At 36.5% G+C, this 230,686-nt stretch carries 215 protein-coding genes, 8 tRNA genes and 40 pseudogenes; 162 read left to right on the top strand and 101 right to left on the bottom strand.

The window, feature by feature from the left end; all coding sequences use genetic code 11:
• Positions 1 to 40 precede the first annotated feature (40 nt).
• Genes OWR28_RS07015 through OWR28_RS06975 form a run of 9 tightly spaced genes read left to right on the top strand, consistent with a single transcriptional unit; the run spans position 41 to position 6,904 of the window.
• On the top strand, positions 41 to 781 hold the full coding sequence (locus OWR28_RS07015; RefSeq protein ID WP_332386035.1) for a sulfite exporter TauE/SafE family protein: 741 nt from the start codon (positions 41 to 43) through the stop codon (positions 779 to 781).
• A gap of 16 nt (positions 782 to 797) precedes the next feature.
• Positions 798 to 1,040, top strand: a complete 243-nt coding sequence (locus OWR28_RS07010; protein WP_332386034.1) for a MoaD/ThiS family protein — start codon at positions 798 to 800, stop codon at positions 1,038 to 1,040.
• 5 nt (positions 1,041 to 1,045) lie between these two features.
• A complete protein-coding gene (locus tag OWR28_RS07005) occupies positions 1,046 to 1,462 on the top strand; it encodes a molybdenum cofactor biosynthesis protein MoaE (RefSeq protein WP_332386033.1) in 417 nt (138 codons plus the stop codon).
• A 46-nt stretch (positions 1,463 to 1,508) separates the two neighbouring features.
• Complete coding sequence (gene fdhD / locus OWR28_RS07000; protein WP_332386032.1) at positions 1,509 to 2,384, top strand: formate dehydrogenase accessory sulfurtransferase FdhD; 876 nt, start codon at positions 1,509 to 1,511, stop codon at positions 2,382 to 2,384.
• Positions 2,381 to 2,731, top strand: a complete 351-nt coding sequence (locus tag OWR28_RS06995) for a DUF7009 family protein (RefSeq protein WP_332386031.1) — start codon at positions 2,381 to 2,383, stop codon at positions 2,729 to 2,731. Before fdhD ends, OWR28_RS06995 begins: the two co-directional genes overlap by 4 nt.
• Before the next feature lie 27 nt (positions 2,732 to 2,758).
• A complete protein-coding gene (locus OWR28_RS06990) occupies positions 2,759 to 5,161 on the top strand; it encodes an FdhF/YdeP family oxidoreductase (protein WP_332386030.1) in 2,403 nt (800 codons plus the stop codon).
• A 34-nt stretch (positions 5,162 to 5,195) separates the two neighbouring features.
• Positions 5,196 to 6,113: a bestrophin family ion channel gene (locus OWR28_RS06985; protein WP_332386029.1), complete on the top strand. Its 918-nt coding sequence runs from the start codon at positions 5,196 to 5,198 to the stop codon at positions 6,111 to 6,113.
• 22 nt (positions 6,114 to 6,135) lie between these two features.
• Complete coding sequence (locus OWR28_RS06980; protein ID WP_332386028.1) at positions 6,136 to 6,681, top strand: DUF488 domain-containing protein; 546 nt, start codon at positions 6,136 to 6,138, stop codon at positions 6,679 to 6,681.
• Between the two features lie 13 nt (positions 6,682 to 6,694).
• Positions 6,695 to 6,904 carry a DUF2945 domain-containing protein gene (locus OWR28_RS06975; protein ID WP_332386027.1) on the top strand — a complete coding sequence of 70 codons (210 nt, stop codon included), beginning with the start codon at positions 6,695 to 6,697 and terminating at the stop codon, positions 6,902 to 6,904.
• A gap of 8 nt (positions 6,905 to 6,912) precedes the next feature.
• Here the strand turns inward: OWR28_RS06975 and OWR28_RS06970 are convergent, their stop codons facing one another.
• From OWR28_RS06970 to OWR28_RS06930, 9 genes are all read right to left on the bottom strand, one after another.
• Entirely contained in the window at positions 6,913 to 7,953 is a 1,041-nt protein-coding gene (locus OWR28_RS06970) for a HesA/MoeB/ThiF family protein (protein ID WP_332386026.1), read from the bottom strand.
• A gap of 159 nt (positions 7,954 to 8,112) precedes the next feature.
• Positions 8,113 to 8,577: an NTP transferase domain-containing protein gene (locus OWR28_RS06965; protein WP_332386025.1), complete on the bottom strand. Its 465-nt coding sequence runs from the start codon at positions 8,575 to 8,577 to the stop codon at positions 8,113 to 8,115.
• Positions 8,558 to 9,034 (bottom strand): cyclic pyranopterin monophosphate synthase MoaC, encoded by a 477-nt coding sequence (moaC, locus tag OWR28_RS06960; RefSeq protein WP_332386024.1) that lies wholly within the window; start codon positions 9,032 to 9,034, stop codon positions 8,558 to 8,560. The genes OWR28_RS06965 and moaC overlap by 20 nt, the downstream gene beginning before the upstream one ends.
• A 7-nt stretch (positions 9,035 to 9,041) precedes the next feature.
• Positions 9,042 to 9,734 carry a molybdopterin molybdotransferase MoeA gene (locus OWR28_RS06955; RefSeq protein WP_332386023.1) on the bottom strand — a complete coding sequence of 231 codons (693 nt, stop codon included), beginning with the start codon at positions 9,732 to 9,734 and terminating at the stop codon, positions 9,042 to 9,044.
• Positions 9,735 to 9,838: 104 nt separating this feature from the next.
• Complete coding sequence (locus tag OWR28_RS06950; RefSeq protein ID WP_332386022.1) at positions 9,839 to 10,240, bottom strand: hypothetical protein; 402 nt, start codon at positions 10,238 to 10,240, stop codon at positions 9,839 to 9,841.
• A 2-nt stretch (positions 10,241 to 10,242) separates the two neighbouring features.
• A complete protein-coding gene (gene moaA / locus OWR28_RS06945; protein WP_332386021.1) occupies positions 10,243 to 11,229 on the bottom strand; it encodes a GTP 3',8-cyclase MoaA in 987 nt (328 codons plus the stop codon).
• 265 nt (positions 11,230 to 11,494) lie between these two features.
• Positions 11,495 to 11,568: transfer RNA gene (locus tag OWR28_RS06940), tRNA-Arg, on the bottom strand.
• 42 nt (positions 11,569 to 11,610) lie between these two features.
• Positions 11,611 to 11,685 (bottom strand) — tRNA-Pro (locus OWR28_RS06935).
• A gap of 14 nt (positions 11,686 to 11,699) precedes the next feature.
• Positions 11,700 to 11,784: transfer RNA gene (locus OWR28_RS06930), tRNA-Ser, on the bottom strand.
• Between the two features lie 135 nt (positions 11,785 to 11,919).
• Between OWR28_RS06930 and OWR28_RS06925 the strand changes: the two are divergent.
• The 5 genes and pseudogenes from OWR28_RS06925 to OWR28_RS06905 all read left to right on the top strand — a co-directional run bounded on the left by OWR28_RS06925 (position 11,920) and on the right by OWR28_RS06905 (position 16,534).
• Positions 11,920 to 12,944 (top strand): annotated as a pseudogene (locus tag OWR28_RS06925) (N-acetylmuramoyl-L-alanine amidase).
• Between the two features lie 72 nt (positions 12,945 to 13,016).
• Positions 13,017 to 14,417, top strand: a complete 1,401-nt coding sequence (gene aspA, locus OWR28_RS06920; protein ID WP_332386020.1) for an aspartate ammonia-lyase — start codon at positions 13,017 to 13,019, stop codon at positions 14,415 to 14,417.
• A 93-nt stretch (positions 14,418 to 14,510) separates the two neighbouring features.
• Positions 14,511 to 15,287 carry a glycosyltransferase family 2 protein gene (locus OWR28_RS06915; RefSeq protein WP_332386019.1) on the top strand — a complete coding sequence of 259 codons (777 nt, stop codon included), beginning with the start codon at positions 14,511 to 14,513 and terminating at the stop codon, positions 15,285 to 15,287.
• A 61-nt stretch (positions 15,288 to 15,348) separates the two neighbouring features.
• Positions 15,349 to 15,483 (top strand): hypothetical protein, encoded by a 135-nt coding sequence (locus tag OWR28_RS06910; protein WP_332386018.1) that lies wholly within the window; start codon positions 15,349 to 15,351, stop codon positions 15,481 to 15,483.
• A gap of 10 nt (positions 15,484 to 15,493) precedes the next feature.
• Complete coding sequence (locus OWR28_RS06905; protein WP_332386017.1) at positions 15,494 to 16,534, top strand: hypothetical protein; 1,041 nt, start codon at positions 15,494 to 15,496, stop codon at positions 16,532 to 16,534.
• A gap of 34 nt (positions 16,535 to 16,568) precedes the next feature.
• On the opposite strand, the gene OWR28_RS06900 is transcribed toward OWR28_RS06905, so the two are convergent.
• The 3 genes and pseudogenes from OWR28_RS06900 to OWR28_RS06890 all read right to left on the bottom strand — a co-directional run.
• On the bottom strand, positions 16,569 to 18,068 hold the full coding sequence (locus OWR28_RS06900) for an oligosaccharide flippase family protein (RefSeq protein ID WP_332386016.1): 1,500 nt from the start codon (positions 18,066 to 18,068) through the stop codon (positions 16,569 to 16,571).
• A 9-nt stretch (positions 18,069 to 18,077) separates the two neighbouring features.
• The gene (locus OWR28_RS06895; RefSeq protein ID WP_332386015.1) at positions 18,078 to 18,872 is read right to left on the bottom strand and encodes an FkbM family methyltransferase; all 795 of its coding nucleotides are present in this window, start codon (positions 18,870 to 18,872) and stop codon (positions 18,078 to 18,080) included.
• A gap of 265 nt (positions 18,873 to 19,137) precedes the next feature.
• A pseudogene (locus OWR28_RS06890) lies at positions 19,138 to 19,710 on the bottom strand (DUF2461 domain-containing protein); the annotation flags it as partial.
• Positions 19,711 to 20,216: 506 nt separating this feature from the next.
• Here OWR28_RS06890 and OWR28_RS06885 point away from each other — a divergent pair.
• From OWR28_RS06885 to OWR28_RS06855, 7 genes and pseudogenes are all read left to right on the top strand, one after another.
• Positions 20,217 to 21,910: pseudogene (locus OWR28_RS06885) on the top strand (DEAD/DEAH box helicase).
• A 151-nt stretch (positions 21,911 to 22,061) separates the two neighbouring features.
• Positions 22,062 to 22,700 carry a DUF47 domain-containing protein gene (locus OWR28_RS06880; protein WP_002981301.1) on the top strand — a complete coding sequence of 213 codons (639 nt, stop codon included), beginning with the start codon at positions 22,062 to 22,064 and terminating at the stop codon, positions 22,698 to 22,700.
• 13 nt (positions 22,701 to 22,713) lie between these two features.
• The gene (locus OWR28_RS06875) at positions 22,714 to 23,856 is read left to right on the top strand and encodes an inorganic phosphate transporter (protein ID WP_332386014.1); all 1,143 of its coding nucleotides are present in this window, start codon (positions 22,714 to 22,716) and stop codon (positions 23,854 to 23,856) included.
• Positions 23,857 to 23,957: 101 nt separating this feature from the next.
• Complete coding sequence (locus OWR28_RS06870; protein WP_332386013.1) at positions 23,958 to 24,929, top strand: polyprenyl synthetase family protein; 972 nt, start codon at positions 23,958 to 23,960, stop codon at positions 24,927 to 24,929.
• Positions 24,930 to 25,004: 75 nt separating this feature from the next.
• Positions 25,005 to 25,954 (top strand): annotated as a pseudogene (locus OWR28_RS06865) (GSCFA domain-containing protein).
• Positions 25,955 to 26,485 (top strand): DUF4269 domain-containing protein, encoded by a 531-nt coding sequence (locus OWR28_RS06860; RefSeq protein ID WP_332386012.1) that lies wholly within the window; start codon positions 25,955 to 25,957, stop codon positions 26,483 to 26,485.
• A gap of 1 nt (position 26,486) precedes the next feature.
• Positions 26,487 to 27,247: pseudogene (locus OWR28_RS06855) on the top strand (TatD family hydrolase).
• A 42-nt stretch (positions 27,248 to 27,289) separates the two neighbouring features.
• On the opposite strand, the gene OWR28_RS06850 reads toward OWR28_RS06855, so the two are convergent.
• The 6 genes and pseudogenes from OWR28_RS06850 to OWR28_RS06825 form a co-directional block, all read right to left on the bottom strand.
• The gene (locus OWR28_RS06850) at positions 27,290 to 28,594 is read right to left on the bottom strand and encodes a DEAD/DEAH box helicase (RefSeq protein WP_332386011.1); all 1,305 of its coding nucleotides are present in this window, start codon (positions 28,592 to 28,594) and stop codon (positions 27,290 to 27,292) included.
• A gap of 188 nt (positions 28,595 to 28,782) precedes the next feature.
• Positions 28,783 to 29,412, bottom strand: coding sequence for a porin family protein (locus OWR28_RS06845; RefSeq protein ID WP_332386010.1), 630 nt, complete (start codon positions 29,410 to 29,412; stop codon positions 28,783 to 28,785).
• 93 nt (positions 29,413 to 29,505) lie between these two features.
• Positions 29,506 to 29,997 carry a DUF6438 domain-containing protein gene (locus OWR28_RS06840; protein WP_332386009.1) on the bottom strand — a complete coding sequence of 164 codons (492 nt, stop codon included), beginning with the start codon at positions 29,995 to 29,997 and terminating at the stop codon, positions 29,506 to 29,508.
• Between the two features lie 335 nt (positions 29,998 to 30,332).
• Positions 30,333 to 31,313: pseudogene (gene obgE / locus OWR28_RS06835) on the bottom strand (GTPase ObgE).
• Positions 31,314 to 31,368: 55 nt separating this feature from the next.
• Positions 31,369 to 31,946 (bottom strand): annotated as a pseudogene (locus OWR28_RS06830) (adenylate kinase).
• Positions 31,947 to 32,063: 117 nt separating this feature from the next.
• A pseudogene (locus OWR28_RS06825) lies at positions 32,064 to 32,617 on the bottom strand (phosphoribosyltransferase).
• A 195-nt stretch (positions 32,618 to 32,812) separates the two neighbouring features.
• Here OWR28_RS06825 and OWR28_RS06820 point away from each other — a divergent pair.
• Positions 32,813 to 34,402: an ABC-F family ATP-binding cassette domain-containing protein gene (locus OWR28_RS06820; protein WP_332386008.1), complete on the top strand. Its 1,590-nt coding sequence runs from the start codon at positions 32,813 to 32,815 to the stop codon at positions 34,400 to 34,402.
• Between the two features lie 146 nt (positions 34,403 to 34,548).
• Here OWR28_RS06820 and OWR28_RS06815 read toward each other — a convergent pair whose 3' ends face one another.
• The 3 genes from OWR28_RS06815 to OWR28_RS06805 are packed head-to-tail and all read right to left on the bottom strand — an operon-like array spanning position 34,549 to position 36,624.
• The gene (locus OWR28_RS06815) at positions 34,549 to 35,100 is read right to left on the bottom strand and encodes an AAA family ATPase (protein WP_332386007.1); all 552 of its coding nucleotides are present in this window, start codon (positions 35,098 to 35,100) and stop codon (positions 34,549 to 34,551) included.
• Entirely contained in the window at positions 35,097 to 36,032 is a 936-nt protein-coding gene (locus tag OWR28_RS06810) for an alpha/beta fold hydrolase (RefSeq protein WP_332386006.1), read from the bottom strand. Before OWR28_RS06810 ends, OWR28_RS06815 begins: the two co-directional genes overlap by 4 nt.
• A gap of 7 nt (positions 36,033 to 36,039) precedes the next feature.
• Positions 36,040 to 36,624: an HI_0983 family protein gene (locus OWR28_RS06805; protein WP_332386005.1), complete on the bottom strand. Its 585-nt coding sequence runs from the start codon at positions 36,622 to 36,624 to the stop codon at positions 36,040 to 36,042.
• Between the two features lie 177 nt (positions 36,625 to 36,801).
• On the opposite strand from OWR28_RS06805, the pseudogene OWR28_RS06795 reads away from it, so the two are divergent.
• The 42 genes and pseudogenes from OWR28_RS06795 (at position 36,802) to OWR28_RS06590 (ending at position 73,820) form a co-directional block, all read left to right on the top strand.
• Positions 36,802 to 38,087: pseudogene (locus OWR28_RS06795) on the top strand (adenylosuccinate synthase).
• A 289-nt stretch (positions 38,088 to 38,376) separates the two neighbouring features.
• On the top strand, positions 38,377 to 39,225 hold the full coding sequence (locus OWR28_RS06790; RefSeq protein ID WP_332386003.1) for an energy transducer TonB: 849 nt from the start codon (positions 38,377 to 38,379) through the stop codon (positions 39,223 to 39,225).
• A gap of 163 nt (positions 39,226 to 39,388) precedes the next feature.
• Positions 39,389 to 40,162 carry a ParA family protein gene (locus OWR28_RS06785; RefSeq protein ID WP_002981269.1) on the top strand — a complete coding sequence of 258 codons (774 nt, stop codon included), beginning with the start codon at positions 39,389 to 39,391 and terminating at the stop codon, positions 40,160 to 40,162.
• A gap of 67 nt (positions 40,163 to 40,229) precedes the next feature.
• The gene (locus OWR28_RS06780; protein WP_002981266.1) at positions 40,230 to 41,120 is read left to right on the top strand and encodes a ParB/RepB/Spo0J family partition protein; all 891 of its coding nucleotides are present in this window, start codon (positions 40,230 to 40,232) and stop codon (positions 41,118 to 41,120) included.
• Positions 41,120 to 41,758, top strand: a complete 639-nt coding sequence (locus OWR28_RS06775; protein WP_332386002.1) for a DUF5683 domain-containing protein — start codon at positions 41,120 to 41,122, stop codon at positions 41,756 to 41,758. Before OWR28_RS06780 ends, OWR28_RS06775 begins: the two co-directional genes overlap by 1 nt.
• Before the next feature lie 60 nt (positions 41,759 to 41,818).
• On the top strand, positions 41,819 to 42,520 hold the full coding sequence (dapB, locus tag OWR28_RS06770) for a 4-hydroxy-tetrahydrodipicolinate reductase (protein WP_332386001.1): 702 nt from the start codon (positions 41,819 to 41,821) through the stop codon (positions 42,518 to 42,520).
• A 135-nt stretch (positions 42,521 to 42,655) separates the two neighbouring features.
• Positions 42,656 to 44,300: pseudogene (gene lepB / locus OWR28_RS06765) on the top strand (signal peptidase I).
• A gap of 59 nt (positions 44,301 to 44,359) precedes the next feature.
• Positions 44,360 to 44,983 carry a WbqC family protein gene (locus tag OWR28_RS06760; RefSeq protein WP_332386000.1) on the top strand — a complete coding sequence of 208 codons (624 nt, stop codon included), beginning with the start codon at positions 44,360 to 44,362 and terminating at the stop codon, positions 44,981 to 44,983.
• An 87-nt stretch (positions 44,984 to 45,070) separates the two neighbouring features.
• Positions 45,071 to 46,752: pseudogene (locus OWR28_RS06755) on the top strand (S8 family serine peptidase).
• Positions 46,753 to 46,876: 124 nt separating this feature from the next.
• Positions 46,877 to 47,368, top strand: coding sequence for a hypothetical protein (locus OWR28_RS06750; protein ID WP_332385999.1), 492 nt, complete (start codon positions 46,877 to 46,879; stop codon positions 47,366 to 47,368).
• Positions 47,369 to 47,394: 26 nt separating this feature from the next.
• Complete coding sequence (locus tag OWR28_RS06745) at positions 47,395 to 48,084, top strand: YiaD family glycine zipper/OmpA-like lipoprotein (protein ID WP_332385998.1); 690 nt, start codon at positions 47,395 to 47,397, stop codon at positions 48,082 to 48,084.
• A 107-nt stretch (positions 48,085 to 48,191) separates the two neighbouring features.
• A pseudogene (locus OWR28_RS06740) lies at positions 48,192 to 49,077 on the top strand (decaprenyl-phosphate phosphoribosyltransferase).
• Positions 49,074 to 50,392: pseudogene (locus OWR28_RS06735) on the top strand (FAD-binding oxidoreductase). Before OWR28_RS06740 ends, OWR28_RS06735 begins: the two co-directional pseudogenes overlap by 4 nt.
• Complete coding sequence (locus OWR28_RS06730) at positions 50,392 to 51,117, top strand: SDR family NAD(P)-dependent oxidoreductase (RefSeq protein ID WP_332385997.1); 726 nt, start codon at positions 50,392 to 50,394, stop codon at positions 51,115 to 51,117. Before OWR28_RS06735 ends, OWR28_RS06730 begins: the two are co-directional and overlap by 1 nt.
• 2 nt (positions 51,118 to 51,119) lie before the next feature.
• A complete protein-coding gene (locus tag OWR28_RS06725; protein ID WP_002981245.1) occupies positions 51,120 to 51,707 on the top strand; it encodes an HAD family hydrolase in 588 nt (195 codons plus the stop codon).
• Positions 51,708 to 51,731: 24 nt separating this feature from the next.
• A complete protein-coding gene (locus tag OWR28_RS06720) occupies positions 51,732 to 52,202 on the top strand; it encodes a hypothetical protein (protein WP_332385996.1) in 471 nt (156 codons plus the stop codon).
• A gap of 2 nt (positions 52,203 to 52,204) precedes the next feature.
• Entirely contained in the window at positions 52,205 to 53,380 is a 1,176-nt protein-coding gene (locus OWR28_RS06715; protein ID WP_332385995.1) for a cysteine desulfurase family protein, read from the top strand.
• An 83-nt stretch (positions 53,381 to 53,463) separates the two neighbouring features.
• A complete protein-coding gene (gene trxA / locus OWR28_RS06710) occupies positions 53,464 to 53,781 on the top strand; it encodes a thioredoxin (protein WP_027374941.1) in 318 nt (105 codons plus the stop codon).
• Positions 53,782 to 53,904: 123 nt separating this feature from the next.
• Positions 53,905 to 53,978, top strand: a tRNA-Asp gene (locus tag OWR28_RS06705).
• Between the two features lie 31 nt (positions 53,979 to 54,009).
• Positions 54,010 to 54,083 (top strand) — tRNA-Asp (locus tag OWR28_RS06700).
• Between the two features lie 30 nt (positions 54,084 to 54,113).
• A tRNA-Asp gene (locus tag OWR28_RS06695) sits at positions 54,114 to 54,187 on the top strand.
• Between the two features lie 32 nt (positions 54,188 to 54,219).
• Positions 54,220 to 54,293 (top strand) — tRNA-Asp (locus OWR28_RS06690).
• A 1,121-nt stretch (positions 54,294 to 55,414) separates the two neighbouring features.
• Entirely contained in the window at positions 55,415 to 56,125 is a 711-nt protein-coding gene (locus tag OWR28_RS06685; RefSeq protein WP_332385994.1) for a polysaccharide biosynthesis/export family protein, read from the top strand.
• A gap of 3 nt (positions 56,126 to 56,128) precedes the next feature.
• Positions 56,129 to 57,514: a Wzz/FepE/Etk N-terminal domain-containing protein gene (locus OWR28_RS06680; RefSeq protein ID WP_332385993.1), complete on the top strand. Its 1,386-nt coding sequence runs from the start codon at positions 56,129 to 56,131 to the stop codon at positions 57,512 to 57,514.
• A gap of 89 nt (positions 57,515 to 57,603) precedes the next feature.
• A complete protein-coding gene (locus tag OWR28_RS06675) occupies positions 57,604 to 58,467 on the top strand; it encodes a CpsD/CapB family tyrosine-protein kinase (protein ID WP_332385992.1) in 864 nt (287 codons plus the stop codon).
• Between the two features lie 2 nt (positions 58,468 to 58,469).
• Positions 58,470 to 59,437, top strand: a pseudogene (locus tag OWR28_RS06670) (SDR family oxidoreductase).
• Between the two features lie 21 nt (positions 59,438 to 59,458).
• Positions 59,459 to 60,751 (top strand): nucleotide sugar dehydrogenase, encoded by a 1,293-nt coding sequence (locus tag OWR28_RS06665; protein ID WP_332385991.1) that lies wholly within the window; start codon positions 59,459 to 59,461, stop codon positions 60,749 to 60,751.
• A gap of 553 nt (positions 60,752 to 61,304) precedes the next feature.
• Positions 61,305 to 62,252, top strand: a complete 948-nt coding sequence (locus OWR28_RS06660; RefSeq protein ID WP_332385990.1) for a hypothetical protein — start codon at positions 61,305 to 61,307, stop codon at positions 62,250 to 62,252.
• 4 nt (positions 62,253 to 62,256) lie between these two features.
• Positions 62,257 to 63,345: a right-handed parallel beta-helix repeat-containing protein gene (locus tag OWR28_RS06655; protein ID WP_332385989.1), complete on the top strand. Its 1,089-nt coding sequence runs from the start codon at positions 62,257 to 62,259 to the stop codon at positions 63,343 to 63,345.
• On the top strand, positions 63,345 to 63,938 hold the full coding sequence (locus OWR28_RS06650) for an oligosaccharide flippase family protein (RefSeq protein WP_332385988.1): 594 nt from the start codon (positions 63,345 to 63,347) through the stop codon (positions 63,936 to 63,938). Before OWR28_RS06655 ends, OWR28_RS06650 begins: the two co-directional genes overlap by 1 nt.
• Positions 63,899 to 64,591, top strand: a complete 693-nt coding sequence (locus OWR28_RS06645) for an oligosaccharide flippase family protein (protein ID WP_332385987.1) — start codon at positions 63,899 to 63,901, stop codon at positions 64,589 to 64,591. The genes OWR28_RS06650 and OWR28_RS06645 overlap by 40 nt, the downstream gene beginning before the upstream one ends.
• Positions 64,592 to 64,845: 254 nt before the next feature.
• Entirely contained in the window at positions 64,846 to 65,136 is a 291-nt protein-coding gene (locus tag OWR28_RS06640; RefSeq protein ID WP_332385986.1) for an acyltransferase, read from the top strand.
• A gap of 18 nt (positions 65,137 to 65,154) precedes the next feature.
• Positions 65,155 to 65,616 carry a hypothetical protein gene (locus OWR28_RS06635; protein ID WP_332385985.1) on the top strand — a complete coding sequence of 154 codons (462 nt, stop codon included), beginning with the start codon at positions 65,155 to 65,157 and terminating at the stop codon, positions 65,614 to 65,616.
• Between the two features lie 176 nt (positions 65,617 to 65,792).
• Positions 65,793 to 66,179, top strand: coding sequence for a hypothetical protein (locus OWR28_RS06630; RefSeq protein ID WP_332385984.1), 387 nt, complete (start codon positions 65,793 to 65,795; stop codon positions 66,177 to 66,179).
• A gap of 342 nt (positions 66,180 to 66,521) precedes the next feature.
• Complete coding sequence (locus OWR28_RS06625) at positions 66,522 to 67,688, top strand: glycosyltransferase family 4 protein (protein WP_332385983.1); 1,167 nt, start codon at positions 66,522 to 66,524, stop codon at positions 67,686 to 67,688.
• A complete protein-coding gene (locus OWR28_RS06620; RefSeq protein WP_332385982.1) occupies positions 67,685 to 68,596 on the top strand; it encodes a glycosyltransferase family 2 protein in 912 nt (303 codons plus the stop codon). The genes OWR28_RS06625 and OWR28_RS06620 overlap by 4 nt, the downstream gene beginning before the upstream one ends.
• Position 68,597: 1 nt before the next feature.
• Complete coding sequence (locus OWR28_RS06615; RefSeq protein WP_332385981.1) at positions 68,598 to 69,920, top strand: polysaccharide pyruvyl transferase family protein; 1,323 nt, start codon at positions 68,598 to 68,600, stop codon at positions 69,918 to 69,920.
• 5 nt (positions 69,921 to 69,925) lie between these two features.
• Positions 69,926 to 71,073 (top strand): annotated as a pseudogene (locus tag OWR28_RS06610) (glycosyltransferase family 4 protein); the annotation flags it as partial.
• A 22-nt stretch (positions 71,074 to 71,095) separates the two neighbouring features.
• On the top strand, positions 71,096 to 71,686 hold the full coding sequence (locus tag OWR28_RS06605; RefSeq protein ID WP_332385980.1) for a sugar transferase: 591 nt from the start codon (positions 71,096 to 71,098) through the stop codon (positions 71,684 to 71,686).
• An 18-nt stretch (positions 71,687 to 71,704) separates the two neighbouring features.
• Entirely contained in the window at positions 71,705 to 72,307 is a 603-nt protein-coding gene (locus OWR28_RS06600; RefSeq protein WP_332385979.1) for an acetyltransferase, read from the top strand.
• Positions 72,308 to 72,311: 4 nt separating this feature from the next.
• Positions 72,312 to 73,471: pseudogene (locus tag OWR28_RS06595) on the top strand (DegT/DnrJ/EryC1/StrS family aminotransferase).
• Positions 73,472 to 73,746: 275 nt separating this feature from the next.
• Positions 73,747 to 73,820, top strand: a tRNA-Asp gene (locus tag OWR28_RS06590).
• Between the two features lie 63 nt (positions 73,821 to 73,883).
• Here OWR28_RS06590 and OWR28_RS06585 read toward each other — a convergent pair.
• The 5 genes from OWR28_RS06585 to OWR28_RS06565 form a co-directional block, all read right to left on the bottom strand.
• Positions 73,884 to 75,065 (bottom strand): phosphatidylinositol-specific phospholipase C domain-containing protein, encoded by a 1,182-nt coding sequence (locus OWR28_RS06585; RefSeq protein WP_332385978.1) that lies wholly within the window; start codon positions 75,063 to 75,065, stop codon positions 73,884 to 73,886.
• A gap of 18 nt (positions 75,066 to 75,083) precedes the next feature.
• On the bottom strand, positions 75,084 to 77,150 hold the full coding sequence (locus tag OWR28_RS06580) for a TonB-dependent receptor domain-containing protein (RefSeq protein ID WP_332385977.1): 2,067 nt from the start codon (positions 77,148 to 77,150) through the stop codon (positions 75,084 to 75,086).
• The gene (locus OWR28_RS06575) at positions 77,087 to 77,491 is read right to left on the bottom strand and encodes a TonB-dependent receptor plug domain-containing protein (RefSeq protein ID WP_332386341.1); all 405 of its coding nucleotides are present in this window, start codon (positions 77,489 to 77,491) and stop codon (positions 77,087 to 77,089) included. Before OWR28_RS06575 ends, OWR28_RS06580 begins: the two co-directional genes overlap by 64 nt.
• Positions 77,478 to 77,873 (bottom strand): carboxypeptidase-like regulatory domain-containing protein, encoded by a 396-nt coding sequence (locus tag OWR28_RS06570; protein WP_332385976.1) that lies wholly within the window; start codon positions 77,871 to 77,873, stop codon positions 77,478 to 77,480. Before OWR28_RS06570 ends, OWR28_RS06575 begins: the two co-directional genes overlap by 14 nt.
• 188 nt (positions 77,874 to 78,061) lie before the next feature.
• On the bottom strand, positions 78,062 to 79,108 hold the full coding sequence (locus OWR28_RS06565; protein ID WP_332385975.1) for a helix-turn-helix domain-containing protein: 1,047 nt from the start codon (positions 79,106 to 79,108) through the stop codon (positions 78,062 to 78,064).
• Positions 79,109 to 79,543: 435 nt separating this feature from the next.
• On the opposite strand from OWR28_RS06565, the gene OWR28_RS06560 reads away from it, so the two are divergent.
• The gene (locus OWR28_RS06560) at positions 79,544 to 80,572 is read left to right on the top strand and encodes a L,D-transpeptidase (RefSeq protein WP_332385974.1); all 1,029 of its coding nucleotides are present in this window, start codon (positions 79,544 to 79,546) and stop codon (positions 80,570 to 80,572) included.
• Here OWR28_RS06560 and OWR28_RS06555 read toward each other — a convergent pair.
• The 4 genes and pseudogenes from OWR28_RS06555 to OWR28_RS06540 form a co-directional block, all read right to left on the bottom strand.
• Complete coding sequence (locus OWR28_RS06555) at positions 80,565 to 81,092, bottom strand: hypothetical protein (protein ID WP_233332734.1); 528 nt, start codon at positions 81,090 to 81,092, stop codon at positions 80,565 to 80,567. The genes OWR28_RS06560 and OWR28_RS06555 overlap by 8 nt on opposite strands.
• Before the next feature lie 4 nt (positions 81,093 to 81,096).
• Positions 81,097 to 81,627, bottom strand: coding sequence for a PDZ domain-containing protein (locus OWR28_RS06550; protein ID WP_332385973.1), 531 nt, complete (start codon positions 81,625 to 81,627; stop codon positions 81,097 to 81,099).
• Positions 81,628 to 81,809: 182 nt separating this feature from the next.
• Positions 81,810 to 82,415 carry a retropepsin-like aspartic protease gene (locus tag OWR28_RS06545; protein WP_332385972.1) on the bottom strand — a complete coding sequence of 202 codons (606 nt, stop codon included), beginning with the start codon at positions 82,413 to 82,415 and terminating at the stop codon, positions 81,810 to 81,812.
• A gap of 119 nt (positions 82,416 to 82,534) precedes the next feature.
• Positions 82,535 to 83,171, bottom strand: a pseudogene (locus OWR28_RS06540) (alpha/beta hydrolase).
• 245 nt (positions 83,172 to 83,416) lie between these two features.
• Between OWR28_RS06540 and OWR28_RS06535 the strand changes: the two are divergent.
• Positions 83,417 to 83,848, top strand: coding sequence for a hypothetical protein (locus tag OWR28_RS06535; protein WP_332385971.1), 432 nt, complete (start codon positions 83,417 to 83,419; stop codon positions 83,846 to 83,848).
• 46 nt (positions 83,849 to 83,894) lie between these two features.
• Here the strand turns inward: OWR28_RS06535 and OWR28_RS06530 are convergent, their stop codons facing one another.
• The 6 genes from OWR28_RS06530 to OWR28_RS06505 are packed head-to-tail and all read right to left on the bottom strand — an operon-like array spanning position 83,895 to position 86,508.
• Complete coding sequence (locus OWR28_RS06530) at positions 83,895 to 84,026, bottom strand: LuxR C-terminal-related transcriptional regulator (RefSeq protein ID WP_332385970.1); 132 nt, start codon at positions 84,024 to 84,026, stop codon at positions 83,895 to 83,897.
• Positions 84,023 to 84,529, bottom strand: a complete 507-nt coding sequence (locus tag OWR28_RS06525; RefSeq protein ID WP_332385969.1) for a response regulator transcription factor — start codon at positions 84,527 to 84,529, stop codon at positions 84,023 to 84,025. Before OWR28_RS06525 ends, OWR28_RS06530 begins: the two co-directional genes overlap by 4 nt.
• A complete protein-coding gene (locus OWR28_RS06520; protein WP_332385968.1) occupies positions 84,519 to 85,067 on the bottom strand; it encodes an ATP-binding protein in 549 nt (182 codons plus the stop codon). Before OWR28_RS06520 ends, OWR28_RS06525 begins: the two co-directional genes overlap by 11 nt.
• Complete coding sequence (locus tag OWR28_RS06515; RefSeq protein WP_332385967.1) at positions 85,052 to 85,393, bottom strand: hypothetical protein; 342 nt, start codon at positions 85,391 to 85,393, stop codon at positions 85,052 to 85,054. Before OWR28_RS06515 ends, OWR28_RS06520 begins: the two co-directional genes overlap by 16 nt.
• A 45-nt stretch (positions 85,394 to 85,438) precedes the next feature.
• On the bottom strand, positions 85,439 to 86,236 hold the full coding sequence (locus OWR28_RS06510) for a hypothetical protein (RefSeq protein ID WP_332385966.1): 798 nt from the start codon (positions 86,234 to 86,236) through the stop codon (positions 85,439 to 85,441).
• Complete coding sequence (locus OWR28_RS06505) at positions 86,218 to 86,508, bottom strand: hypothetical protein (protein WP_332385965.1); 291 nt, start codon at positions 86,506 to 86,508, stop codon at positions 86,218 to 86,220. The genes OWR28_RS06510 and OWR28_RS06505 overlap by 19 nt, the downstream gene beginning before the upstream one ends.
• Positions 86,509 to 86,688: 180 nt before the next feature.
• Here OWR28_RS06505 and OWR28_RS06500 point away from each other — a divergent pair, with 180 nt between their 5' ends.
• A complete protein-coding gene (locus OWR28_RS06500; RefSeq protein ID WP_332385964.1) occupies positions 86,689 to 87,195 on the top strand; it encodes an outer membrane beta-barrel protein in 507 nt (168 codons plus the stop codon).
• A 193-nt stretch (positions 87,196 to 87,388) separates the two neighbouring features.
• Here OWR28_RS06500 and tyrS read toward each other — a convergent pair whose 3' ends face one another.
• Positions 87,389 to 88,684, bottom strand: coding sequence for a tyrosine--tRNA ligase (gene tyrS, locus OWR28_RS06495; RefSeq protein WP_332385963.1), 1,296 nt, complete (start codon positions 88,682 to 88,684; stop codon positions 87,389 to 87,391).
• Between the two features lie 250 nt (positions 88,685 to 88,934).
• Here tyrS and OWR28_RS06490 point away from each other — a divergent pair.
• Positions 88,935 to 89,493: pseudogene (locus OWR28_RS06490) on the top strand (RNA polymerase sigma factor).
• 93 nt (positions 89,494 to 89,586) lie between these two features.
• Here the strand turns inward: OWR28_RS06490 and OWR28_RS06485 are convergent.
• Together OWR28_RS06485 and OWR28_RS06480 are read right to left on the bottom strand one after the other, a co-directional pair.
• Positions 89,587 to 89,970: a hypothetical protein gene (locus OWR28_RS06485; protein ID WP_332385962.1), complete on the bottom strand. Its 384-nt coding sequence runs from the start codon at positions 89,968 to 89,970 to the stop codon at positions 89,587 to 89,589.
• Between the two features lie 41 nt (positions 89,971 to 90,011).
• Positions 90,012 to 90,218, bottom strand: coding sequence for a hypothetical protein (locus tag OWR28_RS06480; RefSeq protein ID WP_332385961.1), 207 nt, complete (start codon positions 90,216 to 90,218; stop codon positions 90,012 to 90,014).
• 115 nt (positions 90,219 to 90,333) lie between these two features.
• On the opposite strand from OWR28_RS06480, the gene lipA reads away from it, so the two are divergent.
• A complete protein-coding gene (lipA, locus tag OWR28_RS06475; RefSeq protein WP_076596790.1) occupies positions 90,334 to 91,200 on the top strand; it encodes a lipoyl synthase in 867 nt (288 codons plus the stop codon).
• Between the two features lie 252 nt (positions 91,201 to 91,452).
• Here the strand turns inward: lipA and OWR28_RS06470 are convergent, their stop codons facing one another.
• Positions 91,453 to 92,352 carry an AraC family transcriptional regulator gene (locus OWR28_RS06470; RefSeq protein ID WP_332385960.1) on the bottom strand — a complete coding sequence of 300 codons (900 nt, stop codon included), beginning with the start codon at positions 92,350 to 92,352 and terminating at the stop codon, positions 91,453 to 91,455.
• Between the two features lie 173 nt (positions 92,353 to 92,525).
• Here OWR28_RS06470 and OWR28_RS06465 point away from each other — a divergent pair, with 173 nt between their 5' ends.
• Positions 92,526 to 93,311: an MFS transporter gene (locus OWR28_RS06465; protein ID WP_494168438.1), complete on the top strand. Its 786-nt coding sequence runs from the start codon at positions 92,526 to 92,528 to the stop codon at positions 93,309 to 93,311.
• A gap of 39 nt (positions 93,312 to 93,350) precedes the next feature.
• A complete protein-coding gene (locus tag OWR28_RS26875) occupies positions 93,351 to 93,725 on the top strand; it encodes a hypothetical protein (RefSeq protein WP_494168437.1) in 375 nt (124 codons plus the stop codon).
• Between the two features lie 76 nt (positions 93,726 to 93,801).
• Here the strand turns inward: OWR28_RS26875 and OWR28_RS06460 are convergent, their stop codons facing one another.
• Positions 93,802 to 94,182 carry a SpoIIAA family protein gene (locus OWR28_RS06460; RefSeq protein WP_002981039.1) on the bottom strand — a complete coding sequence of 127 codons (381 nt, stop codon included), beginning with the start codon at positions 94,180 to 94,182 and terminating at the stop codon, positions 93,802 to 93,804.
• A 114-nt stretch (positions 94,183 to 94,296) separates the two neighbouring features.
• Here OWR28_RS06460 and OWR28_RS06455 point away from each other — a divergent pair, with 114 nt between their 5' ends.
• Positions 94,297 to 95,265, top strand: coding sequence for an FAD-dependent oxidoreductase (locus OWR28_RS06455; RefSeq protein WP_332385959.1), 969 nt, complete (start codon positions 94,297 to 94,299; stop codon positions 95,263 to 95,265).
• Positions 95,250 to 95,501: an FAD-dependent oxidoreductase gene (locus OWR28_RS06450; RefSeq protein WP_332386340.1), complete on the top strand. Its 252-nt coding sequence runs from the start codon at positions 95,250 to 95,252 to the stop codon at positions 95,499 to 95,501. The genes OWR28_RS06455 and OWR28_RS06450 overlap by 16 nt, the downstream gene beginning before the upstream one ends.
• Before the next feature lie 381 nt (positions 95,502 to 95,882).
• Here OWR28_RS06450 and OWR28_RS06445 read toward each other — a convergent pair whose 3' ends face one another.
• Together OWR28_RS06445 and OWR28_RS06440 are read right to left on the bottom strand one after the other, a co-directional pair.
• Positions 95,883 to 97,076, bottom strand: a complete 1,194-nt coding sequence (locus OWR28_RS06445) for a vWA domain-containing protein (RefSeq protein WP_332385958.1) — start codon at positions 97,074 to 97,076, stop codon at positions 95,883 to 95,885.
• Between the two features lie 443 nt (positions 97,077 to 97,519).
• Complete coding sequence (locus OWR28_RS06440; protein ID WP_332385957.1) at positions 97,520 to 98,194, bottom strand: SIMPL domain-containing protein; 675 nt, start codon at positions 98,192 to 98,194, stop codon at positions 97,520 to 97,522.
• A 159-nt stretch (positions 98,195 to 98,353) separates the two neighbouring features.
• Between OWR28_RS06440 and OWR28_RS06435 the strand changes: the two genes are divergently transcribed.
• The 4 genes from OWR28_RS06435 to OWR28_RS06420 all read left to right on the top strand — a co-directional run bounded on the left by OWR28_RS06435 (position 98,354) and on the right by OWR28_RS06420 (position 101,597).
• A complete protein-coding gene (locus OWR28_RS06435; protein ID WP_332385956.1) occupies positions 98,354 to 98,728 on the top strand; it encodes a tetratricopeptide repeat protein in 375 nt (124 codons plus the stop codon).
• 11 nt (positions 98,729 to 98,739) lie between these two features.
• Positions 98,740 to 100,134 (top strand): histidine kinase, encoded by a 1,395-nt coding sequence (locus OWR28_RS06430; RefSeq protein ID WP_332385955.1) that lies wholly within the window; start codon positions 98,740 to 98,742, stop codon positions 100,132 to 100,134.
• A 137-nt stretch (positions 100,135 to 100,271) separates the two neighbouring features.
• Positions 100,272 to 101,006 carry a LytR/AlgR family response regulator transcription factor gene (locus OWR28_RS06425; RefSeq protein ID WP_332385954.1) on the top strand — a complete coding sequence of 245 codons (735 nt, stop codon included), beginning with the start codon at positions 100,272 to 100,274 and terminating at the stop codon, positions 101,004 to 101,006.
• 72 nt (positions 101,007 to 101,078) lie between these two features.
• Complete coding sequence (locus OWR28_RS06420) at positions 101,079 to 101,597, top strand: lipocalin family protein (protein ID WP_332385953.1); 519 nt, start codon at positions 101,079 to 101,081, stop codon at positions 101,595 to 101,597.
• A 110-nt stretch (positions 101,598 to 101,707) separates the two neighbouring features.
• On the opposite strand, the gene OWR28_RS06415 is transcribed toward OWR28_RS06420, so the two are convergent.
• On the bottom strand, positions 101,708 to 102,181 hold the full coding sequence (locus tag OWR28_RS06415; RefSeq protein ID WP_332385952.1) for a DUF7832 domain-containing protein: 474 nt from the start codon (positions 102,179 to 102,181) through the stop codon (positions 101,708 to 101,710).
• Positions 102,182 to 102,295: 114 nt separating this feature from the next.
• Between OWR28_RS06415 and OWR28_RS06410 the strand changes: the two genes are divergently transcribed.
• From OWR28_RS06410 to OWR28_RS06385, 5 genes and pseudogenes are all read left to right on the top strand, one after another.
• Positions 102,296 to 103,546, top strand: a complete 1,251-nt coding sequence (locus tag OWR28_RS06410; RefSeq protein ID WP_332385951.1) for a CinA family nicotinamide mononucleotide deamidase-related protein — start codon at positions 102,296 to 102,298, stop codon at positions 103,544 to 103,546.
• A gap of 203 nt (positions 103,547 to 103,749) precedes the next feature.
• A pseudogene (locus OWR28_RS06405) lies at positions 103,750 to 105,974 on the top strand (polysaccharide deacetylase family protein).
• Positions 105,910 to 107,028: a glycosyltransferase gene (locus tag OWR28_RS06395; RefSeq protein ID WP_332385948.1), complete on the top strand. Its 1,119-nt coding sequence runs from the start codon at positions 105,910 to 105,912 to the stop codon at positions 107,026 to 107,028. Before OWR28_RS06405 ends, OWR28_RS06395 begins: the two are co-directional and overlap by 65 nt.
• A gap of 182 nt (positions 107,029 to 107,210) precedes the next feature.
• Positions 107,211 to 109,267: pseudogene (locus OWR28_RS06390) on the top strand (M13 family metallopeptidase).
• A gap of 323 nt (positions 109,268 to 109,590) precedes the next feature.
• On the top strand, positions 109,591 to 111,687 hold the full coding sequence (locus tag OWR28_RS06385) for a M13 family metallopeptidase (RefSeq protein ID WP_332385947.1): 2,097 nt from the start codon (positions 109,591 to 109,593) through the stop codon (positions 111,685 to 111,687).
• Positions 111,688 to 111,748: 61 nt separating this feature from the next.
• On the opposite strand, the gene OWR28_RS06380 is transcribed toward OWR28_RS06385, so the two are convergent.
• Positions 111,749 to 112,795: a hypothetical protein gene (locus tag OWR28_RS06380; RefSeq protein ID WP_332385946.1), complete on the bottom strand. Its 1,047-nt coding sequence runs from the start codon at positions 112,793 to 112,795 to the stop codon at positions 111,749 to 111,751.
• 352 nt (positions 112,796 to 113,147) lie between these two features.
• Here OWR28_RS06380 and OWR28_RS06375 point away from each other — a divergent pair, with 352 nt between their 5' ends.
• The 9 genes and pseudogenes from OWR28_RS06375 (at position 113,148) to OWR28_RS06330 (ending at position 121,528) form a co-directional block, all read left to right on the top strand.
• A complete protein-coding gene (locus OWR28_RS06375) occupies positions 113,148 to 113,594 on the top strand; it encodes a hypothetical protein (RefSeq protein WP_332385944.1) in 447 nt (148 codons plus the stop codon).
• Between the two features lie 20 nt (positions 113,595 to 113,614).
• Positions 113,615 to 114,975, top strand: a pseudogene (locus OWR28_RS06370) (DUF5458 family protein).
• 216 nt (positions 114,976 to 115,191) lie between these two features.
• The gene (locus tag OWR28_RS06365) at positions 115,192 to 115,536 is read left to right on the top strand and encodes a hypothetical protein (RefSeq protein ID WP_332385943.1); all 345 of its coding nucleotides are present in this window, start codon (positions 115,192 to 115,194) and stop codon (positions 115,534 to 115,536) included.
• Between the two features lie 45 nt (positions 115,537 to 115,581).
• Positions 115,582 to 116,621: pseudogene (gene mutY / locus OWR28_RS06360) on the top strand (A/G-specific adenine glycosylase).
• A 44-nt stretch (positions 116,622 to 116,665) separates the two neighbouring features.
• A pseudogene (gldD, locus tag OWR28_RS06350) lies at positions 116,666 to 117,222 on the top strand (gliding motility lipoprotein GldD).
• Positions 117,223 to 117,249: 27 nt separating this feature from the next.
• Positions 117,250 to 118,173 carry a PfkB family carbohydrate kinase gene (locus tag OWR28_RS06345; protein ID WP_110009163.1) on the top strand — a complete coding sequence of 308 codons (924 nt, stop codon included), beginning with the start codon at positions 117,250 to 117,252 and terminating at the stop codon, positions 118,171 to 118,173.
• Between the two features lie 86 nt (positions 118,174 to 118,259).
• The gene (locus OWR28_RS06340; RefSeq protein WP_332385940.1) at positions 118,260 to 119,627 is read left to right on the top strand and encodes a peptidylprolyl isomerase; all 1,368 of its coding nucleotides are present in this window, start codon (positions 118,260 to 118,262) and stop codon (positions 119,625 to 119,627) included.
• A gap of 168 nt (positions 119,628 to 119,795) precedes the next feature.
• Positions 119,796 to 120,740 carry a nitronate monooxygenase gene (locus OWR28_RS06335; protein WP_332385939.1) on the top strand — a complete coding sequence of 315 codons (945 nt, stop codon included), beginning with the start codon at positions 119,796 to 119,798 and terminating at the stop codon, positions 120,738 to 120,740.
• 14 nt (positions 120,741 to 120,754) lie between these two features.
• Positions 120,755 to 121,528: an alpha/beta hydrolase gene (locus OWR28_RS06330; RefSeq protein ID WP_332385938.1), complete on the top strand. Its 774-nt coding sequence runs from the start codon at positions 120,755 to 120,757 to the stop codon at positions 121,526 to 121,528.
• Positions 121,529 to 121,555: 27 nt separating this feature from the next.
• On the opposite strand, the gene OWR28_RS06325 is transcribed toward OWR28_RS06330, so the two are convergent.
• Positions 121,556 to 122,221, bottom strand: coding sequence for a hypothetical protein (locus tag OWR28_RS06325; RefSeq protein WP_332385937.1), 666 nt, complete (start codon positions 122,219 to 122,221; stop codon positions 121,556 to 121,558).
• Between the two features lie 28 nt (positions 122,222 to 122,249).
• Entirely contained in the window at positions 122,250 to 122,549 is a 300-nt protein-coding gene (locus tag OWR28_RS06320; protein WP_047377132.1) for a rhodanese-like domain-containing protein, read from the bottom strand.
• 167 nt (positions 122,550 to 122,716) lie between these two features.
• On the opposite strand from OWR28_RS06320, the gene queG reads away from it, so the two are divergent.
• From queG to OWR28_RS06280, 8 genes and pseudogenes are all read left to right on the top strand, one after another.
• Positions 122,717 to 123,655 carry a tRNA epoxyqueuosine(34) reductase QueG gene (gene queG, locus OWR28_RS06315; RefSeq protein ID WP_332385936.1) on the top strand — a complete coding sequence of 313 codons (939 nt, stop codon included), beginning with the start codon at positions 122,717 to 122,719 and terminating at the stop codon, positions 123,653 to 123,655.
• A gap of 358 nt (positions 123,656 to 124,013) precedes the next feature.
• Positions 124,014 to 124,696 (top strand): annotated as a pseudogene (locus OWR28_RS06310) (TIGR02117 family protein).
• A 3-nt stretch (positions 124,697 to 124,699) separates the two neighbouring features.
• Entirely contained in the window at positions 124,700 to 125,347 is a 648-nt protein-coding gene (locus tag OWR28_RS06305; RefSeq protein ID WP_332385935.1) for a murein L,D-transpeptidase catalytic domain-containing protein, read from the top strand.
• A 104-nt stretch (positions 125,348 to 125,451) separates the two neighbouring features.
• Complete coding sequence (locus tag OWR28_RS06300) at positions 125,452 to 125,850, top strand: SRPBCC family protein (protein ID WP_494168436.1); 399 nt, start codon at positions 125,452 to 125,454, stop codon at positions 125,848 to 125,850.
• A gap of 473 nt (positions 125,851 to 126,323) precedes the next feature.
• Positions 126,324 to 126,656, top strand: a complete 333-nt coding sequence (locus OWR28_RS06295; RefSeq protein ID WP_332385934.1) for a hypothetical protein — start codon at positions 126,324 to 126,326, stop codon at positions 126,654 to 126,656.
• A 61-nt stretch (positions 126,657 to 126,717) separates the two neighbouring features.
• On the top strand, positions 126,718 to 127,806 hold the full coding sequence (locus tag OWR28_RS06290; RefSeq protein WP_494168435.1) for an efflux RND transporter periplasmic adaptor subunit: 1,089 nt from the start codon (positions 126,718 to 126,720) through the stop codon (positions 127,804 to 127,806).
• A 21-nt stretch (positions 127,807 to 127,827) separates the two neighbouring features.
• Positions 127,828 to 130,950, top strand: a complete 3,123-nt coding sequence (locus OWR28_RS06285; protein ID WP_332385932.1) for an efflux RND transporter permease subunit — start codon at positions 127,828 to 127,830, stop codon at positions 130,948 to 130,950.
• Positions 130,931 to 132,469, top strand: coding sequence for a TolC family protein (locus OWR28_RS06280; protein ID WP_332385931.1), 1,539 nt, complete (start codon positions 130,931 to 130,933; stop codon positions 132,467 to 132,469). The genes OWR28_RS06285 and OWR28_RS06280 overlap by 20 nt, the downstream gene beginning before the upstream one ends.
• A gap of 146 nt (positions 132,470 to 132,615) precedes the next feature.
• On the opposite strand, the gene OWR28_RS06275 is transcribed toward OWR28_RS06280, so the two are convergent.
• Positions 132,616 to 133,044 carry a cold shock domain-containing protein gene (locus OWR28_RS06275; RefSeq protein ID WP_002981005.1) on the bottom strand — a complete coding sequence of 143 codons (429 nt, stop codon included), beginning with the start codon at positions 133,042 to 133,044 and terminating at the stop codon, positions 132,616 to 132,618.
• A gap of 685 nt (positions 133,045 to 133,729) precedes the next feature.
• Here OWR28_RS06275 and OWR28_RS06270 point away from each other — a divergent pair.
• Positions 133,730 to 134,485: an SDR family oxidoreductase gene (locus OWR28_RS06270; RefSeq protein WP_332385930.1), complete on the top strand. Its 756-nt coding sequence runs from the start codon at positions 133,730 to 133,732 to the stop codon at positions 134,483 to 134,485.
• A gap of 78 nt (positions 134,486 to 134,563) precedes the next feature.
• On the opposite strand, the gene lgt is transcribed toward OWR28_RS06270, so the two are convergent.
• A complete protein-coding gene (gene lgt, locus OWR28_RS06265; RefSeq protein ID WP_332385929.1) occupies positions 134,564 to 135,400 on the bottom strand; it encodes a prolipoprotein diacylglyceryl transferase in 837 nt (278 codons plus the stop codon).
• Positions 135,401 to 135,531: 131 nt separating this feature from the next.
• Here lgt and OWR28_RS06260 point away from each other — a divergent pair, with 131 nt between their 5' ends.
• From OWR28_RS06260 to OWR28_RS06200, 13 genes and pseudogenes are all read left to right on the top strand, one after another.
• Entirely contained in the window at positions 135,532 to 135,744 is a 213-nt protein-coding gene (locus OWR28_RS06260) for a hypothetical protein (protein ID WP_332385928.1), read from the top strand.
• Between the two features lie 123 nt (positions 135,745 to 135,867).
• A complete protein-coding gene (locus tag OWR28_RS06255; protein ID WP_332385927.1) occupies positions 135,868 to 136,029 on the top strand; it encodes a hypothetical protein in 162 nt (53 codons plus the stop codon).
• A gap of 251 nt (positions 136,030 to 136,280) precedes the next feature.
• The gene (locus OWR28_RS06250; protein WP_332385925.1) at positions 136,281 to 137,618 is read left to right on the top strand and encodes a cbb3-type cytochrome c oxidase subunit I; all 1,338 of its coding nucleotides are present in this window, start codon (positions 136,281 to 136,283) and stop codon (positions 137,616 to 137,618) included.
• An 11-nt stretch (positions 137,619 to 137,629) separates the two neighbouring features.
• Positions 137,630 to 138,622, top strand: coding sequence for a cytochrome c (locus OWR28_RS06245; RefSeq protein WP_332385924.1), 993 nt, complete (start codon positions 137,630 to 137,632; stop codon positions 138,620 to 138,622).
• A gap of 2 nt (positions 138,623 to 138,624) precedes the next feature.
• Positions 138,625 to 138,897, top strand: coding sequence for a hypothetical protein (locus OWR28_RS06240; protein WP_332385923.1), 273 nt, complete (start codon positions 138,625 to 138,627; stop codon positions 138,895 to 138,897).
• A gap of 5 nt (positions 138,898 to 138,902) precedes the next feature.
• Positions 138,903 to 139,310, top strand: coding sequence for a cytochrome C (locus OWR28_RS06235; RefSeq protein WP_332385922.1), 408 nt, complete (start codon positions 138,903 to 138,905; stop codon positions 139,308 to 139,310).
• 212 nt (positions 139,311 to 139,522) lie between these two features.
• Entirely contained in the window at positions 139,523 to 139,840 is a 318-nt protein-coding gene (locus OWR28_RS06230) for a low affinity iron permease family protein (protein WP_332385921.1), read from the top strand.
• Positions 139,841 to 139,894: 54 nt separating this feature from the next.
• Complete coding sequence (locus tag OWR28_RS06225) at positions 139,895 to 140,299, top strand: hypothetical protein (RefSeq protein WP_332385920.1); 405 nt, start codon at positions 139,895 to 139,897, stop codon at positions 140,297 to 140,299.
• A gap of 55 nt (positions 140,300 to 140,354) precedes the next feature.
• Positions 140,355 to 141,050 carry a VIT1/CCC1 transporter family protein gene (locus tag OWR28_RS06220; RefSeq protein WP_332385919.1) on the top strand — a complete coding sequence of 232 codons (696 nt, stop codon included), beginning with the start codon at positions 140,355 to 140,357 and terminating at the stop codon, positions 141,048 to 141,050.
• Between the two features lie 364 nt (positions 141,051 to 141,414).
• The gene (locus tag OWR28_RS06215) at positions 141,415 to 142,197 is read left to right on the top strand and encodes a hypothetical protein (protein ID WP_332385918.1); all 783 of its coding nucleotides are present in this window, start codon (positions 141,415 to 141,417) and stop codon (positions 142,195 to 142,197) included.
• Positions 142,198 to 142,284: 87 nt separating this feature from the next.
• On the top strand, positions 142,285 to 143,019 hold the full coding sequence (locus OWR28_RS06210; RefSeq protein WP_332385917.1) for a helix-turn-helix transcriptional regulator: 735 nt from the start codon (positions 142,285 to 142,287) through the stop codon (positions 143,017 to 143,019).
• Between the two features lie 71 nt (positions 143,020 to 143,090).
• Positions 143,091 to 143,624 carry a dihydrofolate reductase family protein gene (locus OWR28_RS06205; RefSeq protein WP_332385916.1) on the top strand — a complete coding sequence of 178 codons (534 nt, stop codon included), beginning with the start codon at positions 143,091 to 143,093 and terminating at the stop codon, positions 143,622 to 143,624.
• 81 nt (positions 143,625 to 143,705) lie between these two features.
• Positions 143,706 to 145,291 (top strand): annotated as a pseudogene (locus OWR28_RS06200) (Na+/H+ antiporter).
• A gap of 140 nt (positions 145,292 to 145,431) precedes the next feature.
• Here OWR28_RS06200 and OWR28_RS06195 read toward each other — a convergent pair.
• Positions 145,432 to 145,749, bottom strand: coding sequence for a nuclear transport factor 2 family protein (locus tag OWR28_RS06195; protein WP_332385915.1), 318 nt, complete (start codon positions 145,747 to 145,749; stop codon positions 145,432 to 145,434).
• Positions 145,750 to 145,770: 21 nt separating this feature from the next.
• Entirely contained in the window at positions 145,771 to 146,562 is a 792-nt protein-coding gene (locus tag OWR28_RS06190; protein WP_332385914.1) for an SDR family oxidoreductase, read from the bottom strand.
• A gap of 128 nt (positions 146,563 to 146,690) precedes the next feature.
• On the opposite strand from OWR28_RS06190, the gene OWR28_RS06185 reads away from it, so the two are divergent.
• From OWR28_RS06185 to OWR28_RS06175, 3 genes are all read left to right on the top strand, one after another.
• Complete coding sequence (locus OWR28_RS06185) at positions 146,691 to 147,071, top strand: winged helix-turn-helix transcriptional regulator (protein ID WP_332385913.1); 381 nt, start codon at positions 146,691 to 146,693, stop codon at positions 147,069 to 147,071.
• A 437-nt stretch (positions 147,072 to 147,508) separates the two neighbouring features.
• Entirely contained in the window at positions 147,509 to 147,694 is a 186-nt protein-coding gene (locus OWR28_RS06180) for a hypothetical protein (protein WP_332385912.1), read from the top strand.
• Complete coding sequence (locus OWR28_RS06175; protein WP_332385911.1) at positions 147,673 to 148,536, top strand: LLM class flavin-dependent oxidoreductase; 864 nt, start codon at positions 147,673 to 147,675, stop codon at positions 148,534 to 148,536. The genes OWR28_RS06180 and OWR28_RS06175 overlap by 22 nt, the downstream gene beginning before the upstream one ends.
• On the opposite strand, the gene OWR28_RS06170 is transcribed toward OWR28_RS06175, so the two are convergent.
• The 6 genes from OWR28_RS06170 to OWR28_RS06145 all read right to left on the bottom strand — a co-directional run bounded on the left by OWR28_RS06170 (position 148,537) and on the right by OWR28_RS06145 (position 153,334).
• The gene (locus OWR28_RS06170; protein WP_332385910.1) at positions 148,537 to 149,118 is read right to left on the bottom strand and encodes a Crp/Fnr family transcriptional regulator; all 582 of its coding nucleotides are present in this window, start codon (positions 149,116 to 149,118) and stop codon (positions 148,537 to 148,539) included.
• A gap of 759 nt (positions 149,119 to 149,877) precedes the next feature.
• Positions 149,878 to 150,093, bottom strand: a complete 216-nt coding sequence (locus OWR28_RS06165; protein WP_332385909.1) for a hypothetical protein — start codon at positions 150,091 to 150,093, stop codon at positions 149,878 to 149,880.
• Positions 150,094 to 150,259: 166 nt separating this feature from the next.
• Positions 150,260 to 151,198 (bottom strand): hypothetical protein, encoded by a 939-nt coding sequence (locus tag OWR28_RS06160; RefSeq protein WP_332385908.1) that lies wholly within the window; start codon positions 151,196 to 151,198, stop codon positions 150,260 to 150,262.
• Positions 151,195 to 151,740: a hypothetical protein gene (locus tag OWR28_RS06155; RefSeq protein WP_332385907.1), complete on the bottom strand. Its 546-nt coding sequence runs from the start codon at positions 151,738 to 151,740 to the stop codon at positions 151,195 to 151,197. Before OWR28_RS06155 ends, OWR28_RS06160 begins: the two co-directional genes overlap by 4 nt.
• Positions 151,741 to 151,889: 149 nt before the next feature.
• Positions 151,890 to 152,603, bottom strand: a complete 714-nt coding sequence (locus tag OWR28_RS06150; protein WP_332385906.1) for a hypothetical protein — start codon at positions 152,601 to 152,603, stop codon at positions 151,890 to 151,892.
• Positions 152,604 to 152,809: 206 nt separating this feature from the next.
• The gene (locus tag OWR28_RS06145) at positions 152,810 to 153,334 is read right to left on the bottom strand and encodes a hypothetical protein (RefSeq protein WP_332385905.1); all 525 of its coding nucleotides are present in this window, start codon (positions 153,332 to 153,334) and stop codon (positions 152,810 to 152,812) included.
• A 179-nt stretch (positions 153,335 to 153,513) separates the two neighbouring features.
• On the opposite strand from OWR28_RS06145, the gene OWR28_RS06140 reads away from it, so the two are divergent.
• Entirely contained in the window at positions 153,514 to 154,866 is a 1,353-nt protein-coding gene (locus OWR28_RS06140; protein WP_332385904.1) for a phosphoribosyltransferase, read from the top strand.
• 38 nt (positions 154,867 to 154,904) lie between these two features.
• Here OWR28_RS06140 and OWR28_RS06135 read toward each other — a convergent pair whose 3' ends face one another.
• Genes OWR28_RS06135 through OWR28_RS06125 form a run of 3 tightly spaced genes read right to left on the bottom strand, consistent with a single transcriptional unit; the run spans position 154,905 to position 157,746 of the window.
• Positions 154,905 to 155,492: a hypothetical protein gene (locus OWR28_RS06135; protein ID WP_332385903.1), complete on the bottom strand. Its 588-nt coding sequence runs from the start codon at positions 155,490 to 155,492 to the stop codon at positions 154,905 to 154,907.
• Positions 155,438 to 157,036 (bottom strand): hypothetical protein, encoded by a 1,599-nt coding sequence (locus OWR28_RS06130; RefSeq protein ID WP_332385902.1) that lies wholly within the window; start codon positions 157,034 to 157,036, stop codon positions 155,438 to 155,440. The genes OWR28_RS06135 and OWR28_RS06130 overlap by 55 nt, the downstream gene beginning before the upstream one ends.
• Positions 156,958 to 157,746, bottom strand: a complete 789-nt coding sequence (locus tag OWR28_RS06125) for an HD domain-containing protein (RefSeq protein WP_494168445.1) — start codon at positions 157,744 to 157,746, stop codon at positions 156,958 to 156,960. Before OWR28_RS06125 ends, OWR28_RS06130 begins: the two co-directional genes overlap by 79 nt.
• 921 nt (positions 157,747 to 158,667) lie before the next feature.
• Here OWR28_RS06125 and OWR28_RS06120 point away from each other — a divergent pair.
• Together OWR28_RS06120 and OWR28_RS06115 are read left to right on the top strand one after the other, a co-directional pair.
• Positions 158,668 to 158,967: a cyclic nucleotide-binding domain-containing protein gene (locus OWR28_RS06120; RefSeq protein WP_332385900.1), complete on the top strand. Its 300-nt coding sequence runs from the start codon at positions 158,668 to 158,670 to the stop codon at positions 158,965 to 158,967.
• Positions 158,922 to 159,263, top strand: a complete 342-nt coding sequence (locus OWR28_RS06115) for a helix-turn-helix domain-containing protein (RefSeq protein ID WP_332385899.1) — start codon at positions 158,922 to 158,924, stop codon at positions 159,261 to 159,263. Before OWR28_RS06120 ends, OWR28_RS06115 begins: the two co-directional genes overlap by 46 nt.
• Positions 159,264 to 159,943: 680 nt before the next feature.
• Here the strand turns inward: OWR28_RS06115 and OWR28_RS06110 are convergent.
• The 3 genes from OWR28_RS06110 to OWR28_RS06100 all read right to left on the bottom strand — a co-directional run bounded on the left by OWR28_RS06110 (position 159,944) and on the right by OWR28_RS06100 (position 161,560).
• On the bottom strand, positions 159,944 to 160,162 hold the full coding sequence (locus OWR28_RS06110; protein WP_332385898.1) for a helix-turn-helix domain-containing protein: 219 nt from the start codon (positions 160,160 to 160,162) through the stop codon (positions 159,944 to 159,946).
• Complete coding sequence (locus OWR28_RS06105; protein WP_332386338.1) at positions 160,162 to 160,323, bottom strand: hypothetical protein; 162 nt, start codon at positions 160,321 to 160,323, stop codon at positions 160,162 to 160,164. The genes OWR28_RS06110 and OWR28_RS06105 overlap by 1 nt, the downstream gene beginning before the upstream one ends.
• A gap of 283 nt (positions 160,324 to 160,606) precedes the next feature.
• A complete protein-coding gene (locus OWR28_RS06100) occupies positions 160,607 to 161,560 on the bottom strand; it encodes a beta-1,6-N-acetylglucosaminyltransferase (RefSeq protein ID WP_332385897.1) in 954 nt (317 codons plus the stop codon).
• Between the two features lie 438 nt (positions 161,561 to 161,998).
• On the opposite strand from OWR28_RS06100, the gene OWR28_RS06095 reads away from it, so the two are divergent.
• From OWR28_RS06095 to OWR28_RS06085, 3 genes are all read left to right on the top strand, one after another.
• On the top strand, positions 161,999 to 163,117 hold the full coding sequence (locus OWR28_RS06095) for a DEAD/DEAH box helicase (RefSeq protein WP_332386337.1): 1,119 nt from the start codon (positions 161,999 to 162,001) through the stop codon (positions 163,115 to 163,117).
• Between the two features lie 51 nt (positions 163,118 to 163,168).
• A complete protein-coding gene (locus OWR28_RS06090) occupies positions 163,169 to 163,363 on the top strand; it encodes a cold-shock protein (protein WP_002980989.1) in 195 nt (64 codons plus the stop codon).
• Positions 163,364 to 163,603: 240 nt separating this feature from the next.
• The gene (locus tag OWR28_RS06085) at positions 163,604 to 164,062 is read left to right on the top strand and encodes a MaoC family dehydratase (protein ID WP_332385896.1); all 459 of its coding nucleotides are present in this window, start codon (positions 163,604 to 163,606) and stop codon (positions 164,060 to 164,062) included.
• Between the two features lie 91 nt (positions 164,063 to 164,153).
• On the opposite strand, the gene OWR28_RS06080 is transcribed toward OWR28_RS06085, so the two are convergent.
• The 6 genes and pseudogenes from OWR28_RS06080 to OWR28_RS06055 form a co-directional block, all read right to left on the bottom strand.
• On the bottom strand, positions 164,154 to 164,417 hold the full coding sequence (locus OWR28_RS06080; RefSeq protein WP_002980987.1) for a hypothetical protein: 264 nt from the start codon (positions 164,415 to 164,417) through the stop codon (positions 164,154 to 164,156).
• Positions 164,418 to 164,459: 42 nt separating this feature from the next.
• Positions 164,460 to 164,735: a hypothetical protein gene (locus OWR28_RS06075; protein ID WP_332385895.1), complete on the bottom strand. Its 276-nt coding sequence runs from the start codon at positions 164,733 to 164,735 to the stop codon at positions 164,460 to 164,462.
• A 747-nt stretch (positions 164,736 to 165,482) separates the two neighbouring features.
• Positions 165,483 to 165,821 (bottom strand): cupin domain-containing protein, encoded by a 339-nt coding sequence (locus OWR28_RS06070; protein WP_332385894.1) that lies wholly within the window; start codon positions 165,819 to 165,821, stop codon positions 165,483 to 165,485.
• A 126-nt stretch (positions 165,822 to 165,947) separates the two neighbouring features.
• Positions 165,948 to 166,166: a hypothetical protein gene (locus tag OWR28_RS06065; protein ID WP_332385893.1), complete on the bottom strand. Its 219-nt coding sequence runs from the start codon at positions 166,164 to 166,166 to the stop codon at positions 165,948 to 165,950.
• Between the two features lie 441 nt (positions 166,167 to 166,607).
• Positions 166,608 to 166,802, bottom strand: a pseudogene (locus OWR28_RS06060) (T9SS type A sorting domain-containing protein); the annotation flags it as partial.
• Positions 166,803 to 167,549: 747 nt separating this feature from the next.
• On the bottom strand, positions 167,550 to 167,909 hold the full coding sequence (locus OWR28_RS06055) for a hypothetical protein (protein WP_332385892.1): 360 nt from the start codon (positions 167,907 to 167,909) through the stop codon (positions 167,550 to 167,552).
• Positions 167,910 to 168,735: 826 nt separating this feature from the next.
• Between OWR28_RS06055 and OWR28_RS06050 the strand changes: the two genes are divergently transcribed.
• Positions 168,736 to 169,482 carry a calcium:cation antiporter family protein gene (locus tag OWR28_RS06050; protein ID WP_332385891.1) on the top strand — a complete coding sequence of 249 codons (747 nt, stop codon included), beginning with the start codon at positions 168,736 to 168,738 and terminating at the stop codon, positions 169,480 to 169,482.
• 38 nt (positions 169,483 to 169,520) lie between these two features.
• The gene (locus OWR28_RS06045; protein ID WP_332385890.1) at positions 169,521 to 169,808 is read left to right on the top strand and encodes a calcium:cation antiporter family protein; all 288 of its coding nucleotides are present in this window, start codon (positions 169,521 to 169,523) and stop codon (positions 169,806 to 169,808) included.
• A gap of 1,285 nt (positions 169,809 to 171,093) precedes the next feature.
• Here the strand turns inward: OWR28_RS06045 and OWR28_RS06040 are convergent.
• From OWR28_RS06040 to OWR28_RS06020, 5 genes are read right to left on the bottom strand one after another with little or no spacing between them, the layout of a single operon-like run.
• The gene (locus OWR28_RS06040; protein ID WP_332385889.1) at positions 171,094 to 172,209 is read right to left on the bottom strand and encodes a hypothetical protein; all 1,116 of its coding nucleotides are present in this window, start codon (positions 172,207 to 172,209) and stop codon (positions 171,094 to 171,096) included.
• 11 nt (positions 172,210 to 172,220) lie between these two features.
• Positions 172,221 to 172,853 (bottom strand): glycosyltransferase, encoded by a 633-nt coding sequence (locus OWR28_RS06035; protein WP_332385888.1) that lies wholly within the window; start codon positions 172,851 to 172,853, stop codon positions 172,221 to 172,223.
• Between the two features lie 47 nt (positions 172,854 to 172,900).
• Positions 172,901 to 173,359: a hypothetical protein gene (locus tag OWR28_RS06030; protein WP_332385887.1), complete on the bottom strand. Its 459-nt coding sequence runs from the start codon at positions 173,357 to 173,359 to the stop codon at positions 172,901 to 172,903.
• 45 nt (positions 173,360 to 173,404) lie between these two features.
• Positions 173,405 to 174,433: a glycoside hydrolase family 130 protein gene (locus OWR28_RS06025; RefSeq protein ID WP_332385886.1), complete on the bottom strand. Its 1,029-nt coding sequence runs from the start codon at positions 174,431 to 174,433 to the stop codon at positions 173,405 to 173,407.
• Positions 174,434 to 174,565: a hypothetical protein gene (locus OWR28_RS06020; RefSeq protein WP_002980980.1), complete on the bottom strand. Its 132-nt coding sequence runs from the start codon at positions 174,563 to 174,565 to the stop codon at positions 174,434 to 174,436.
• Between the two features lie 186 nt (positions 174,566 to 174,751).
• Here OWR28_RS06020 and OWR28_RS06015 point away from each other — a divergent pair.
• The 7 genes and pseudogenes from OWR28_RS06015 to OWR28_RS05985 all read left to right on the top strand — a co-directional run bounded on the left by OWR28_RS06015 (position 174,752) and on the right by OWR28_RS05985 (position 180,042).
• A pseudogene (locus tag OWR28_RS06015) lies at positions 174,752 to 175,290 on the top strand (helix-turn-helix domain-containing protein).
• A 502-nt stretch (positions 175,291 to 175,792) separates the two neighbouring features.
• Complete coding sequence (locus OWR28_RS06010) at positions 175,793 to 176,062, top strand: hypothetical protein (RefSeq protein ID WP_052186224.1); 270 nt, start codon at positions 175,793 to 175,795, stop codon at positions 176,060 to 176,062.
• Between the two features lie 56 nt (positions 176,063 to 176,118).
• Entirely contained in the window at positions 176,119 to 176,613 is a 495-nt protein-coding gene (locus OWR28_RS06005) for a CinA family protein (RefSeq protein WP_332385884.1), read from the top strand.
• Positions 176,614 to 176,858: 245 nt separating this feature from the next.
• Positions 176,859 to 177,735 (top strand): annotated as a pseudogene (locus tag OWR28_RS06000) (helix-turn-helix domain-containing protein).
• Positions 177,736 to 177,825: 90 nt separating this feature from the next.
• A pseudogene (locus OWR28_RS05995) lies at positions 177,826 to 178,878 on the top strand (alpha/beta hydrolase).
• 74 nt (positions 178,879 to 178,952) lie between these two features.
• A pseudogene (locus tag OWR28_RS05990) lies at positions 178,953 to 179,517 on the top strand (sugar O-acetyltransferase).
• A gap of 15 nt (positions 179,518 to 179,532) precedes the next feature.
• Positions 179,533 to 180,042, top strand: coding sequence for a cupin domain-containing protein (locus tag OWR28_RS05985; protein WP_142716680.1), 510 nt, complete (start codon positions 179,533 to 179,535; stop codon positions 180,040 to 180,042).
• An 80-nt stretch (positions 180,043 to 180,122) separates the two neighbouring features.
• On the opposite strand, the pseudogene OWR28_RS05980 reads toward OWR28_RS05985, so the two are convergent.
• Positions 180,123 to 183,171 (bottom strand): annotated as a pseudogene (locus OWR28_RS05980) (DNA polymerase III subunit alpha).
• Between the two features lie 7 nt (positions 183,172 to 183,178).
• Positions 183,179 to 184,321 carry a DNA polymerase IV gene (gene dinB, locus OWR28_RS05975; RefSeq protein WP_332385881.1) on the bottom strand — a complete coding sequence of 381 codons (1,143 nt, stop codon included), beginning with the start codon at positions 184,319 to 184,321 and terminating at the stop codon, positions 183,179 to 183,181.
• A gap of 61 nt (positions 184,322 to 184,382) precedes the next feature.
• On the opposite strand from dinB, the gene OWR28_RS05970 reads away from it, so the two are divergent.
• From OWR28_RS05970 to OWR28_RS05960, 3 genes and pseudogenes are all read left to right on the top strand, one after another.
• Positions 184,383 to 185,159, top strand: coding sequence for a LexA family transcriptional regulator (locus OWR28_RS05970; RefSeq protein ID WP_332385880.1), 777 nt, complete (start codon positions 184,383 to 184,385; stop codon positions 185,157 to 185,159).
• Between the two features lie 122 nt (positions 185,160 to 185,281).
• A complete protein-coding gene (locus tag OWR28_RS05965; RefSeq protein WP_332385879.1) occupies positions 185,282 to 185,554 on the top strand; it encodes a hypothetical protein in 273 nt (90 codons plus the stop codon).
• A pseudogene (locus OWR28_RS05960) lies at positions 185,542 to 185,891 on the top strand (alpha-ketoglutarate-dependent dioxygenase AlkB family protein). Before OWR28_RS05965 ends, OWR28_RS05960 begins: the two are co-directional and overlap by 13 nt.
• Here OWR28_RS05960 and OWR28_RS05950 read toward each other — a convergent pair.
• Complete coding sequence (locus OWR28_RS05950) at positions 185,877 to 186,719, bottom strand: hypothetical protein (RefSeq protein ID WP_332385876.1); 843 nt, start codon at positions 186,717 to 186,719, stop codon at positions 185,877 to 185,879. The pseudogene OWR28_RS05960 and the gene OWR28_RS05950 sit on opposite strands and share 15 nt — an antisense overlap.
• A 15-nt stretch (positions 186,720 to 186,734) precedes the next feature.
• Positions 186,735 to 187,772: a hypothetical protein gene (locus tag OWR28_RS05945; protein WP_002980967.1), complete on the bottom strand. Its 1,038-nt coding sequence runs from the start codon at positions 187,770 to 187,772 to the stop codon at positions 186,735 to 186,737.
• Positions 187,773 to 187,928: 156 nt separating this feature from the next.
• Here OWR28_RS05945 and OWR28_RS05940 point away from each other — a divergent pair, with 156 nt between their 5' ends.
• From OWR28_RS05940 to OWR28_RS05910, 7 genes and pseudogenes are all read left to right on the top strand, one after another.
• The gene (locus tag OWR28_RS05940) at positions 187,929 to 188,210 is read left to right on the top strand and encodes a helix-turn-helix domain-containing protein (RefSeq protein ID WP_332385875.1); all 282 of its coding nucleotides are present in this window, start codon (positions 187,929 to 187,931) and stop codon (positions 188,208 to 188,210) included.
• A 98-nt stretch (positions 188,211 to 188,308) separates the two neighbouring features.
• On the top strand, positions 188,309 to 188,479 hold the full coding sequence (locus OWR28_RS26870; protein ID WP_494168434.1) for a hypothetical protein: 171 nt from the start codon (positions 188,309 to 188,311) through the stop codon (positions 188,477 to 188,479).
• A 229-nt stretch (positions 188,480 to 188,708) separates the two neighbouring features.
• Complete coding sequence (locus OWR28_RS26865; protein WP_494168433.1) at positions 188,709 to 189,194, top strand: DUF4099 domain-containing protein; 486 nt, start codon at positions 188,709 to 188,711, stop codon at positions 189,192 to 189,194.
• 111 nt (positions 189,195 to 189,305) lie between these two features.
• Positions 189,306 to 189,752 carry a DUF3945 domain-containing protein gene (locus OWR28_RS26860; protein ID WP_494168432.1) on the top strand — a complete coding sequence of 149 codons (447 nt, stop codon included), beginning with the start codon at positions 189,306 to 189,308 and terminating at the stop codon, positions 189,750 to 189,752.
• A gap of 20 nt (positions 189,753 to 189,772) precedes the next feature.
• Positions 189,773 to 191,857 (top strand): annotated as a pseudogene (locus OWR28_RS26855) (type IA DNA topoisomerase).
• A gap of 290 nt (positions 191,858 to 192,147) precedes the next feature.
• On the top strand, positions 192,148 to 192,702 hold the full coding sequence (locus OWR28_RS05915) for a hypothetical protein (protein ID WP_332385873.1): 555 nt from the start codon (positions 192,148 to 192,150) through the stop codon (positions 192,700 to 192,702).
• A gap of 356 nt (positions 192,703 to 193,058) precedes the next feature.
• Positions 193,059 to 193,769 carry a CBS domain-containing protein gene (locus OWR28_RS05910; RefSeq protein WP_180563616.1) on the top strand — a complete coding sequence of 237 codons (711 nt, stop codon included), beginning with the start codon at positions 193,059 to 193,061 and terminating at the stop codon, positions 193,767 to 193,769.
• A gap of 210 nt (positions 193,770 to 193,979) precedes the next feature.
• On the opposite strand, the gene OWR28_RS05905 is transcribed toward OWR28_RS05910, so the two are convergent.
• From OWR28_RS05905 to OWR28_RS05845, 14 genes and pseudogenes are all read right to left on the bottom strand, one after another.
• Positions 193,980 to 194,300 (bottom strand): restriction endonuclease, encoded by a 321-nt coding sequence (locus tag OWR28_RS05905; RefSeq protein WP_332385872.1) that lies wholly within the window; start codon positions 194,298 to 194,300, stop codon positions 193,980 to 193,982.
• A complete protein-coding gene (locus OWR28_RS05900) occupies positions 194,294 to 194,821 on the bottom strand; it encodes a restriction endonuclease (RefSeq protein ID WP_332385871.1) in 528 nt (175 codons plus the stop codon). The genes OWR28_RS05905 and OWR28_RS05900 overlap by 7 nt, the downstream gene beginning before the upstream one ends.
• Positions 194,822 to 194,873: 52 nt before the next feature.
• Positions 194,874 to 196,181: a hypothetical protein gene (locus tag OWR28_RS05895; RefSeq protein WP_332385870.1), complete on the bottom strand. Its 1,308-nt coding sequence runs from the start codon at positions 196,179 to 196,181 to the stop codon at positions 194,874 to 194,876.
• 147 nt (positions 196,182 to 196,328) lie between these two features.
• Positions 196,329 to 196,820, bottom strand: coding sequence for an ATP-binding protein (locus OWR28_RS05890; protein ID WP_332385869.1), 492 nt, complete (start codon positions 196,818 to 196,820; stop codon positions 196,329 to 196,331).
• 5 nt (positions 196,821 to 196,825) lie between these two features.
• Positions 196,826 to 197,512, bottom strand: coding sequence for a hypothetical protein (locus tag OWR28_RS05885; protein WP_332385868.1), 687 nt, complete (start codon positions 197,510 to 197,512; stop codon positions 196,826 to 196,828).
• Positions 197,460 to 197,708 carry a helicase HerA domain-containing protein gene (locus tag OWR28_RS05880; protein ID WP_332385867.1) on the bottom strand — a complete coding sequence of 83 codons (249 nt, stop codon included), beginning with the start codon at positions 197,706 to 197,708 and terminating at the stop codon, positions 197,460 to 197,462. The genes OWR28_RS05885 and OWR28_RS05880 overlap by 53 nt, the downstream gene beginning before the upstream one ends.
• Positions 197,709 to 197,890: 182 nt before the next feature.
• A complete protein-coding gene (locus OWR28_RS05875) occupies positions 197,891 to 198,169 on the bottom strand; it encodes a hypothetical protein (RefSeq protein ID WP_332385866.1) in 279 nt (92 codons plus the stop codon).
• Positions 198,135 to 198,560: a hypothetical protein gene (locus OWR28_RS05870; RefSeq protein ID WP_332385865.1), complete on the bottom strand. Its 426-nt coding sequence runs from the start codon at positions 198,558 to 198,560 to the stop codon at positions 198,135 to 198,137. Before OWR28_RS05870 ends, OWR28_RS05875 begins: the two co-directional genes overlap by 35 nt.
• Positions 198,561 to 198,577: 17 nt before the next feature.
• Positions 198,578 to 199,141 (bottom strand): hypothetical protein, encoded by a 564-nt coding sequence (locus tag OWR28_RS05865; RefSeq protein ID WP_332385864.1) that lies wholly within the window; start codon positions 199,139 to 199,141, stop codon positions 198,578 to 198,580.
• Between the two features lie 475 nt (positions 199,142 to 199,616).
• Positions 199,617 to 200,156 carry a hypothetical protein gene (locus tag OWR28_RS05860; protein WP_332385863.1) on the bottom strand — a complete coding sequence of 180 codons (540 nt, stop codon included), beginning with the start codon at positions 200,154 to 200,156 and terminating at the stop codon, positions 199,617 to 199,619.
• Positions 200,157 to 200,212: 56 nt separating this feature from the next.
• A pseudogene (locus OWR28_RS05855) lies at positions 200,213 to 200,968 on the bottom strand (HsdM family class I SAM-dependent methyltransferase); the annotation flags it as partial.
• On the bottom strand, positions 200,929 to 201,321 hold the full coding sequence (locus tag OWR28_RS26850) for an N-6 DNA methylase (protein WP_494168444.1): 393 nt from the start codon (positions 201,319 to 201,321) through the stop codon (positions 200,929 to 200,931). The gene OWR28_RS26850 and the pseudogene OWR28_RS05855, both read right to left, overlap by 40 nt.
• 202 nt (positions 201,322 to 201,523) lie before the next feature.
• Entirely contained in the window at positions 201,524 to 202,072 is a 549-nt protein-coding gene (locus OWR28_RS05850) for a type I restriction enzyme HsdR N-terminal domain-containing protein (protein ID WP_332386334.1), read from the bottom strand.
• Positions 202,073 to 202,346: 274 nt separating this feature from the next.
• Entirely contained in the window at positions 202,347 to 202,715 is a 369-nt protein-coding gene (locus tag OWR28_RS05845; RefSeq protein WP_332385862.1) for an XRE family transcriptional regulator, read from the bottom strand.
• Positions 202,716 to 203,355: 640 nt separating this feature from the next.
• Here OWR28_RS05845 and OWR28_RS05840 point away from each other — a divergent pair.
• The 4 genes from OWR28_RS05840 (at position 203,356) to OWR28_RS05825 (ending at position 210,207) form a co-directional block, all read left to right on the top strand.
• Positions 203,356 to 206,346, top strand: a complete 2,991-nt coding sequence (locus tag OWR28_RS05840; protein WP_332385861.1) for a SusC/RagA family TonB-linked outer membrane protein — start codon at positions 203,356 to 203,358, stop codon at positions 206,344 to 206,346.
• Positions 206,347 to 206,410: 64 nt separating this feature from the next.
• On the top strand, positions 206,411 to 207,730 hold the full coding sequence (locus tag OWR28_RS05835; protein ID WP_332385860.1) for a RagB/SusD family nutrient uptake outer membrane protein: 1,320 nt from the start codon (positions 206,411 to 206,413) through the stop codon (positions 207,728 to 207,730).
• Between the two features lie 34 nt (positions 207,731 to 207,764).
• Positions 207,765 to 208,499, top strand: a complete 735-nt coding sequence (locus OWR28_RS05830; RefSeq protein ID WP_332385859.1) for a hypothetical protein — start codon at positions 207,765 to 207,767, stop codon at positions 208,497 to 208,499.
• Complete coding sequence (locus OWR28_RS05825) at positions 208,480 to 210,207, top strand: prolyl oligopeptidase family serine peptidase (RefSeq protein WP_332385858.1); 1,728 nt, start codon at positions 208,480 to 208,482, stop codon at positions 210,205 to 210,207. Before OWR28_RS05830 ends, OWR28_RS05825 begins: the two co-directional genes overlap by 20 nt.
• A gap of 14 nt (positions 210,208 to 210,221) precedes the next feature.
• On the opposite strand, the gene OWR28_RS05820 is transcribed toward OWR28_RS05825, so the two are convergent.
• From OWR28_RS05820 to OWR28_RS05810, 3 genes are all read right to left on the bottom strand, one after another.
• Positions 210,222 to 210,491 (bottom strand): DUF6520 family protein, encoded by a 270-nt coding sequence (locus OWR28_RS05820; RefSeq protein ID WP_076597476.1) that lies wholly within the window; start codon positions 210,489 to 210,491, stop codon positions 210,222 to 210,224.
• Between the two features lie 12 nt (positions 210,492 to 210,503).
• Positions 210,504 to 212,024: a MauE/DoxX family redox-associated membrane protein gene (locus tag OWR28_RS05815; RefSeq protein ID WP_332385857.1), complete on the bottom strand. Its 1,521-nt coding sequence runs from the start codon at positions 212,022 to 212,024 to the stop codon at positions 210,504 to 210,506.
• Between the two features lie 203 nt (positions 212,025 to 212,227).
• A complete protein-coding gene (locus OWR28_RS05810) occupies positions 212,228 to 212,464 on the bottom strand; it encodes a hypothetical protein (protein ID WP_332385856.1) in 237 nt (78 codons plus the stop codon).
• A 386-nt stretch (positions 212,465 to 212,850) separates the two neighbouring features.
• Here OWR28_RS05810 and OWR28_RS05805 point away from each other — a divergent pair, with 386 nt between their 5' ends.
• Genes OWR28_RS05805 through OWR28_RS05795 form a run of 3 tightly spaced genes read left to right on the top strand, consistent with a single transcriptional unit; the run spans position 212,851 to position 215,335 of the window.
• Positions 212,851 to 214,443, top strand: a complete 1,593-nt coding sequence (locus OWR28_RS05805) for an AraC family transcriptional regulator (RefSeq protein WP_332385855.1) — start codon at positions 212,851 to 212,853, stop codon at positions 214,441 to 214,443.
• 47 nt (positions 214,444 to 214,490) lie between these two features.
• A complete protein-coding gene (locus OWR28_RS05800) occupies positions 214,491 to 214,703 on the top strand; it encodes a hypothetical protein (protein ID WP_332385854.1) in 213 nt (70 codons plus the stop codon).
• Between the two features lie 11 nt (positions 214,704 to 214,714).
• Entirely contained in the window at positions 214,715 to 215,335 is a 621-nt protein-coding gene (locus tag OWR28_RS05795) for an RteC domain-containing protein (protein ID WP_332386333.1), read from the top strand.
• Positions 215,336 to 215,383: 48 nt separating this feature from the next.
• Here OWR28_RS05795 and mobC read toward each other — a convergent pair.
• The 5 genes and pseudogenes from mobC to mobA form a co-directional block, all read right to left on the bottom strand.
• Positions 215,384 to 217,383, bottom strand: a pseudogene (gene mobC / locus OWR28_RS05790) (conjugal transfer protein MobC).
• Positions 217,384 to 217,510: 127 nt separating this feature from the next.
• Positions 217,511 to 217,969, bottom strand: a complete 459-nt coding sequence (locus OWR28_RS05785) for a hypothetical protein (RefSeq protein WP_332385853.1) — start codon at positions 217,967 to 217,969, stop codon at positions 217,511 to 217,513.
• Positions 217,966 to 218,313, bottom strand: coding sequence for a hypothetical protein (locus OWR28_RS05780; protein WP_332385852.1), 348 nt, complete (start codon positions 218,311 to 218,313; stop codon positions 217,966 to 217,968). The genes OWR28_RS05785 and OWR28_RS05780 overlap by 4 nt, the downstream gene beginning before the upstream one ends.
• Positions 218,310 to 218,762 (bottom strand): relaxase/mobilization nuclease domain-containing protein, encoded by a 453-nt coding sequence (locus tag OWR28_RS05775; protein ID WP_332385851.1) that lies wholly within the window; start codon positions 218,760 to 218,762, stop codon positions 218,310 to 218,312. Before OWR28_RS05775 ends, OWR28_RS05780 begins: the two co-directional genes overlap by 4 nt.
• Entirely contained in the window at positions 218,759 to 219,193 is a 435-nt protein-coding gene (mobA, locus tag OWR28_RS05770; protein WP_332385850.1) for a conjugal transfer protein MobA, read from the bottom strand. Before mobA ends, OWR28_RS05775 begins: the two co-directional genes overlap by 4 nt.
• Before the next feature lie 630 nt (positions 219,194 to 219,823).
• Between mobA and OWR28_RS05765 the strand changes: the two are divergent.
• The 3 genes and pseudogenes from OWR28_RS05765 (at position 219,824) to OWR28_RS05755 (ending at position 221,618) form a co-directional block, all read left to right on the top strand.
• A pseudogene (locus OWR28_RS05765) lies at positions 219,824 to 220,589 on the top strand (ParA family protein).
• A 4-nt stretch (positions 220,590 to 220,593) separates the two neighbouring features.
• Positions 220,594 to 220,989, top strand: a complete 396-nt coding sequence (locus OWR28_RS05760; protein WP_332385849.1) for a DUF3408 domain-containing protein — start codon at positions 220,594 to 220,596, stop codon at positions 220,987 to 220,989.
• 11 nt (positions 220,990 to 221,000) lie between these two features.
• Entirely contained in the window at positions 221,001 to 221,618 is a 618-nt protein-coding gene (locus OWR28_RS05755) for a hypothetical protein (protein ID WP_332385848.1), read from the top strand.
• A gap of 31 nt (positions 221,619 to 221,649) precedes the next feature.
• Here OWR28_RS05755 and OWR28_RS05750 read toward each other — a convergent pair whose 3' ends face one another.
• Positions 221,650 to 222,627 carry a PDDEXK nuclease domain-containing protein gene (locus tag OWR28_RS05750; RefSeq protein ID WP_332385847.1) on the bottom strand — a complete coding sequence of 326 codons (978 nt, stop codon included), beginning with the start codon at positions 222,625 to 222,627 and terminating at the stop codon, positions 221,650 to 221,652.
• A gap of 186 nt (positions 222,628 to 222,813) precedes the next feature.
• On the opposite strand from OWR28_RS05750, the gene OWR28_RS05745 reads away from it, so the two are divergent.
• The 11 genes and pseudogenes from OWR28_RS05745 (at position 222,814) to traN (ending at position 230,654) form a co-directional block, all read left to right on the top strand.
• On the top strand, positions 222,814 to 223,119 hold the full coding sequence (locus tag OWR28_RS05745; RefSeq protein ID WP_332385846.1) for a DUF4134 domain-containing protein: 306 nt from the start codon (positions 222,814 to 222,816) through the stop codon (positions 223,117 to 223,119).
• A 9-nt stretch (positions 223,120 to 223,128) separates the two neighbouring features.
• Positions 223,129 to 223,461: a DUF4133 domain-containing protein gene (locus OWR28_RS05740; RefSeq protein ID WP_332385845.1), complete on the top strand. Its 333-nt coding sequence runs from the start codon at positions 223,129 to 223,131 to the stop codon at positions 223,459 to 223,461.
• Positions 223,458 to 225,956 (top strand): annotated as a pseudogene (locus tag OWR28_RS05735) (TraG family conjugative transposon ATPase). Before OWR28_RS05740 ends, OWR28_RS05735 begins: the two are co-directional and overlap by 4 nt.
• A 22-nt stretch (positions 225,957 to 225,978) precedes the next feature.
• Positions 225,979 to 226,611 carry a DUF4141 domain-containing protein gene (locus OWR28_RS05730; protein WP_482390945.1) on the top strand — a complete coding sequence of 211 codons (633 nt, stop codon included), beginning with the start codon at positions 225,979 to 225,981 and terminating at the stop codon, positions 226,609 to 226,611.
• Between the two features lies 1 nt (position 226,612).
• Positions 226,613 to 227,604 (top strand): annotated as a pseudogene (traJ, locus tag OWR28_RS05725) (conjugative transposon protein TraJ).
• Positions 227,605 to 227,616: 12 nt separating this feature from the next.
• Positions 227,617 to 228,235 (top strand): annotated as a pseudogene (traK, locus tag OWR28_RS05720) (conjugative transposon protein TraK).
• A 10-nt stretch (positions 228,236 to 228,245) separates the two neighbouring features.
• Positions 228,246 to 228,515 (top strand): hypothetical protein, encoded by a 270-nt coding sequence (locus OWR28_RS05715; RefSeq protein ID WP_332385844.1) that lies wholly within the window; start codon positions 228,246 to 228,248, stop codon positions 228,513 to 228,515.
• 3 nt (positions 228,516 to 228,518) lie between these two features.
• Positions 228,519 to 229,208 (top strand): hypothetical protein, encoded by a 690-nt coding sequence (locus tag OWR28_RS05710; RefSeq protein WP_332385843.1) that lies wholly within the window; start codon positions 228,519 to 228,521, stop codon positions 229,206 to 229,208.
• Between the two features lie 152 nt (positions 229,209 to 229,360).
• Positions 229,361 to 229,670, top strand: a pseudogene (gene traM, locus OWR28_RS26845) (conjugative transposon protein TraM); the annotation flags it as partial.
• A gap of 85 nt (positions 229,671 to 229,755) precedes the next feature.
• Positions 229,756 to 229,812: a hypothetical protein gene (locus tag OWR28_RS26840; RefSeq protein WP_494168443.1), complete on the top strand. Its 57-nt coding sequence runs from the start codon at positions 229,756 to 229,758 to the stop codon at positions 229,810 to 229,812.
• Between the two features lie 14 nt (positions 229,813 to 229,826).
• Positions 229,827 to 230,654: a conjugative transposon protein TraN gene (traN, locus tag OWR28_RS05700; protein WP_332385842.1), complete on the top strand. Its 828-nt coding sequence runs from the start codon at positions 229,827 to 229,829 to the stop codon at positions 230,652 to 230,654.
• The last annotated feature ends 32 nt before the right edge of the window (positions 230,655 to 230,686 follow it).

Below are 230,686 nucleotides of genomic sequence, written 5' to 3'. Positions count from 1 at the left end.
ATTATTGTAAGAAAATTAATTCTACAAAATATATGGGGCATTGGGAAATCTTTTTCTTTTTTTAATCATCGCTTTCGTTTATTCTTCTGTGGGATTTGGTGGAGGATCCAGTTACCTTGCCGTTCTGGCAATGTACAGTCTTCCTTATCAGGAAATACGGTTAACGGCACTTATCTGTAATGTTATTGTGGTAATAGGTGGAGGAGTTATTTACATCAGGAATAAGCAGATTGACTGGAAGAAAATACTGCCGCTTACCATTGTAAGTGTACCCATGGCGTATCTGGGAGCTGTTTTAAAAATAAGCCAGGAAACTTTTTTCCAGATATTGGGTGTAGCCTTAATCATAGCTGCATTGTTGCTTTGGGTAAAGACAGATATAAAAAATGAAGAAAATTCTTATGAATATACCAAAGCTTCCCTTTTCAAAAACGGATTTTTAGGTGGAGGAATCGGATTTTTATCAGGTTTGGTGGGTATTGGCGGTGGGATTTTTCTTTCACCATTGTTAAACCTCATGAAATGGGATACTCCACGGAAAATTGCAGCGGCGTCAAGTGTTTTCATATTGGTAAATTCAATATCAGGAATCTTCGGCCAGTTATTCAGGCTGTCCGCAGATATGGATTATTTCAGAATTCTGAGCTTGTGTTTTGCTGTATTCATTGGCGGACAGATCGGTTCCAGGATGTCCCTGAAATGGAATCCTTTGGTCATCAAAAGAATGACAGCTGTTCTGGTTCTGGTAGCCGGAATAAACGTTTTAATAAAATACTGGTAATAAGCTAAATATAAAAATGATACTTAAAATATTGGCATTCGGAATAACGAAAGATATTTTCGGAACTTCAGAAAAAGAAATAGAAATACATGAAGAGGCAAGCGTCAAAGCACTTAAGGAACTTCTGGAAAAAGACTTCCCGGAACTGAAAAGATTAAAATCCTATTTTATTGCCGTTGATGATGAATATGCAGAGGATGATCAGATCATAACAGTCTCTAACGAAATAGCAATAATCCCTCCGGTAAGCGGTGGATAAAAGATATGATTGATATAAAAATAACAGAGAATATACTGGACCTCACGGATTGCTTTGCCCTTGCTTCCGATCCTGGATGTGGAGGAATGGCATCATTTGTAGGAACAGTAAGGAATCATACCCAAGGTAAATCTGTTACCCGTTTGGAATATGAATGCTATCAATCCATGGCCGTGAAGGAAATACAGAAAATAGCAGATAAAGCCATTTCCTTATTTTCAGTGAAGAATATTGTTGTACATCACCGTACGGGAGTTTTGTTTCCGGGTGATGCTGCCGTGATCATTGTGGTGAGTGACGGGCACAGAAGTGCGGTTTTTGATGCCTGCAGCTTTATGATTGAAAATATAAAAAAAACCGTTCCTATCTGGAAAAAAGAAATTTTTGAAGATGGGGAAGAATGGGTTTCGGCACACCCATAATTTTAGGAATAAAATTTTGTACCTTTACTAGGCCAGTCATTATGTCATGAAAGCAAAACTGTTGTCAAATAAATCTGTAAAGCAGATAGAAATCATCAAAGTCAGGGAAAGCAGCAGTTTCCCTTATACAGATGATATCTCTGTAGAAGAACCTCTGGAGATCAGGATTTCTTACAGTGCTGAAGGTAAAAAAGAGTCTAAAAATATTTCTGTGACTATGCGGACTCCCGGAAATGATGCAGAACTTGCTGCGGGATTTTTATTCACAGAGGGAATTATTTCCGGCCGTGAACAGATTAAAAGCACATATTCTCCGCAGGCAGAATGTTCCAGGAACAGCGAAAATGTTGTTATTGTAGAACTTACAGAAGGCTTTGTTCCTGAACTTATGAAGGCTGACAGAAATTTTTATACCACATCCAGCTGCGGCGTATGCGGGAAAGGCTCCATAGAATCTATAAGAACAGTAAGTGCTTTCCACAACTATACAAAAGAAAACACAGAAGTTTCCCTGGAGACCCTTTATCAACTGTCGGAAAAACTGCAGTCTTTCCAGAATAATTTCAGTGCTACAGGTGGTATACATGCTTCCGGTATCTTTGATCTGGAAGGAAACCTTCTGGCATTGCGTGAAGATGTGGGAAGACATAATGCTTTGGACAAACTCATAGGGTATGCACTATCTGCCGGTTTGCTTCCTTTGAACAATAAAATTTTGCTCCTGAGCGGAAGAGCCAGCTTCGAGCTTATTCAGAAAGCTGCAATGGCAGGAATATCCATTGTGGCGGCAATAGGCGCACCCTCAAGCCTTGCAGTGGATCTTGCAAAAGAATTTGATATTACTTTACTGGGCTTTCTCCGGGACAACAGGTTTAATATTTACCATTCCGGCAGCCATTTTAACATTGAAAATCTAGTATGAAAATAAGAATTAAAGATAACGCAGTCAGATTTCGTCTTACCCAATCCGAAGTGGCAAAACTGGGGGAAGACGGCATCATTTCAAGCTTTACGGAATTTGTAGACCGTCCGTTTATTTACGCTATTGAAAGAACAGAAGATGCAGAGCTTTCAGCAGCTTTCATTGAGAACAGAATGGTTCTGAAGATGCCTGCAGCAATGATAAATGAGTGGATTACCACAGACAGGGTAGGTTTTGAAGGGCAGACCGGAAAAATTAAACTTTTAATAGAAAAAGACTTTGTATGCATTGATAATACATTGGAAGATCAGAGCGACAATTATCCCAACCCGAACCTGAAATGTTAATTTTTTCATTTTTTAAAGGTAGAAATCATGGAAAACAAAAATGTATTCAATAAAAAAGAAGAAGACAGCAGATTGCCTTCTGCTGAACCGCCTTATAAACTGCTGGATCTTAAGCTGAAACCGCCAAAAGTTTGGGCTGCAGGTGTTCCTGCGGTGATTCATTCACTGGATCAGTTGGTGCTCAATGCTTCTGTTCTTCGTGGCGGAAGGGCTCTTTTCAGTATGAATCAGTTTGACGGTTTCGATTGTCCGAGCTGTGCATGGCCGGATCCGGATGATGAACGTTCCAGACTGGGCGAATACTGCGAAAACGGTGCAAAGGCCTTGGCAGAAGAAGCCACTTCGAAAAAGATCGGTGCAGAGTTTTTCAGGGAAAATTCGGTGTATGATTTGGCAAAGCTGACAGATTTTGAAATCAGCCAGTTGGGAAGAATTGCAGAACCCATGTATTTGCCGAAGGGAGGAACACATTATCAGCCGATAAGCTGGGATGATGCCTTTAAAAAAATTGCGGAAAAACTAAATGCTTTGGATTCACCGGATGAAGCTATATTTTATACATCAGGAAGAACAAGTAATGAAGCAACATGGGTATACCAGCTGTTTGCCCGTGAGTTCGGGACCAATAATTTTCCGGACTGTTCCAATATGTGCCACGAAACTTCCGGTTACGCACTTTCCAGAAGCATCGGAATCGGGAAAGGAACAGTAAAGCTGGAAGACTTTTACGATACAGACCTTATCATCATCATAGGACAGAACCCCGGAACCAATTCTCCGAGAATGCTTTCTGCATTGACTAAAGGAAAGAAAAACGGCGCAAAAATTATGGCTGTCAATCCGCTTCCTGAAGCAGGATTAAAAGGTTTCAGGAATCCTCAGGAAGTCCGTGCCTTGCTCAATAAACCTTATGAATTGTCAGATCTGTATCTCCCTGTAAAAATTAATGGAGATATGGCGCTTTTAAAAGCACTACAAATTCTCGTGCTGGAAGAAGAAGCCAAAACCCCGGGAAAAGTTATTGACCATGATTTTATTACGAATAAAACTGCCGGCTTCAATGAATTGGTTGAAGAATTAAAACGGTATGACCTTAATTTTTTATCAGAAGAATGTGGCATTCCGGTTGAGAATCTAAGAGAAGCTGCACAGATGATTGCCTCCAAAAAAAGGATCATCATTTGTTGGGGAATGGGAATCACGCAGCAGCACAACGGGGTGGAAATGATTTATAACATCGTGAATCTCCTGCTGATGAAAGGAAGCATAGGAATCAAGGGTGGAGGAGCGTGTCCTGTTCGTGGTCACAGTAATGTGCAGGGGAACAGAACGTTACTTATCAATCATCATCCAACGACTGAGCAATTGGACAGACTGGAGGAATATTACGGCTTTAAAGTACCCAGAAAAGGAGGATATGATGTTGTCAATGCGCTTAAAGCAATGCATGAAGGCAAAGTGAAATTCATGTTCTGTATGGGAGGTAATTTCCTTTCTGCAGCACCGGATACAACGTTTACAGCAGAAGCGATGCGCAAGCTGGAAATGTCTGCGATTGTTTCTGTAAAATTAAACAGAAATCACCTTATCCACGGGAAAGAAGCTTTGATCCTACCGGTAATTTCCAGAAGTGAAAAGGATATGGTAAACGGTGAACTTCAACATGTAAGTACGGAAAATTCAATGGGAGTTGTGGAATGGTCAAGAGGAGTTCTTGATCCTATTTCAAAACATCTTATCAATGAAACTCATGTGGCCTGCAGAATGGCAAAAGCGGTTTTAGGAGAACGTTCCGTAGTGGATTGGGACAAATTTATCAACAGTTATGATGCTGTTCGTAACGATATTGAACAATGCATTCCAGGATTTGAAAATTACAACGAAAGGGTAGTGCAGAAAGGAGGCTTCTATCTTCCGAACGGACCAAGAGACGGGATATTCAACAGTGAATTTTACCCTGGAAAAGCGGCTTTCAATATAACTGCTGTACCGGATAATTCGCTTGCAGAAGACGAATATTTAATGGGAACTACCAGAACACATGACCAGTTCAATACGGTTGTTTATGGTTTGAATGACCGTTACCGTGGAATTTTCAACGAGAGAAGAGTGGTTATGATGAACGAAAAAGATATTGAAAAAGCGGGTCTCAAAGAAGGAGATCATGTAGATCTTTTCAACTATGATGATGGAATCGAAAGGATAGCCCCGCTTTTTATTGTGGTAAAATATCCTATTCCGCAAAAAAGTACCATGACTTATTTCCCGGAAACCAATGTACTGGTATCCATCAATAACGTGGTAAACGGTGCCAATATGCCGGCTTCAAAATATGTCCGTATCAAAATCCGAAAGCACAATCCTGAAATTTTTAAAAAGATTGATGATCATGTAATTGCAGCTTCCGGAACAAGTATGGAACAACCATAAAATATATAGTACTTAAACAAATTATAATTCAATAATGATCATAAGAAAAAAGGAACACTGGTTCAGAATGCTTTTTGTGTGGCATGGCTCTGTTTTGCCCGCCTTGCTTCCCCGTTTGGGATTGCTTTTAATTCTTTCTTTACTGGTGACCTATTTTCATGGAATCATTCTTTCGTTTAAAGTTCCCTTAAATCCTGCTCCGCTTACGCTATTCGGTTTTGTTTTGGCTTTATTTCTCGGATTCAGAAACAATGCCAGCTATGACAGATTCTGGGAAGGACGAAAACTATGGGGCGCTCTGCTGAATACTTCCAGAGCACTGACCCGCCAGGCAGTCACGCTGAAAAATATAAAAGATGATCAGGTTTCAGTTCACAATTTTGTACAGCTGCTTGGTGCCTTTGTTTTTGCGTTGAAACATCAGCTTAGAGGAACAGATGCCTATGAAGATCTAAAATCCAGACTTGATGAAGGCCAGCTGAAAATTGTCGCTGCATCCAAATATAAACCGGCTGTAATGATGCGCCTGCTTGCAGAATGGGTGCAGAATTTAAAAGATGAGGGTTCTCTGGATTCTATTCAGCAGGCCCGCTTTGATGAAAATTTTGATAAACTGTCTGATATTCTTGGAGGCTGTGAAAGAATAATTTCAACTCCCATCCCTTACAGCTACCGTGTTCTTTTACATCGAACGGTATATATTTATTGTTTTCTGTTGCCTTTCGGACTGGTAGATTCACTCGGATGGTTTACACCTCTTATTGTTGTATTTGTTGCGTATACATTTGTTGCGTTTGAAGCAATAGCGGATGAAATTGAGGAACCGTTTGGAACAGATGCGAATGATTTAGCCCTTAACAGTATGTGTATCATGATTGATGAAACCATTCATGAAATGGTGGGAGAACACATTGCTGTTCCTCGGAAGAAGACTCAGAATATTATTGATTGATATCTTCTAAAAAAATACCTGTATGGAAATTTTAGAAAAGCAGCTGGTTTATACGGTGGGACATTCCGTTCGTTCATGGGAAGACTTTATTGAAATGCTTAATTCGTTTAAGATTGAAATGGTAGTGGACATCCGCAGGTTTCCGGGGTCCAAAAAATATCCATGGTTCAGTAAAGAAAATATGAAAGTCAGGCTTCCCGAAAATAATATAGATTACATCCACCTTGAAGAACTGGGAGGAAGACGAAAAGTACAACCTTATTCAATAAATAACCGGTGGCGGAATGAATCTTTTCGGGGATATGCCGATTATATGCAGACAACAGACTTTATAAAAGCAGTTGAAAACCTGGAAAATACAGCCAGGAAAAAAATAACGGTTTTCATGTGTTCTGAAGCGGTATGGTGGAGCTGCCACAGAGCTTTGGTCTCAGATTATCTTAAAGCAAAAGGGTGGAAAGTAGAGCATATTATGGATGTAAGTAAAACAGAAGAACATCCTTACACTTCACCGGCAAGAGTACGCAATGGAAATGTTTTTTATTCTGACGAAAGTTTATTTGATTAAAATCTCAAAAATTATGAAAGCAAAATTCAAAACAGGAGATAAAATAAGCTGGAACTCTGAAGCAGGAAGAGCATCAGGAACCATTATTAAAATTCATACACAAGATTTTGATTACAAGGGCTATACTCATCACGCTAATGAAAACAACCCGCAGTATGAAATCAAAAGTGATAAATCCGATCATATTGCGGCTCATAAAGAATCTGCGCTTACCAGGATATAGCCTGCCATCTATGGATGTATTCTGTGTATGCCGTCTTTTAAAGAATACACATTCTTCTCAGGAAAAATATTTTTAATTTTTTTTACCGCTTCTGCGCTGCGTTTCCCGGATAGACAATAAACTAAAATAGGTTTGTCACAACCCGAAATATAATCTGAATGGTTCTGTAATTCTTCTACAGGAAAATTAATTCCTCCGATATTAAACTGTTCATGTTCCTGTGGTGTACGGACATCTATGATTTCAAAATGATCTTTCTTCTGCATCAGTTGCTCAAACGTAATGGTTCCTACAGTCTGAGGCAAACCTGTAATCTGCACGGAAGTTTTTCTTAATTTAATGATCTGGGTTTTGCCGTTCAGTACATTCATCATCCAGAGTTTTCCTGCCAGTGAATCTTCGGGATGTGTAAAATATTTTATAGCTTCATTAGCCTGCATACATCCGACAATTCCCGCCAGTGTAGGCAGTACGCCTCCTTCTCTGCAGTTCGGGACCTGCGATTCTTCCGCATTCGGAAAAACATCACGGTAATTGGGAGAATAAGTACCATCTTTCTGTATAACATTCCAGATGCTTACCTGGCCTTCGTATTGGTAAATAGCGCCATAGACCACAGGTTTTCCCGTCATTACACAGGCATCGTTCAGCAGGCATTTTGTTTCGAAATTATCTGTTCCTTCAATAATCAGATCAAATTCAGAAATCAAATCCATGGCATTTTCGGAGGTTACCCGTAAATTGAACGGAATGATTTTTACCGATGGATTTTGCTGCTGTAACTTTTTAGCAGCAACATCAACTTTTGATTTTCCGATATCTTCCGGAGCATATAATATCTGGCGGTGTAGATTACTTTCAGAGACGGTATCATCATCGGCAAGACCAATTGTTCCTATACCTGAAGATACAAGATATTGTGCCGAGGGACAGCCAAGCCCTCCCATGCCTACGATCAGGACCCTGGCATTTTTCAGGAGTTCCTGGGAGGAAGTCCCAAATCCGGGTAAAGCCATCTGGCAATGATAACGTTCAAATGGGTTACTCATCTGTTTCTGTCTTCAGTTATATCTGTTTTCTTAAAATTTCCTTTGCTTTTACCACATCTTCTGGAGTATTCACATTCATTAAAGAATCCGGGTTGCCTGGTTTCAGGATTAAGGTATCACTGTTGATCAGCACTTTCCTTGGGCATGTAATTCCTGATCCTAAAAATTGAGGAGCAAAGGATAGCTTTTGGGCTCCCAGATAGTAATTAATGGTTCTGGTAATCCGTCAAAAGGACTTTCGTAAGTGGTGGCTGCTTTTTCTATATTCCTGTTCTCAATTAAAAACTCTAACGATTTTTCATCCAATAAAGGTAAATCACAGGCAACGACTAACCATGCCGCATCTCTTTGGGTGCGCAATGCCGAAAGGATTCCGCCGAAAGGTCCCATATTCAGAAAAGTATCGGTGAGGGCATTGTAATTTGGATCAAAATGTTCCAGCTGGTCTTGTCTGCAGGAAATAAAAACTTCATCACAAAACGGAGCTAAAAGATCAGCCGCATAATACCGCTGCTCTTTGCCATGCCAGTTGATTTTATCTTTAGGGTTTCCCATTCGCTGGCTTTTCCCTCCCGCCAGTACCAGCCCGTTTAATTTCGGAACATCAGTCTCTTTTAAAATCATTTTTTCCTCCGGATTTTTCGATGAGTTGTATTTCTTTGATTACGATGTCATGGCTCATGGCTTTGCACATATCATAAATGGTAAGTGCGGCAACAGATGCCCCTGTCAATGCTTCCATTTCGATGCCCGTTTTAGCTTCGATCTCGGCAGTACAATAGATTTCAATTTCATTTTGAGTGTTGATTTCAATATCTATTTCACAGTTGTCCATACCAATAGGATGGCAGAGAGGAATCAGTTCTCCCGTTTTTTTTGCTGCCATTATTCCTGCAATGATGGCGGTTTGGAAAACAGAACCTTTTTTAGTTTTAAAATCATCTTTCTGAAGCGCTTCCAGAATATGTTCAGGAAGTGTCACAATAGCTTTGGCAGTTGCTTTCCGGTGGGTAACTTTTTTACGGCCTACATTCACCATACCGGGCTGTTCTTTTTTATTAAGATGTGAAAAATTTGTCATGATTACATTAAAAATTATATCTCCAGATTTTATAGACTTCGTCTTTCTTAAATGCACTTTTTTCCAGAGGAAGTTCTATAAATGCATCGGTTTCCGCAAGATGGGAAAAATCTCCGGAACCATTGGTGTTTACTGATTCTGCGATTAATTGTCCTGCTGGATTCACGCTGAGTTTTACCTGGGCAAAATATTGTAATGAAAAAGGAAAATCGATATCATTCTGTAAAACCGCATATTGGGGATTTTCCGGGATTTCCAAAGATTTTTCCAGCCAGGGAATAAAATACCGGTGCAGACACATGAACACGGAAACCGGGTTTCCAGGGAATGCAAAAACCAATTTTTCGTTTTGGCTTTTTCCGAACCAGAAAGGTTTTCCCGGCCTTTGTTTTATTTTGTGAAAAAGCTTTTTTATTCCCAGCTCTTCACAGGCTTTGGGCAGAAAATCGAATTTTCCCATAGAAACTCCGCCGCTCATCAATAGAATATCATAATGGTCGATACATTGGGAGAGTTCTTTTTTTATGAATTCAAAATCATCATTCCAATGCAGCCAGTCAGCATCGATTTTATATTTTTCCAAAGCAGATTTTATAGTAATTCCGTTGGAGCGTCTCAGCTGGAATGGCGCAGGAGTATTTTCAGGCGGAACCATTTCGTCTCCGGTGGAAATAATAGCTACTCTGGGAAGCTTTTTCACTGTCAGAAATGTTTTTCCGACTGATGCGGCAATCCCGAGAATAGATGGTGTGATGACCTGATTGGCTTTTACCAGTATTTCTCCCGATTTTTTATCCTTTCCTTTCAGATGGATATTCTGTCCTTTTTTATATCAATATTGATGCTCGCAAAATTATTGTTGATCAGAATATCTTCATAGCGAATGACCGTATCCATTGAAGAATGTAATGCGGCTCCGGTCATAATTTCTATGCATTCGTTTTCTTTATCTACCGGAAACGGAGCTTCTCCCGCTGCCTGTACGGCTTTGATGAGAAAATCACGTAGTCCTTTTTCGTAGGATTTAAAACTGATGGCAATTCCATCCACCGTCGGCCGGTCAAAAGGCGGCAAATCACGGTCTGCCAGAATATCTTCCGCTAAAATTCTTCCTGAGGCATTTTCATAGAAAATTTCTTCTGTCCCGAAATTTCTGACCTGGGAAAAGATGATGTCTTCTGCCTGCTGTACACTGATCATTTCCATAATTATCCTCCTATTGTTGCCATTGACTGATGTATTTGTGAAGGGTTTAAACTCTGTTTCTGAGCTTCCCAGCCGTCTTTCGGTTTTTTGTGTATGCTGCCGATAATAATGTTTTTCAGCTCTTCATCTGTTTTTCCCATACGGATTTCATCTTTCAGGTTGATACCGGTTCCTTCATACAAACAGGTTCTGAGGATACCGGAAGGGGTAATTCTTATCCTGTTGCAGTCTCCACAAAATGAACGGGTATAAGCTGCAATGATTCCTATGCTTCCGGTACATCCCGGAATTTTATAATTATATGACGTCGAACTTTTAGGGTCCTCTGTCTTTTGGATCTCAGGGAAATGATCTTTAATATAGCTGTAAATTTGTGTGAAATTCCATTTAAGGGAAATATCAGTTTCACTTCCGTTAAAAGGCATTTCCTCAATAAAACGGACATCAACAGGTAGGTCTTTTGTAAGCGTTACTAAAGGAATAATATCCTCAATATTTTCCCCTTCCATCACCACTGTGTTGATTTTTACTTTTATATCATGCTGTAAGAGACTGTCTAATGTTTTCATTACCTTATCAAAGCTGTTTCTTCTTGTAATTTTGAAAAAACGCTCTTTATCAAGGGTGTCAAGGCTTAGATTGACAGATTTTATCCCGTATTCTTTTAGTTGTGGGATATATTGTCCGGTAAGAAGGCCATTGGTGGTGATGCTGAGGTCAGTAAGTCCGGTTAATTGTGATATATTTTGGATAAGCTCAATACTGTTTTTACGGACGAAAGGTTCTCCTCCTGTTATCCTGATTTTATCAACACCCATTTCAGTAAATACCGAACAGATTCTGAGCATTTCTTCATCAGTCATTAATTCATTGTGCTTGATCCAGGCAAGACCGTTTTCCGGCATACAATACGTACATCGGAGATTACACCGGTCTACGATAGCAAGCCGGAGGTAGTTTATGCTCCTTCCAAATTGATCTGTCAACATTTAAATAGAATAAGTCTTATTACAAATATACTGAATGTTTCTCTCTGTAAAGAGGTATTTTTATATTTGCAGATAATAGACCATATCCATATTAATATCTGAGATGGATAAGAGAGAATTTTAACTTAAGCCCGATCGGAGAACCAAGTATCCTGATGCATGCGGCTCAGCAAAAATATAAAGATTGTTTTGATCAGTGGATACGAAATATTTTTAGCGTAAATAAAAACAAAAAACCTCACAATAAAAATTGTGAGGTTTTTTGTGAGCGCGAAAGGATTCGAACCTTTGACCGTCTGCTTAGAAGGCAGATGCTCTATCCAGCTGAGCTACGCACCCTTAAAAGTTGATTCCCGCTTAGTAAATAAGCATATTAAAAAGTCGGGGCGGCAGGATTCGAACCTGCGACCTCCTGGTCCCAAACCAGGCGCGATGACCGGACTACGCTACGCCCCGAATATATAGAAGAGCGGAGGGTAAGGGATTCGAACCCTTGCGACACTTTCGCGTCGACAGTTTAGCAAACTGCTCCGTTAACCACTCCGGCAACCCTCCTTTTTGTTTATTTTTTAATGATCGTTGTTCCGTTATTGCGAGTGCAAATATAGAACAGATTTCTTTATTTACCAAATAAAATTCAAGAAAATTTTGTGTATTTTTGAAGTAATAAATCATCCAAAAATCAAACTGATGCGTAAGACATTATATATCATCGGATTAAGCACATTTGTTTTTTCATGTACTTCCCAACAAAATGTGAAAAAAATACGTACAAACCGAAAACCCCGGTAACACAGGCGAAACCAACAGTTCAGACAACACCTCCGGTTGCTCCAAAACCAAAAGTGGTATCTGATCATGGGGTCGACTTTTTTACTACCAATATAGCAGATCCAACAAAAAATGATAATACGGCAAGTTATGGTTCTATTGTGTCTGCAAAACCAGCCGGATATAAAGTAGTGAAGACCTATTTTCCGGCCGTTGCCCAGAACTTCAGACAGCGTTACTTAATATTACATTATACCGCACTTCCGGACGACAAATCAATTACAGTTCTTACCCAGCAAGCGGTGAGTGCACATTATCTTGTAAATAATACAGGAGATAACGAGATTTACCAGTTGGTAGATGAGAACAAACGCTCTTACCATGCAGGGGTAAGTGCATGGAGAAACGACAAAAACCTTAATGATACTTCTATCGGTATTGAAATTGTAAATACAGGATATACGACAGATGCTACGGGTAAAAGAACATTTGCTCCTTTTAGTGACGATCAGGTAAAAAAAGTAGCGGCTTTGGCTAAAGACATTGTCACAAGATATCAGATCCAGCCTACCAACGTGCTTGGTCATTCAGATATTGCTCCTACAAGAAAACAGGATCCGGGACCTATGTTCCCTTGGAAAAAGCTGTATGACGAATACCAGATTGGAATGTGGTATGATGAAGCAGCCAAGCAGACTTATCTTGAAGCAGCTCAGGCAGACATTACAACAAGATATAATGACTCCAGCTTTATCTTCCTAATCCAGACTTCACTGCAGAAATTCGGATATGCACTTGATCCCAACGGACAATGGGATGACGCCACCAAGAAAACAATTGAGGCATTCCAGTATCATTTCCGTCCGCAGAATTATGATGGAATCATGGATGCCGAAACATGGGCAATACTGCAGGCGTTAAATCAAAAATATCCAGTAAAATAATTCAGATTAAAGCGCATCGGTTAGATGCGTTTTTGCTATCTTTAAACGATCAAAAACAGTAAAATATCTGTAATGGAAAATTTCAGAAAAGAAAGTGATTTATTAGGCGAACTGAATGTGCCTTTAGACGCTTATTATGGGGTTCAGACACAGCGAGCTATCAACAATTTTAAAATTTCAGGACAGCTTTTGTCTTCGTATCCGGAGTTTATAAGAGGACTGGCTTTTGTTAAAAAAGCTGCAGCAAAAACCAACTACGAACTGGGACTTTTAGATGAAAACCTGTATTTCAAGATAGCGGAAGCGTGTGATGAAATTGTAGAAGGGAAATATCATGACCAGTTTCCGGTAGATATGATCCAGGGTGGGGCAGGAACTTCCATCAACATGAATGCAAACGAAGTGATTGCCAATATCGTGTTGGAGAAATTAGGAAAAAATAAGGGAGAATATGAATTCTGTTCACCTAATGACCATATCAACCTTTCACAGTCAACCAATGATGCTTACCCTACAGCGATCAAAATAGGATTGCTTCAGATGAATATCGGGCTGGTTGAAAGACTGGAAAAAATTATTGAGGCTTTCCGCGCCAAAGGGCAGGAGTTTCACGATGTGATCAAAATGGGACGTACGCAGCTTCAGGATGCCGTTCCTATGACTTTGGGACAGGAATTTGAAGCCTATGCTGCCACTCTGGAAGAGGATATCTCCAAACTGAATAACAATGCGGGCCTTTTCGTGGAAGTGAATATGGGGGCAACTGCTATTGGAACGGGATTGAATGCTCCGGTAGGTTATGCCACGCTTTGTGCTAAAAACTTAGCCCAGATTACAGGATTCCCGATTGTTTCTGCGCCGGATTTAGTAGAAGCTACTCCTGATACAGGATCTTATGTGATCTATTCTTCTGCAACGAAACGTCTGGCAGTTAAACTATCTAAAATCTGTAACGATTTAAGATTGCTTTCATCAGGTCCGAGAGCGGGTCTTTTTGAAATCAATCTTCCGCCGATGCAGCCGGGATCTTCTATTATGCCTGGTAAAGTAAATCCTGTGATTCCGGAAGTGGTCAACCAGGTTTGTTTTAAAGTATTCGGAAACGATCTTACCGTAACTTTTGCCGCAGAGGCAGGTCAATTACAGCTGAATGTAATGGAACCGGTACTTTCCCATGCCATCATGGAAAACATCAATTTCCTTTGCAATGCCCTGGATACCCTTCGTGAGAAATGTGTGGTTGGAATTACCGCCAACAAAGAAGTTTGCCTGAATATGGTAAAACACAGCATCGGAATTGTAACGGCATTAAATCCTTATATTGGATACAAACAGTCTACACAGATTGCAAAAGAAGCATTGGAAACCGGAAAAAGCGTTTACAACCTTGTGCTGGAAAAAGGAATTCTTTCCCAGGAAAAACTGGATGAAATCCTTGATCCGAAAAACATGCTGAAACCGCATAACAAATAAATCCTATCAACAATTAATGATCAGTGATAATTGATATCCTTAGTGCTTTCTTATCATTGATCATTAATCATCATTCATCAATTAATCATTCCCGTGAGGTTTTTAATCATAATTCCTGCGCATAACGAAGAAGACAACCTCTCCTTTACTCTTGATTCTTTACAGCAGCAAAGCAGCAAGGATTTTAAAGTGGTGGTCGTGAATGACGGTTCTACGGACAGAACACCTGAAGTCATCAGGAAATATACAGAAGCAGATTCCCGTTTTGAAACCGTTACCCTTCAGAAATCAGAACATCAGCCAGGTTCAAAAGTTGTTCATGCCTTTAAAAACGGACTTCAGACTCAGTCCCTGAATGATTTTGATATAATCTGTAAATTTGATGCCGATATCATTCTTCCGGATAATTATCTGGAAGCTGTAGAAGCAGCTTTTGCCAATAACCCCAAATATGGTTTGGTAGGAGGGCTTCTGTATATAGAAAAAGACGGAAAATGGGTGTATGAAGGGAATTCCAATAAGCATCATGTAAGAGGCCCTATGAAGGCTTATCGTAAAGAATGTTTTATGCAGATCGGAGGATTAAGAGAAACACTGGGCTGGGATAATATTGATTCCATATTGCTTGAAAATCTGGGATGGAAGGAAGTTGTATTACCCGAACTCCACGTAAGGCTGATCAAAGTAAAAGGAGCAGATTATACCATACGGCCTGCGGATTACTACGGAAGATATTTTTATTTCCTGGGGCTGAACAGGCTTCTGGCATATATTGCTTCTTCAAAAGAAGCTGTGAAAAGCAAATCTGCCGGTTTTTCTTTGACATTGTTAAGTCTTATGAAAGTTGCAGAACAAAGAAACTGGAATTGAAAATTACAAAAGAAGAACAGAAAGCTGTAAATGACCAACGCTGGAAAATGTTGAAGAAAAAGTGGCTGAAGATGTAAAAAGTGTAAGGACAGAAATTGTAGAATGCTTTAATCATTATTGGAAAAATTCAATAGGAACGGGCTTTAGCCCGTTTAATCAAAAAAATAAAAATCCATCGGCTTTAGCCCAAACTTAACTTCCAAAGCGTGAAAAAAATAGCTTACATAGAAATAGACACCCACGCAGAAATTGCCAAGGCTTTCATGGATATTATGAAAGATTCTCAGAAGTTTGCGGTAGACTATTATTTTTCAAAAAGAATCAAAGATCAGATAAATCATGGTGACGAATCCGTGTTTTTATCAGACAGTTCTATGATTCTGGATCAGTTAAAAGGGAAAGATTATGATCTCGTGGTTATTGGGACGGTTCACCGTTATTTTAATACATTTTTAGCGATAACAAAAAAATACAACACAGCAGTTATTTCCCATAATCTTAATTTCATCAAAGCATCAAAATTTGATCTGATAAAAAGTGTTTTCAAGGGAGATATTGTTTTCAGATTAAAACTGTGGCTGAAAGAAGGACTATTCTACAAAACCAAAGTATATCAGACCTCCGGATCCCTTTTGGTACTGGATGAAGCTTTAATCTCAGGAAGGTATCAGTTTCTGCCGCTGTTTTATACTAGGGATTTTGACAAAACAAAAAATGAAGATCTTATTGTACTTATTCCCGGCGGAGTTTCTCAAAAGAGAAGGGATTACGCCTATATTTTTAAAACTATTCAGAATCTGAAGATGGATAAACCCTGCAGGTTTGTTTTCCTGGGAAAAGCAAGTGGACATGAATTAAAACAACTCGCACAGTTGTCTGAGAAATTGCCAGGAAATATTGAAATCACTTATTTTTCTGAAAGGGTTTCACCTGAAGATTTTGAAAAATGGATGCAGAAAGCAGATGTTTTATGGTGCCCTATTCAGCAGGAGACGGAGTTTTTCAGCATGAAAGAAACGTATGGGCTGACTAAAATGACAGGAAACCTTGGGGATGCCATAGCGTATGGAAAACTGGCTGTTTTTCCCGGAAATTATCCTTCAAAACTAAACTTTATTATTCCTGAGAAAGAAAATGTTATTGATCAATTAACTGCACTTTCAGAAGCCTCATTTGATTTTTACAAAACGTATGGTAAGAAAGAAATTCAGAAAAAACTGGAGCAGTTTTTACACACCTTAATCTGATCTCAGGCTTTCCAGCCATTAAAGCTGGAAATGTTTATTTAATCTTAAACACACTCTTAATAAACCTCATATTCAGGTACTCTTCAACAGGGAATATTTTTGTGAAATAATTTCCAATATAGATGAGTATCAGGACAACTGCAGGCTTGTAAACAAGATTAAGCAGATTGCTGTTGAAATTCGGCAGTACGATCGCTACTGTAATTGCCAGCGTACATATGATAGAGACAAAAATCATTTCAATACTCAAAGGCGAAACCTTAAAGACAATATAATTGAAAACGATTTTCACAACATTGTAGATCGTAAGTGAAATTGCCGTAGATAAAGCAATTCCAATGAGTTTGAGATCCGTGTTCTTAATGAAATAATAATTCAGTCCGATCGTTAATCCCGCCAGTAAAAGCATTACCAGAATATTGAATCTGTAATATTTTGACAGTGAAATAATATTTCCATTGAAGCCGGTAGCAAGATCTATCAATACAGCAGAACCCCAGATCCATACCACAGGCTCATATTCTCTGAGCATGGTTCCGTTTTTTGGCATAAATTGCGTCAGATAAGGGAAGCCAACCATAATACAGGAAAATAAAACGGCACCCAGGAAATACAGTGTTAAAGATGTTTTCTTATGGAACCTGTCCAGTTCTATCATATCTCCGTCTGCCAATGTTTTATTAATGATAGGAGCGGAAATATTGAACAATCCCAGCTGTGGAATAGAAATCAGTGAAATAAGGGCATATAAAACCGAGTAAATTCCTACCTCTTCCATCCCCATAAATTCCCCGATCATAAAACTGTTGATGGCCAGGTAATTCCCGAAAGTCCCCAGAAATCCGAAGAAGCTGTAATTGAAAAACTCTTTCCAGAAATTATTCTTTTTAAAATAATCTGTATTAAAATCCAGCTGAATCTTTTCAAGCTTATTGGTGTAATAAATGTAACCCAAAAGCATCAAAAAGAAAATTCCGAAAAAGAAAGCAAACGCTATTTTTTGTGATATTGCTGCACTGATATGCTGGGATAAAGCAAAGAAAAACAGACAGAATGCTCCCAGATTGGCTATTTTCGGAAACAGATTATCGAAAATATTGGAAACTACAATTCTCTTATAATTGGAAGTGTATTTATTAAAAATAGCACAAAATGAAAGGATTAAAATCAGCGGAAGAATCATTTCTTTGATCTTCCATGCTTCTGAATGCCTGAACTTCGGATAAAAATAGGGAAGTACGAAAAATACCACTGTGAAAATAAGAAAATTGATAAAAACAGTAAGAAGCGAAAGTGACAACATGTTCTGCTTTTTACCATCTCTTTCCACGGTGTGGAAGAACTTTACGTTCGAATACGAAATCCCCAATACTACAAAAGGAACCAGCATTTCTGCAGTGGGAAGAATGTAGCGCAGCTTTCCATAAAATTCAAAATCATTCGGAAATATGAATATTGCGGAAACGGTGCCCAGCAAAAAACCAATATAACCGATAATGGAATATTTGAAGCCTTGTCTCGCTACTACACTCATAAAGTTGTTTTAAATGTTTTTAGGTATAAAAATAATATTGTTGATGTACTGAGTTTTATTTTTTTCGTCGTTTGTATTTTGTGTGATAATATCTTCTGTAAGATTTTCAAGCCTAAAGCTGTCTCTGTTCAGATATTTGGCGTCATATCCCCAGCTCATTACTTCAGCTATTTCGTTCCAGATAGGCGTGTTGTGGTGTCTTTGTTCCATTTCGACCATTAAAGTCGGCTGGAATCGTCTGATGGTTTCTCTCGCCCCGGATAATGTTTTTATTTCGTTTCCTTCAACGTCTATTTTGATGAAATCAAGCCTGTTGAAATGCTCCAGTGCAGCCCATTCGTCCAGTTTGATAACCTTTACCTTCTCCGTATAGCTTTTCTCTTCCCCTTTTTCTTTATAAGAAGTGTTTAAAGTACCGCGTGAAGCAATTGTTTTTCCGTTAATAACAGGTACTTTGAACTCTGCAATCCTGTTTTCATCAGAAAGAGCCAGTGGAAAGATATGCATTGCCGGAAATAACCTTTTCAATCTCCGGTAAAGCTTTTTATTGGGTTCAAAACCATAAATCTGCTCATGATCCAATTTGTTCTCCAGCTGATAAAGAAAGGTTCCTACATTAGCACCGATGTCCAATATCACTGCATTTTTAGGAAGGTATTCTTTAATCCATACCAGTTCCGGTTCTACATTGCGTTCCGAAAAATTATTTTTATTAAGATTATTTAAAGTCTTAAAATATCTTTTTTTGTAGAAGTTCGGACTTATATACTGTAGTTTTTCTGCAATTTTTTGGTATAAAGACATTGTTGGCTTTTTGGCGAACAGCAAAGATACGTAAAAATGTAAAACTTTTCTTAAAAAATGTTAATGATAATAAGTTGATTTTCAGTATGTGTTTAGATGGTTTGTTTTTGTAATCCTTTGGATCTTAATGTGTTTTCAGTTTGTTAAAGTGCTCTGTTTATCTTCTGAAAATCTTATCAAAAGAGTTGCCGGGAAATACTTTTGCCAAAATACGGCTGTCATCTCTGAAAATATGAATTATTGTTGTCAAAAAATAAGTCAAGTGTCAAAGAAAAGGAGCGTTCAGGAAATCATTGAAAGGCTTCATCAGTCTGAAAATTCTGCTCATATTCTTTACTGCATTTTTATCCAGCACTTCATCATCTTTCAGAGCGTATACCACGATGAAATTTTTAAGCTTAAGATATTCTCCCATAGGATCTTCTTTTTCGAAACCCTGAGGGATTTTTTTCAGTTTGTCGTCCTGATCAAGTTCGGGAAAATGTTTTTTGAAGTCTTTATTATTGAGGATTTTAAGGAAATCATCCCCATACAGCGAAATTTCCTTACGAACCTCTTTCAGTACAGAAGATTCGGGCATATAAATTCCTCCTGCCAAAAAGGATTTTCCGGGTTCCATATGAAGGTAATAGCCTCCCTTCTGGTTTCCTTTTCCCATTCCCAGAGAAGCCCCGAAATTGGTTTTATAAGGCGATTTGTCTTTAGAAAAACGGGTGTCTCTGTAAATTCTGAACAGGGCTTTTTTACTGTCGATTTTCGCAAGCTCTTCATCAAAACCGGACATCTCTTTAATCAGTTCATCTAAAAACGAAACCACATTTTGCTGAGCTTCCGTGTAAAGATTTTTGTTCTCATTAAACCATTCGCGGTTGTTGTTTTTATTTAATTTTTTAAAAAATCAAATGTTTTGGAAGAAATGCTTGCAGACATATTTGTGTAAGGTGTTTTTCATTATTATGATATTCAAAACAGTTTCTGAACCCGGATCCCGAATCTCCGTAACCCGAACTCTCGCATCCTGCATCCCGAATGTCACAATTCAAATGTACAAAAACTATTCATATCTCAATAATCTGTTTAAACAGACAGGGAAAATGTCAAAAAAAATATTTTTTATGGCATTATTTTCGAAAATTCATAAATAGTACGGAAAAAATCAATCCAATTTAATAAAAAAAAATAATGTTTAATAACTTTTTAATTTGAAGCCTCTTTTTTTAGATTTAATTTTCTAAAAATCGAAGATATATTAAAGGATTGTGAATTTAAGTTTGCATATTTAAAAATTTATTCAAAAACAAATCAAATATTTATTGTATCTTTGCAAAAATTTTAAAATAGTTAATGAATTTATTTACGGAAACCAATTTAAGTCCTGATATCCTTAAGGCAATTGGCGAACTGGGTTACGAAAGCCCAACAGAAATCCAAAAACAGACTATCCCTTTTATTCTTTCAGATATTCGCGACTTGATCGCACTTGCGCAGACAGGGACAGGCAAAACAGCAGCGTTTTCGCTTCCGATTTTGGATATGATTGACGATACGAGTCGCAAAATCCAATTATTGGTGCTTTGTCCGACACGGGAATTATGTCTTCAGATTTCTAAAGACATAAAGAATTACTCTAAGTACATGAAAGACATCAAAACTACTGCGGTTTATGGTGGAAGTAGTATTGTAGAGCAGATGAGATCTTTGAAGGACAAACCTCAAATCATTGTGGGAACTCCGGGAAGAGTAATAGATCTTATCAACAGAAAGGCATTAGACTTTTCTGCGATTCATTGGTTGGTATTAGACGAAGCTGATGAAATGCTTTCAATGGGATTCAAAGATGAATTGGAAACCATTCTAAGCGAAACTCCGGAAACAAAACAGACTTTCTTATTCTCTGCAACGATGAATAAAGAAGTGGAAAGAATTTCCAAAAATTACCTTACAAAACCTCACCGTATTTCTGTAGGTTCTATCAATGAAGTGAAGAAGAACATTACGCACGAATATTATGTTGTAGGGTACCGCCAGAAAAAGAAGCATTGAAAAGATTAATCGATGCCAACCCTAACCAGTATTCTATTATCTTCTGCAGAACGAGAATGGAAACTCAGGAGGTTGCTGATTTCTTAATGCAGAACGGATATGCAGCGGATGCTCTTCACGGTGATCTTTCTCAGGCGCAGAGAGATACGGTAATGAAGAAATTCAGATTGAAAAATATCGATATTCTTGTAGCGACAGATGTTGCAGCAAGAGGGCTGGATGTAAACTCACTGACTCACGTTATTCACTTCTCTTTACCGGATGATCCTGAAGTATTCGTTCACAGAAGCGGAAGAACAGGTAGAGCCGGAAAAGACGGTATTTCTATGGCTCTAATCAAGCCTGAAGAAAGCAGAAAACTGAAACAGATCAAGTCTGCAACAAAAATTGAAATTCATGAAAGAACGATTCCTACAGGTGATGATATTATCAAAGCTCAGGTAGGAGGTGTATTCGAAAAATTATTGACGGAGCACGAAGATCTTTTCGAATTTGATGACAGCTTAATCCCGGATCTGAGCAATTTTACAAAAGAAGAACTGGTACACCAGCTTCTGCAGTTCCAATTGAGAGATCTTGCTCTATACTACAAAGACAAGCATGATCTTGTTGAGCAGAAATTAAGCAGCAGAGATGATGATTACTCAAGAAGAGACCGACGTGACAGAGACCGAGATAGAGGTCGTGACAGAGATAGAGGTCGTGACAGAGACAGAGATCGTGGCGGAAAACCAAGAAGAAGGGATGAAAACATGGTAAGATTCTTCTTTAATCTTGGTAAAAAAGACCATTTAAAGAAACTTGATGTTTTAGATATTATCAACAAAGCTACTGCTGGCGGAAAAAGCAAGAAAAGAGCTGAAATCGGTGATATTGAAATCTTAGAGAAATTCTCTTTCTTCGAAGTTGAAAAATCGTTCAAAGACAATGTTTTGAGCAATATTCAATCCATGAAATTTAAAGGAAAAGATATGAGAGCTGAAGTGGCAAACTAATCTCTTTCCCAACCATACAAAACCGGCATTAGCGCCGGTTTTTTTATTTGATAATCAGTTGTTAAGCGAATGTTAACAAAACTTAATGTTATATAGTTTCACGTACAATCCTTTTTTAAGAAATTTGCACACGAATTATAAATACTAAAAAATGGGAATTGGTAATATTTTCCACGCTTTTCAACCAAAAGATAAAATCTTCTTTGTACTTTTCGAAAAAGTAACTGAAAATCTAGTTGCAATGTCAGAAGAATTCAACACAGGAATCAAGGATTTCGATCTTAATGATGATTCAATGTTGAAGAAAATGAGTGACTTCGAACACAAGAATGATGAACTTACACACGAAATTTTCGTAGAATTAGGGAAAAACTTCATTACACCTTTTGACCGTGAGGATATCCACACGCTGGCAACAGGACTTGATGATATTGCTGATTATATCTACGCTTCCACAAAATATATTTTCCTTTACAAATCACCTGAGATGAAGGCTTATTCAGACTTCTCCTTACTGATCCATAAAGCATGTCTTGAAATTCAGAATGCCATGAAAAACCTGAAAGGGTTTAAAAATATGGAACAGGTGAAAGAAGCTTGTATTAAGGTGAACTCTATTGAGAATATTGCAGACGACCTGCTTTCCAACTCAATGGTAGAATTATTTGAAACCAATGATGCCATCAACATTATTAAAGTTTCATCTGTACTGAACTACCTTGAAGTTGTAACGGACAAAGCAGAAGATGTTGCCAATACGATTGAGAACATCATGATTAAATACGCCTAATACATAGCAAAAAATGGAATTTCCTATTTTACTTATAGTTATTATTGCGCTGGCCCTGATCTTCGATTATATCAATGGTTTCCATGATGCTGCCAACTCAATTGCGACTATAGTTTCTACAAAAGTTTTAACTCCATTCCAGGCTGTACTTTGGGCGGCGCTTTGGAACTTTGCAGCTTTTTTCATTGCTGCTTATATCATTGGAGAATTCAAAATTGGTAATACAATTGCCAAAACAGTTAATGAGAATTTTATCACCCTTGAAGTTATATTTTCCGGTCTTGTGGCAGCTATTGCCTGGAACCTGCTTACATGGTGGTTCGGGATCCCTTCATCATCATCACATACACTGATCGGAGGTTTCCTGGGAGCTGCTCTTATGCATGCTTTTATGATGGATTATCATGATGTGGCAGCAGCACAGCCGGATCTTGGAACATGGGGCACCATTAAAGAAGCCTTTAATCAGGTAACACATCAGAGTGTGGTGAAGTTTGATAAAGTAATTCCTATCTTCCTGTTCATTTTCATGGCTCCGATTATAGGGATGATTATCTCTGTTATCATTACATTGATTATTATACACCTTTATAAAAGATCAAACCCGCACAAGGCAGACCAGTCTTTCAAAAGGCTGCAGCTGGCTTCTTCAGCTTTATTCAGCTTGGGACACGGTTTGAATGATGCACAGAAAGTAATGGGGATCATTGGTGCAGCAGTAATCTATTACCACGTTAACATGCTTCAGGATGTACAGTATCTGAATATTCCTTCTGCAGAACGTTTTGACTATTTTGCTCAGCATTATATCTGGGTTCCTCTGGTTTCATTCCTTGCTATTGGTTTAGGGACCATGAGCGGTGGTTGGAAAATCATCAAAACAATGGGTACCAAGATTACTAAAGTAACTTCATTAGAAGGGGTAAGTGCAGAAACTGCAGGTGCTATTACTTTATTCATCACAGACCACTTCGGTATTCCTGTATCTACAACTCATACCATTACAGGCTCCATTATCGGGGTAGGATTAACAAAAAGAGTTTCGGCTGTAAGATGGGGGATTACGGTAAGCCTTCTTTGGGCTTGGGTATTAACAATTCCAATCTCTGCCATTGTAGCAGGAATTACCTATCTTGTGGTGACTTTCTTATCTTAAGATATAACGCATAACCATCATATAAACTTTGTCCAAATGGGCAAAGTTTTTGTTTTATAAAGCCTTGAAAAATCGTATTTTTGTTCAAATTATAAGATTTTATGGAATTTTTAGACAGATACCAGCAGATTGTTGCGGACGCCATCACTAAATATACTTTTAAAGACAAACCTTCGGAATTATATGAACCGATGAACTATATTATTTCCCATGGTGGAAAACGTCTTCGTCCCATTATGGTGCTTATGGCGTGTGAGATGTTCGGAGGAGATCTTAAACAGGCAATCAAACCTGCACTGGCAATCGAGTTTTTCCATAATTTCACGCTGATTCATGACGATATTATGGATGAAGCGCCTTTAAGAAGAAATAAGCCTACTATTCATACCCTGCATGGTCTTAACGTGGGAATCCTTTCCGGAGATGGACTGATGCTTAAAGCCTATAAATTCTTTGAAGATCTTGAACCTGAAATTTTCAAAGCATGTATCAGAATATTTACCCACACAGGGCTTTTATTATGCGAAGGACAGCAGTATGATATCAATTTTGAGACTCAGGAAAATGTTACTTTTGACGATTATATCAGAATGATTACTTACAAGACAGGTGTTCTGAGTGCTTCTTCATTCGAGATCGGAGCTTTGATTGCAAAAGCAGATTTCAAAGATGCCAAAGCGATTTTCAACTTCGGAAAACATATTGGAATTGCCTTCCAGATCATGGATGACTATTTAGATGTATTCGGAGACCAGGCTCAGTTCGGGAAAAAGCATGCCGGAGATATTTATGAAAACAAGAAAACGGTTCTGTATCTGCTGGCAAGAGAGCACGCTACCGATGAAGAAAGAAAAGAACTGGATTACTGGTATTCTAAAAAAACTGAAAATGTAGATAAGGTATACGGGGTTGAAAAGATTTTCAGAAGAACAAAAGTAGATGAAAAAGCGCTGCGTTTGATCGAAAAGCATAATGAAATCGGACAAAGCTACCTTCAGAAAATAGATGTTCCGGAAGAAAAGAAAAAACCTTTTATCGAACTGGCCAATTATTTGCTGAGAAGAGAAAGTTAATATAGGTAACAGATGGCAGGCCGCAGGTAGCAGCAATTACCTGCAACCTGTTTCCTGCAACCTAACCCCTATACAATGAAATTCAGAACAGAAGTTGATATCCCCGCATCAGATAAAAAGATTGAAATTGAAGATAAAATATTTTCGATAGGTTCATGTTTTGCCTCTGAAATGACAGACTTACTTCAGGACGGGCAGCTTCAGACTTTAAATAATCCTTTTGGTACCATTTTCAATCCTTATTCTATCAATAATGCAGTCAACAGATTACATGATTCCGCGTTTTATGAGGAAGAGGAACTGATTACTTACAATGATGAATATATTTCTCTGGACCACCACACCAGTTTTGATACCCGTTATATTCATCAGACCTTAGATAAAATTAACAGTGCCATTGAAGCCGGAAATGCCTTTTTGCAGGAAGCCGACTGGATCATCATTACCTATGGATCATCATTTATTTATGAGTTTCTGCCCAAAAATAAGCTGGTCGCCAACTGTCACAAAATTCCACAGAAGTTTTTGAAAAAAGACTGCTTTCCCATCAGGAACTGACCAGTTCGATTTACCAGACGATTCTGGATCTTAAAGACATCTGTAAAGAAGGGGTACAGATCCTGTTTACGGTTTCACCTGTAAGGCATACCAAGGATGGAATGGTAGAAAACCAGTTAAGTAAATCCAAACTGATTACCGCTGTTCATGAATCAATTTCAATGTTTGAAGACTGTCATTACCTGCCGGTTTATGAAGTTTTAATGGATGACCTGAGGGATTACCGTTTTTATAAAGAGGATATGATTCATCCCAGTGCACAGGCTGTCAATTATATTTTCGAGAAATTCGGGAATGCTTATTTTTCTGACGAAACCAAGGATTTTATCAAGGAGAATTTTAAAATTATCAAGGCCTTAGAGCATAAAACCAATGATAAGAAGGATCCAAAATTTATTGAGTTCAGAGAAAAGCTTGATCAAAGAATAGATAATCAGCGTAAGAAAGTAAAACATAAAATTTTCTAAATGCCCGATTTTACTAAGATTGATTATCTGAAAGACGGAAATGAAAGGCAGAAGAGAGCTTATGAACTTCTTACAAAACATCGCTTTTTTGAGAAACTAAAGGTGTATTCACCTATTTTAGCAGGAACTGTTCCTATTGGAATAGATATAGAAGGAAGTGATCTGGATCTTATTTTTGAGGTGAATCTGGGATTCGAAAAAGATTTTCTGGATGATTTGATGTTCAGCAGGTTTATTCCTCACGATGTGGAAACGAAAGTTGAATATCCTATCATAAACGGTGAAAAATGCATTACATTAAATTTCATACTGGATGAATTTCCCATTGAAATTTTTGGACAGAATAAACCGACAACGGAGCAGAATGCATACCTTCATATGATTGCTGAATACAAAATATTACAGGAAAAGGGAAAAGAATTTAAACAAAAAATAATAGAACTGAAAAAACAGGGTATAAAAACAGAACCGGCTTTCGGATTGTTGCTGGGACTTGAAAATCCTTATGAAGATCTGTTGAAATTTAAATAAAATGATTGATACACATACACATCTGTACGCAGAAGAATTTGATGAAGATAGAAAAGAAGCTATCCAGAGGGCTTTAGACAAAGGAATTACAGAATTTTATCTTCCTGCCATTGATTCTGAATCCCATGAAAAAATGCTGCAGCTGGAAACAGAATATCCGGGACAGATTTTTTCAATGATGGGGTTACATCCATGTTATGTAAAACCGGAATCCTGGGAGAAAGAACTTGAAATTGTGAAAAATTATCTTGATCAGAGACATTTTCCTGCCATCGGAGAAATCGGGATCGATCTGTACTGGGATAAAACAACACTGGATATTCAGGTGAAAGCTTTTGAACAGCAGATCGATTGGGCAATAGAAAAGACCTTCCAATCGTGATTCACACGAGAGAAAGCTTTGATGAAACCTTTGAGGTGCTGGAAAGAAAGAAACACCCGAAGCTGAGAGGAATTTTCCATTGTTTTTCCGGGAATCTTGAACAGGCACAGCATGCTGTTGATCTTAATTTTATATTAGGCATCGGTGGAGTAGTGACTTTTAAAAACGGGAAGATAGACCAGTTTCTGCGTGAAATTCCATTAGATAAGATTGTTCTGGAAACTGATTCTCCATACCTGGCTCCGGTTCCTCACAGAGGAAAAAGAAACGAAAGCTCATATCTTGACCTGGTAGCCGGAAAACTGGTGGATATTTATGGAAAGGACTTCTCGGAAATAGATAGAATTACTACTGAGAATGCTAAGAATCTTTTTAAATAAAGACAAAAACAAACCCTTTTCAAAACTGAAAAGGGTTTGTTTTTATTTCTTTCTGGTGAAATTCTTATTCTTAGGTTTTTTAAATCCTACTGAAGCTCCCGCAGAAGGCTTTTTACGATTGTTATTGGATCTTGAGTTATTGCTGCCGCCTGCTTTAGGTTTTTCACTCCCTGCAGGAACTGGTTTGTTATTGGAATCTCTTTTCTGTGCAACCAGATCATCCGTATGGAACGGGTGGTCTTTAACTACAGGAATTTTCTTCCCGATCAGCTTTTCTGTGTTCTTTAAGTTTAAAAGGTCAAGGCCGTCTACAAAAGAAATGGAGGTTCCTTCAGCTCCGGCTCTTCCTGTTCTTCCGATTCGGTGTACATAGGTTTCAGAAACGTCGGAAAGCTCAAAATTGATTACGAATTTCAGTTCGTCGATATCAATTCCTCTGGCTGCAATATCCGTTGCTACCAGAACTCTTGTTTTTCCGGATTTAAAGTTGTTCAAAGCATTTTGTCTTGCATTCTGAGACTTGTTGCCGTGAATGGCTTCAGCAGAAATATTGTCTTTCTGAAGTTTTCTTGCAATCTTATCAGCTCCATGTTTGGTTCTTGCAAAAACCAGTACGGAATCTGAAATATCATTTTTCAGAATGTGAGAAAGCAGGTTCAGTTTATTGTCTTTTTCAACGAAATATACAGATTGCTTAATGGTATCTGCTGTAGAAGATACTGGTGTTACTTCCACTTTCACAGGATTGTTCAGAATTGAGTTAGCCAGCTTCTGAATTTCACCCGGCATTGTTGCTGAAAAGAATAAAGTCTGTCTTCTCTGAGGTAAAAGTTTAATGATTCTTTTTACATCGTGTACAAATCCCATATCCAGCATTCTGTCTGCTTCATCAAGAACAAAGATCTCCAGATTTTTTAAGCTGATGATTCCTTGTGCAATGAAGTCTAAAAGTCTTCCTGGTGTTGCAACAAGAATATCAACTCCCTTTTTCAATGCAGCTTCCTGATTTCCTTGTTTTACTCCCCCGAAAATAACAAGTTGCTTTAACGGAAGATATTTACCATAAGCATTGATATTTTCCTCAATCTGAATGGCCAGTTCTCTGGTTGGAGTAAGGATTAATGCTTTTATATGTTTATTGGGAATTTTATTTTTAGATAAATTCTGTAGAATGGGAATAGAAAAAGCAGCTGTTTTACCAGTTCCGGTCTGTGCGCAGCCTAAAAAGTCTCTGCCGTCTAATATATCAGGAATAGATCTTTCCTGGATAGGAGTAGGAGTCGTGTAACCCTGCTCCTGGATTGCTTTCGCAATAGGTTCTATTAAGTTTAAGTCTGTAAAATTCAAATGAATTATTTTAAAATTTAAATAAAAATTCCTTCAGTCTGAAAGAATTACATTCTGCAAAGGTAGTCTAAAAAAAATTAAGATATATTTTAACGTTTTATGTCTTTAGTGAAAATATAACTGACCTGTAAAATTTAAATGGCTGCTCATACCTGAGCAGCCATTGTATTGATATGAAAATCTGAAATTTATTTAAATCTATATCCTACACCAGCCTGCAGGAATCCGGTTTTAATAGGAACCGAATTATTTTTATTCATTTCTATGAAGTTAAAATTGTACCTGGCATCCACAAAAAACTTTTCATTAAGTTTATATTCTGCACCTAGAAATGGAAATAAATTCAAGGTTTTTAAAGATTCGTAATTGTGCGTTTCAGCCTCATCAAAAACAGTATTCATTTTTACTTTGGATGATATATTAAATCCTAAGTTCATCCCTACAGAAGCAGAAAGCTCTGGAATAATATAATATTTTACTGAAATGGGAACCTGTATCTGGTTGAATTTATAATTAAAGTTCATGTTACCCATATTTACCACTTCATTGCCTACCAATTCATACCAGGGATAGGCGTCTTTACCACCCAGTTGTGTATATACTGCTTCAGCCTGCAAGCCAAACTTAGAGGACAAAGGCTGCTCAGCCAGGATTCCGGCGTAGAAATAAGATTTTGAATCGAGCTGTGTGTTAAAGAATTTCATACTGGATAAGGTATATCCTCCTTTTACTCCAAAGCTCATAGATTCGGAAGTTGTTTGTGCATTACTTATTGTTGATAAAACAAATGCCAGAGCGAAAAAAATGTTCTTTTTCATGTTTGTTTTGAATGGTTATTAATTTTATAAAAAAATAATTCCTCGTTGGGAGGAATTATTGTAGCAAATATAATTGAATATTTTTAAATGGAACTATTTAACTTTACTCCATTCCTGATTTTTTCTTAAATTCTCAAAAAACTGATACACCTCTGCAAGTTTCTCACTTCCGCGTTTCCCGTAATCCTCTACATTTTTTGAAGTTCCGTCAGCAAATTTGATTCTCAGATAAGAGGTTGGAAGATCTGTGATATTGTGTTCGCCGTATTTGTCATTCAAACCTTTTACATTCAGCCCATCCAGCAAGCTGATTAATTTATTATAATCTTCTTCTTTGATGGTTCCTTTAAAAGTGCCTTCACGCGGTTTGGAAAACTCATCTTTTGAAGGTTTATCATTAAAATTAAAATGCTCTGCTTCAAAAACAGCAGTTCTGTCCTGATTAATTGTCATTTTAAAAACAGGGCAGAATCCAAAACATGGGGTCGCCTCATATTCAATGGTAGCATATTTTGAATTTACTTTTTGAGAGGTTGTACAGGATGTTAAAAATACAATTGCACAAATGGTTAGCAAATATTTCATAGTTTTTTCAATTTCAAAGGGTCACGTCAATAATTGTTCCAAAAAGATAAAATGTTCTTTTGTTTTTATGTTAAATACAAAATGATAAATCAGTTTAAATTTTTATTGAACCCTTAAGATCGAATGAAGATGGTAAGAACATTAAGAATAAAGATTCGCTTCACGCTTAAAATCAGAATGATTCATCTTAATTTTACTTATCTCTTAAATCCTTCTTAATGGTTAAAAATAATATTTAGCAGGAGAAAATTATTTTATAAAAAAACAGCCTCAGATTTTCTGAGGCTGTTTTTTATAATGCAGTTTTACTGTAAAAGGAAACTGAATGTACAATTTTATCCGTGCAGCTGTTTCCAGATGGCGTCTTTAAGTTCCATAAGGCCTTCACCGGTAACCCCCGAGAAGAACAAAGGCTGTCTGTTCTCAGGAAATTCTGCTGCAATTTCTTTTTCAGTTCATCATCCAGAAGATCGGATTTTGAAACAGAAATGATGAAGTCTTTATCCAGTAATTCTGGATTGTATTCTTTTAATTCATTCTCAAGGATTTTAAACTCCTGGAAATGGTTTTCGGAATCAGCCGGAATTAAGAACAATAGGATAGAGTTTCTTTCAATATGTCTCAGGAATCTGTGTCCCAGGCCTTTTCCTTCAGCTGCTCCTTCAATAATCCCCGGAATATCAGCCATTACAAATGATTTGTAATTTCTGTAATCTACAATCCCAAGGTTAGGAGTCAGTGTGGTAAAAGCATAGTTGGCAATTTTTGGTTTTGCCGCAGAAACAGATGCCAGAAGTGTAGATTTTCCGGCATTCGGAAATCCAACCAGACCTACATCTGCCAAAATTTTAAGCTCGAAAACGATATACCCCTCTTCTCCCGGAAGACCTGGCTGCGCATATCTGGGAGTCTGATTGGTAGAAGACTTGAAGTGCTCATTTCCCAAACCTCCTTTACCGCCATGCATCAGAATGATTTCCTGTCCGTCCTCTAAAATTTCACCGATAATTTCGCCTTCTTCATTTTTGGCAATAGTTCCTACCGGAACTTCAATATAAACATCAGCTCCGAAAGCTCCCGTAAGCTGGTTTTTCCTCCGTTTTCACCACGTTCAGCTTTTACGTGACGGGTGTATCGGAGGGAAGCAAAATCCATTCGTTGGCATTTCCTTTCATGATGATGTGACCTCCACGACCTCCGTCGCCACCGTCAGGACCACCTTTAGGAATATATTTTTCACGGCGAAGGTGGGCAGAACCAGCACCTCCGTGTCCGCTTTTACAATGGATCTTTACGTAATCTACAAAGTTAGACATATAGTTTGTGTTGCGGGTTGCGGGACGATATTTTGTATCCCTTGCTCATTCCCGATTATTTAATTTTCTCTACCTCAGCGAAAAGTTTTTGGGAAATTTCATCAATTTCTCCAACACCGTTTACCTCTACATATTTACCCTGCTGCTTATAAAGCTCGGCAACTTCTGCTGTTTTGGTATAATATTCTTTAATTCTGTTTTCGATGATCTCTACATTGCTGTCGTCTGATCTTCCGCTGGTTTCACCTCTTTTCAGAAGCCTCTCCACCAAAATTTTGTCCTCTACTACCAATGAAAGACAGATGTCTATCTCGTCATGTAATACTTCTTTAACGATCTTTTCCAAAGCTTCTGTCTGAGCAGTGGTTCTTGGATATCCGTCAAAGATAAAACCATTGGTATCAGTAGGCTTTTGATCTCATCGATCAGCATATCTGTTGTTACCTGATCCGGAACCAATTCTCCCTTATCGATATATGATTTAGCCAGTTTTCCAAGTTCAGTGTCGTTTTTCATGTTGTATCTGAAAAGGTCACCTGTTGAAACCTGTTTTAAATTGAATTTTTCGATCAGATTCTGGGCTTGCGTTCCTTTTCCACTTCCTGGAGGGCCGAACAGAACAATGTTTATCATAATGTTGATTCGCTTCCGGCAATTGGCATTTTGCTTTCAGCTTTTTTAAGTTATTATTAAATGTATTTCTTTATATAATTTTAAGCTAAAAGCTACCAGCTAATAGCCAACAGCACTTTAATGGTTGATTTGTCCTTCTTCCAGCTGATACAGATTCGGTAGGTTTCTTCCTAATTCATCATAATCAAGTCCGTATCCAAGTACAAATTTGTTCGGAATTTCTTTCCCGATATAATCCAGTTTGAAATCTTTTTTATAAACTTCAGGTTTCAGTAAGAAACTTGCCAGTTTTACAGATTTAGGACGTTGTGTTTCTTTAAAATATTTGAAAAGACTTTCAACAGTATTTCCTGTATCAACGATATCTTCTACAAGAATGATGTGACGGTCTTTCACATCTTTTGTCAGTTCCATTTTCTGATAAACGATTCCTGTAGACTCAGTTCCTACATATGAACTCATTTGAATGAAGGCAATTTCGCATTCCCCGGGTAATATTTTAAAAGATCAGAGAAGAACATAACAACTCCATTTAAAACGCCAATGAAAACAGGAACTTCATCCTTGTAATCTTCATAAATTCTTAACGCTGTCTCTTTTACAATCTCCTGAATTTCGGCATCCTTTAAATAAGGAACGAAAGTTTTGTCGTGAACTTTAATGCTTTCCATAAAATTTTTAGTAGGAGGCAAAGTTACGGATTTTAGATTTTTCAATAAAATCTTTTTGTGTTTAATCCGGTATTTGTGCTATCTTTGTTCTTTCAAAACCCAAAAATACAGAGATGTAGGATATAATTTCTTTCCGATTTGATCAAACGATAACCATCGTGTTATCGGTGTTTAACCTTTATTAAGAAAGAAATCATGATTTTACTGCAAAATATATCCTTTGGGTTTCCGGGAGGAAATCTTCTATTTAATCATACCAGTTTAACAATACAATCTCATACCAAGTCTGCTTTAGTGGGAAATAACGGTATGGGAAAATCTACCCTGCTGAAAATAATTGCAGGTGAAATACATCCTTTAAGCGGCAATGTCAGTATTCAGGGAGATGTTTTTTATGTACCCCAGATGTTCGGGAATTTCAATCATTTCACTATTGCCGAGTGCCTGAAAATAGATCAGAAGCTGCATGCTCTCGAAAAAATCACCGGCGGGGAGGTAGACGAAATTTATTTTGAAACACTCAATGACGACTGGGATATTGAGGAACGATGCCGGCATGCCCTGGAACTTTGGGGACTTGGCAATTTTGAACTTACCCAGAAACTGGAAGGCTTGAGCGGAGGACAGAAAACCAAAGTTTTTCTTGCCGGAATCCAGATCAATCAGCCGGATATTATCATATTGGATGAGCCTACCAATCATCTGGATATGGAGGGCAGAAAGCTGTTGTATGATCTTATTGACAAAACAGATGCAACCGTCGTGATCGTAAGTCATGACCGTACATTACTTAATCTTGTTGATAGCATTTTTGAGTTAAGTAATCAGGGAATAACTACGTATGGAGGAAACTATGATTTTTATGCAGAACAGAAAGAGATAGAGGAAGAAGCGTTATATAATGATATTCATGCTAAAGAACGGGCGTTGAAAAAAGCAAAGGAAAAAGAGCGGGAAACATTGGAACGAAAACAAAAGCTGGATGCCAGAGGTAAGGGGAAACAGGAAAAATCCGGGATAGCAAGGATTATGATGAATACCCTCAGGAATAATGCTGAGAAAAATTCTTCGAAATTGCAATCTGTTCATACGGAGAAAATCAGTGGTATTTCACATGAATTAAGGGATCTTCGCTCATCGGTAAGAAATTCTGATCAGATGAAAGTGAATTTTAATGATTCCAGTCTGCATTCAGGAAAAATTCTGATTACAGCTGAAAATATCAACTTCAGTTATGGAGAACAGAAACTTTGGAAGGAAAATCTTACGCTTGAGATCCGGAGTGGAGACAGAATTTCTATAAAAGGAGCAAACGGTTCAGGAAAAACGACACTGATCAGACTTTTGTTAGGGAGCCTTCAGCCTTCGGAAGGAAGAGTAAGCAAGGCAGCATTCAATAGTATCTATATTGATCAGGAATATTCTTTGATTGATCATGGCTCAACACTGTATGATTTTGTACAGACTTTCAATGACAGCGCTATGCAGGAATCCGAAGTGAAAACATTACTGTCCAGATTTTTATTCGGAAAAGATACCTGGGACAAAAAATGCGGGATGCTGAGTGGAGGAGAGCGCTTACGTTTACTTCTCTGCGGACTTTCCATCAGCAATAAGGCACCCGATATGATCATTCTTGATGAACCCACCAATAACCTCGATCTTCAGAACGTGGAAATCCTTACCCATTCTATCAAAGACTATCATGGAACCCTGCTGGTGATTTCCCACGATGAAGTTTTCCTGGAAGAAATTGGCATAGACCGGGAATTAGCGCTGGATTAATGCTTGTATTTTGCATTTGTACAGAATCAATCAGATATTCAGTAGGGGCGGGCTTTAGCCCGTCTATCAATAAGATTAGAAATCTTCCGGCTTTAGCCGAAACTTATCATAAAAATCCCGGCTGACCATAACCGGGATTTTGCTTTTTATTTTTCACTTTTCCTGTTGATTGCATCCAGAATCATATCCATCTTTTGTTGCAGTTCATAATCCCCTGAAATTTCAATGAAAGGAATATTCATCTCAGACAGCCATTCCAAATGAGCCTTTAAAGTTCTGTTGGCAATCCCGGTATTGTAATCATAATCTTTAGCCCATTCCATGAATTCCTGATATTTTTGAGCTTTTTCCGGATGAGTGAAAATTTCATCACCATATCTTCCATATTCCCTTTTTCTCAGTCTTTCCATTCGTATTTCAGGAGGAAGATAGAGGAAAATAATCAGGTCAAATGCTGGAAATACATTTTCACCCCAATGAATAATAGAACCTCCGAAAATCCAGTTTTCAGAGGTATGAAGTTTATCCGAAACAATAGTGTTCCTTATTTCAGGATTTTGTTTTTCTGTAAAAGGAACTTCAGTTTTAAGCCAGAAAAAATCATCACTGTCAAAGTATTCAATATCGAGTTTCTCAGACAGTGCTTTTCCTAAAGTGGTAACGCCGGAACCTGAAGCTCCGAAAATATGGAGTCTCATGATTTTGTTACCATCCAGTTATAAATCCCGTTCAGTACCTCTTCCCGTATTTCCTCATTCAGAATCTCATGGCGCATTTCCGGATAGATCTTTACGTCTACATTTTGAAAACCGTCAGCTTTTAAGTGGCTGACCGTATGCATGACTCCTTTTCCGAAATCACCGATCGGATCATTCTTCCCGCTTACGAATAAAAAAGGAAAGGATTTTGAAATAGAAGAGGCCCAGTTTCTCGCGGTAGCTTTTTTATAGATGGTAAATAAAGTATAAAAAGCATTATGGGTGAACGGGATTCCACAGAGTTCATCCTCTTCAAATTTCTTTCTGTTTTCAGGATTAATACTGAGCCAGCTGGTATCACTGAAATCTTTATCCTTTTTAAAATGCTTGTTATTGACACTCGTAAAAACAGAATTCAGAAAAGTACGATGACGAGGTGCGATTGCTGTCGCTAAAGATAAGTAACCTCTTAACAAGTCTATCCCCGGTAAAGGTCCGCCGGTTCCTGTAATGACAGCTCCTGAAAATTGACTGCTTGCCTTTTGAAGAAGACAACGTGTGATAAAAGATCCCATAGAATGCCCCAGAATAAAATGGGGAACATCCGGATATTGTTCTGCCAGGTAATCAGCCATCATTTCCGCGTCTGCCACAAGTCTTTCATCCGGTTTTTCAAGCTGGAAGAATCCAATGTCTTTTTTCTCCTTTACCGATTTTCCATGTCCCAAGTGATCATAAGTCAATACAGCAATTCCATGACTTGCAAAATATTCCGCAATATCTGCGTATCTTCCGCTGTGTTCCTGCATACCGTGAACAATGAGCAGGGTGGCTTTTGCGGTTTCCGGGGAAAATAAAGTGCAGAAGAGGTGGGAGTCGCTGTTTATTTTTGAGACTAAATAACTTGATTTTTGGGATGAATTCATAACCATTGGAATATTATTTTATTTCAATATCTGGGAGCTTATAATTTCCAACCGCTTCAATTAATTTTGAAGTATTGGTTTTTAAATTATTAAAGAAAGAATCCAGATTTTCAGGATACCCTCTTTCACTCAGTGCAAAAAGAAGAACACCCTTATTCTTCCCATTACTAATAATTTTATAGCGGTAAATATTTCTTTCTGCAATAAGTATTTCCTTACCGTCCTTTGAATTTTCACTGATAAGAAAATCTAAAATATACTCTTCCTTATTTTCAAAAATCTGATAATTGACAACCGGGTTGGTCTTTTTCATTTCCTGCAATTCAGCTGCTTTTTGATCAACGACATCCTTGATGTTAAAATCACCTTTTACAAAATCGACCAACACCATACTGTTGTATCTGTTGACGTTTTCATTTGAACTGATATATTCCTGTTTGAAATAGTTTTCATTGGGATGTGAGCTCCATACGAGCTTATATTCCTTTTGATTCAACTTAATGGGACCTGGTATATTTAAATAATCATTTGCTGTATTCTGAGCGTTCACGTAGAAAAGAGGTATTGTTAAAAGTAAAATCAGAATTTTAATTTTCATTGTATAAATTTATAGTAAATATAATCCATTTTATATAGGTGTGAAAGTGAAAATATAGAAATGAAATAATATTCAACCTCATGATTTTCACCCCAACTTAAAATAAATATCCTCTAGAATTTGGCCGTCATTTTTTTTAAAAGTAATTTTGCACGAATCTAAAAACAAAAGTAAAATATGTCAACTTATGTAGTTGTAGGTCTTCAGTACGGAGATGAAGGCAAAGGAAAAATCACGGATGTTTTATCAGCAAAATCGGACTATGTAGTGCGTTTCCAGGGTGGAGACAATGCTGGTCACACGGTTTATGTAGGGGATGAAAAATTCGTTCTACACCTTCTTCCTTCAGGAGTTCTTCAATGCAAAGGGAAATGTATCATTGCGAACGGAGTAGTGGTAAACCCTAAATCTTTCATTAAAGAAGTAGGTCAGATCGAGAGCAAAGGCTTGAGAACAGATCATATCTTTATCAGCAGAAGAGCGCATGTGATTATGCCTTACCACATCCTTTTGGATACTTACCGTGAAGAGGAGCACGGGGAACTCAGATCGGAACTACCAAAAAAGGGATCGGGCCTTGTTATGAAGATAAAATTGCAAGAGTCGGGATCAGAATGGTAGATCTTTTAAATCCTGAGATTTTAAGAGATAAAATCGAGAAAAACTTAAAAGTTAAAAATTCTCTTTTTGAAAAATATTACGGGAAACCGGCTTTAGATGTTGAAGAAATCTACAATGAATATTTAGCCATCGGAAAGCAGCTTCAGGACAGAATCGTTGATACTGAATTAGAATTAAACGAAGCAATCAGAGACGGTAAAAACGTTTTATTCGAAGGAGCACAGGCGTTAATGCTTGATATCGACTTCGGAACTTATCCGTATGTAACTTCATCTTCTCCATCTACAGGTGGTGTTTGTTCAGGAGCAGGAGTTCCGCCAACGTCACTTCAGAACCTGATCGGTGTAGCAAAAGCATATTGTACAAGAGTTGGAAACGGTCCTTTCCCTTCAGAGTTAGATAACGAACTGGGTGAAAAAATCAGACAGATCGGTGGTGAATTCGGAGCAACGACAGGAAGACCAAGAAGAACAGGCTGGTTAGACCTTGTTTCTTTAAAGCATGCCTGTATGATTAACGGTATTAATAACCTTGTGATCACTAAGCTTGACGTTCTTACAGGAATTGAGAACCTGAAAGTAGTAACCCATTACAAAACTGAAGACGGAAAAATCATCGATTATTTCACTTCGTCAACAGAAAAACTATACAACTACGAACCAATCTATCAGGATTTACCAGGCTGGAGCGAAGATATTACCAAAGCTAGAAGCTATGATGAACTTCCTGACACAGCTCAGAAATACATCGAGTTTATTGAAAAATACTTAGGAATCAATGTTTATTTAGTTTCTGTAGGTCCTGAAAGAAGTCAGAACATCATCAGAAAAGAATTATTCTAGTATTCTTAGAAATAAAAATAACAGAGAGACTATCATTGGATGGTCTCTTTTTTTGTTTTTATAAGAGGTCATTAAGTTCGTTCCCCGCTTACTTTAGAAGAAAATAACTCCTATTTCTTGCATAAACTTTCTATTTGTAAATGTTAAAATTTAAACATTATCATAAAATTTTCTAATATTATGTTGTTTTGATAAAATTTTGGCAGATGTTTTGATATTGAAACAGTACTTATCGATAAGAACAATAAAACTAATAATCAAATTTTTAACAGTTTAAATAGTAGTAGTGATGAAACAACATAACCAAAACCAGGAATTTCGGTTTAACGAAGTCCTGTTCGAGCACCGCAATAAAGACTATGGTGCCTATGTATTAAGAAACGAATCAGATAGAATATTAACCAAAGCACTTTTTATAGGAGCAAGTTTAATGGCTGCAGTATCTATTACGCCGTTTGTAATTTCTGCATTGAAGCCTGTAGAAACGACAACAGATGGAGGATATGTACTTCCTCCGCCAGTATTAATTCCTGATGATCCGGTTGCACCTCCGGTAAAAATTACTCCGGTAAAACCTGAAACAGTTCCCAATACAAAGACTTTTGACAGTACAGTGCCTACGCCATCAAGTACAGCTCAGGATAATGTGAAAAAAGATCCTGTTCCTGATGATGCGGTAGCTGGTTTTAAAGACAATTTTAAAGGAGATCCTGTGGCGCCGAATACACCTAATGTTCCAACAGTAACAATAGGAACAGGACCTGTAATCACGACACCTCCACCTGTAATTGCTGATCCGGTGGACAAAACTAAAATTGCTGAAGCAGGAGAATTGGGAGTAGAAGCCAGTTATCCTGGCGGAATAGACTCCTTCAGAAATAAAGTAATGAACAGCTTCGACGGTTCAGGATTTGAATCAGAAGATGTTGTAAAGACGACAGTTACCTTTATTGTAGAAATGGACGGAACCATCTCAGGGGTAAAAGCTAACGGAACCAACGCCGATTTTAACAATGAGGCAATGAGAACAATTAAAATGATTTCCAGTAAAGGAAAATGGATTCCCGCCAAAAACAAAAAAGGAGAATACGTAAGAAGTTATTTCAAATTTCCAATCTCCATGAAATTTGAAAATTAACATGTAAAAGTAAATTTCAAATAGTTATCCACAAAGAATTTTTTTGTGGATAATTTTTTTTACTGTTAAATTGCTTATTAACAATATTTTAACTCAATTTTGATTTTCCCCACTTACCGAGAGCAAAGAAAAAAGTGTATTTTTGAATCTTAAAGTTCTAATAATGGCAAAAATCATAGGTATTGCTAATCAAAAAGGAGGTGTTGGTAAAACTACCACCGCTGTAAATTTGGCAGCAGCGTTAGGAGTATTGGAAAAAAGAATATTAATTATTGATGCTGACCCTCAGGCGAATGCGACATCCGGCCTGGGTGTTGAGGATGTTCAGTACTCTACATATAATCTACTGGAGCATAGTGCAGATACCAGGGTTTGTATCAAAAGAACGGCAACTCCAAACCTGGATATTATTCCGTCACACATCGACCTTGTAGCTGCAGAAATTGAATTGGTTGACAAGGAAGACCGTGAGTATATGCTGAAAAAAGCATTAGCCAGTGTAAGAGATGATTATGATTATATTATCATCGACTGTGCGCCGAGTTTGGGTCTTATCACAGTAAACGCTCTTACGGCAGCAGATTCCGTAATTATTCCGATCCAATGTGAGTATTTTGCATTAGAAGGACTTGGAAAGCTTTTGAATACCGTTAAAAACGTTCAGAAGATCCATAATAAAGATCTTGGAATAGAAGGTCTTCTTTTAACCATGTATGACAGCAGATTGAGACTATCCAATCAGGTTGTTGAAGAAGTAAATCTGCATTTCCCTGAAATGGTTTTTGAAACTATTATCAGCAGAAACGTAAGATTGAGTGAAGCACCAAGTTTCGGGGAAAGTATCCTGAATTATGATGCGGAAAGTAAAGGAGCTGTTCAGTATATTCAGTTAGCTGAAGAAGTTCTTTTAAAAAATGAAAACTTAATAAAGAATTAAATTAATAATAAATGGCCAGAGTGAATGCCAGTCATCACTTCTCAAACATCATTTATCAATTATATCTATGAAGGACAAAAAAAGAGCTATGGGACGCGGCTTGGGCGCCATTTTAAGTGCAGAATCCAAAGCAACCATCAACTCCGCTACTGATGAAGGAGCAGATAAGTTTGTGGGGAATATTGTAGAAGTTGCGCTTGAAGATATCTATCCGAACCCAACGCAGCCGAGAACTTATTTTGATGAAAAAGCATTAAACGAACTTGCTCAGTCGATTAAAAACTTAGGCGTGATCCAGCCGATTACCCTGAGAAAAGATGGTGAGAAGTTTGAAATCATTTCCGGGGAAAGACGTTACAGGGCAACTAAAATTGCCGGTTTAACAACTATTCCTGCCTATATCCGTCTGGTAAATGATCAGGAGCTTCTTGAGATGGCTCTTGTTGAAAATATCCAGAGAGAAGATCTTGATGCCATCGAAATTGCTTTGACCTATCACAGGCTTTTGGAAGAGATCGGGCTTACTCAGGAAACACTGAGCCAGAGGGTAGGGAAGGACAGAAGTACCATTACCAACTCTATCAGGCTTTTAAGATTAAACCCGGATATTCAGAATGCTATCAGAAGCGGGGAGATTTCTGCAGGACACGGAAGGGCTATTATCAGTCTTGAAAGCGAAGAAGATCAGCAGGTTTTGTTTGATCTTATTATCAAAGAAAAATTAAACGTTCGTCAGGCTGAGCAGGCAGCTGCAGCACTGAAGAATCCAAAGTCTCCGGCCGCTAAAAAAGCAAAAGTGGAACTTTCCAATAATTATAAAAAAGCCCAGAAGACCATTGCTGACATCCTGGATGTAAAAGTGGAAATCAAAGCTTCTGGAAATGGTAAAAAAGGTAAAATTGTTCTGGACTTCAAAAATGAAGAAGAGCTGGAATATATTTTATCCCATATTAAATAATGAAGAAAATATTTTTCACATTTTTCTTGTGTATTGCTGCACTGGCCTATTCACAAGTAAAACCTATCGATACCGTTCGGATGGAAACTCCCCCGAAAGAAGAACCCCGTGTGGTAAAACCAGGCAAAACAGAAGCAAAGATCATTGAAGATCTTGAGAAAGCCAATGGACCCACTGCAAAAACCATAAAGCTGAATCCTACCAGGGCAGGATTGTATTCTGCTGTTCTGCCGGGATTGGGACAGTTTTATAATAAAAAGTATTGGAAAATTCCGATTGTCTGGGGAGCTGTAGGAGCCGGAGTCGGTATTGCTGTGTGGAATGATAACCAGTACAAAAAATACCGTGAATATTATGTGGCAAAACTGAACGGAACCCCTAATGAATTTGTAGACAGTCATCCGTGGTTAGACAAGAGAGCTTTAGGAAATGCACAGGACAGAGCCAAAAGACAAAGGGATTATGCCATTGCCATTACAGGGTTGATCTATATTCTGAATATTGTAGACGCTGTAGTAGATGCACACCTTTACGAAAGCCGTCATGATCCGGATTTGGTTTTTAAGCCATCGGTTATTCAGGATCAGTACGGTTATAGTGCTCCGAAAACAGGATTCAGTTTAAGTTATAGATTTTAAAATACAACATACCTGCAGGAAAATCATATTTTGAATGCGGGATTAAAAATAAAAGATTATATGAAAATAGCATTAGTCGGTTACGGTAAAATGGGTAAGATCATTGATGAGATCGCACAGAAGAGAGGTCATGAAGTAGTTGCCCGTCTGAAGGAAACCCCAACTGCTGAAAATCTTAATAATCCGGATGTCGTGATTGAGTTCTCATTGCCGGAAGTGGCTTTTGAAAACATCAAAACTTGTCTTGAAAACAAAATTCCTGTGATCTGCGGAACTACAGGATGGCTTGAGAAAAAAGCTGAAATTGAAAAATTAGCGGTGGATAACGATACCGCTTTCTTATACGGTTCCAATTTTAGTTTAGGAGTGAATTTATTTTTTGCTTTAAACGAAAAGCTGGCAGATCTGATGAAAAACGTAGATGAATACTCTTGTCAGCTGGAAGAAATTCACCACATCCATAAAAAAGATGCTCCAAGTGGAACCGCAATTTCCATTGCAGAAGGAATCATCCAGAACAATCCGAAATTTGAAGCGTGGAAGCTGGAAGAAACAGAAGGGAAACAGCTTGGTATTTTTGCAATACGTGAAGATGAGGTTCCGGGAACCCACAGTGTATATTACAGAAGTGAAGTTGATGAAATCGAGATCAAGCATACCGCTTTCAACAGAAACGGTTTTGCGTTGGGTGCTGTGGTAGCCGCCGAGTGGATTAAAGATAAAAAAGGAAACTTCGGAATGAAAGACGTTTTGGGACTTTAATTTGTAACAAATTCTGTAAATTGCAGACCAATAAGACAGAAAATGATGAATAGTGAATTGTAAACAGCGGACCGCTTTTATCATTTATTACTCATCATTTATCATTTATATCATAAGAATAGGCACAAAAAATTTATGAATTATTTTTTAACTTATACAGTATATGTCCTCATACTATCCGTATTGATGGGGATTTCATCTTGGAAACTGTTCAAAAAATGGGCTACAGCCCTTTATTGGCTTTTATCCCTTTCTACAACTACTTCATCATTCTGAAGGAAACAAAACACCCGAAATGGTGGGCAATTCTGTCTTATCTTCCGATAGTAGGGCCAATCATGATGTCTGTTTTCCATCTTTACTTAGTGAAAAAGTTTGGGAAAACGCTTTTCAAAGACCAGATTCTTACGGTGATCCTGCCGTTTATTTACATGGCAGTAATCAACTATTCTAAAGATGTAGAGTTAGAAGATGAAAATGCAGATGACCTGTTTCTTACAGACGAAGAGAAAAGTGATAAGAAAAAAGATACTTTTATAGGTTCTATTACCTTTGCGGTAGTTTTTGCTACCATCATCCACGTTTTTGTAACCCAGCCTTTCGGGATTCCCACAGGATCTATGGAAAGAACATTATTGGTAGGTGACTTCCTTTTTGTAAACAAATGGAGCTACGGATACAGACTTCCGATGCGCCCGGTAGCAATACCTTTCCTTCAGGGAACCATTATGGATACAGGGCAGAAAGGAAATCCGAAAGATGATCCTAAATCTTATGTAGATGCTGTAAAGCTTCCTTATACAAGAATTTTACAATTCAATAAGCCGCAGAAAAATGATGTGGTGGTTTTTAACTATCCTCAGGATTCCGTACATACAGCCATTGACAGAAAAGATCCTTATGTAAAAAGATGTGTGGCAACCGCAGGTGATACTTTCGAAATGAGAGCCGGAAGACTTTTCGTTAACGGAAAGCCGGAAACCGTTTTGGGTGACCAGGAAGTACAGCACAGATATATTGTAACTACAGATGCGCAATTGGATATCCCTACTTTATACAAAGCCTACGGATTCCTGCCGGTTCAGGAAGTACAGCAGAATAATGGAGGTTTCCTGTATGGATTCCAGGGCTTAACGGATAACATTGCTAAAGAAATTAAGGAACTTCCTCACGTTGTTGATATGAAGGAAGAAATTTCACCTAAAGGCGAAGCAGCAGTATATTACAGAGACGAAGCGAAAACCAAAATTGATACAACCCAATCTATCTTCCCGATTAACAAACCTTGGAATCAGGATTGGTACGGCCCGGTTAGAATTCCTAAAAAAGGAGATGTGGTTGCCATCAATCAGGAAACCCTTCCGATGTACCAATGGATCATCTCTGAGTATGAGCATAACAGTCTTGAAAAAAGAACGGAAAAATCTTCATTAACGGAAAGGAAGCCAATCAATATACCATTCAGCAGGATTATTATATGATGATCGGGGACAACAGAGATGCATCACTGGATGCCAGATTTTTTGGTTTCGTTCCTGAAGAAAATATCGTTGGAAAGCCAATGTTTACATGGATGAGCCTTCAGGGTGCATTTGCAGACAACAGTTCTACTTACCAGGCACCATTCAAAATCCGTTGGGAAAGAATGTTTAAAGCAACCAATACAGGAGAAGCCAATAAAACCTCTTACTGGTGGATTGCTGCAATGATTCTGATTCTGTTCTTCGGATGGGAATATTTCATGAAATTGTTCAGAAAGAAAAAAACTGAAGACGATTAATAGAAAAATTAAACTTAAAATAGAATGAAGTATTTGAAAAAATACTTCATTTTTGCATTATGAATATGACGAATGTATTATTGCCGGCATTTTATATGCCCCCAATCTCATGGTTCTCAGTGTTTTTGAATCCTGAGAATGAAATTGTATTTGAACAGTTTGAAAACTTCCCGAAGCAGACGTATAGAAACCGTGCGAATATCTATGGAGCGAACGGAAAATTGTCATTAATAATTCCTATCCACCATAATGGGAAAAGAGAATTTAAAGATATTGAAATCTCTTACCGCGAAGACTGGAGAACACTTCACTGGAAATCAATCAAAACAGCGTACCAGAGTTCTCCTTATTTTGAGTACTATGAAGATAAGTTCAGAAAAATATTTGATCTTAAAGAAAAGTTCCTTCTTGATTTTAACCTTAAAGGCATAGAAGTCATCCAACAGATACTGAAAACGGAAAAGGCACACTCTTTGAATGAAGAATATATCAAAAATCCTGAAAGCATCAATTTCAGGGAAAAGTTTTCGGCAAAACTTCCTTCAGCATTTCAGATGGAAGAATATTACCAGACGTTTTCCGATAAATTCGGATTTTTGGAAGACCTGTCGGTTCTTGACCTTATTTGCAATAAAGGCCCGGAATCACTGGTGTATATTAAAAATATAAAACAACAATATTAGGATACAATCGCTGTTGATAAATTTTCAGGCATAAAACAGATGATAACGGCGATTGGCATATCTTTTTAAAAAATTAAATATCAACATATGAAAAAGGTATTATTAGCTGCAGTTTTTTTAGCAGGTTTTAGTTTCTCTTTTGCACAGGAATCTAAAGCTAAAAGTATTGACCCAAATGAAGATAAAGATCTGATGACATGGTATCATAAAGATTTTGCAACTTCAAAAGTATACGGAGTAAATACGGCAAATGCTTATAAATACTTGGAATCTAAAGGGCTGAAGCCTAAAACCGTAGTGGTGGGCGTACTGGACAGCGGAGTGCAGGTAGATCACCCCGGATTGGTAAAGAACCTATGGTCCAACCCTAATGAAGTCCCTGGAAACGGTAAAGATGACGACGGAAACGGATATATTGATGATGTACACGGATGGAACTTCATAGGAGGTAAAAATGGTGATATTGATATCGATAATATGGAAGTAACAAGGGTTGTTGCCAAATATAAGCCCATTTTCGAAGGAGATGATTCTGCAAAGAATAAAGCCAACCAGGCTAAGATGAAGGATGAGTTTGATATGTACATGAAGGCTAAAGACATGTTTAATAAGAAAAGTGTCGAGGCTCAGCAGAATTTCAGAACTTATTCTATGCTGAACGAATTGATTCCTAATATGGTAAAGTTACTGGGAGGTAAACCTGTAACTGCTGAAACCCTTGCTGCCATCAAGGCGCCGACAGATCAGAAAGATGCCATTGCATTGGATTTCCTAGGTCAGATTTCGCAAAGCCCGGAATTCAAAGGAAAATCAGCTGCAGAGTTTGAAAAAAGATGAAGGAGGAGATGAAGGATGCTATCGATCACTTTGCCCCTGCAGCAAAACAATATGACCTTTCATATGATCCGAGAAAAGAAATTGTAGGGGATAACTATGACGACTATTCTGAAAAAATCTATGGTAACAACCATTACGAAGGACCGGATGCAGAACACGGAACTCACGTAGCAGGAATTATTGCAGGACTTCCGCAGGGAAAAGAAGTCCAGTACGGAATAGCCTCAAAAGTGGCCAAAATTATGTCTGTAAGAACCGTACCTAACGGAGACGAAAGGGATAAAGACGTTGCCAATGCTATCAGATATGCAGTGGATAATGGTGCGAAAGTCTTAAACATGAGCTTTGGTAAACCTGTTTCTCCAGGTAAAAACGTCGTTTGGGATGCTTTCAAATATGCTGAAGATAAAGGCGTTCTTTTAGTGAAAGCAGCAGGTAATGAAAATGAAGATGTTGCAGAGCATCTGGCGTATCCTACCAATTTTAAAAACGTTACTGATGAAAAACCATTCGTGAGCAATGTTCTTGTCGTAGGAGCAAGCACCAATAAAAATAATGCACTGAGAGCAGATTTCTCTAATTATAATAAAAAAATGGTGAATGTTTTCGCTCCCGGAGAAGAAATCTATTCTACAGTTCCTAAGAACGAATACAAATACCTTCAGGGAACCTCTATGGCTTCCCCTGTAGTAGCCGGAGCAGCAGCTGTTTTATTGGCTTATATGCCGGAATTGAAGCCTTATCAGATTATTGAGGCACTTGTGAAAAGCAGCAATCCGAGTACGGCAAACGGATTTGCGGACCAATCTCAGGCAGGTGGGGTTATCGATCTGAAAAAAGCAGCGGAATATGCTTATACTAACTTCTACAACGGTAAGACATCAGGCATTACCAGGCCTTCGAAATCCGTAAAAAAGGCTGTTAAAAAATAATTTATCTTCCTGTGTTTAAGGAGAAACCATAAAGAGTCCGAATTTTTTCGGACTTTTTATTTTTTATTTTAAAATTTGGCACGGTTTTTTGTAACTTTATAGTAACAAAATAATAAACAACAAAATGAAAAAGTTACTACTTGCAGGGATGTTGGGAACATCACTTTTTGCAGTTTCGTGTTCCTCTGTTAATAAAGCAGCTACATCTCAAAATCAAAGAGCAGATTTCCTGAAAATGAAAGGAGACTGGCAGATTGTGAGCATAGATTACGATAAAGGTTATAAAATTAAGCCTTTTGACGAAGGTGCAGACGCACAGTGCTTCGTAGGAAGTCACTGGAGATTGATTCCTAATAACTGGACAGGAGCTTATACTTTAAACGGTGGTGGAAGTTGCCCGGCAATTACACAGCCTATCAAATTTGAAGTAAAAGACGGTAACACGTTTATGTTTAAAAAAATTGCTTCAGGTACAAAAGCAAAACAAAATACGGTAGGTTACAGCCTTACCTTGATCAATCAGTCAACAGATCAGTTTTCTCTTGAGCAGGATGTTCCATTTGAAGGAGGTAATGTAAAAGTAGTTTACAACTTCCAGAGAACAGGAATGAAATAATTTATCAACATAAAAGATCAGAAAAAATGAAATTTACAAAAACATACGTAGGAGCCCTTTTCTTGTCATCAGCATTATTATTGACGAGCTGTGAAGCGGTTCAGAATTCAAATCACCAGCAACGGGGTACAGCAGTAGGTGTTGCTTCAGGAGCAGTACTGGGAGGTATCCTTGGTAATAATGTAGGTAAAGGAGGAAACGGGGCTATCGGAGCTGTATTGGGAGGTATTATCGGTGGTGTTGCAGGTAACGTTATCGGTAACAAAATGGATAAGCAGGCAAGAGATATTAAAGAAACTTTACCGGGTGCTCAGGTAGAAAGAGTAGGAGATGGTATTAAAGTAACAATGAATGAAAGTATCGTTAACTTTGCTTTCGACTCTTCAAACCTTACTTCTGTTGCACAGACCAACCTTGATAAATTAGCTGAAGTACTTGCCAATAACCCGGATACGAACATCAATATCTATGGTCACACAGACAGCAAAGGTTCGGATGATTACAATCTTAAACTTTCTCAAAGAAGAGCAGATGCTGTAAAAGCATATTTAACAGGAAAAGGAATTGCATCAGGCAGAATGTTTACAAAAGGTGAAGGTGAAGCCATGCCTGTAGCGAGCAATGATACTGAAGAAGGAAGAGCTAAAAACAGAAGAGTAGAGTTTGCCATTACAGCCAATGAAAAAATGATTAATGATGCCAAACAAGGGCAATAGTTAATTTAATATATAAATATTTTCGTAAAAGACCGCCCCGGCGGTTTTTTTTGTATTTTTATGCTAGCAATTTTGAATTTATTATTTTTGTATTTGAAATAACATAAATGAAGAAATATTTAAAGCTGCTCCGTGTGGAGCAATGGGTGAAAAACCTTTTTGTATTTGTCCCTCTGTTTTTTTCAGGTAATATTACCAACATAGACCTGCTTGTTAAGAGCATTTTCGCATTTTTAATATTTTCCCTTGCGGCAAGTGTTGTGTATATCCTGAATGATTATAATGATATCGAAGCAGACAAAAAGCACCCCGAAAAAGGAGAAGACCGCTGGCTAGCGGAGCTATTTCAAAATCAAAAGCTATAGGCATTCTTACAGGTCTTATCATCGCAGATATCGGCCTTGTATTTTTTACTCAACTTTATTTCCATGAAATACTTTGGAAATTTGCAATTATCATAGGATTTTATGTGGTAATGAATCTTGCCTATACATTCAGGCTTAAGCATGTACCTATCATTGATATTTTTATTATTGCTATAGGATTTGTATTACGAGTGCTGGCGGGTGGTTATATTACCGGAATCAGCATTTCGCAATGGGCAATTCTTTTGACGTTTGTATTGGCGTTGGTGCTGGCAATCGGGAAAAGAAGAGGAGAGCTTATCAATGCTCAGGTTTCAGGAAAAACGAGAAAAGCATTGGATGGTTATAATGTTCAGTTTGCAGATATTGCCTTGTCTATTTCCATTACACTGGCTATCGTATGCTACCTGATGTTTACCCTGTCTCCTGAAGTACAGGAAAGATTTCATGAAAGAGTTTTTACACGGTGATTTTCGTAGTGTTCGCATTGTTAAGATACCTTCAGCAGACGCTTGTTTACAACAGAACGGAATCCCCTACAAAAATTGTCTACAGAGACCGTTATATACAGGTTACTTTATTGCTTTGGGTAGTTGCATTTTTAATTCAAATTTATTTTAAGAAATGAAGCCTAATTTCACACAGAAAGTTACCAACTGGGGAAATTTCCCGGTAGTAGAGAAAGAAATGAGATCTGAGGACAGTTTCAAAAAATAAAAGAATTTGTACTCAGCCACAACGAGATTATTGCAAGAGGAAACGGAAGATGTTATGGAGATGCTTCTTTGGGAGAATCCATATTTTCAACGAAAAAATTAAATAAATTCATAAGCTTTGACCGTTTAAACGGAGTAATAGAGTGTGAATCCGGAGTACTGCTTTCAGATGTGCTGGAAATAGCTGTTCCGCAAGGATATTTTCTTTATGTTACGCCCGGAACAAAATTTGTATCAGTAGGAGGTGCTATTGCTTCTGATGTTCACGGGAAAAATCATCACGCGGAAGGATGCTTTTCAGAATATGTCATTGAATTTAAACTCATGACCGAGAATGGCGAAATTATTACCTGTTCCCGGGAAGAAAATTCAGACAGGTTCTGGGCAACCATTGGCGGAATGGGACTTACTGGAATTATTCTTACGGCAAAATTTAAACTTAAAAATATAGAATCTGCTTATATCCGTCAGGAAAGCATAAAGGCAGACAACCTGGAAGAGATATTTAAGCTGTTTGACGAAAGTGAAAACTGGACCTATACCGTTGCATGGATTGACTGTCTTCAGAAAGGAAAAAATATCGGCAGAAGTATTCTGATGAGAGGAGAGCATGCCTTCCAGCACGAGCTTCCGCAGAACTTTTCAAAAACTCCTTTGAGGCTGAAGAAGAAATTCTCTCCTACAGTTCCGTTTTATTTTCCGGGATTTGTACTGAATGCGCTTACTGTAAAAATATTCAACTGGCTGTATTATAAAAAGCAATCTAAAAAAGAAGTAAAAAACTTTATTGATTACGAGACGTTTTTCTATCCTCTGGATGCAATCAATGACTGGAATAAAATCTATGGAAAATCCGGTTTTATCCAGTATCAGATGGTAATCCCTAAAGAAACAGGAAAAGAGGGAATGAAAAGGATCCTTGAAACCATTGCTAAAAGCGGAAACGGATCTTTCTTAGCTGTTTTAAAACTTTTTGGGAAAAATAATCCTCAGGCATACAACTCATTTCCTGTAGAAGGGTATACCTTAGCGCTGGATTTTAAAGTCAATTCAAAGCTGAAAAAGCTTGTAGATCAGCTGGATGCTATTGTTCAGGAATTCGGAGGAAGGATTTACCTTACCAAAGACAGCATGAGCAGATCATCGCTAACCAGTTACCTTAAAAATATTCAAAATCCTAAGTTTGTGTCGTTACAGCACAAAAGAATCATAAATAATAACTCATAATGATAGTTCTGGGAAGTACATCCGAAGTGGCACAGGCTTTTGTGGAAAAAGCACTTCAGGAAGGAGAAAAGTTTGAAAAAATTTATCTTTTTACCTCAAATAAAGAAACTACAGAGCGTTTTGCAAGACATATCGATGTAAAGTTTCTTCAGCAGGCGGAAGTCATTGATCTGGATCTGACGAAAGAAATTGATTACAACAGATTTGATCATATCAATTCAAATGTATTATTTTGTGCCGTAGGATATTTAGGGGAAGGAACAGAAGAAGGATTGTATGATAACAGAAATACAGAACGCATCATTGATATCAATTATTCAAAACTGGTTCCTGTAATGAATTATTTTGCCCATAAATTTGAAAGCAGAAGATCGGGAACAATCATTGGTCTTTCATCAGTAGCAGGTGACAGGGGAAGGCAGAGCAATTTCATCTATGGAAGCGCAAAAGCTGCTTTTACTGCCTATCTGAGTGGTTTGAGGAATTACCTTTTTGATAAAAAAGTTCATGTGCTTACAATAAAGCCCGGGTTTATGGCAACCAAGATGACAGAAGGACTGCCTTTGAATCCTAAATTAACGGCAACACCCAGACAGGCAGCTGCCTGTATTTATAAAGCCTTCAAAAAGCAGAAAAATGTGGCATATGTTTTGCCGGTTTGGAGTATTATTATGATGATTATCAGGAATATCCCTGAGTTTATATTCAAAAAATTAAAGCTTTAAAAATGAAAAAATTGTATTGTTTTGATTTTGACGGAACCCTGACGTATAAAGATACTATGTTTATGTATCTTAAATTCTACGATTCTACGAAATACCGTATACAATTTTTGAGACATGTACCTCTCTTTATCCTGCTGAAGCTGAAACTGGCTGAAACTGAAAAAGTGAAGAAAAGTTTTATCGGTTCTATTTTAAAAGGACAAAGCCAGGAAAAGATCGAACAGAAATCTAAGCAGTTTTTTGAACAGCATTATCCTAAAATTGTGAGGGAGAATGCATTAGACTTTATAAAAAATATCGATAGGAATAATACACAGAGTTTATTGGTAACCGCTTCATTGGATATCTGGGTAAAACCTTTTGCTGAAGAACTTAAAATGGAGCTGGTTTCTACGCGTGCAGAGTTTAAGAACGGAGTTTTCACAGGAAACTTTGTAGGGAAAAACTGTAACGGGAAGGAAAAACTGATAAGAATTAAAGAAGAAATCAACGATTCAAAGTACGATAAAATTATTGCATTTGGAGATACTTCCGGAGATCGGCCAATGTTAAAATGGGCAAATGAAGGACATTACCAATTTTTTCATTAATTTTGGGAGATAAAATTGTAAAAAATGAAAAGCCTGTCAATTGCATGTGCGGTAATCTTTATGAGCTGTGCTGCTACACCGTCTCAAAAGAGTGCTGATAGTCAGCATGACGCAGAACTTATTGTCTCCCAGTCACAGGGAGGTGCAGCGCAGGCAGGTTTTAGAATTATTAAGGAAGAAGCAGATTTTCGTAATACAATTAAAGGAAGTTTTGGCATTATAGGCCCGGAAGGAGATGGAGCTTACATCAAATACCCGCAATTTCCTAAAAATAAAAAAGTTGTTTTATACAATCTGGGAACCTTCAGATCAGGAAGCCATACCATTGATGAGATCAAAAGTGTATCTGTGAAAAATAAAATTTTATATGTGGAAGTTCCGGCCGGAGCGCCCTCTGGTGGAATGGAAATTCAGGTGATTTCCAACCCTTGGTTTATTTTCACTGTTCCTGCAGATTACCAGTTTACCTCCGTAGAATTAAAATATTCAAAATAATAATGGATAAAGTATATTTAGATAATGCCGCAACCACTCCGCTTGCAGAAGAAGTTATAGATGCAATGGTTGGCACTATGAAGATGAATTTCGGAAACCCGTCTTCAACGCACAGCTTTGGACAGGAAGCAAAAATCCTTATTGAAAATGTAAGAAGACAGGTTGCAGACTATCTTCATGTAACTCCCGCTGAAATCATTTTCACTTCCTGTGGAACCGAATCCAACAATATGATCATCAAATCCTCGGTAGAACATCTTGGAGTAGAAAGAATCATCAGCTCTCCTCTGGAACACAAATGTGTTTCTGAAAGTATTCTGGATATGAAAAGCAGAAAAGGAGTAGAAGTAAACTATATCCGCCCGAATGAAAAAGGAGATATTGATCTTGCTAAATTAGAAGAGCTTTTAAAAGCATCAGATAAAAAAACACTGGTAAGCTTAATGCATGCCAACAACGAAATCGGAAATATCATCAATCTTAAACAAGTTGCGCAGCTGTGCAAAGAGCATAATGCGCTTTTCCACTCGGATACTGTACAGACGATGGCTCATATGAACCTGGATTTCTCTGATATCCCTGTAGACTTTGCTTCCTGCAGTGCCCATAAGTTTCACGGGCCCAAAGGTGCCGGATTTGCATTTATCAGAAAGGCAACAGGGTTAAAAGGAATTATTACCGGAGGACCTCAGGAAAGAAGCCTTAGAGCAGGAACTGAAAATGTTTGCGGTATTGTAGGGCTGGGGAAAGCATTGGAGCTTTCTTTGAATCATATGGAGGAATATACCCGTCATATGCAGGATATCAAAGATTATGCAATTGAAAGACTTTCTGCAGAAATTGAAGGGATAAAGTTCAATGGAAGAAGTGCTGAAAAGGAAAACAGTCTTTATACGGTTTTAAGTGCATTACTGCCTTATAAAAATCCATTGATAGGACTTCAGCTGGATATGAAAGGAATTGCAATCTCTCAGGGAAGTGCATGCTCGTCAGGAGCATCAAAACCTTCAATGGTCATGATGATGGTGCTTTCTGAAGACGAAATGGATCACTGTACGCCATTGCGTATCTCTTTCAGCCATATGACGACCAGGTCGGATATTGATGCATTAGTAAATGCACTGAAAGAAATTTCAAAAGATTACACCATAGAAAAAACTAATGTTGAGCATAGATAGTCTTGTGCTTTAAAAATCGTAATTTTGAACATCCGATAAGAGGATTAAAAGAAAATAATATTAATAAAATAAAAGAAACAAAAATGGCTTTAGAAATTACAGACAGCTCATTTCAGGATACGGTTTTAAAATCAGACAAACCGGTATTAGTAGACTTCTGGGCAGTATGGTGCGGACCTTGCAGAACTTTAGGACCAATCATCGAAGAAGTAGCATCAGATTTTGAAGGTAAAGCAGTAGTAGGAAAAGTAGATGTGGATAACAACCAGGAAATCTCTATGCAGTATGGTATCAGAAATATTCCTACAGTTCTTATCTTTAAAAACGGAGAAGTAGTAGATAAATTAGTAGGTGTAGCTCCAAAAGAGGTAATCGCTGAAAAATTAAGCGCTCACTTATAAAAAATAAGTTTGATAATGAATGCCTTCCAGTATTGGGAGGCTTTTTTTCTAAAATAATTTGCAGATAACAAAAAAAGATGTAATTTTGCAACCACGAAAAAGAAACGACGTTCTTTAAATAATGATCCGGTAGTTCAGCTGGTTAGAATGCCGCCCTGTCACGGCGGAGGTCGCGGGTTCGAGTCCCGTCCGGATCGCAGAAGTTTTCTCAATTTCTTTTAAAAAATTGATCCGGTAGTTCAGCTGGTTAGAATGCCGCCCTGTCACGGCGGAGGTCGCGGGTTCGAGTCCCGTCCGGATCGCGGAAGTTTTCTCAATTTCTTTAAAAAATTGATCCGGTAGTTCAGCTGGTTAGAATGCCGCCCTGTCACGGCGGAGGTCGCGGGTTCGAGTCCCGTCCGGATCGCGGAAGTTTTCTCAATTTCTTTTTAAAAAATTGATCCGGTAGTTCAGCTGGTTAGAATGCCGCCCTGTCACGGCGGAGGTCGCGGGTTCGAGTCCCGTCCGGATCGCAGCTATGATATCAAAGTAGTATAAAATACTGTAAAATATAATTTTTGCAGTATTTTTTTTGTGTTGAGTTTTTATAATCCCGAATAAGAAAACTTTGCAAAATGTACTTTCACAACATTACGATATCAAAGCTTATATTTTAAATAAAATTAACATATAGCATTAAAAATATTAATAATAATTGTTACCTTCGCTCAATAATAAAAGCCACCAGTTGTTGAATTAATGAAAATGGAATTTTAGATTTATTGTATATGGGGAATATTTTTAAAATCAAAGTCTTAAGGTATATGCCTAAGTGGCTGGCTTTTCTTATCGATGTTTCAGTTGTTTCTGTTCTATATTTTTTCCTGAATACTCTGAACATGAAAGTTGATCTGATCGGAAATCAAAATGAAAAAATATTTTCTGTGATAACGGTTACTATTCTGTTTGTACTCTTGCTCAAAACAGAAAAGGGAATTATAAGACACTTTGTTTCTTTTGATTTATCTAAAATTGTGTGGTTTTCTGTAAGTGCTTTTGTGGTATTTCCGGGATCGAGTCTTATATCAGAATTTGCATTGGATAAACCTGTTTATTTATTTTCTGTTCTTTTTTTCTTTTTCTTAGTATTTCTGATATTCTTTTCGGAACCACAACCAGATTTTTTACGGGAAAATCTATGAGAATAATCCCTCTCATAAGAAAATAATGATATCAGAGTTTGATTGAGGAAACTGAGTTCATGAATTATAAGAAAATAACTGTTGTAGTCATTAATTAACAAGGAATAACGGAATGTCTGAAAATGAAGTATATAATTAAAATTAAGGAATTAAATAAATAAAAAAAATAATATTAAAATAATAATTTCGCCGTTTTGTTTTTAAACGGAATGAAAATTGCTAGAGAAAGAATTGATTTCAACATGGGGAATTTAAAGTACACTTTAAAATGTTTAAATGATACGGTAAGCTTTACTGTAATTATATTTAAATAAGATTGAAATCAATCTGTAAACCTAAATAATAACACAAGTAGATAAGAATAATAACATATGAATAAAACTATTATTGCATATATAGTACTGTTATCGGTTACTTTATTGTCATGCAGACCGAAGCAGAACATGGTATATATGTCAAAGCATAATATGGAAGAGGAGGTTGCAAAAGCCAAGTTTCAGGGCTTACATATTCAGGAAGGAGATGTCCTCCTGATTCTTGTATCTGCACTTGACGAAATTGCTGTAAAACCTTTTAATCTTAATACTGTAAATAAAGTAGGGAGCGAAAGCGGTACGGGAATAAATCAATATGTACAACCAAGTGAATACCTTGTTAATGAAGAAGGCTATATTTCTTTTCCGGTTTTAGGAAATATATATACCAAAGGAATGACACAGGTGCAGCTAAAACAGGAGCTGGAATCCCGTCTTAAGAGGTATCTAACTGATCCATTGGTGACCATTACCCTTAAAAATTTCAATGTAAGTGTTTTAGGAGAGGTAAAGGAACCGGGGCAGAAAGAAAGTGTTTCTCAAAAAATCAATATTTTTCAGGCACTCGGGCTTGCAGGTGATATGACAGATTTCGGAGATCGTACCAATGTAAAGCTTATCCGTACAGGGGAGGATGGAACAGACCAGATTGTTAATGTCGACCTTACCAGATCCGATATTGTGAGTTCGCCGTACTATTATATGAAGCAAAATGACATATTGTATGTACAGCCGGACAAAAATAAACAAGTCCAAGCCAACTCCAACCCTAACAGAGCCCTTACTTTCCAGATCATTGGTGCTTTACTGACAGCTGGTACACTTATTATTGCTTTAACACGACGATAAAATATGCAGCAGATAGAACTTCAACCCAAGGAGGAGAAATTAAATTTAAAGAAAACCATTTCACAGTATTTATATAAATGGCCATGGTTTATAGCCTCCATTATTCTATGTGTAGCGGTTGCTTACATTTATCTTAGGTACAGTGTCCCTAAGTATCAGACAAAAACTACCCTTAAATTTGATAAAAAACAAAACGACCTTTCTTCAGCTCTTGCGGATCTTGATAATCTTGGAATTGGACTAGGGAATGCCGATGAGCTGAAAAGTGAAGCCGCTGTAGTGAATTCGCGTCCTATATTGATGCAGGTTGTAAAGAACTTAAATCTGAATGTAGAATATTTCAGTGCGGGAGAAATTAAAGATTCCCAGCTATTCAGCAAAGCACCTATTACTGCAAGGATATTAAGCTATACGAAAGGAAAATTTGTTTCCGCTGCTTATACATTAACAGATATAAAAGGAGATGAGTTTAACATTCACAGTGAGAAGAAAAAGAATGTTGTTAAGGGTAAATTTAATACTCCTGTACTGTTAGATTTCGGTACAGTGATATTCCAGAAAAATCCGGGTTATACTGTGAAATCGGATTACAAAATTGTCTTTTCAAATCCTATTGAAAAAGTAAAAAAGCTGGAAAAAACGATTCAGGTGAATTTACCGGATGAGAAAGCTATGCTGATGGATATCAGTCTTATAGGTTCCCTTCCTGAAAAGTCCGAAGCTATCCTTAATGAAGTTACCAGGCAGTATAACCTGGATGGACAGAGAGATAAGAATCTACAGGCTCAGAATACACAGGTGTTCATCGACAAAAGGCTGGAAGTAATTACCAAAGATCTTTCAGGAGTAGAAAATCAGAAAGAGGATTTTCAGAACCGTAACCGTATTGTAGACCTTCAGGCACAAGCTGAACTGGCACTACAGAATACAAGTGATAATACCAAGCTCCTTCTTCAGCAGCAGGCTCAACTTGATCTTTTGAATTCACTTTCAGGAGAAGCTTCGAAAGGCAATAATCAGCTTATGCCATCCAATCTTGGGCTCAATCCTTCATTGGAACAGTCTATTGCTCAATATAACTCATTAATCATCAGTAGAAATAAAACCCTTAAACAGGCTACCAATGAAAACCCTGCTGTTATAGAAATGAACAGGGAAATTGCCTCTTTAAAGGAAGTTATCCGTGATAATATCCGTGAGCAGAAGCAAACGGTCCAGACAGGTATTTCTCAGCTTCAGAACCAGATCAATACGAATAATAATATGATCGAAAAGGTTCCCGGACAATCTAAAGTATACAGAGGAATTGAACGTCAGCAAAACCTTAAAGAACAATTATTTCTATTCCTTCTTCAAAAAGAGAGGAAAATGCAATCAATCTTTCTGTAGATGTTCCGAAAGCAAAAATCGTAAATCCGGCATTCACAGAAGATGCTGCAGTATCACCTAAAAAAGATATTATTCTTCCAGGGGCAGTATTGCTTGGAATATTAATTCCATTTGCTGTTTTCTATATATTATTCCTGCTGGATGATAAAATTTATAGCAGAGAAGATATTAAAGAGCGTTCAGGATTAGGTGTATTAGTAGATATTCCTTCACTTACAGATTCGGAGAATCATTTGGTACAGAAAAACGACTTTTCAGAACTGGCAGAAGCTTTCAGGGTTCTTGTTTCCAATTTAAAATTTGTATTACCGGTAAAGGATTCAGCTAAAGTTATTATGGTTACTTCTTCCGTGAAAGGAGAAGGAAAAACCCTGGTATCTGTGAATCTCGCACTTACCATCGCAAATAAAAACGCAAGAGCTCTTCTGATTGGATCTGATATCAGGAATCCCCAGATTCAGAGATATGATAATGAACCTGTTAAAAGAAAAGGTCTTACAGAATTTTTATATGATGAATCTGTAAAAGTGGAAGAGCTTATTCATACTTCAACGACCAATCCTTCATGTGATGTTATCTATGCAGGAGCTATTCCTCCAAACCCTCAGGAACTACTTTCCAACGGGCGTTACCAGAAGCTTATTGAGCAGATGTCTTCTCAATATACTTATATTATTATTGACTCTGCACCATTGATGCTGGTTTCAGACACGTTAAGTATTGCTGATACCGCAGATGCAACACTATATGTGGTAAGGTCAGGAGTATCAAAAAATATCCTGATTGATTTTGCAAACGATCTGGTAAGAGATTCAAAACTTTCCAATGTGTCTTTTGTAATTAATGACGTATCAAAACGTGCAGGCGGATATGGATACAACTATAGCTATGGTTATGGATACAGCCAGACTAAAGCCAAGAAAAGTTGGTGGAGTAAAATTTTCAAATCATAAAAATGAATAAAATTTTAATTACAGGTGGAGCGGGTTTTATTGGCTCTAACTTAACAGAGTATTTTTTAAACAAAGGCTATTACGTGGTGTGCCTGGATAATTTTGCAACAGGACACCGTCATAATATTGAACCTTTCCTTGAAAATCCAAATTATAAACTCATTGAAGGGGATATCCGTGATTTGGAAGTTTGCCGGGAAGCTGTACAAAATGTAGATTATATTCTGCACCAGGCAGCACTCGGTTCAGTTCCAAGGTCTATTAAGGACCCTATCACAAGTAATGATGTAAATGTATCAGGATTTCTGAACATGCTGGTTGCAGCCCGGGATGCTAACGTAAAACGTTTTGTATATGCTGCCTCATCTTCTACTTACGGAGATTCTGAATCATTGCCTAAAGTGGAGGATGTGATCGGAAGACCTTTATCTCCTTATGCCATCACTAAATATGTCAATGAATTATATGCTGATGTATTTGGGAAAACTTACGGCATGAAATGCATCGGCCTTAGATATTTTAATGTATTCGGTCGCAGACAGGACCCGAACGGAGCTTATGCTGCTGTAATTCCTTTGTTTGTAAAACAGTTAATCAACCATGAATCTCCTACAATAAACGGAACAGGGATTATTCACGTGATTTCACCTACATTGATAATGTTATTCAGATGAATGAGCTGGCTATGCTTACTGAAAATCCCGAAGCAATAAATACCGTTTATAATACAGCAGTAGGAGACCGTACCACATTGAATGATCTGGTGGGGTATCTTAAAAAGTATTTAAGTGAATTCGATGAGAAGATTGGTGAAGTGGAGGTTATTCATGGTCCAAACCGTGTAGGAGATATTCCTCACTCTCTGGCATCTGTTGAAAAAGCAGAAAAATTATTAGGTTATAAGCCAAGCCATACGATAGAAAAAGGATTAAAAGAAGCTATCAGCTGGTATTGGGAAAATTTAAAATAAACAAGCTTAAATTGATTCTTTGTGGAAAAACAATATAAAATTGCCGTAATCGGATTAGGATATGTAGGTCTGCCTTTAGCAAGATTATTTGCAACAAAATATCCGGTTGTAGGTTTCGATATCAATCAGAAAAGGATTGAAGAATTAAATACGGGTACTGACAGTACTCTGGAAGTAGAAAACGACGTACTGAAAGCGGTTTTAAAACACCAGAGCCCTTTTAATCAGAACGGAGAGAAGGGATTGTACTGTTCAGCAGATATCAATGATATTAAGGATGCCAATATCTATATCGTGACAGTTCCTACCCCTGTAGATAAGCATAACCGTCCGGATCTTACTCCATTATACAAATCTTCAGAAACTGTAGGTAAGGTACTGTCCAAAGGAGACATTGTTATCTATGAATCTACGGTATATCCGGGAGCTACAGAAGAAGAATGTATTCCTGTTCTGGAAAAAGTTTCAGGATTCAAATTCAATCAGGATTTCTATGCAGGATACTCACCGGAAAGAATCAATCCAGGTGATAAGGAGCACACGGTAGAGAAAATTCTGAAAGTTACATCAGGTTCTACACCGGAAATCGGAAAAGTGGTAGATACTTTATATAAATCTGTGATTGTAGCCGGAACTCACCTGGCTCCAACGATCAAAATTGCAGAGGCGGCTAAAGTAATTGAAAACTCACAGAGAGATATCAATATTGCTTTTGTCAATGAGCTGGCTAAAATTTTCAACCTCTTAGAAATTGATACGCATGCGGTATTGGAAGCGGCAGGAACCAAATGGAACTTTCTGCCGTTCAAACCAGGATTGGTAGGTGGCCACTGTATTGGAGTAGATCCATATTACCTGGCCCAGAAAGCCCAGGAGAATGGGTATCATCCGGAGATTATATTGGCAGGACGCCGTCTTAATGACTCTATGGGGCAATATGTGGCTTCACAGCTTGTAAAAACGATGATCAAAAAGAAGATCTCAATTAATGGAGCCAGAATATTGAACTTAGGAATAACGTTTAAAGAGAATTGCCCGGATGTACGTAATACGAAGGCTGTAGACGTTATTCAGGCGCTTGAAGATTATTCTTTACATGTTACAACTTTTGATCCGTGGGCTAAACCTGAAGAAGTGAAACATGAGTACAATCTTACCGTTGTCAATGAAATTCCGGAAGAGAAATTTGACGCAATTATTCTTACGGTTGCTCACAAAGAATTCATGGGATTGAACCTGAATAATTATCTGAAGGAGGGAGGAATTGTTTATGATGTGAAGGGAGTGCTGGAGGAATGTGATTCCAGATTATAAAAATAAGTGAAGAGAGAAAACAGAATGATGCTGTGTTTCCTCTTCGCTTTTCCGGATTTGTCCGGTTTGAAATGTTTTGTACCGTATTATACTATTTATTTAAATTAAGAAGTAAGAATCCTATTGAGCATGGAGGTAAATAAATCATATAAATTAGTTTTATTCACTTTAAGTTTTTTGTTTTTCTCTATAGGTTTCTTTATCTATGGCAAAGTAAGCAATACTTCCTATCAGGATGTTTATTTTCTGCCTATAGGCTTGGGTTTTTTTACCTTACTTATTTCTAATATCTTTATAAAGCTAAAATCGTATTTTATCTTCTGGATTATAACAATTCAGCAGATTATCCGTTACATTATCATACCCTTTCTTTTATAACCGGTGATAAATTAAGATTTGGCAGCATTACAATTAATGAAGCTTATGCGGTAGCGATGATGCTCATTGAATTATTGTTTATTTTGATTGCTTACCATATTTGTATGTCTTCAAAAGAAGTTAAGCCTAAGAGAGGAAATTAGACTTCTTACCACTCAATACCGTTACAACGGGATTGTTTTTTCTTTTTATACTGATTATTGCATCGAACAGAAATTTCTTACATAAATTAAGTTTTGTATGGGATATTGCCACTTATTTAAAGCTTAAAGTTTCCGGAGATCTGGAAAGTGTTTCGCCGTTGGTAAGTATTATGTTTCCCGTAATGCGGGCATATATTGTTCTTTTCATCTTTTCCGTTATAAATTCTTTTAAAATAAAGCAGATTACAAAGCTGATGCTTTCAATACTTGTAGTGTTGATTAATGCAACTATTATTATTGGTGTTTCCAGATTTAGTATTGTATATGCTTCTTTTCCTTTAGTTCTTTTGCTTATTTATTTTTATCCGGATTACAGAAGAAAAGTGGTTACCTACTCATCAGTTTTCTTTGTCGCTATTTTGTTATTGGCTTCATTGACAAAATTTTCCGGCAATACAAAAAAGGCAGACGTAGGAGGCTTCTTCAGTCTGCACGAGCTGAATGCTTATTTCGGTGGAGTTGCCAACTATGCTATAGGATATGATTCTTATCAAAAAAATATGGTAAATCCATTTGATAAGTATTATTATTTTATCTCCGATGTTACACAAAATATTCCACTATTATCAAAATTTTCCAATGACAACTATAAAACCAACATAAAATTTAATAACCATATTTACGGAGCAGGTAGGTCCAGAGACCAGATTGTACCGGTATCTGTTGCCGGACTTTATCATTTTTCAAAATATTTTTTTTATATCTATATATTTATTTTATCCATTTTAGCCTTTAGGTTTGAAACAAAAGCTTACACGACCAGTTCACCAGTTCTGTTCTTCTTGTATATCATTCTGGCTTTTGGCTGTTCAACATCAATGATGATCAATATTGGTTCCCTTTCAGCTACATTATTTATCAACTTAGTTGTGTTTATACCATTTTTCACAATGATTAACAAATTAAATCTGTCAAAATGAAAAAGTGATTTTCTTATGTTTAGTATTACTTAGTTTTTTGGGAAGTTGTCAGGAATATGTTAGAGACCGTTTCTCAGGATTCGATACGGTTAAAAGCCAATATTTTGCAAATGCAAAAGACCTTACGGGCTATCTGCCAAAAGGATACTCCAAAGATGGAGGTACAGATTATACTTCTTATATACAGCAAGGAATCAATGAGAATTCAGTCATTATAATGCCTGATTTTCCGATTCTTATTAATGAAAATGGATTGGCATTAAAATCAAATCAGAAAATTCTTTTTCAGAAGAATTCAAAGCTGATCATGAAGCCTAACAGTAAAGACAGAAATGGAATGCTTAATCTCTTTGGTATCCAAAATGTAGATCTGTATTACCCTTCTATAACAGGAGATAAGCATAAACATCTTTCCACTAGTGGAGAATGGGGGATGGGGATTTATATACTATCATCCACCAATGTTAATATCGTTGGCTCATATATTGAGAGCTTTTGGGGGGATGGGATATGTATCGGAGGACGAAACAACATTAGCTCTTCAGGAATTACCATAAAGAATGTCATCCTGAAAGATAACCGCAGAAACGGAATTACAATCGGAGGAGTAAGTAATCTGCTGTTGGAAAATGCTTACATTGCCGGTACTACAGGAACAAATCCTCAGGCAGGAATAGATGTAGAGCCAGACAGTAATTTCTATGATGTCAAGAATATTAAACTTAATAATATTGAAACTGAAAAAAACGGAAACTACGGAATCATTATTTCACCAGGAAATATGGTTGGGAAAAATCTGAAAGATATTTCAATTACTATAAACAACTTTAAGGATAACGGTTCTAAAATAGGCCTTGGATTAGCTGTTACCAGAGATAAGCCCAATACGCAATTTCCTCAGCTCAACGGAAATATTATTATCAATAACTTTTCTTCACAAAATAATTCGACTGCCAAATTCAGATCATTTAAAGGAGCTTCTCACCAGGTTAATGTAAAGATGGATTTCGGAAAACTGAGCCCGGCTTCCAGAAGTGCGGTGGGATATGGTCAGAAATTAAAGAATAATGCAGAAACGATTACGCTGAAATAATGATCAATAAAATAAAGAAGATTTTCAATACTAAAGATAAGAAAGCCTTGCTGGAGAACTTTATTTCACTATCTGCTCTGCAGTTGGTTGGAATGTTGTTGCCATTAGTTACCCTTCCTTATATTTTAAGAGTAATAGGGTTCGAAAAATACGGAATCATTGTTTTTTCAGCATCACTTATTGCCTACTTTACATCTTTAACGGACTTCAGCTTCAGAATTACAGCGACCCGTGACGTGGCTATTTACAGAGACAGTCCGAAAAGACTTAATATTATTTATAGTAAGGTTCTAACAATTAAGGCGCTTTTCCTACTTCTTTCTTGGCTTATCATTGGTATTGCTGTGTATGTGTATCCGCCATTCTATGAAAACAGAGAAATATACTTTTACACAAGCTTACTTCTGTTAGGATATGTATTGTTTCCGGAATGGTTTTTCCAGGGAATTGAGCAAATGCGCTATATTACGTATCTGAATCTAGGAATTAAACTCTTTTTACATTATGTGTTTTTATTTTTATTAAAAAAGAAAGTGATTTCTGGATTTATCCATTGCTGCAGAGTGCAGGATATGTTGGAGCAGGTCTGGTAGGACAATATTTACTTGTAAAAAAATACAAACTGAAGTTTATTTTTCTGCCTTATAAACTGATTGTCAAGACAATAAAAATCAATTCACCGATTTTTATAAATCAGTTTGTTCCTACTTTATACAACAATACGAGTACATTCCTGCTGGGGATCTTGGGAACTCCAAAGCTTGTGGGGATTTATCAGGCTATTCTGACTGTGGTAAATCTGATTGTGACATTAATTGAAATCCTTTCCCGCGTGTTTTTCCCTTTTCTTAATCGAAAGAAAGATGCATTTAACTGGTATAAGAACATGATGCTGATTACCATAAGTGTAATGATAGCCGGAGTATTAATTTTCAATAAATTAATTTTCTGGTATCTGCATATCAGTTATGAAAATGCTTTTTGGATTCTAACGATCCTGTCATTAGGACTGTTTGGGTATACACTGTATAATATTTTCGGGCTTAATTACTTTATTGTTCATCGTCAGGATAAATTAGTGATGAAGAATACTCTGATTTTTTCAGTTATAGGTTTTTTTATTACCATCCCACTGATCAGATACTTCACAATTTTTGGTTCTGCGATCAGTCTGAGCCTGGTACGATGTTTAATAGGCTCAAGCCTGTTTTTTAAATGGTTGAAAAATGATAGTACAAAAAATTAATAATAAGCTCCTTAACCTGTTTTTAAGCAGTTATTATAAAAAATTAAAAGGAATTAATTTTTTAGGAAAAGTGCACTTTAAAGGTAAGCCTGTGATTTTTAAACATCACGATGCCAGAATAGTAATAGGAAAAATACATTGATAAACTCGTCAAAAAAGAAATATCACATCAACATGCATTCTGCCTGTAAACTATTGGCAGACAGACCTCAGGCTGAGATCATTATTGGCGAAAACTGTAGAATACATGGCACATGCATTCATGCGGTAAAAAAATTCATATTGGTAATAATTGTCTGATTGCAGCTAATACCAATATTATAGATTCGAACGGACATATCCTTGCCATGGATCATCCCATTGACAGGCTTACAATCGCTGATGAAGGAAAGCAGGTCATTGTGGAAGATAATGTATGGATTGGATCAAATGTAACCATACTGGGAGGAACCATTATCAGAGAAGGATCTGTGATTATGGCCGGAAGTGTTGTAAAAGGGGAAGTTCCTGCAAAAGCATATACGGAACAGATTCGTTTAAAGTGATTAAACAATATGAATAGAATGAAAGTAGCAATACACCATCGTAAAGGAAGTTTTTCCGACCGATGGATCGAATATTTGGAAGAAAAGAATATACCTTATTTGTTGGTAAATGCTTTTGATAATGATATTGTTAAACAGATTAAAGAAAATAGGGTAACTCACTTTATGTGGCATTTTAATCAGAATTATTTTGAAGATATGCTGCATGCCAAATCGTTGTTCAGGTCTATCAACCAAATAGGTGTCAAAACATATCCTAATGAAGAGTCTTACTGGCACTTTGACGATAAAGTAGCACAGAAATATCTTTTGGAAGCATTAGACGTACCACTTGTAAAAGCGGATGTTTTCTACCATAAAAGTGAAGCTGTAAATTATATAGAAAAAACTTCATTTCCTAAAGTTTTTAAGCTGAAGGGAGGTGCAGGTTCGATTAATGTAAAGCTGGTGAAAACAAAACATCAGGCAAAAAGCTTGTAGATAAAGCATTTAACGGAGGATTTGCTGCTTATGATTCTTGGGCTGTCTTTACCGATACTATCGAAAGGTTTGGAAGACAGAAAACCTGGCATAATTTTCTTAGAATTATCAAGTGGGGATTTAAAGGAATATTTGTAGATAAACAATACAAAGTTTTTCCAAAGCAAAGAAACTATGTGTATTTTCAGGAGTTTATTCCGGGGCTGAAATATGATATAAGACTTATTGTAATTGGCGATAAATGTTATTATCTGAAAAGAAATACAAGAGATAATGATTTCAGGGCTTCAGGCAGTGGGATGCTTGAGTTTACTCCTGGGGATTTTAATCTGGAAGCAGTGGATATTGCTTTCAAGACAGCCCAAAAGCTGAATATGGTAAGTGTTGCCTATGATTTTATATTCGACTCAGAAGACAAACCTTTGATGGTAGAAATAAGCTATGGCTTTCAGCCGTTTGTCTATGACCGTTGCCAGGGCTTTTATGATGCTGAGTTGAAATGGCATGAAGATAAGGTCAATCTGGAATATGAAATCGTACAGTGTTTTTTAAAAAATTTTTAAGATTGATAATCTTAAAGTAGTTATAAATTAATGTTAACTTTGATTCAAACGTTTGTGACATATTAAAATTTTGTATATTTGTTATATATAGTGAAAAACTTATCCATAATATAATTATTGTAATTATTTCTTTGCATAAATATATTATTTTAAAGATAAATTTACTTTGTCGCATTTGGTCACTGAACACACAGATCTGAAAAAAATCCTTTTTTTATTAAAATAATGACAATATATTCTGACGTAGTCTGAGATAATACTGTAATTATTTTGTTGATCAGGTTAGCTTTAAAAACTTATAACTCAATTTTTATTATATAGTAATAATGAAAGTGATATAAAATGAATATAATTTTCCTTGAAGCCGTTCAAATCCATGGTGGTGCTCGTAAAAGTACTATAGAGTTGGCAAGACGACTGAATGAAGAGGGGCATAATTCGGCAATTGTAGATTTCTGGGGAAGTTGCAGTGAATTTGTTGAAGATGTACAGGCCAATAAAATCCCGATACATATTTTAAAGAAAAATGATAGTCCTATTGCTATTTTTAGCTCAAAAAATCCTTTTAAAATAGGTATAAACATCATTTTGTTTTTATTGGATTGGATCAGGCTGCAGAAAGAGTTTAAGAAATTTCAAAATACTTTTAAACCAGATGTGGTTATTGTTAATAATATCAAAACCAATTCAATCTTAAAGAAAGGAAAAGATTACAAGATTGCTTATTTTGCCAGAGGCTGGTTTGCATATAATTCAATCGGCTTCCTTAAAAAGCTGATGTTTAAATATAATTCTGATTATTTTATCGGGGTTTCGCAGTCTACCAGGCAGGCTATTTTTACAGGTGGTCTTGCGCCCTTGGAGAAAATTTTTGTAGTTCCTAACGCTATTGATATAATCAAAGTAGATCAGTATAAAAAGGAAAGAGAAGTACGAAAAGAGGGCGATCCAATGGTGATCTTGCATTGCGGGGGCTTTTTACCAGCAAAAGGTCAGGATTTATCTGTTTCACTGGCTAAGAAATTAAAAGAGAACCAGATCAACTTTAAAATGATTCTGATGGGAGCTGTGTATGATACACCGGTTTCAGATAATTTTCTGAAGAAAATCAGAAATGATATTACTCAATATAAGCTGGATGACCACATAGAGATTCTTCTTAATCAGAAAGATCCGTACAGTATTTTTAAGAACAGTGATATCCTTATACACCCTTCTGATACAGAAGGATTGCCACGTGTCATTATGGAGGCTCTGGCATTTGGAATGCCTGTTATTGCCAACCCTGTTGGAGGAGTTACAGACTATATTCTGAACAATTTTACAGGGTATATTGCTACACATAATCACGTGGATGATTATTATGATGCGATTCATAAACTTTATAATGATAAAGAACTGTATCAATTCATCGCAGATAATGGGAAAAGTCTTATTGTTCATAATTATGATAAGAAAAACCAGGTAGAAGAGTTTGATAAAATTTTTAAAAAGCTAGGGAACATATGAAGGCAATAACGGTTTTTACACCGACATTCAATAGGGCAAAAACCCTTGTCAGGCTTTATGAGTCCTTATGCGGGCAAAGTTCTTCAGACTTTAAATGGATTATTGTAGATGATGGTTCAAGTGACAATACACGTGCCCAAGTTGAAATGTGGATTGAAGAAAATAAGATTGATATCCAGTATTATTATCAGAAGAACAAAGGCAAGCTGGCGGCACAAATATTGGCTTTGGATTATATTGACACAGAGTTGTTTACCTGCATAGATTCTGATGATTATATGCCGCATGATGCTGTAGAAAAAATACTGAAGTTCTGGAAGACGAATAAAAAAAACAATTCGGCGGGAATTATAGGTTTGGATGCTTACCAGGACGGTAGTGTGGCAGGAGAATATTTACCGGATATCAAAGAATCTACCTATTCAGAGCTGGTAGACTATTATAAAATTAAAGGAGATAAGAAATACATCTTCGATACAGAGGTTTATAAAAAGTATTTGCCATATCCATATTTTGAAAATGAAATCTTTCATGAAGTAAGCTGGATATTTACGCTGATTGATCAGGATTATAAATTTCTCCTTTCAGATGAAGTATACTGTATTATAGAGTACCAGCAGGATGGGCTGTCCAATGGGCTGTATAAAAGATATAAAAACAGCCCCAACTCATTCATGGAATACAGAAAAGTAAAAATGAAGTATGGGATCAATAAAAAAGTAATACTGAAAAATTCAATACACTATATATCATCGAGCCTTTTTGCCAAGAAATGGAATTTTTTCAAGGGCTCACCCAATAAGCTATACACATTCATTGCCATCCCTTTTGGTATAGCCTTGAATGTCTATATCAACTATAAGGTAAAGCAAAATACGAACAGGATTAAACAAGGAAAATTAAATTAGAATGAACGCTATAATAGTACCCGGAGTAACAGATTTAAATAAAGGTGACCAGGCTCTCGTTTGGGAAAGCTGGAGATTGGCCAAAGATACCGGGCTTTATGATGAGGTATATATATTGGATGCAGGAGAGAACGCTGAAGAAAGAGAATTACTATGTAAACAATCTGAGGAGCATGGCTTTAAGCTATTGGATAACATCCTGAAACACCCCCGCAGAGGGCAGCATAAATCTGATGAGCATATAAAAGAATCCAAGCTTGAACTTTTAAAGCAGATCAGAAATGCCGGTATAGATTTTAAAAATACAAGATATTTAATTAAGATATGCAATGATCTTGAGAAAGTAAAGAAATCCTTTGATGATAAAACGTACCAGACCGTTAAACAGTTTCACGATGCGAAAACTATTTTTGTAAAAGGAGGAGGTTTTATTCATGCCTATGGAGAAAAAACGGCGCCTTACCTGATGTGGTATTTTCTGTTCTATGTAAGATTAGCTAAAGCATTGGGGAAAAAAGTAGTCTTTTTACCCAACTCATACGGACCTTTTATAGGACTTACTGTGAAGCAGCAGGTACGTTCTGTATTCAACAGGCTGGATCTGGTATACGCCCGTGAAAATGTTTCTGCAAAAAGCTTAGGTCAGTTACTTGAAAAAAATATTCCTGTAGAAATGGACCTTGGATTTTTTCTGGAAAAAGGCAGTCAGGATGAAGCATTAAAAATATTACAGAAATATAATCTGTCTGCAGAAGATAAAATTGTTGGGATAACGATTCGTCCTTGGCGTTTTCCAGGGCTTTCCAATCCGGAAGTTTTGTACAAGAAATATATTGATTCTGTGGCAAAACTTACAAAACACCTATTGGATAAAGGTTATAAAGTGGCCTTATGTAATCAGTCTTTGGGGCCTAACTCCCATGAAGATGACCGTAACGCAATCAGGGATCTGCTCAATATAGTTCAGGATCCGAATATGATCTGGATTAATGAAAATCTATCATGCGATGTGCTGAAAGCAGTGTATTCCAACTTCTACTTTTTCGTGGGTACACGTTTTCATTCCATTATATTCTCATTAACATCTCTGGTACCATCCATTGCTATAGGATACGGAGGTAACAAAGCTTTGGGAATCATGGGAGATTTTAATCTTGATGATTATGTTGTTCAGATTCAGGATGTACAGCCGGAACTGCTGATTAAAATGTTTGATAAGGCTATTTCAGAATACGATCAGATAAAATCAAAGCTGGATCAGTCTATGAGATTGGTTACAGAGAGTAGAAACAGATTAATAAAAGATATTCAATCTCTATATTAATTGATATGAAAATTATTCGGACATCAACCATACCACTGTCTTTAAACGTATTGTTGAAAGGACAATTGAAATTCTTAAGCGAATTCTATGAAATCGTAGGGATTTCTTCTGAAGGTCAGTTGCTTGACGAAGTAAGGCAAAGGGAAGGAATACAGACTATTGGTGTAGACATGGAAAGAGGAATCAGCCCCGTTAAAGATCTTGCCTCTCTCTACCGGCTATATAGGATTTTAAAAAAGAAAAACCGGTTATTGTACATTCTATTACTCCTAAAGCTGGTCTTTTGACTATGCTGGCAGGTAAAATTGCCGGTGTTCCTATCCGGATTCATACCTTTACCGGACTTATTTTTCCTACCAGAAAAGGTGTTGTACAGAAACTGCTTATAGGAATGGACCGGTTGCTTTGCAGGTCTGCTACCCATATTTATCCTGAAGGTCATGGCGTTAAAAAGGATTTGATTGATTACAAAATAACGTCAAAACCCTTAAAAGTAATTGCTAACGGAAATGTAAATGGAATTGATCTGAATTACTTTTCGCCTGAACAAGTTTCAGAAGATCAGAAAATTCTACTGAAAAAAGAATTAAAAATAGAAAACTCGGATTTTGTTTTTGTCTTTTGTGGGACGTTTGGTAGGAGATAAGGGAATTAATGAACTGATAAAAGCTTTTTCAGCTTTAAATAAAAACGAAAACCGGCAGCGTTCAAAATTATTACTGGTTGGTCCATTGGAACAGGAATTGGATCCGCTATCTCCGGATACGTTAAAAGAAATTGAAACTAACCGGGATGTCATCTCTGTAGGATTTCAAAAAGATGTGCGCCCTTATTTTGCGATTTCTGATGCATTGGTCTTTCCCAGTTATCGTGAAGGATTCCCCAATGTGGTGATGCAGGCCGGAGCAATGGAATTGCCAAGTATTGTTTCTGATATCAACGGATGCAATGAAATTATTATAGAAAACCAGAATGGAGTAATCATTCCGGTAAAAGATAGTGAAAGGCTTCAAAAGAAATGGAAAGAATGATCTCAGACAGAGATTTTTATGAGGCATTAAAAAAGAATGCCCGGCCAATGATTGAAGATAGGTTCGAGCAGTCTGTGATCTGGAATGCTATATTAAGCGAATACAACAAATTGATTAAAGAGAGAATATCGTGTATAAGTTTTTTTGAAACGGCTTTTGGATTTTTTGATAGCGTTAACAGCGCTTATCATGCTGGCACCCATTTTTATAATTGTAATGGTCTTATTGTACTTTGCCAATCAGGGTAAACCGTTTTTTGTTCAGGCAAGACCGGGATTAAATGAAAAGATATTCAATATCATTAAGTTTAAGACGATGAATGATAAAAAAGACACTAATGGAAATTATTTGCCAGATGTGGAACGCTTAACGCCTGTAGGAAGTTTCATACGGAAAACTTCTCTGGATGAACTTCCGCAATTGATCAATGTATTGAAAGGAGATATGGCAATTATAGGACCACGCCCTTTGTTGCCGCAATATCTGCCTTTATATAACGAAACTCAGAGGCGCAGGCATACGGTACGTCCCGGGATTACAGGTTGGGCGCAGGTGAACGGAAGAAATGCAATCTCCTGGACAAAGAAATTTGAGCTGGATGTATGGTATGTGGATAATCTGTCTTTGGCAATAGATTGTAAGGTGATCCTTCTTACGATAAAAAAAGTAATGATAAGAGAAGGAATAAACCAGGTAGATCAAGCTACAGTAGAAGCTTTTAAAGGGAATAATTAATTAAAAAAGTAGACAAGCATGTATTTATACGGAGCAAGTGGTCATGGTAAGGTTGTGGCTGAAGTGGCTGAAGAGAGTGGTTATAATATTGAGGCTTTTATTGATGAAAATTTAATGAAAGAGAAGGTATTAAACTATCCTGTTCTTAACGAGGTTCCATCACATGGCATAGATGTCGTTATTTCTATAGGGAACAACAAGATACGGAAAAGAATAGTTGAGCAGGGAGAGCTGTTCAATTATGTTACACTTTCCCATCCTAAAGCAATTGTATCCAAAAGAGTAAAGATAGGGGAAGGGACTATCGTGATGCCCGGTGCTACTATTAATGTATTAGTAAGAATAGGAAAACACTGTATCATCAATACAAATGCCTCAATTGACCATGATTGTATCCTTGAAGATTTTGTGCACATCTCTCCAAATGCGGCATTGGGAGGCAATGTATATGTAGGGGAAGGAACCCACATAGGAATCGGAGCCAGTGTAATACAGGGTATAACAATCGGGAAATGGTGCACCATTGGAGCCGGAGCGGTTATTATCAGTGATATACCGGATGGCTGTACTGTTGTAGGCAATCCCGGAAGAATAATAAAAAGTAGAAGTTTAAAAATTTAAGATTATGAAATCAAGAGTATGGTTGTCCTCCCCCATATGGGAGGAAATGAATTAAAGTATATTAATGAAGCGTTTGACGCCAATTGGATCGCACCTTTAGGACCAAATGTTGATGGCTTTGAAAAGGATTTGGAGAAATTCTTAAATGAAAAAATTAAAGTAGCTGCACTTTCCTCAGGAACTGCTGCTTTGCATCTGGCTTTAGTGGAATGCAATGTTGGTTATGGTGACGAAGTAATATGTCAGTCTATGACATTCTCAGCTTCTGCCAATCCTATTGTTTATTTAGGAGCTACTCCCGTGTTTATAGATTCTGAAAAAGATACCTGGAACATGTGCCCGGCAGCGTTGAAGGAGGCCATAGAGGACAGAATTGCAAAAGGTAAAAAACCAAAAGCTGTTATTGTTGTCAATCTCTATGGGATGCCGGCGAAAATGGATGAAATTTTATCAATTGCTGCAGAATACGACATTCCCTTAATTGAAGATGCTGCAGAATCATTAGGCTCTCAGTATAAAGGAAAGGCATGTGGTACTTTTGGACGTTTTGGTATTTTATCATTCAATGGTAATAAAATAATTACGACATCTGGAGGCGGGGCTCTGGTATGCCATTCCCAGGAAGATAAGGATAAAATTGTATTTCTTTCCACACAGGCCAGAGATGAAGCTCCACATTATCAGCATTCACATATCGGGTATAACTATAGAATGAGTAATATCAGTGCCGGTATTGGGCGTGGGCAGATGGAAGTATTGAAAGAAAGAGTAGAAGGGCGCAGAAAAATGCACGATTTTTACGCTGAAGTTTGTAAAAAAATAGAAGGGGTTGAATTACTTTCGGAACCAAACTCTGATTTTTACAGTAATCATTGGTTGTCTGTCATTACAATAGACGGAACAAAAACATCAAAATCCCGTGAAGATTTACGTTTGGCATTTCTGGAAGATAATATCGAATCCAGACCTATCTGGAAGCCGATGCATTTGCAGCCTGTATTTGAAGATGCACCATACTATGGAGGAAAAGTAGCCGAAACTCTTTTCGAAAACAGCCTGTGTCTGCCTTCAGGATCTAATTTATCTGATGAGGAGAGAGAAAGAATTGAAAAAGTTATGATCGAGGTATTTCCAAATAAAAAAGAACATTCAGTTTTAGGATAAGAACAAAAAGAATATCCTTACATAGTACGAAGAACTTATCATCTTAGAATTTAAAGTAACAAGAATGTTGATTTTGTGTGTGTTTTTATAATCGGCTTTCTTGAATTTTCTAAGTAAAATTTGGTAAAAGGGTATTTAATAGCAGATATATCTTAAATTTTTATATTTGAAAATGTGTATTTTACAGATAGCTTTGAAAGAAAAGAAATCTGTTTCTTTGGAAAATTTAAAAAAAGCTATATATTTGCGCCAGTTAAAAACAACAATTTTTAATTGATCCGGTAGTTCAGCTGGTTAGAATGCCGCCCTGTCACGGCGGAGGTCGCGGGTTCGAGTCCCGTCCGGATCGCGAAAAGTCTTCTAGAAATAGAAGACTTTTTTTGTAATAAGAGATTCGTCAGAATCTTGATATTTATCTGCAGGAAGAATTTAAAGGATTATTAAGATAAGCTTTTCCCTGAGGAGGCTGTACAAAATAGGATGTTCCATAGCTGTTTCCTGAGCGGAAAAAATCGGTGGAAATAATCTGGGCACCACTGCTGAAAGCTGCTTTGGATCTTGTAAAATCGTTGGTTTTGGCTTCGTACGTTTCAATATCAGATCTGGTTCTTACCATATAACCTTGTTTTACCAGATTCTGTATCTCTTTCTGTCTTACAATAGCATTATCCCTTAATATGAATCCAGCAAAAGAATCATCCGGTTCACTGTTAAGGAACATAATTCTTTCCTTTAATGAGCCATCAATTAAATAAGGATTATTTTTGGAAGAAAGAGTTCCGGCGCTTCCGGGAAGCAGCATAAAAATGAATTTTCCCTTACTGTCATTAAGCTTTGGCCAGTTGTTGTGGGTAACAGCTTCTTTCAGCGTTTTGAAATTACCCTGCACTTCCTTTGGGGTGATAATCTTATCCTTTCCCAGATATTTTACAATTTCTTCATCCAGTTCATCATAAGCTTTTTTATCAAATGGAAGAACTTTTGTACTGTTTTCAAGAATGGGGAAACCGGAGTCTTTGGCTTCAATCATCATAAAAACGGGGGTGTGTCCGGGATGCTGGTCAGACCATGTTTTAAGAGCGATAAGGGCATCTTTTAAAGTAGGGTAGTGTGTCCTGAAGTCGATGTCTGCCATATGGAGTACTTTGAATCCCGGCTGATCCAGTCCCTTGCTATTCAATGGAGCCAGGTCATTTACTCCTTTGGCTTTTAGCATCTCATACGTTGCAGGATGGCTGAATCTGCTGCCTTCCGGATCATAATAAACATCTATTTCCAGCCCTCTCAGGTTGGCATTGAGCTGCTCTGTGAAGCCGGGATGATTATAATTTAGCCCTTCTTTCAAATCCATTCCGTAGGGATGATATTCTTTAAACCTGGCTTTTTGTTCCTCAGACATCATACTGCTGTATTTCTGCATCATCCCGTTGATAATTGGAGTCACCAGTTCCAGTACTCTGGGATCTGCCGGCTGGGCGTATGAATTATGCGTTCCTACAACCTGCAGCTGGTTGATTCTTATATCCTGGCATTTATCCTGTGCCTGTACAAGTGCTGTCATACAAAATGCAGCTCCATATATATACTTTTTCATATGAATAAAAATTTTTAATTAAAAATTGAAATTGAATCCCAGCTGTCCGCGTATTCCTGAGTAAGAAATATTTTCTACGCGGTCTTTAGTGCCCATATAATAGCGGTTGGGTTCATTGAAGATATTGTTAAGCTCAATAAAAAGGCGGACTTTCTTTGTGAGGCTGTAAGAAGTGGAAAGATCTACCGTAAAGTTTTTATCAAAATACTGATAATGGTCTGCACCTGCAGCCGCCCTGATTTCACTTACATAGTTTCCTTTATAATTTCCGGCCAGGCGGACCATAAGCTTACTCGTTTCATAGAAGAGAATGGTATTGAAAATATGTTTGGCCTGATTAGGAATAGTGGTCGTCATGGTTCCTGTCTGCTGCCCGTTTTCATAGACCGGCATATTCATTTTGGAAGAGATATACGTGTAATTTCCTTCAAAGCCAATATTTTTCAGGAAGCCGGGCAGGTTTTCAAAACGTTTGGATATCCCGAACTCAAAACCAAAAAGCTTTGCTCCTTCAAGGTTTTTAGGGGCTGTGAATGTATAGGTTCTTCCTGCAAGATCTGCCACAGACTGGTCTTTATAGATAAGATTGGTGATATCCTTATAAAATACCCCGGCTGTTATCAGATCCAGTTTTCCGAAGTAATTCTCAAACATAAGATCAAAATTATTTGAAAATGTAGGATCAAGCCGGGTATTTCCCTGGGTAATGGTATTGGTAATATCATTCACAATGGTTCCGGGATTCAGGTCATTGAAATCTGGTCTTGCAAAAGATCGGGTATAAGCCAGCCTCAGAATGCGGTCACTGCTGATATTCCATTTCATATTTATCATTGGCAGGACTACGTTGTAGGTTTTTGTGTCTTTAATATCTTCGGTTTTGTTGTTTTTATCAGAAACTACTTTTTTACCCCAGAAGGTAACGTCATTATATTCATTTCTGAATCCTCCCAATACCTGGATCTGATCTGAAATTTTCCAGGTTCCCATCAGGTAAGCTGCCCATACGTTTTCAGTACCTTTGTAGGAGCTGGTAATATTGGAGTTGCTTTCCTTACTGCTCACCTGCATCAGTCCTAAGCTGTTTTGTGTGGCTGGGCTGTACATCAGATCAATCTGTCCGTTTGTTATCTGATCAATGATCACAGCATTATAAGGATTACCTAAAGGATTCATGAAACCTCCTTTATATGGGAAATTTTCACGCTCAAGCTGATTCAGATAAGTGACCGGAGCGCCGGGAATTCCCAATGATGACTTAGGCATCCAGACAAGCAGGGAACTGTTCACAATTTTATTTTTGTTGTTGTATTTTGTTCCGATTTTTAGCTCAAAATTATTGGTAACTTTATATTTAATATCAACTTGTCCTCTAAGATCCGTTTCACTGTTGCGGTTCTGGCTCAGGATAATCTGGTTAAGTCTGAGCTTATCTGCTGAGATAACCTGCTGGTTATAGGGCAGGGTATATCTTCCCGTATCCCCGATCCCGTCCGGCGCATCCATTGCCATATACTTTCTTCCGTCAGCAGATAAATTTCCATAGGTCATTGGCTGTATAAAATTCACCATAGGATATCCTCTTTCATAAGGGTCAAGGTTGTCCGGAGAGTTAAATTTAAACTCAGAACGCGCCTTAGACAAAGACCAATCCACCTGCATACGCTGTCCCACCTGGTGATTTCCTCCCAGCTGCATAGAATATAAATCAGTAAGATAATCTGCATGACGGGCCTGAAGCAACACATTTTTACTGTCAAAGTTGAAATAGGTTTCCCTTACGGACTGGCCGTCTTTATATTGGCTGTATAAGCCTTTTGCATATAATTTATTTCTGCTGTCTATCTCATAATCCAATCCTAAATTGAATCCCAAAGTTCTACGGTTTGCCAGATAATCACGAAGCTGTAACTGGTTGATAGAATAAGAAGCGGTTTTATCTTTCAGTCCATAATTGTAAATATTTCTCATCTGATCTATAGCTGTAGAACGCTCCCAGATCACTACTGAGGTAATGAATTTCAGCTTATCAGTGATTTTATTTCCGTAGACGATGGAAGTATTGTAGGCGGGGGATTTGGACATGTTGACGTAGCCTGAAGCCATACTGATGGCAAGTGTTTCTTTGTTGGGGAAGTTTTCGTGATAAAATCCACATTTCCGCCAATGGCATCACCGTCAAGGTCAGGAGTAAGAGCCTTAGATAGACGTACATTCTGAATAAGTTCCGAGGGAAAGATATCCATCTGAATACCCCGGTTGGCATTATCACCGCTGGCACTTGGCATTCTGTTTCCATTCAGGGTAGCAGCAGTCCATTGTATAGGTGTACCTCTTACCGCTACAAAGCGTCCTTCACCCATATCCCTTTCAATAGATACTCCCTGCATCCGCTGTACGGCATCCGCAGCATTACGGTCCGGCAGTTTCCCGATGGCATCGGCAGAAAGTACCTCCGTAATGGTGTTGGAATTTTTTCATGGTAATCGCCCTGGCCTGTGATGCTTTGTATACACTGGTGACAACTACCTCCTGAAGATTGTTCTCTTTGAATTTAGCTCCGAATTTAATCAATCCGATATTCACTTCCTTTTTATCCGTTACGGTGAAAGGAATATAAACACTGTCATATCCTTTATATTCTACAACAAGTTTATAACTGCCGTCATAAACATTATTAAGAACAAAGGAACCATCAGTATCGGAAGTTACTTTCTGTCCGCTGTTTTCAATATAAACCAGGGCATTGGGAAGATTTCCCTGGCTGTCTACTACTGTTCCGTGAACGGTAGTTTGTGCAAAGGCCAAAGGCCCAAGAAGAAAAATGCTGCTTTTGTTAAAAAAAGTCTTTCTTGTGACATCCTTATAAAGTTTGATGCAAAGATGCCGGCTCCTGCAAAAGTTTTGGTTCATTTAAATTTTATCCAACTGTTTCTCTCGAGTTCGAGGTGAACTGCATTGTAAACCAGTGAGTTGCTAATGTTAAATAATTGTAACTAATGAACAAGCTGAGAAGGAAGACAGTCAAACTCCATTTTAAAATATTTATAAAAGGTAGACTTTGACTTAAAACCACATTGAAATGCAAGATCTGTTACACTGGCCGAAGGATCTTCCTGTAAGATTTGCTTAAAGTGCTGAATACGGTGTCTGTTGGTGTATTCGTGAAAATTGGAATGAAGATACTTATTAAAAGTGATGCTTAGATCTGCCTTGCTTATTTTCAGATGGCCGGAAAGCTGGTCTAAAGTAAATTCCTCATCCAGATAATCATGACTCTCCTGGTAGAAAGAGATAATGGCATTTTGTACCGCGTCAAAATCAATTTTTGAAAGATCTTTATACAGATAGGTTTCTCTGGGAGCAGAAAGATTGGCTGTATTTTGCTGTTGCAGCTTATGCTGGTACGTTACAATATAAACGTACAAAATCCACCCGAACTGAAAAAGAAACAGGAGACTGTAGATTTTCTGATAGATCAAAGTATTCCAGCCCAGCTTATAAACTGCCCAGAATACCAGCACACCCAGTAATACATAACAAACCAGATAACGGAAATTACCTGCTGCAGGATGAGTAATATTTTTGCGGTATTTTGTCAGTAAATAAATACATAAAATAAGGCTGGCAAGCCAGTAATAACTGTAGTAGACAAAATAAGATTTATAGGAACTGATAGCCAGGTCAGCCCAGGAAAGGTCAAGCATCTTTGCAGAAATCGCAATAGCATGATGAATAACGACCAGCGTTAACGGAACAATGAGGTACTTGAGTTTATCTCTCCATTTTGCATGAATTAAATGGGTGGTGATGTAAAGGAAAATAAGACCTTTGAAAACACGGAGACTTCCGGGAATTTCATACAGAACAGATTCATAGCCGAACCTTTGAATGATAAAATATTCATATCCCATATCCAGTGTAACCACTCCAATATAAAGAAGAAGCATATTCAGTACAGATTCTCTGTTTCTGATAAGGGACATAAGCAGGGTAAGAGTGATAAGTGCCTGTAGTACAACTACCATAATGATGTATAGCATGATAACTGATATTTTGCCAAAATTATAGATAATATGAGCATGGTATCTTTAACAAATTATTAAATATCAGGTCATAAGCAGAATCATGGCTAAGGATGAATTCTGATCAGCTTCGGTGATTTTCAGTTTTTATTTATTTTCTATTGGGTGCAGGTTGTATATTGGATTTACTATTACAAATAAGATAGCCGGTTTTTGAAGACAGCTTGCCCGGGCTGAATGAGAGGGCATCAGATGTTTACCGTTTTAATAAAAACGGAACTTTAGAATGGTAAGTATTAAAGAACAGAAAGATGAATAATATTCTATTAAATGTCTGAAATTACCGTTTTTTTACGGTATTTTTAACAATCTCTTTTATGATTCAATTTTAGGTCTGATATTTGTACTGGGTAGCCAAACTAAACGGCCGATTTATTTATGAAAAACATATCTGTGAAAAAATCCTTTCTTTATGCATGTTTATGCGCTGTTTTCCTTGTTTCATGTAAAAAAGAAATAGAAAAAATAAGCGATACTTTTAAAGATACTGTTTCTGCTTCGGAAACGCCGGAGGCAGAAAAAGATTCTGTAAAGAAAGATTCTGTTCCCGTGGTAAAGAAAGAATCTGTTCCTCCTGTAATGCAGGAAAATGGGTTCTATAATGCTTTTGTTCTTCCAAAAGATAAAAAAATGCGTGATTCTGTGTATGCAGAATTCAGCAAGAAATATAGTGTAGAAGAACGAACCGCTATTTTAGCTTTAAACAGATTAGATTCTAAAAGCAAATGGAATGCTGATACCTTGGTAGTTCCTGCCAAAATAGATACAACTCTGATGGCCTATTCACCATTTCCTATGCAGCTTGATGTATTAAGCGGGGTGAAAAAGTTTGTCATCTTCTCATATCCTATACAAGCTTTTGCAGTTTATTCTAACGGAAGTCTTGTAAAATGGGGACCTACCAGTATGGGTAAAAAAGCTGCTCAGACCACAAGAGGGCTTACTTTCGCCAACTGGAAGAAGAAACTGGCTATTTCTACAGTGAGCACCGAATGGAAACTTCCTTATAACTTCAATATTCATAATATCGGAGGAATTGGATGGCATGAATATACCCTTCCCGGATATCCTGCTTCACATTCCTGCTTGCGATTACTGAGGAAAGATGCCCAATGGCTGTATTCTTATGCTGATACCTGGATTTTGAATCCCGGCGGAGCTACTACCAAAGCAAAAGGTACAGCAGTAATGGTATTCGGAGATTATAAATGGGGCGGAAGAAAACCATGGAGAAATCTGCTGGATGATCCTAATGCCAATAATATATCTGTTGAAGAACTTACAAAACTTCTGGAACCTGAAGTTCCGAAAATGCTGAAAGAGCAAAGCAACAGAGAAAAAGTAGTGGATTCTATCAAAGCAGCAAAAGCGATGGCGGTACCCATTCAGAATGAAAAACCTGTGGAATCTCAGTCTAATTAATTTTCTTTTCAAACTGTAAAGTAGATTCTTCAGCAAACCTTCGCAGCTTAAGCATCTCATCTTTACCTTTATGCTGCCCGAATCTCGCAGCGATATAAGTAAGAAGAATAAAAAACAACATAACAAAAGAAGCGCTCAATGCCCATGGGTATTCGGCGCTTTTTATTTGTTTCTCCACGTAATACATGGTGAAAAAAGTCATCCAGAAAATAGAAAAAGAAAAGTACAGGAACATAAAAAATGTCCACACCGCAGAACTAGGCCCGAATATTCCACGTATTACGGTATGCTCATCCTCAATTTCTACACGTAAGGCAAGCCGTGGTTTCCAATAACTGTCGTCCTTTGTTGTGACCCAGATCGTGGCAACTTCTTTATTGATATTACCGGAAAATTCATCTTTATGCTCTTCCATATATTTTTTCAGGTTTTCAGCATACTCTTCCTTGGTGAGGTGAGTAAACATTTTAAATCTTGGCCTGGTCCTTATTCTGTCTAAGGTGGTTTCTTCAGTTTTCATACTTTTATTCTTGATAAGGAATTGGGTCTTCAAGCATGAAGCGGAATGTCAGTTCTTCATTTTTTCTTTGGACAACTATAGTGATATTTCGTCCCTCATTAGACTTCATAAGTTCTACCATTGTTTCCAGAGTCATATTTGAAGTTCTGGATCCGTTTATGCTGATAATTTTATCTCCTTTTTGAAGTCCTGCCTTAAATGCAGGAGAATCTTTTCTCACTCCCGCAATTGAAAAGATGGGTTTTAGACTGAATTTATATTGAAAAGAATCATTATAGATTACATTAACTACAGAAACTGACTTTTCTGTTTCAATTTTTACTCTGTCTTGTTCCCATTCTAGTCCTTCTTGTTTAAAATCAAGTCCGCTCATATTAAAATGAAAAGGATCATCAAAATTTCTGTTTTTCTTCAGATATAGTTTTTTATTAGGGTAATCAAAAATAACCGTAAAACGACGCATAATTTCTCCGCCTACAGACCCTTTTCTGTTTTCTACTAAATTGACGTGCTGGATAGAAAATTCATCCGGCATAGCGGTAAGCGGCTTTTCAAATTTAAAATCTCCAAGATAAAAATTATGAATACGGCTTCTTTTTCCATAAATATCTCCGTTGAAACCACGGCCAAGGAAATCATCAATATTAGGTCTGTTATAGACGAAATTTTTAATAAGCGTAGGGAAAAGCCATATGGCATCACTGTTTCCAAGGTCAATCAGTAATTTTGAATCTTTTTTTCATTCGTCATTTCTACACCGGCGTATAAATAAGGCTTATCCTTTTCAATTGTAATTGGGAATTCTTCAAACCTTTTGATTTTCTTTTTTAAAAGATCAGCACTTTCATACACCGTTATTTTCCTGGATGCATAATCTATATAGATAGGATGGTCTTTGAAAAAATGATAGCCGATTACTCCATTTACAGGAATTCCTACGTGAGGCGAAATATTAAATTCTTCATCAATGATAATATAGAGAGACATAGAAGTATTCACAATCTTATCTCCTATTTTGCCCATATTACGCTCGGATTTTAAACCATCAATACTTACACTGCCTCCAAGGCCGGAAAATTTAACTTTTTCAACATTGCTCAGTTTGAGTTCCTTATTTTCCAGGCTAAAAAGAATGGCTTCTGAGACTCCCGTATCCAGCAGAAAGGTAAGTTCCGCACCGTTGACAGTAATGGGAATAAAGATAAGGTTGTTGATAAACTTAAAAGGAATAACTGCTTTTTTAGTATTGATCAGCTCAAAAGAGTTTTGGGCATTTACAAAAATGCATAGAAATAATCCCAGTAAAAGCAATTTAAATTTCATTTACTGAATTTAGTAAATTTATCCATATGATAATAAAAAAACATTCCAAAACTGGAATGTTTATATAGACTACAATAAAGTGCTGTTTTTTGTTGAATTTATTTTAAAATTCATTTTCTTTATTTGGAAAAGAAATCCATAAGATCCATATAATTTTTCTGATTCACGCCATGTCCGCTCATATATTCTCTGAAAGAGAAATAACAGCTAAGATCATAAAGGAGGTCTGCAGCCTTTCTTCCCCATTCCAATGGAATCACAGCGTCATCAGTACCATGCGAAATAAAGAAACGGAGCCCTTCCAGTTTCTTTATCTTTTACAATACCGTCAAGAATTTTATCCTCGGGATAGCTGCTCAGGCAGGCAACGCGGTTGAAAAGTTCAGGATGTTGTAAGGCTAAAGCATAACATAATATACCTCCCTGGCTGAAGCCGCACAGATGGGCTTTGCTTTCCATCAGCCCATAATGGTTGATGATTTTTAGTATGCTTTCCAGAACTGCATTGAGTGACTCTTTTGCCTGGGAAACATTGATAAAGTTTTCAGGATCATTAAAATTGATGTCATACCAAGAATATCCTTCAAATTGAGTATCATGCGGAGCTCTGAAACTGACAATAATCCAGTCAGAGGGAAGCGTTTCCCTGAAACTGAAAAGATCCTGCTCATTACTGCCGTAGCCATGAAGCATAAAAAGAATAGGGGTGTTGGATGTAATATTTTCCGGCTCTCTTACTAGATAATCTAAATTCATACAGCAAATATAATTAAATTACATGCAGGATCTTAACTTTTATTATTCATACAATGAACTTCAGCCGCAGGATGATTTATGTATAATGATTGATTCTTTGTGCTGTATTTTTGAATTTTTCCGGTTATTTTTCTTTTTATTGATTTGATATTATTTGGAAATCTTTATTGGAAATTTTTCATAAAAATTATTTTTATATTAATAAAAAACTTATATTTGAAACATTAAAAAATCTATTTGGAGAAATGAAGCAATTTTACAATTCAAAAAGTTTACTTAGACTTTCTTTTTTATTCGTTTTATTATTTTCTGTAATCACCGTTGTCAGTTCTTGTAAAAAAGATGATGATGAGGAGTTTAAAGATCATGTGGTTCAGTTTGAAGTGAAAACAACTGCAGGAGGAGATATTATAAGCGTTGTAACCCAGGTAGGTACAACTCAGAATACGATTTACAATACTCCGCAGACACCGGTAAATTCACCCTGGACAAGTGGAGAATTCTTTGTGAACTCCAGCCAGGCACAGCTGAATCTTGATGCCAATGCTTCAATGCCGGATGATAATTCTGAATTGACAATCACCCTGTATATTGATGGAGAAGTGGCAAGAACAGTGAAGAAGAAAGGTAAAGGTGTATTGGTTGCTTCAATCGATTACAGCTTCCTGGAACCATAAAATTTACTTTAACATTATATAAAAAGACCGCTTTAAGCGGTCTTTTTTATTCTTCAATCAGCCGTTGTATAGCCCGGCTGATCAATTCTGTAGAGTTCTTGGCATGGAATTTCTGAAGCAGGTTCTTACGGTGGGTATCTACAGTAAGAGGGCTTAAAAACAGTTCTTCAGCAATCATATTACTGGTTTTTCCCTGTGCCACCATCTGTAGAATTTGTTTTTCCCTTTAGTCAGTCTGGGAACAGGCAGATCATTCTGGGAAAGGCGGCTGATGATCTGTTTGGTTTCATTACAGAAAACAATGTCACCCGAAAGTGCTCCTCTGATGCATATCACAAGCTCATCAATAGAAGTATTTTTGAGAAGATAACCACTTGCCCCGTTTTGAATAGACTGCATAATAATACTCCTTTCTGAGCGGTTACTGAACATAATGACCGAAGTATTAGGGGATATTTTTTTTATTTCTCTGCAGAGTTCCGTGCCATTGCCATCGGGTAGAGTAATATCCAGGAGAATAATATCCACCATTTGTGACCGGATAAAGTCAAGTGTTTCTGCTCCGCTTGTAAAGCTTCCTGCTACATTAAAAAAAGGCTGGCTTTTGAGCATCATTCTGAGTCCTTCAATGACGATAGGGTGATCGTCTACGATGATAATACTTATTTTTTCATTCTCCATTGATGTTGAGTTCTATATTAATTGTTGTTCCCTGATCATCGGAATTGATTTCCATTTTTCCTCTAAGGTAATTAACTCTGTTTTTCAGGTTGCGGAGGCCCATACTTTGGGTAGTGTTTTTTATATTCTTATCAAATCCTTTCCCGTTATCTTCAATGGTAATCAGGAATTTTTCGCCGGATTGCGAGCATTGAAGTAAAATACTGCTGGCTTCAGCATGCTTTACGGCATTGGCCAATAATTCCTGTACAATCCGGTAAATATTAAGCTGGATGTTTAAAGGTAATGTTTTATTAATGTCAATAGCCTGGAAATCAATTTCAAGGTTTTTTCTGCTGTAGAACTCACAAAGGTCATGGATTGCCGTTTCCAAACCAAAATTAAGCAATGATTCAGGCATTAAATTTCTTGCTACATGCCTGAGTTCACTGACAGAGTTATCCAGCTGCTCCAGAATCTTATAAAACTCCTGATCTTTTTCAGGATGCAGGTGATTGGAGGACCAGGTAGAAAAATTGATCTTTACACCGGCCAGCATGCCGCCCAGGCCATCGTGAAGATCCCTTGCAATACGTTCTCTTTCCCTTTCTTCACCATCAAGAATTGCTTTGGTAAGCGAGAGCTCTTCTTTTGTTTAATATCTTCTATTTTCTGCTGAAGGTTGATTTCTTTCTGTTCAGACAGGTTTTTGTTTTTTCTGTAAATGATGAACAGGAAGATCAGAAGACTCAAAAAAGAAGCAGAACAAGGCTCAGTAGCCACAGATAAGAATTTTTCTGATTCACTTCCATCTGCTTTTGATTCTTTTCCGCATTCAGGAAAGCTATTTTTTCTCCTTTTCAGAGGTATTGAACCTGGTTTCAAGTTTATTGATCTCCAGCTTTACATTTTCAGCATTCAGGCTGTCATTTAATGTTGAATATTTTTTTCCCATGATAAAGCCTCATCGAGATTTCCCATAATTTCATTGATGCTTGAAAGATGACTGTAAATGGTTTTCCGGTTGTTAAGATCCCGTGCAAGCGTTTTTTCTGCCAGAATTTCTTCTAATAGATTCTTGGCTTCGGCATATCTTTTCAGCTTTTTGAAAATGTCATATTTATGAAAATAAAACATCTGCATCTGCAGTTTCTGATGAAATTTTTTAGCATAAAATAATCCTTTTTCAATAGTCTGCAGGGCTTCTTCATGTTGCTGAATACCAATGAAATATAATACTCTGTTATAATAATAGAAAGTATTTGACGAAGAATCGGGATAAGAACGAACCATATTTCCTGCCTTATCCAGAAATTGTTTTCCCATACTGCATTTTGCCTGATAACAATAATTACTGCTTGTATTAAGATAGGCATAGAATAGCTCAGTAGAGTTGGGCTCTTTCCTTTCAAGAATCTGAAGTGCTTTTTCATTGTATCTTCCTGCTTTTTCAAACTCAGCATTATAGGTAAACATCAGCGCAAGCTGGGCATAGAGAAATCCCAATATTTTGCCTTCACCGTACTGTTCAGCAGTGGGGATACTCTTTTCAATCATAGTTTTAATCAGAAAAGGATATCCTTCTTTATTTTTCTGTAAAATGCCATAATTATACCAGCACAGAGCCCTGTACATAGCCGGTTTCTGGCCTTTAAGTTTTGATAATGCCGTAATAGCTTTCTGAAATAATGCTGATGCCTTTTCATTGTTCAGATCCTGTTCGTACACCCCTTCGTAATAATAATAAATAGCTTCGGTGAAGGGATCTTTTCCCTAAGTTTTTTACCGTTTTCCAGGTACTTTTTGCTTACGGTGGTATCTGTGATTTTATAATAGCTGGATAATAAAAAGTAAGCATTGGCCTTAGAGGTGTTATCGGATGTGTTATTCACAGAAATCTTCAGGCTGTCAATATATTTCTTTTCATTAAGCGGAAACAATCCCTGGGCCTGTAATGTAAAGTGGATTAAAAGATAGAGAAGACAGAATAATCTCTTCATTGTTTTGATTTTCAGTGTTTGGTAGGATAGTTTTTTATTAAATGTGAAGATAATTAAAAATTCGGGACAGGAAAATACCTAAAAATCAGTAGAAAAAAATACGTTTTTTTAAGGGTTGTATCCTGTTATGCTGCCCTATAGTTTTGCAGGCAGACAATAACAAAAAATAAACTATTAAGAATGAAAAAGAGAATCGTTATGCTGGGAATGATCTTACTTTTCGGAAGTATGCATGCACAGAGAATACAGAAAGGAGAAGCACAGATCAATGTGGATATAGGAGTAGCAAACGGATGGGGGCTGCCTGTTTCTGTAGGGGTAGATTACGCCATACACAATGATATTACAGTAGGAATTGAAGGGAGCTATGCTACTGAAAATTATTCAGGAGATGTTAAGGGAAGTTGGTTTGGCGTAGGAGCCAATGGTAACTATCATTTTAATACCTTACTTAAAATTCCGAACAAATGGGATGTATATGCAGGAGCTACCCTGACCTACAATTCATTTTCCTATAAATATAACGGATCAGATTTCGATTATTTTGATGGCAAGTCTTCAGGAGTAGGTTTTGCAGGGCAAATCGGAGGCAGGTATTTCTTTACCCAAAACCTTGCAGTGCATGTAGAACTGGGTGGAGGAACGATAGCTTCAGGAGGAAAGGCAGGACTTACCTATAAATTTTAATAAACCGGACAATACAATTATTTTCAATATCAATCAGTTTTTTCATAGCTCTTATACGATGTCAGCAATGACAGTAAGTTTTAAAAATGGTAGCTTTTCAACTGAGCCGTGAAGTTCTTTCACGGCTTTTGTATAGACTGTAAACAAAAAAGACTGTGTAAAACAGTCTTTTTTTATATAATGAAATCTTTATTTATTGAGCTTTTACAATAAAGTAACTTTTCTTACCTTTTTGTAATAATAAGAATTTACCATCAATAAGATCTGTTTCATTGGCTGTAAAAGTATCATTTACTTTTTGTTTGTTTACAGAGATGGCGTTTCCTTTAATCTCTCTTTGTGCCTCACTCTTAGATTTCAAGAACCCTGATTTTTCAGAAAGAAGATCAACAATACTTACTCCCAAAACATCTGCTTTTGCAATTTCTTTTTGAGGAACCCCGTCAAAAACCTCAAGGAATGTTTCCTCATCAAGGCTTACCAGATCTTCAGCAGTAGAACGTCCGAAAAGAATTTCAGAAGCTTTCAATGCTTTTTCATATTCCTCTCTTCCATGTACCCAAACCGTTACTTCTTCCGCAAGTTTCTTCTGTAACTTTCTTTCGTGTGGAGCTGTTTTGTGCTCTTCAATTAAAGCTTCAATTTCTTCTTTTCCTAAGAAAGTGTAGAACTTGATGAATCTTTCAGCATCTTCATCAGTGGCGTTCAGCCAGAACTGGTAGAATTTATAAGGAGATGTTTTCTTTTTATCCAGCCAGTAGTTTTCTCCGCTCTCAGACTTTCCGAATTTGGAACCGTCGGCTTTTGTGATCAAAGGAACCGTTAATGCAAATGCTTCACCCTGCGCTTTTCTACGGATAAGTTCTGTTCCTGTCGTGATATTTCCCCACTGGTCAGAACCTCCCATCTGCAGCTTAACATTGTTGTTCTGGTACAGGTGAAGGAAATCATATCCCTGGATGAGCTGGTAGGTGAACTCTGTAAAACTCATTCCGTCTGCACCGCCTTCTCCTGAGAATCTTTTCTTTACAGAATCTTTAGCCATCATATAATTGACGGTGATATTTTTTCCGATATTTTTAGCAAAATCAAGGAAAGAAATATTCTTCATCCAGTCGTAGTTGTTAACCAGCTCAGCTTTGTTTGGTTGGTTTCCTTCAAAATTTAAAAATTTTGAAAGCTGGTTTTTTAAACAGTCAACATAATGTAAAAGGGTTTCCTCATCCAGAAGATTTCTCTCTGCTGATTTTCCTGATGGATCCCCAATCATTCCCGTAGCGCCTCCTACCAAAGCAATAGGCTTATGGCCGTGCTGCTGGAAGTGCGCTAAGATTTTTATCTGGATAAGACTTCCGATATGTAAAGAATCGGCAGTAGGATCAAAACCAATATATGCAGTAGTTACCTCTTTATTCAGTTGTTCATCGGTTCCTGGCATCATATCGGCAAACAGACCACGCCATTTCAGTTCTTCTATAAAGGAATTCATTGATTTTTAACTTTAAAATTTTAAGATGCAAAGATAATAAATTCAGAAGTATTAAGGGTAAAAAAGCGAAAAGACAAAAAGGAGGAACGGTAAAATTGTGAAGCGGTTTTTATAGCTGTAGTTGAACAATCTTGATATTATGCTGATAAATGACTAATCTGCCGCTTTGCCATTTTGCTATTTTGCCTTTTTACCATTTTACCTTTCCTATCCTTTGTTTTTCGTTCCAAATAATCTATATTTGTTAGTAATGAACGACGAACAGCTATTCCTGCTCATCCAGAAGGCCAAAGATAAAGACCAGAAGGCCCAGACGAAACTCATTAATATTTTTTGGGTGGACGTTTTCTCATTTGTTATGAAGAAAGTGAGAGATGAAAATGATGCTGATGAAATTACCGTCAATGTTTTCTCAAAAGTGCTTTCAAAACTGGATATGTTTGATCCTCATTTTCAGTTTAAAACCTGGGTGCTGACCATTGCCCAGAATACCGTAATTGATTTCTGGAGAAAAAGAACCGTGACACCGAAGATGCCGTGGAAAATCTCGATGAGGTCAAAAACCAATACGCAAAATCTCCGGAAGAACTTCTGATCTCTGAAGAAGAGCAAAAAAAATCATCAAAACCATAGAATCCCTGGATGCCAATTATCAGGATATTATCAAATTGAGGTTTTTTGAAGAAAAAAGTATCAAGGAAATTGCTGAAGAACTGGGTATCTCAGTAGCCAATACAAAAGTACGGGTAATGCGCGCTAAAAAAGTCTTAGCCGAATTGTTGAAGAATAATGAGTTTGACGATAATTAAATATCAGAAAAGTCAATTCTGTTCAATAGGAACGGGCTTTAGCCCGTTCACTAAAATATAAATTCAACAGAGGCTTTAGCCAAAACTTATTACTTAGAAATACACTTCTTCTTTTGTTTTCGGAAGAACTATCTTTTGCTGTTTTTCCTGGTTTCTATTCTGCAGATTGATCTTTATTCCTTTTTTAATATAGGTTTCTTTTAAAGACTTCCCATAGTCAGCCGTGTTTTCTACTTCTTTTGAAAAGTTCAGCTGTCCTGTTGAAAGGTTGAAATCAATATCCTTCCAGTAATCTCCCGGTCTTCCTGAGGTAGAAGATATTCCTATTAATTCAAAATGTCCGTTCTGAAATCTGTATTTGTCCGTTACATCCCATTTCCAGCTGCTTCCTCCATTCTGTGAAATGATCAGAATTCCCTTTTCAATTTTGGTTTCTCCATAAGGATCACCCATCATACCTCCTGCACGGCTTTCCATCCCTGCATTTCTTGATTTCTCCAGGATCGTCCATTTTCCGTTTACTTTTTCAGAATCTGAATTTCACGGATGTTTCCCATATCTGTAGTGTCCTTTGTATTGTAAACAATTACTTTTTCAGGAATTTTGTCACCATCAAGATCGCCGTCTGCTGTTTCAATAACCGTAGATCCTGCCGTCTGCAGTTGTTCCTGAGCAAAACAGAATGTCCCACACACCACGAATAAAAGAAGGAATATTGTTCTCATAAGAATATTTTGGAGCCATAAATATACAAATGAATTTCGGATGATCAGTTTCATCAATATTTCCGGTTGATGGTTTCCATTAAAAAATCCTTAACTTTGAACTTCAATTTTAGAAATGGAAAATTCAGTTCAAGACACTACCGTTCAAAAACCAAAATGGATCCGCGTAAAACTTCCTACCGGAAAGAATTACAGAGAGCTGAGAACTTTGGTTGATAAATATAAATTAAATACCATTTGCCAAAGCGGAAGCTGCCCGAACATGGGAGAATGCTGGGGTGAAGGTACGGCTACTTTCATGATTTTAGGAAATATCTGTACCAGAAGCTGTGGTTTCTGTGGTGTAAAAACAGGTAAACCGCTCGATGTTAACTGGGATGAGCCTGAAAAAGTAGCAAGATCCATCAAATTAATGAAGATCAAACATGCCGTTCTTACATCTGTAGACCGTGATGATCTGAAAGATATGGGATCTATTCTTTGGGGAGAAACAGTAAATGCGGTCAGAAGAATTTCTCCGGGAACAACAATGGAAACCCTGATTCCGGATTTCCAGGGAATTACAAAACATCTTGACAGATTAGTAGATGTAGCTCCTGAAGTGATCTCCCACAATATGGAAACAGTAAAACGTCTTACCAGAGAAGTGAGAATCCAGGCAAAATATGAAAGAAGCCTTGAAGTATTAAGATATCTGAAAGAAGCCGGGCAAAGGAGAACAAAAACAGGAGTAATGCTTGGATTAGGCGAAACCAAAGATGAGGTTTTCCAGACTATCGAAGATATCAGAAATGCCAATGTAGATGTAATTACACTGGGTCAATATCTGCAACCGACTAAAAAACATCTTCCTGTAAAAAAATTCATTACTCCGGAAGAATTTGATGAGTTCGGAGATTTTGCAAGAAGCTTAGGGTTCAGACACGTTGAAAGCTCTCCTCTTGTAAGAAGTTCTTACCACGCAGAAAAACATATTCATTAAAATATAAACCGTTCAGCAATGAGCGGTTTTGTTTTTCAGGTGGCAGGTGGTGGGTTGCAGATTGCAGATTATGGATGATAGGGATTAGGGAATTAGGATCGGCAATCCTTATAATAACGGCATCCATTATTCCCCTCCTTTGGAGGGGTGGCAAAAATTTAAAGAATTTGACGGGGTGGTCAAGTACATATCAACAGAAGCGGACTTTAGTCCGCTCTAAACTATTACATCATCAATCGGCTTTAGCCAAACCTACTTATTACAAACCGTTTCCCTCGTAATAGGAGCAATTTTTCCATTGATCTCAATAGGTCTGAAATGCTTTTTCTTAAATTCAGAAGGAGTTTCTCCTGTATGCTGCTTGAATAATTTATTAAAATAAGAAAGACTCTCAAAACCTACCTGAAAACAGACTTCTGTTACAGACTGATCCTTCAGCAGAAATATTTTAGCCTGATTGATTCTGTAATTGTTGACAAAATCTGTAAATGTCATATTGGTCTGCTTTTTAAAATAACGGCAGAAAGCCGGTGTGCTCAGACTCACAATTTCTGCAATTTCATTCACATTAGGTTTCGTGTCGTAGTTTTCGTGAATATAATCGTAGATGGTCCCCATTCTGATTTTATCGTTCAGAAACCATTTGATTCTGGTATCTTCTTTATTAAGTTCTTTGACTTCCGTTGAATCTGCAAGAATCTGTAAAATTTCTATTAGTCCCATCAAAGACTCAAAAGAGTTTTTATCTTTAATGATCTGCAGCTTTTCAATAACTGTATTCTTGGTTTCTCCGGAGAATGACAGTCCGAGATAGGAACGTTCTAAAAGCACTTTAATATTTTCAAATTCAGGAACAGGAAGAATGACATCCTGAAGAAAGCTTTCCCGCATCTGTACGACCAGCTGTTTGCATTCGGTCTGAATACCGTAATCAAAATTAAGATGGGGAACATTGGAGCCTATCAGCAGAAGATCACTGTCTGTAAAACCTGAAATATTTTTCCCAACATGCCGGATGCCATTCACTGCTTCTACATATACCAGTTCAATTTCCGGATGATAATGCCAGAAAAAACAGTTTTTCAGGGAAGGGGCAAACAGTTTGAATGATTTCCCTTTTTCAAATTCAATAATTTCTTTCTGGATTTTCATCTTGTTCTGTTTTGATTGTTTCTGAATTTAAAATTAAATAAAAAGGTTAATATGGAGCAAATTTTTATCATTTAAAGAGAAGTGAATTTCAAAATTTCTTTCGAATTTTGCACTTTCAAAACAGAAATGATCAAATGATTAAGAAAAATTAATTCAGAAAAGATTTAGATACGATGAAGATTGATAAAAGAATAATACCACTGGCTATCGGTGGTTTGGGAATAGGAACTACGGAATTTACGGTAATGGGACTGTTGCCGGATATAGCAAAAACATTACAGATTACAATACCGCAGGCCGGTCATTTAATTTCTGCTTATGCCATGGGGGTGGTTATCGGAGCTCCAATTCTGATTGGGTATTCTGTAAAATTTCCACCTAAAAAAGTACTGATGGCCTTTATGATCCTTTTTACGCTGTTTAACGCTCTTTCTGCAATTGCTCCGGGATATAACAGTATGCTGGTCATCCGTTTTATGTCCGGACTGCCTCACGGGGCGTTCTTCGGCGTAGGAACGGTGGTTGCTTCAAGAATGGCCGGAAAAGGAAAAGAAGCGTTTTATATATCCATGATGTTTACCGGGCTTACGGTTGCCAATCTCGCAATGGTTCCTCTGGTTACTTATATTGGACATACCTTCCATTGGAGACTGTACTTTGCGATCGTAGCAGTGATTGGCCTTTTTGCCATTTTATTTTTAAAACTGTGGCTTCCGAATCTGGAATCCAACCAGAATACTCATTTCATGGAAGAACTGAAGTTCCTTAAAAATAAACAGTCATGGTTGGTGCTTACTATTACAGCAATCGGATTTGGAGGACTTTTTACATGGTTAAGTTATATTACCCCTAATGACCATTGTTGCCGGAATCAAAAGCAGCCAGATGGCCTATGTAATGGTTCTTGCCGGAGCCGGTATGGTGGTAGGAAATCTTGTGGGAGGAGTTGTTTCAGATAAATTAGGTCCTGAAAAACCTGTGTACTCCTGATCTTCCTGATGATGATTTCTCTTGGAGGTGTTTTCTTTCTTGCAGAATATAAAAATATTGCTCTGGTACTGACATTTATGTGCGGTGCTTTATCGATGTCTATTGCATCACCCATCAATATTATGATGATGAAAGCAGCCCCGAAAAGTGAAATGATGGCCGCTGCTTTTATGCAGGCCGGTTTTAATATTGCGAATGCAATGGGAGCTTTCCTGGGAGGAATTCCTTTAGAATATGGGTATTCATTCAATTATCCTTCACTGGTGGGAGTGGGGATGACCTTTATTGGTCTGGTTGTAAGTATAAGATATATGTATCTGTACGGGGCTCAGACCCAAAATAAAGAGGAAACTGCTGCTGAATGTGTTTCCTGTGATCAATAAGCGTACGGTTATTATAACTGCAAATAAAAAAAGAACCTGTTTCAGAGAGAAACAGGTTCTTTTGTATAAAATAAGTTTATGCCTCTACTTCATCTCCGTTTTTGCACCAATAGAGGGCATTGTATAAATTTTCTTTGGGGAAAGACTTAAACTCTCCCGGCATCAGAACGCTGAAGATACTGGTAAAATTACGTATTCCTTCTTTATCCGTAACAATGGCCGAACGATTCCAGTTGGTAAGATTTTTCAGTCCCAGCAGCAAATCTTCAAGCCACGCACCCATGGTAAAATTATCCAGATCGGTATCCAAATACAATAAATAATTCAGCTCACCGAACTGCTCTACCTTTTCTTTTACGCGCGGAATTACCAGTTTTTCAAAATCCTCTTTTGTTACTTCTCCCGTTGCATTGAATGCCGCAACATTCTCCGGGGCTTCTGGAATAATTGTTATCATAATAAATATTTTATGGTGGTTCAGTTTAAAAGAATAACAATAATTACACCATAATTTAGTAGAAAATTGTTAAAAAAGGTATAAATGTTGTTAGTTTCAGTGTAAAATATTAATATGGATCTCAAATCAAATGAACCTTTCTGGCTTTTAAAAAACGGACTGTTAGCATCTTATCCTTCATTAAAATCAGATGAATCATATGATGTTCTCATTGTAGGAGGTGGTATTACAGGAAGCCTGATCGCTCATCAGATGATAGAAGACGGATATGATACTATCCTTATTGATAAGCGGGAAATATGTAACGGAAGCACTTCTGCCACCACTTCAATGTTGCAGTACGAAATAGATGTTCCGCTCTATGAACTGATAGAACAGATTGGTAAAAAAGGAGCTGTTTTAAGCTATAAAGCCTGTAGTGACGCTATTGAAATAATAGAAAAGCTGGCAAAACTCATAAGGTCTGATGCAGGTTTCAAACGCAAGAAGTCACTATATTATGCTTCGAAAAAGAAAGATGTAGCATGGCTGAAAAAAGAATTTGAGGCGAGAAAAAATGCAGGATTTGAAGTGAAATGGCTCTCTGAAGATCAGATTTTGGAACAATTCGGATTTGAAAATACTTACGGCGGGATATTATCTAAACAAGGAGCAAGTATCGATGCTTTTCAGTTTGCACATGAGCTTTTTCAGCATAATGTAAAGAAAGGGTTGAAAATATTTGATAAGACCGAAATGGTAGAAGTAGAGGAGCATAAAGGGTTTAATCTCGTTACGGTAGACAGCGGATATCAGATCAAAGCTAAAAAGATTATTTACTGTATAGGCTACGAAAGTAAAAACCTGCTGCAGGAAAACTTTGTTACCCTGAAAAGTACTTATGCTGTCGTTTCGGAAATTGATAAAAGCAAGTTTAAAAATATCAGCAGTACATTAGTCTGGAATACCGATTCTCCTTATCTCTATATGCGTACGACTGATGACGGAAGGCTTTTGATGGGAGGTGAAGATGAAGACTTTTATAATGCAGAACAACGTGATGCTATTTTAAATGAAAAAGAAAAAAGATCATCAAAACATTAAAGAAAATAAAACCGGATTACCACTTTTATCCTGATTTTGTATGGGCAGGGACTTTTGGAGAAACAAAAGATGGATTACCTTATATCAGTGAGCATAAAAAATTTAAAAATTCTTATTTTGTCCTGGGCTTCGGAGGAAACGGAATTACTTTTTCCGTAACGGGAATGGAAATGGCTTCTTTATTTATGAAGAACAAAAAGCACCCGTTATCAAGATATTTTAAGTTTGGAAGATGATCTTTTTACCACAAAAGTCACAAATTTTTTAAACACATTAATAAGCTTTAGAAGATATCCTTGCGCCTAATAAGTTCACATAAGTTTTTAAAATCTTTGATTTTATAACTGCAAATATTAACAGTAATCATCTGTGAAAACCTGTGAAATCTGTGGGGAAAAACTGACCACAAAAGTCACAAAAGATTTTGAATCTTTTATATATTTTAAGCTTTAGGTTTGTGAACGCCTCATGTAAAAAGGTTACTTAGATTCCTTCGGAATGACATACTGTATGGATAAATCATTATTTCAATGGTGTCATTCCACAGGAATCTAAGCTAAATTAATATCACTTTGTCAAAAGGCGCCGGATACCATAAAAGCGGGTTGAGACCCGCTTTAACTACAAACTATACCCATTCTTTTTTGCCAGTTCAAGAATAGAACTCTCAATAGCTTTTCCCAAATCGTCAGAATCATCTGTTCCTCTTTTTTCATTTCGGAATCTATATAAGTCTGACGTTTTTTGGAAAGTTCCTCTATTTCTTTCTGTATTTTTTCCCGGGCCGCAGATTTCACCGCAATTATTTTTTGAATTTCTTCTTTGCTTTTTCCTTTCAACTCTGCAGGGAGTTCACTTTCTTTTACCGTGGCAATAAACCCCGCATCTTTTTCAGCCTTATCTACCAGGTCCCAGTGATCATTTTTGTAAGCATTCTTTTTAGATTTGGCAACAGCTCTTTCCACCAGGTTGGAAGCAGACTGCATTTCTGCGTTTTTATCCTGTGTAATCTGTTTAAGTCTGTATTCTGAACCATGGTTTCCGTAATAGATATAAGTATCATTCAGCTTGGCATTGCATTCAGAAATTCTGATATCGTAAGGAGTTTCAATATAAAGTACCTTTCTGTCACTGTCTATATTGAAATATTTTCCTCCTCCCAATGATGCTCCGTTTTGCCAGAACGTCTGGATTCCCTCTTCCCGGCTTCCACAGAAAATAGTGTTGATGTAAATATTTTTCCCTTTGGCTTTTGAAACAACCTCCTTATAATTTATTTTTCCCTGATCAAATGCTTCATTACCTGCAATATAAATCAGTTTCATACTTTTATCATTGCTGTCCCAGTTCAGATTGGCAGAAGCATCACGGATCACTGCGCCGCAATATTCACTGCCGCCATTGGTTCTTAACGCAAACAGTTTTTCAGAAACAAGATCAAGATCCTGGGTAAGAGGGGTGACCTGACGGATATAATTTTCATCACGGATTCCGTCGTTGCCATATTCGTAAAGGGCAATTTCAATTTCGGGAGCCTTACCGTTATACTTAAGGGTCGTCAGCGTATTCACGATATTCCACAGTCTGGATTTTGCCTGATCAATCAATCCGTCCATACTATTGGAGGTATCCAGTAAAAGGGCAACCTGAATTTTATTGTCTTTTACAGTTGAGGTTACCGGAATGAGTGATGTTTTTTGTACCGGTAAATGACTGTCAGTATTACTATTTACAGAGCGGTTTTCCGGAATGTTTCCAGAGCTTAATAAAGCTGTACCCGCTGCAAGTGCTAAGATTTTTAACGTTGTCATATTGTTATTTTTTTATGGGTTATTTGTTGTAGAGGTTGTTAAACTTTTACATTCATTATTTTAGCCGCAAAAGGCACAAAAGTTTTAAACACTTCAGTTTTTCAGAACCAGACCTTAAGCGTAACAAGTACACCTAAGTTTTGTGAAAATCTTTGATTTTCATCTTATGTGAACTTTCTGCATTATCACTTTAAACTTACTTAAGTGAACTCAGGTGTTTTAAAATGAAACCTTTTATGACTTCTGTTTGTAAAGTTTAAACAACTTTGTCATTAAGAAATAGCGTTCTATTGTCTATTATTTTAAAATCCTGAAGTAAAATTATCCCTATTTAAGGCTTGAAATCAGGAAACTGGGTGAAGCTGCTATTTGACTTGGTGAGTGGGAAGAAGTAATGAAATAAAAAACAGCTCCCAAAGGAACTGTTTTTTATTTCTGTTATTTTAAAGGATTTCGTATTTTGTTTTAATGCTGTATTTCAGCTTTATATTTTCAATATTATCAAAAGAAAAATCTACCGGAGCATCGGCCATTTCCAGCTGGATATTGCTGGCTCTTGCTTTATAAGCTGCAGGCATGATCATATCACTGGTGTAGTCTTCTATTTCTACGATTTCAAGTGCATTTCCTGTCTTTTTACCCATACTTTCCAATAAATAATCTGCTTTCTCTTTGGCTGCTTTCAAAGCATTGATCTTTACTGTTTTTCTGAAATCTCCAATTTTAGTATTCTTCACTTCAGCAATATTCAGGCTGCTTACCCATTTCTGATTCAGGTCTTCAAAGATTTTACTGAGACTTGATTTTGTACTGGCTTTAAACTGATAGTTCTTGGAAAACTTGGCTGCTTTAGAATAGATATTCTGATACATTGATTTGAACTTAATCTCCTCGTTCTTTACACCTGCGTTTTTCAGGATATCAAATAATTTCTTCTCATTATCTGCCAGATCATTTTTATTATCTGCTTTTATTCCGACGCTGAAGATAATTTCATCCGGTTCTACTTCCATTTCGGCAACCCCTGTTACTTCAATTGCATTTTTCTTTATTTCCTGAGCATTTACAAAGCTTCCAAGTGTTAAAATTCCGATTAATAAAAAATGTTTCAATTTCATAATTTCCTGTTTTTAAATTTTTAATTCTGATGTAAAATTACACAGATCAGAAGCCTGAAAACGGGAGACTTGGTGAAATGGAACTTTCACTTGGTGAATAGTTTTTGAGCAGACTATATATATGTATATCTTTGTTTTATGAAAATGCTTAAACTCTTTATGATCTTTTTACCGGTGCTTTGGGGAAATACCATATATTCCCAGACTACTGCCAGCAGCACTACTGCTGTGGAAGAAGTGCAGGTAGAAACAAAGAGGCTGAAAAAAGCAATGGATACTAAAAATGAACCTGTACAGGCAGATTCTTATTATAATATTGGTGAAACATTTTTTAACAGCGGAAACTTTCCGAAAAGTGAAGAATATTATACCAAAGCTAAAAAGCTGTATGAAAAGCTCAACGACAAGCCTAATATTGAGAAAACTGCCCGAAGATTAGCCCAGTCACAGGAGAAACAGAATAAAATAACACCAGCCATAAGCAATTACAGCATGGCTGCACAGGTAAGCTACAGCGAAAAAGTAAGGCTGTAAATTCTAATGACGTGGCAAGGCTTTCTTCTCCTACACCCGAACTGAAAGCAGAAGCCATTCAGAATACTATTAACCTGAGTAAAAAAGAGAGTGAACAGGGAGATCTTGCGGAAAGCTACAGCCAGCTGGCTGATGTTAATCTGAAGCAGAAAGATGTTTCCAGTGCTGAAGAAAACCTGAACACAGCCTATAAAATTTCTAAGAAGGAAGCTCCTAAGCAGGCGTTGGCTATCAACCAGAAATTAGCAGATCTCTATGTGGAAAACAAAAACTTTGAAAAAGCCATTGAAGCCAAAAAGAAAGTGCTGAAAGAAGATTTCGTAAAAGAAAATTCACAGGAAAAAGTCAATCAGATTCAGGAACTGGCAGATATTTATATTAAGAAAAACGATCCGAAGGAAGCGGTAGATCTTTTGAAAAATGCTTATGGAATTGCCTTAGACAAAGGTCATACGCTGGAAGCCCAGAGAAGTGTAAAAAAACTGGACAGTTTGTATGCAATTTCAGGTAATATTGATGCATCAGTGCAGCTGTACAGAGACTTTTTGGGAAAACTTCCGAATCTTGTTTCCAAAGACAGAAGCCTGGTTGATAATAAAATTCTGGAAGATACAGAACAGCGCATCTCACAGCTGGAAAAGGAAAAAGAGCTTAAAGATGAGCTTATCAGAAAGAAAAATGTCTTTAATTACAGTCTTATAGGAGCATTGGTTTTGCTCACCGGACTCATTATTTTCATTTTCAGAACGCTGAAGAAAGTTCAGACGAAAAATAAGAAAATTGCTCTTCAGTCGCTGCGCAGAGAGATGAATCCACACTTTATTTTTAACAGTTTAAATAGTGTTAACCATTTTATAGCCACCAATAATGAGCTGGAGGCCAATCAGTATCTGACAAAATTCTCTAAACTGATGCGTGGCGTGATGGAGAACTCTACAGAAGATTTTATTCCTTTTCAGCAGGAACTTGACCTTCTCCAGAATTACCTTGCTTTAGAAAAAACACGTTTTGCAGATAAATTTGATTACGAAATTGATGTGGATGAAAGTCTGAATATGCAGAGCCTTCTGGTTCCGGGAATGCTTATACAGCCTTTTCTTGAGAACGCTGTCTGGCATGGACTCCGCTACAGAACGGATAAGGGTTTTTTAAAATTAAGCTTTGAGAAAACTGAATCGCATCTTAAAATCCTTATTGAAGACAACGGAATAGGAATCGAGGAAAGTAAAAAACAGAAAACCCATCATCAGAAAACAAGAGAGGGCAGAGGAATGAAAAATACACTGGAAAGAATTCATCTGCTGAATGATTTATATAAAAAAAATATTACCTGCACTGTACAGGATAGGGAAAATAACAGGGGTGTTGTGGTGACCATTCAAATCAATCTGACTAGCCGGAATTGAGGCTGAAGCGCTGTTAATGAATTAGGGTAAATAAGGACGTGTATAACTCTGTAAGTTTCTTTGAAGATTGTAGAGTTGGCTAAATATTCCTAATTTGCACCTGCAACGTATTACCTGCCACCTAATATCTGACCTCAATGAAAATCAAAGCCGTAATTGTAGACGATGAAATCATAGCAAGAGAAGTTTTACGAAGCTATCTTACCAAATACTGTCCGCAGGTGGAAATCCTTGGCGAAGCTGAAAATATTAAAGAAGCAGTTCCGTTAATCACCGAAAGACAACCCCAACTGGTGTTTCTGGATGTAGAAATGCCTTTTGGAAACGCTTTTGATGTGCTGGAAGCCACTAAAGAATTACCTTACGAAACCATTTTCATCACAGCTTTTTCACAATACTCATTACAGGCTTTAAACAAATCGGCAAGTTATTATATTTTAAAACCCATTGATATTCAGGAGCTGATTCTGGCAGTTAATAAAGTGGCGGAAAGCCTTGAGAAAAAAGAAGAACTCAACAGGAATAAGATTCTTCTTGAAAATCTGAAGTTGAAACCTGAAAAACAGCAGCTGATTCTGCCAACTCTGCAGGGATTTGATGTCGTGAAAACTGAAGATATCGTAAGGCTTCAGGCAGATGGAAATTTTACCCAGGTATACCTTACCGATGGGTCGAAGAAAATGGTGTGTCGGTTTTTGAAACATTTTGATGATCTCCTGGAAAACCCTTTTGTGAGGGTTCACCGTTCTCATATCATCAACACGACATTTGTAAAATCATATCATAAAAGCGGAACAGTAATGCTGTCTGACGATACTGAAATAGAAGTTTCAGGAAGTTTTAAAGATAATTTCCTGAAAGTCTTTTCATAGAATTTATGGGTCCTTAACAGACCAAAGGCATTATTTTTGACGTTCAATAATAACCATCAAAATATTTCTGTCATGAAAACCGTTCATAAAATTATCCTTCCCGTTTCGTTGGGAGCCCTGGGGCTTATTATTTTCAATGCATGTTCTGTAAGAATTCCGAGGGGAGCATCTGCTATAAAGAATTTTGATCTGAAAAAATATCTGGGCAGATGGTATGAAATAGCCCGTTTTGATTACAGATTCGAGAAAAATATGGATAATGTGACCGCAGAATATACTGAGAATCCGGATGGGACTGTTCAGGTCAGAAACAAAGGGTATGATTACGTTAAAAAAATATGGAACGAATCCATCGGAGAAGCAAAATTTGTGAAAGATCCGAAAGAAGCCCGTCTCAAAGTTTCATTTTTTAAACCCATCTGGGCTGGTTACAATGTCATAGATATTGATGAAGACTATCAATATGCCCTCGTTGCCGGAAGCAGTTTAAAATATCTCTGGCTTCTTTCCCGCACCACCAGCATTCCTGAAAGCATCCGCCAGCGTTTCATTCAGAAAGCAAAAAAATCGGTTATAATACCGATGAGTTGATCTGGGTGAGGCACAATCAATAGAGAGAAGTAATTAAAAAGCAAAATTACGGAAGGGTAAAACCGTAAAGCCAAGATATCTTTCTTTTTACGATTTTACCCTTTTGCCTTTTAGCTGTTAATATATTCTTTCCATTCTTCAAAACGGTGATCTATAACCTGTTTCATCAGATCATAATTTTCATAGGTATCCTCAATGTGATAGAACGTTTCATATTCATAGTCGTTTTCCTCTGCCTTGGCATCAAAAATATTCACATAATCATCAGCAAATGAACTGTATCTGTTTCCAAAAACGGTATCATCTGCATAATAATCCTTTGCAAAAAGATTTCCGAGTTCATTCAGGTCATATTCAGAAAATTTACCATCACAGTACTCCATCACAAACTCGGCTCCGGTTATTTCTCTTCGTTTTACTTTTTCTATTCCCTCTGCCGCATCTTCTTTCAGTTCATCAGAGATAAGGTTATTGTAAATACACCAGTTCAGGAACATTCCTGTGTGTGTTGCTCCGTTTTTCTGAGGAAGTCCTTCCGGAAAATCACCGCCATAATGCCATGAAGCATCATCATATTTAGACATAATTCTTATTGTAGTTTTAGATAAATTCCGTCAAAAATAGAAAAAATCAATTTATATTGCCGCGACCGGAGATTTTTCCGTCATTTGCATAGAATTTTTTTCAACAAAAAGCATATGGAAAAAGCTGTTCTGATTACTATCGGCGATGAAATCCTTTCCGGAAACACGGTAGATACCAATTCTAATTTTATTGCCTCGGAACTTAAAAATATAGGAATAAAAGTTATCCAGATTCTTACCATCTCAGACGAAATTGAAACCATTAAAAATGCATTGGGGACAGCCTTTGAAGCCGGCGATTTAGTCATTACAACAGGAGGGCTTGGGCCAACGCGGGATGACAAAACCAAAAAAGCACTGGCTGAATATTTCAATGATGAAATTGCTCTGGATGAGGTGACCTTCAGTCATCTTAAGGGGTATATGGAAAGGAGAGGACGGGCAGACATCCTTGAAAGAAACCGGGAACAGGCTTTCGTTCCTACCAAATCCATCGTTTTTCAGAATCATTACGGGACGGCTCCATGTATGATGATGGAACAGGACGGGAAATTGTGCTACAGCCTTCCGGGAGTTCCTTATGAAGTGAAACCGCTTGTAAAAGATCAGATTATTCCTTATCTGCAGAAAAGGTTCAGGCTTCATTATATTCATACCAGAATTGTTTCTGTGGTAGGGATTCCTGAAAGTATCCTTGCGGATAAAATTGAAGACTGGGAGCTGGCGCTCCCCGAAAATATTGCACTGTCTTATCTTCCTGTAGGCACCCGCGTAAAGCTTCGTCTGACAGCCTCCGGTGAGAATGAAGAATTGCTGAAACAACAGACAGAAGAGGAAATTCAGAAACTGCTTCCTTTGGTAGAAGGGCATGTCATTGCAGTATCTGAAGATAAAATTGAAAAAATTCTGGCGGAAATGCTTACTGAAAGGAATCTGACAATTTCCACTGCAGAAAGCTGTACGGGAGGAGAACTTGCAAAAATGATCACTTCAGTTTCCGGCAGTTCAAAATATTTCCTTGGGGGAATGGTTGCGTATGCCACAGAAAAAAAGATTAAAATTTTAAATGTTTCTGAAAAGACCGTAGAACAGTTTACCGTGGTGAGCGAACAGGTGGCACAGGAAATGGCAAAAGGCTGTCAGGAATTGTTTGAAACTCATATTTCCCTTTCTACCACTGGTGTTGCGGGCCCGGGAAAAGGAGAAGATGGTAAAGATGTTGGGACAGTTTACTATACGATCAGAATCAATGATCAGGAGGTAACCTCAAAATTATACATGCCGCATCTGGAAAGAGTAGATTTTATGAATTTTGTTTCCCAGAAGGTGATTCAGGATTTGGTAAGCCTTCTTATAAACAGTTAGATAGAGGATTATTTTTTAATTTTTTTTAATTAATTTTTATACAGTTTTTCACACTTTTTGAAAGCCATTCAATAAATTTCAAAATCGTGGAAAATTCCAAACAGATTTTTCAGACCAGCAGCAAGAAACGCTGGAAAAGCGTACAATGGGGAAGCCGTGTTTTTATTTTTATAGGAATACTGCTTCTTCTTGCTTTAGGCCTGATGATGACCCTGGACAGAAGTCCAAAAATTCCTTTTAAAGAAGATTATAAAGCTGTTATCACGGCCAATAAACCTTATCTTCAGGAGAATAAAATTTCCAAAGAATATAAAGGTTTCAGAAGCTTTATTTCTGAAAAAACAATCCATACCAATCTCGATAAAATTGAAAAGGCGAGAGCAGAAAGATATAAAAATCAGAACAGAAACTGGACCCAGTTTCCGGGAGGCATCCGTTCCGCATTTTATGTAGCATGGGATCCTCAGTCGCTGATGTCTCTGAAAAGAAATATCAGACATGTGAATCTTGTTTTCCCGGAATGGTTTTTCCTTGATCCTAAAACGGGTGATCTGAAAACCAATGTAGATCCGGAAGGGTACAAGGTGATCAAAAGAACAGGAGTGGTTGCCATGCCGATGCTGAGTAACAACTTCGACAGGGAATTCCGCTCAGAAGGATTGGCAAAAGTTCTTAATGATCCGCAGAAAAGAACCCATCTGATTCAAAATATTACCCGGCAATGTAAAAAATACCACTTCAAAGGAATCAATATTGACTTTGAGGATATGAATCTGAATTCTGATGAAAACCTGATCGCCTTTATGAAAGAGCTTTCGGAAACCTTCAAAAAGAATCAGCTGCTGGTTACTATGGATATCATGACGGATAATGATGATTACAATATTCCGGGACTGAATCCTTATGTAGATTACTTTGTGCTGATGGCTTATGATGAATATTCAGCAGGAAGTGATGCCGGCCCGGTTTCTTCTCAGAAATGGATCGAAGAACAGACAGGTAAAATTGTAAAACAAACCTCTCCGCAAAAAATTATCCTGGGCCTTGGAGCCTATGGGTATGACTGGAGTTCCAATCCGGATGATAATACTTCTGTTACTTACATGCAGGCAATTACCAAAGCCAGTGCCAGTAAAGCAGTTATTGATTTTAATGACAATACGTTTAATTTAAATTACTCTTATACGGATTCTAAAAATCTGACCCATACCGTATTTTTCAATGATGCAGCTTCTATTTTCAATACAATGCGTTTCTCTTCAGAATATCCATTGGCAGGAACTGCACTCTGGAGGCTGGGAAGTGAAGACAGCAGGGTATGGAACTTCTATGATAAAGACCTTACATTTGCCGGCCTTTCCAAATTGAATTTAAAAACGCTTGAAAATGTAAAAGGACAGACCATGGTGGATTACATCGGGGATGGGGAAGTGCTGGATGTTCTGAATACGCCCCATGACGGGAAAATCGCGCTGGAAATTGATCCCAAAGAGAAAATTATCACAGACGAAAACTATGTTACCTATCCAAGTTCTTATGAAGTGAAGAAATATGGAAGTGCTCCTCAGAAAGAGCTTGTGCTTACATTTGACGACGGTCCGGATGAAACATATACGCCGCAGGTTTTAGATGTATTATCCAAATATCATGTTCCGGCAGCTTTTTTCTGGTAGGCTTAAATGCAGAAAAGAACCTTCCGCTTGTGAAAAGAATTTATCGTGAAGGACATGAAATAGGAAATCATACGTTTACCCATGAAAATGTGGCAAAAGTAAGTCCCGAAAGAGCTTTGCTTGAATTAAAACTGACAAGGCTGCTGATAGAGTGTGTGACGGGACACAGTACAATTCTGTTCAGAGCACCTTACAACGCCGACTCAGAGCCTACCACTTCGGAAGAGATTATTCCGGTGGCATTGGCCAGACAGCAGAATTATCTGGACATCGGGGAAAATATAGACCCCGAAGACTGGCAGCCGGGAATAAAAGCAGATGAAATTGTAAAACGTGTAATGGCCGGCATCAGACAGGAGAGAGGAAATATCATTCTTCTTCACGATGCAGGCGGAGATACCAGGGAAGAAACGGTAAAAGCTTTAAAGATTCTGATTCCGGCTCTTCAGAAACAGGGATATCATTTTACCAACCTTACGAGCATTCTGCACAAAAGCAGAAATGAGCTGATGCCTGAAGTTCCTAAAACGAAATCGTATTACATCATGCAGCTGAATCTTGTGCTGGCTACGGTTATCTATGGAGTGAGTCATTTTCTCGTAGCATTATTTACTATTTTCATTGTATTGGGACTGATCAGACTAATGCTGATGGCATACTGGGCATTTAAAGAAAGAAAAAAGAGAAAAATTGGGAGAGTCTCCGGTTCTGGAATCCTATCCGAAAGTTTCCATCATTGTACCTGCTTACAATGAAGAAGTGAATATTGTGTCTTCCCTGCAGAATTTATTGAAACAGACGTATCCTAATTTTGATATTATTATGGTGGATGACGGAAGTAAGGATTCCACTTATGAAAAAGCAAAAGCAGCATTCCCTGAGCACCCGAAACTGAAAATTTTCACCAAAGGAAACGGAGGAAAGGCCACAGCTCTGAACTTTGGAATATCACAGACAGATGCCGAATATGTAGTATGTATTGATGCAGATACCAAACTGCAGCAGGATGCCGTAAAATATCTGATTGCAAGGTTTTTAAATTCAGCCGCTGAAGAAAAAATTGCAGCCGTTGCAGGAAATGTGAAAGTTGGAAACAGAGTAAACTGGCTGACCAAATGGCAGGCTATAGAATATACGACGAGTCAGAATTTCGACAGACTTGCTTATGCCAATATCAATGCGATTACAGTAATTCCGGGAGCCATCGGGGCATTTAAGAGATCTGTGATCATTGAAACCGGAGGCTATTCATCCGATACCCTGGCAGAAGATTGTGATATTACCGTAAAAATCTTAAAAGCCGGATATATGGTAGCCAACGAAAACAGAGCTGTTGCAGTAACCGAAGCCCCGGAAACCGTAAAACAGTTTTTAAAACAGCGTTTCCGATGGACATACGGCATCATGCAGATGTTCTGGAAACAGAGACAGACTTTCCTTAACCCCGGATATAAAGGACTGGGACTTTGGGCAATGCCGAATATTTTATTATTCCAGTATATTATACCATTTTTCTCGCCATTGGCAGATGTGATTATGTTCTTTGGAATCCTGTCCGGAAACGGAGATAAAATATTTACCTATTATCTGATCTTCCTTTTAGTGGATGCTTCCTTAGCGCTGATTGCATTCATTATGCAGCGGGAAAAGCTGATCAATCTGCTGTATATTATTCCGCAGAGATTCGGGTATAGATGGCTGATGTATATTGTATTATTTAAAAGTTTAAGAAAAGCGTTGAAAGGCGAAATGCAGTCCTGGGGATTTCTGAAAAGAACCGGAAATGTAAAAGAGATAGCAACTTCTTAGATAAAGCGGGAGGCGGGAAGAATAAAGCAAGAAGTTATTGTAGAGATCGTATTACCATTCTTTATGATTTCCATAACTTCCAGCTTCCATCCTCCGGCTTCCAACTTATTTATTTAAATTTGTTTTTCTGAAAAGTAACAAATTCAAAATAAATCATACATATTCTATAAATTGTTATCATAATGAAAAAAATAACGCTTTCTTTGTTTTTAATAGCAGGGATCTGCACTCAAACGACTATGAGCGCACAAGCTAAAGCTGCTAAAGTAGCAGTAAATAACACAGACAAAGGCTTAGACCTTAGCCTGATGGACACTTCAGTGCGTCCACAGGATGACTTTTATAACTATGTGAGTGGAACCTGGATGAAAACAGCCAAAATTCCATCTGACAAACCAACATGGGGAAGCTTCAACAAACTGGCTGAGGATACGGATAACAATTCCATGACCATCCTGAACTCCCTTCTGAAAGATAAATTTGCTGACGGAAGCGAAGGTAAAAAGATCCAGGATCTGTATGCTACTTATATGAACATGCAGAAGAGAAATGCAGACGGAATCAAACCTATCCAGGATAACCTGAATAAAATTGATGCCATTAAAAATATGGCTGATCTTCAGAATTACCTGATTTCTGTAACCAAAGACGGTGAGAACATTCTTTACGGATGGGGAGTTGACGCAGATCTTAAAGATTCTAAAATGAATGCTGTGTATTTAGGAAATGCTTCATTAGGTTTGGGAAGAGACTACTATCAGAAAGTAAACGAAAAAAATACAGAAGCTATTGCTGAATATCAGAAATATGTAGCTTCAATGCTGAAAGAATTAGGGTATAAAAATGCTGATGAGGCCGCAAAAGGTATTGTAAACTTTGAAAAAGTATTGCGAATACATACCTGACCAATGAGCAGAGCCGTGACAATACCCTTCAGTACAATCCTAAAACAATGGCTGAACTTTCAGCGTTGGTAAAAGGGGTGGACATCCCCGGATACCTTAAAAAAGTAGGAGTAAATACTGACAAGGTAATTATCAGCGAATTAGGATTCTATAAGAACTTTGATAAATTGATCAATGCTCAGGATCTTTCTGTGATCAAAGATTATCTTAAATTCCACATGATCCATGGAAGTGCTTCTTACTTAAGTGAAAACTTAGGAAATATGAAGTTTGCTTTTTATGGTAAATACCTTAGAGGTCAGCAGGAGCAGAGAGCTCTTAACAAAAGAGGTTTTGAATTGATCAACGGAACTTTGGGAGAAGCTTTCGGAAAATTATATGTTGAGAAATATTTCCCTGCAGAAGCAAAAGCTCAGATGGTGGAACTGATTGACTACCTGAAGAAAAGCTTTGCTGTTCATATCAACAACTTAGCATGGATGTCTTCTACCACTAAAGAAAAAGCAATGCAGAAACTGAACAAGTTCACTGTAAAAGTTGCTTACCCTGACAAATGGAAAGATTATTCAAAATTAGATATTATTTCTGAAGCTAAAGGAGGAAGCCTTTACAAGAACCTTCAGAATATTACGGAATGGCAGTATAACAAAGATTTAGCAAAAATAGGAAAGCCGGTTGATAAAACAGAATGGGGAATGACTCCACAGACTGTTAATGCCTATTACAACCCGGTAAATAACGAGATTGTATTCCCTGCAGCAATCCTTCAGCCGCCATTCTTCAATCCGAATGCTGACGCTGCTGTAAACTTTGGAGGTATTGGTGCGGTTATCGGTCACGAAATGAGCCACGGATTTGATGACTCAGGAGCCCAGTTCGATGCAGACGGTAACCTAGTAGACTGGTGGACTCCGGAAGATAAAGCAAACTTTGAAAAAGCAACTAAAGCCCTTGCTTCCCAGTATGATAAATACGAGCCTGTAAAAGGTACTTTTGTAAACGGTACTTTCACAAACGGAGAAAATATTGCTGACTTAGGAGGTGTAAACATCGCTTATGATGCCCTTCAAATGTATCTGAAAGACAAAGGAAATCCAGGTAAAATCAGTGGATTCACCCAAGATCAGAGATTCTTCTTAAGCTGGGCAACCGTTTGGAGAACATTATCGAGCGAGAAATATATGGTGAATCAGGTAAAGACAGATCCGCACTCTCCGGGATATTTCAGAAGTTTTGGTCCGCTTATTAACGTTGACGCCTTCTACAAAGCATTCGACGTGAAAAAAGGAGACAAATTGTACAAAGCTCCGGAAGACAGAATCAAAATCTGGTAAAAATAACAACCGCTCAGCAATGGGCGGTTTTGTTTTTTAGGTGGCAGGTGGCAGATGTTAGGTAGTAAGTAGGTGGCAGCTGATAGGTAGCAGGTGATAGGAGTTAGATATTAGATATTAGGAGACTCCTATTTGTCATAACGGCTTCATCATTCCCCTCCTTTGAGGGGTGGCAGAAATTCAAAGAATTTTTGACGGGTGGTCTGCATATCCACTAACCTTAAACCTTGAACTTTAAATTCCGAATTATCAATTACCATTCACTACATATCATTAAAGTTTGTATATTTGGTAAGTTTGTGTAAAATCAAAAATTATCTTTAATGAAAAAGCTAAATATTGGAATACTTGCCCTTTCAGGTATTGTATTTCTCAATTCGTGTGGTGCAGCTAAGACTGCGGGGACAGAGAATAAAACCGAAGCTGCAGCAACAGTGGCTGAGCCGGTAAAAGAAGAAGTGAAAGAGGAGGGGATCAACTTATCATATATGGATACAAGTGTCCGCCCACAGGATGACTTTTTTAGCTATGTGAACGGAAACTGGGTGAAAACTACTCAGATTCCATCGGACAAGGCAAACTGGGGTTCTTTCAATGCATTGAGAGAAAATGTAGATGATGCTTCATTAGATATTTTGAACAAAATTCTTACAGAATCATATCCTGCAGGATCAGAAGGACAGAAAATCCAGAATCTGTATGCTTCTTTTATGGATACCAATAAAAGAAATGCAGAAGGGCTGACACCTATCAAAGCAGATCTTGCCAAAGTAGATGCCATCAAAAACCTTAATGATCTTCAGAAATACCTTCTGGAAGCCACAAGATTAGGAGACAACTCTTTCTACGGATGGAGAGTGGGAGCAGATATGAAGAATTCCAATATGAATGCAGTGTATCTTGGCGGTCCGGATCTTGGTTTGGGAAGAGATTATTACCAGAAGGTAAATGATGCCAATACTAAAACACTGGCTGAATATCAGACTTATGTTGGAAAACTATTTGGAGTTTTAGGATATAAAAATAATACTCAGGCTGCGCAGAATGTAGTAGACTTTGAAAAGCAGTTAGCCAATTACTTACTGACGCTTGAACAGAACAGGGATGCCAATTTAAGATACAATCCTAAAAATGTATCCGAATTATCGGGGCTTGTTAAAAATGTAGATCTTGCAAAATATCTTAAAGATGCAGGCGTAAATACAGACAGAGTAATCATCGGAGAACTGAAATATTACCAGAATATGGATCAGTTCATTACTCAGAAAAACCTTCCATTACTGAAAGACTATCTGAAATATCATATCATTAACGGAAATGCGAGCAACCTGAATGACAGCTTAGAGCAGATCAGATTCGATTTCTATGCTAAATATTTACAGGGGCAAAAAGAACAGCGTCCGATGAACAAAAGAGGGCTTACCCTGGTGAACGGTGTTCTTGGAGAAGCTTTCGGAAAACTGTATGTAGACAAATATTTCACTCCTGAAGCCAAAAAGCAGATGGAAACGTATATTGATTACCTTTTAAAATCATTCAAAACACATATTGCCAATATCGACTGGATGTCTCCTGAAACCAAAGTAAAAGCTCAGGAAAAATTATCCAAGTTTACTGTAAAAATTGCTTATCCGGACAAATGGAAAGATTATACTCAATTGAAAGTAGAATCTCCTAAAGAAGGCGCCACTCTTTATTCTAATCTTCAGAATGTGGCAGCATGGCAATATCAGAGAAGTCTGGATAAAGTTGGAAAACCGGTTGATAAAACAGAATGGGGCATGTCTCCGCAGACTGTAAATGCTTACTACAGCGGATCAAATAACGAAATTGTATTCCCTGCAGCTATTCTTCAGCCGCCTTTCTATAATCCTAAAGCTGATGCAGCAGTAAACTTCGGAGGAATCGGAGCCGTTATCGGTCACGAGATTTCTCACGGATTTGACGACAGCGGTTCCCGTTTCGATGGAGATGGTAACCTTAATAACTGGTGGACAGATGCTGACCGTAAAAACTTCGATGCAAAAGTAGGTCAGCTGGCAGCTCAGTATAGTGCTTACGAACCAGTAAAAGGAAGCTTCGTCAACGGTAAATTTACAAGTGGCGAAAATATTGGAGATTTAGGAGGAGTAGCCGTAGCCTACGATGCTCTTCAGATGTACCTGAAAGATCACGGAAACCCTGGAAAAATCAGCGGATTTACGCAGGATCAGAGGTTTTTCATGAGCTGGGCAACTGTCTGGAGAACAAAAGCTACCGATCAGTATATGATCAATCAGGTTAAAACAGATCCGCACTCTCCGGGAATGTTCAGGGCTTTCGGTCCGCTGGTAAACCAGGACTCATTTATCAAAGCATTTGATATCAAACCGGGAGACAAAATGTATAAAGCTCCTCAGGACAGAATAAAAATCTGGTAATTTTACCTTAAATTGTTAGAAAAGAAAAATCCATTTCATATTGCTTGAGATGGGTTTTCTTTTAATATTCTCTCTTATAATTCCGGAGCACAAACCTGATTCCGGTTTCCATAATGTCACCCATGGTTTTACAATACTTGAAATTGACATCATAGGTCAGTTTTTGCAAAGCAGTTCTTAGCTCTATCACATTAGCTTCAGGCGCAATACTATCTTTTTTCATGATAGCAATGAGTTCATCAAACCGGTTTTTACTGCTGGTCACCCTTTTTACGATCTGCGAACGTACTTCCTTGCGGTACTGTTCTATTGAACTGGGTTTCAGTTTTTCCAGAACCATATTCACCATCTGATTGTTTTCCTTGAAATACTGCGGAAGATATACTTTCAGATTGCCTTCATAAGTCTGCTGATCAAAATCAATAGGACGGATCCGGTAAATAACCTGGTCGAAATCATGTATGGGAATCACCACATAATTATAAGAACGCATATCGCCAAGAAGCCCGATAAGGCAGCGCTCATTGAATTTCACAAATTCTTTGGAAATCTGTGCCTTTTCCAGTTCGGAACAGTTAGCCAAATGTTTCTGAATGAAAACATCTCCCGGAATTCCTAAAATATGCTCTTCTATCAACGTGTTTTTGTACACCAGAAAATTAATCCGGTTGGGAGAAAGCAGGTCTTCAAATTCCAGCCCGAATATTCGTGAGGCATCAGCCTGCTTAATATAAAAATAGGTATAATTATCATTCAATACATTTCTCACCCTGATCCGGAACGGTTTAGAGTTCCCGAAAGTACAAAAATCGATGGTATCTACTGTCAGATAAGGTAGCGTAGCGGTATCTCCATCAGAATGGAGGAGGGTATAAATTTTATTTAAATTGGCTTCTATTTCTTTAAACTCGTATTCAGAATACAGTACCCCAAGCCACAATGTATCTTTGCCGTCTTTATCCAGAATGCTCACACTGTCACTGAACCTCAGCAGGTCTTCATACAGAAATCTGATCTTAGTGGTTCTGTTATATTTTTCCAGATATTGATGTAATGCTTCTGAAACAGGGAATATGGGCTTTCTAAACGCAATTTTTACATCTTTCATGACACGGTTCACTTTGTTTAAATATAAAGAATATTTTTTGTAATGTCTGAGGAATTCTTATTTTAATATTCATTTGGTACATTTGTAGGGAATAAAGCAAACAGAAATTTTATTTTATTTTTCTTGAATGAGTTTATTTATTTTTTCATAGCTTAGTGATATCGTAATATGGTGATTTTATGTTGAATAAATATTTATAAATTTACATGATTCAAGAAAAATCTTAGTAAAATTTTGTATGTTACAGTTTTTTTTTAAATTTAAACATTGGATTGGTAATTTATTCGATTCATCTGTAAATTACTCAAAGACAGATCCAAACCAAAATAGTAAATCTCAAAATAACAATAATATGGCAATGTTTAATTATGGTGTTGGCGGAAACGAGGTAAAAGTAGACGCTAATGAAGCTATTCAGGAAATACAGGAAAATAAATCACTGATAGTAAGCCAACTTACAACAGAAGAGTCTTATACTCCTGAAATCGTAACAGGATTAAAAACAGTGGAAGACGTTTTCAGACATTTCCAGCCTTCAGTATCGGTACAGCACGAAACAGAAGATGGTGGAATAGTAGAAGAGGAATTCCGTTTTCAAAACCTTGGAGACTTTACTCCGAAGAGCCTTACTCAGAAGTCAGATTATCTGCAGCAGCTGAGTATGGAACAGGAGCAGTACAATAAAATAGTACGTCAGCTGAAAACCAACAAAATTCTACGCAACATGCTGGAGAACGATCAGACCAGAGCGGCGTTCATAGAAGTATTGAAAGAAGTGGCACAAGAACTTGAAAAATAATTAAAGACTTACATTAAATCATGGATAGCAAATTACAGGCACAAGAAAGCCAGCAGCAGGGGCAGCAGCAACATGCAGGGCAGCCGAAGGGCAACCCGCTTGCAGAGCTCAATAAAATGGGAGGATTTGGCTTTGTTGAATCCGTTGTAGACGGTATTGCCAATATGAACCCAACAAGAAAGGCAAGAAAAGAAATCTTCCTGAATGACAGCAATAAAGCAGAAGAAAGAAAAGAGCTTCTTCAGAAGATCAATCTTTGGGTAAGCCTTTTAGAGGGTAATGAATCAGCAGATAAAATGGCTGAAACGTGCAAAACCAAAGCACAGCAGGCCGATCAGAACTTAAAGAAAAACTTAAAAATACACTGGACGCTGTTCGTATGCTGGAAACCAACTACAGAACAGTAGCACAATTCTATAAAAATACAGAATTGGATAAAGTGGATAACGTAAGTATCGTAAATGCAAGCCTTGAGCAGGTTTCCGATCTGGATAATCCTTTGTTCATTGATGCCATTTCAGAAGAATTTAAAAATTATTATGACCGTCTTGACCTTAGAGATAACTATTCAATCCTTGCAATACCAGGATATTTAGGATCAAATAAGGTAATCGAGAAATGGGCAAAAATCTGTAACGAAAACAAAGTAATGATGGTTACAGACTTTGCCAACCTTGATAAACCGGATGATGTTGTAGACTTATTCCACTCTGCAAACCTTACAGGAGGTGAGCTTCACAGAAGTAACGTTATTATGACGTGTAACTGGCTTGTAGGACGTGGTAAAGCTGAAGAAGTAGGAGAAGAGGAAAACGTAGAACTTCCGCCTTCCACTTCATTAGCAGGAAAAATCCATAAAACACTGATGTCTCAGGTAGCAGCAGGTAAGAAGCATGGTAATATCAACGAAGTAGACGCAGTAAAATTCGAACTGAAGAAAAGTGAAATTTCTCAGCTGGAAAAAATGGGTCTTGTACCCATGGTAAACGAATACGGAAAAATTATGGCTTTCTCTGCAAAGACATTGTTTACAGGAGACAATATCGGCCTTCAGACATATTCCGTAGTTCGTGTATTCGACTATGTAACCAAAGTATTGCTTGACTTCCTGAACAGAAGAGCCTTCGAAAACTGGAATGCTAAAAATGAGGATGATTTAAGAAGACAGATTGTAACGTTCCTTGACAATATCAAAGGACCGGACAAGCTGATCGAAAAATTCAAAATTGTTCGTTTCGAGCAGGATAGAGTAAACAAAGACAGAGTATGGCTGGATATCCGTATGACACCTTATTTCCCTACAAAAAGTTTCGTTATTAAACTTGACGGGCACAAAGGAGATGATGGTAACGAATGGGATGCAGAATATACTCAGGAGTAAAATTAAACTTATTTTATATAACAAAAACCGATGCAATTTTACATCGGTTTTTTTTCAACCAACACCTATGAAATGTAATATGAATAAGAAGCTGATCTTTATCTTACCGGTTCTGCTGATGGTACTTATGATGAGCTGTGAAAAAAATACCAAAGCCCGGGTCATTACGAAAATGATCTTTTTGCAGATGAGCATCAGGAAGGAAAAGCATATGTCATGAATGAAGATGAATGCTTTGATGGCAGTGAGCTGGTGATTGCAAGTTCAGAGGTTAAGCTCTCGGACAGCTCGAAAGGGCGTGGGAAATCATTTTTTCTTTATAAAGTAAAATCAGGAAAAGTATTGAAAACAGTAAGAGATTCTGCTGTAGAAATGCCAATGCTGTTTTTATCGGAATATAAACTAAAGATAAAAAACACTGATTCTATGTATGTTTATCTGAAAAAGCTTGAAGGATACCGCTTTATTGCCAAAGACAGAAATCTTAAATACCAATGGTTAAAAGCTGCTCCGGTATACAATGTAAAGAAAAATAAAATAAACCTATCTTTGCAGCATTGAAAATAAGATGAAGAGAGAGCATCTCTTCAATGACTTAAAACAAGATTGGTTTTTGGAAAAAATAAAACGGCTTCAGAGTTTCTTCATATAGGAAACCGGCTTTTGGAATGGTACAGGAATAATGCGAGAGATCTGCCTTTCAGACAGACAAAAGATCCGTATAAGATCTGGATCTGTGAAATTGTATTTCAGCAGACTAGGATTAATCAGGGCCTGAATCATTACAATAATTTCATTAAACGATTTCCCGATGTAAAAACGCTGGCAGAAGCGGAAGAAAATGAAGTTTTACTCTATTGGAAAGGATTAGGATATTATTCAAGAGCAATCAATATCCACAAGGCTGCCCGGCAGATCATGAATGATTATCAGGGAGTTTTTCCTCACCAATACGAAGAAATCCTGAAATTAAAAGGAGTAGGGAAATATACTGCAGCAGCTGTTTCAAGCATTTGTTTTGGTGGAAGAATACCTGCTGTTGACGGAAACTTTTACCGTGTTCTGAGCCGTCTTTTTGCTGATGATTTTGATATTTCGAATTCAAAAGCGTTTACCTATTTTTCTGAACTGGCTGCTTTGGTAATGCCGGAAAATGTGGGAGATTTTAACCAGGCTATGATGGACTTAGGCTCAGAGATCTGTAAGCCCAAAAATCCGCTTTGCGGAGAATGTCCTCTCAATAAAGACTGCCTGGCATTTTCCCTGCAGAAAATTTCAGATTATCCGGTAAAAACAAAAAAGTAAAAGCCGAAGATCTTGCTCTGACCTATTATTTTGTACACAGAAACGGCAAGTTCCTGATCCGCCAGAGAGCGGACGATTTTATCTGGAAGAAATTATTTGAATTTCCTGCCACTATTTCTGCTGATATGGAACCATTTGTTACAAGTTCAAAAACCGTTACCCATAAACTGACCCACAAAAATTTAAGCATTGAAATATTGAATGTTGAGGTTACTTCAGAAAAGATCTGGAATCATTTTATCGCTGAAAATCAATACCTGATTACAGATGTTGAAGGCTCTCATGAAAAATCTTTTCCGAAACCTTTGGAAAATTACATTCAAAACTCTCTGAAAGACTGAAATTTGTCTTCTTAAATCTGAAATCTAATTTGTACTTTTGCAAAATGATTAAAAAAGTCATTTTTATTTTTGTATCGCTGCTTTTAATTTCATGTGGAAAAGACCCTTCACCAAAACCTTATGGAGAACTGCGTCTTGAGTATCCTGCACCGAAATACCAGAAGTTTCAAAACGATTGCGCCTATACCTTCGAGTATTCGGACTTTGCTTCCATAGCACCAGCCAAAAAGCCCTGCTGGTTCTACCTGAACTATCCGAAAATGAAAGCCAAAATTTTCGTTACCTATTATCCGATACAAAATGACTTTGCAGACCATATTAAGGAAGCTGAAAAAATGGTATATGAGCATACCATCAAAGCCAGTTCCATAGATACAAAATCCTTTGAATACCCTGAAAAAAAGTATACGGGAACTTCTACGAGCTGAAAGGACAAAGTGCTTCCAATCTTCAATTCTACATTACAGACAGTACGAAACACTTCGTAACTGCTTACTTATACTTTAATACGAGACCGAAACCGGACTCTCTTGCCCCTGCAGTGAACTATATCAAAAATGATATGAAACACCTGCTGGACACTTTTGAATGGAAAAAATAATTACTTTTAATATACATTGAAAAATATATGAAACTTTTAGTTGTAGGAAGTGTTGCATTTGATGCAATTGAAACACCATTTGGTAAAACGGACAAAATTTTAGGAGGTGCAGCCACTTATATCGGGATCACTTCATCAATTTTAGGCGTTAAATCCGGAATTGTTTCTGTAGTAGGAGGAGACTTTCCACAGGAACATCTTGATATGTTCACCAACAGGGATGTAAACATTGAAGGAATTGAAATCGTGAAAGAAGGAAAAACATTCTTCTGGTCCGGAAAATACCACAACGATCTGAATACAAGAGATACTTTGGCTACAGAAGTAAATGTTCTTGAGAATTTCGATCCGAAGATCCCTGATTCAATGCAGGATGCCGAAATTTTGTTACTTGGAAACCTACACCCTGGAGTTCAGTTATCTGTACTTGAAAAAATGAACAACCGTCCTAAGCTGGTTATCCTTGATACCATGAACTTCTGGATGGATTCTGCTTGGGATATCTTAATGGATATGATTGCCAAAACAGATGTAATTACCATTAATGATGAAGAGGCAAGACAGCTTTCAGGAGAATATTCTCTGGTAAAAGCAGCTAAAAAGATCCACACAATGGGTCCTGAATATGTCATTATCAAAAAAGGAGAGCACGGAGCTTTACTTTTCCATGACAATAAAGTATTTGCTATCCCTGCGCTTCCATTGGAAGATGTTTTTGATCCGACAGGAGCCGGAGATACTTTCGCAGGAGGATTTGCAGCATATCTTGCTAAAAAAGGAAAAATTGATTTCGAAACGATGAAGTCTGCCCTTATTGTAGGGTCTGCAATGGCTTCATTCACCGTAGAGAAATTCGGAACTGAAAGAATAGAAGAAGTAAATGAAGCAGATATGTTCAGCAGATTGAGACAATTCAAAGAATTAACGACATTTGATGTTGAACTGCAGTAAATAAGTCTTTTTAAGAAATATTTATAATAAAAAATTGAGTGAAATTCGTTAAGAATTCTAAATTTGCAACTTGTTAAAATAGTAAAATGACAAATAAACTAAAAATCACTTTTCTTCTTGGGATTTTCATCATGATATTCTCTTCAAATATGATGAATGCCCAGCTAAAACAAGGAGATTTGGTGGATGGTATTGCAGCTGTTATCGGAGATGAGATTGTGTTGGAATCTGATGTAATCGAGCAGATGAATTATGGTAAACAGCAGGGAGCTGCCAACACAGACAAATGTGAGTTTCTGGAAAACCTTATCAGCAATAAGCTTCTTGTATACGAAGCAAAAAAAGATACTTTAATTGAAAACCGTTCTGCAGCCATCAAAGAACAGGCTAATGCAAAATACCGTCAGTTGCTTTCTCAATTTCCGGATGAAAAGACATTGCTGGCCGCTTATAAGTTCAGAAATGCCTATGAGATGAAAAATGCTATCGAGAAGATAGACACAGACCAGTACTACGGGCAGGCGAAATACCAGAGAGTTACTGATAAAGCAGACGTAACTCCAAATGAGGTAACTGACTTCTACAATATGTATAAAACACAGCTGCCACAGGTAAAAGATGAAGTTACTCTGGCTCAGATTATGATTTATCCATCCCTTACAGAAGCTCATAAACAAGACCTTATCAACAGGTTGAAAAAAATCAAGCAGGATATCCTTGCCGGGGAAACTTTTGAAAGCCAGGCAAGAATTTATTCTGAAGATGAAGGATCAGCTGCTAACGGTGGATTATATAAAAATATCAACAAAGGACAGATGGTGAAGCCATTCGAGGCTGCAGCACTGAACCTTCAGGAAAATGAAATTTCAGATCCTGTTGAATCTGAATTCGGATTCCACATTATTCAGTTGGTGAAAAGATCAGGTAAAGTGTATGACGCAAGACATATCTTGTTAAAAGCCACTCCAACTGATGAAGAGATCAAAACTGCAAAAGCAAAATTAGACAGTATCAGAGGTCTTATTATAGATGGTAAAATGACTTTTAAAGATGCTGCTTTTAAATTCTCAGATGATAAAAGAACAAAATTCAACGCTGGAATAATTCCGGGAGCTGATGGTTCTGATAAAATTGAAAGAGAAAGTATCCCCGGAACAATCAGCTATGAATTGGCCGGATTGAACAAAGGAGATATCACAACTGCTTTTGAAGACGAAGAAAACAAGAGAAAGCAAATCAAGATCATCAAAGTGGAAGATGTGATTCCTTCTCACCAGATTACACTGGAAACAGACTTCAGCAGAATCAAGCAGATGGCGCTGAATAAAAAGAAAAGTGAAATGGTTGAAAAGTTTGTCAACTCCAAGTTACCAACAACTTTTATTTCAATTGACGGGCGTTACGACAGCTGTAACTTTAAGTCGAACTGGAAGAAACAATCCATGACAAAATAAAATCAAAACCTTCAGAATTTCTGAAGGTTTTTTTAATCACTAAACGTTATAAAGACAAAAACCCGTGATGGAAAATATTGACAGATATTTCCCGGAAAACCATTGTTTTTATTATTTTTACGCATGAGCAATTTTATAGATTTCAACGCTGCAAAAAAACTTCATGAGATGGAGGCGACACAAAATAGAATTTCACACCTTTTTAATATTAAATATCCGATTATCCAGGCAGGTATGATCTGGCATTCAGGATGGAGACTTGCTTCGGCTGTTTCCAACTGTGGCGGATTGGGGATCATAGGAGCAGGAAGTATGTATCCTGATATCCTCAGAGAAAATATTCAGAAATGCAAAAAGGCAACAGATAAACCTTTCGGGGTAAATGTGCCTATGCTGTATCCCAATATTGAGGAGATCATTCAGATCATTCTTGAAGAAAAAGTGAAGATTGTCTTTACATCAGCCGGTAATCCTAAAACCTATACAGAAACCCTTCAGAAAGAAGGAATAAAAGTAGCTCACGTAGTTTCCTCTACCAAATTTGCTGTGAAATGTGAAGATGCCGGAGTAGATGCTATTGTGGCAGAAGGGTTTGAAGCAGGAGGCCACAACGGAAGAGATGAAACAACAACATTCTGTCTTATTCCCAATGTTAAAAAACATATTTCTAAGCCGTTAATCGCTGCAGGAGGAATTGCCCTGGGCTCACAGATCAAAGCTGCGATGATTCTTGGTGCAGACGGTGTGCAAATAGGCTCCCGTTTTGCTGCTACTACAGAAGCCAGCGCCCATGAAAACTGGAAAAAGAAAATCACGGAACTTCAGGAAGGAGATACGCATCTTACCCTGAAAGAACTGGCACCGGTAAGAATGGTTAAAAATAAATTCTTTAATGAGCTGGAAGAAATCTATCAGAGCGGAAGAAACAAAGATGCTTTAATCGCTTCATTAGGAAGAGCCAGAGCAAAACGCGGGATGTTCGAAGGAGATATGGAAGACGGAGAACTCGAAATAGGGCAGGTCTCAGCTTTGATTGATGAGATTCTTCCGGTGGAAACTGTTTTCAATCATCTTTTAAAAGAATTTGAAGAAACAAAAATGCCAACGTTTTAAATATAATTGATTCAATGGAGGAAAGAATAATTGATGTAAAGGATAAAAAATTATATATAGAACATAATAATCAGTTTAAAGACAGGCCTACGGTTGTTTTTCTGCATGACTCATTAGGCTCAGTGCAGCTTTGGAGAGATTTTCCTGTAAAACTCGCTGAAGCCGTACAGTGCAATACCCTTGTTTATGACCGGTTAGGATATGGAAAATCATACCCTTTGCCTACTCATGAAAGACCGGTAAATTATATGGAGCTGGAAGCCGATTTGCTGAATGACCTGCTGGCTGAAATGAATATTGATAGCGTTATTCTGTTTGGGCACAGTGATGGCGGGACAATAGCTCTCATCACGGCTGCAAAGTATCCTGAAAGAATAAAAGCTGTCATTTGTGAAGCAGGACATATTTTTGTGGAAGACATTACTTTAAAAGGCATCTATGATGCGTGGGAAGCCTACAAAACAACAAATCTTCCGGAACGGCTTCAGAAATATCATGGTGATAAGGTAGAAACACTATTCAAAGCCTGGACAGAAACCTGGACACGGGATGATTACAGAACCTGGAATATTGAATATCTCCTGAAAGACATTACGGCGCCATTATTATTCATTCAGGGAGAAGCAGACGAATACGGAAGCTTGGATCAGGTAGAAAAAACAGTTACTCAGGTGAGTGGAAGTGCTGAGAAATATATTATTCCCAGGACCGGACATACACCGCATAAAGAAGTTCCTGAGCTTGTACTGCAAAAAGCGACAGCGTTTATCGGTAATTACCTGCAATAAATATTCATAATAGAAAAAGACATCTTATCACTGAGATGTCTTTGTTTTATGCAAAACAGGATCCTGCATTTTGCAGTTACAGTAACCGGAGCTCGGCTTCAATATTCTCTTTTGCCTGAGCCTCATACTTTTCCTTAAAATATTCTGTTTTAAAGATACTTTCAAGTTCAAGAAAATGTTTAAGGACTTTTTTCGTCCCGGTTTATATAGAAAATCGGGATAAACAGAATATTCTTTTCTTATATTCCTGGTGTATTCCATATAAGTTTTAAAATCTTTACCCAGCACAGAAAGGTCTGCATCCAGAAGATAATTGGTATCGTTATGAACAGACAGCTGATGGGATTTTGTAGCAATAATCTGTTCCGAAATCACTGAAATATCATCTTTATTTACATGAAGTTCAGTAAGTCTTTTTTCTGCAGCAGCGGCACTTTTTTCTTCATTGGATTTCGATGTGGCATCATAGATGATGTCGTGATAAAATACGGAGAAAGAAATTGCTGTGAAACCGGAAATGTTACCCTTCACATCATCAAGCTCCCTGAACATATTTTCAAGATGAAGAAGATTGTGGTAATACCTGCTTTTTTCAGAATATCTGGTTTCAATTTCATTCCAGAGACTGTTGATTAGCTGTCTGTCTTCTGTAAAAGCAGAACACAGCTGTTCAAATTGATTTTTCAGATTCATAGAAATAAAGGGATAAAAAAAGGAACTTTTAAAAAGTTCCCTGATTTGCTTCCAGAACAGCCTTCAGCTCAGCCCAGCCTCCGCCGTTATAACCGTCCTTTAATCCCTGAGCATTAAGATAATCCAATGCTTTTCCGCTTCTGTTTCCACTTCTGCAGAACAGGATTACCGGTTTTTCAATAGATAGAATCTCATCTTGTCTATCTTCTACTTCACCCAGAGGAATATTCTTGGCTCCATCTATATTACCGTCCATTTCAAGCTCCATTGGCTCACGAACGTCGATCAATTCATAGTTTCCGGATTGTATTACTTCTATTAAAGACATAGTTGTTTATTTTAAAATCAGAAACGAAATTACGCAATTTTTTTGAAAAAATCCTAATTAAAACATAAATTTTTCAGAAAATAAGAGATAGGAAGCCGGCCGTAAGCGGAACTTCGATGTCAATGATCAGATTGATAAAATAATCTTAATTTTGCAGTGTGAAATTAATGAATGCCGGCGCCGAAAAATATTCCCAACTGATAAAATCCAAGGCAAAAAGTTTTGGATTCCAGAGTTGTGGTATTTCCAAAGCTGATTTTCTGGAAGAAGATGCCCCTCATCTTGAAAAATGGCTGAAGAATAATTATAATGGCGAAATGAAGTATATGGAAAATCATTTCGACAAAAGACTTGATCCGCGTCTTCTGGTAGAAGGGTCCAGATCTGTTATTTCACTTTCTTACAATTACTTTCCTGAGGAGAAAATCCCGGTACTGGAGAATTATAAAATCTCAAAATATGCTTATGCAGAAGATTATCATGAAGTAATCAAAGAAATTCTCCGTGAGATGGTAGCGGAACTGCAGGAAGAAATAGGGGAGTTCGGATTTCGGGTTTTTGTTGACTCTGCTCCGGTTTTGGAACGAAGCTGGGCCAGAAAGTCAGGAATTGGCTGGGTAGGAAAAAATGCCAATCTTATTACCAAACAGAATGGTTCTTTTTACTTTCTGGCAGAAATTATCTGTGATCTTGAACTGATTCCGGATCATGCCACCACAGATCATTGCGGAACCTGCAGGAAATGTATTGATGCCTGCCCGACAGATGCTATCGTTTCCGAGAAAATTATTGACGGAAGCCGCTGTATTTCTTATGCAACTATAGAACTCAAAAACGAAATTCCTGATTATTTTAAAGATAAAATGGAAGACTGGATGTTCGGCTGTGATATCTGTCAGGACGTTTGCCCATGGAACCGTTTCTCAGCTCCCAATAAACAAAGCCGTTTTCAGCCAAACGAAGCGTTGAAAAACTTCAAAAAAGGAGAATGGAAAGAGCTTACCCAGGAAATTTTCTCTGAAATTTTCAGAAAATCTCCCGTAAAACGGACCAAATTTGCAGGGCTCAAGAGAAATATTGAGTTTTTACAGAAGTCGTCTGACTGATTTTTCCGGAATTTTCGGTGACAATTCCTCCTTTGGAATTTTTTGAATTTCCAAACCAGAGCTGATAACCGGCCATTCCTTAAATTTTCCGCTTTAAGGAGGTAAAAGATTATATCAATAAGTTTCTTGAAAAGCCTTTCCTATAAAGAAAATTGATTTTCAGGAGATCAGGATCTCACCGAAAATCAACGTCTTTTTTGTATTCTTTTAGGAGCAGTTTTTACTCTTATTTTAAATCTTTTTTGGGATTTGGTATTTTTACGCATATTTGTAAATATTTCGTAACTAAATATAGCCATTTTTTCGATTAAAACAAATACTTTTACCAAAAATTGCAGATTAAATTTTATTAAAAAACATGACTGTGAAAATGATCTTAATGTATCTCCTGAAAGTGGTGGGCGTTATTTTGGGAATTGTCATTATTTATGTAATCCTTGGACTGCTGATTCCTTATATTCCCGTTTCAGCAAAAGATGACGGACAGAAGAAAGAAATCCCGATCTATATTTATACCAACGGAGTGCATACGGATATCGTAATGCCGGTGACAAATGATCTTCAGGACTGGAGCCGGAAAATTCCTTTTGCCAATACGAAATCAAAAAAACAGACTATCAGTATATCGGAATAGGATGGGGAGACAAAGGTTTTTACCTGGATACCCCTACATGGGCTGACCTTAAGTTTTCTACAGCCGTTAAAGCAGCCTTCTGGTTAAGTGATTCTGCCATGCATTGTACCTACTACAATACAATGAAGGAAGGTGAAGACTGCAAGATGATTATGATCAGCAGAGGGCAGTATGAGAAACTGGTGAAATACGTAGAAGATAAGTTCGACAGGGACCAGAACGGTAACTTCATATTAATTCCAACCAATGCGGTATATGGTGATAATGATGCCTTTTATGATGCCAAAGGGACTTACAGCTTTCTTTACACCTGTAATACCTGGTCAAATAACGCTTTAAAAGCTGCCGGACAAAAAGCAGCACTTTGGACACCCACAGATTTTGGAATTTTTCAGCACTATAAATAACTCATGAAAAGGATTTGTCTGTTTTTTGTTGTTTTTTGGATATGCTCATGCTCTCAGGAGAAAAACAGAAATACAATACAGACGGTTGACACACCTGTTGCTGCCGAAAAGAAACCTGAAGCCGATCTTTCCAGGCTAAAAATAAAGGCTGAAGAAGCCCTGGAATTTTGTACCTCAAAGAATCTTAACCGTGATTTCTGTATTCTGATTGATATGAGCCTTCATTCCGGGGTTAACCGTTTTTTTGTCTGGGATTTTAAAAACAATAACATTTCAAAAAAATATCTGGTAGGCCATGGCTGCGGCTCCAATTCATGGAGTAAAGATGATTCTAAAGCCAATCCGGAATTCAGCAACGAAGACGGAAGCCATCTATCTTCTTTAGGAAAATATAAACTGGAAGGAAGAGGGTACAGCGATTGGGGAATCAATGTAAAATACCTGATGCACGGCCTTGAAGAAACCAACAGTAATGCTTTAAAAAGATATATTGTCTTTCATTCATGGAATCTGATGAGTGATGAGGAAGTGTTCCCCAAAGGTTCACCGGAAGGCTGGGGTTGCCCAACTGTATCCAACAACGCCATGAAGGAAATTGATCCGATGATTCAAAAGTCTGGAAAACCCGTACTGATGTGGATCTATAATTAAATCTTTGTTATACCTTTGTTTCGTAACAATCAGGTTAACCGGTTCCGTCTTATGAAACATACCCTTTTCCGCGAACAACAGCTCAACTGTGATATAGAAACAGCATGGAAATTTTTTCCTCAGCCAGCAATCTTTCAGAAATTACCCCGAAAGACATGGGCTTTATTGTATTGACGGAAATGGAAGATGATGAAATCTACGAAGGAATGCTCATCGATTATTATGTTTCTCCCTTATTCGGAATCAAAATGCAATGGCAGACTGAGATCACCCACGTTGATTTCCGTAAAAGCTTTATCGATTTTCAGAAAAAAGGTCCCTACAAATTGTGGAACCACCATCATGAATTTATTCCTAATGAAGAAGGCGTTCTGATGAGAGATACCATAGATTATGAACTTCCCATGGGATTTTTAGGAGAAATTGCCCATCGCCTTTTCGTCAGAAAGAAACTGGAACATATTTTTGATTACCGATTCAGAGTACTCAGTAAATTGTTCTAACTAGACAATTTTGGTCATTCAATAGAAACGGGCTTTAGCCCGTTTAAAAACGATAACCAGAATTTCATTGGCTTTAGCCGAAACTTTAACGATTCCAATTATATTCTTCAGAATGACAAACTGGGTGGTAAGCCTTTAGAATAATCTACTTAATGTGTGAAATCTATGAGAAAATAATTCAATAGAAACGGGCTTTAGCCCGTTAATAATAAATCAGAATTCATCTGGCTTTAGCCAAAACTTAATGCCATTTTTCATCCGGAATTTTAGAAGTTGGATTCCTTCGGAATGACAGACTGCATGAATAGACTTCGCATTCTATTTGTCATTCCGTAGAATCCCAATATGAATGGGCAGGATTATTCACTCATTGTTTAAGTTTTTTTAACAGTTCAATGGCCGGATTTTCCAGTAAAAATCTCTATTTTTGCACCACTATCGTTTTACTGAAAAACTAAAGTATTCTGATTCACATGGCAGCTCTGAGGTCATTTTTCTTATTCTATATCATACTGGTTTTTTCCCTTTTCAATTCGAATTGGGCAGAAAAATCGTTGCAGAATATTCCTCATGTCCCTCCTGTAACGAATATTCATGTTCTGGATGTTTATGAAGAAGCAGATATGAACACGCATGCTCTGCCTGCTGCTTCAAAAATTGTAAAACACTCAGTCAGAAAAAATGATTCTGCAGTGGCAGACTTCTCAGGGATATTAAAAGTTATTCCGAAAATTACCCTTCCGGAAATTGCGGTTTCCATTATTTGCGGGGTTAAATCCTTTCTCCATCTCCTCCAGCTGTACTAAGTTTAAATTTCTGAAAGCCAAATCACTTTTAACGGAAATCTTATAATTTAAACATTTAAAAATGTATTGTAAAAACGTAATAATTTGCATTCTTGCAACATTATTGGCTGTGTCATGCAGTAAAGACAAGGAAAAAAACAATCAGAAAGAAAAAGAAGTTCCCGTACTGGAAATCAAGGAAAAAGATACATTGGTGAGCAACCAGTTTGTCACAGATATCCAGGCCAAAAAGAATGTTGAAATACGTTCCAGAATCGGAGGTATTATACAGCATATTTATGTCAACGAGGGCCAGTTTGTACACCAGGGGCAGGCTTTATTTAAAATCAATGATGCTGAATTGCAGATGGAGCTTCTGAAAGCCAATGCAGCATTAAAACAGACTGAAGCAGATGTCCGCATCGCAGAAGTGGAACTGAAGCAGATTCAGAGTCTTCATGCCAAGAAATTTGTAGCCAATAACGAGCTGGAAATGGTAAAAGCAAAATTGTCTTCCGCGAAAGCAAAACATGCTTTTGCCGATGCTGAAAAAAGGGCAGTTCTTCAGAAAATAGGCTTTACAAAGATCACAGCACCTTTTGATGGGGTAATTGACGTGATTCCCCATAAAGACGGCAGTTTAGTGGAAAACGGAACATTATTGACCACACTTTCCCAACTGAACGAAGTATACGCTTACTTTTCCATCCCTGAAAACTTATATTTTGAGCTCCTGGCCAATGATAAGATCGGGAACCACCAGAAGATTGAACTGATGCTGCCTAACGGAGCCAATTATCAGTTCAACGGTGCTTTAAAAACAGCTGAAGGAGAAATAGACAGAACTACAGGCTCTATCCGTTATAAAGTGCTTTTCCCGAATCCGGACCGCCTCATCAAACACGGTACTTCCGGGAAGCTTATCATTTCCGAACAGCAGAATAACGCAATCCTTATTCCACAGAAATCTACCTTCTCCATCCAGGATAAGACCTATGTTTTTGTAGTGGATCAGCAGAATAAAGTGAAAATGACCAGCATTAAGATCGGAACTACCTTAAGAGATTCTTATATGGTGGAAAGCGGTCTTAAAAAAGGAGATTTAATCATTTATGAAGGAACACAGTCTTTGAAAGACGGTGATATTATCAAAATCAAAAAGAAGTATTAACCTTTCATAATCTTTAAATCAATGGTAGAAATGTTTATAAGACGAAAGGTTCTTTCGTTGGTTATTTCCATATTATTTGTACTGCTGGGAATCATGGCGTTGCTGAAAATGCCGATCACCCAGTTTCCCGATATTGTACCGCCTTCAGTAACCGTTACGGCAAAATATACAGGAGCGAATGCCGAAGTGTCTGCCAATGCGGTAGCGCTGCCTTTGGAAAGGGCAATCAATGGAGTTCCGGGAATGACATATATGTCTACGGTAACCTCCAATGACGGGCTTACCCTTATTCAGGTGTTCTTTGAAGTAGGAACAGACCCTGATGTGGCAGCAGTAAACGTTCAGAACAGGGTAACAACCATTCTTGATGAACTTCCTGAAGAGGTGATCAGAGCCGGGGTAACTACTGAAAAAGAGGTGAACAGTATGCTGATGTACCTTAATATCACAAGTACAGATCCGAGCCAGGATGAGCAGTTCATCTATAACTTTACGGATATTAACGTCCTTCAGGAGTTGAAACGTATTGATGGAGTAGGACGTGCAGAAATCATGGGACAGAAGGAATACTCGATGAGAGTATGGCTGGACCCGCAGAAAATGGCTGCTTACAATATTTCCGCAGACGAGGTAATCACTTCCCTGCAAAAACAGAATATTTCCGCAGCACCGGGAAAAGTAGGTGAAACCTCTGGTAAAACCTCAAGCCAGCTTCAGTATGTCATTAAATATAAAGGAAAGTTTTTTGAGCCTAAGCAATATGAAGAAGTACCGATCCGGTCTGATGTGGACGGAACCATTTTAAAGCTTAAAGATATTGCCAAAGTTGAATTCGGGGCGATGAACTACGGAATGGTTTCCAAAACAGACGGAAGACCCTCTGCATCCATCATGATGAAACAGCGTCCGGGTTCCAACGCTTCTGAAGTAATCGAAAGTGTAAAGGCAAAAATGGAAGAATTGAAAGTCACCTCCTTTCCCCCGGGAATGGAGTATAACATGGCTTATGATGTTTCCCGATTCCTTGATGCTTCCATTAGTGCGGTACTCACAACCCTTATTGAAGCTTTTATTCTGGTAGGAATTGTGGTATTTATCTTCCTGCAGGACTGGCGTTCCACATTAATTCCTGTACTGGCTGTACCAGTGGCGTTGGTAGGAACTTTTGCATTTATGGACATGCTTGATTTCTCTGTCAATCTTTTAACATTGTTTGCGTTGGTCCTTGCCATCGGAATTGTGGTTGACAATGCCATTGTCGTCGTTGAAGCTGTCCATGTGAAAATGGAGGAAGGAATGAACGCGCTGGATGCCACCATCAGTGCCACCAAAGAAATTGCAGGAGCTGTAGTCGCTATTACGATCGTGATGTCTGCCGTATTTATTCCTGTGGCGTTCCTGGATGGGCCTGTTGGAGTATTTTACCGTCAGTTTTCATTAACATTGGCCATCAGTATTGTGATTTCAGGGGTGAATGCATTGACGCTTACTCCGGCGCTTTGTGCTATTATTTTAAAGCCTCATGACCACAATAAGAAGAAAACAATTATCGACAGGGCTTTCCAGAGTTTCAATACTGGCTTCGAAAGACTGACGAATGGTTATGTAGGTATTTTATCAAAATTTGCTACAAGAACTACAGTAACTTTCGGACTGCTGTTTTTATTCATCGGACTGACCTTTGTGACCAGTAAATTCCTGCCTACCGGATTTATTCCTATGGAAGACCAGGGAATGGTATACGTAAGCGTAACCACTCCACAGGGAGCAACCGTAGAGAGGACAGAAAAAGTACTGGATGAGGTCACGGTGATTGCCAAGAAGATTAAAGGAGTCGAAAACGTAACCACGCTGGCAGGCTACAGTATCGTAACAGAAATCGCAGGTTCGTCTTATGGAATGGCAATGATCAACCTTAAAGACTGGAAAGAAAGAAGTATTTCAGTAAATGATCTCATTGCAGAACTCTCTGATAAAACAAAAGGTATTGCAGATGCCCAGATTGAAATCTTTGCGCCGCCAACCGTTCCCGGATTCGGAAATACCAGTGGTTTTGAATTGCGTTTGCTGGACAGAACCGGAGGAACCATTGAAAACACAGATAAGATCACCAAGGATTTTGTTAAAAAACTCAATGAAGCGCCCGAACTGCAGAACAGTTTTACCAGTTTTGATGCTACCTTCCCACAGTACATGATCAATGTGGATTATGATATGGCAGCGAAGAAAGGTGTATCGGTAGACAATGCTATGTCTACGCTGCAAACTATGCTGGGATCTTACTACGCTACGAACTTTATCCGTTTCAGCCAGATGTATAAAGTGATGGTGCAGGCAAGTCCTGAACACAGGGATACCCCTGAAAGTATTCTGAATTTATATTTAAAAAATGATAAAGGCGAAATGGTTCCTTTCTCCACCTTCATTACCATCGAAAGAGTATACGGCCCTGAAGTGCTTACAAGGTACAACATGTATATGTCTGCCATGATCAACGGAGAACCCGCAGACGGTTACAGCTCCGGGGATGCCATTGCAGCAGTAGAACGTGTAGCCAAAGAAACATTACCAAGAGGATTTGATATTGAATGGTCAGGAATGACAAGGGAAGAAATCCTATCAGGAAACCAGACCGTTTATATCTTCGCCATCTGCCTTTTGTTTGTGTATCTGTTACTGGCGGCACAGTATGAAAGTTTCCTTCTTCCAATGCCGGTATTATTAAGTCTTCCAACAGGAATCTTCGGATCTTATATCGCATTGGTGGCTGCAGGGCTGGATAACAATATTTATGCACAGGTAGCCCTGGTCATGCTGATCGGACTTTTAGCTAAAAATGCCATCCTGATCGTGGAATTTGCCGTGGCAAGAAACAAACAGGGGTTTGATATCATTCCTGCAGCCATTGAAGGGGCAAGACAGCGTCTGAGACCGATCCTGATGACCTCCTTTGCTTTCGTAGCCGGACTTATCCCTTTATGTATAGCATCCGGAGCCGGGGCAATCGGTAACCGTTCTATTGGAACTGCTGCAGCCGGGGGAATGCTGATCGGAACCATCTTCGGACTGGTGGTGATTCCGGGACTGTATATATTCTTTGCAAAACTTGAAAATAAGAAGAAAGATGAAAAGATTAAATCATAGAAATATATTGTATGGGATTGCTTCTCTGAGCCTGGTTTCATGTGCTGTTCCCAAAGTAGCAGAACTGAAAAAGGCTCAGGAATTACCAGAGGAGTTTATTAAAACCGATAAAAACAAAAACCCGGATGAATTTCAGCAGATCAATCTGAAGGCTTATTTTACGGATCCTTATCTGCTTCAGCTTTTTGATAAGGTGGTACAGGCAAATCCGGATTTCCAGATTGCACAGCAAAGAGTGGAGATTGCCAACAGTTTTCTTCAACGTTCAAAGATGGACCTGTTGCCTTCCCTTGAAGTCGGAATAGATGCTTCCGGTAACCGATACGGAAAGTATACAATGGAAGGCGTTGGAAATTATGACACCAATCTTTCACCTAATATTACGGAAGACCAGAAAATTAACAGGGATTTTACGCCTAATTACTGGCTGGGAGCAAGAAGCAGCTGGGAAATTGATGCATGGGGAAAACTGAAAAATAAGAAGATTGCTGCCCAGAAGAAATATCTGGCTTCAACAGAAGGATTAAGATTATTGCAGGTAGAGCTTTTCACCGATATTGCCAATCTGTATTATCAGCTGGTAGCTTTGGATAATCGTCTTGCTATTTATCAGAAGAACTACAATCTTCAGCAAAGAGCCTTTGAAATTGTTTTAGCGCAGCGAGAAGTAGGTAAAGCTACCGAATTGGCAGTACAGCAGTTCAAGGCACAGAACAATAACTGGCTTGCAGAGATTGAACATATCCGGGTGGAAATCGTAACAGTAGAGCAGGCGATCACAACCCTGACAGGTAGCTATGGCGGAGAGGTGAAACGGGGGAAAGTATTAATGCCTACCAATATGGATGTTTTAAATAAAACCATTAATGTGGAAAATGTAATCCATTCCAGGCCGGATGTAGCAGCGAATTACTATGTTTTAGAAGCTTCCCAGGCTGATGCAAAGGCGGCAAGAGCTGCTTTTTATCCTAAGATTGACCTGGGAGCCGGTTTCGGACTGAATTCTTTTTCCGTGGAAACATTTTTTAAGCCAGGTTCACTGGCCGGACAGCTGTTGGGAGGATTGATGGTTCCTGTTTTCAATAAAGGACAGTTGAAATATGAATTTAAAGTAGCCAGCAAAGAGCAGGAAATTGCTTTTTTAAACTATCAGAAAAGTATTACCACTGCTTTTAATGAGCTTCAGTCTATTTTGAAACAAACAAAAATTTATGAACGTGTTCTGAAACTGAAATCAGAAGAAGTAGGTTTCCTGGACCGCGGTGTTGAGGTTTCCAATGATCTGTACCTTACAGGGTATGCCAACTATTTTGAACTGATCAATTCCCAGAAGAGCAAACTAACCGCTGAATTGGACTTATTACAGTTCCAGCATCAGAATACCAGAAATAACGTCCTGCTGTTTAAAGCACTGGGGGAAAACTGGATTAATTTTTACTTTTTTTACGATGAGAGGAGCTGCCTGAAATGGCAGCTTCTTTTATATTTAAATTTTCACTGTATTCTACGGGGCCTGTAAGGATATCTGAAAATAATTCAAGAATATTGCGTTAGAATCTAACTTTTATATGCCCCTAAAAAAGAGACTGTCCGCAAGGACAGTCTCTCTGTGTATAGTTTAAAACGGATCTGCTTTTAACACAGAAACATTTTTACAGGTACGTATTATTTAACAAGCTGTATTTCAACAGCAGAAAATCCTTTAGGAGATTTCTCTTTTTCAAAAGATACTTTGTTTCCTTTTTTCACCGGCTCTGCACAGTTATTGTTGTGGAAAAAGATGTTTTCTTTGCTGTTATCTTCAGTAATGAAACCATATCCCTTTTCACTCAGGAACGTAACAATTCCTGTTTTTCTTGGATCTTCTTCAATGATAGGAGCTGCACCCAGTTGAATATCATCAAGGTTTACTTCCTGTCTCTGTTCAGGGGGAGTAGAAGTTAATCTTCCGAATTCATCTACATACATGAATACATCCTCCATGTCTTTCCCTTTGTTGTTGTTCGTTTTACGTTCTTCGCGTCTTAGCGCCTTTTCTTTTTGCTTTTGAATTTTTTTCTTGAAATTTTCCTTTTTAGAAAAAGAATCTGCCATAAATTATTTTTAGTATTTAGTTTCTATAAATTAATCGGTTCAATCTGGCCTGCATGAGACCTATAAAGCCCGCCGATGTTTCCTGTCCTGGATATTTCAATCATACAGAGCTTTAAAATTCGCGACAAGTATTGTTCTTAATAGAAGAATAAAAGTTAAAAATATGGCTGCTCAAAAGGCAAAGACTGAATAAAAATATTCGCGTCGTTACAGAAAACAAAGTAGTGACTCGGTTTATTACGTACAAATATACAACAATAAAATGAATAATCAGGTTTTAAATGATTGATTATCAGAAATAGTGTTGCAGGATACGTTATGCTGTACATGTAAGCGTATCCGTAAAGTGGTAATAATCTTACAAAAAAATCCCCAGAAACCTGAGGATTATAAAAAAATATATTAAAAATGAAGTGGTGGTGCGTGATACGGGAGGAAGGTATCAAATGTTATGCCTAAAATTGATATGAGTTTGGGAATTATAGCCGGGTGTTTAAATTAAAAAGATACTCTCAGGACGTATCTGGCTGGTAAATAGCATTCTATTGAACAACTATTGTTTACATAAAAATAGTAAATGTTTTTTTCTGTATAGCACAGGAAAATGAAATTTCCGAAAATTTCACCATGTTGAGGCCGTTTTTATTATCCATCTTTGTCTCATTAACATTTAAAAATAAAAACAATGTCAACACAAAATGTAAAAGGAAAAGTTGTTTTAATTGCAGGAGGCGGTAAAAACCTGGGAGGATTATTAAGCAGGGATTTCGCTGCAAAAGGCGCAAAACTGGCCATCCATTACAACAGTGAAAGCTCAAAAGCAGAAAGCGAAAAAACACTGGCTGAGGTACAGGCACTGGGAGCAGAAGCATTTTTATTCCAGGGAGACCTTACCAAAGTAGATCATATCACAAAGTTCTTTGATGAAACCATTACCCGTTTCGGAGGAATCGATATTGCCATCAATACTGTAGGAATGGTGCTTAAAAAACCATTTTCAGAAACTACAGAAGCAGAATATGACATCATGTTCAATGTCAATTCAAAATCCGCTTATTTCTTTTTGCAGGAAGCCGGTAAAAAGCTGAATGACCATGGGAAAATCTGTACGATCGTTACATCATTGCTGGCGGCTTACACCGGGTTGTATTCCACATATGCAGGGGCAAAGGCACCGGTAGAGCATTTTACAAGGGCAGCTTCCAAAGAATTTGGAGCCAGAGGTATTTCCGTAACCGCAGTGGCTCCCGGCCCAATGGATACTCCTTTCTTCTACGGGCAGGAAACGGATGATGCCGTAGCTTATCATAAATCAGCATCCGCGTTGGGAGGATTGACAGATATTAAAGATATTGCTCCTTTGGTAGAATTTCTGGTGACAGAAGGCTGGTGGATTACAGGGCAGACCATTTTTGCCAATGGTGGATATACAACAAGATAATACTTTGTAAAATCCATTAAAAAGAAAACTCACTGAAAACAGCTTTCAGTGAGTTTTTATTTGTAAAGAAATAATAAATCAAGCGGTTTTAATCTTTCCTTTCTCCAGTATACTTTTGATAATAAAGAATAATCCAAGAAGAACAAATGGAATACTCAGAAGCTGCCCCATGTTAAGGATCATTCCGTGCTCAAATTCTACCTGATCTACCTTGATAAACTCTATCAGAATTCTCATAATGAAGATCAGCAGGATACTGATTCCAAAGTAAAATCCTTTTCCGATTTTAAAGATATTCTTCCTGTAAATGAAATACACAGCAAGGAAAATAATAAAATAAGAAATCGCTTCATAAAGCTGGGCCGGATGTCTCGGGAGATCATCTGTCTGACGGAATATAAAAGCCCACGGAACATCAGTAGGAACTCCGATAATTTCAGAATTCATAAGATTGGCCAGCCTGATGAAAGTACCTCCCAACGGAAGTACAATGGCTATTGCATCCAGAACGGTCATAAATGGGATAGCATATTTTCTCGCATAAATGAGAAGCATAATCACCAGACCGATACCGCCGCCATGACTGGCAAGACCCGCAAATCCTGTAAAGTGGTAGCTTCCGTCCGGACCTTTCTGAATGGGTAAAAATATTTCAAGCGGATGCTGAGAATAATAATCAAAATCATAAAAAAGACAATGCCCCAATCTGGCTCCCACCAGAATTCCTATCAGTGCATAGGAGAATAAAGCTTCATGGGCCTGCGTGCTGAGACCTTCCTTCTTATAGATGCGTTTTAAGATATTCAGGCTCAAAACAAGCCCTGCGAGAAACAGTAATCCGTAATATTTGATAGGAATTCCCAGGATATTGACGATTTCGGGATTGATGTCCCAGTTGATATATAATAAATTCATTGCTGCAAAGATAGGAAAATAGGATTTTCCGGGAAAAACACTACTGTCCGGGAGTTCTATGATCTGAGTCATAAAGCGTTAGGAGTATGTTGTCTACATTTGAACCTACACACACCACAAAATTTAATTATATGAAATTCATTGTATCATTCATTGTGCTTGCCGGCCTTTTTGTCGTCGGCTGCAAAAAAGAACCTCAGACACAACGGACCAATACAGATACCATTATGGCATCTGACAGTCTTACCTCCGGCTCTGCCCAGATTTCACCGGATTCGGCAGATCAAACTCCTACGGTGGACAGCTCTGCGTATGACGTAGATTCTATTAAAAGAAGTAAATAATCGTATTTACAGCCATTAACGTTTTAAAGCGGGATAGATTTCTTTTAAAAAAGAGATCAGTAAAGAATTCTATTAAGATATAAACCGGGACATCACGACTTATTAACCCATGATACTATTGTTATGGCAGATATCTCATTATTTAAAGAAACAGGAATACAGATTACCTTATTGCTTACTTTGATGGTCATTGTAGCCGGCCTTATCATTGTGGTTCTGAAGTTTTTATCCATCTATGCTAAAATATTAAGGCGGAAAGAATTTACTGAGAGAAAAAAGAAATAGAAAATCTTTCTCCTGAAGAAGTAGAAGATTATGAACAACGGGAAAAAGAGCTCAGTTTCAGCCTTCCGGAAAATGGTCTTTCAGGTACCCTGCCGCCTGCAGATACAAAAGGAGTTGTACAAAACATCAATTCTGTTGAAGAGTTAAGGGTATTTCCCACCAAAAGGAGAACATCTTCATTTCAGAAATATATTTCTCCTGAACTGAGCCGCCTGATTCTTTATTTTCTGGGAACAGCCATATTCTGGCTTTTGCTGGGGACAACCTTCGGATTATATGCAGGTATAAAACTGGTCGCCCCGGATATAGAGCATACAAGCTGGTTCAGCTATGGAAGGCTTAGGCCGGGTCATACCAATGCTGTATTCTGGGGCTGGGCATCTCTGGCGATGCTGGGTTTCGCTCATTATGTGATACCGCGGGTAAGCAATGTTGAGAAATTTAATATAAAACAGGGGTATCTTTCTCTTATTCTGGTCAATGCAGCTGTTCTTGCCGGAACAATTTCCGTACTTTCAGGAGTAAATAACGGCGGGGGAGAATACCGGGAATATATCTGGCCGATCATGATTACTTTCGGGATAGGAGTGGCGCTCTCACTGCATAATTTCTTTAAACCCATTGCACACAGAAAAACCAAAGAAATTTATTTATCTAACTGGTATATTGTATCAGGGACAATGTTTATTGTTATTGTAATAGTTATCGCTTATATTCCTATCTGGCAGGACGGGGTAGGAGAGACCATTATTCAGGGATATTATATGCATCAGGCTATCGGAATGTGGTTCATGATGATCAACCTGGGACTGATGTATTATTTTTTACCACAGCAGCTGAATAAACCTATCTATTCTTACAGCTTAGGCGTGCTGGCTTTCTGGACCCATACCTTTTTCTATACCCTGATCGGAACCCACCACTTTATTTTCAGTGCCATCCCATGGAGGCTGCAGACAACAGCTATCATTGCAAGTGCAGGGATGCTGATTCCTGTGGCGGCGGGTACAGCCAACTTCCTTCTGACATTTAATGGAGCCTGGTATCAGCTGAGGACAAGCTACACACTTCCGTTTTACTTCATGGCGATCATATTTTATTTTACAGGATCATTCCAGGGAACGGTGGAAGCTTTCAGGTATACCAACCTTCTCTGGCATTTTACGGATTTTACTGTAGCGCATTCACATCTTACCATGTATGGAATCATCACATTTATGCTTTGGGGATTTTTCTATACGCTGGTTCCCCGGCTTACAGGAAAGGAACCTCCGAAGCTTTTAGTGGGAATCCATTTCTGGTTTGCACTGATCGGGCTGTTGTTTTATGTTATTGCTTTAATGATTGGCGGAACGCAGACAGGAGAACTCTGGATCAAGAAAAAACCTTTCATTGAAGGGGTGATCAATATGGCGCCTTTCTGGCTTTGGAGAGCTATCGGAGGAACATTGATGTGGCTGTCCCATTTGATTTTCGCTTATAATTTTTATAGGATGGTAAGAAAAGAAAATCAGGTAAGAGCTCCCAGGACACCTGCAGAAATTCTGGCCGCAAAGAAACAGTTTGGAAATACAGAGTTTAACACTTAAAGATCAGCATCATGATATTTTTAAACGACCATAGAATCCTTTTCGGCTCTGCACTTTTACTTTTTGTTTCACTTACCCTTTACATTGCCATATTCCCTGCTTTGGAGAACCAGAAGATCAATAAGCCTTTACCAAGACAGTCTAAAATTCTGACAAAAGAGGAGCAGGCCGGTAAAAGGGTTTATATAGATAACGGATGCATTGCCTGTCATACCCAGCAGGTCAGAAATGTCGAAATGGATAATGTTTTCGGAAAAAGACCAAGCATACCGGCGGATTTTGCCATCAATACCCGGACAGATTTCTGGAGAAACACAGCCAATCTGATGGGCACCCAGAGAACCGGGCCGGATCTCACCAGTATCGGGGAAAGACAGCCCAGTGCAGAATGGCATCTGATTCATCTCTATCAGCCGAGAGCTGCCGTTGAAGAATCTGTGATGCCTGCCTATCCCTGGCTTTTTATAGAGAGGGATTATCTTCAGCCTGGAGATGTTGAGGTGAAAGTTCCTGAAAAATTTCGTCCCAGGTACAAAAAAATTGTTGCGGGTCCTGAAGCCCTTCTGCTGGTAGCTTATCTGAAATCCCTGAAACAAACGGATTATACGGATAAATCTATTGTTCCTGCATTTCTCTATAAACAGAAAAAAGAAGAAGGTGCAGCACAGGGAGGAAATGCTAATTTACCGGATGGAGGTTCGCTCTTTACCGCCAATTGTGCAAGCTGCCATCAGGCTAACGGAGAAGGGGTTCCGGGAGCATTTCCACCATTGAAAGGAAGCCCTGTGGTTACAGGAGGAGACCTTGAGCTGTATGTCACCATCATCATGAAAGGCTATGATCCGAGGCCGGAATTTGCGACCATGCCGCCTGTGGGTACCAATGCCAACTTCACTCCTGAAGATGTAGCTGCCATTATGAACCATGAGCGGACCAGCTGGGGAAACAATGCCAAAAAGGTAACCGCTGAAGAAGTAAAAACAATAATGGATAAAATAAAATAACAATGAGAAATGTTTTAAAAAAGATAGCTGTCCTGTCTGGAATATTCTTTACAGTCTATGCATTTGCCTGTGATGCCTGTAAACTTCAGCAGCCCGAAGTAACAAGAAACTTTACCCACGGAACCGGCCCGGAAAGTAACTGGGACTGGTTTATCGTAGGATTTGTCATATTGATAACAGTACTGGCATTTATCCTTTCTGCAAAATACTTGTTCAAACCAGGAGAAAAAGATAAATCCCATATTAAATACTCCGTTTTTTCAGGTGAAAATTAAAGATCATGACAAAAGATAAAAGCAAAGTTTTTTTATTTATCGATGACGATCCGGCTCCCATTGCAGAGCTGGACACCCCTATTGTTTTTGATCTGGATACCAAAAAGCTCACGGACGGAGAGCATACTCTTAAGATCGTAAGCCATTCGCCATCCGGAAGAGAAGGTATCAGAAACATACAGTTTACCGTTGCTAATGGCCCTGCAATACGGATAGAAGGCCTTAAAAATAAAGATGTGGTAGATGGTACACTTTCTCTGATGATCAATGCGTATGACAAAGGGAACCAGAAAAGCTTCCTGATCAATGGGAGTGAAACACCGCAAACCATTCCTTTCTGGATATGGATTATTGTCATCGTGTTTGCAGCGTGGGCACTCTATTATGAAATAACAAGTTACAATATTCAGTAATTGCCGTGTAATACAACAATTGCTCAACTTCAGCGGGCTTTGTGTAGAAACAGCCATAGGAACAATAAAAATGCTGGAAGGAAATAATACTGTTAAAATTGAAAACCGGAAGATCTTCTTCTGATTCGCATAGATTTATAGATTAATGTTGAAACTTGTCATATGGAGTAATCTGTATGACTTGTTTTTAAATAAATTTTTAAAATAAAATTATGATAAAAGATATTTTAGACAGATGGCCGGATTGGCGGGAGTATTTTAAAGGAAGTGCTTTTTTAGGTATTGCAGGACTTGCTGTACTTTTTATCCGGAATACACAGAATAAAGAAATAAAAACGCTTCAGCATAAGCTTGATGAACTGATGGCTGCACGTAAAGATAAGGACAGGGAAACAGAAAACCTTACAGAAGATGAGCTGAGCCAGCTTCACAGATTCTATGAAGATCTTGAAAAACAGCGCAGAGAGAAATATATACCTGATAACAACCGGCCGGAAAATCTGCAGATGAATTGCCCCAGATATAAGTAGACGATCCAGGGTAAGGGATTATGTATTGAAAATGGACCTAATATATTATGCTTTATGAAAAAGAAATATTTAGTGGCCTATGTTCAGATGTTTTATTTTCTGCTTACCGCAGTATGGCCATTTGTTCACCTTGAAAGCTTTTTGAAAATTACTGGTCCCAAGACGGATATATGGCTGGTGAAAACGGTCAGCTTGCTGATTTTACCTTATGTTTTCCTTATTTTATATGTTTTGAAAATAAGGCGGAGTGCTTTGGTTATGCTGGTCATTATACTCTGTTCTGCCGGACTCGCTGGAATTGATCTTTATTATTATATACATGACGTAATCAGATGGACTTATATGATAGACTTTATTCTTGAAGTAACATTCATTGTTTACTGGATTTTTATAATAAGATCAGTATCACAAAAAAGTCTTTCAAAATATAAAGACTTTATCCTAAATGCCTTAATTTAAAACGATTCTTGACGAAACATTTGGTAACTTTAACGTGCTATCAAAACAAAAAGTTATGCATCATCAGCTGGAGAAACATTATGTAAACAGGGTAGGATGGCTCCGGGCTGCCGTATTGGGAGCCAACGACGGGTTATTGTCCACCACAAGTATTGTTATTGGAGTTGCGGCAGCAGAGCCCGAACGGCATATTATTATCCTTGCAGCGCTGGCAGGTATGATTGCCGGAGCAATGTCTATGGCCGCAGGTGAATATGTTTCCGTAAGCTCTCAGGAAGATACGGAAAAAGCAGATCTGATGCGCGAAAAGCTTGAACTTGAACAAATGCCGGAGATAGAGCTCAGAGAATTAGCCAAAGTGTATGAAAAAAGAGGCTGTACCAAAGAAACGGCCATGCAGGTAGCAATTGAACTTACTGAACATGATGCCCTGGGAGCACATGCCCGCGACGAACTGGGAATAAACGAAATAACACAGGCCAAACCTTTGCAGGCGGCGATGGCTTCTTTCGGTTCATTTGCGGTAGGGGCTTTATTGCCGTTTGCGGTTTCCCTTTTGGCACCTATTAAACAAATGGTGTATTTCCAATATGGGTTTTCAATCATATTCCTAATGCTTTTAGGAGCAATCTCTGCGAGAGCCGGAGGTTCAAATATTAAAATCGCAGTATTGAGGATTTGTTTCTGGGGAACTGTTGCCATGGGAATTACAGCATTGGTGGGCCGCATTTTCGGGGTTAGTGTGGCGTAAAGGCTGTGATGTCCGTCTTTTGCTCTGGAGAATATTACGGCAATTCGCATTCAGACTTCCCTGCAGTTGATTGCTTAAGGATTTTTAAGACAGGGTTTCGGAATTTTTGAATACCTATTGATATTGCTGCTTATGAAGTAAATGTTTCACCTACAATAGTCCAACATCAACCGATTATCTTTCCGAAATTGTGAAAAAACCGGAATCTTTTCAGCCGTTGAAATTGATCATGAGCAGTCTATCATTGTGTTTGGCTTAGAAATAATCTGCAAAAGGGATATTTTTGTATATTTAAAAGGCATCAAAATATACTGCAAAAAGCTGGTTTTATGCTTACATGTAACTTAAAGAGAACTGATAACAAATGATACAACAAGAATTCGCTAACAGAGCAAAAGAGATTTTAGAACCGGACGACAATGTTATTGGCTTAGCTGTTGCGGGTTCCTGGCTTACCGGTGAAATAGATGAATTTTCAGACCTGGATCTCATTCTTGTAACCCGACAAAAAATTTCTGACGATAAGAATTTAATGCTTGGCTATGCAAGAAAGCTGGGAAATTTTTTGTCAGGGTTTACCGGAGAACATGTGGGAGAGCCGAGATTATTGATATGCCTGTATGACAATCCGCTTTTGCATGTGGATATCAAGTTTTTAACCCCTGAAGAATTTCAGAGCCGTATTGAAACCCCAGCTCTTCTCATTGATAAGGGTGGACAACTTGCGAACATCATTCATCATACAGAAGCCGGGTTTCCCTATCCGGATTATCAGTGGATAGAGGATCGTTTTTGGACCTGGATTCATTATGTATTACTGAAAATAGGACGTGGAGAATATTTTGAAGCATATGACTTTATGGGATTTCTGCGCATGATTGTATTGGGGCCGTTACTCCACATAAAAAACGGAAATTTACCTCGCGGTGTGAGAAAAGTGGAAACTGCTTTAGATACTCCTGATCTTGAAAAATTGAAACTTACCATTCCGGATTATAACAGACAATCCTTATTGGAAAGTTTGAGAAACGCAGTATCATTATATAGAGATCTAAGGGCAGAACTTTTTGGCAGTAAAGTACATTTGCAAAACAACACTGAAGAAAAAGTGATGAGGTATTTTGAAGAAATAGAAAACAAACACTAGCTAAACAAATTGAAGCGGAAACCTGAAGCTTTTGTACGGAAGTAATTATAAAAAACGGAGTGTTATTGTGAAAAAACAATATAAACCATGCAGTACAAAAAAATAAAGCCTTGTAAGGAATTAGAACCTTTTATTCATTTCTATTGGGAATTGAGGGGAAATGAAATAGAGAGGCAATGGGAAAGGGTTTTCCCTGATGGCTGTGCGGGTATACTCATAAATTTGGGAAATAAATGCTTAACGGATAACGGATTGCTCTCAATGGAATATGGAAAAACTTATGTAGTTGGTGCCATGAATTCTTTTAAAGATAGCTTTATCGACAGCGAAACCCATTTAGCAGGAGTATGCCTGAAACCTGCCACTTTTACAAATTTTTACAGCTTTGCCTCACAAAATGAATTAACAAATGCCACTGTTGAATTTGAAAAAGCCAATTCCTTTAATGTTGATAAAACATCTGAGAATCCTTTCCATTATTTTGACCAGTTCTTTTCCGGGAGACTCAAAAGCAAAAATATCCGGCTGCAGGAAGTACTTAATCATATACATTCAAGCAATGGAAACATAAGGAGTAACGAGCTGGCCAAAATACATTTTACGACGGTAAGACAACTGGAGCGGAATTTTAAAAAACTAATCGGATTATCACCCAAAGAATATTCAAATATTATCAGGTTTCAGCATGCTATGAGTTTGATCAAAAATTCAAATCAAAGCCGGAGCTTATTGGAAATTGCGTTTGAATGCGGTTATTATGATCATTCGCATCTTACCAATGAAATCAAGAAGAATACCGGACTTGCGCCCTCATTGCTTTAATGTGTCGCATTTTTACAAAGTACAGATCGTTGTATAGAAGTAAATTTGCTTCAATATTAAAATCAAAACCGATGCGAAAATTATCACTTTTCATTGCAATGAGCTTAGATGGCTACATCGCAAAACCTAATGATGACCTGAGCTTTCTGAAGATAGTTGAAAAAGAAGGTGAGGATTACGGTTATGCGGACTTTACTTCCGGAATTGATACCATTATTATAGGTAGAAAAACCTATGATTATGTACTGAAAGAAATTGGCTCATCTCATTATGACAACGGGCAACGGGATGTATACGTAATCACAAGAACAGCAAGGCCGAAAGAGGGCAGAACGACTTTCTATAAAGGAGATATTACAGAACTGGTTAACCATTTAAAATCCAGTGAAGGAAAAAATATATATTGTGACGGTGGTGCTGAAATAATAAATGAATTATTGAAGCATGATCTGATAGACGAATTTATTATTTCGGTGATTCCGGTGTTATTAGGCAACGGGACAAAGCTTTTTAAAGACGGCCGGCCTGAAAGCTCAATTGAATTTATTACAGCAAAAACATTTGAAACCGGGTTGGTACAGCTGCAGTACAAGCGAAAAAAATAACAGTTTTTCTGATGAGGCTGCGATAAGTAAAGGTATAGTTTTTAAAATTTGATATATATTTAAGTATCCAAATTTTTTCCTATGCTTAAAGACTTTGAATTTTATCTGTTCCTGGTTTTCCTGATTACAATGCTTATCATGCTGGCTAATAAGATTAAGGTAGCATATCCGGTTTTACTGGTCGTGGCCGGGCTTATCATAAGTTTTATTCCCGGGGTGCCATCCATTAAAGTAGAGCCGGAATTACTATTTATCATCTTCTTACCTCCATTACTGTACGAAGCTGCGTGGTCAACCTCATGGAAAGAACTTTGGAGATGGCGCAGGATTATCTTCAGCTTTGCCTTTGTAGTTGTTTTCTTTACCGCATTGTCGGTTGCCGCTTTTGCCAATTATTTTATTCCCGGGTTTTCTCTGGCTCTCGGTTTTTTATTGGGCGGGATTGTTTCTCCACCTGATGCCGTTAGCGCCGGAGCCATTCTGAAATTTGTAAAGGTTCCGAAAAGACTGGCTTCCATTCTTGAAGGTGAAAGTTTGCTGAATGATGCTTCTTCTTTGATTATTTTCAGGTTTGCTATGATTGCTGCTGCAACCGGACAGTTTGTTTGGCATGAAGCAGCAGGAAGTTTTGTATGGATGTGCCTGGGAGGCCTTGGAATCGGGCTTGCGATTGCATATGTCTTTCTGAAAATCCATAAAATGTTACCTACCGACTCAAATATAGATATTCTGCTGACTTTCATTGCACCGTTTTCTATGTATCTGGCTGCAGAACAGCTGCACGCATCCGGAGTTCTGGCAGTGGTAACCGGAGGACTGTTTCTTTCTTACCGGAGTCATGATTTTTTAAGCAGTGCATCCCGAATACGTACCGTAACGGTATGGGAAAGTCTTTGTTTTCTGTTGAACGGAATTGTTTTTATGCTTATCGGTTTAGATTTACCGGAAATTGTTTCCGGTCTAGGTGATACAGATATTTATACTGCGATAGGGTATGGAATTGCAGTTACTATAGTGTTGATTATTGTCCGGATTTTGGCAGGATATGGAGCACTGGTGACCACCTTGATTATGAGGAATTTTATCACCGTTGCTGATCCTCAGTCACCGGGCTGGCAAACTCCTCTGATTATTGGGTGGACCGGTATGCGGGGGTAGTGTCCCTGGCAGCAGCACTTTCCATTCCCATGACTTTAGATGATGGGTCTCCGTTTCCTCAAAGAAATATGATCCTGTTTATTACATTTATTGTAATCCTGTTAACACTGCTTTTACAAGGGCTTACCCTTCCTTTTTTACTTAAGAAATTTCCTCCGGTAGACCGCGATTTCATAAGAAGTGCGAAAGAGATAGATTATGACATTCAGAATAGTCTGGCAAAAGTAGCGCTTGATAAAATCCGGAGCGACTATGCTGATAAAATAGAAAGTTTTCCGGCGTTAAAAGATCAGTTACAGAAATATGAAAATCAGTTGAGCAGTTCTGAAATTATTTTAAATTACGAAGAATACAGACATATTTATATTGACATTCTCGACACCCAAAGAAATTGGCTTATCAATAAAAACCGCGAAGAACTGTTACTGGATGAAAATATCATCCGAAAACATCTCAGAATATTGGATTTGCAGGAGGAAAGACTGAATATGAAAGGATATACTGTTTAATTCATAATTTAAGTTAAAAAAGAGTCCGTCTCACAACTCGTGAAACAGACTCTTTTTATGAACAATACTTTATTGGACATCATTTCAGAGAATAGGAAAATGATTCTTATAGTACGTCATTTTCTGATACAGAATCTCTTTTAATCTGTCACTTTTAATTGCTGAATTTTTCCGTCATTAATTTCAAAATGAAATTTTAAAATGATCGGATTGCCCGGAAATGGTCCTGAAATTTCCGCTGATAGGATATTTTCTTTTTCGATATAATCCAGCGGCTCCATCGTGGCTTTATATTCTTTATTGGATTTGTCAATCCACTTTTCAATTTCTGTTTTTCCGTTATGGATTTTGCCTTCATCAAAGACTACAGCTGTTTCCGTGAAACATTCGGCATAGGCAGCACTATCGAAATTGTTCTGTGCTCTTACCAGTTCGGTGATTACTTTTGGTAAATTCATATTTTCTGTTGTTAGGGATGATTAAATTGTTGGTACTGTTCCGCCATCGATTACATATTCAGTTCCTGTTAAATAGCCGGCTCTTGGTGAAACAAGAAAACCGACGAATTCCGCTACTTCTTCAGGCTCGGCAGGTCTTCCGAAAGGTATTCCTCCCAATGCATCCATTACACCCTGCTGCGCTTCTTCTATCGTACTGTTCGAATTTCTTGCAATTTCTCCCAGCCATGCTTCCGAAGCTGTCGTATTGATCCAGCCTGGTGAAACAGTCAGCACCCGGACGCCTTTAGGGGTAACTTCGTTGGATAAGCTTTTACTGTAGTTTCTCAAGGCAGCTTTTGCAGCTGCGTAAGGCAAAGTAGAATCATAAAGAGGCAATTTACCCTGAATTGAAGCGATGTGAATGATAACACCACTTTTTCGTTCAATCATCTGTGGTAAAAATCCTCGGTCCAGCCGAACCGGAGCAAGCAAATTAGCCTGCAGGGTTGATTCCCAGTCTTCATCACTTAATGCATAGAATCCACCGGCAGGTGTTGATGAAGAGCCGAGGTTGTTGATCAGGATATCCAGTTTTCCGTAGTTCGTAAGCACTTCGCTGATTACTTTTTGTGAGCCTTCTGCTGTGCTCAGGTCGGAAGCAATGAAATGCAGATTGCTGTTTTCCTGCTCAGGTGCATTTCTTGCGGTAATAATAACCGTTGCACCAGCCTGCAGCAATCTTTCCGCTATTGATTTTCCGGTGCCTTTTGTACCTCCTGTCACCAATGCAATTTTGCCTGATAACTCATTGTTGTAATTAAATTGTTCCATTTTTAAGAATTATTTATAGGACAAAATTGAGGTATAAAAACAGCTCGGACAAGTACGGAATTACGATTCATATAGGGATAAATTATTCCCCTATTGTGCAAATGGGAACATAGACTTAATTTTACATTATGTACGAGAGAAAAATAATTCCGAACTTAAATTGCGGTCTTGATCTGATTGGTGAAGTACTTTACGGCAAATGGAAGATACGCCTGCTTTGGTTTATTTATCAGGGACATAAAAGACCAAGTGAATTGCAGCGTAAGATCCCGGATGCATCACGGAGGGTTTTAAACATTCAGCTAAAAGAGCTGGAAGACCACGAGCTGGTTACCAAGAAAATTTATCCCGTTGTTCCTCCAAAAGTAGAATATAGCTTAACTGATTTTGGTGAAAGTCTGATTCCTGTTGTAAGTGCTTTGGGACAGTGGGGTGATCAGCACGAAGATCGGTTAAGAAAATTGATTATTAAGAGAATTCAGGGATCTGCAGGTACAGAAGAGAATTAAAGTTTCTCTTTTTTTATTGAGTATTCAAATACGCTTATATCTGTTATGACTTGAGCTTTTTAAGTGTGAAATTATTAATTAGGCAATTTTTTAACTTACTAAAAACAAAAGCCTCTGAAAATCAAAAATGGCACCGTTTGGATTTTGGTGAACTGCTGGCTGGAACATTAAATCATTTTTTTGCAGATTTGGATGATGTTTTGAGTGTATGTGTTTGATTTTTAGTTTTTAAATTTATTTTTCTTTGGAACCTATGTTTATGTAGCTTCATAATTTGTAGTAGAAGTTTTGTATTGATAAGGATTAGGGGAGGCAAAATGTTTAACCATACAGCACCAGACTTTTCTTGATATAGGTCATCGTTTTAAAGCTTCAAAAAAATGGAAATTAGATCATATTTTATATAAGGGAAATTTCATAATACAAAATCAATTAGAATGGAAATAGGAATAGATAGCTTCATTGCTACCGGTGCGTATGATGGCTTATTGCGTCCAGAGAAAAATATTGAAGCTATGGAAAATTTGTTGTCAAAGATAGAGTTTGCAGACCAGGCCGGATTACATGTCTTTGGGCTTGGAGAACATCACCGCAAAGAATTTTGGATGAGTCTCCGGCAGTAATATTGGCAGCAGCGGCAGCGAGGACTAAGAATATTCGGCTGACAAGTGCTGTTACAGTACTTAGTGCGGCTGATCCTGTAAGAGTATTTCAGGAATATGCAACATTGGATATTATTTCCAAAGGCCGGGCTGAGATTGTAGCCGGGAGGGGATCATTTATTGATGCGTTTCCTTTATTTGGATTCAATACTCAGGACTATGATGCTCTTTTTGAAGAGAAAATTAAATTGCTTCTTGAAATCCGTGATAATGAAACTGTGACCTGGAGCGGGAAATTCCGTCCTGAACTGAAACAACAGGCAGTATATCCGAGACCGGTACAGGAACAATTGCCAGTTTGGATAGGAGTAGGAGGAACTCCACAATCTTTTATGCGGGCCGGAATCCTGGGACTTCCATTAATGGTGGCTGTTATCGGAGGCGAAACGCATCGTTTTCGTCCATTGATAGACTTATATTATGAAGCCGGAGAAAAAGCCGGGCATCCTCGGGAAAAGCTTAAAGTAGGATTACATTCGCTGGGCTTCGTGGCGGATACAACAACTACAGCAAAAAATATCTATTTTCCTGGTTACCAGGAAATGATGGGTAAAATTGGAAAGGAGAGAGGGTGGGCTGCTCCTACACGGGATATGTTTGAAGTTCAGGCTGCTCCTGCCGGAGCTTATGTTATTGGCGATCCAGAAGAAGTTGCAGAAAAGATTTTACGGCATAGTGAGGCGTTAGGCGGTATATCAAGATTTACATTTCAGATGGATAATCCCGGACTGAGTCAAGATAATATGCTTAGGGCGATTGAGTTAATTGGGACAAAGGTAATTCCTATTGTCAATAAAGCATGATTATTTTTTGACCGCTCGGGATCGAATTCTGCTCAACGTTTCCTGCGTAATACCTAAATATGATGCAATCAGATGCTGTGGAAATCGTTGCGAAAACTCAGGGTAGCTATCAATGAGCATATTATATCGCTCTTCTGCTGTCATACTTATGGCAGCATTGATTCTTTTCTGAGTGGCGAAAGAATAATTTTGGTCCAAATGACGGGTAAGTTCATTCATGATAGGAAGTGTGAATACTTCTTCTCCGGCTTGTTTTGTTAAGACCAATAAATCAGCATCTTCACATGCCTCAATATTGAAGGAAGAGGGTGAAAGTTTTGAAAAACTTTCACGATCACCCACCCACCAGCCTTCAATATAAAGACTTATGATATGTTCGGTACCTTTAATATCTGTACTGTATTTTTTCATGGAACCCTTAGCAAGAAATCCCATATAACTGCTTACATCCCCTTCATGCAAAAAGAATTCCCGTTTTTTGAGTTTATAAGGAACAAAATTATTTTTTATAATGTTAATTTCATTAGCTGCTAAAGGTCTGGAGACCCGTGAATTGATGTATTCAATTAAAGTGTCGTACATTAGTTGTAATTGTAAATATAAATATACTGAAAGTTATCATTACAATCAAGATTGTTAAGAATAATCTAACCTTCTCCTGACCTTCTCCAACTATATTATAATTAGACAAACTTCTATTATTGTAATTAAAATGCTTTATTCCATAGAAGCGATTTATAGAATCAAAAACTCAAATAGATATGCTTTGAAAAATAGAATAAATATCTTGAGAATTCCTTTTAAAGAATATCATAATATACAAAGCTTAATAGATGATGCAATTACCAAAATTAATAATCAAGAAAAGCAGCTTAAAAAGTATCATAATTTATTAAATGTTTTCAGAATAAGCTATGTTGCTATAATTGTAAAAAGGAGAATGAGATTAAAAAAATTACTATTAGGAAATAAAATAAGACAGTATTATTTATCAGATCTACATAATAAGAGATATCAACTATAAAAATATACTAATTCAAAAATCCATCTCTAAAATTTCAGAGATGGATTTTTACGAGTTTATTCTAACTCAAAATGAAAAAACTGTTCAGATTTTTAAAACCCTGCTTAATAAGCTGTTCAGATTTTCTTTACCCTGTTTTTTCGTTGTTAAAAGTAAGCATATTTTTTAAAAAAACAACTTTTGAATGATTGTTAAGTATTTAATGCTTACTATTTATTAAAAGCTTAACTTAATGAATAATAAAGGTTGTCTTACTATTTAAGGATAGTACAATTGTTTTTGCATAGAGCTATTATGTAAATTTTGAAAAAAACTTATTACCTCAAGGCATCAATATTTCCAATGTATTTACTAATTATTTGTAAATCACTACTTTCATCTGGGTTTAAATCAGTTTTCTTAATCAGTGATATTATTTTAGAATAAAAACTATTATTAAAACCATCAAGTGCTTTCTGATATTCAATATCAGTATATGATATTTTGAAATCATCAAATGAAAATGTAAAACCGATATTTGAATCAAATATCATATCAATTAAAATTTCCTCAGATAGTATTATTGAAGATTTGTCTTTTGGTAAAATTTCCTTTAACTTGAAATTTGTTTCATATTTTTTGAATTCTTCAGATCTAATTGTTTTCTTTGAAACTTTGCCCTTTTCAGATACACGTTTATGAGCAATTGTAGTTACAAGTTCACCTATATCTTCTTGAGATAATGTTTTCGTAGTAAGTAATTCTTTTTTTGTTTATTAACAATTTTAGGAATGTATTTTTTGAAAATGATTCTGTATCATATACTCCAATGCTGTAACCTGAATTATTTGACTTGATTTTAGCTAATGGTCTAAATATTTCATTAATTTCTTCCTCTGAAAACTCTTCTTTAATCTCATTAATTTCTTGTTGACCAAGAGGATTAATGAAAATCTCATTATGGAATGTTTTCACAATATTTGACTTTAAATTAACGATCTCCGTTTCTTCATCATTTCTTTTCATCCAATCATTAGCAATTGAAAATCTAAAACTTCCATAACTTGAATGTGTAACTATAGGGTTGATGATCCTGTCGATTTCCTTTTGTAATTCACTCAAATTATCATCTCGGAATTTAGCTAAGCGTTTTACCTTTGTTAATGCATAAGCCTTCAAAGATTTCAAGTAATTATCCGTAAAATCTTTAATCATTTCTAAAGTAACTGAATGACCAAATATGAGGTTCGTTGGTTCTAAAGTATAGTGCGTACTGTTTTGTCGTAGAACATTTAAGTAGGAAAGTTCTTTTTTCTGCCCTATAGGATTTATATTCTTTAAAGAAACTAAAATTTCTAATGCATCATACAATTGTTGCTTAACATCTTCGTCAGCACTATTTGTTAATCCAAAAAATATAAATTTTTGAGCTTCTTCCACTTCTCCAGCCTTTAAATTTAAAAACGCTGCGCTTCTAATCAATATACTTCTTGTAGGTTCAAGGTCAGGTTTGTCAAAGTAAAAGTTAGCAACTTCGCCCTCTAACCTTGCAGCCGTTTTATAAAGTTCTAATGAAGCATCCAAGTCACCTTCGTCTAAAGCTTGTTTTGCTTTAAATGAGTAATCCATAGCTTCTCTATGTTGTAACTTTGGTTTCATTTATGAATTTCTTTTACGGTTGTTGGTTTAGCAAAAAGTGTGACAACTACAGATGATGCTTGGTCTTTTTTTGAACCTCTATTAATTTGTTCGTGTTTCTTTTTTATTCGATTTACTAAGGTGTTTGACTTGTTTTCCTCCAAAATACCAGATATTTCAACATAATGATATTCTTCATCAAGAAAATTTAAATCATCATCATCAGGTTCGTTCTTGGAAAATCTATAATCAACACCATCACCAATTTCAGTTTGCTCTACGTATTTGTAATCCATTATAACTGACATAACAAACCAGGCTAACGCAACACCACCATGATTAGCAATGTCTTTATCCTCTTTCATTGTCACTTTTGAAAATTTTGAGTCCCAAGTAACAATGTTCTTAATAGATTTTCCATCAATGGTAAATTCAAATTCAGCTTTAGAGTCTTTATGATAGCGGTCAAGTCCAACAGCAGCCCAATAATTATGAACTTTTATATGCTCTTTCGGTGGACCATTTAACTTATCTAAAGTAAGATCAAGATGAAGTTCTGTCATTAAGTTATTGTAGTTATTGTTTTCACCAAATATACAAATTAATCATATTAGTATATTAATTGCGATTTTAAACTACTTACAATTTAAATTTAAGTATTAGAGAAAAATTTGTGTTGATTAGTTTAAATGATAGTAGTAAATATATAATCTTAGATTTCCATATCTAAATTCATTATACCATTGATAATTTTTAGTACTTCAAAAGAATTTTCCCACCCTCCACAACATTCAGGACTTAGAGCAATTGTAAGAACATCTATTTTATTTATATTTTCCAACAAAACGTTTGCAACATTTCTTATAAGTTCATCAGAATAAATCTTGTAAAGATCTTTATGTTGAGAGTAGAAATAATCAATATCCAAATTAACAATCAAGCCATTTTTTGAGTTTTTAATCCAAAAATTAAAACTGCTAAGAAATTCTTCGATAGTAGATTCGTAATCAATAAACTCGCTACTTGGATAAGCTTCTTTGGTAATAAAATACGTTTTTCCAAAATAATTAGGATAAACTTCCTCTAAATTTAAAATGTAATTGTCCCAACGAAATAGAGGGACTTTCATATTTGGTTCCTCTGGATGATTTTCAGTTAGTTTAAGATATTCATCAAATGTAATTTGTCTAAGATCAATATTGTCTTTAAGTAAATCTGATTTAATTGATGGAATTGGATATAACAAGTCATTATGCCTATCAATATGTACAAAATCATAAATCTTGGTGATATCTGTTTTCTGTAGCCAGCACCAAGCTGCACAAAGATGGTTATCCATTATGTAGACTTTATCTTTATTAAATAAAAAATTTGCCTCTGTTCTCCCTGATCTAACTAACTGTTTTGGTCTTTCTTTTATCCACATTTTAAATAAAGCTTCCTAATACCAAATATACAAAAACAATTATTTTTATGCCTCTTTTAAAAACTTCAAATTATCAAATTAAATACTGAGCTTACAACAAATGTCGAATAGATTGAATGTTTTAATTTTGATTTATAGTCTGTTTTAATAATTTGCTATGTTTATCTGTTGTTACACTTGATTTTGAAATAGTGTTAAAAAATTTATTACAGTAAATGTAATTTGGTCATCCTTGGGTTTAGCATGAAATAAATAAATTTTTTTAGATGAGTGGCAGATTCATTTTGCATATAATTTCTAATCTGTTTTATGGTTGATACTAAAGTTCTATTTGCAACAATCATAATAGCATTTTCAAAACTTAAGTCGTCAGACACTGCAACTATTAATTTCTCTAAATCCTCTTTTAGATTACAGTATGAATCTATTTTTACTTCACAATAAAAAATCTGTTTGTTTTTATTATCAGTGCTTTCATGAAGAACAATATCTGGACGAATAAGATTAACTCTAGCTTTCAAAATATCAAAATGGCACTTTAAATTATTATAACGAGCTTGATTTTGAGGAAGTCTCATTATGTTTCTAAAGTTGCCAATAATTTCTGTTGAAAAGTTATTTTCTGCTTCTTGAATGTAATTTTCGCCGTTTTTACTGATAGCATTCCAATAGTAGTTTTCAATACCAACTTCTCTAAATGCAGAATATAACTCTTTAAGATACTGATTCATGATAATAAATTTTTATGATAGATAAATCTTTTAAAATAAATTTTTCAGTTGTTACTTTCTCAGATTCGTTTATTTAAAAGAGTTGTCATTACATATATATGTGCTCAAAATTTCACTTTTATAATAATACAAAACTATATGTTTAATTTTAATTATATTAGAAAATTAAATCATGAAAGATGAAATATCCTATAGAAATTGAAAATAAAATCCTTGATATCGATAATATTATTACAAAATGGCCAATAAAAAAGAGTTTAGAAGAAGTTATAAATTGGATACTTCAGTTTGATAATGAAGATTTTGATTTTGCTTTTCGAATTTTAAAGAACTTAAATGTTATTGGACCTGAAGAATTAAATTCAGCATTGTCTATTTCTTATTCAAAACTCAATCGCCAAGCTAGAAATAAACAAATTAATATATCAGTAAAGAATACAATGTTTGCGTCGATAGGAGGTGCCAGTAAAAGTGGAGCGATGATATCGTACAATTTTAGGTTAATTAATGAACTTGCATCAGCAAATTTTTTAGATGATGAGAGTATTAAATATATAGAAAATGGTAAAATTGAGAATTTAGTTTTGGTGGATGATATAATTGGGACGGGTGAACAGTCATCTAACGAATTGAAAAATATTGCTGAAAGAGTACTGCCACTTGGAGTGAAAAATATATTTATTTTAACTGCTATTGGATTTAAAACTGGTATTAAGAAAGTTGAAGAAATACAACTTGCAGATGTTTTCTCTGCGTTAGAGTATGATGACGATGACACTGTACTATCTTTAGACTCGGCTTTTTATGATGGACTTTCTTATTCTGAAAGAAAAGAGTATTTTGAAAAATTTTCAAAATATAAAGGATTGGGATATAAAGGTGCTGGTACACTTATAGCATTTTATTATAATACTCCCAATACAACAATCAATAGTATATGGCATCAAGCGCATGGATGGATTCCTTTGTTTCCAAGAATATCGAATACAACAGGTATTGACAAACATTATCCGGAATTAGAAGCAGCTTTAAAAAAGTCGAAAAATATAGATACTTTAACCATTTATGTTGAAGGAAAAACAGAAGAACTTTTCTTTGAACTTATAGGCGGAAAATTTAATAATTTTGGATATAAAGCATTAGATGTAATATCTGTGGGACTATTTTATTCAGAGAAATTAATAAAATCACTTGTTTCAATTTCTCCTAATTATTTATTTATTGCTGAAAAGAATATACGTCAACAAGTCGCTGCAAGAAAAGTCATAGATTCTATTGATCAAGATAAAATTTTGTACATACACGATATTGTTGAATACTTTGATACAACAAAAATTGTTGATAGCGGAAGATTTAATTTGAAAGTTGACGATATTGAAAACATTGCAGAATATATAAGTCTGAAGTTTTTCAGAAGAGTCCCTCCGACGATAAGAGAAAAAAATATTTTAATTATGGTTAACGATTTTTTAGATGATAATAAGATTTTAGGTTTGGTTGATGAAATTAAAAATAAACTTAAAATTCAATAAAAAACACTCCTATTTTAGCATTAAATAGGAGTGTTTTTTTATCGAATAGCACCAAAATCTTGTTTTGTGATATTAATATTTTTAGATGGTTTTAAATCATGTGGTAGAACTGCTTCAAGGCGATTCAGTATTTGTTTAATTTTTTCTACTTTGTCATTAAATTCTTTATTAATAGCAATAAATATTAATTGTTGTGAATAATAAAAATATTCATTTACAAGTAAGTCAAATGCTTTTATATACCATTTGATATAGGGATGATTTATATTTAACATTTGATTAATATTAAGCTTCTCAGAATTATTATCAAAGTTTAAAAATATGAATGGTGAAAACATTTGTAGTTCTCGAGGGAAATCTTGTAATTTTTTATCAATATAATATTTTTCACGATTATTTGAATCTTCAAAACTTACTGAAATCTGAAAATTTTGTTCAAGTGCATAACACACTAAAATATTATAAAATTCGCTTCTATATTCGTTCCTAAATATTGTAAACTCCGTTTTAGTAGTTAGTACTTTTTCTGCAAGTTCATTTATGGATAAGATACCATCAATAGTATCAATCTTTATAAAATCATCAAGAAATTTTTTATTTTCATTATAAAAGCCAGATAAATGCACATCAGAAGAAGTGTAATAACTATTTTTTCTTCAAAAAAACAAAATTTGTGTGATTCGTCGACATATTTATTAAGCCTTTCAAGAGAGAAGCTAAGATTTGCCATTAATGAATATGGAAGTTTTTTAATGTCATTTCTAGATACAGTTAGTTCGGGCAATAAGTTGTCTTGAAAGTAAAAAACCCCAAAATAAACAAAAGTTTTATTAGAGTGCCCATAAAATTTTCCTCTAGTATTAAAGTTATAACGATCTATTGAAAAAATATTTTTAGAATCATTAATTACTATACCATTATGGCTTAGATAAATCCCTTGTTTAAATTCTTTTCTCTCTTTACTAAATGTTAAAATATTGGGAAGATTTAATTTATCCAAAATATAACTGATATCTAACACTTCTTTAATTTCAACACTTCTTCCAGATGACTTACTTTCTTCTCTCCTAAAGAGTGTCAACATTAATCTATTATTATCATAACGAAAGTAAATTGATAGATCATCTTTAAATAATGTCTGTATATGTTGATTTGAAGTATATTTTGAATCTACTGCGAGTACTATGAGTTGGCCCTTTAGATTTTCAGAAAAGGCTTCGTCTGCCAAATTGATATACTCAATATTAATATTTATACCATTTACAAAATTAACTTTAAGTGATTCTTCAACTTTTTTGACAAATGCTTTATCAATTGAAATTACCTCATTTTTCGCCCAGGGCTTATTTATTAGATCGCTAAGTTCTCCTCCTACCATATATCCTTCAAATAATATTGGAATTGGGGAGCATAAAATAAATTTTTCTAATTCCTTTTTAATATCAAAGCCAATAAATTCTTTATTTGTAGTTATTCTTACAGCAATAGAAGTTCCTGCATCGTTGCGATATCCTTCTTCACTATATGATTGATTCGGCATTGATTGTGGAACATGGTTCTTATTATTAGTTTGGAGAATATAAGATGAGTTTCGTCCTTCAATACCTAATCTTATGGCAACATTTTGTTGTAAGTAATATTTAGTACTGATCTCAATTCTATCTCCTGCTAGAAAGCAAGACAATAATCCAATACCAAATCTACTGATAGGGACAAAATCTTTATTGATTCGTTTGTTTAGATTAATTTTTTCTAATTTAAATTTATCGGAGTTATAATAAGATTCGCCTTTTTTTAATAAATGATTAGTTATAATTTCTTCATTCATTCCCATTCCAAAGTCATCAATCCTTATCCATTGAAAGCCTTGTTTATCGGTAAAAAATGAAACTTTTATAGGTTCAGCTTTAAATTTCGGATTCGTTACTTTTTCAACAAATTCTCTATGACGACTTGTATCGATAGCATTTTGTAATAACTCTCTTATAAAGATAAAATCATCATTATAAAATTCATCACCAGTTAATAAATTCAATATTTTTTCTTCAGAAAGACTAAAATGATAATTTCCGGATTGATAATTTTCTGAGGTCAAATTTTCAATATCAATTGCATCAGGAAAAATATGTTCTTTCCATTTTTTGAACAATGTTTTTGAAGTTTTTGACAAGCAATAAGTTCTGAATTTATGTTTTGAATAAAGCTTCTAATTGCAATTTCGATACTAGGGTGTGGAGTAGTAGCACTAAAAATGACTTTTAAATTATCATTTTCTCGTATAAATTCAAAACCATTTGAATTTAAATGCTTTTCCCACTCAATTTTACTAAATCCATCTAATTTGTTTTTAGGGTGCCCTAGCTCTAAAAACTCATATACACTTTTGGGAGTTCTGCTATTATCAAAATCAAGAATATCTGCAAGCCTTAATAATATTGCACAAAAAACAAGGTCGCATTTACCTAAATAGTCGTTCTTGAAGATATTTAATTTTGAAACTATCTCTTCTACACTATAATTATGGCTCTCGCATAAAAAGCCTAAATTATCTTTTATTGAAATATTCTCCCATCTTAATGGAATTGTAGTATTAACTTTGTTTAAATATACCCATACTCTCGTTGCATGCATCCACCGGCAATACCATTCTATTAAATTATTTGTTGGGGTTTTATTATTTTCTTCATACTCAAGTTTTGCTTGAGTGTATTTTTCTAGAAATATTTGAAATGTAGGTTCATTACTAATATTTTGTAGTTCATTATCTGAATAAACCATTCCGATATCATGATATATAGTGCTCAAAATTAGCATGGCACTCTCTAGGGGTGATAATTTTTCAATATCGTTCCCAAGCAGATCGCCCATTAATTTAAGAATGTTTTTTGATGTCTATTATTATGAAGTGTATATTTAGGAAAAGCATTGGTGTACTTATCAAGTAAGGGCATCGCAAACTCAATATGTGAACTAACAAAAGCAATGTTTTCGGGACTTCCTGTTTTTATGAAATGTTCCCAAATACTTAAACCATGGAAGTGATGAACAATAGTATTTGTTTCTGGCATTAGTTTACTTTTTACATATTATAAATATAAAATTAATATAATAAAATTAAATTAAATTACAAAAAATATTTAACCACCCTTTTGACCACCCTAAAAAGCAAAAACCTCTGAAAATCAAATGATTTCAGAGGTTTTTTGTACCCATAAACGAAGAGATATCGAAACATTTAGTGGAAGATTTAGAAAGAATCGTAGAATTAAATACTCCTCTTCTGTGACCTTGACGAGCATATCTTCAAATACTGTTATTGTTTTTTATCTTGTTATTTCTTACGTCATCACAAAGTAATATAAATAGGTTACAATAACACAATAGTTGCTCTTGGTGAAAATTATTAACTCTTCCTTATGGGAGGGGTTTGAATATAGTATCTTAAAATGATACATACTTGTCAAAGCTTTTATCTTCCATATGTTTTCAACTAGCAAGTGTAAGTTCATAGTATGACAGATTGTTGTAAAAATGAGAATTGTAGTGAAGATTAAATGAGTGGGTTATTTAGAAATGGTTTGAACATACGGTTTATGATGTAATTATATACTTTCATAAAAAAGCCAAAAGTCAAATAAAGTATTTATAAGATGGATTTTTACGAAAAAAAATATATTTTAATTTTTAACATGTAATACGTTATCATTTATTTTTTAATTGTGGATGGCTTAAAATTTGTATCGATGTATTATCAATTTTAACTGAGATATTCGTATAAAAGTCATTATAAAATAATAAAATATGATTATCGATGAAAATCTTTTGCTCGAAAATGGAGCGGTTTATGAGAACTATTCTGCAAAGGAAATTATCTATCTATTGGGAGATTGTCCCTATTATTATTTCCAAATTGTAAGAGGAATAGTGGAACTGAATAATTACCATGAGGATGGAAAGGAATTTACTCAAAATATCCTCTCGGATGGGCAGAGTTTTGGTGAATCACTTCTTTTTAGTGATAAGAAATATCCAACAAATGCTATTGCTAGAACAGAATGTACTATAATAAAGTTAAGAAAGTCAGATTTTTTAAGATGTTAGAGGAGAGGAAAGATCTAATGTTTTCCCTTTTCGCATATCTTTCCGATCGGCTTTTCTATAAATATATCATGCTTTTTAATAACTCATCCATTGACCCTATGTCAAAAATAAAGTCCTTGATGGATTATTACAAGGAGAGTTCAAGTTGTAAAAAACAATATTCATATGAAGTACCTTTAACCCGGCAGCAAATTGCGAATTTGACAGGTTTACGTGTTGAAACGGTCATTAGAACTGTAAAAAAAATGGAGAAGAAAGATATTATTAAGATTTATGGTCGTCATATTATGTACTAGTTCACATAAATTACGTTAAATTTTAATAAGCCTTCTGTTAATTGAAGGCTTATTGATTATAACCAACTGCTATTTTACATAAATATTTCTATACTTTTAGTACGTAATTTTATTTTTACGGTTATAAAATGGATAGAAGTTGTAACTTTTATCATTAGTGATCTCTAAACTTCTTCCATTAGCGAATATCTTCAAAATTTGAAAATCTTGATCGTAATCTTACGACTACTGTATTTGCCTGAAAAAGCTTCAGTATATAGTCTAAACTGTATGAGAGTATTATCTAACTCGTAAAGCGAATATGGATCTTGTATTTATTGCAATATTCTTATTGTGTTTCATTTTTTGAAGAATTAATTAAAATAAATATTTTTTTCAGATCTGGACTCTCATAACGATTAAGGAAGAATGATAAAATGATTTTAAACATCTGATTTCATTATGAATTTATTCTAAAAGTAAATCCTTATAATGTAGCTCTTAAGTCAAAAAAGAGAATTCCATAATTCTTAACACTTTTATATAATAAATAAAGCCTTGCATTGTTTATTATACTATTACTTCAGTAAGATGTGCGTTTTCTCAAATATTTTTATATATTGTTTGGTTACTAATCATGAAGACTAAAAGTTTCATTTTTACCAAGTAATTTTTGTTACAGGGAGATATAATAATATATATTAATAAAATATTTTACTATTGATAACCAGTAGTATTCCTAGATTTTGCAGTTTTTTAATTGTTCTTATAACCGTTTCAACTCGTAATCCTGTTAGCGATGCAATTTGCTGTCTGGTGAGAAATACTTGATAAGGATCAGTCAGAGATTTTGATTTTTTTAAGTAGTTGAATAGATTAATTATTTTTTCTGACGGGCTTTCTAATGCAAATCCTTTCATCAGGTATGTACAATGCATATTTTCTGCAGTACAACTATATAAACTAGCAGTATTTTGGGATTATCTTTTAGCATTAAATCAAAACCCAGTCTTTCCAATTTGATTATCCTAGAGTTCTCCACTGCAATGGCGCTTACAGAATATGGATGTTTTAAGAACAGGAAAAGTGCTCCTAGACAATCACCTTGGATAGAAATGTTGTGAATAAATTCACGACCCGCTTTTTCTCACTGACAATCTTCACACTTCCTGTTGAAATTTGAAAATAAGAGAGTACGTCATCATTTTCTTTAAATACATGTTTTCCCTTTGTAAAATTTACAATTTTAGCTTCACAGTTCATCAAAAGCTCCTCTTTGATCAGCATCAATTTTTATTTTAATTATTTATATGAAACTACCTTGTGTACAGTTCCTAATTTATTTACAAGTGTACAAAGTTTTCTTATGACCATTTGTCGTCGTGATCATTTCTCTTAAGTTCTCTTTCAACTTCATTAATTTCAGGTAAAGGAAGAAGATAAGTGTCATTAATATATTTTAGAATATTTTTATTTGTTTTATCATCTATTTTTCTAATGAAAAGGTTATTGGAGGATTTTAGAGTTTCGATGAAGTTGTCAGCATATTGGTCTTTACTAAAAAAAGTTTTTTCAATGACTGCTCTTTTATCATCATTCACAATAATATCACTAAAGGCTGTGTTGAGGAGTACTGTCTGGAAAAATGATTCAGCTGGTAAAAGAGTGTGAAGGTAATAATCTTCAAAATCCATTACCCTTTTATTATTAGTTAAAAATACACAGGTTTCTCTTGTAAGGATAAACCACTTCCCACCAATATAAGGTATAACGTCCTTCATAAATTCTCTTTTATAAATAAATGAAGATATTTTATGGGTTAGCTCTGTAAAATGATTTTGTATCCTTTGAAGTGTATCAGGCCTGTAAAATTTCTGGTCGTAATAAAAAAGATAATTTCTTCCGTTATTAACGGTAAGGAATTGACGGATAATATTTTGTGACTTGAGTGGGAAGTCTTCACCACTCAGGTTGATAAAATAATCCCAGTCATGACTTACATTCAAAAGATATTCCATCGCATTAAGTTCAGCCTGAATCATACTAAATCCTCCGGACACAATATTCATGCTTTCCAAAATATACACATTGGGGAAGTGTATTAGATATAATTGTATTTCTTCTGTAAATTCAGCTTTTGCTTTCCGGTCGATATGAATAAGGTAAAACTGATCCCTTGTATAAATTTTCTGAAACATCTCTTTAAATGCATCAGGTTTATGATGGATCATAATAAAGTAAGCAATTGTCACCTGCGGAGCTGAATGCAGATCGGTAGTTTGGGAATGGGGATGAGTTATGGGAAATGAAGTTTGCATGGGAGTAAAATTTAAAATCATCCGCAAAGGCAAACAATTCAGTTTATGTGCGTAAGGTACGAATATATTTTTGATAATCAGTTAATTAAATTTACTGTTGCCTAATTGTTTTGTTGTATATTTGCAATGCATTTATAAAACAGGTTTCTGCCTTTGCCATTCTGTAATAGTTTAAACTCACCATTTTTTCTTTCAGTTTTTGCTTTTTCAGCCACCCAATTATCAATCGGGTTTCGAATGTGAAAACACTCCACAAGTCTTTTCATCCTAGAAGGATACGTTATTGCAGGCTCATGAATACTACACAGGTATTTATCGGAAGTTAAGCAAGTAAAATGATGAAAAGAAAAGAATTTCTTTGTTCATCATTATGATACACCAATTCAAATTCTGAAAAGGGAATTTGCTTACAAAATATCAGGAAGACCGAACATTATGATGAGTTTCAAAAGTTTAAATTTAATCAATGCTATTATCCGTGCTGTAACAGAAGCAGGGTATTCTAAGCCAACTGAAATACAGTATACAGCAATACCCCATATTCTTGCAGGAAAAGATATTATAGGATGTGCCCAGACAGGTACAGGAAAAACGGCAGCATTTGCAATGCCTATTCTTCAGCTGTTAAAAAAATATACCCCTGATCATAAAGAGATCAGAACATTAATACTTACACCGACCCGCGAATTGGCAATACAGATTGAAGAGAATTTTGCTGTGTACAGCAAATATTTACCTTTATCACAGCTTTCTATTTATGGAGGAGTTTCAGCAGGTGGTCAGCTTGCGGCTCTTAGGAAAAGAGTAGATATTCTGGTGGCTACACCCGGCAGATTACTGGATTTGGTTACTCAAAGACATATTGATCTTTCTAAAATAGAAATATTTGTTTTGGATGAAGCAGACAGAATGCTGGACATGGGGTTTATCAATGATGTCAAAAAAGTTTTAAAGCTGATTCCCCAGAAAAGGCAGACCTTATTTTTTTCGGCCACAATGCCTTCAGGTATAAGAAAATTTGCGGAAACAATTCTGAATAATCCGGTAAAGGTTACTGTAACTCCGGTATCTTCAACCGCACAAACGGTGAAACAATCCGTTTATTTTGTGGAAAAAAGAGATAAGACGGGTTTGTTGATTGATTTATTGCAAAATGAAAATATGAGGCGTTCACTGGTTTTTACCCGTACTAAACATGTTGCCAATAAGCTGGTACAGCAATTGGAAGGAGTAGGGATTTTTGCTGCAGCGATTCATGGGAACAAATCTCAGACCGCAAGACAGAATGCACTTGATGATTTTAAAAGCAGTAAGATTAAAGTATTGATAGCTACAGATATTGCCGCCAGAGGAATTGATATTGATGATCTTCCTCATGTAGTAAACTATGAGCTTCCCAATATTCCGGAAACATATGTCCACAGGATCGGAAGAACCGGAAGGGCAGGAACGGAAGGTACTGCTATTTCATTTTGCGATACCGATGAGCGCTTAGATCTTAAAAATATTCAAAAACTGATAGGATTCACAATGCCGGTCAGATCATTTTATAAATAAAATCTGTAGAGTTTACAGAAAACAATAAATAATTTTTTAATAATAATTACAATGCAACAAGGCACAGTAAAATTTTTCAATGAAGCAAAAGGCTTCGGATTTATTTCTCCTACAGACGGGAGTAAAGATATATTTGTACATTCTTCAGGATTAGACTCAAGATCAATCCGTGAAAATGATAAAGTCGTTTTCGATGTACAAAAGAGTGATAAAGGTTTAAATGCGGTTAATGTAAAACTGGCATAATTAAGCTTTAATATCATCTGTTTGAAATAAATATTATTTTCAATTTCAGTATTATATTTTTATATTTTTTTACAATTCAAAGTCCAGTAATCTTTGGAATTTGAGTATATTGTTTGAAAGAACATTGGTGTAAGTTAAATTACTTTTTATTTTCCATTATGTTCATTTACCTCTCACATCGACGTGAGAGGTTTTTCAAGGAAGAATTTCAATCAGTCTAAATAAAAAAGACAGACAAACATGATTATCATTAACAATTTTAGAGAGTATAAGTCTTTTGAAGGACAAATGGTTGGGTTTTCTGACTGGCACACCATAGATCAGAAGCAGATCAACAGGTTTGCAGAAGCAACCTTAGATGACCAGTGGATCCATATTAATGAGGAAAAGGCAAAAAAAGAAGGGCCTTTTAAATCAACTATTGCTCATGGCTATTTGCTGTTATCACTGATCCCTTATCTCTGGAAACAAATTGCTGAGGTGAGAAATGTAAAAATGGAAATCAATTATGGGATTGAGAACCTTAAATTTGGCCAGGCTGTTCCTGTAGAGACTGATGTAAAACTACAGGCCACTGTGAAATCGGTGACAGATCTCAGAGGAACTATAAAAGTAGTAGTGGAAGCTAAACTTCTTATAAAGAATCATGCGAAACCCGCCTATACAGGGGATGTAATTTTTCTATATCATTTTTTATAATAAGAAGCCAGATTAAAAAAATTAAAATACGGGAAGCCTCCAATATCTTACTTTTTGGATTATGATACTAACATTTGATTAAATAACTTTTTCATATAAAATCATAGTGATCCAGTTTTATCACAAAATAATGTTCAATTGTTTTTTGAGCTTTTTTGCACATTGATAAAAGATCATTTCCTGATGTATTGTCAAAACTAAAGTCATCATGAGTTTTCACGATATATTCAGTTACTATTTCAATATTCATTAAATCAATTTCCATTACATCGGTTTTCAACCTATGCTCTTCTTTGAAGAAAGGAATTTTACGGAAAATAGAATCGTTAAAGCGGAAAAGGTGTATTGTTTTCATTATAAAAATATTTAATAAGTAAAAAATTTAGGTTGAGATTCATTAAGAAAGCTTATCTTTCATTTTTCTGCTGATCCCTCTTTTGGATAGTGTAGGTTCTGATGGTAATGGGTACAGGCCGCCTGAAAGTATATTTAGTAAACTGTTCCAAAAATTATTTTTTCTGTAGAATTCATGACTGTAGTTGGTTAATACTTTTAAGTATTCATCTTCATATTCCTTTGCTTCCTGTAGTGTGTAATTTTTTGGAATATTTTTAATAATGTCCATAGCAGTTTGGTTGAAGATTTTAGGCGAATATTTTTCTATAAAGTCCAATTCAATCCTGCATATCCCGATAAGTGGAATGAATAAAGAAAAATTTCATCGTAAAAGTTACAAATATTTACTTTCCATGATGATCTTTCTTCTTCAGGTAAAATCTGAGTAGTCAATAGAATGAGTTTTTTATGGGTTACTTCCATTTCATCTGTATAGACTTTGTTTTGCTGCCAGAATATAGATGCATTGATTTTATTTTTTAATAATATTTTCCAGTATATATTCAAACTGGATTCTAATATTCTTTATGTTCCTGCTCAGGTCTTCTAAAACAGATTGCCATAGGTTATGCTGGCTTAAACTGCAGTATGTGCTAAACATTAATCTTGATCTGTTAATAAGCTGCTGTAATTCTTTTAACATTCTTAGAATCTCTTTAGCATCTCTTTCTAAGGTTATGTTTGTATTTCGTAGATAGAACAGCGAGGTAAACTGGGAATAATAGGATCTTCTTGAAATATTTTTTTATTTCTGAGCCCCATTTTACTCTTTGGATGCTTAGTTAACTTTTTCATCAGAATTTTATTGTAAATCATTTTTCATGATAGCCCTTTTTTCAAAGGCCTTTTGCTGTATTATAAGGGAAATAAGATACTGTCTTAGATCTCTGATTGTTATATTTTTCTCTGTAAAGAAAAAAATAGTGGTGTTTCGTCTAGAAGCTCATAGAGTTCTGGAAATTCTTTTTGAATTTCAACTGTTTTTTTAAATATCTTTTTCGTTAAAATAGATATGGTATTCAGATTATTCATAGCCGCTTTTTATTATTGTTAATATCATCTTAAAGCGCTTATTTCCTTTTATAGAATGACGTTTATGGGCAGGAACGATAATGCATTCACCTTCTTCCATAAAGTAAGAAGCTCCGTCTATAATGATTTCAGCTTTACCTTCAATGATCTGTGCAACAGTATCGAAAGGAGAAATCTTTTCAGGTAACCCTTCTTTGTCATCAAAAGATAAAACACTGATACTGCCGGTCAGTTTTTCAAGTATATTTTTACTGACTACAGAATTTGGAATGTAATCTACAATCAGGCTGGTAATATATACTTTTGATTTTTCAAGTTCCCTATGATTCATCGCAGTGGGTTTAAACATAAAATGTGCAGATGGTAGTGTAAATAAAAGGGACAGAACTATCTAATATTCCATCCCTTTTTGCAGTTATATGTCTTTTCATTGGCTTTAACTGTCCTTGAAAACAATTTATGAAAGATTGATTTCTTTGATAATATTGAGAACTTCTTCACGGTTTTTTCTTAATCTGTTTCCGATCCTCTCCAACATTTCCCTTTCTTTCCCTTCTTCAAGCTTCAGATCGTGGTCCGTTAATGTTGAAAATTTTTCTTTCAGTTGTTTTGACTGCTCGACCCAGGCTCCAGGAGTTTTGAAAAATTTGTCGCCTTTGTTTTGGTTTGTGTCCATAAGTTGGATTTTAGTGTAACTTCATTGCTACCATACAAAGATGGGTGTTTAATAGTCTATTGTATTACAGATTGTTTCTTTAATATTGCACATATCACACTTTTACAAAATTCCAGCTTATTTTTAAGAATATGTAAGACGGTTGTTGAAAAAGGAGGATGTTATTATGTTAATACTTTCGGGAATAAAGAATAGATAAAAAATATTGTAGTAGCTGTTACTAATTTAATCCCCAGCTCTAAGTGGAGATTGTTTATTTATTGTTACCAACTGAATATTGAGCATATTTGCTGCTTTCAATTTCATTTATACATGTTGATTTATCATAACCACCTTGATTTGTTGCGATGCTATGATAATATGCTGCAACAACTTTTGTAAATTTATAAAATGAGGCTGTTTAAATAAGAAACAGCCTTTTATTTTAGTTCTATCAGACGACTAATTTTTTACAACTTTTTCTTTTACATCTTTTCCGTCAACAGTAATTGCCTCAATAAAATAAACACCTGAACTAATTGTTGATATGTTAATTTTATCAGTATTAAGGTTTTTTAAATCTTCAACTAGGATGCCACCTGCACTATAAATTCTAATATTTTTCATTTCTTTGGAAAAGTATAAGTATTCTGATACAGGGTTAGGAAAATACCCTTATACTTAAAGATGGTATAGGAGTGTCTTTTATTCCCAGTACTGAACAATGACCTAAATTATTTATAAATGTTCCATTTCCTAATTATCCCTGTCATTGAATCCCCAGGTGCATAATGAATTAATTTGTTTTGTAATCACATTCAATATTTTTCCAATCACCTGAATTTTGACCCAATCATTGTTACGCATGCCCATAAAGTGCCGTTAGTTTTTAAGATAAGATTATGATATATTGTTGTAGAAGTTTCCTTTCAATCATTCTCAAATCCTATTTGATGTGGGTTGAGGAGTCTATATAATTTCCTACGCCAAGTTGCCCTAATACATTGCTGCCCAAGACTATAAAGTTCCATTATTTTTTAAAGCAAAAGTATGACACTGCCCATTGAAACTAACTTATAATCTGTATCTTAGAGCTTTTGAAATTTATATTTCAACAAACATTTTTACTCCTAATGCCTGGGAGTTTTTTGTATAATAAAAACCCTCCTTTTTTAGGGGAGAGTCAAATGTACTATAGACTGTACAGATTTATGAGTTGTAAATGTATGTTTAATTAAATTGCATACGCACGAAACAAATTATACAATGTTAATTATTATTGTCGTATATGTAAAATTAATAAAATATACCACAATAATGATAATTTCATCAGATAGTGATTAATTTGGTATGCTGGTTGATGCGATAAAAAAAGTTTTATTTAACACACATCATTATAATTTATTATTCATTTTTACACTTTTTTAACCTCCCGATGCCCTGGGGAGGTTTTTGCATACTACACATGCCACATTTTTGATTACTTGTATTAAATGTCCGGTTTGCCGGAATTAACCGAATACTTACTCTATATTGAATATAAGGTTTTAGGAAGTTTTTATTTATTTCCCTTCTGGATTTTCTATTGGAAAAGGTAGGATATATTAACTTTTCAGATAACCCTTCTTTGTCATCAAAAGATAAAACACTGATATTGCATGTCAGTTTTTCCAGTATATTTTTACTGACTACACAATTTGGAATGTAATCTACAATCTGGCTTGTAATATATACTTTCGCTTTTTCAAGTTCTCTATGATTCATCAACTGTAGGTTTAAACATAAAAAAAGCAGATGGTATTGTAAATAAAAGAGACAGACCTGTCTAATATTCCATCCCTTTTTCCAGTGAAAGCGTTTGATAGATATATCTTTTCATTGGCTTTAATTGTCCTTGAAAACAATTTATGAAAGATTGATTTCTTTGATAATATTGAGAACTTCTTCACGGTTTTTTCTTAATCTGTTTCCGATCCTCTCCAGCATTTCCTTTTCTTTCCCTTCTTCAAGCTTCAGATCTTTGAAAATTTTTCTTTCAGCTGTTTTGACTGCTCAATCCAGGCTCCAGGAGTTTTGAAAAATTTGTCGCCTTTGTTTTGGTTTGTGTCCATAAGTTGGATTTTAGTGTAACTTCATTGCTACCATACAAAGATGGGTGTTTAATAGTCTATTGTATTATAGATTGTTTCTTTAATATCACACTTTTACAAAATTCCAGCTTCTTTTTAAGAATATGTAAGACGGTTGATCATAAAAACAGTTGCTTTGATGACTATTTATGAAGTAATGGAGATTTTTGAGCCTTAGGACATGATTACAAACCTAAAATACTACTATATTAATTCCAAATAAGTGATTAATTAATCGTATCTTGCTGAATAACTACATTGAACTGATGATCCGGACCCTAAGTTCCGATCTATTCACTTTTTCATTATTTGATATTTCCAGTATAACCTCTTTAGTCTGCTTCAAATCATTTATAGAAACTGTTTTGAAAAAGAGAATATAAATCTTGTGATTTTCTCCAAAGGACAATTCAATTGTAAAAATTATTAATGCTTTTATGTATATAAAAAAATATTTATGGATGTGGACGTTTTTGGTTCCTATTCTGGCGTGGTTATCTTATGTTGGCAATTTTGTTTTTTCATCAGGGTATTACTCTGTGATTCTTGCTTTATTTTTGATGGGAAGTGTTTTGGCAGCGGTGTATCATTCCGAAGTTATTGCCCATCGTTTGGGAGAGCCATTTGGAACTTTGCTTCTGGCATTTGCCATTACGGTCATAGAAGTAGGACTTATTATTTCTATTATGATGGGAGCAAAAGGCTTAGAAACCATTACCCTTGCCAGAGATACGGTTTTTGCTGCCGTAATGATAATCCTTACCGGAATCATTGGAAGCTGTATTGTGATAGGTTCGTTAAGATATAGGGAACAAAGCTTTACACTACAGGGGGTAAGTACGGCACTCATTACGCTTACCTCTGTGATTATTTTTGTGCTCATTCTCCCTAATTATACGGTAAGTCATCTCGGAGGTGAATATACCTCCTTTCAATTGCTTTTTATTGCCTTAATTTCTTTAGGGCTTTATCTTGGATTTACTATGATCCAAACGTTTAGACATCAAAGCTTTTTCATTTCTCCAGAGAACAAACTATCCAAAAATCAGCCTGTTCAAAGTAATTATGAAATGATTTCGCGAAAACAATTGTATATCAGTTGTATATTGTTACTATTATCCCTGGGAATTGTCGTTTTGCTGGCAAAGCTTCTTTCAAGGGATGTTGAGCATATAGTGGTTTCCGCGGGAGCCCCAAATCTCTTGTAGGTATTATTATTGCTGGTATTGTTCTTCTTCCTGAAGGGTTGGCTGCATTCAGGGCTGCAAAAAGTGATCAGATCCAAACCTCATTAAATCTGGCTTTTGGTTCTGCTTTGGCCAGTATCGGACTCAGTATTCCTGCTATAGCCATCATATCAGTAATAACCGGTATAAGAATGACATTAGGAATAGATATTAAATCAACAATACTTTTAGGACTTTCCCTTTTTATTATTACTGTTTCACTGGCAACAGGCAGAACCAATATCATGCAGGGGATTGTACTGATTGCTATATTTTTAATTTATCTTTTTATTACAATTGTACCATAAACCTATTTAAGTGATACATTATATAGCTTGATATGTACTGAAACAGCATCTTTAGTTTATATGATATGGTGGTTATATAGAATATATTTCATCAAACTCAATCCACAAAAACTTTTGAAGACTCAGGGAAATAATTTTTCCTTACCAAACAAACCGTTCTTTTAATTAACCACCGTCGGAAATCAAGTTAGAAAAAAGTACTCAGAAAATAATAAAAAGATTTTGCAATAAAAATTATGTATCGATATGACTAGTAAAAAATATTACTTCCAAGATAAAAGTCAGAATATTATATCAGAAGATCAGTTAATTGGAAAAAAGATGGATGAGATAGAATGTTTTCTTGCTGATTATCAATTACAAAAACTACATACAATAGAGCGTGTTTATATCCTGAAAAAAACATTTTTCGGAATATTTAAAATAAGACTTTATTTATATCTTAGTGAAGATACAGTATATAATTATACTATTCAATAAACATAAACATTGTTATACTTTTATTATTCTTTCCATTATAGCTTTATATTAAAACTCATATTTCTTTGGGATACCGATACTTGTTTTATTTTGCTTTGATGGTCTTTGAAAGCTATAATGTTATATTTTGTTGTTTCCTGTACGGCAGAGCCCCTTTGTAATTGTTAAATCATCTATTTCATTATAAGATTTTTAAGTCTTGTACTAAGCTTTTTAATAAGAGTTCGGCAGTTTTGGATATCTTTCTGGAATTTTCAAACTAATGGTTACTTTCTACTCGATAACTTTTTTATTACAACTGGATTCTTGGATAATAATAAATAAATTGGCTGATTTCTTTTGGCTACCTGTGGTTTTTCATAATTATTGCTAATTGTGCACCTCAGTTAGTAATTATGATTTCCTATATGAAAGTCTTATTAGCCTCCCTAATGCCCTATAGTAGATTATATAACAAAAACCCTCCTTTTTAGGGGAGAGTCAATTGTACTAATGAGAATGTACAACTATTATGAACAGTAAATGTAGGTGTTAATCAATTACATTTATATGCTGCAAGTCATACGATTCTATTTATTTTTGTCGTATATGCAGTAGAATTAATACAGTTATTTTAACTATTCTTAGGGAGTTTTTTATGAATAACTTTTTAATATGTCATTTCTGTGGATAAATGACCAACATCAGTGTTTGATCAGAAGTTTGACTGTTGGTTGGAATTACCAGTAAACTAATACTTTGCAGGCTATTGTCATGAATGCTATACTTATTTTCATTACAATGGATTACAACATTAATTATGCTATTACTTTTTAAAACAAAGCCTTGCCATGAGGTAGCTTACCGTGGATTCTGCTCCCTGATTAAGATTAACATTTTTCTCTTCAAGCCCATCATAACATCCACCTGTTGCAGGGTTATAAATAATCTGATGCAAATGATTCTTTCCTAAAAACCAACTAAAAGCATTCCTCATCATCTGCAAATATTTTTCATCATTAAAAACCTTGTAGAATGTAGATAAGGTTAGTATGGTATAAGCAACGTCAATAGGCTGTTCACCACCAATTGGTTCAGGACTATTAATCGTTTCTTTCTGCAGCCATCCTTTGTTAGATATTACTTTAATGCCTCCCTTACTAAATGTTTTAGAAAGCAAAAACTTGAATGATTCATTGGCAACCTGTTTATACATTTCGTCCTGGGTTGTAATCCACGCACACAATAAAGCTTCAGGGAGTACGCTGTTTCCGTAAGTAAGATAGCTTTCAAACCAATGCCAGTCTTTATGTTTCTCATGCTGATACATTTTTACCAGTCTGTTAGCCAGCTTTTTCAATAATGGAATATTGTTTTCAGAGTTTTGATAATGCAATCCCTTTATAATAAAAGCCATTGCACGGGTAGAATGAATTTTATCAATAGACGGAAGACATTTTTCAATGATGGACTCTGCTTCATCAGAAAACAGTCGTGGTAAGATTGCTTTTGTAGAAAGAAGGTATCCCAATGCCCAGATTGCCCTGCCATTGGAGTCTTCAAGGTTGGTTTCGTAGTTTTGTTGCGCAAATTCCTTGTCTTTATTTACATAGTTTAGAAAACTACCATCTGTTTGTTGACAAAACTTTATTACATTCAGGTAGGTTGAGATTAAGTCAAGATCAGATTCATCTCTGCTTACTTCATAATGTCTGCAGACTACAATCAAAGCACGGGCATTATCGTCCAAAGTATACCCGGAATTGATATCAGGTTTGTTGATTTTAGAAAATTGGATCATTCCAAAATCCGTTGTCATATTTTTGATATGGCTAAGATTGATAATCGGGAATGTATAGTGTAATGTCATTTTGTCTTTGTTGTATTGTTGAAATAATAAGGCGTGTGAAATAGAAGAATTCTCCCAGGCTGTGGGAGCCATTTTTTTCCAGACTATTTGATCGTAATTTTCTGTGCGGTTTCATTTTTCAATAATGTATTCACGGCAGCAGCAAGCTGTTCCGGAGCTTCAAAATCAATAATAATTCCCAGATCCTCATTTAAGACTTCCACAGCATGAGGAATAGGGGTAGAAACAATAGGGCATCCACAGCTGATGGCATAGGAAAAAGTACCGCTTACTGCCTGATTTCTGTCTTTTGAAGTGAAAAGATAGATATTGGTAAGCTGAAGATAATCTAACAACTCATTCAAAGGCAGATATTGGTTGATAAAGTACGTATGTTTTTCCAGATGAAGCCTCTTAATAGTATCCTGTAAAAAATCACGGTACTTCTCTCCTTCATATTTAATGATTCCGGGATGGGTCTTTCCGATAATCAGGAACATTACATCCGGATTTTGGGAAACGATTTCAGGCAGAGCTTCTAAAGTGGTTTCAATATTTTCCCAGCACCCAGTAAACCAAATGTTGAAAGTACCTTTTTTATCTTTAAGTCCGTATTTTGTTTTCAGTGAAATTTTATCGATAAATGGCAGCAAATGGGTACCGTGGGGTATCACTTTAATTTTATCATATGAAATATCATAATCATTGGTAAGGATATCCGCAGAAATACCGGTCATGACAATAATAGATTTTACGAAACTGCTGATTTCTTTTACCTTTTCTTTTAATTCCGAATCGGGTTTCGGCAGAACAGTGTGAAAAGTAATGATGAGGTCTTTCTGTAAATTTTGAAGGAAAAGAGTAATCCGTCTTGGGTTTCGTTGAAAAATCCAAATTCATGCTGGAGCATAACCAGTTGAATCCTGTCATTTTTGTTGATTTTATCAGCCAGCTCCAAGTAAGATATGGCATCGGATGTATTTAAGCGATATGCTGGATCTACTTCATATTGATAATGCTCATCCTCAGTTTCCATCGGGCAGGTAATGATGCTAAATGATTCTCTGAATTTTAACTTAAGGGATTGTATCAAATCCTGACAATAGGTTGCAATACCGCACACCTTAGGAGGAAAAGTACTTATAAAGATAATTTCAGGTTTATGATAAAATGTGTTTTTATTACTTTGTACAGATCGTCTTTTTGTCTTTTCCTCCACGTCTGATTTTATATTTTTATTCATGATGATATCTGTTTTAAAGTCTGACATCCTGTATTGAATAGTCAGTTATGGTGTGTACCGTAGTAATTCTTTCAGTAATTCTGAAATACTTAAAGAAGCAACAGCAATTCTTTGATCTGCTGCTCCATAGTAAACATGGAGTGTATCTCCTTCTACGATGGCTCCGGTAGGGAAGCAGACATTGTTTACTTCTCCTTTCTGTTCCCATTCTTCTTCAGGTTTGAAAAGAGGATAAGGAAGCCTTGAAGTTTCCTTTTGGGGATTATCAAGATCCAGTAAAGCAGCACATGCACTGTAAACATACCCTTCAATGGTATCATGTACCCCATGGTATATCAAAAGCCATCCATGCTTGGTTTCTATAGGGGGACATCCTCCGCCAATATAGCTTACTTCATGCTCATATTTAGGAGATAATACAATATGTTCTTTAAAATGAAGGAAGTAATCTTTCCAGAAATCTGGATTCAGATCTTCAATGCTTTCTATACCTGCAATTTGGATATCAGGTCTTATGCGATGAAGAAAATAAAGCTTACCGTTAATTCTTCTTGGGAAAAATATGACATTTTTGTCCCAAAGAAAGATCTCTTTATCTTTTTTATGAGCAGACGGGAGTTTGTTGAAACGTTTGTATTTTTCTCCTATTTCACCTTGGGACTCCGATAAAAATCTAAACTTATTATATGGAATTTTGGGAACAATTATTCCCTGTTTTTGCCATGAAGTAAGATCCTCTGATACGGCAAGTGTTCCCAATGCGTTAACCCCATCATAACTTGTATAGGTAATATAAAATAAATGATCGATTTTTACGATTCTTGGATCTTCAACCCCATGTTTTTCATATTCAAACTCAGGAATGATCACCGGACTGCTCAATCTTATTTCTATGGTCTTATAATCTGATAATATGCAGTATCCGATACTGGAGAAATTATTCCTGGCAAGAGCCCTGTAGAATAAGTGTATTTTTCCGCTATCCTGAATGACAGCAGGGTTTAAAACACCCTCACTCTCAAAGTCTAAAGTTGTTTTTCTAAGTATAATTCCGTCTCGTTTTACAGATACCAATCAGTTTACGTTATTTCGGGCTTCTTGTTCCCTTTCTCTTCGTTTACTCATTTTATCCTCCCGTTTCTCTTTTGCGGATTTTGCGGGTGGAGTCTTATCTGATTTCTTTTTTCCGTCTTTTTCTTTTGACATTGTGAAAATATTTTTTTGTTACCTGTAAATTTCAATCATTAAAAAAGGAAAGCTTTGCAATTGTCTTTTAATTTGTTGTATAAATCATAGATATTTCCAATTTAATAGACTAACTTTGGATAAATGGCTGTTAATGAAATAATTGACGGGTAAATCGTAAGGGATATGAAGTTGTATATAAAATATATGGTAAGTTTGCGCTGCAAAATGGTTGTCCATCAGGAATTGGAAAAACTGGGCATTAAAAATGCTGTAGTCGATTTGGGAACAGTAGAATTGTTGGATGATATTAGCTCAGAACAAAGACAAATTCTGAAAGAAAATTTACTTAAAACAGGGCTTGAGGTATTAGATGATAAAAAAAGTATCCTGATAGAGAAAATAAAGAATGTCGTGATCGGAATGATTCATTATTCAGATGAACTTCCAAAAGAAAATTTCTCAGATTATATCAGCGAAAAATTAGGATATGACTATACTTATCTTGCGAATACCTTTTCTGAAGTAAAAGGAATGACACTCCAGCATTTTATCATTATTAATAAAGTAGAAAAGGTAAAAGAACTGCTGTTGTATGACGAACTGAATCTTACAGAAATTTCTTATAAACTCAACTACAGCAGTGTGGCCCATCTTTCTAACCAGTTTAAAAGATCACAGGGCTTTCTCCTTCATTTTATAAGCAGTTGAAGCAAAGACGCCTTGGCAATCTGGAAGACTTATAAAAGGTGGGATATATGTAAGATTATTCCATATATATATAGTGTAGTCTATACTGAAACGGCCATCTTTGTAGTATAATAATCAGGAATTTATCAGATCCATTAAAGTTTATATCACTATAAATAATGCAAATTTTAGACTGGAAAATATAGCGAGCAGTTGAAAGTATACATCGTACATAATGCTTGTCTCTGGTATTAGAAAACATTGTAGTAAAAAAGACTGGGGAAAACGAATATACACCATGATAAAATTAATAGACTTACGGATTCTCAACTTTAATAATGAGCTTATTAAAATCTCTATAAAATAGGTAAATCTGTTTTCAGAAGGTTTTAATTAATTAAGGATAGGAACCTCTGGTTTCTGTCCTTTTTAATCCTATTGATATATAATACATTTCATCAACTGAATCCAAAAAAAAATCTGTTTGAACATTCATGAGTAACCACCATGTTTATATATAAAACAGACTTTCTTATTATCACCTTAACACTAACAGTCATGAAAACAATACATCTTTTTCAATTTAAGAATTCCATTTCCCGAAAACCTCCCTTTTTTAAGGAAGAATGCAGATTAGATAATTTAAATGATTTAATGGCTTATGATCTTATGAACACTGAAAAAGTGACTGAGTTCATTATTGAGGTTCATGATGATTTTATTTTTGAGGATATGACCAGAGAAGATCTTTTATCAATGTGCAACAATGCCAAGGAAATGATTGAGCATTATTTTGTAACAACAATGAATGATTATGACGTTATCTGAACATTGATTTCAGTAGTGTAAAAAGCTTTTTATATTAACATTAAATATCAGATGCCATGAAATTTCAGCAAAGTTTACTTGATTATATCAGTACTTCACTCATTACAATGAATGAAACGGTTTCTATAGCAGAAAGTGTAACCTCGGGATTAATACAGCTGGCTTTTTCCCAGATGCCTAATGCGAAACTGTTTTACAAAGGAGGAATAACGACTTTTACAGTACCTGAAAAAGTTAACTTTTTAGATATCAACAGTATTGAAGTTGAGGAAAACGGCTTTGAGACCCAAAAAATGGCTGATACAATGGCTGTAAAGGTCGCTGAATCATTTGGGACAGATTGGGGAATTGCTTCTACTGGGTATGCGTCATCTGTAAGAAATTCAGGCTTTAAAGTGTATTCATTTTGCTCATTTAGCTATAAAGGCGAGATTGTTCTTTCGAAACGTATAGAACTTCATGATAAGACTTATGCATTAGATTCGCAGTTGTATTATACTGAATTCATTTTAGGGTGTTATAAAAGTGCGCTTAACCAAATATTAATTTAAAAGTATATTCATTTATTGCCAGTTAAGGAAATATATTTCATTCCTTTATCGTCATCAATTATTGTATAATCTATAGGGCTTTACAGCTTTGTAAAATTCCTTTGTCAAACCTTTATTTGATTTTATAGGCTTGAAGATTTTAAATTTTAAAACGTCGGGATTTTTTGTTTCGGCAGAGAATTCTATTGACGTTTTACTTCTAATTATTTTAGAGGTGATTGGTTTGATTTTCTTAATTTTGAAAAATGAAAGAAAAGGTAAAAAGAGTTGTTTCGGAGTTTAATACTGAGCTAAAACTAAAAGGTTTCCGTGCATTCCAGATTGAGCAGGACGGAAGTGAAACCCGCGTGTATAGCAGAAAGAATTTTATAAGATCTGTCTTACGACAGGGAAAAGTAAAATTCATTATTCTGATAAAAGTTTCGAGCAGGAAGGAACGGTGCTTTTTTTCGGAAATCCGCATATTCCTTATTCATGGGAAACGATTTCAACGACTTATAAAGGGTATACTATTCTTTTCTCAGAAGAATTTTTCAAGAATTCTGAACGCTCCGAAAGTTTGCAGCAATCTTCTTTCTTTAAAATCGGCGGAACTCCCGTTCTGAAAATTACCGAAGAACAAAGACAGTTTCTTAACACTATTTTCCAAAAGATGATTGCGGAACAAGAAAGTGATTATGTTTATAAGGATGAATTGATACGTAACTATATAAGTCTTATCATTCACGAATCTCTGAAGCTGGAGCCTGCAGAAAATTTTGACCAGAACAATAATGCGGCATCAAGATTATCATCCGTTTTCTTGAACTTCTGGAAAGACAATTTCCTATTGAAACCACCAACCAATCTTTGCAACTGAAATCAGCTCAAGATTTTGCGAAGAATTTGAATGTTCACGTTAATTATCTCAACCGTGCTGTAAAAGAAGTTACCGGAAAATCCACAACGGCTCATATTACGGAACGTATTCTCACAGAAGCAAAAGCATTGCTGCTACACACCGACTGGAATATCTCAGAAATAGCTTTTGCACTAGGATTCGATTATCCGACGTATTTTAATAATTTCTTTAAAAAACAAACAGGCACAAATCCAAAAGCATTTCGTTTAACGGAAGTTTGAATTTCTTAATTTTTGGTTTGATTATCATTAACTGTTAGCTCCTCGTTATTTCTAATTTTGTATCAGTAATTTTTAATACAAAATTCAGATATGAAGATAGCAACAACAGTGATGGCTTTGTCCTTTCTTTTCATCGGACAGACATTTGCGCAGAATAAAAAATCAAATCCAAAAACAATGAATGCAACCGAACAAACCGAACATTACACATTTAAACTAAGCGATAAAGTTAACCGAAAAGCTGTTACCTTCAAAAACCGTTACGGAATAACGCTTTCCGGAGATTTATACCTTCCCAAGAATACTGGAAAAGAAAAATTAGCAGCTTTGGCAATCAGCGGACCGTTTGGTGCGGTAAAAGAACAGTCTTCAGGTTTATATGCCAATCAGATGGCGGAAAGAGGTTTTGCCGTTATCGCTTTTGATCCTTCTTATACCGGCGAAAGTGGAGGTGAGCCGAGAGATATTGCTTCCCCCGACATCAATACCGAAGATTTCAGTGCGGCAGTTGATTTCTTAGGACTTCAACACAATGTAGACCGAAATAAGATCGGTATTATCGGAATTTGCGGATTTGGAGGGATGGCTCTGAATGCTACGGCGATAGATAAGCGGATAAAAGCCGTTGCCACCACCAGTATGTATGATATGACAAGAGTAATTTCTAAAGGATATAATGATGTAGTTACACTTGAGCAACGAACAAAAACGCTCGAAGATCTGAACCAACAAAGATGGAAAGATGCGGAAACAGGAGAACAGGCATATACATCTTCTCATCTCCCGGAAAAATTAACTGGTAGCGAGCCTCAATTTATAAAGATTATTTCAATTATTACAAAACTCCAAGGGGGTCACGAGCGTTCAGTCAATTCAACAAAAGGATGGAGGCTAACAAGCGCACTTTCATTTATGAATATGCCCATTTTAAGTTATATTAAAGAAATATCACCCAGACCTATGCTTTTAATTGCCGGTGAAAATGCACATTCAAGGTACTTCTCAGAAGACATTTACAAAATGGCTGCGGAACCGAAAGAATTGATGATTATTCCGGATGCGGTTCACGTTGATTTATACGATAAAGTAGATGTGATTCCCTTTGAAAAACTGGAAAATTTCTTCAGAACTCATTTGAAATAATTGAACATTGCAATAGCTGAATCCGTTTTTTAAAATAGCGGATTTAGCCTTTTAATTTCTCTAAATATATAAGAATGAGCTTTAACCAAGATATTTTCGCCCGATTGAGAAATGGTGAAACAATAATGCCCGATGACCCGGAAACGTATAAATTGCTGGAGGCTTCCTATGAGGTTAAGAAACAGTTGATTCAGTTAAATAATTCCACAGAGCCGGATGAGATTTTGAAAAGATTAAGTGAAATAGTCGGTGGAAAGTTGAAGAATGTAGCGGTGTTTACACCCATTTATATCAATTATGGAAAGAATCTTAACATCGGTAAGAATGTATTCATCAACTTCGACTGTACTTTTCTGACTCTGGGCGGAATTACCATTGAAGACGATGTTTTAATCGGTCCGAAAGTAAGCCTCATAACGGAAAATCATCCTTTACAACCTCAACACAGAAAAGGATTAATGGGAAAATCTATTTTAATCAGGAAAAATGCCTGGATTGGAGCCAACGCAACGATTCTTCCCGGAGTTACGATTGGTGAAAATGCAGTGATTGCTGCCGGAGCAGTTGTTTCCAAAGATGTTCCGGACAATGTTGTAGTGGGGAATTCCTGCAAAAATCATCAAAACAATTGAATCATAAATTAAGTGTAAAACAATGAAATATTTAATTATTATTCTTTTGGCATTCAGTCCAACTGTAATCGCACAAAATAGAGTAAATTCAAACCAAATAAATTCAAACAAAATGAGTACAGATATTCCTAAAATAAGTGATTTTCCGGCAGGTGAAGAAAACACGGCTTATGCGCAGTATTTTATTGGCAAGTCCTATTTAGCACCGCTTACAAGCAATAAAGATGTAAATGTTCCCCTTTCTAATGTCACATTTGAACCGGGTTGTCGCAATAACTGGCACAGTCACACAGGCGGACAACTTTTGATTGTAGTGGGCGGCGAAGGTTTATATCAGGAAAGAGGAAAACCTGTGCGTCGTTTAAAACCCGGAGATATTGTAGAAATTGCTCCGAATGTTGAGCATTGGCACGGCGCAACTGCTGACAATTGGTTTTCGCATTTAGCAACGAATGGAAATCCGCAAACCAATCAGAATATTTGGCTGGAAGCGGTTTCCGATGAAGAATTTGCTGAAGCCAACAAAAAATAATGGTAAGTAATAAGTAAGTTTTATGTAAAATTACTATTTGGTACGCTAAAGTATGTTATCGCCAAAAGTAATTTCGAATGCTACATCTTTTGTCTTGGCAATCCAATTTCATGTTCCTGGGGATATGGTTTCCTAAAAGTCATACTAACATCCTCATGCAAATTACGCTGGGCTTCTAATGATTTTTCTTTATCCATAGAATATCTTGGATCCGGAATAAAAGGCATTTTTGCCATTTTATGAATAGTAACAGTAGGGAAGTGAAAATCGACCTCCACTGTTCCTAATAAGAGATAGCAGCCACCACCCTGAAAAGGATATTCTTCAAGACAGCTGGGAAAATGAGCCGTATCAAAATATTCTCCTTCTGCATCAATCCAGGTTCCGAAGTACATGGTTCCTTTTTTTGTGGGTACATGCTTTCTTGAAATAAGATACGCCAGCATTTTCACCTGACATTTATGAAACTTCAATAAATCTTTTACCAAAACAGAACCTCTGTACCGGGTTTGTAATAAATCAAAAGGGCTGAATGAAACAGGAAATCCTAATATTTCTATTTCATCAAAAGCATCTTCAAATGGATTTCTTTTTATGGTGGGAAGTTGATAATCCTTTTGAGGTTCTTCCAGTAAAGTTAAATGCCTGAAAGGAAACTTATTATGTCCCAGAAGAAATCTTGATTCAATGAGCAGTTCATGCTTCTGTTTTCCGGTAAAGCGGAATGCTCCGATAAAGATTAAAATTTGTAGTGTTTCGATGCCGATAGGAATCCTTTTAACAAAATTTTCAAGAGAGGTGTATTCTCCATTCTGGGTTCTTTCTTCAGGAATCAGCTGTGCTAACCTTGTCTCCAGTCTTTCAATATGCATGAAACCCAAATAAACATCCGAACCATAGACCGTTGTCTTATATTCACTCAGATTGATACAAGGATTATGAATAGAAGCTCCCGACATTCTGGCTTCATGAATATAGACTTCGGTTCTGTAGAACCCGCCGCCGTTATTAATTGCAGAGACCATAAATTCAATAGGATAATAGACCTTAAGGTATAAACTCTGATAGCTTTCCACAGCATAGGAAGCAGAATGTGCTTTACAGAATGAGTATCCTGCAAAAGATTCGATCTGCCGGTATACTTCCATAGATAACTTTTCGGGGTGTCCTAATCTTTTACAGGATTTAAAGAAGTTATCTTTTACTTTCTGTAATGCAGATAAAGATCTGCCTTTACCACTCATTGCTCTTCTCAGGACATCACCATCAGGTGCAGATAATCCTCCGAAGTGAAGTGCAATTTTAATAACATCCTCCTGATATACCATAATACCGTAGGTTTCTCCCAGTTCTTTTTCAAAAACCTCATGGAAGTACTCAAATTTTGAGGGATTATTGTGCCTGAAGATATATTCCCGCATCATTCCGCTTTGTGCAACTCCGGGGCGGATAATGGAAGAGGCGGCAACCAGTACTTTGTAATTGTCGCACTTCAGTCTTCGAAGTAACCCCCGCATAGCGGGTGACTCAATATAAAAACAGCCGATAGTTTTTCCGGAACTTAAGAATTCATTACATTGGGCTTCATCTTTTGAGAGAGAAGTATCCCGGATATCGATATCAATTCCTCTTTTTCCTTCACTAGCTTTACCGTATCATTTATGGTACCTAAACCTCTCTGTGAGAGAATATCAAATTTTTCAAGGCCAATCTCTTCAGCAGTGTACATATCGAACTGTACAATCGGAAAACCTTTGGGAGGCATTTCGAGTGCAGAATAATTGGTGATTGGCTCTTCTGAGATCAGAACCCCGCAGGAATGCATACTTCTCTGGTTCGGAAATTTTTCCAACAATTTTCCGTAGTAATGAACCTGCCTGGATACAGAATTGTTATCATGTTCGTGGATCGGTTTTGTTGCGAGTGTATCTAATTCCTCTTTCGGAAGCCCGAATACCTTTCCTACTTCCCGGAAAATAGAACGGTATTTAAATTCAACATTGGTTCCACAGAAGGCAACATGATCCTTGCCATATTTCTTAAATATATATTCTAAGATGATATCTCTGGTCTGCCAACTCCAGTCTATGTCAAAGTCTGGAGGTGTTTTACGGTTAAGATTTAAAAACCTCTCAAAATACAGATCCAGTTCGAGAGGACATATATCAGTAATACCGATGCAATAGCTGACCATGGAATTGGCACCGCTGCCTCTTCCTACATGCATAAACCCCATTCGGTTACTGTATTGTATAATATCCCAGGTGATCAGAAAGTAGGCACAGAAATTAAGTTGCTTTATAACCATTAATTCTTTGTCCACTCTTGCTTTTGCCTGTAGATTATCTTCGGAGTATCTTTTAGAAAGTCCCTGATAGGCTAACTTTTTAAAAGCTCAAAATCATTCTCCTTGCTGTCAGTAAAATGCTTTTTGTTTTTAGGGGTTGTAAAATCAAAATCAAAGTGGCAATTATTAACAATATATTTTGTATTCTCAATAAGCTGTGGCTCATGTTGAAATTCAGCCAGAAGTTTTTTCTTATTTGCAAACATTTCATTGTCTTTACAATAATCGACTTCTGTAAGCTTACTGATCAGTGTATTGTGATCAATGGCCCTCACTATTTTATGAAGCTCATACTCTTCAGGAGTGGTAAAGGTAACAGGATGGAGGATAACCATTTTATGGATGAGCAGTTTCAGTTCCGGCTTAATGAGAAGATTTAACTGTTCCTTTCTGATGCCTATAAATTCATGATCTGATAGCTTTTCAGGAATATTGTCCAGTGGATAAATAATAAAAGTATCTTTAAAATCAGGATTGGCTTTGGGAATTTCAATGCCTTCACAGTTATAAGCGGTTAAAAGCCTGTTAATCTCTCCGATACTTTTTTGATTTTTGGCCAAACATATATAATATAGTTCGCCCAGAACCCGTATTTCCACTCCGACAATCGGTTTGATATTATACTCCTGGCAAAGTTTATAAAAATCATAGATCCCGGTAATGGTATTGATATCTGTAAGAGCTAAGGTTTTAATATTAAAATGTACAGCCTGCTGTACCAGATCTTGAATAGAAATAGTCCCATACCGAAGACTGTGATAAGAATGACAATTCAGAAACATCTTTTAATTATTTTATTAAACCTGAGGCTCTTCCTACACTTGAAGTTCCAAACCTGTTCTTGATTTTATCCATTGTCTGATACAGTGAGATGAGTTCTTCCGTGTCTTCAAAGAGATCCATTTGATGGCATCCGTGAACCAGTCCGGTAAACTTTACGCCGACCAACCTTATCCTCATACGCCTGGTATATACTTTTTTAAAGAGTTCCAAAACATACCTGAGCAGAGTGTGGTCGGCTGAGGTATAGGGAATCCTGCATTGTTTGGTTTCCGTATCAAAATTGGAATACCGGATTTTTACCACCACTACCGATACCAGCCATTTCTCTGTCCGAAGTTGATAACATAGCTTTTCAACCATTCCTGAAAGGATACTTTTGATTCCCTGGATATCTATACTGTCCTGGGCAAAAGTATCTTCAGTAGAAATGGATTTTCGTTCCGAATAGGGAACTACGGGAGTTTCATCAATTCCGTGCGCTTTTTTCCAAAGCTCATTTCCATTTTTGCCGATCAGCTGCTGAAGAACATCAACAGGCATTTCTGAAAGCGTTTGTATTGTTCTTATGCCCAGCCTTGACAGCAGCTGAAAAGTAACATCGCCCACCATAGGGATCTTCTTTACCGAAAGTGGGTTTAAAAACGGCTGTATGTCAGGCTGCTTTACTTCCAGTCTTCCGGTTGGCTTTGATTCCCCGGTTCCGATTTTGGATACGGTTTTATTGGTTGACAACGCAAAACTTATCGGCAGTCCTGTATTTTTCTGCACGCTTTCCGCTATTTCATGGGTCCATTTATAGCATCCGAAAAACTGATCCATTCCAGAAAGATCCAGATAAAATTCATCGATACTTGCCTTTTCAAGAACAGGTACTTTTTCCTGAATAATCTCCGTTACCATATGGGACATATTGGAATACATTTCCATATCTCCCTTAATGACTTTTGCTTCGGGACACAAGCGCAAAGCCATTTTGATCGGCATGGCACTCCTTACTCCGAAAAAACGGGTTTCGTAAGAGCATGACGCCACAACACCACGATCTCCACCTCCGATGATCACAGGCTTATTCTCGAGTTCAGAGTTTTTCAGCCTTTCACAGGAAACAAAGAACGTATCTAAATCCATATGTACAATTGCTCTTTCCATGTGGTAAAATTAGTTACGTTTTGAAACAAATTTTGTATTTTTGTTGTCTAAAATTGTAACAATGTCAAAATTCTCTGATAACATCGTGTTTTTGAGAGGAAAGAAAAATATGACTCAGCAAGAACTGGCAGATCTATTATTTCTTACCCGATCCAGATATGTCGCCTATGAATATGGCAGAACGGAACCTCCTATTGAAATATTGCTTAGAATTTCAAAATTCTATAACATCAGCATTGACCTACTATTAACTGTAGATGTCAGAAAATTTTCTATCGATGAACTCATGGAGCTTCCTGAGAACAGGATTGTTCTGCCTATAAAGGTTGATCAGGATGGAAACAATCAGATTGAGATTATTCCCCAAAAAGCTTCTATGGGCTATTTGAATGGCTATGGAGATCCGGAATACATAGAAAGTCTGGAGACTATATCATTGCCTTTTTTAAAAGGTGGCAAGTTTAGGGCATTTCCGGCTGACGGGGATTCAATGCCTCCCTATAAGAATGGAACCTATATTGTGGGAAAATATGTAGAAAATCTTTCGGATTTGAAAACGGACAGAACGTATGTTTTCATTACCACCAATGATGGTATCAGTTACAAAAGGTTTCAGTTTCATGAAGCAGATGGTATATGGGTGAAGGCTGACAATCAATTTTATGAGCCTTATAAAATTCCATTGCCTGAAATTAAAGAGATCTGGGAATTTGCCTGTAGTATTAACACCAAAGAATATGAACCTGATGAATTTGCAGAACACCATATTCAAAATTTTATCACAGAAATTAAAACTGATATCAGACAGATCAAAGAAAAAATGGGAGATAAGAATTGAATCAATTTTGAATAAATGGCGTAATCAAGAAACTTCCCCGAAGGGAAGTAAAAACACAAATGATGAAAAAATCCCGAAGTAACGGGATATTGCTAAGATAAATATTTTACCACAAAGTTATAATGACCCAGCTGAGTTTATTTGATGCCGAAGAATTCTATGAGTTTCCAAAAGATCTTTTGGAATACAAGGAAAACTTCCTGAGCAGGGAAGAAGCTGACTTGCTTAAAAACAAATTATTGGAAACCGCTCCCTGGGAACAGCGTACCCAGAAAATGTACGATAAGATGGTACTTACTCCAAGATTAACGGCCTGGTATGGTGATTCAAAGTATAACGATTCAGAAGAAGAAAAAAGCCAACAAATCCATGGACTCCTGAATTGTTCTCTTTAAAACAAAGAATCGAAAAGGAATTTGGCTGCCAGTTCAATGGCGTTCTGTTAAACCTATACCGTGATCATAATGATTCCGTTGCCTGGCATCGGGATAAAGAAAGCCGATATGGAAAACGACCTGTCATTGCATCCATAAGTCTTGGACAAACCAGAAACTTTGATTTCAGGAAAAAGATCACCATCAGAGTAAATACAGTCTGCCACTTCCTCATAGCTCATTACTTATCATGAAAGGCGATCTTCAGGAACACTGGGAACATCGCATTGCGAAATCAACCATACGAATGAAAGAACGAATTAATCTGACATTTCGTTTAATATTACCCAATCTGTAAGCTTCTGAAGACGGATTGATAATCATTTTTAAGAGTTTCTTCATTTAAATGATATTTTCCAAAATTTAAATAAGAAAAGAAATCTTCATTTTGGAAATCTTTAAAGGCTTTGGGATAAAAATCTTCTGTATCTAAAATTTCCACAGCGTCAGAATGTGTATTGAAATCAATAATTTTATTAAAATTATTTTGATTACCATAAAACCATTCTATACGAAGGGAGCCATTTATAATACTACCTGCAAAACCGGTATCATTGCCTTGTCCAACATAGATAGTTGATCCGAACGCAATATTGCTTCTATACTTATTCTTTTGATCAAGCTTAAGATAATCAGTATAATCTTTAGTGGTCTTATTAAAGTATATTTTAATATAAAAATTACTTATATGTTCCTGCCCTAAGATGAAGAGCCTCAGTTGAGAAATATCTACATAACCTAATAAATCACTTGTCATAATTTTGCATCCTGCATGCTTCGCAAAATATCGATATAGGTTCATTTTAGATACTCTCCAATCATTACCAAAGATTTCTTGATAGTTAATTTGGTTTGAGGTTTCTATCATATTATTGATAAAATCAATATTTTCAAAGAATTCGGTATAAGCAATATCTGCATTTCTTGTCTGGTTATTGTTACAGTCAATGCAGATAACTTTTGGGAATTTGATCAGTTTATCTTTTGGTGAATTGAATGGATGCAAATTTTCACCATCGTAATAGATGGCATCAAATGACTTACCGAATTGACGCCTGATATCTGAGGCCTTAAATTTATGTTCCTCGGAATTTGCTTCATTATTTTGACATATCCAACATTTCATAGTTTTTCAAGGATTTTAAGAGGTTTGATTTTTTCGTTTTAAGTCTAAGATTTCTTTTATATTAGGAGGATATTCTCCATTAAAATATTCATAGATCAAGGGATTTCTAGAAAAAAAATGACCTGTCAGGTCTACCCAAGTTTCGATGGGTATTGTACCATTTATTTTAAACAATTTTTTTGACTTTGACTTAATTTGTGAATGATCTTTCCTATTATAATTAAGGTCAGAATCTCGTCTTCGGAGATATTCTTCTTCAGTATAGAAATGAAACGCTCCATCAAAATGTCTAAAACTAAGGGTGTTCATATCAAATTCTGCATGTACATATCGGACTGGAAAATAAATAATATTATCAATTTTTATTTTGATATGTTCACTTTTAAATTCTTCTGCCTGAAACGTTTTAATATTTTTTGATAAAGCCCATTTGATATCTAAGGAATAAGTATCTGCAAAGAAAAAATTAATTTCAGAATCGTTAAAATCAGGAGAAGGCCTTAGTTTTACCAATTGATCAGAAATGCTTTCTACATTTTGATTAAAAACAGAACCATACCAGGTATCTAGCTCTAAGATAGCCGCATTATTTACATCAATTTTTAAATTGTGTTGATCCAGGCTTATTTTTATTTCATCATAAACGGTAGGGTCTATATCCCAGAATTTATTAATGAATCGGGGCTGGAAACCATTTAGCGAGGAGTAGCTACGTCGAAATAAAGGGTTAGCCATTGTTATATAATTATCTGCAAAAAAATAGCCGTCAGAGAATATTTGCTTTTTAAATTTAGAATTGAGCAGCTTATAATCTAAAAGACCGTCTTTATCAGGAAGTAGATCTTCATTTAACTTCAGAAGAATATCATGTGATTCAACAACAATGCCTGATATTTGGGTGTACCTAAAATCTTGAGTAGTTAATTCTATATTTTTACTCGCTGCAAAACGGATAAAGTCAAGAATTATTTTTTCATTGTCTTTCAATGCCTTTTCTGCTTCTTTTTCCAGTTGCTTAATATAATTTTCTCTAAAATCAGACATTTCACTCATAATCGGTAGTCCTTACTATAAATGCTTTGTAAGTTACGATGCTTTTGGTTAAGATTCCATCATTCAATATTCTTTTTCGTAACTACGAAAAGTAGTGATTTTATATGATTTCTCTTGTTCAATTTTACATCACCAATAATCATAAAAATCACAGTTATGAATATCGAAAGAACAGAATTTATAGCCTGGATGGAGAGAATCATGGAAAGATTTGACCTACTGAAAGAACAAATGCTCAAGAACCAGTCCAGATTTATAGAAGTAGACGGAGAGCAGCTTCTTGATAACCAGGATGTTTTACAGCTTTTAAAGATAAGTTCCCGATCATTACAGCGGTACCGGACTGATAAAAAGCTGCCTTATTATACCATCAGCGGAAAGCTGTACTATAAGATTTCGGATGTCCATCAACTGATCAGAGAATGTTTAAACTCTTGATGGTAATAAGACATCAGCAGCCAAATTATTCATCACCATTCCAATCTTTTAGAGCATCATAATTGAGCTTATACCTTGGTTCCATTAAATGAAATACAATGGAAAATGAATTGATAAACGCTCAGGAATCCAATGAACTCAAACCATCAGCAGACACACTCCTTGTCCTGAACATTCATACCAATCAGGTTGAGCTGGTCAAAGGTGTAGATAAAGAAGGGAATCTTCAAAAAGTTCCTCCACAAGAAAAAAGGATAATGAGCAGCTGATCAGCGTTGATAAACATGGAGATATTTTCTCCAACTTCTTTTCCAACTTTTACCGGCAGCTCAAAATCCCACGCATTTCAACTTTTTTAAAGTTTCAGAATACGATGCCATCAATACCGCCAAGGATCTTCAAAAATATGTTGATCAGGCATCACCTGAAGAAAAAGAAAAACTGAAAGGCTACGAAGTTTTACCTCAACACAACAACAATCCAAAAAATCAAAATACAATGGACAACAACACAGACAATCAGGACTACCGTTTTCAGCCGGAACAGATCGACTGGAAAACGATGGAAAAATTCGGACTTAATCAGGAAAAGCTTGAAAAAATGAATGCGATGGATGCATTACTCAGAGGTTTTAAAACCAATACATTAATTCCGATTACTATTAATTTGGGAACGGCAGTAAGCAAAATGGATGTTCGATTATCCCTTCAGACAGGTGATACGGGACAGGTTGCCGTTCATCTACATGGTATCCGAAAAGAACCTAATCTTAACAGTAAATTCTTAGGCCATGAGTTCACGGATGAAGACAAGAAGAATCTTAAGGAAACCGGGAATATGGGCAGGGTAGTAGATCTGATCAATCCTAAGACAGATGAAATTATTCCATCGGTTATAAGCCGTGATCGTTTAACCAATGAATTGGTAGCCTATAGAGCAGAGTACATGAAAATTCCTGATGAAATCAAAGGAATTAGGCGATGAACACCAAAAACAAACTTTACTGGAAGGAAGACCATTGTATCTTGAAGGGATGACTTCCAAAAAGGTGAACTTTTCGATGCTACCGTACAGTTCAATGCAGACAAGCGGTATGTGGAATTTCTGTTCAATAATAATCAGACACCGCAACAAAGACAACAACACAATCAACAGCAAACTCAATCTACGGATCAAGAAGCACCCAAAGTATTCAGGGGAAAAGAACTGGATGATTCACAGTATGAAAAATTCAAAGCTGGGCAAACCGTGTACGTTGACGGTCTTACCGATGCTAAAGGTAAAGCCTATCAAGGTTATATTACCTTCAACAAAGAAACTTTTAAAACCGATTTCTCCTTCAATCATCCTAATAAGCTCAAAGAAGAGGCAAAGCCTACAGAAGATCATAAGACCCAAACTGCTGTTAACACCCATGGTAAAACCAATGAAGCTACTAAAAATGTGAAAGAGCCTTTAGAATCCAAACAGCAGCAGCCTATTAATAAGCAGCAGGAGGACCAGCAAAAAAAGGTCAGAAAACCAAGAGGACCCAAACTATAATAAACATCTAAATCCATCATATGAAAGCAATCATCGCAGAAAAACCCAGCGTTGCAAGGGAAATAGCCCAGTTATTAGGAGCCCATGAAAAGAAAGATGGTTATCTATCCGGTAACGGCTATTGTGTTACGTGGGCATTGGGGCATTTGATATCGTTAGGAATGCCGGAGGATTATGGTATAAGAGGCTTTAACAAAGCCTCTTTGCCTATCTTTCCCAAACCCTTTATTCTGACTCCCCAAAAACTAAAGAAAACAAAAGGCTATGAGCCTGATCCTTCCGCTTTAAAACAGCTCAACACCATAAAACAAGTCATCAATCAATGCAGCAGTATCATTGTCGCCACAGATGCAGGAAGGGAAGGAGAGCTGATCTTCCGTTATATCTATCACTACCTACAATGCAACAAACCTTTTGAAAGACTCTGGATCAGTTCCCTTACCGAAAAGGCAATACAGGAAGGTTTTACGAATCTTCAGCCAGGCGATACCTTTGACGGTTTATATGAAGCTGCTAAAGCCAGAAGTGAAGCGGACTGGCTGGTAGGCATCAATGCTACCCAGGCATTAACCATCGCAGGGAACCAAGATGTTTATTCCTTAGGCAGAGTGCAGACCCCAACCCTTGCTTTAATCTGTCAACGGTTTCTTCAGCATCAAAACTTCACCAAGCAAAAATACTTTCAAATCCAGCTCAGTCACAGAAAAGAATATACAGATTTCACCAGTGTTTCACTATTGCAATGGGAAGAAAAAAGCAGGCAGAACAAATCCAAAAGATTATAGAGCGAGAGGGAAGAGCTATTGTAGAAGATGTATCTGTTAAAAAAGTACAGGAGCAATCTCCTTACTTTTCGACCTAACAGAATTACAGAAAGAAGCCAACAGGAAACTGGGGCTTTCTGCTGATGAGGTTTTACAAACAGCCCAAAGCCTCTATGAGAAACAGTTCATCACTTATCCCAGAACCGGAAGCAAGTATATTCCTGAAGATGTATGGCCTGAAGTTCCTGAGCTGGTCAGAATCCTCAATGCAACCGATCATTTCAAACCAGCCATATCTATTTTAAAATTTGGAAACTTCAACAAGCGGATCGTTAATGATCTAAAAGTTACCGACCATCACGGATTACTCATAACCACTAAAACACCTTCTGCACTTTGCACTACGGAAAAAGCCATTTACGAGATGATTGCTTACCGTTTATTGGAATCCCTATCCCACACCTGTACAAAGCAAGTCACCCAAATCCAGATAAAAGTCCATCATTATGAATTCCAGATCAAGGGCTCAAAAATACTCAATCAAGGCTGGCGAGCCATCAAGGAATTCTCACTGACAATGAAAATTCCGATAATAAAAATGAAGTCCTTACTGAACTTCCGGAATTCAAAACCGGAGATGAGCTCAAAATATCAAAAACAGAATTATTAGAAAAAGTAACGCAACCTCCCAAGCTTTATATAGAGGCCGACCTTTTATCGGCGATGGAAAATGCAGGCCGATCTATTGAAAACAAAGAAGAACAGAAAGCACTATCCAATATCGGCATCGGAACCCCGGCTACCAGAGCTTCCATTATTGAAACCCTGCTCAGCAGAAACTATATCATTAGGAAAAGCAAAACACTAATTCCCACCGATAAAGGTTTACAAGTTTACAACTTTGTCAAAGACAAAAAAATAGCCAATGTCCAAATGACCGCAGAATGGGAAATAGCACTGGATAGAATTGAAAAAGGTGAACTCAATAAAACTCAATTCATCAACGACATCCAACACTACACAGCAGAAATCACCAGCGAACTTTTATCACTCCATATTCCTCAAGAAAATATTCCCCAACTCAAATGCCCCAAATGCCAACAACATAATGTTATTATCAAGGATAAAATTGTCAAATGCCCAGATGAGCAATGCAACTGGATCCTCTTTAGAACCATATGCGGAATACAACTTAGCATAAAAGATCTTACCTTATTATTAACTCAAAATAAAACATCATTAATCAAGAATATGAAAAGCAAAAACGGTAAAAATTTTGATGCTTTTATCATTCTAAAAAATGATTTCAGTACATCATTTGAATTTGGAAATAAGAATTAATTTCAAAAATTAATAGAATAAAGAAGCAGCCGATAGGCTGCTTCTTTATTCTACATCTTATCCAATTCTTTTAATTCCTTAAAATAAAGTCTAAAATATTTACTACTTTTTTGAATTTTGTTAGCCATTATGATAGTGATATAGTAGGGAATTAGATTATAATAATGTAATACAATTATTTAAAAAGTATAATTAAGTATTATGGTATAATGATTAGTAAAATCTTAATAATATTTTTATAGTATTGTAAAGTAATATTTATTATTTAAATTTAAAAATATTTCAAAACCATGAAGACATTTATACAAATCAAAATTAACTTTTTGAAACTTTGCTTTGTTATTGTATTTTCAACTATTTCATGTATCAAAACATACGCCCAAAAATTTGAAGATATATTTTTAGCTAACGATTTTGTACTTTATAAAAATACAACGGTAAAATTAAAACAAGATCTCATTGGAGTCAACTTTAGTCACAATTTTTATGGTGATCTAAAAGATCTTCAAAAAGATTATGATAATAAGGTATTATATCCCTCAGCAGCATATAATTTTCAAACGGAAAAAGATTCTTTAAAAAATAGAGTTTTCATTATTGAAAATATTATTGGCAAAGACGGAAAAACATTTAATATAGAAAACTCAGGTTATTTTGATTCTCCTATTTTTATCTTGAAAGATGAAGTAAAAGCCCAAACCATTTACTATAAATACGATAAAAAGTTTGAACATAACTTCCCTTTTTTAGTTGCTGATATAAATTACCCTGTAGATTTTTTTGCTCCCAACTCTCAGAAAATGATGATGATTTTACCAATGAAAAAACTATTAGAACCCCAATGACGGAAGGCAACAATTTAGCTCCCGCATCTTTAACAAAGGTTTCAAAAAAGGAAGACCATCTGCTTATTACCTAAGTTTAAGAGCTTATGGCAATACGGTTAATGTAAATGAACGAGGGGTAATTCTAATATTTGAAGACAATACTAAATGGATTAAAAACGCAGAGATAGATGTGGAAGCAGATAAAGATAGTTATGAATACTCAGTATTTATAACTTTATCTCAAAATGATCTTAAGTTGTTTTCGACTAAGCGAGTAAAAAAATTTAGACTGTACATATATGATGCTACCCTTAATGCAGGTTTTGCCAGTAAATTTTTGAATTATACAAAGTGCTTGTTAAAAAGATAATAATATGACAAATGCAGAAAAATTTTTAGATATTTATAATCAACTTGATAAATTTCTAAAAAATGGTAACAATCAGAATCATGAAACTTTTGCCTCAAAAATAAAAAGTAGCAAAAATTCAATTATAAAATCTTACCGAGATAAATTGATAGATTATGGAGAACTTAGAAACGCTATAACACACACACCTAAATTAGGTGGCAATTATATTGCAGAACCTCTGGGAGAAGTTGTTAATGAGTTTGCCATGATTTTACAAAAATTATTAAATCCACAAAAGGTTATTCCTTTATTTTCTTTTGAAGTGACTGGAGCTAACGAAAACGAGAGACTAGATAAAATTTTGAACATAATGAGGGAAAAATCTTTTTCGCAATTTCCTGTATTTGACGAAGGTGGAATGGTTACGGAGCTAATTAATACAAATACAATTTCAAGATGGTTAGGAAAAAATATTAATCAGAATGAAATCATGGTGGAAAATCCTATTATCAAAGAATTGATAGTCGATATTGAGTTTAAGAAAAATTTTAAATTTATATCGAGAGACTGCGATATTTATACTGCCTATGATTTGTTTATTGATCAAATAAATATCCATAAAAGAAATCTCGATGTATTATTTATTACAAACAGCGGTAGTGAAAATGAAAAATTATTAGGATTAATTACTATAGAAGATATTGCTAATAAAGTTAAGAACGTTCACTCATAATAGAGTTCTGAACACGATTGCAGCATAGTGAAGAAATTGTTTAATATTAAAGCGTAAGATTTTGAATTACTGTATTCAACTATTCGTTATGGTTTTTAAAAAGTTTGTTCATAAAGAACTTCCTGCAAATCCTGTAAAGGGGTCCAAATTCCAGATTTAACTTTCAGGTAAGTATGGCATAGTGTGACGATTTTTTGTTCATCTCCAAACTTAATTTTTTCTTTCTAACTCTGTTAAACCTTCAAAAGCATTTGAGGTAAAACCGTATGTTGATAAAAACAAACCACTCTCTCTCTTTTCCTTGCAGATCACTTTTAGAAATTCCTTCACGGATTTTTGACCTACTAGCTGTTTGGATTTCCAGTGCTTAATCTCGACGATGTACTTAATGGGACGTCCATTTTTTACGATCTCCAAAATAATATCCTTACCTCCATCTTTGCTTGATGGTGTAAGGGTTACATGAAATGCCAAACCCTCAAATAGCTCAGCTATTGTTTTCTCGAATTCTCTCCATTCTATTTTTAACAAAAGTTGGGATCTTCTGCTATTTTTTCAATAAATGTTTTGCTTACAATTTTGATGATATCTTCATATTCATAGGTGTTTAGTTCAGATTCTATTTCTATTTTAGATGTCCAAGTTTTGAGATCATCTAAGGTTAATAGTTCCACTTTTAAAGGATCAGTACTATTTACAAAACGATAGCATGAAGAGGTAAATGCTACGGGCGCAAACATAATAAGACGATCATACGGATAATTGAATGCGAATGAAACTCTCTCGTGGACACGTTCTTCTGTAATGTTTTCAGTCGAGTTTTGAAGAGAAATACATATTCTGTCTCGTGGATACTCTTTGAAACACATGAAATCAAAATTACTTGTATCAGGACTTGGATTAAAGATTGTTGTAAAGCCATCATTAGATAATAATTTCGAAATGACCTGATGAAATGTAAAGCAAATTTCCCGATCGTCTCTTGGACTTGTTATAGAATTTTCTAAAACAAGAATATCACGTACAAGCTGATCTTTTGTTGAGGGAGTCATAATTTTAATGGTTAACGAAAGTTATAATCCTAGAAATTCCAGTCCAGCATTTCTATTTTTGAAAAAAGAAAGAATCCATATATTTCCAAATGCCTCCGGTCTGACCATACACCATATTTCCCCCTTGTTCATTCTGATAAAGCATGCGCAAAACTATTTCTTTTACATATTCTGTTTCATTAAATAAGACAATCACTTTTACTTTTACTTCTGCAATTGCTGGTGCCTGATGTTCGACGGATAATATTTCAAAAGATTTTAAGTTCTTTTTTTCAAAGACTTTTCGAATTCTTCCCGCTTCCTTACCCATATTAAATTCATTTGAAAATAAACAAATCTGTTTAGCCATCTGCCCATAGTTGTTTTTCTGCCAATTTATTAAAAAACGGACAGCATCTCTTTCCGGAGTATATTCTTCATAATCTGCTTCGTTTCCTTGAGCTGGAAAATCTTGGTTTACTATAGGTTTTCTATCTTTCCAGTAATCCATATGTTTATCCATATCTTTCATCTTCAATTTGTGTTGTTGATAGTTGGAAATGGTATCTTTTAGATCTGAAAAAGTTTCTTTTAAAGTAGGAGTGTTTTTTTCTTTAAGGGGACGTTCTTTATTTTTCTTTAGAGCTTTTGCCCAATCATTAATGGCAAATAATGTTAACCAAGCTTTCCCTGCAACATATTTATTAGCATATGAAAGATCCCTTCCATGCAAAATACCATTACGGTAAGGAAAGAATATTTCTTCAGTGGTCGTGGCCTTTCTTGTTACATTTAATATATCTCTAAGTTTAGAGAGGCCTGAACTATGAGCAGCAATAGAATCCCAAGCGGTTAGATCAGTATTTTCCACGAAAAAACCTTTGCTTTTGCTAATGTCATTGACAGTACCATCAATAATCATTAATAGTAAGGGGACAGCAGAATAATATCTTTGAGCTTTTGTATCTTCAAATGCAGCTTTAATCAAGACATTACGCAATCTAAATTCTGGAATACCGTAGGTTGAACTTATCATCCATTGCATCGCTTCAGATGTGTAATAATTGGCAAGCTTTTCCTCTGCTTCATTTATATTGCCTGCTTCAGCCAGAGCAATGCACTCCAAGATCAAATCATGATTTCCGGACTCATGTGCAATCCAACCACGTTCACTAAAATAATGGTTAAACTGATCAGGACTTTTTGAAATTTCTTCAAACTGCTTTTCAATTTCATCAAAGTTTTCAAAAGCATCCAAAATTCCTTTGGCTCTTGAACTAAAGGGAGCAAAGAATGATGCGATCTTTTTTACTGATTTTCCTCCCTTGAGATTATTTCTAAATTCTTCAAACGAAGAATTGTCTTCAATTCTGTCACTCATAAGATGTTATTAGGAATTATATTTAATTTTAAAAAAAAATAACTTAAAAAATCTGAAAAACTATTTTTTAATTTTGAAGAATAATTCTATTAGTTTATATAGGTAAATTAAATTTTATATGGAATAGTGGAATTTGTTGCAACCTGTCTAAATCCAATTTTCAATTAATCTTATTGTTTTATTATCTGGTTCGTTTGCTTTATCTATGGAAGAAATGTCAACCATAATGGGGATTTGTAGGCATTGGCCAGCAATTATACATGTGCCAGTCGGCAAAATGGGTAATGATTCAAAAGAAACTTTATCCAAGTATGACACAGTTCTCTCAACAGCAATAATATCATTATTATTAATTAATCGGTGTAAAATGAAATTATGCAGTTGTGAAATAATAGTTGCAGAAATATCCGAAGGCCTTTGACTGGCTATTGTCATAAAAACACCAAATTTTCGCCCTTCTTTTATTATTTCCTCAAACGTTTCTAATCTATAGTCTTTCCATGTTTCACTTTCTCTTTCGGAAATAAATGAAAGGATATTGTGAGCTTCATCAACTATTATATTTAATGATTTTTCTTTTTTTCTATTGTATTTCTTATGTTCGGAGTAAAGTTTTTGTGATACAAGTAAGGGAATCATTTTCTTTATATGCGTGTTAGTTTTATGTAAATTAATAACACAAAAAAATTATCATCCCAAAAGTCCTCTTCATCTAAATCATCTACAACTTTAATTACAGCATCAATATCTTTATTGAAACTTTTTAGTTTATTAATAACTGGAGAAATATGTTCATTTGCAGCTCTATTACTAAATATATCATGTATTAACTGTAAATAAAGGAAATGTATAATTCTCGAAATAAAGTCTTTGCTAAATTCATATTGATTTACTTGCTGGTAAAGTAAAGTTTCTTCTATTCTTTCTGGGTGACTTCGCAAATATGTTCCATCAAACATAAACTCACTTAGTTTATTATTAAAATCAACATCGCTAGCTAAATCAATTTCGATATCATCGTCGTCGTATAGTGGAGGTAAAATTTCTCTAAAATAATCAAGAAGTAGCTCGGCTTTAACTTTATCAGCCATTTTATATACATCTTTAACCCTTTTTCTGAGGATATTCTGAAAATATTCTAAAGCATCTTCTGAATGGAAAATTTTTTTATAAAACTCTAGTGTTCTTGCTACAAATGGTTTTTGCGTCTTTTCCGTCGCATTTGCAATTATACTGAACAGATCTTTATCAAGTAAATCGCTTTCATAAAAAATAAGTTTATCCTTCTTTCTTGTAGCACGAGTACTTAGATTGTAAACTTTTTTCTTCAATTATACTATACTTTGATTCATATTCTCCGTTAAAATCAAATAAAAGAAATTTTGCATTTTTTTTAAACTTTTCCTCGTGCTTAAATTTCAAGAAAAGTTCATAGTATACTTTTGCCAAGGTATATGATTTACCACTTCCAGTGTTTCCAAAAATACCAATATGGCTGGCAAAAAGTTCATTAATGCCAATTTCCACATTTTGATTGGGCTCATGAGTTAGAGTTCCAATATTTAGTGGTAAATCAGTTTTTCCTACAAACTGGTGAACATCCTGAAATTCTTTTTTATCTAGCAGAAAACATTCGTTATTAATTAGAGGAAGCTCTTTAATGCCCCTTTCAAAACCACGTTTTGTAAAAAAACCTAAGAGTTTTACTATTAAGATTCGCTTAATTTTCTTTTTTCATTTGTATAATTTTTATCAGTAAAATTGGAATCCTCATAAATATATTCGCCGTCAACTTTACCGATGATACGATTAAATCCTTTTGTAATTTTAATATAGCTATTTACCGAAATATTTCTAATTATTTCGCCATTATACAGTAGATGCGAACTATTTTTACTTTTATCAACTTCAATTTTTATCGTCCTACCTTCCACTGAAACTACTTTACCAACTTTAAAAATAGAATCTTTTTGTAAATCTTTTTCCATTTCTACAAGCAATTAATATTATCCAACATTTTTTAAAGATCGTTTCATTGATGGCGTTAAGATTAAAATTGTCAATCTCATTTAATAATTCCACATTAGGAAAATCTTTTAAATCAATATTATCCAATTTAAGATTATTAACTATATCAGTTGCAGCTTTAGTGTAAGAGGAAATAAAAACTTTTAGAGTAGGATTAGATCTTATGGCACGGAAAGTAATATCTCGGATATGCTCGTCTGCCATTGAAAAACCGAAAATAAATAAGACACTATTTTCTTTTTCTAGTTCATTAGCGTAAAGCCTTAACATTTCATAATATGATTTATTGAATGTAGTATCTTTGAATTTTGCTTTTGTTGGATTTACAACCTGTAGCATTTCATATGCCACAACGAAATCTGTAGTATCTACAATTGTTGCTTTCTCTGCTGCTTTAACAATCTCTTTAAAGGGAATATTTTTTTGTATTTATTCCAATAATCGTTATCTAGTTTAATTATGTCTAAAAATTTAATTTTATTGTACTCTTCTTCAATTGAATAAATTGTATCAATATCATTAAACATTAATTGATTGTCCTGAAGTTTCCATGTAATTGATCCATGTATTTTTAATAGATTATAGACTGGAATTTCTGCAATATTATCATATTGAAGACTTTTTTGATAGGACGATTTCTTAAAATTGCTTAGGCTAAATGTTCTTTTAAAAACTCCACTGAATCCGTCATTAAAATGTAGATTTAAGTCTTCAATTACTTTTTCTAAAAAGATATCAATATTTGTTGTGAATAAGTTAGTTTGCTTATTTACGGTATTACTTCTTCTTTGATATATTATTTGATTAATTACTCTTAAAAAATCTTTGTAACCTTTATAAGTGTTCTGTAGTTTTTCAATGTCATTGTTTGGCACTGAAACTAATTCATCTTTTATTGATGTGATATTATGTAAGACAATATTTTTCTGCATAGCTACTACAAAGTAACTTGCATATAAACTCGCTTTAATATAATCTCTTAGATCGACTGGTAATGTTGTGTCATTTTCAAGTTCAGTCAGCCAAATTTCAATATTTCCTAAGGTTCCAAAAAAGGATTTGAAAGGCCTGAACCTATCAAAAAATTTATATTACAATCTTGTATTATGTTTTGCCAAGTCTTTAGCTTGTCGTCAAATGGATTTGGGGTGGCACTCATGTTCTATGGTTATTATTTACAATCAATACATTCGAAAATTGTTGTTATAATCTTCGTAATAAAGAGGTTTTATCAAAAGTATAAATTATTTACATAGAATTATTACTGATTTTCGTAAAATAACGTCATATTGACATGAAATGATTAATGTTGTTATAGATCATTTTAGTAATTTCATGGAGTAACATTAGATTCATAAAAAAATCCTTAAATTAATAAGGATTTTTATCAAATAATAAAGATGAATATTATAAAACGTTTTTACTCAATTCGAGAATATTTTCGGCCTCTTCAAGTTTTAGAACATAATTGTCTTCAATTTCTCGTATTTTTTTAGATAGCTTTATCTGCTCTTCTACATTATATTTTTTTGTATCAATTATAATTCTGTCAACTTGCTCTGGTGTAAGCTCTATTAAACCGGTCGAACCAGTATAAAATCGAGATATCTGTACTGCGCCAAAACCTAATCTCAAAAAATCTGATAAGTAATAAGGATTAATTTTTGTGTCATCAACTCTTATTATCGTGACATGTCCATCGGCAATTGCAGGGATATCTAGATCGAAGACGCAACATTTGCCAAGGGTACCATCGCCAGTAGATGACAATAATACATCTCCTTTCTTTATAATGTTAATATTTGTTTGAGTTTCGAGTGACTTTTCAACAAATTCATCATATACAGATTTTTCTATCCAATCTGCATTAGTCGTGATGATTTTCCCTAATTTGCTAATATTACTACCTGCTTTTATAACTAATGCGTACCCATCTTGTTCGTCCACATAATTATCAGCTGAGGGGCTTTTCCCTCTGGAGGTTGCAATTAAATTTAAATCCTTTAAAGTTGGGTTTTCGTTTTTAATAGGTTTCTAATTTCCTCTCTGGTTTCAAAATTCCAATATTTATAATCAAATCTATGCGTATCATCATTGTAAATATCTTTTATATTGATATCAAAAGCCTCCCAATTATAACCCATTCTTTTGCTTCCAATATTATGATCTAAAACCTTTGATTCAATTTCATTTAAAAATAACTCTTTATTAAAACCACGAATTTTATCTCCCGAACCCTGATAGCCTAGTGAATCAAATTTACAGACTGTCGTAACATAGTTGTCTTCAAAATCAAAATCGGGACTAGCACGCTTTTCTAAGTATAATAGACTAGATTTTACATTTATTTTGTTTGGTTTAAATGTTTCATTAGGTAAGCTTACAATACATAATAATTTGCAATGTTTTAAAATGAATTCTCTTAGATTCTTTCCAGAATCAGTGTTTAATACACCTTCGTCAATAACGGTGCAAATTTCACCTCCTGGAATGGTACTGTTAATCATTTTTTGGATGAATAAATATTGACCTTTAGAAGACGAAACCTCGAATTGTTGCATGTCGTTTAGACTCAAAGATTCACCTTCGGAAGTTCCGAAAGGAGGATTTGTCATAATTAAATCACAGTCAGGAGAAGAGTTTGACCAATTTATAGAAAGATCTGACAGACTATCTTCATTTTGAATGTTCGTATGTCCATCACCTGCAATTATCATATTCATTTTTGCAGATGCTGCGACACCTTCGTTAGCATCTGATCCAAAAAAACTTCTTCTTTAAGTTTTTTTATAGATTGGTCGAATGTCGCTTTTGTAATTTCTCTTAACCTAAGTTTATTATTTAGCTGATCTATTGAATCTTGTAATAGATATACGAGAAATCCTCCAGTTCCACAGGCAGGATCTAATACTTTAATCTTAGATCCTGAAATTACTGAATTAACAATTTTCCTTCTGCCTACCAAAGCAGTCATAGCTTGGACTAACTCTCTTGGCGTAAAATATTGACCTAACTTTTTTCCTTTAAGGGTAGCTCTAACAAAATATTCAAAAGCAGCTCCTTTCGAATCTAAACTACAATCATAGAACGAGACCGAGGATAAATCCTTTATAATTGAATGAAATGTTTTAGGATTTTTAGTTTTATTTTTTCTTGTAAAACTTCGCCATAATTTGTTCGTCTAATAATACTTTCAATCATACTTAGAACTGAATCTCTCACCTGATCAGACTCACTAGCTGGTTTAGCTGCTAATTCATGAAATCTATATGAATAGGGAAGAATAAAATCTTCTTCAACATCACATTTTTCCTCTAATAGTTTAAGGAATAACAATTTTGAAAAATCTGCAAAAGCACTTTCTTCGTTTTTTCAATTTTTCTAATAGTACTATGACATTTGTAAAATAACGCATTTAGCTGTCTAAGCGGTAATCCAGGTCTAAAAGGTAAACTATTATCACCTGAAAGAGGGATATTTAACAATTCGGGATTAGATTTTAAAGTTCTAATCACAAGTTTTAATTGTTCTTTTGTCGGAATTTTATCGATTGTTTTTCCATCCCAATTTATTCGATTACCATTCTGTGTATTAAAACATTGTATATCATTACCATTTGTAACGATGAAGAATGGAACATTGATTTCTCTTGATTTAGCATACTTGATAGCTTGATCTTTATCTTTGGAAGTTAAATTTTTTGATATCCTTTTTGCCTCGATAAGAAAGGCTGGCTTGTTCTTCCCCAATGTTACAAGTACATCTATATAACCTTTAGAATATCTATCAGTCTGTGAAACTGCTGTCTCAAAATCAAAATCTTTTTCAAGATCATAACCTCGTCGACTAAGGTATGGGAGGATTTTTTATAACCGTTTCAGTTTCAGTTTTTATATTTGCCATTATTATAATCTGTGTCAGATTTATTAAATTCTTGTTGATAATTATCCCCAAAAATACAAAAAAATGAAAGTATATTTATCAATTCTTTGTATTAGAATTTGCATGTATATTGTCGAACTTATTGCGAATTCCGACTACTTGAAAGAATATGAATTACTTATTTTATAGTTAAATAATTAGTAAATAAAACAAATCCTGACATTGTCAGGATTTATTCTTTAGAATTTATTATTGTTATTGCTTCTGGATTTTAGCATATTTTTCTTTAGCATCAGCTTCTAGATTTTTATAAAATAATTCCTTTTCAGCAGTGAGCTTTTCTTCTAAATTATAAGATTCATTAATGATCAATAAGATATTATCCAATGATTGCAAGATAAATATGGAATTATATTCTATTTTTAATGATTGACAAATCTTAAGTAAGATTTTCCAACTAGTAAAATGCTCATATCTCTCTAACCTGCCAATTGCCGTATTGTTAGATCCAATTAAGAGACCAAGGTTTTCCTGAGATATTTTTTGTCTTAGCCTTTCGACTCTAACTATACAACCGATTTGTAAGGCTAAAAAGTCAATTTCTTCATTACTGTATTCTTGCATATAGTAAAAATTGAAATATTAGACGAAATTATTCGATACAAATTTGTATCGAATAATAATTTTTTATTATATTTGTAAAATAGGTTACAATAAATGTAACTTTGCGATACTTCAACGAATAATAGAAGCTATTGCTTAGAATCTCGCTTAGAAAACTGGTAATTTACGGAACGAGAGGATAAGTATTAAGCTCACGACCTAGGCGTGGGCTCTCTTATCTGTTCCAAGGTATACCAGTACCCCTAAGCTGATATTGTAGAGTCCCATGCCACTTTTTTCCAATGCAGTTCGCTTTATCTCTACATCATAAATCTAAGCCCGCTTCCTAAACATAGTATCAGACTACACGATACAATAGGAGGGTACAACCTATTGCGGCTTTAAAAAGCTTTCACGGGAACACAGATTTCATTCATATTAAATTCTTTCCGGTGCCTTAAGGTCACTGCTATAGAACCTCACCAGTCCTTTTCCACACCAAAGGGCATCAGGAAAGTCTTTATCTAAAAAATGAATCAAAAAACTACTCAACTTAAAATCAGAAGAAAGAAAAAAGCCCCTTCCCATAGTGTTTGGCGACCAACGGGAAAGAGCGTAGTTCAGTAATTAATCTTTAGAAATTAAAAACCTTTACAAATCTATGAAAAATTCCTATTACCATATAGGAGGCATTTTCTTTGGGCTCATGCTTACTGCTGTAAGCATTAATACAAAAGCTCAAACACGCACCATTTCCGGTACCGTAACCTCATCGGGTAAACCCCTTTCAGGAGTCATAATCTCCCAGGAGGGGAGTAATCAGGTAACCATGACCGGCAACAACGGAACCTATACTTTACAGGTTTCAGCAGAAAATCCCATCCTATTGTTCAGACACCCTGATTATGCAGAAGAAAAATTCACGCTCACTAATCAGACCGTCGTTAATATCAGCTTAGAACAAAAAGTAAAGGGAATCGAAGAAGTTATTCTCAACGCAGGCTACTACAAGGTAAAAGACAAAGAAAGAACCGGTAGTATCGCCAAAGTTTCAGCAAAAGATATAGAAAACCAGCCTGTCACCAATGTTTTATCAACCGTACAGGGAAGAATGGCAGGAGTGAATATCACCCAGAATTCAGGAGTTCCGGGAGGCGGCTACAGCATCCAAATCCGGGGACGTAACAGCCTGAGAACTTATGCCAACAGTGAAGTCGATGGCAGTCAGCCTTTATATATAGTGGATGGTGTCCCCGTGGGAAGCGGAATGACTGCTGCTTATGGTGCCAATATTTTGTCAGATGCCAACCTAAATCCTTTAAGCAATATCAGCCCCAATGATATCGAAAGCATCGAGGTTTTAAAAGATGCAGATGCCACGGCTATCTATGGTTCAAGAGGAGCCAACGGCGTGGTACTGGTAACGACTAAACGGGCGAAGAAAGGATCTTTAGGGCTTTCCGTTAATACATCCTATTCTTTAAGCAATAGTCTTTCCAATCTTACCATGATGAATACGGAGCAATATCTGGGAATGCGCAGACAGGCTTATGCGAATGATGGAATTACCGTATATCCGGCCACTGCTTATGATATCAACGGAACATGGGACCAGTCCCGTTATACGGATTGGTTCAAAACACTTCTTGGTAATACATCGGTTACCTCCAATGTCCAGCTGTCTTTATCGGGTGGCGGGGAGAAGACCTCTTTTCTGGTAAGTTACGGACATAATGAGCAGACTACAGTATTTGCCAAAGATTTCCGGTATAAAACCAATACATTACTGGGTAACCTGTCACATCGCTCATTAGACAACCGGCTGAACTTTACCATGTCAACACTCTTTTCCAAGCTGGAACATAATGTAATCAGCCTTGACAATACCGGCAGTGCTTTGTTTCTGGCTCCCAATGCTCCTGCTCTGTACGATTCAGGGGGAAATATCAACTGGCAGAACAATACTTTTGATAATCCTTTGGCTGCGTATAACAGTACCTATTCCAACAACAATATTCAGTTCATGAATAATTTCACGGCGGGTTATGAACTTATGAAAAATGTACAGGTCAGACTCAATGGAGGAATCAGTTATCAGACCTTTGATGAACTGTCATTGCAGCCCAATACGATCTATAACCCATCATTAGGGATAGGCCCTGCCAATTCCAGGGCGTTACAAAGCAATAAAAGCAGAATGTCCTACACTTTGGAACCGCAATTGAACTGGACCTTTAAAAAAGGTAGCCATCAGGTGGATGTCCTTGCCGGAGGCACCTATCAGAGCGATCTGAATACTCAGGGTGCCATACAGGGATATGGTTTTACCAGTAATGCATTTATTGAAAATATTGCCGCAGCTACTACCAAGCTGATCTCGGACCAGACCAAAACAGAATATAAGTATACAGCCGTCTTCGGAAGACTTAATTATCAGTTTGACCATCGCTATATCATTAATATTACGGGCAGAAGAGACGGAAGCAGCCGTTTTGGAACCAACCGTAAGTTTGCGAACTTCGGGGCGGTGGGAGCGGCCTGGCTGTTCTCCAACGAAAGCTTTATGAAAGAACTGTCCTGGCTCTCCTTTGGAAAGCTGAGAGGAAGTTATGGCTCATCCGGAACTGATAATATTGGGAACTACCAGTATAACGATACGTTTATCACTTCTACCTTAGGATATAATAATGTAACAGGACTGGTTCCTTCCAAACTTTTCAATCCTAATTTCAGCTGGGAGAAAACCGTCAAATTAGAAGCCACACTCGAAATGGGATTCTTTAAGGACAGATTTCATGTTACGGCATCCCATTACCGCAACCGTTCATCGAATCAACTGGTAGGCTATCAGCTTCCATCGGTAACAGGGTTTACTTCAGTGCTGGCCAATCTGGATGCCACCATTCAAAATACGGGGTGGGAATTTGAGATCGCGGGCCGTCCGTTTACCGGAGCTTTTAAATGGGAAACATCTGCCAATCTGAGCATTCCCAAGAATAAACTTCTGTCGTTTCCGGGACTGGAAGGGTCTACCTATGCCAACTCTTATGCCATAGGCCAATCCGTTAATATTATAAAATTGTATCATCTGGAAGGTATCAATCCTCAGAACGGTCAGTATATCTTTACGGATTACAACGGTGACGGCAGGATCACTTCCCCTGATGACAGGCAGATTATTAAAAATATAGGCGTAGAGTTTTTCGGGGGCTGGAGCAATAATTTCAGCTATAAAAACTGGTCATTGTCACTTCTTGTCCAGTTTGTCAAACAGCAGAGCCGCAATTTTAATTATCAGATGTCTTCCCCCGGACTGATGCGGAACCTTCCTGTAGAGGCCTTGAATGTCTGGTCACCCGACAATCCTAATGGATTGTATATGCCGTATCATGCTACCGCATCACCCCTGCACAGTTTATTTCAGATGAGCGATGTCACCGTGTCCGATGGGTCATTCATTCGGTTGAAAAATATTCAGCTCAGCTATCGGATTCCTCTGCAGGGGAAGCTCATCAGAGAAGCCAAGATTTATTTTCAGGGCCAGAACCTCTATACCTGGACCAAGTATTTCGGGCTGGACCCGGAGTTTTCATCTTTAGGATTTCTGCCGCCTCTAAAAACGTATTCTTTCGGCATGCAGATTAACTTTTAAAACCAGTACAATGAAACTTTATAAACAATTCTATATCATAACAGGATTTTTAATACTAAACAATATGAGTTCCTGTGAAAAACTGATCGAAGTAGAACTACCTTCCAATCAGATTGCTTCAGATCAGGTATTTGTAGATGTACAGACGGCAGATGCTGCTCTGGCTGGATTATATTCTGGACTGCGCGACAACTCACCGTTTGCAGGAGATCAATCGGGCAGACTATTAGGGCTTTACACCGATGACCTGGATTTTTATTCCACTACGGCAACCAATGGACTACCGGAGATATCCCAAAACCTTCAGAACGATTCCAATGCCAGTATTTATACAGACTGGTCAACTTCATATAAGCAGATCTATGTGGCCAATGCCATACTGGAAGGCATTGAAAAGTCAAAGTCCATTTCCCAGGCAGACCGCAACCGAATCAAAGGAGAGGCATTAACGGTCAGATCCATGCTGCTGTTATACCTTCAGCAGGTATATGGAGATATTCCTTATCCGGCAACTACCGATTATCAGGTTAATCAGTCGATTTCAAAAACTGATAAGGCACAGGTGCTTATACAGCTGAGTGAAGATCTTAAAGAATCCATCAGCCTGCTTCAGGACAACTACAGAAATACGGAGAGGATTTTTCCTAACCGTAAAATGGCGGAACTGCTATTGGCTAAAGTCTATCTGCTGGAGGGAAGATGGGTAGAGGCTGAGTTACTGTTAAAGGGCATTATTCAAAGTCCGCTGTACCAGTTTCAGAATGATATTACCAAGGTCTTTAACAAATCCGGTTCGCATATTCTCTGGCAGTTGAAACCTAAAAATTCCGGTGACGGCACCAAAGAGTCCGGAATCTATTATTTTAACAACTCAGCACCTTCAATGACGGCTCTCAGTACTGGCCTTGTCAATGCATTTTATCCCGCAGATCTCAGAAAACAATACTGGATGGCACCGGTAACTTTTAACGGAACAACCTGGTACAGAGCTGAGAAATATAAAAACAGGACAGCCAATACAACGGAGTATTCAATTATTGCCCGGCTGGAAGAAGTATATCTTCTTTTAGCCGAGACTTTGGTACAGCAAAATAAAATAGATGAAGCCCTTTTTTACCTCAATAAAACCAGACAGAGGGCAGCAATAGCATCATTAGCTTTGCCTTTATCAAAAGAAGAAGCACTCAGTGAGATCACACGGGAAAATCGACGAGAGTTTTTTACAGAGATGGGACATCGTTTCTTCGATTTGAAAAGAGTCGGAAAGCTGGATACATCTATACAGGGAAAGCCTAACTGGAAGTCTTTTCATAAACTATGGCCAATTCCCCAGCAGGATATTTTGTTAAATCCCAATTTAAAACCTCAAAATGAAGGCTATTAAAATCAAAGCGCTATTTTGCATAATGATTATCTGTATGTGCAGCCAAGGACTTTTGGGACAATATAATATTGATTCTATACAACAGAGATATGCTGCATTTTATACTATTGCTCATTTAAAAGTATCAGATGATAACCGATGGGTTTCTTTTTCAAAGATTTACAAGAAAAATACAGATACCACCGTTATTGCCAGTGCGGACAAACAGCAATCTGTCAAAGCTGTTTTGACTGGTGTTTCTGAAAGCTATTTTTTGAAGGATAATCATTTTTTCTGGCTGGGTAGTGGCAAGGCACAACTTATCAATCTTCGAAACGGAGATAATAAAGATTTTAAGGAAGTCAGCAAAATAGAAATACTGCCCGCTCTGGGATATTATGCTGTTTGGTACAAAAACCGTTTTCTGGAAGTATTTGACAACAAAAATAAACTTATTGCTTCAGTTTCTGATGTGACACAGTTGGTTAGTAATAAACGGGATAAATTATATGTAATGGTTAACCGAAGCAATCTCTCATCGGTTTGGTCTTTGCAATCCAAAGAATTTAATAAAGTCTATACCTCTGAACAGAATATAAAAAAAATCATGCTCACAACCTCACAGAAATATCTTGCATTTACAGAGCAGGAGAAATCTTCTGATGGATTACAGCTTGTATTACTCGATACCAACTCACTCAAAGTTTCAAGAGTTGGCAATGGTTTTATTAAGTCTGATTATATTGAGGTGCGTGAGATCAAAAACGGACTTGCTTTTTCTGGATTTTAAGAGCCGGCCAAAACCGGCTCCTACCGCCCAGCCGGAAGTAAAATATGGTACCGATCCCGATTTATGGCTTTATAGAATGGGAGAGCAGTATCATGAGTACTGGGTGTATGATGTAAAGTCCGAGCAGTCTCAAAAGGTAGATACTGGTTTTGCGTTTATGGCTGCTATGGATCATGAACGATATTTTCTGAGCTTTGACCGAAAGGAAAGGAATGCCTACATCAGTTCTGTTTCTTGGTTTGACATTTATTTGTATGACCGCTATAGTAAAACTTCAAAAAAGATACTCTCCCAGGTCTCCAACCTTGTAGTTAGCCGACAGGGTAAATATGTAGCAGGATTCAGTGAAGAAGAAAAGCGATGGATTCTGTATAATACTTTATTATCCGAAAAAATGACGATTGAAAACCCTCATATTGGGAGGCCAACTTTTAGCGATGACAATCATTATGTTTTTTTTGAGAGCGGGAATGGAATATACAGGTTTAATTTACTGAAGAAAAATCTGGAACAACTGCCATTAACAGCGAATAAAAAAGTTACTATTCTCAATGTCAAAGAAGATGTGATCTATGGAACGTTAGGCGCAGATTTTAGAATCCGCAGCATTAATGCCAAGAAGCCTATTATCCTTGAGCAGTATGATCAAAACAACAATGAAACATCATATGCTCAATGGTTTCAGAATAAAATAAAACTACTTCTTCCGGCCACTAAAAATAGGGTAAGTGATTTCAAAATAAATCTACTGAGCCAGGCAGTTTTCAGTCTGGAAGAGAATTTTAACAGTCCTCAGGCAATTTATCAATATCATAGCGGTCATAAGAAAGAAGTGTATCAAAGCAATAGGCATGATCATGACATCACTACGGCCAGGCAGGAAATACTTTCATACAAGAATAGTTTAGGAGTACAAATCAAAGGTGTATTGTATTATCCCCTTAACTTTGATGCCCGAAAGAAATATCCGTTGATTTTGTCGATCTATGAAGTGCAGAATAAAAGTGCACCGGTATATCCCTATCCTTATTTTTCGGGAATAGGGATTAATATCCGGTCACTCATTGATAATGGCTATTTTGTTTTTCTTCCCGATGTGGTTTTGGATAGCCGGGGACCAGGGTTCTCTGCGTTGGATTGTGTGCACTCAGGATTGGATGCCCTAAAAGGATATGCCAATATTGACAGCAATAGAGTAGGGCTCATGGGGCATTCCTTTGGCGGATTTGGAACCAGTTTTATAGCGACCCGTTCCCATCGTTTTGCGGCCTATATATCCGGAGCAGCCGTTACCGATCTGGTTAAATTTTATTTTTCCTTCAGTCAGGAAAGAAAGCTTCCCAATTATCCCCGCTTTGAAAACGGACAGTTTGATATGAAGGTGCCGTTTTCTAAGAATAAAATACTTTACTATGATAATAGCCCTATTGCCAATGTAGAGAAAGTTAATAAGCCGATCCTTCTCTGGACAGGCCTGAAAGACGGAAACGTTCCTTATACTCATACCGAAGAATTATATACGGGTTTGCTGCGGAATCAAAAAAAGGCGGTAGTACTATATTATAAAAATCAGGATCATGACCTGGCAAAAAACAGTGCGGAGAGCATAGATCTGCATTTGAGAATCCTGGAATGGTGGGATTACTTTCTGAAAGATAAAAAAGATATTCCATGGATTGATAAAGAAATGAAAAAGGATGCCCTGTAAGGCATCCTCTTCTTTTACTGTGGAATTTCTCTGAGAACATTATCGCAGAAAGTTTCTGAGACCTGTTCTTTCAGCTGGGTGCCGTCTGACAGTTCACAGATCGGTCCTGTCGGAATGTCACTACAGTTTTTACCTGCTTGCTCACAAGTGAAATTTCCATTACCATCCGGAACCATTACGTATCCCGGTACAATAGCTTTGTTTGTCTGATTTGCCATCTTAGTGGCAAATGCTGTTCCTGTTCCTAGTACCACTAGTAAAGCAGGGAAAAGGATTTTTTTCATAAAATGAAATATTTAGTGCTGCCTACTCTGTTGATCGGTTTTCGGCTTCCCCGATTTAATATATTGAGATAATGCTTTTGTCATTTTATATTGGGTGAGTTCATTATTATGGATGGTGTACAGATATTTTTCGGTTACAATGATATCATTGAGTGTATGATCATCTTTCTTGAAAATATAGATGCTGCCTACATAGCTTTGGGAATCAATGTCGTAGACATCCAATACATCTGATTTTTTCCAGGCTTTTCTCGATTCGTGTCTGCCCATCAGGTTGGATTGAACGAAAAGTAAATTTTTGTACACCACGGATCTGATATTGACCTTTAGTGCCGGTGCTTTCATCTTGTAAGTGCCATCAGAAAGTTTCGTAGTTTTAATCTGGACAGTTTTTACGGTATCAATTGTTTTTACAAACTGTTGCACCTGCATACTGCTGTTCATGACAATTACCTGATTTCTGTAAGTATAGGTATATAACAGTTTTTTCGTATGCGATTCGTAGGCCATGCTTCCGTCAACGTCGAACAGACCATCGGTCTGTTTCTTTAAAACAGTTGTTTTTAATTGTAATTTCTCAGGATTGTCAATATCTAGTAGTCCCAGAACCAGATGATTGCTTGGACGTATCTGTGTCCTAATGGCAAAACGGGAAGAGTCAATGACCTTGAGATCATTAAAATAAGCGTCTTTATAACTTATTCTTTTGGTAGATTCAGTCCCAAGTTTACCTTTAAATAAGATAGGTACCGACCCGTCATAAATATAAAAATGATTGTCCGATACTATTTGCCTGATATTTTTATAAGGATGATCTGTTTCTATTCGGGCAGAGGTAATCGCTGTTCGGTGCATCGAAGAGTCCATTGTGAGGAGCTGCTGCGGATATTTCTGGTTAGACAGATAAATTTTATGATCATTAAACCCAGCAAAATAATAGAACCCATTCTCCAAATGTACTGATTGATGCTGGATGACAGAATGCTTTATAAACCGCCTTGTAAAATTATTTTCTTTTTTAATGACATGCTCCGAAGAAAGAAACATACCAATGATTAAAATAATGCTCAGTATGATTGATGTTGATACCGTTATGGTAGTTTTTGATTTTCGGACAGGAATCTTCTTTTCCATTAAGAATAAGGCAATAATTATAAGTAATACACCTATTGCATTAAAAACTAAATGTTCAGTCCAGCCCAGTTTTTCAAGAATTCCTCCACAGGAACAGGGAACAAAGTCACTATAGTTGAGAATGATGAAAATATAGGCTGTAAATGCTGACATTAAAAAAAGTGAGAGGTATAAGCCTGATCGTCTGCAGATGGGTACCAACAGTAAGATGGAAGCAATCCATTCTATCATAATGACGCTGTAAGAAACAAAACCTGCATAAGCGCTGAGAAGTGGTGATTGTGCTAATTGAATCTGAAATCTTTCAAATTCAAAAAGTTTACTTACACTCGCGTACACAAATAATACAATAAAAAAGTAACTTACAATAGTAGGGAATATGTTGGAAAAATTTTTCATGCTTTGTTGTCATTATGTTTAACAGACCTGAACCAACCTCCATTTAATTTTCCATCCGCAATATTCAGGCATCGGTTCACCCTTAAAGAGGGTTACAGTTGTTTTGAAATTCCCCATACTTTCCCAGATGCCACTCTTTGGACATGGTAAGCCTGTAACAACTGATATGGAGGTATGAGGAATCATAATTTTATTTGAAATTTTTAATCTTTGGCAAGCCGCCAGTTATCACCGTCCCTCACAGGAGGATCTTTAGGCCCTGGATTTTCAATCATCACGGGAGATTTGGCAGAATCTTTTTTCATGGCAGAAATATCTGCTGAATGTTTTGATTGATTACCCTTTTCTCTGTTTGAGTTGATATCTTCATCTCGATGGGTACAGTTTTGAATAAAAACTGCTCCTATCATTATACTAAAAAATGGGATAAACTTTTTCATGTTAATAATTTTAATTGAGTTATCCCGGCCGGATTATATTAGAATTCTGATGTCAAAATTATCCGGCTTACGAGGTAAAAAAACTGTTCCCAGACTCTATTTTAAAATTGATACGGATCAATTTTAAAATTAGCACATTGTAAAAACAACATTAAACAACTGATTTGTAGTTATTTACATTTGTATTGTCCTTGTGGCTGTTTAATTCATTGAATTTTGATTTATTTAAAACATAAATGATTATTTTTGATTTGGTGACGTTATAAATATCAGCATATGAAAAAGTTCTATTACTTTATCGTCATATTTTCTGCTTTTTCACAATTTTTATTTTCACAATTGGGAAGGAAAAAACTTTCCGTGAGATCAGACAGCCCTATGAAAAAATGACAATAGATGACATTAATGCAATGCCCCATGTAAAAGTGTACATTGAGAAAGCAAAAAAGGAAAATAATTTTTCAAAACTGATCCAAGGGTATAGAGACGGAAGGCAGTTCGACTATAAAAACAAAATGAAATATGCTGACAGTGCGCTTACCATTAGCCTGCGGCACGGAACTCAGGATGATATTAGTAAAGACTATCTAAGCAAAGGAATCATCTATTACTTTTATCAAAAAAAATATAAGTTAGCTTTAAATGAATACCTTAATGCTTACAAGCATTCAAAAGGCTCGAAAGATGATTACCACAAGTATAAAGTACTCTACCATTTAGGAATTGTAAAAAGTCATTTGGGCTATTATGATGAAGCGCTGGATCATTTTCAGGATTGCGCAACGTTTTACGGGTCAAGGTTACGTGAAAACCATCATGAAAATGAAAAGTTTAATTATGAGAAAGCCTATCTCAACTGCTTGCATCAGCTGACTGTGCTTAACAGGTATCTTAACAACCTTGCGAAGAGTGACAGTTTAAGTATGCTTGGATATCGGTTTACTGCTGATAATGAAGATTTTGCTTTAGAGAAAAGCTATTTTCTAAAATGCCTTGGAATTTCCAGGTATCATAAAAAAGATTATACTGGGGCTCAGAGTCATCTAGAAAAATCCCTACCCACGATTCTGACCAGAAACGATTTCGGCTGGGCTTCTGTGGTATATTATTACCTGGGCAAAACCTATGAAGCAGAGAACGATACCGAGAATGCTGTAGGATGTTATAACAAAATAGACTCTATTTTCAACAAACATGATTTTATACTTCCAGAGGTGTATAAAAGTTATCATTATCTTATAAATCACTATAAAAATAAGGATGTCAACAAACAGCTTTATTATACCAATCAGCTTTTAAAGGCTGACAGTTTAATCAGTAAAGATTTTCCCTATTTATCTTTGAAACTTCATAAAGATTTTGACCGGCGTACACTGATGGACGCAAAAGAAGAAATCGAGAGATCCAGTACTAAAAAAATAGTGTTGGCTCAGATACTTATTGCTTCAGGAAGTGTACTGCTTGTGTTTCTCGTTTTGCGGCACAGAAAAGATCAAAAGATAAAAAAACAGTACAATCTTCTTCAGAAGAGAATAGCTGACGGAACTTACAATATTACCGATATTGTAAGAGAAGACCAGATAGAATTCTCAGTTAGAAAGACTTCATTGACTCCGGAAATGACGATGGAGATTAAAGAGAAACTGCATAAGTTTGAGAAGGAAGAACAGTTCAGAAAGAAAGGGATTACCCAGAAAAGTATTGCCCTGAAGCTAGGAACCAATTCCCATTATCTTTCTGTCTATATCAATGAGCAAAAAGGGATGAATTTCAATAAATATATGGCAGAACTGCGCATTAATTATATCACCAATTTACTCAATACGAACAGTAAGTATCTGAACTATACCATTGAAGCATTAGCTGAGGAATGCGGTATAGCAGCCCGTCAAAATTTCTCGAATCTGTTCTTCGATATCAATGGTATCCGGCCGACAGATTATATAAAGAACCGGAAAAAGGAACTGGGTATTAGCTGATTAAGATATGCCTTGATAGAATTTTTGTAAATTCCTGAAAAAAGGATATGGTAACAAAAACTATTTTTAAAAGAACTTCTCAGCTGCTGGAAGATCTGGACTTAAAGATTAATGAAGTCTGTGCTGACGGAAATGATCTAATCAAAATTTCGGAAAAGGCATTACTCGTCATTGATGAGTCGATAAGAAAATTAAAGCTTTTGGTTTCTACCCATCATTTTGACCATATTGCTGAGGAAGTGTTTTTTTTAAGAAGCTAAAACCACAGTTTATCTCGAAATTTATTTATTACTCTGAGATACTGGATATTGAGTCTCATAAGCCGGCTGCAGGAAATAAAACAGTAAAAAAATACTATGAGGCGGAGCAGGAGAAACTCAGGAACTTTTATTTGGAACATTCTGAATTTTACAGCTATTATAAACGTGACGCAACATATCTTGATCATAAAATATTTGTCCGCAATTCTTATGATCTCAAAATGAAGTTATCTTCAGGCTTTTATAATTATGACCCCAATTTCACCACATCGCATGACCATCTGATCGCCCGGTTTATCTCCAATCAACAATTTGACCATTACTTAAAAAAGCAGATTGAAGACTCTAATGAAGGCGCAACTTTAAAAGTACGGTCTCCATTGACCTGGTCAGGATCAAAGGTGGGCCTTATAGAACTGATCTATGCCCTTTACCAGATGCGTTGTTTTAATGGAGGCAATATAGAACTGAGCGAAGTTATCAAAGTTGTAGAAAGGTCATTGGATTGCGACTTAGGCAATTTTCATAAAACTGTCTTTGAAATCCGTAACAGAAAGCAGGGACCGACTAAGTTCCTTCAGCTGGTCAGTGAAAATCTTAACCAGCATTTTATAAATAGTGATGCTGAGTAACATAATATCAGGTTAAACCTCAAATACAGGGTGATTTGAGGTTTGTTTTTATTCAACATTAATTAAATGCTGTAAGTCAGGATCATTTTTTATTCGATCCATTTCATCCGTGATGATGCTGAGAATATCAGCCTTAATTGCTTTGTAATTATCTTCAATCTCTTTGTCCATGTATTCGTTCCCATTTTCATCTATAAAGGACCGGATATGCGGTATCTGCTGATAATTTCTTATTTCTTGAGAAAGCATAACACTATCCACAACAATCTCTGAATGAAAAATCTTCTGCTGGATCCTTTCATCAAAGTTATCTGATACGGCACCGACAAAAAATCCCTGGGTCAGGGTAGAGATTTTCGAAGCGGGGATCAAACTGTCCAATTGCGTTGAAATGGAGGTGGAAGTGTCATTCCTATTAATGGATATACTCTGTCTTTTCTGCAGTACTTTTCCAAAACGTTCGGATAATGTTTTCGCCGTTTCTCCAACTACCTGGCCGCTGAAAATATTGCCGACTGTATTCTGAATCACTTTACTTTCCTTATCTCCGTAATCTCTTGTCAACTGAGAAAAATCCTGAAATCCGAGACATACGGAAACTTTGTTACTTCTGGCAGTAGCAATTAAATTATCCAGGCCCCTGAAATAAATCGTGGGAAGCTCGTCAATAATGACAGAACTTTTTAACTGCCCTTTTTTATTGATCAGCTTAACAATTCTTGAATTGTATAATCCCAAAGCTGCTGAATAAATGTTCTGACGATCAGGGTTATTGCCAACGCACAATATTTTAGGTTCATTGGGGTTATTGATATCCAAAGAAAAATCATCTCCGGTCATTACCCAGTACAATTGTGGTGAAATCATTCTGGACAAAGGGATCTTTGCTGATGCAATCTGTCCCTGCAGCTGATCCTGTGCCCCGCCTTGCCATGCGTCCATAAAGGGGAGAGATAGTTCTCTAATTCAGAATAAGAGGTCAATATCGTGAAGACCTCTTCATATTTTTTGTTCAATAGCTCAATAGCATGTGGAAAAGTGCAGTATCTGCCATTATCATAAATTTTAAGAAACCATATGATAGCAGCTAACAAGATAATGGGACTTTCTACAAAGAAGTCTCCCTGCTTCTGAATCCAGCTTCTATTCAGGTTGAGCATAATGGTATAAGCCGCTTCATAGGCATCTGAGATATCCTTCATAAAATTGGGATGTAAGGGATTACATCGATGGCTTTTCCTTGGATCATCAAAGTTGATGATATAGAATTTCGGTTTTATTTTATACGCATTGGAATGGCTCAGAAGATGGTTGTACGCTATGGTTGATAAGTCATCAAATTTAAAATCGTAGATGTACATGGAAAATCCTTTTTCAATATGCTGCCTGATATAATTGTTGACAACGGCGTATGATTTTCCCGAGCCGGGAGTTCCTAAAACAATGGTGGCACGAAACGGATTGACAACATTAATCCAGCCCTCATGCCATTTCCCCTGATAATAGAACTTAGTCGGAAGATTAATGGAGTATTCATTATATAGCAATTGAGTCTCCTGCTGAAAACTTTCATTCTCACTGTTAAAAACATCGGTCATTAAATTTGTTTTCAGTAAACGGCTTATCCAGACCCCTGCCTGCATTAGAAGAATGTATCCGGATCCAGTAGATAGAATATAAAGTACAGGAGTAAAATTGCTGGCAGATTTAAACAGGATTGAGTTGAAAAAGAATAAAACAAAACCTATAGAAAAAACAATACTAATTTTTCTCCAGGTGATCTTTTCATTTTTAACTCCCTTTGTTCCAAGACAACTTAAACCCAATAAAATTAGCACAAACAGCTTAGAATAAATAGGTTGAGAAAAAAGGCCTGCTGTCTTATTAAAATTATAAAGTATCTTATTAATGAGTTCCAGCGTTAATTGCTGCGTTTGAAAAAATCCGTAACAAAACCAATAGAGGTGCATTAGTACCAGAATAATACTGACTGCTCGCATAAATGCCATGATTTTGGCGAGTCCTCTTAAATCGTCTTCTCCCTGCATATCACATTTTAGAAGCATAAATGCATGATTATACTTTCCTGATCATGTAATAAGCCGCTCCAGGTATACGTTGGCTGGCTTTGGCTCGTAGAGCATGGTTATAAAGGGAGCATCCTGTAAAAGAATATTATTTTTTTCTTCTTTTTCTTCGTCGCTTTTTCATCTGAGATGCAAAAATTTTTTCCTCGTGGTCCATATCGGTATCTGACGACAATAAACCGGAAAAGAATCCTTCAAATGTTTCATAGCTGTTATTACTGAAGAAATGTTCTGAAGATTTTTCAAACGATATGTCATTATTAGAACTATTGTATGAACTGGCCTTAAGTTTTGTTTCTGTCTCATGCCATAGTTTGTTGAATGTGTTGGCTGAAAGTTCTTTCCCTAACTGTGAGCCATTCCAGACGAATTTAGAATGATGGTCAATGAAGGTAATTCCATACATCCTTCCGTCATCATTTTTTCTGATTACGGTAGCAATTCCCTGTTCAAGCAGTTGCTTTTTTAAAGACTCTTCGGAGTTGCTGGTGCTGATTGCTGTTTCAACAGTTCTTTTGATAATGTCTTTTGAAGAATCATTTTTCATTCTAACCCTTGATTTCTCAATAAGCGCCTGAACATTTTCAAATCCGGCATGTTTACCAAAAAGCGAGGATTTAAAAGGAGGACTTGCTTTTTCCCATCTTTATCCGTCGCAAAATAGACAATTCCTTTTCTCGTCTTTCCATGTAGTTCTCCGTTAACCTCTTCCACACAGATATTAAACTGGGAAAGCAAGGTATTGTAAGCACCCATACTTTGAAATCCATAGGTTTGGGGTATATATCTGAGTACTGCTGATAATTGCTTTTTTATATTCCCCTTAGTGTAATCAACAGCTTTACCCAATAAGTTCTGATGAAAAGTTCTATTCTCACCGGCGATTTTCAAATTGTACTGCTTTTCCAGTTTTCTACAGGCTTCCATTGATCGATGGTGGTCATAACGATCCGGTATTTTTTTCCATCAAGCTGAACACAGGTGGTGACGATATGAATATGTGTCCTGTCAATATCCGTATGTTTGAAAACGACATACGGTTGATTACCATAGCCCATTTCCTGCATATATTGCTGAGCCATTTTCCGGTATTCTTTGTCATCAACTTGATCTTCCGGATCAGGGTTAAGAGAAATATGTCTTACAGGTTTTTCAGTTTTGTTATTGGCAATCAGGTAAGGTTCAAAATACCGATGAAAAAAGCTGACAGAGTAAGGACGGTCCCACAAATCAGGAATCTTGTTGGTGAACAAAACGGTTGCATTGTTTTTATCTACTTTTTGCTGATTGTAAACCAGTGCACCCCAAAGGTTTTCACCTTTTCCAATTTTAGCGATCATTTTTCAGAGGTTTTTTGAAGATGGTTTTGCTCAAATTCTTTAGTGAGTTCTATGATCTGCTTACATAGTAAGGCCAGATCTTTGGTATGATTTTCCAGATTAAAGAGATAGAAAGACGCTTTTTTCTCCGTAAAATTTCGATACAGAATTTTTACAATCTGATTATAATTGTTTCCAATCGCCTGAAACTGGTAAAAGAGTTGAGTCAGTTGAGCATGATAATCCATTGTAGCAATATCTACTTTTACTACTTTCAGTTCCCGCTGAAACAAAATGGTTGTAATAAATTTCGCTTTGTTACTCATGCCTGAATCTTCGTACAGTTTCAAAAAATTACTGTTTTCTTCGTCCGTAAGCCGGAATACATATCTGTTTTTACTCGGGTTAAGCTTAGGCTTACGCCCACCTTTATTGTTTCTGGTTCTATCCATAGCATCTAATTTAAGGTCATCAAAATCACGACTTCGAGTGGTTTTTAAAGCCCCAGCCAGGGCAAGTTGTTTTGAGGCACGAAAAAAGTTATGAGGCACTCAAAACATAACTTGCCCCTTTCGGGTGAAAGGAAATTCTATTAAGAAAGCAGATGTAATACTGATCGCGTTCTTAAAGTTCAATTTTCCCCGATTCCTCAGTCTTCCGAAACAAAGTAAACCACAATCATTGGTAGGGACAGTATTAGATAGAAAGCCAAAGACAGACACTTTAAGCCAAAAACGACCATTAGAGATGTTTTAAAAATAAATACTATTCATTTGTATCAGATTGAGGGCGGGATCTCCTGACTGCAGATCTGACAGAAATCCTGAATAGTGGAAATCCAGCGTGCCAGCCTTCCGGAATTCTAGCCGTCAAGGTAGTCTCTGTGAAAGATGGTCTTCAGGAAATCAATTTTTCAGGATTGCAGGATGAATGGAATTCAGCCAGAACTGATTGAAGTCTATACCGCTTTCAGGAATTCCGGTCGGTAGTACTGAAAGGATTACAGGGAATCTGATGTATGTACTGCCCAGGGGCCGTCACTCAGTCTTTCTTCCCATGATGTATAATAAAAATCAAGCAAAATGAAAACAAAAAAACAACCTACGATCATTGCATTTTCCACTCAAAAAGGAGGAGTGGGAAAAAGCACATTTACTACACTTACCGCAAGTATTCTTCATTACCGGATGGGGTACCAGGTCGCTGTATTTGACTGTGACTTTCCACAGTACAGTTTACTTCAGATGAGGGAACGGGATTTGAAAATGGTGATGCAGAATGAAATCCTGAAAAAGATGGCTCATAAACAATTTACTACGATCAATAAAAAAGCTTATCCCATTTTCCAGAGTAAAGCAGACCAGGTATTACAAGAAATAAAGCTATATATTGATGAATTTGAAATAACACCTGATGTTATCTTTTTAGATTTACCGGGCACTGTGAATACTGCAGGTATTTTACAAACACTAACGAATGTCCATTATATTTTTTCTCCCATTACTGCTGATCGTGTCGTTCTGGAAAGTACATTAAGTTTTACTGATGTTCTGACCAATGTATTGATGAAAGAAAATCAAACAGGGATTCAAAGCATCCACCTGTTCTGGAACCAGGTGGATGGAAGAGAGCGCACGATGTTGTATAAAAATTATAGTAAAGTGATTTCTGATCTGGGACTGCAGCTTATGGAAACAATCATAACCGACAGTAAAAGATTTCGTAAAGAAGGAGTCGGTAGCAAAGAAGGTTTTCCGATCAACTTTACTGCCTGCAGATCCTAAGCTGTTAGTGCAATGCAGGATGGATCAGTTTATAGAAGAATTTTTGAAAATTATCAAATTGTAGCAAGATGGAAAATGACAAAATTAATAGCGAGGATAGCGGTATCGATGAACAGTATCTAATGTCTATTATGGCAGGAAGTCCCAAGAAAGATATACCGGATCAAAATGCAAATCTTCCTGAGGAAAAGGAAGTGCAAAAACGTAAGTTGAAGACTCAGAAGAATAGTGAAATAACATATGCTGAGCAGTTTCTTACTCATCATACAATGACTAAGCGTGGTGATAAAAGTATCTATATCCGTCCGGAATATCATGAGCGCTTGTCTCGCATTATTCAGATTATCGCAGAAGACCAGATTCCATTGTATGCCTATCTTGATAATATTCTGGCATACCATTTTGAAACGTTTGAAAAAGAAATCACCAATGATTTCAATAACAAGTACCGTCCAATCTTTTAATACTTGATATTATGGAACAACTCGTCATTATAGGTCTGCTCATTATTATCATTCTGATTCTTTCGGAAAGAAAGTTTTCCGCTAAGGTGCCCCATAAAGATGATTCGGCTGTGAGAATGAATATTCCATCTATTATGGGTGAGACGAAGCAAAAGGAGAGACAGGTAATACCAATTGATGACCATGAAAGACAAAGTGAATCTGATGCATTTATTGTTGATACTTTTGATTCAGAAACCAACGAAGAGGAGTTTGAGCCTATTGGTCAGTGTAAAAATCTCAATGATATTCTGGTCAAAAATGATGAAGAGGAGGAGGAAGAAGATTGGATAGATGAAAACTCTAGTATGGAAAGCGGGTTTGCTACAGGGGTTACCTTTCAGGAATTGAGTACTGCGGGTCAGTTGCTTCAGCAGGACATGCTGGATGCTAACTTAGAACAACAAGCAGTAGAGATCATTCAAAAAATTCAGGGAACCGAGCTTTTTGATCTCTTAGAGAATTCATTAGGAGATGCTTCGAAAAGAATTGCCACTTTGCTGACGGCAAGCATTCCGGATGGTGAAAGGATCAATTCTTCTAAGCGGAGCAACTCTTCGGACAGTTTCGATATTGGGGAGTTTGTTTAGGCAAATTCCCCTTTTACATTGTAACTAAACTTTAATCTGGTCTGTTGTCAAACAGTTCATGAAGCTTCTGCTGCAGAACTTTTTTGTCAGGAAGCTGGGTCTTGTATTCGGAAACCATGGTGGGCGACAGACTTCTGCTAAGGGCATATTCTACTACTTCGCTGTCTTTGTCCTTACAAAGAAGCACTCCGATGCTCGGATTTTCATTTTCCCGTTTAACATCCCTGTCCAGAGCTTCTAAATAAAAGTTAAGCTGACCCAGATGTTCAGGTTTAAATTTATCTGCTTTCAGTTCAAAGGCGACCAGGCACTGCAGGCCTCTGTGAAAGAACAGAAGATCAATATAAAAATCCGAATTCCCCACCTGTACTTTGTATTGTTCACTGATAAAGAGAAAATCCCTGCCTAGTTCCAGAATGAAATTTTTCATCTGCTGTATTAACCCTTTTTGGAGGTCACTTTCATTAAACGTTTCAGGTAGATTTAAAAAGTCAAACACATAGCTGTCCTTAAAAGTATTGGCAATGTCAGGGTTTGTTTCTCTCAACACTGTTGAGAGATTTGAATTTCCGATCATGGTTCTTTCAAACAGGCTGCTGGAAATCTGTCTCTCAAGTTCTCTAAAACTGTAATTTTCCTGCTTTGTCAGTTTGATGTAAAACTCCTGTTCCTCAATTGTTTTGCAACGTGAAAAAATAGCCAGATTATGGGACCAGCTGATTTCTCTCAACAGTGTTGAGATTTTTGGAAATTCCTTATAGGATTCATAAAACTGTTTCATTCTCCAAAGATTCTTATCAGAAAATCCTTTGATCTCAGGTTCGTTGGCTTGGATGTATTGCGCAAGTTCTTTCACCACCGACTGTTCCCATTCACTCAGTTCTATCTTCTTACTGATGTATTCGCTGATATTCCAATATAAATCGATTAGTTCTTCGTTGACCTTTCGTATCGCATTGTTACGAGATCGGCTGATAAGTTCAATAATGTGGGTGAATCTTTTATCCATGATTTCTTTTTGAAATTCCCTACAAATTTTCAACTAATTATAGACGAATGCCGGCAATTGCCCTGTCAGTTTAAAGCCAAAAGATTCCTGAAAATGCCAGTAGCCTAAAATGATCCTAAGGCTCAGACATCTTTGTTCCATAGTTCCGCAAAGTGCGGCACATACTAACAAATTGATGTGTTAATTATGGAAAAACAAAGAAAAAAACTACTGGTATCAGGGTTAACCTTTATAGCAGTAACCGGTGTATTGGGCCAGGGTAATGGCAGTGCCGGAATCAACGAGGCTACACAGATGGTCACTTCTTATTTTGAACCTGCCACCCAGCTCATCTATGCGATTGGCGCTGTTGTTGGGCTTATTGGAGGAGTTAAGGTGTACAACAAGTTCAGCAGTGGTGATCCTGACACCAGTAAGACTGCTGCAAGCTGGTTCGGAGCATGTATCTTCTTAATTGTTGCCGCAACCATTCTTCGTTCATTCTTCCTTTAAATGACAATTATGAATAACTATCATATCAATAAAGGAATAGGAAGGACGGTAGAGTTCAAGGGACTTAAAGCGCAATACCTCTTTATCTTCAGTGGAGGACTCTTAGGAATATTGATCTGTGTAATGATTATGTATATGGCAGGCGTCAATACCTATCTGTGTTTAATTCTTGGAGGAATCAGCAGTGGACTTCTTACCTGGCAGACTTTCGCACTGAATAGAAAATACGGTGAGCACGGTCTGATGAAATTAGGCGCACGCAAGAAGCATCCAAAATATATCATCAGCCGTAAGAATATTTACCGGTATCTGAAAATTAACCGTAAAAGAAGAAACATATGAGAAATTCTTCCAAGGCAGCCACTCTGGAAAGTAAATTTCCACTGCTTGCGATTGAAAATGATTGTATCATTTCAAAAGACGCTGATGTTACGGTTTGTTTTAAAGTAAGACTCCCTGAACTTTTTACTGTCGCTTCCGCTGAGTATGAAGCCATGCATTCCGCTTGGTTTAAAGCGATTAAAACACTCCCGGATTTCACCATCGTTCACAAACAGGACTGGTTTATGAAGAAAACTACAATCCTGATTTGTCACAAGAAGACCAGAGTTTTCTTTCCAAATCATTTGAAAGGCATTTCAATGAAAGACCCTTTTTAAATCATTACTGCTACTTGTTTATCACAAAAACAAGTAAGGAAAGAATGCGGATGCAGAGTAACTTTTCATCACTTTGCAAAGGAAAGCTGATTCCAAAAGAGATTAAGGACCAAGAAGTCATGAATCGATTTCTTGAAGCTGTCGATCAGCTGGAGCGGATTATGAATGACAGTGGTTATATCCATCTGGAAAGGATGACAGAAGATGAGATATCAGGAACTTCCGAGAGATCAGGACTACTGGAACAGTATCTGACTCTGTCCCGTGAAACCCATCCATCATTGCAGGATATTAAGCTGGGATCTGAAGAAATGCGAATCGGTAATAACCGGATCACTATGCACACCTTATCGGATACGGAGGATTTACCAGGCACTGTATCATCACACAGTCGTTATGAGAAATTAAGCACAGACCGCAGTGACTGTTTGCTGCTTTTTGCTTCTCCGGTGGGACTTCTGCTCAGTTGTAATCACATTTATAATCAATATCTGTTCATTGACAATAGTGATGAGAACCTTCGCCAATTTGAAAAATCAGCAAGGTATGCACTCTTTAGCAAGATACAGCAGAGCCAATCAGATCAATAAGGAATGGATAGAAAAGTATTTGAATGAAGCACACTCTTATGGTCTTCAATCTATCCGTGCTCATTTTAATGTGATGTCATGGTCTGACAATTCTGCTGAATTCAAGCAGTTAAAAAATGATACTGGTAGTGCGCTAGCCTTGATGGAATGTAAGCCCCGTCATAATACCACGGATACAGCTACCTTATATTGGGCAGGAATTCCCGGTAATGCAGGCGATTTTCCGAGTGAAGAAAGCTTTTACACATTCATCGAACCTGCTGTGTGTTTTTTACAGAGGAAACCAACTATCAGGATTCACCTTCACCTTTTGGGATCAAAATGGCTGACCGTTTGACCGGAAAACCGATTCATCTGGATATTTCAGATCTGCCGATGAAACAGGGATTATTACCAATAGAAATAAGTTTATCCTTGGTCCATCGGGCAGTGGTAAATCATTCTTCACCAACCATATGGTGCGACAGTATTATGAGCAGGGAGCTCATGTCCTTCTTGTAGATACCGGAAATTCCTACCAGGGATTGTGTGAACTTATCAGGGGAAAGACGAAAGGAGAGGACGGTGTCTATTTTACCTATACTGAGGATAATCCGATCGCTTTCAATCCATTCTATACCGATGACGGTGTCTTTGACATTGAAAAAAGGGAGAGTATAAAAACCTTGATTCTGACTCTTTGGAAAAGAGACGATGAACCACCGACCCGTTCAGAGGAAGTAGCCCTTTCCAATGCAGTCAGCGGATATATCGAAAGGATTAAATCAAATGACGAGCATCCTTCTTTCAATGGATTCTATGAGTACGTCAAAGAGGATTATCAGAAAGTACTGGAGCAAAAGAAAGTCAGGAAAAAGACTTTGATATAGCCAACTTTCTCAATGTGCTGGAACCTTACTATAGAGGAGGAGAGTATGACTATCTGCTCAATTCAGAGAAGCAGCTGGACTTATTATCCAAGCGTTTTATTGTCTTTGAAATCGATGCTATTAAAGATCATAAAATTCTATTTCCTATTGTAACCATTATCATAATGGAGGTCTTTATCAACAAGATGCGAAGACTCAAAGGAATCAGAAAACTCATCCTCATCGAAGAAGCCTGAAAGCCATTGCCAAGGAGGGGATGGCTGAGTATATCAAGTACCTGTTCAAGACCGTCAGGAAATTCTTCGGAGAAGCCATTGTGGTAACTCAGGAAGTCGATGATATCATTCAGTCACCGATTGTGAAAGAAAGTATCATTAATAATTCGATTGTAAGATTCTTCTTGACCAAAGTACATGAACAAGTTCGATGATATTCAGGCGATGCTGGGATTGACTGATAAAGAAAAGTCCCAGGTGTTGTCGATCAATATGAACAACGATCCGAGAAGATTGTATAAAGAAGTCTGGATTGGACTGGGTGGAACGCACTCTGCAGTCTATGCCACTGAAGTTTCAACAGAAGAATATCTGGCATATACTACTGAAGAAACGGAAAAGATGGAGGTGATGAACCTTGCATCGGAACTTGACGGCAATGTCGAACATGCCATCAAGAGGATTTCTCTTAAGAGAATCAAATCGAATAGAAAAGACAATTAAATCATTTAAAAAATGTACAACAATGAAAAATTTAATCATTAAAACCTTAATGGTAGCATTTTTTGCTGCCGTAACCTATACAAAAGCACAATTTGTCGTAACAGACCCTGCAAACCTGGCTTCGGGAATTTTGAACTCAGCCAATGAAATTGTGCAGACTTCATCCACGGTATCCAATGTGGTTAAGAATTTCAACGAAGTTAAGAAAGTGTATGAGCAGGGTAAAGAGTATTACGATAAGCTTAAAGCCATTAATAATCTGGTCAAAGATGCCAGAAAGGTTCAGCAGACTGTTCTTTTGGTGGGTGATGTTTCTGAGATGTATGTGAATAATTTCGGTAAAATGCTGAATGACCCCAATTTTAATGCTCGGGAATTAGCTTCCATTGCCAATGGTTATGCTGCGCTGTTGACGGAGAGCACGGAACTGTTAAAAGAACTAAAGGAGATTATTACCTCCAACGGGCTTTCTCTCAATGATAAAGAAAGAATGGATGTTGTTGACCGGGTGTACAAGGAGGTGAAGGCCTATCATAACCTGGTAAGATACTATACCAATAAGAATATTTCTGTCAGCTATCTGAGAGCTAAAAAGCAGAACAACACCCAAAGAGTGTTGAATCTTTACGGAACCTCCAATCAAAAATACTGGTAAGATGGAACCGAATAACTTACACGAAGTACTTCGTTCTGTTTATGAGGAAATGATGCCGATGTGCGCTGATATGGCTGCTGTGGCAAAGGGGTCGCAGGATTAGGTGCTTTATTCTATGTAGCACTAAAAGTCTGGCAGTCCTTGAGCCGTGCAGAATCGATTGATTTGTTTCCCATGCTGAGACCTTTTGCCATAGGCATCTGCATTATGTTTTTTACCACATTGGTTTTAGGAAGTCTTAATGGGGTAATGAGTCCGATTGTTCAGGGAAGCCATTCAATGCTGGAAAATCAAGTGTTGGATATGAATGAACTGCAGCAGAAAAAGGATCTTTTAGAACGAGAAGCGATGCTCAGGAATCCGGAGATGGCTTACCTTATTTCAAATGAAGAATTTGATAAAAAGCTGGAAGAGCTCGGATGGTCACCATCGGATTTGGTCACGATGTCCGGAATGTATATTGAACGGGAAATGTTTGCCATCAAGAAAGATATCAGAGATGGTTTTCGTGAATTTCTTGAAATTCTGTTTCAAGCGGCAGCCTTAGTTATTGATACCATCAGAACCTTCTTTCTGATAGTGCTTTCAATCTTGGGACCTATCGCATTTGCCATTTCTGTATGGGATGGTTTTCAGACGACGTTGAGCCAATGGCTGACAAGATACATCAGTGTTTACCTATGGCTTCCTGTTGCTGATATTTTCAGTGCCATTCTTGCCAAAATACAGACTTTGATTTTAGAACGGGATATCGAGATGCTCGCAGATCCCACTTTCATTCCTGATACCTCCAATACAGTATACATCATCTATATGGTAATCGGCATCATCGGTTATTTTACGGTACCGACGGTAACTGGCTGGGTGATTCAGGCAGGAGGTGCAGGCAACTTTATGCGTAATGTGAACCAGACTGCTACGAAATCAGGTAATGTCGCAGGAGCGGCAGTAGGTTTTGCCACAGGAAATATTTCGGGAAGATTATTAAAATAAAAATACAGTTCTATGGAATTTAAAACGTTAAGAAATATTGAGAGCAGCTTCAAACAAATCCGTTTGTTTACATTCGTTTTTGCGGTGTTGTGTTTTGGAATTGTAGGGATTGTGGTATTCAAATCCTATCAGTTTGCCGAAGAGCAGCGTCAAAAGATCTATGTGCTGGATAACGGCAAATCATTGATGGTAGCCCTTTCACAGGATATGTCGATCAACAGACCTGTAGAAGCAAGAGAGCATGAGACGATTTCATGAATTGTTCTTCACCATAGCACCTGATAAGAATGCTATTGAAGTAATGTAAAAAGCTTTCAATTTGGCTGATCAATCTGCATTCAATTACTATAAAGACCTTCAGGAAAAAGGCTACTATAACAGAATAATTTCCGGTAATATCCAGCAGAGAGTTGAGGTAGATAGTGTCGTTGCCAACTTTAACACTTACCCTTATGATGTTAAAACATACGCACGACAGTTTATAATCAGGTCCAGCAATCTTACCATCAGAAATTTAGTCACTAATTGTTCACTGGTTAATTCTGTACGGTCTGACAGCAATCCTCAGGGATTTATCGTTGAAAAATTCAACGTGCTTGAAAATAGAGATGTCGAAACTGTTGAACGCTAATAAGACCGATATGAAAAAACTAAGAGATACACTCGAAAATTATGTTGTAAAGATTGATAAACAATGGAAATCTCTTCCGGTAGAGCGACAAAAATTCCTGACCAAGGTTTTCTTTGGTGTTTATGTTTTGATAACCGTCATCGTCATTGTGAATATCTGTATTTCGACAGGTCAAAGAAGTAATACCATTTCTATCAATCATATTGACGGCATTTCTAAGAAACCTATCGAAAAAGGATCGAAGCATAATGAAATAGTAAACTCATCCACTAAAAAATAGAATATGAAAGATTCAGAGAAAATTAGAGTGACAGAAAATGATCTCTCCCAAAATTATAGCGGAGTGAATGATCATCCCAAGACTCAATGGGAAAGATTAAAGAAACCTTTCATCTACTTTTTGATGGCTGCTGTATGTGCATCTTGCTTTTATCTCATCTTTAAGCCCAAATCCGATCATGCCATTATTGAAGAGGCTGGCTTTAATGCAGTTATTCCACAGGCAAAAGACGGTCAATTACAGTCTGATAAGCAAAAGGCTTATGAGCAGCAGTTATTAGAGCAAAAGAATGAAGAAAAGAGAAATTCAATAACAACTTTATCAGATTACTGGAATGACCAGAACGGTGTAAACTATAATAGCAACCCACCTTCTTCAACATCCACTAAAAGTGTACTTCAGCAATCCGATCAGAATGCTCTGAACAGTTATCGAAATGCACAGCAGACCTTAAGCTCTTTCTATAATCGGGATGATAAGGAGGTCAATAATCTGAGGAAAGAAATTTCAAGGCTAAAGAATGAGTCAATGCAAAATCATGCTGTTCCTGCGGGTCTGGGAATGAACGACCAGTTAGAGCTCATGGAAAAATCGTATCAAATGGCTGCTAAGTATCTTCCAACGATGCCAAAGCAGGAAAAACAGCAGGAAAAGAAGAAATCGAAAAGTCAACGGAAAAGAAGGTTAAACTGACTTCAGCAATACCGGTACGTTCCAATGTTGTTTCTTCATTATATAGACAGCAATCGGATAGTGCCTTTATTGCAGGTTTGAATCATAATAGATTTTATGGCAGTCAAAATGATTCAGAAAACGCAGTTCAGACAAAAAACGCAATAAAAGGAGTGGTCTATGAAACTAAGACTTTGGTAAACGAAAGTATTTTATCTATAAGGCTTTTAGAAGAGATGCAAGTCGGACGAACTGTAATTCCGGCGGGGAGCCTAATGATTGCAGTAAGCAAATTTCAGGGGTAGGCTTCAGTTAAAAATATCTTCCATTCAATCTCAAGGTAATATCTATCCTGTAGAAATCAATGTTTATGACACCGATGGTCAGATGGGATTGTGTGTTCCTTATTCTGCGGAGCAGAATGCGGTAAGCGATATTGTGGCGAATATGAGCCAGACTTCAGGCACCAATATTATGATGACCCAATCTGCAGGACAACAGATTGCAGCTGATCTGAGCAGGGGTAGTACAGGGACTGTCTGGTTATTTTCAGAAGAGAGTCAGACACTTGAAAGTAACTGTAAAAGCTGGCCATCAAGTTTTACTCTTACCCAAAAATAACTAATCAAAAAAAATAAAATGAATACACAAAAGAGTCATTATATTCTCATTATGCTATTACTTCTATTAGTAAGCAAGGCATTTGGGCAGGATTCTGTGACAACTTATATTTCCTTGGAACAGGCAAAATTAAACCCTTTCAGGATACAGGTTACCTACAATAAAACCAGCCATGTGATTTTTCCATCACCCATACGATATGTTGATCTGGGTAGTGAATTGTTAGTTGCCAATAAGGCGGAACCTATCGGAAATGTTCTCCGGATTAAATCGACTGTAAAAGATTTTGAAGAGGAAACCAATTTTTCGGTTATTACTGAGGATGGAAAATTTTATAGTTTTGATGCATCTTACAGTTCTTATCCCGATATATTAAGCTATGATTTGGTAAAACTTCAGAGAGGTATTGAAAGGCAATATGCTACTGATGTATTATTTGAAGATCTTAAAAGCTCAACTACTCTGACAGAGCTTATTATAGAAAATCTTTACAGGAAAAGCAACAGAACTATTAAGCATATTGCTTCGAAAAGCTATGGAATTGAGTTTTCAGTCCGGGCACTGCACGTTAATGACAGCAAGTTTTATTTCACATTGCAGGTTAAGAATCAAAGTAATGTGGGGTATGCTATTGAATGGGTCAATTTTAAAATTGTCGATAAAAAGAACTTAAAACGAACGGTCGTTCAGGATAAGATTTTAGAACAGGTTCGTACCTATTTCCCGGAAAGGATAATAGCTGATCATTCAGACAGTAAAGGGATTTATATGCTTGATCAGTTTACACTCTTAAAAGATCAGGTTTTGGAGATTGAAATTCTGGAAAAGAATGGGGAAGGCATCTGAAAGTACAGCTTGAAAATGAAGATCTTGTTCAT

It is taken from the genome of Chryseobacterium sp. 1B4, assembly GCF_036631475.1.
Classification (GTDB): Bacteria; Bacteroidota; Bacteroidia; order Flavobacteriales; family Weeksellaceae; genus Chryseobacterium.
This window is presented reverse-complemented; position numbering and strand designations above follow the sequence as displayed.

Bases quoted from the DNA above. Each gene is read 5' to 3' on its own strand.
- OWR28_RS07010 (WP_332386034.1), top strand. From the start codon at position 798: ATGATACTTAAAATATTGGCATTCGGAATAACGAAAGATATTTTCGGA.
- OWR28_RS07005 (WP_332386033.1), top strand. From the start codon at position 1,046: ATGATTGATATAAAAATAACAGAGAATATACTGGACCTCACGGATTGC.
- fdhD (WP_332386032.1), top strand. From the start codon at position 1,509: ATGAAAGCAAAACTGTTGTCAAATAAATCTGTAAAGCAGATAGAAATC.
- OWR28_RS06995 (WP_332386031.1), top strand. From the start codon at position 2,381: ATGAAAATAAGAATTAAAGATAACGCAGTCAGATTTCGTCTTACCCAA.
- OWR28_RS06990 (WP_332386030.1), top strand. From the start codon at position 2,759: ATGGAAAACAAAAATGTATTCAATAAAAAAGAAGAAGACAGCAGATTG.
- OWR28_RS06985 (WP_332386029.1), top strand. From the start codon at position 5,196: ATGATCATAAGAAAAAAGGAACACTGGTTCAGAATGCTTTTTGTGTGG.
- OWR28_RS06980 (WP_332386028.1), top strand. From the start codon at position 6,136: ATGGAAATTTTAGAAAAGCAGCTGGTTTATACGGTGGGACATTCCGTT.
- OWR28_RS06975 (WP_332386027.1), top strand. From the start codon at position 6,695: ATGAAAGCAAAATTCAAAACAGGAGATAAAATAAGCTGGAACTCTGAA.
- OWR28_RS06970 (WP_332386026.1), bottom strand. From the start codon at position 7,953: ATGAGTAACCCATTTGAACGTTATCATTGCCAGATGGCTTTACCCGGA.
- OWR28_RS06965 (WP_332386025.1), bottom strand. From the start codon at position 8,577: ATGATTTTAAAAGAGACTGATGTTCCGAAATTAAACGGGCTGGTACTG.
- moaC (WP_332386024.1), bottom strand. From the start codon at position 9,034: ATGACAAATTTTTCACATCTTAATAAAAAAGAACAGCCCGGTATGGTG.
- OWR28_RS06950 (WP_332386022.1), bottom strand. From the start codon at position 10,240: ATGGAAATGATCAGTGTACAGCAGGCAGAAGACATCATCTTTTCCCAG.
- moaA (WP_332386021.1), bottom strand. From the start codon at position 11,229: ATGTTGACAGATCAATTTGGAAGGAGCATAAACTACCTCCGGCTTGCT.
- aspA (WP_332386020.1), top strand. From the start codon at position 13,017: ATGGAAAATTTCAGAAAAGAAAGTGATTTATTAGGCGAACTGAATGTG.
- OWR28_RS06900 (WP_332386016.1), bottom strand. From the start codon at position 18,068: ATGAGTGTAGTAGCGAGACAAGGCTTCAAATATTCCATTATCGGTTAT.
- OWR28_RS06895 (WP_332386015.1), bottom strand. From the start codon at position 18,872: ATGTCTTTATACCAAAAAATTGCAGAAAAACTACAGTATATAAGTCCG.
- OWR28_RS06880 (WP_002981301.1), top strand. From the start codon at position 22,062: ATGGGAATTGGTAATATTTTCCACGCTTTTCAACCAAAAGATAAAATC.
- OWR28_RS06875 (WP_332386014.1), top strand. From the start codon at position 22,714: ATGGAATTTCCTATTTTACTTATAGTTATTATTGCGCTGGCCCTGATC.
- OWR28_RS06870 (WP_332386013.1), top strand. From the start codon at position 23,958: ATGGAATTTTTAGACAGATACCAGCAGATTGTTGCGGACGCCATCACT.
- OWR28_RS06860 (WP_332386012.1), top strand. From the start codon at position 25,955: ATGCCCGATTTTACTAAGATTGATTATCTGAAAGACGGAAATGAAAGG.
- OWR28_RS06845 (WP_332386010.1), bottom strand. From the start codon at position 29,412: ATGAAAAAGAACATTTTTTTCGCTCTGGCATTTGTTTTATCAACAATA.
- OWR28_RS06840 (WP_332386009.1), bottom strand. From the start codon at position 29,997: ATGAAATATTTGCTAACCATTTGTGCAATTGTATTTTTAACATCCTGT.
- OWR28_RS06820 (WP_332386008.1), top strand. From the start codon at position 32,813: ATGATTTTACTGCAAAATATATCCTTTGGGTTTCCGGGAGGAAATCTT.
- OWR28_RS06815 (WP_332386007.1), bottom strand. From the start codon at position 35,100: ATGAGACTCCATATTTTCGGAGCTTCAGGTTCCGGCGTTACCACTTTA.
- OWR28_RS06810 (WP_332386006.1), bottom strand. From the start codon at position 36,032: ATGGTTATGAATTCATCCCAAAAATCAAGTTATTTAGTCTCAAAAATA.
- OWR28_RS06805 (WP_332386005.1), bottom strand. From the start codon at position 36,624: ATGAAAATTAAAATTCTGATTTTACTTTTAACAATACCTCTTTTCTAC.
- OWR28_RS06790 (WP_332386003.1), top strand. From the start codon at position 38,377: ATGAAACAACATAACCAAAACCAGGAATTTCGGTTTAACGAAGTCCTG.
- OWR28_RS06785 (WP_002981269.1), top strand. From the start codon at position 39,389: ATGGCAAAAATCATAGGTATTGCTAATCAAAAAGGAGGTGTTGGTAAA.
- OWR28_RS06780 (WP_002981266.1), top strand. From the start codon at position 40,230: ATGAAGGACAAAAAAAGAGCTATGGGACGCGGCTTGGGCGCCATTTTA.
- OWR28_RS06775 (WP_332386002.1), top strand. From the start codon at position 41,120: ATGAAGAAAATATTTTTCACATTTTTCTTGTGTATTGCTGCACTGGCC.
- dapB (WP_332386001.1), top strand. From the start codon at position 41,819: ATGAAAATAGCATTAGTCGGTTACGGTAAAATGGGTAAGATCATTGAT.
- OWR28_RS06760 (WP_332386000.1), top strand. From the start codon at position 44,360: ATGAATATGACGAATGTATTATTGCCGGCATTTTATATGCCCCCAATC.
- OWR28_RS06750 (WP_332385999.1), top strand. From the start codon at position 46,877: ATGAAAAAGTTACTACTTGCAGGGATGTTGGGAACATCACTTTTTGCA.
- OWR28_RS06745 (WP_332385998.1), top strand. From the start codon at position 47,395: ATGAAATTTACAAAAACATACGTAGGAGCCCTTTTCTTGTCATCAGCA.
- OWR28_RS06730 (WP_332385997.1), top strand. From the start codon at position 50,392: ATGATAGTTCTGGGAAGTACATCCGAAGTGGCACAGGCTTTTGTGGAA.
- OWR28_RS06725 (WP_002981245.1), top strand. From the start codon at position 51,120: ATGAAAAAATTGTATTGTTTTGATTTTGACGGAACCCTGACGTATAAA.
- OWR28_RS06720 (WP_332385996.1), top strand. From the start codon at position 51,732: ATGAAAAGCCTGTCAATTGCATGTGCGGTAATCTTTATGAGCTGTGCT.
- OWR28_RS06715 (WP_332385995.1), top strand. From the start codon at position 52,205: ATGGATAAAGTATATTTAGATAATGCCGCAACCACTCCGCTTGCAGAA.
- trxA (WP_027374941.1), top strand. From the start codon at position 53,464: ATGGCTTTAGAAATTACAGACAGCTCATTTCAGGATACGGTTTTAAAA.
- OWR28_RS06685 (WP_332385994.1), top strand. From the start codon at position 55,415: ATGTCAAAGCATAATATGGAAGAGGAGGTTGCAAAAGCCAAGTTTCAG.
- OWR28_RS06680 (WP_332385993.1), top strand. From the start codon at position 56,129: ATGCAGCAGATAGAACTTCAACCCAAGGAGGAGAAATTAAATTTAAAG.
- OWR28_RS06650 (WP_332385988.1), top strand. From the start codon at position 63,345: ATGATCAATAAAATAAAGAAGATTTTCAATACTAAAGATAAGAAAGCC.
- OWR28_RS06640 (WP_332385986.1), top strand. From the start codon at position 64,846: ATGCATTCATGCGGTAAAAAAATTCATATTGGTAATAATTGTCTGATT.
- OWR28_RS06635 (WP_332385985.1), top strand. From the start codon at position 65,155: ATGAAAGTAGCAATACACCATCGTAAAGGAAGTTTTTCCGACCGATGG.
- OWR28_RS06625 (WP_332385983.1), top strand. From the start codon at position 66,522: ATGAATATAATTTTCCTTGAAGCCGTTCAAATCCATGGTGGTGCTCGT.
- OWR28_RS06620 (WP_332385982.1), top strand. From the start codon at position 67,685: ATGAAGGCAATAACGGTTTTTACACCGACATTCAATAGGGCAAAAACC.
- OWR28_RS06615 (WP_332385981.1), top strand. From the start codon at position 68,598: ATGAACGCTATAATAGTACCCGGAGTAACAGATTTAAATAAAGGTGAC.
- OWR28_RS06600 (WP_332385979.1), top strand. From the start codon at position 71,705: ATGTATTTATACGGAGCAAGTGGTCATGGTAAGGTTGTGGCTGAAGTG.
- OWR28_RS06585 (WP_332385978.1), bottom strand. From the start codon at position 75,065: ATGAAAAAGTATATATATGGAGCTGCATTTTGTATGACAGCACTTGTA.
- OWR28_RS06580 (WP_332385977.1), bottom strand. From the start codon at position 77,150: ATGTCCAAATCCCCCGCCTACAATACTTCCATCGTCTACGGAAATAAA.
- OWR28_RS06565 (WP_332385975.1), bottom strand. From the start codon at position 79,108: ATGCTATACATCATTATGGTAGTTGTACTACAGGCACTTATCACTCTT.
- OWR28_RS06555 (WP_233332734.1), bottom strand. From the start codon at position 81,092: ATGAAAACTGAAGAAACCACCTTAGACAGAATAAGGACCAGGCCAAGA.
- OWR28_RS06550 (WP_332385973.1), bottom strand. From the start codon at position 81,627: ATGCCGGATGAATTTTCTATCCAGCACGTCAATTTAGTAGAAAACAGA.
- OWR28_RS06545 (WP_332385972.1), bottom strand. From the start codon at position 82,415: ATGAAATTTAAATTGCTTTTACTGGGATTATTTCTATGCATTTTTGTA.
- OWR28_RS06535 (WP_332385971.1), top strand. From the start codon at position 83,417: ATGAAGCAATTTTACAATTCAAAAAGTTTACTTAGACTTTCTTTTTTA.
- OWR28_RS06530 (WP_332385970.1), bottom strand. From the start codon at position 84,026: ATGATTGCTGAAGAACTGTTTTTAAGCCCTCTTACTGTAGATACCCAC.
- OWR28_RS06525 (WP_332385969.1), bottom strand. From the start codon at position 84,529: ATGGAGAATGAAAAAATAAGTATTATCATCGTAGACGATCACCCTATC.
- OWR28_RS06520 (WP_332385968.1), bottom strand. From the start codon at position 85,067: ATGCTGGCCGGTGTAAAGATCAATTTTTCTACCTGGTCCTCCAATCAC.
- OWR28_RS06505 (WP_332385965.1), bottom strand. From the start codon at position 86,508: ATGAAGAGATTATTCTGTCTTCTCTATCTTTTAATCCACTTTACATTA.
- OWR28_RS06500 (WP_332385964.1), top strand. From the start codon at position 86,689: ATGAAAAAGAGAATCGTTATGCTGGGAATGATCTTACTTTTCGGAAGT.
- tyrS (WP_332385963.1), bottom strand. From the start codon at position 88,684: ATGAATTCCTTTATAGAAGAACTGAAATGGCGTGGTCTGTTTGCCGAT.
- OWR28_RS06485 (WP_332385962.1), bottom strand. From the start codon at position 89,970: ATGGAAAGCCGTGCAGGAGGTATGATGGGTGATCCTTATGGAGAAACC.
- OWR28_RS06480 (WP_332385961.1), bottom strand. From the start codon at position 90,218: ATGAGAACAATATTCCTTCTTTTATTCGTGGTGTGTGGGACATTCTGT.
- lipA (WP_076596790.1), top strand. From the start codon at position 90,334: ATGGAAAATTCAGTTCAAGACACTACCGTTCAAAAACCAAAATGGATC.
- OWR28_RS06470 (WP_332385960.1), bottom strand. From the start codon at position 92,352: ATGAAAATCCAGAAAGAAATTATTGAATTTGAAAAAGGGAAATCATTC.
- OWR28_RS06465 (WP_494168438.1), top strand. From the start codon at position 92,526: ATGAAGATTGATAAAAGAATAATACCACTGGCTATCGGTGGTTTGGGA.
- OWR28_RS26875 (WP_494168437.1), top strand. From the start codon at position 93,351: ATGATGATTTCTCTTGGAGGTGTTTTCTTTCTTGCAGAATATAAAAAT.
- OWR28_RS06460 (WP_002981039.1), bottom strand. From the start codon at position 94,182: ATGATAACAATTATTCCAGAAGCCCCGGAGAATGTTGCGGCATTCAAT.
- OWR28_RS06455 (WP_332385959.1), top strand. From the start codon at position 94,297: ATGGATCTCAAATCAAATGAACCTTTCTGGCTTTTAAAAAACGGACTG.
- OWR28_RS06445 (WP_332385958.1), bottom strand. From the start codon at position 97,076: ATGACAACGTTAAAAATCTTAGCACTTGCAGCGGGTACAGCTTTATTA.
- OWR28_RS06440 (WP_332385957.1), bottom strand. From the start codon at position 98,194: ATGAAATTGAAACATTTTTTATTAATCGGAATTTTAACACTTGGAAGC.
- OWR28_RS06435 (WP_332385956.1), top strand. From the start codon at position 98,354: ATGATCTTTTTACCGGTGCTTTGGGGAAATACCATATATTCCCAGACT.
- OWR28_RS06425 (WP_332385954.1), top strand. From the start codon at position 100,272: ATGAAAATCAAAGCCGTAATTGTAGACGATGAAATCATAGCAAGAGAA.
- OWR28_RS06420 (WP_332385953.1), top strand. From the start codon at position 101,079: ATGAAAACCGTTCATAAAATTATCCTTCCCGTTTCGTTGGGAGCCCTG.
- OWR28_RS06415 (WP_332385952.1), bottom strand. From the start codon at position 102,181: ATGTCTAAATATGATGATGCTTCATGGCATTATGGCGGTGATTTTCCG.
- OWR28_RS06410 (WP_332385951.1), top strand. From the start codon at position 102,296: ATGGAAAAAGCTGTTCTGATTACTATCGGCGATGAAATCCTTTCCGGA.
- OWR28_RS06385 (WP_332385947.1), top strand. From the start codon at position 109,591: ATGAAAAAGCTAAATATTGGAATACTTGCCCTTTCAGGTATTGTATTT.
- OWR28_RS06380 (WP_332385946.1), bottom strand. From the start codon at position 112,795: ATGAAAGATGTAAAAATTGCGTTTAGAAAGCCCATATTCCCTGTTTCA.
- OWR28_RS06375 (WP_332385944.1), top strand. From the start codon at position 113,148: ATGGCAATGTTTAATTATGGTGTTGGCGGAAACGAGGTAAAAGTAGAC.
- OWR28_RS06365 (WP_332385943.1), top strand. From the start codon at position 115,192: ATGAATGAAGATGAATGCTTTGATGGCAGTGAGCTGGTGATTGCAAGT.
- OWR28_RS06345 (WP_110009163.1), top strand. From the start codon at position 117,250: ATGAAACTTTTAGTTGTAGGAAGTGTTGCATTTGATGCAATTGAAACA.
- OWR28_RS06340 (WP_332385940.1), top strand. From the start codon at position 118,260: ATGACAAATAAACTAAAAATCACTTTTCTTCTTGGGATTTTCATCATG.
- OWR28_RS06335 (WP_332385939.1), top strand. From the start codon at position 119,796: ATGGAGGCGACACAAAATAGAATTTCACACCTTTTTAATATTAAATAT.
- OWR28_RS06330 (WP_332385938.1), top strand. From the start codon at position 120,755: ATGGAGGAAAGAATAATTGATGTAAAGGATAAAAAATTATATATAGAA.
- OWR28_RS06325 (WP_332385937.1), bottom strand. From the start codon at position 122,221: ATGAATCTGAAAAATCAATTTGAACAGCTGTGTTCTGCTTTTACAGAA.
- OWR28_RS06320 (WP_047377132.1), bottom strand. From the start codon at position 122,549: ATGTCTTTAATAGAAGTAATACAATCCGGAAACTATGAATTGATCGAC.
- queG (WP_332385936.1), top strand. From the start codon at position 122,717: ATGAATGCCGGCGCCGAAAAATATTCCCAACTGATAAAATCCAAGGCA.
- OWR28_RS06305 (WP_332385935.1), top strand. From the start codon at position 124,700: ATGAAAAGGATTTGTCTGTTTTTTGTTGTTTTTTGGATATGCTCATGC.
- OWR28_RS06300 (WP_494168436.1), top strand. From the start codon at position 125,452: ATGGAAATTTTTTCCTCAGCCAGCAATCTTTCAGAAATTACCCCGAAA.
- OWR28_RS06295 (WP_332385934.1), top strand. From the start codon at position 126,324: ATGGCAGCTCTGAGGTCATTTTTCTTATTCTATATCATACTGGTTTTT.
- OWR28_RS06290 (WP_494168435.1), top strand. From the start codon at position 126,718: ATGTATTGTAAAAACGTAATAATTTGCATTCTTGCAACATTATTGGCT.
- OWR28_RS06285 (WP_332385932.1), top strand. From the start codon at position 127,828: ATGGTAGAAATGTTTATAAGACGAAAGGTTCTTTCGTTGGTTATTTCC.
- OWR28_RS06280 (WP_332385931.1), top strand. From the start codon at position 130,931: ATGAAAAGATTAAATCATAGAAATATATTGTATGGGATTGCTTCTCTG.
- OWR28_RS06275 (WP_002981005.1), bottom strand. From the start codon at position 133,044: ATGGCAGATTCTTTTTCTAAAAAGGAAAATTTCAAGAAAAAAATTCAA.
- OWR28_RS06270 (WP_332385930.1), top strand. From the start codon at position 133,730: ATGTCAACACAAAATGTAAAAGGAAAAGTTGTTTTAATTGCAGGAGGC.
- lgt (WP_332385929.1), bottom strand. From the start codon at position 135,400: ATGAATTTATTATATATCAACTGGGACATCAATCCCGAAATCGTCAAT.
- OWR28_RS06260 (WP_332385928.1), top strand. From the start codon at position 135,532: ATGAAATTCATTGTATCATTCATTGTGCTTGCCGGCCTTTTTGTCGTC.
- OWR28_RS06255 (WP_332385927.1), top strand. From the start codon at position 135,868: ATGGCAGATATCTCATTATTTAAAGAAACAGGAATACAGATTACCTTA.
- OWR28_RS06245 (WP_332385924.1), top strand. From the start codon at position 137,630: ATGATATTTTTAAACGACCATAGAATCCTTTTCGGCTCTGCACTTTTA.
- OWR28_RS06240 (WP_332385923.1), top strand. From the start codon at position 138,625: ATGAGAAATGTTTTAAAAAAGATAGCTGTCCTGTCTGGAATATTCTTT.
- OWR28_RS06235 (WP_332385922.1), top strand. From the start codon at position 138,903: ATGACAAAAGATAAAAGCAAAGTTTTTTTATTTATCGATGACGATCCG.
- OWR28_RS06230 (WP_332385921.1), top strand. From the start codon at position 139,523: ATGATAAAAGATATTTTAGACAGATGGCCGGATTGGCGGGAGTATTTT.
- OWR28_RS06225 (WP_332385920.1), top strand. From the start codon at position 139,895: ATGAAAAAGAAATATTTAGTGGCCTATGTTCAGATGTTTTATTTTCTG.
- OWR28_RS06220 (WP_332385919.1), top strand. From the start codon at position 140,355: ATGCATCATCAGCTGGAGAAACATTATGTAAACAGGGTAGGATGGCTC.
- OWR28_RS06215 (WP_332385918.1), top strand. From the start codon at position 141,415: ATGATACAACAAGAATTCGCTAACAGAGCAAAAGAGATTTTAGAACCG.
- OWR28_RS06210 (WP_332385917.1), top strand. From the start codon at position 142,285: ATGCAGTACAAAAAAATAAAGCCTTGTAAGGAATTAGAACCTTTTATT.
- OWR28_RS06205 (WP_332385916.1), top strand. From the start codon at position 143,091: ATGCGAAAATTATCACTTTTCATTGCAATGAGCTTAGATGGCTACATC.
- OWR28_RS06195 (WP_332385915.1), bottom strand. From the start codon at position 145,749: ATGAATTTACCAAAAGTAATCACCGAACTGGTAAGAGCACAGAACAAT.
- OWR28_RS06190 (WP_332385914.1), bottom strand. From the start codon at position 146,562: ATGGAACAATTTAATTACAACAATGAGTTATCAGGCAAAATTGCATTG.
- OWR28_RS06185 (WP_332385913.1), top strand. From the start codon at position 146,691: ATGTACGAGAGAAAAATAATTCCGAACTTAAATTGCGGTCTTGATCTG.
- OWR28_RS06180 (WP_332385912.1), top strand. From the start codon at position 147,509: ATGGAAATAGGAATAGATAGCTTCATTGCTACCGGTGCGTATGATGGC.
- OWR28_RS06170 (WP_332385910.1), bottom strand. From the start codon at position 149,118: ATGTACGACACTTTAATTGAATACATCAATTCACGGGTCTCCAGACCT.
- OWR28_RS06165 (WP_332385909.1), bottom strand. From the start codon at position 150,093: ATGATATTTGATTCAAATATCGGTTTTACATTTTCATTTGATGATTTC.
- OWR28_RS06160 (WP_332385908.1), bottom strand. From the start codon at position 151,198: ATGAAACCAAAGTTACAACATAGAGAAGCTATGGATTACTCATTTAAA.
- OWR28_RS06155 (WP_332385907.1), bottom strand. From the start codon at position 151,740: ATGACAGAACTTCATCTTGATCTTACTTTAGATAAGTTAAATGGTCCA.
- OWR28_RS06150 (WP_332385906.1), bottom strand. From the start codon at position 152,603: ATGTGGATAAAAGAAAGACCAAAACAGTTAGTTAGATCAGGGAGAACA.
- OWR28_RS06145 (WP_332385905.1), bottom strand. From the start codon at position 153,334: ATGAATCAGTATCTTAAAGAGTTATATTCTGCATTTAGAGAAGTTGGT.
- OWR28_RS06140 (WP_332385904.1), top strand. From the start codon at position 153,514: ATGAAATATCCTATAGAAATTGAAAATAAAATCCTTGATATCGATAAT.
- OWR28_RS06120 (WP_332385900.1), top strand. From the start codon at position 158,668: ATGATTATCGATGAAAATCTTTTGCTCGAAAATGGAGCGGTTTATGAG.
- OWR28_RS06115 (WP_332385899.1), top strand. From the start codon at position 158,922: ATGTACTATAATAAAGTTAAGAAAGTCAGATTTTTTAAGATGTTAGAG.
- OWR28_RS06110 (WP_332385898.1), bottom strand. From the start codon at position 160,162: ATGAAAGGATTTGCATTAGAAAGCCCGTCAGAAAAAATAATTAATCTA.
- OWR28_RS06100 (WP_332385897.1), bottom strand. From the start codon at position 161,560: ATGCAAACTTCATTTCCCATAACTCATCCCCATTCCCAAACTACCGAT.
- OWR28_RS06095 (WP_332386337.1), top strand. From the start codon at position 161,999: ATGAGTTTCAAAAGTTTAAATTTAATCAATGCTATTATCCGTGCTGTA.
- OWR28_RS06090 (WP_002980989.1), top strand. From the start codon at position 163,169: ATGCAACAAGGCACAGTAAAATTTTTCAATGAAGCAAAAGGCTTCGGA.
- OWR28_RS06085 (WP_332385896.1), top strand. From the start codon at position 163,604: ATGATTATCATTAACAATTTTAGAGAGTATAAGTCTTTTGAAGGACAA.
- OWR28_RS06080 (WP_002980987.1), bottom strand. From the start codon at position 164,417: ATGAAAACAATACACCTTTTCCGCTTTAACGATTCTATTTTCCGTAAA.
- OWR28_RS06070 (WP_332385894.1), bottom strand. From the start codon at position 165,821: ATGAATCATAGGGAACTTGAAAAATCAAAAGTATATATTACCAGCCTG.
- OWR28_RS06065 (WP_332385893.1), bottom strand. From the start codon at position 166,166: ATGGACACAAACCAAAACAAAGGCGACAAATTTTTCAAAACTCCTGGA.
- OWR28_RS06055 (WP_332385892.1), bottom strand. From the start codon at position 167,909: ATGAATCATAGAGAACTTGAAAAAGCGAAAGTATATATTACAAGCCAG.
- OWR28_RS06050 (WP_332385891.1), top strand. From the start codon at position 168,736: ATGTGGACGTTTTTGGTTCCTATTCTGGCGTGGTTATCTTATGTTGGC.
- OWR28_RS06040 (WP_332385889.1), bottom strand. From the start codon at position 172,209: ATGGCTCCCACAGCCTGGGAGAATTCTTCTATTTCACACGCCTTATTA.
- OWR28_RS06035 (WP_332385888.1), bottom strand. From the start codon at position 172,853: ATGACCGGTATTTCTGCGGATATCCTTACCAATGATTATGATATTTCA.
- OWR28_RS06030 (WP_332385887.1), bottom strand. From the start codon at position 173,359: ATGAATAAAAATATAAAATCAGACGTGGAGGAAAAGACAAAAAGACGA.
- OWR28_RS06020 (WP_002980980.1), bottom strand. From the start codon at position 174,565: ATGTCAAAAGAAAAAGACGGAAAAAAGAAATCAGATAAGACTCCACCC.
- OWR28_RS06010 (WP_052186224.1), top strand. From the start codon at position 175,793: ATGAAAACAATACATCTTTTTCAATTTAAGAATTCCATTTCCCGAAAA.
- OWR28_RS06005 (WP_332385884.1), top strand. From the start codon at position 176,119: ATGAAATTTCAGCAAAGTTTACTTGATTATATCAGTACTTCACTCATT.
- OWR28_RS05985 (WP_142716680.1), top strand. From the start codon at position 179,533: ATGAAATATTTAATTATTATTCTTTTGGCATTCAGTCCAACTGTAATC.
- dinB (WP_332385881.1), bottom strand. From the start codon at position 184,321: ATGGAAAGAGCAATTGTACATATGGATTTAGATACGTTCTTTGTTTCC.
- OWR28_RS05970 (WP_332385880.1), top strand. From the start codon at position 184,383: ATGTCAAAATTCTCTGATAACATCGTGTTTTTGAGAGGAAAGAAAAAT.
- OWR28_RS05965 (WP_332385879.1), top strand. From the start codon at position 185,282: ATGACCCAGCTGAGTTTATTTGATGCCGAAGAATTCTATGAGTTTCCA.
- OWR28_RS05950 (WP_332385876.1), bottom strand. From the start codon at position 186,719: ATGAAATGTTGGATATGTCAAAATAATGAAGCAAATTCCGAGGAACAT.
- OWR28_RS05945 (WP_002980967.1), bottom strand. From the start codon at position 187,772: ATGAGTGAAATGTCTGATTTTAGAGAAAATTATATTAAGCAACTGGAA.
- OWR28_RS05940 (WP_332385875.1), top strand. From the start codon at position 187,929: ATGAATATCGAAAGAACAGAATTTATAGCCTGGATGGAGAGAATCATG.
- OWR28_RS26870 (WP_494168434.1), top strand. From the start codon at position 188,309: ATGGAAAATGAATTGATAAACGCTCAGGAATCCAATGAACTCAAACCA.
- OWR28_RS26865 (WP_494168433.1), top strand. From the start codon at position 188,709: ATGGACAACAACACAGACAATCAGGACTACCGTTTTCAGCCGGAACAG.
- OWR28_RS05915 (WP_332385873.1), top strand. From the start codon at position 192,148: ATGAAGACATTTATACAAATCAAAATTAACTTTTTGAAACTTTGCTTT.
- OWR28_RS05910 (WP_180563616.1), top strand. From the start codon at position 193,059: ATGACAAATGCAGAAAAATTTTTAGATATTTATAATCAACTTGATAAA.
- OWR28_RS05900 (WP_332385871.1), bottom strand. From the start codon at position 194,821: ATGACTCCCTCAACAAAAGATCAGCTTGTACGTGATATTCTTGTTTTA.
- OWR28_RS05895 (WP_332385870.1), bottom strand. From the start codon at position 196,181: ATGAGTGACAGAATTGAAGACAATTCTTCGTTTGAAGAATTTAGAAAT.
- OWR28_RS05890 (WP_332385869.1), bottom strand. From the start codon at position 196,820: ATGATTCCCTTACTTGTATCACAAAAACTTTACTCCGAACATAAGAAA.
- OWR28_RS05875 (WP_332385866.1), bottom strand. From the start codon at position 198,169: ATGGAAAAAGATTTACAAAAAGATTCTATTTTTAAAGTTGGTAAAGTA.
- OWR28_RS05865 (WP_332385864.1), bottom strand. From the start codon at position 199,141: ATGCAGAAAAATATTGTCTTACATAATATCACATCAATAAAAGATGAA.
- OWR28_RS05845 (WP_332385862.1), bottom strand. From the start codon at position 202,715: ATGCAAGAATACAGTAATGAAGAAATTGACTTTTTAGCCTTACAAATC.
- OWR28_RS05840 (WP_332385861.1), top strand. From the start codon at position 203,356: ATGAAAAATTCCTATTACCATATAGGAGGCATTTTCTTTGGGCTCATG.
- OWR28_RS05835 (WP_332385860.1), top strand. From the start codon at position 206,411: ATGAGTTCCTGTGAAAAACTGATCGAAGTAGAACTACCTTCCAATCAG.
- OWR28_RS05830 (WP_332385859.1), top strand. From the start codon at position 207,765: ATGTGCAGCCAAGGACTTTTGGGACAATATAATATTGATTCTATACAA.
- OWR28_RS05820 (WP_076597476.1), bottom strand. From the start codon at position 210,491: ATGAAAAAAATCCTTTTCCCTGCTTTACTAGTGGTACTAGGAACAGGA.
- OWR28_RS05815 (WP_332385857.1), bottom strand. From the start codon at position 212,024: ATGAAAAATTTTTCCAACATATTCCCTACTATTGTAAGTTACTTTTTT.
- OWR28_RS05810 (WP_332385856.1), bottom strand. From the start codon at position 212,464: ATGAAAAAGTTTATCCCATTTTTTAGTATAATGATAGGAGCAGTTTTT.
- OWR28_RS05805 (WP_332385855.1), top strand. From the start codon at position 212,851: ATGACAATAGATGACATTAATGCAATGCCCCATGTAAAAGTGTACATT.
- OWR28_RS05800 (WP_332385854.1), top strand. From the start codon at position 214,491: ATGGTAACAAAAACTATTTTTAAAAGAACTTCTCAGCTGCTGGAAGAT.
- OWR28_RS05785 (WP_332385853.1), bottom strand. From the start codon at position 217,969: ATGAAAAATGATTCTTCAAAAGACATTATCAAAAGAACTGTTGAAACA.
- OWR28_RS05775 (WP_332385851.1), bottom strand. From the start codon at position 218,762: ATGATCGCTAAAATTGGAAAAGGTGAAAACCTTTGGGGTGCACTGGTT.
- mobA (WP_332385850.1), bottom strand. From the start codon at position 219,193: ATGGATAGAACCAGAAACAATAAAGGTGGGCGTAAGCCTAAGCTTAAC.
- OWR28_RS05760 (WP_332385849.1), top strand. From the start codon at position 220,594: ATGGAAAATGACAAAATTAATAGCGAGGATAGCGGTATCGATGAACAG.
- OWR28_RS05755 (WP_332385848.1), top strand. From the start codon at position 221,001: ATGGAACAACTCGTCATTATAGGTCTGCTCATTATTATCATTCTGATT.
- OWR28_RS05750 (WP_332385847.1), bottom strand. From the start codon at position 222,627: ATGGATAAAAGATTCACCCACATTATTGAACTTATCAGCCGATCTCGT.
- OWR28_RS05745 (WP_332385846.1), top strand. From the start codon at position 222,814: ATGGAAAAACAAAGAAAAAAACTACTGGTATCAGGGTTAACCTTTATA.
- OWR28_RS05740 (WP_332385845.1), top strand. From the start codon at position 223,129: ATGAATAACTATCATATCAATAAAGGAATAGGAAGGACGGTAGAGTTC.
- OWR28_RS05730 (WP_482390945.1), top strand. From the start codon at position 225,979: ATGAAAAATTTAATCATTAAAACCTTAATGGTAGCATTTTTTGCTGCC.
- OWR28_RS05715 (WP_332385844.1), top strand. From the start codon at position 228,246: ATGAAAAAACTAAGAGATACACTCGAAAATTATGTTGTAAAGATTGAT.
- OWR28_RS05710 (WP_332385843.1), top strand. From the start codon at position 228,519: ATGAAAGATTCAGAGAAAATTAGAGTGACAGAAAATGATCTCTCCCAA.
- traN (WP_332385842.1), top strand. From the start codon at position 229,827: ATGAATACACAAAAGAGTCATTATATTCTCATTATGCTATTACTTCTA.